Genomic DNA, 221,231 nt, shown 5'->3' on the forward strand with positions numbered 1-221,231 from the left:
CGTCTACCAGGGTGAGTTGCCAATTGGCCGCGATAGGACCAAGCAGCAGCGCCATATCACTAAATAGCGTGCCTTGGCCCAATAGCTCACGCAGCCCGCCAAGCAGCACTAAAACGCTACCGAAACCAACGCCCATCATCAGGCCATCAAGCGCTGCAAGTCCTACCGGTTGGCGGGAGGCAAACGCATCGGCACGTCCTAAAATGGCGCAGTTGGTGACGATTAGCGGAATAAAAATACCCAGCAGTTGATAGAGCGGGTAGGCATAGGCGGCCATCAATAGTTCAGCACAGGTAACAAACGCCGCGATGATCATGACAAAGGCTGGGAGCCGAACAGCATTCGGCACCTGGTGACGCACAAGCGATACGGCGGTGCTGGCGCCTACCATGACAAACAGCGTGGCGATGGCTAACCCTAGCGAGTTAACCACGGTTGTGCTGACGGCCAGCAGTGGACATAACCCCAGCAATTGTACTAATGCCGGATTATTGCTCCAAAGCCCGTCACGGGTCAGCGCTTGCCATTGGCTCATCGAATCGGCTCCTCAATGTTACCTGGTAGCGGCGTATTTGCGGCGTACTCTAAAGCGTTATGAACGGCCTCAATAACGGCGCGAGGTGTAATGGTTGCGCCGGTAAAACCATCAAACTGGCCGCCCTCTTTTTTAACGGCCCAGGCATTTGGTGGCAGTTCATCAAGGCTTAATCCGTTAAAGCGGGTAATCCAGTCGCTGCGCTGGCGCTCAATCTTATCACCGAGGCCTGGGGTCTCCTGATGGTAGGTCACGCGCACACCGCTAATACGCTGCTGCTCATCTATCCCTACCAGTAAATCAATTTCTCCACTGTAACCCTGGCGGGTGATCACTGGCAGAACAGTAACGCGGTGATCCCCACGGCTGATTTGCCAGCCTGTCACTGGCGTTCGGTGGCCCAGGGCGGCGGCATTGGGTAAGTTGAAGGCACTGTTTAGCACTTGATCCGTCGGTGTATCAGCTAATGCTTGAGGCAGTACCGCTTGCAACTGGCGGAGCTTGTAGGTTTGCTGATGCTGGGTAATACGTTCAGAGGTCAAGGCCCGGGTAACCGCGACGCTGCCTGCCGTAACGAGCGCGAAGATACCCAGCGTTAAAGCGCCACGCCGCATGGCGATAATAGGCGTCATCGCAATGCTCCTGGCGCGCCTTTTGCGTGGCCTTGAGGGCGTGGCACGGTGTACAGGTCAATCAATGGGACGCACAGGTTCATCAACAAAACGGCAAAAGCCACCGCATCCGGATAGCCCCCCAGGTTGCGAATCACCATGATCAGCACCCCCATGCCTATGCCGTACAGCAATTTTCCGCGCTGGCTGGTCGCCGCGGATACCGGGTCGGTGGCAATAAAGAAAGCCCCAAACAGCGCCGCACCGGTTAGCAGGTGAAAAAGAGGCGATGCAAAACGGTTAGGATCAAGTAGATGAAACAGCGTTGCCAGCGCTACCAGGCTACCTAACAGGGCGATGGGGATGTGCCAACTAATAATCCGTTTAAACAGCAGCAGCACCCCGCCCGCAAGCCAAGCCAGGCTGATACTGTACCAGGCAGCAAGCGTTTGTTCGGGTAGCGGTGCGCTTAGCCAGAACTGCTCGGCAGAGAGCCCTTCGGCTTTATGTTTGAACGCATCCAATGGCGTTGCACCGCTAAGCGCATCAAGCTGTGACGTAGGCAGTGTTCCGAGAATTTGTGCCCAGAGCGTCTCGCTAATGAGTGGCTGAGGCGGCGCCCACAGCGTCATGTACGTAGGGAATGAGACCAGCAATAGCGCATAGCCCACCATGGCCGGATTAAACGGATTATGCCCGAGGCCACCATACAGCTGCTTGGCAATTACTACCGCGGCTATCATGCCGACCCCAATTAGCCACCAAGGGCTTGCCGGAGGGAGCGAGGCACCCAGCAGTACGCCAGTAAGTAGGGCGCTGGTATCCGTTAAGGCTGGCGCGATGGGGCGGCTGCGAAGGTGCAGCATGCCCGCCTCTAAAAGGACGCCTATAATGGCCGCCAAGGCAATATTGCTGAGTACGCCCAACCCAAAGTAATACGTCATGGCCAACACGCCAGGGAGTGTGGCGACCACCACCCAGCGCATTAATAACGCCGTTGCTGGTGTTGTTGACTTGGCAGAGGAGGCGCTTACTTGTGATGCGTGAAACATACTCATGGGGTGTCCTCCGCGGTCGGTGCTTTAGCACTTTCACGCGCTTGCGCCAGCTGTAAATCGGCGGCCTTAAGATTTTCCTGGGCAGTCGCCAGCAGCGTTTCCAGGTCTTCATGGGAGTGCTGTGGCTCTTGCTGGGCTGCCCGTGCGAGCACTTTTTCGGCTTTTCTAACCGCTGCCTTGGCCGCTGTTTGGGCAATACGCAGGCTGCGCAAGTCGGCTGGAGGCGCGCTGGTGCTCTCGTTACTGGCGTTGCCGTCGGTGGGCTTGTTGTGCGCTAGCCGGGCCTGGCGGCGCGCCTGTTTTTCTGTCTCTTCTCGGGCCAGGCGTGCCTGGCGAAACTCGAAGCGATGCTTGGCATGTTCGGCCTTGGCTGCTTCAATTTGTTGGTAGCGAAGGCGACGTTTGGCGTCGCGGTAATCATCGACCAGCGAAATATGGCTGGGGCAAACATAGCTACAGGCGCCACATTCGATGCAGTCAAACAGGTGATGGCTCGTTAGCTTGTCGTCGTCCTGGGCGCGGGCGTACCAGTGCAACTGCTGAGGAAGCAGTTGGGCGGGGCATACGCTTTCACACGCTCCGCAGCGGATACAAGGGGATTCCCTCGGCGCAGACGGCAATTCGTCAGGCGTTGCCGCAATCAGGCAGTTCGTCGTTTTGATCACGGGCGCTGTGAGCGACTCAAGCGAGCTGCCCATCATCGGGCCGCCCTGAACAACGCGACCAAGCTTGGCATTATCAAGGCCTGCATGAACCAGCAGGTTCTCAATGGATGTTCCTAAGCGCACCCAGTAGTTGCCCGGTTGGTTAATCGCTTCTCCGGTGAGCGTCACCACGCGCTCAACCAACGGTTGGCCATCACGCACTGCGTGAAGTGCTGCCAGTAGCGTGCCGGGGTTGTGGCAAAGCACCCCAACATCTGCCGGTAGGTCTTGGCTGGGTACGGTTCGGTTCAACAACTTTTTAATTAACTGTCGCTCGCTACCACTTGGGTAGCGAGTAGGGATAACGGCCAGCGTCACGCGGGCTGGCTGGCTGTCTGGAAGGATATGCTCCAAGGCGGCAATGGCCTCGGGCTTATTATCTTCAATGCCGATGATGATCTGTTGGGCACCGCATAAGGCAGCGATGAGCTGTGCGCCTTCCAGCACGTCGCCTGGATAATTCCGTAATGTGAGGTCATCGGCCGTAATGTAAGGCTCGCATTCGGCGGCGTTAATCACCAGCGTGTCGATAGCATGGCGCTCAATCACGCGAGCCTTGATATGGGTCGGGAAACCGGCACCACCTAACCCGACCACACCGCTGTCATCCAGCCGTGTAAGCAGTGTGGGTGCATCTGTTTTTCGCCAATCGAGCGGGGGGAGATATTGCCAGGTATCCTGGCCATCGCTGTCTATGTGAATAGCGTCGCTATCTACTTGGCTAACCGTGCCACTCACTGTCGCGTGGATATCTGCGGATATCAAACCATCGCGCTTGGCGATCAGGCTGCCAACGCGAACATGATCGCCCCGTGCCACACAGGGGGTGGCGGGGCGGCCGCTATGCTGGCACAGTGGAAGGATGACCTGCGACGGTAACGGGGCACGTCGCAACGGTGATTGCGTTGAACGGTCCTTTCGCTCCGGTGGGTAGATGCCGCCTGGGAAATCAAATGGGTGTGCCATCTGGCCCCCTTGTTGCTGGTGTACGGTCGCTTGCAATGACGCCAGTGGGTAAAACAACGGGCTGCCACTGGCCAAGCGGTGTGCTCCGGGGCAGCATGTCGATACAGTCTACCGGGCAAGGGTCAACGCATAAGTCACAGCCTGTGCACTCATCCTCAATCACGGTGTGCATCTGCTTGGCCGCGCCAATAATGGCATCCACTGGGCACGCCTGAATGCACTTGGTGCAGCCAATGCACTCGGCTTCGCGGATATACGCCACGTTGGCTTCGCTGGGCGCCTCGCCATCAAGTGGCTCGGGTTCACGGCCGAGTAGATCTGCCAAGGCGTGAATGGTGGCCTCGCCACCGGGCGGGCACTTGTTGAGTGCATCGCCCTCATTAATCGCTTCGGCGTAAGGGCGGCAGCCTGGGTAACCGCATTGGCCGCACTGAGTTTGGGGCAGCAGCGCATCAATTTGCTCAACAAGAGGGTGCTCGTCCCCCTTAAAACGTTCACTAACCGCCCCCAGCAGGGCGCCAAAACCAATGCCAAGCCCCGTCAAGATTCCAACTGAACTGACAATCCCCCAGAGAGAAAAACCATCACTCATGGTAGAAAATTACCCTTGAGTTAAACCAGAAAAACCAAGAAAGGCGAGCGACATAAGGCTGGCAGTGACCATGGCAATAGCGGCCCCTTTGAAAGGTGTGGGGACATCCGCGCCAGCCAAGCGCTCGCGCATGGCGGCAAACAGGACCAACACCAGCGAGAAGCCGAGCGCTGCCCCCAGCCCATAGAGTGTGGTATGAAAAAAGCCAAGCTCACGGTTGAGCGAGAGCAGAGCAACACCCAGTACGGCACAGTTGGTCGTAATCAGGGGCAGAAAGATGCCCAGTACTTGATGTAGCAACGGGCTTAAATGGCGCACCATGATTTCGGTGAATTGCACGACGGCGGCGATCACCACTATAAAGCTGATAGTGCGCAGGTAAGTAACATCCAAAGGCACCAACAAGCCGTAATAAACGACATAGCTTGCTGCAGAGGCGAGGGTTAATACGAACGTCGTTGCCAGTGACATTCCCATGGCGGACTCCAGTTTGTTGGAAACCCCCATAAACGGACAGAGCCCCAAAAACTGTACCAAGACAAAATTATTGACCAGCGCGGTGCTGACCAAAATGATGAATAACTCACTCATAGTGACGTATCGTGGCTGGCAGCTGAAAAATCAGCGTTAGGCGGTGTGAATATCTGGACCTGATGGCGCCCTGCCGCTTTAGCACTATACAGCGCTTGATCGGCGGTGCTCATCAGCACATTGGGAGAAATATCGGTGCCTTCGTTAAGTGACCCGATTCCCACGCTAATAGTAACATAGGGCGCTACGGGCGAGGCCAAGTGAGGAAATGCTAAAGCATCTATCGTATCATGCAGCAACTGGCCAATATATTCTGCCTGTTGGGCGGAGGTATTGGGCAGTAATGCGCTAAATTCTTCACCCCCAGTTCGGGCGATTAAAAAGTTATGAGCGGTAGCCACTTTTTGTAGCGCTTGGGCTACTTGCTTTAAACACTTATCGCCTTGTTGGTGCCCATAATGATCATTGAACAGTTTGAAATGATCGATATCCAGCATCATTACTGCTAACGGTTGCGATAACGCTTCCATTTCATGAATCGTCGTTTGAAGGCGCTGGTCGAACAGCCGCCGGTTTGGCAGGCCAGTTAAAGCATCATGCGTCGAAAGGTTTAAAAGCTCAGCATTAAGCTTGCGTTGGCGGCCTAGCTGCTGTTCAAAGCTTCGAGCCAACATGCCAATTTCATCATTACGCTGGCAAAGCCGTGCAGAGTTCTGGTTGCTGTCTTCGTTTGAAGTCTGTTTCGCAAAAACGGCCAGTGCTTTCAGCGGCTTTAAAATCATGCGTTCCATAAGCCAGAGCACAAAGCCAATGACAAACAGCATAAGGCAGACTGTCCAGATTAATACATAACGAATGGTGCTAAGGCTTGCTAGATAATGAGTACGGTTAAGCTGAGTGCCTACCAGGATGCTGATAGCGGGCACATTGGTAGGCAATAAGTGTTGGGCGTGAATCGTCTCGCCTTCAATATTGGTTAACGGTATAGCCTTGGAGGTAGGTTGTTGTTGAATAGTGATCGAAAGGCCGGTCACATTTTCCATCTGCTTTACCCATTTCTTATCCATTAAGCGCACTTTTGCTAACCAGCCGGTGCTTGGGCCACTACCATCAGTGCGCAAAATCGGCGTGATGGCTACCATGGCTGGCGAACTGATACCCGGAGAGAAAAAGACTTGCTGGTCAGGGGTGTTGTCTATCGAGCGTTGGATACTGTCAATAAGCAGTGCCATCCAGGCGCAATCGTCAGCAACGCGCGCACAGGTTGTAAAATCGTTAGTGTCAGGCGCTAAGCCTGAAAGGAAGTATATCTCGCCGCCAGCGTCGAAAAACGCTATCAACTGATAGCGCATCTCTTCCATCATTTCAGGGCTGAAATTAACCTCGGCGTAGCGTGGGTTGTTATCCTGAACGAATTGATAAGTGTCGTCCCAGTTTGCCCAGTCACGTGCTTGAGTTAAAAGATCTTGCTGGGCCAAGGCGAGGCTACGCTCAATACGTTTTAGCTCTTGGCTGATCATGCCGCGTTCCTCTTCGTGCAGCGCGGGAACAATAAACCACTTGCTCAACATGACTAACGAGCATAGTGCGAGCAAGAGCACACCACTCAACGCTACTAAAAATTGAAAACGCAGTGATTGAGAGAAGTGCCGACGCATAATCAGGCCTAAACGGAGAGTCTTATAAAAGGTTTATTAAGCAATCCACGTAAGAAGGGGGTAGAGCTTGGTCGTCTCTACCCCCCGGAAGTGCTTGAAGGTCGGCTACATTACACGTTGGCCGGGTTCGGCACCAGCGTCAGGTGAAAGCAGATAAATGCCGTCTTTATTGGCAGAGGCAAGTACCATGCCTTCGGAAAGGCCAAAACGCATTTTACGCGGCGCAAGGTTGGCTGCCATGACGGTAAGACGTCCCTCAAGCGCCTCAGGCGCATAGGCGCTGCGAATGCCGGAGAAAACGTTGCGGGTTTCACCGCCTAAATCCAGCGTTAATTGCAGCAGCTTGTCCGCGCCCTCTACGTACTGTGCCTTGGTGATCCGGGCAATGCGCAGGTCTACCTTGGCAAAGTCGTCAAAGCTAATTTCGGCGGCAATGGGGTTATCTGCTAGAGGCCCTTTGGGTGCTTCTTTAAGCTTTTGCTCTTCCACCAAATCCTCCTTGGAAGCTTCAATCATGGCGTCAATTTTGTCACGCTCTACGCGGGTCATTAGAGGTTTGAATTTCTCCACCTTATGATTAACCAGCACATTATGACGGCTTTCCCAGTTAAGTGAATCAAGCTTCAAGAAGGCTTGTGCCTGAGCGGCCATGGTGGGTACCACGGGGGCCAAGTACACCATTAGTTGGCGGAAGAGGTTGATGCCGACTGAACAAATCTCGAGCACTTCTTGGTCACGGCCATCTTGCTTAGCGAGCGCCCAAGGCTCTTTCTCAGCAATATAGGTATTGGCTTCATCCGCCAACTCCATGATTTTACGCATGGCACGGCTAAATTCGCGTGCTTCAAAATCATCGGCAATGTCATCGCCCGCGGCGATAAATCGGGCGACCATCTGCGGTTCGGCGCAGTGCGCTGAAAGGGTGCCGCCACCTAACTTTTTAACGAACCCGGCGCAGCGGCTGGCAATGTTAACCACTTTACCCACGAGGTCTGAATTAACCCGTGCGGCAAAATCATCCAGGTTGAGGTCCAGGTCGTCCACTTTGGACGTCAGCTTGGCCGCGAAGTAATAGCGCAAGTACTCGGGATTCAAGTAATCGGCATAGGTCGCAGCCTTGATAAAGGTGCCGCGCGACTTCGACATTTTGGCACCATCTACGGTCAGAAAGCCGTGGCAATTTACCGCGGTGGGCGTGCGTAAATCAGCGCCATGCAGCATGGCTGGCCAGAAAAGTGCGTGGAAATAGACAATGTCTTTCCCAATAAAGTGGTAGACCTCGGCGTTGGAGTCTTTATTCCAGTAGCTATCGAAATCAATGCCGTCACGATCACACAAATTCTTGAAGCTGGCTAAGTAACCGATAGGGGCATCAAGCCATACATAAAAGTATTTGCCCGGCGCGTCGGGGATTTCAAACCCGAAATAGGGCGCATCACGGGAGATATCCCATTCGTTAAAGCCTGATTCAAACCACTCCATCAGCTTGTTACGAATCTGTGGCTGCACGTGGCCATCATTGATCCAGCGCTGCAGGAACTCGGCAAAGTCCGGCAATTTAAAGAAGTAATGGGTTGAAGAGCGTACTTCCGGGATTGCGCCGGAAATGGCGGATACCGGGTTGATCAAGTCAGCGGGGGTGTAAGTGGCACCACACTTTTCGCAATTATCACCGTACTGGTCGTCGGTGCCGCATTTCGGGCAGGTGCCTTTGATGAAACGGTCCGCCAGGAACAGGCCTTTTTGCGGGTCGTACATCTGCTCTATATCGCGGGTGGCGATATGGCCTTTATCACGCAGACGCTTATAGATAACCTCACTGAGGTGCCGGTTCTCTTCCGAATGCGTGGAATGGTAGTTGTCAAAGTCAACGTTGAAGCGAGCGAAGTCTTCCTGGTGATCGCGTGAGACGCGGTCAATCAAGGCTTCAGGCGTAATACCTTCCTGCTCGGCACGCAGCATGATGGCCGTACCATGAGCGTCATCGGCGCAAACGTAGTAGCACTGCTGGCCACGGCTTTTCTGAAAACGTACCCAGATATCGGTTTGGATATATTCAAGTAAGTGACCGAGGTGGATCGCTCCGTTAGCGTAGGGGAGCGCGCTGGTCACCAGAATATTGCGCGTGGCAGAGTTAGACATGGTGAATGATAATTCCGGTTAGACGATAACAATAAAACGGCGAAGTTAGCCGGCAGATGGCCGGTAACAAGGTACGATGCAGGCGTTTAAATTGACGTTAAAGCGCGTGCAGTCTTGATGTCGGGTGGTTAGTAAAGTGCTTGCTCTTCTTGCACGACCTCTTTTAAAAGCTCTAAAAACAGTTTGTCAGCCTCTGAATGCTCGGCAGGATCTTCCGGAATGTGGACACTGGTAGTGCCAGATATCTCATTGGCGATTCGCGCCATTACAGCCGGGCTGCTGCCTTCGCTTAATTGCTGACGCGCGATTACCAGCGACTGACCAAGAATGTCAGGATCTTGAAGCAGTTTGCGTATGAAACCGCGCAGTTCATTAATAATACGTGTTTTTTGAATTTCTGATGCAGACATAAGAGTCTCCTTAACGCGGCGCTTGAGCTGATTATCAAGCGAAGCCAGTCCATGCATTGACCATAGCATTTTTAGTGCAGCGAGTATGGCTTGTCTACGTTTAGACCAGTGATTTAGCCTACTACGTTAACGTTAAACGGCCTGCTTTGTGTTTTACCGGATTGGCATACTGAGCCAGCCAGTAAGGACGCAGATTCTCCGGCACCGCCGCCATTCGCGCCTGGAAGCGTTCGCGGTCCTGGCGAGTGATGGTTTTACGGGCAACTAACTCCGGCGCTTCACCGAGTGCTTCCAGGGCTAAATAGTGGCTTGGGAAGAGGCGGTAACCACCGATAACCTGACGATCAATCTCTGCGGCTACTTCATCGGGAGTCGCCATGTCGGCGCCTACTGGGGAGCCAAAACGCAGCTGTACTCTGCCTTTATCACCGGTAATGCCAGCAACGATAGAGCGAATATCTTCAAATTCACTTTTAGCATAGCTACCTTCTGTTGCCACGTCGTGTAGCTCCTGCGCTTTTTGCACGTCGCAAGGATCATATTCATAGCTAATCGAGACAGGCACCAGCTTGAGTTCGGCTACCGCCTCACCAAACATCATGTCTCGCTCGGCATTACGCTTGGCCATGGTCAGCATCTTGATAATAGCGGGGTCGGTGCGGTCAATGCCGTTTTTGGCGCGGCCTTCACGCTGAGCCATCCAGATGGAGTGCTGGTCATCGGTAATTGAGTAACGAATATAAGCAGAAAGCTGTTGGTACGCTGCCAGCATGGCACGCTTTCCGCGCGCACTTCTGGGGACGATAAAGCTTTTATTGAGCCGCATTAGATCGGTGACATAGGGCTTTTTAAGCAGGTTGTCGCCAATGGCAATGCGCACCGTATCGCGGCCCGCCTGGTAGAGTGCGTAGTTAACGAACGCGGGGTCGAGCGAAATATCCCGGTGGTTACCAATAAACAGATAAGCACTATTTGGGTCGAGCTTGTCCAGGCCTGCCACTTCAAACGCGTCGGTAGTGGTGCGGATCATGCGATCCATGTAGCTTGCGATGCGCATTTGAAAATCGCGCACCGTTGCTACACCTTTTACTTCACGCTGTATCGCGTGGCTTGCAAGCGTTCGGGCAAGCGGTGGAACCCAGCGCGCCATGCGGGGAAGGCGAAAACGAGTAAGCGCATTAAGAAGCTCGCTATCGCGGGCCAGTCGCGCGAGAACATCGGCCACTTCGTTGTCTGTATAAGGGCGTATATCCGCCCATGGGTCAGCGGCGTTCAGTGCGTTGGGTGCGTCGTTGTGATGAGTCATGCGATCCGTTGGATGATAAACAATAAAGAACAATTCATAGCAGCGCGATCAACCCTTTAGTTACTTAACGGGGCAGCAGGTTCCTGCTTGTTTTCACCACCCAGCCACTCTATCAGACGAACAACGTCATTGGATAACGCTTGGGCCATCAAAATAAAGTCGGTTTCAAGCCGGGCTAGAGCGTCATCGCCGTCGTCAGCATGGTCGGCCTCTTCAATCAAGGCATCACCAAAACGCAACGATTTCAGAGCCAGGTCATCATGCAGAACGAAGCTCAATCGGCCTTCAAGGCTCATGGCGAGCTTGCTTGCTTGACGTCCGCTCTCAAGTAGTTGTTGGATCTCATCGCTATCCAGGTCGACCTGGCGAGCGCGGAGAACGCCATCGTCGCCTTTGGCTTTAAGTTCCACCTGGTCACCCAGCTGTAAATCTGCTGGGCGGCTAGCAGGGTCGCCAAGCCACGTCGTCATCGCACGAATAGGCAGTGTTTGGGATGACAAGGGCGTTGCCTTGAGGCTGCCTAAGGTTTCTCGCAATAGGTCTAGCAAGTCTTCAGCACGGGTACGAGAGCTGGCATTGATGCCGATCAAGTGGCGTCGCGTGTCCCACCAAAGGTCAATTTTTTGGCTGCGTACAAAGGCACGAGGCAGAAGCGCTTCCGTCACCTGCTCTTTAAGCGCGGTTTTCTCTTTGCGCGTCACCTTGCGACCTTCGCGCGCTTCTATATCAGCGACCTGCTCGTCGACTTCCTCTTTGACAACAGAGGCAGGTAGCAGGCGTTCTTGACGCAGCACGGATAATAGCCGGTGGCCCTGAATTTCATGTAGCAGTTGACCGCCGCCAAGGCGGCCTGCTGGTGCTGTCCAGCCTAGTCGGCGAGCATCCGCATTGCCGAGCGGTTTGGCCGCATGTGCTTGCAATGCGTCGGCAAGCGTTGAACTGTCGAGCTCAGGGGCGCCATGTAGGCGATATAAATGCAGGTGCTTAAACCACATGTCACCAGTCCTATCCAAAAGGTGGCACATTATGTCGAAAGCGGGGCGTTCCTGCCAGCACCTTGCCGCTTAGGTATAAGTTGTATGTGTTTTAAACCTGTGTTTGATTGAGGTAGTGGCTAATGAGCCTGTTGGCTTGCGCTCGTGTTTATTAAAAGGAGTTGTTATGTCGGTATTACCTTCTCGCGTTCAGCTGCGTGTACGTGGCTACCACTTGGACGGCTACGGGCATGTCAATAATGCACGCTATCTTGAGTTTATGGAGGAGGGGCGCTGGGCGTTTTTTGATGAGTACCCAGCGATGATTAGCGAGTTCCATCAGGCGGGGCGGGCATTTGTGGTGGTGAATCTGAATATTGACTACCGCGCCGCCGCTGTTCAGGGCGATGACCTGACTATTCTGACGGGTATCGTCGAGGTAGGTGAGCGCCGAGCGCTGTGTCATCACCGGATCTATCGCAGCGATGGCGTATTAGTTGCACAGGCCGATCTTACGTTTGTGCTTCTCGATATGCGGGCGAATAAAGCCTCGGTGATTGAAAATGAGCTTGCCGAGCGGCTGAATGCATTACTACTTACCAAAGAGCAGTTTACGCCTTAATAATCAAGGGGAGTGTCCTGGCTGCCCTTGGTGCGGATGCAGTGGTATGATGTAGCAGTATCTGCGCATCGTCTTTTTTAAAGGCGGTACTTTTAGCGCTTTCAACTCTCGCAGTGCCAATGCAGTGCAAAGGATCTGACTTTCATGGGTGACATCGCCAGAGAAATCTTGCCCGTCAATATTGAAGACGAGCTCAAACAGTCGTATCTCGACTATGCGATGAGTGTCATTATCGGCCGCGCGCTACCCGATGTGCGTGACGGTTTGAAACCTGTTCATAGGCGTGTGCTCTTCGCCATGCATGAGCTGGGGAATGACTGGAATAAACCGTACAAGAAATCGGCGCGTGTTGTCGGCGATGTCATCGGTAAATATCACCCGCATGGTGATAGTGCGGTTTACGACACTATCGTACGTATGGCGCAGCACTTCTCAATGCGCCACGTTCTGGTCGATGGCCAGGGTAACTTCGGTTCTATCGATGGTGATAACGCTGCTGCCATGCGTTATACCGAAGTGCGCATGTCGCGTTTGTCGCACGAGCTTCTTGCCGATCTTGAGAAAGATACCGTCGATTGGGTCGATAACTACGACGGCACCGAACGCATCCCTGCCGTTTTGCCTACTAAAGTTCCCAACCTGCTGATTAACGGCTCGTCGGGCATTGCCGTGGGCATGGCAACCAATATTCCGCCGCATAACATGCGCGAAGTGATTGACGGCTGTTTAGCGCTGATTGATGACTACACGCTGTCGGTGGATGACTTGATGGCGTACATTCCTGGCCCTGATTTCCCCACGGCGGGGATTATCAACGGCCGCGCTGGCATTTTAGATGCGTATCGCACCGGGCGTGGCCGCATCCATGTGCGCGCTAGCCATACAATTGAGCACCATGATAAAACCGGCCGTGACCACATCATCATTACCGAGCTGCCTTATCAGGTGAACAAGGCGCGCTTGATTGAAAAAATCGCCGAACTAGTCAAAGAGAAGAAAATCGAAGGCATTGCCGAGCTGCGCGACGAGTCGGACAAGGACGGCTTGCGCGTGGTTATTGAGATTAAACGTGGCGAATCGGGTGAAGTCGTCGTTAATAATCTCTTTGCTCAGACACAGCTTCAAAACGTGTTTGGTATCAACATGGTGGCGTTGGAGAATGGCCAGCCCCGCACGTTGAACCTAAAAGAGATGTTAGAGGCGTTTATTCGTCACCGCCGTGAGGTAGTGACGCGCCGGACGCTGTTTGAGCTTAAAAAAGCCCGTGAGCGTGGCCACCTTCTTGAAGGTCTGGCGGTGGCTATCTCGAACATTGACGACATCATCGAGATGATCAAGGCCTCGCCCAGCGCAGCCGAGGCGAAAGAGAAACTACTGGCGAAAACATGGCAACCGGGGCAGGTTACCGGCATGCTTGAGCGGGCAGGTGCTACCTCGTGCAAGCCCGAAGAGCTGGATGAAAGCTTTGGCCTTAACCCTTCCGCGACCGAATACCGCCTGTCGCCGGCTCAAGCGCAAGCCATCCTTGAGCTGCGCCTACATCGTCTGACCGGTCTTGAGACTGAGAAGCTGCTCAATGAGTACCTCTCTATTCTTGAGAAAATTGCAGAACTCACCGAAATTCTTGCCTCGGCCGACCGGCTAATGGAAGTGATTCGTGAAGAGCTGCATGCCGTGCGCGACCAGTATGGTAATGATCGGCGTACAGAGATTCAGGCAAGCCATCTGGATCTCTCAATCGAAGATTTGATCGCCGAAGAAGACATGGTGGTGACCGTGTCGCGTTCCGGCTATGCCAAAACTCAGCCGCTTTCGGATTACCAGGCGCAGCGGCGTGGTGGGCGCGGTAAGTCGGCAACATCGATGAAAGATGAGGATGTGATTGAGCATCTGCTCGTTGCGTCGACCCATGACACCGTTCTGCTGTTCTCCAACCGCGGTAAAGTGTACTGGCTGAAAGTTTACGAGATGCCTTCAGCGAGCCGTGGTTCGCGCGGTAAACCGCTGGTCAATATGCTGCCGCTTGAAGAGGGTGAGTCGGTTAACGCCATCTTGCCGGTGCGTGACTACGACCCCGAGCACTATATTTTCTTCGCGACCGCCAATGGTACGGTGAAACGCACCAGCCTGGAGCAGTTCTCGCGTCCGCGCAGCGTTGGCCTGATTGCCATTGACCTTGAAGAGGGCGACCGCCTGGTGGGTGCTGCTATTACGTCAGGCGCTGACCACGCCATGATGCTCTCTTCTAACGGTAAAGCGATCCGTTTTGAAGAGGGCAATGTTCGCGCAATGGGCCGTACCGCTCGAGGTGTGCGTGGCATGCGCTTGGCAGAGGGTGCTGAGGTTATCAGTCTGATCATTCCCAAGAGCCAGCAGATTGATGCTGAGGCTGATACGGATGTTGATGAGGCAGAAGAAACCGTTGCTGAAAGCACCCAGGCAGAAGGCCAGATCTACATTCTAACGGCCAGCGAAAATGGTTATGGCAAGCGCACACGCCTGGAAGAGTTCCCGCTGCGCGGGCGTGGTGGCCAAGGGGTTATCGCCATGCAGACCAGCGAGCGTAACGGTGCCCTTGTGGCGGCCATGCAGGTGTATGACAGCGATGAGATGATGCTGATTACAGACCGCGGGACGATGGTACGTACGCGTGTGGAAGAGGTGTCTACCACCTCACGCAACACCCAGGGCGTTATGCTGATCCGTCTGGGTAAAGAAGAAAAACTGGTTAAAACAGTTCGTGTTGATGAGCCTGGTGACAGTGAACTTGAAGCACTGGATGAAGAGGGTGAGCCAGACAACGCGGGCGACAGCGCACAGGATACGGCGACTGATGACACGTCACTATAACTTTTGTGCAGGGCCAGCGGCCCTGCCTGTTGCGGTGCTCGAAAGAGCCCGCAACGAGCTGGTAGATTACCAAGGGCGTGGCTTATCCGTTATGGAGATGAGCCATCGCAGCGATGAATTTATAGCCATTGCTGAGCAGGCGGAAGCCGATTTCCGTCAGCTGCTAAGTGTGCCCGACAACTATAAGGTGCTGTTCCTGCAGGGGGGCGCCAGCATGCAGTTTGCCATGCTGCCGATGAACCTGCTGGGCCAGGGCGGTAGTGCCAACTTTATCCAAACGGGCATTTGGGGCAAAAAAGCGATTAGCGAAGTCAAGCGACTTGGCTATGCATGCCACTTGGCTGGAAACAGTGAGGCGGGTGGGTATGTGGGTGTACCTTCCCAGGATGCGTTGACGCTAAGTGCGGATGCGGCCTATCTGCACTACACCTCCAATGAGACGATTGGCGGGCTGGAATTTGACTATACGCCGCAGGCTGTACGCGAAGATGGCCAGCATGTGCCGTTGGTCTGCGATATGTCCTCCAATATTTTGTCCAAGCCCATTAATGTTGCAGACTTTGGCGTTATCTTTGCTGGGGCCCAAAAAAATATTGGGCCGGCAGGTCTAACCCTTGCCGTAGTGCGTGATGATTTGCTCGGCCGGGCGGTCCCCAATACTCCGTCGCTGTTTGATTACCAAAAGCTCGCAGACGCTGGGTCAATGGTGAATACGCCGCCAACCTATGCGTGGTACCTGGCAGGGCTTGTATTCCAGTGGTTACGTGATGATGTCGGTGGCCTGGTAGCTATGGATGCCATTAATCAGCGTAAAGCGGAAAAGCTTTATGGCGCGATTGATGCCAGCGATTTCTATAGCAATCCCATTGCAGTGGCTAATCGCTCGCGTATGAACGTGCCGTTTGTGCTGGCTGATTCAGCCCTCGATAAAGCGTTCTTGCAAGAGGCCGACCAAGCGGGACTACTGAATCTAAAGGGGCACCGTAGCGTGGGCGGTATGCGTGCCAGCTTGTATAACGCAGTACCCGAAGAAGCCGTTGATGCGCTGGTTGCTTTTATGGCTGATTTTGAACAGCGAAGAGGCTAATAATCATGTCCGACTCGTCGATCAATCTGGATGACCTACGCCAACGTATCGATCAACTTGATGGCGATATACTACGCCTGATCAGTGAGCGCGCTGACTGTGCTCAAAAAGTGGCGCATGTAAAGCTGGCTCACGATAAGGATGCGGTGTTTTACCGTCCTGAGCGTGAAGCACAAGTGCTGCGACGGATTATGTCGCTTAACAAGGGGCCGCTGGATTCCGAAGAAATGGCGCGGCTGTTTCGAGAAATCATGTCGGCTTGTTTGGCGCTTGAGCAGCCGATCAAAGTGGCTTATCTGGGGCCTGAAGGGACGTTTACTCAGCAGGCGGCACTAAAGCACTTTGGCGAAAGCGCCATTAGCCTACCCATGGCAGCTATCGATGAAGTGTTTCGTGAAGTAGAAGCGGGTGCCGTGAACTATGGCGTAGTGCCTGTTGAAAATTCAACAGAAGGCGTTGTGAATCATACCCTCGATACGTTTATGGATTCGTCTATCCATATTTGTGGCGAGGTGGTGCTACGCATTCACCATCACCTGCTGATCAGTGATACGACGCGTCGCGATAAAATCTCCCGCATTTATTCGCATCCCCAGTCGTTTGGCCAATGCCGAAAGTGGCTGGATGCACATTACCCACACGCCGAACGGGTTCCTGTTTCCTCGAATGCAGAGGCTGCCAAGCTGGTCAAAACTGAATGGCACAGTGCGGCCATTGCAGGCGATATGGCGGCCAAACTGTATGGGCTTGAGCGCGTAGCTGACAAAATCGAAGACCGCCCGGATAACTCGACCCGGTTTTTGATTATTGGTAGTGAGCGTGTGCCAATGGCAGGGGATGATAAAACCTCCATTGTCGTGGCCATGCGTAACCAACCTGGCGCACTGCACGACCTGCTTGAGCCTTTCCATCGGCATCATATTGATTTAACGCGTATCGAGACGCGCCCATCACGTACGGGCGTATGGAACTATGTTTTCTTTATCGATTTTAAGGGCCACGCTGACGAACCGCGCGTTGCGGCCGTGTTGGAAGAGGTAAGGTTACGCGCCTCGGAGCTTCGTGTTTTAGGTTCCTATCCGCAGGGCGTGCTGTGATCGCTATGGCATCATCGGTCGTTGAAACACCTTCCTGTAATGAACAGCGGCTATTGATCGTTGGTCTCGGCTTGATTGGTGGGTCACTCGCAGCAGCGCTGCGCGCCTCAGGGTTTAATGGCGTGATTGTGGCTTGCGATCCAAGCGAAGATGAAATCGCTCGCGGTATCGAAATGGGGTTAATCGATACGGGGGGCGCCACGCTCGCTGACCAGGTGGCAGGCGCTACCATGATTGTCCTTGCGGTTCCTGTGCTTGCCATGGAGTCGGTGATGGCATCGTTGGCAGGCGTGCTTTCGCAAGCGGCGGCCAATGTGGTGCTAACCGATGTGGGCAGTACCAAAGCCACTATTCGTGACTGCGCCGAGCGTGTGTTTGGTGCGGTGCCAGCCAATATGGTGTTGGGGCATCCTATTGCGGGGTCAGAAAAGAGCGGTGTGGCGGCGGCTAATCCGCGGCTTTTTGCTGATCACAACGTTATTTTGACGCCTGAACCAAGGGTCGATTGTGATGCGTTGGCGCGCGTGCGTGCATTGTGGCAGGCCTGCGGCGCGAATGTGTTGGAAATGGACGTTGAGCGCCATGATCAGGTCCTTGCACGCACTAGTCATTTACCCCACTTACTGGCTTTTTCTCTGGTGGATACGCTAGCCCGCCAGGATGAGCGGCTTGAAATTTTCCGTTATGCCGCCGGTGGTTTTCGCGACTTTACGCGCATCGCAGGCAGCGACCCGGTCATGTGGCGGGATATTTTTACGGCTAACCGTGAGGCGGTTCTGGCATCTTTAGATGATTTTGAAGAAGGCTTGGCTCAGTTACGTCACGCGATTGAGCGAGGCGATAGCGATGCCCTTATTGCGACCTTTGATCGTGCCAGCCACGCACGCCATTACTTTGATACGTTATTGAATAAAACCAGCTACCAAGCGGAATACAATATGCAACCACAAGGCAAGGTAACCTACCGAGTTCGGCCTGGCGGCCAGGCGAAAGGCCATTTGCGCGTACCGGGTGACAAATCGATGTCACACCGCTCTATTATGCTAGGAGCGCTGGCTCAAGGCGTCACCGAGGTCAAAGGGTTTCTTGAAGGTGAAGATAGCCTGGCGACACTACAAGCGTTTCGTGAGATGGGCGTTGCGATTGAGGGGCCTCACCAGGGATGTGTCACTATCCATGGCGTGGGAATGAAGGGGCTTAAGGCTCCGGCCGGACCACTCTATGTGGGCAACTCAGGAACGGCGATGCGCCTGTTCTCGGGGCTTTTAGCCGGGCAGGCATTTGATAGCGAGCTTACCGGCGATGAGTCGCTAACCAAACGCCCCATGGGACGCGTGGCGGACCCGTTGCGGTTGATGGGTGCCTCCATTGAGACGGCCGAAGGTGGTCGGCCGCCACTTAAAATTAAAGGTGGCGCGGCGCTCAAAGGTATTTTCTACGATATGCCTATGGCAAGTGCTCAAGTGAAATCATGCCTGCTGTTGGCTGGGCTTTATGCTGAAGGTGAGACGCGGGTGCGTGAGCCTGCACCAACGCGTGACCATACCGAGCGTATGCTTAATGGTTTTGGTTATTCTGTGTCACGCGAAGGGGACACCTGTTGGTTGCAAGGTGGCGGTGCCTTGAGCGCTGGCCCCATTGACGTTCCTTCCGATATTTCATCGGCGACGTTCTTTATGGTGGCGGCTGCGATAACGCCGGGTGCTGATATCACCCTGGAGCATGTCGGTATCAACCCGACTCGCATTGGTGTTATTAATATTCTTACGTTAATGGGCGCCAACCTTGAGCTTCTTAACGAAGCTGAAGTGGGTGGCGAGCCGGTTGCTGATATTCGTATCCGCTATGCACCCTTGAAAGGTATTGATATCCCGGTTGATCAAGTGCCCTTGGCGATTGACGAGTTCCCTGCGCTGTTTATCGCGGCGGCAAACGCTGCTGGCACCACGCGTCTTCGTGGTGCAGAAGAGCTACGTGTCAAAGAGTCCGACCGTATTCAGGCCATGGCTGACGGGTTGGCAATTTTGGGCGTTGAACATACCGTGGTTGACGATGGAATCGATATTGTCGGTAACGCCAATGCCGAGGTTGCAAGCTACGGTGGTGGGCGCGTTGATAGTTTAGGTGACCATCGTATCGCTATGGCCTTTGCCATTGCCGCACTACGCGCAAGTGATGACATCATTATTGATGACTGCGCCAATGTTGCTACGTCGTTCCCCACCTTCGTTGAGCTTGCCAATAAAATTGGCATGGGGGTTAACGTGGAGGGCGAGAATGACTAAGCCAATCCCTGTTCTGACCATTGATGGGCCAGGTGGGGCAGGTAAGGGAACCATCAGCAGTTTGGTTGCCGAGCGTTTAGGCTGGCATTTACTCGACAGCGGAGCGCTATACAGGCTAACCGCCACTGCGGCGGTTAAGCATGGTATTGCGCTTGATGACGAAGCGGCTGTTGCTGCATTGGCTGAATCGCTGGATGTGGCATTTCCCATCGAAAATGGTAAGCCCCGCACGCTGCTTGAAGGTGATGAAGTAAGCCAGGCAATCCGGACTGAGCAGACTGGCGAGTGGGCATCCCAGGTGGCGGCGCTTCCCGCTGTGCGTGCAGCCCTGCTTCAGCGGCAAAGAGATTTTCAGAAGGCGCCAGGCCTTGTCGCAGATGGCCGTGATATGGGCACCGTCGTATTTGTAGACGCGCCGTTAAAGATATTTCTAACTGCTAGTGCTGAGGAAAGAGCACGTCGTCGCCATCTTCAGTTGCAGGAAGCGGGCATGAATGCTAGTCTTTCGAGTCTTTTGAAGGAGATTCAGGCACGCGATGCACGCGATACGCAGCGCAGCGTGGCACCTCTCAAGCCGGCAGATGATGCTATTACGCTTGATACCACGCGTCTGAGCATACCGGAAGTGGTTGAACGGTTGACGGAATTGCTTGCCCAAAAAGGGTTAGCATCCGGCACCTGATTCTCCCTTGCGGCGTTTTTGGAAAGGTGTCACGACGTGGCAGGGCGGCAGTTCATATGATTGTTCATATCAGAGAGCCCGGTCAGGTCTAACCAGCGTTAACACCTCCAAAAGCAGAGTGACATTAGGCCCGTACTCGCTGGTGGTACGGAGAAGGCATTTATGCCTCAACAACGTTGATCACGTAGGAAAAACATGAGCGAAAGCTTTGCTGAACTGTTTGAACAGTCCCTTAACGACATTAACATGGAGCCAGGCGCTATCGTCGCGGCTCAAGTTGTCGACATCGATGGCGACTGGGTTACCGTCAATGCTGGTCTGAAATCTGAAGGCCAGATCCCGGCGGCACAATTCCGCGATGAAAATGGCGAGTTAAACATCGCTATCGGTGACGACGTTCACGTTGCACTAGAAGCCGTAGAAGATGGCTTCGGTGAAACGCGTCTGTCCCGTGAAAAAGCCAAGCGCGCAGAAGCTTGGAAGATTCTGGAAGCCGCCTTCGAGAAAGACGAAATCATCAAAGGCGTGATCAACGGTAAAGTCAAAGGCGGCTTCACTGTCGATGTCGACTCTATCCGTGCCTTCCTGCCGGGTTCTTTGGTCGACGTACGTCCGGTTCGCGATACTGCGCATTTGGAAAATAAAGAGCTGGACTTTAAAGTCATCAAGCTTGATCCGAAGCGTAATAACGTTGTTGTTTCTCGTCGTGCTGTACTTGAAGCTGAAAACAGTGCCGAGCGCGAAGCGCTGCTGGCAACGCTGCAAGAAGGCCAGCAAATCAAAGGTATCGTTAAGAACCTGACAGACTACGGCGCGTTCGTAGATCTGGGTGGTGTTGACGGCCTGCTGCACATTACCGATATGGCGTGGAAGCGTATTAAGCACCCGTCTGAAATCGTTGCTGTTGGCGACGAAATCAACGTTAAAGTGCTTAAGTTTGACCGTGAGCGCAACCGCGTTTCACTGGGTCTGAAGCAATTGGGCGAAGATCCGTGGGTCAACATTAAGCAGCGTTACCCGGAAGGCACCAAAGTACACGCTGTGGTCACTAACCTGACCGATTACGGCTGCTTTGCTGAGCTGGAAGAGGGCGTTGAAGGTCTGGTTCACGTTTCTGAAATGGACTGGACCAACAAAAACATCCATCCGTCTAAAGTTGTCCAAGTGGGCGACGATGTTGACGTCATGGTGTTGGATATCGACGAAGAGCGTCGTCGTATTTCTCTGGGTATCAAGCAGTGTACTGCTAACCCGTGGGAAACGTTCAACGCTGAATACAACAAGGGCGACCGTGTTTCAGGTACCATTAAGTCAATCACTGACTTCGGTATCTTCATCGGCCTTGAAGGTGGTATCGATGGTCTGGTTCACCTGTCCGACATTTCCTGGACAGAAACTGGCGAAGAAGCGGTTCGTAACTTCAAGAAAGGTGATGAAGCCGAAGCCGTTATTCTGTCTATCGATCCTGAGCGTGAGCGCATCTCTTTAGGTATCAAGCAAATGGATTCCGATCCTGTTGCTGAATACCTGTCTGTTAACGATAAGGGCAGCATGGTGACTGGCCGTATTGTTGAAGTAGACGCAAAAGAAGCACACGTTGAGCTGGCAACCGATGTTATTGCCATCCTCAAAGCCTCTGAAATCAGTGCTGACCGTGTTGAAGACGCGCGCAATGTGCTGAATGAAGGCGACAGCGTTGAAGCGCGTATCATCAATGTCGATCGCAAGAGCCGTCAGATTAATCTGTCGATCAAAGCGAAAGAGCAGGACGATACTCGTCAGAACCTGAAGAAACTGCGTGACCAGGAACCCGAAGCTGGTGGCCCGACCACCATCGGTGATCTGATCAAGCAGCAGATGGGCCAAGACTAAGCTATTTAGTCGCTGGTTCTAAGAAGCGTCGCCCTATGGGCGGCGCTTTTTTGCTTATTAACAAGCTGTTTTCTAAGCCAGTTAGTTGTATTAAATTAGATTTACCAACCTGCTTAAAAACTTTTAAATGTACGCTATTCGCTTAAAAAACCTCTTAGTAATTGAATGAAAGTACACTAGACTATTGTCAATTAGTGCTTTTAAAGTAATAATGAGCGCGCATTCTGAACTAATGGATATGATGAGTGTCAATTCAATATCCAGAAGATAAATCTGAAGTATAAGGACTCCCCATGTCACTTCTAAACGAATATATCCAAAAAGAGCAGCAACTTAAGCAGTTGCAAGAAGACTTGCAGCGTCTTGAAGGAGACCAGCGTTTAAAAAGCGAGTTGGAATTCAAGGCTAAGCTTGAAGCGCTAATGAATGAATTTGGTAAGCGTCCTGCAGATGTTATCGCCCTGCTGGATCCGACAAACGATCAACGTGGCACCAAAGCTTCTGGCAGCAATAATGCTAGTCGCCGTAAGCGTCGCCTAAAAACGTATAAAAACCCCAATACGGGCGAAATTATCGAAACCCGTGGTGGTAACCATAAAGGTTTGCGTAGCTGGAAGGATGAATACGGTGACGAAACTGTTGAGTCCTGGCTGGAAAGCATGGAAGATTAATTAGCAACTACCGGCACTTCTCTTAAGAAATGCCGGTTTTGCTTTAACAAGAGGCAGATTTCCGGTGCGCGGCTCACAATGGGCCCGATAGCTATTCAATATTAAAAAAATATCTCCCGTTAGCTTAGCGCCACAAAAGTTAGTGCTGCATTCTTTGCCAGCTTGAAATTATTTAGCGTGTTTGGTAATCGTGTCGCTGATATGGCCGTGTCGTTGCTGTGACATAGCTTGCAGGAAGGATAGCGTCGCCCTATAGCATGTATGGCGCTTGGCGAGCTAGGCTAGACGGTTGGCGAGGCTGTAAGTGCCTTCATGGGCTATTTGATGCAGCATACGGTGAGTGCCATTGCTATTTCCAGGTATACGCCCAATACTGGCTATCCGTTGAGCCCATCGCGTCGCCTTTCTGGCAATACGGTTTTGTATGGATATGCTAAGTAGCCTGTAGCCGTTCCTTGTCTAGCTCAGTGGCATATTCAACTGCTTCTATCAGCTCGGCAGTAGACCGGTCACGCTGCTGCTCTGTGCTGGTAAGAGCAAAGGGTGGAGAGTACTCTGTTGTGGAGAGTATTCTGTTTGTACACTACGCTCTTTTATGGTTTATTAAAAACAGGCTTGACCTGATTTGATATCACTATTGAAAGGCGGGCGCTGTCCGGGAATATCGAGTTGCTGTCTGGCATACATGAGTCGCTTGTGCATATAGCTTGCCCCATCGTATCGTGTTGACTATTGTTTGATTTTTTTTGTGTACGATTCTGTGGCTGCTCGTCTTGCCTTTAAAACGCTATTGGATAGCTGTGCCTTTAATAGCGTTTCCGGGGATGTGAGTTAGCCGGCATATAGGCTTTGTCGTTTACGTCCTATACGTTTTTAGTGAATGATACGTTGAACCTTTTCTCGTAAGGCTATTGGCATTGGCCGATAACCTGTTGTCACCGCTTGGTGGTAATTCCACTGCACCGAGATGCACGGCAGACTTCCAGGCTGGCTGTGCGGCATTAGGTATCTCTTGTGGAAATACCTGTTGTGGCGGTACTTCGACCATTTCAAGTAAGGTATGAATGAAACATCAATGAAATATCACAAAACTCCAAAACAGTCGGATGAACGTGACAAGCTGCGTAAGTTTCGTGAGTTGGATGATGCATTTGCGCAAGCTTTGCGCCAGTTGGAAGATCCTAAGAGTGACTTCGATATTCCAACCGGGCCACCGGTACGCTCATTGGCAGCGTTAGAAGAAGATGACGCAGTAAAACGCTCACAAGAGCGAGAGCGCTTGTTTGGAGAGCGCTTGAAAGCGTTAATGGATGAGTACAACCAATCGGACCAGGAGCTGCACGAGCTCATTTCAACGCTGTTGTTTTATGAGCTCTGGCCACAACATCAAGCGCCTGATCTCACTGGTGGTTAGGCCTTTGATCAGGATCGGTAGCGATAAATACGCAAGCTGGGTAAAAACGCTTCGTGCTCAAGCTTTTCATCGCGCCTTCTTGCCCGTGTGCGTTCCGTAGGAGGGTGTAGCGGCGGCAAGTTGATATGGGGCAGGCGTTGGTCAGGAGCGGGCACAAACAGCGGCATGGCAATATTGAGCGCCCGCCGTGAGTGCCCGTCGAGTAAAGGCTCAGTAAAAAAAAGGTTCGCCCGCATCAAAGGCGCCTGCGCTTGTACTTGTGCCAACGCTTCGGCGCTAGGAAGGCCAGCCAGCTTGCGCAGTTGAATACGTATATGCGGCGCTTCGGTATCCAGTTGCATGAGCTTTTTCTCCGCTTCCTGCACGCTGAGACGTTTGATAGAGCGCCCGCTGCTGTACCAGGCAAGCCGTATACGCGAAACCGGCGCTTCAGCAATCGGTATTTGTCGCCAACACTGTTTCAGGTGGAGTTTGGCAAGCCCGGTACGGCGCAATACATTATCTACTTGAGGGTGGCGTTGTGGCAGGCGTTGCTTGATTTCTCCGAATGCTTTTGGAGAGAGCTCTTTTATCCTATGGATTAACTCGCTAATTGCTGTTTTAGCATGGTTAATAGTGCCAACTGCCTCAATAAGGGGAGTGCCAGCGGCAATCACTCCTATGTAATTACGCGTTTCACGACCGTCTTGGCCTTCCTGGTGCCACATATCCAGCAGTGCGTTTCGCAGCCAGTTTAATTCGACGGACGGCTGATGCATGACCCACGCCGCCGGGCGCTGCCTTTCGTAAAGCACCAGCGCCGCTTCAATAGCGCAAACCAGATTATCAAATCGATGATCAAGCTCATGCAATAAGTGATAAGCGGTTACATCGGGCTCTTGCATGACCAATATTTACCTCACCGTGAAAACCATTCGTTAAGAAAGAGGCGCATCTTTATCCGCTTGTGCCAGAAGGGTATCCAAGTCAGCCTCATCCATGGCTGGCTCGCCTGCGATACGGTGAGACTCTTCAGCCCATGCGCCAAAATCAATTAATTGACAGCGCTTGCTGCAAAAAGGACGGTAGGTGCTCTCTGGTGCCCAAGCCACTTTTTGGCCGCAGTGGGGGCAGTTAACTTCCATGGGAGTATCATTAGCAGGGTGAGTCATAATAATCCTGAAATATATAGATAAAATTGAATTAACGAGTGCGATAAATATTGTCCAGACGCTCAACCTGACGCATCATAAAGTCATAATCTCCGCTGTTATCTATCACATCGTCGGCGTTAGCCAAGCGCTCTTCACGAGACATTTGCGCTGCAAGAATGGCACGTACCTGTTTAGGGTTTACGTCATCACGAGCGAGTGTTCTGGAAAGCTGAACATCGGTGGGCACGTCAACCACAATTGTTCGAGCGACCAGCATGTTTTGTCCTGACTCAAAAAGTAACGGTGAAACGAGAAGTACATAGGGTGAATCGTGGGATAGAGAGGTTAAATGCGCGACTAACCGTTTTCTGATAATCGGATGAGTAAGCGACTCTAGCCATTCACGCTTGGGTGGATCTTCAAAGATAATTGAACGCAAAGCGGCTCTATCAAGCGTTCCGTCTTGCTTGACAATATTTGAACCAAAATAATCAATAATAGCGCTCAAGGCGGGCTCACCTGGTGCCACAATTTCACGGGCAACGATATCTGCATCTACCCAGCTGGCCCCTAGCGATTCAAACGCGCGCGCTACGGTTGATTTACCCGAACCAATGCCTCCGGTTAAGCCAATAATCATAGCTACCCTTTATTGCGTTCTTTAAAACGCTATTTTACGTGTTTTTACGTAGAAAGTCGGTACCTATAGCGCATTACGCCCATGTAGGCGCCGCTTTGGGCATGAGATGCAATATACCGTCTTGGTTTGTATTAAACCCCAGGGAAAAAGGACAAATAAAGGGCGATAAGGTCATGTCCTGCCAGGAGGCATGCCCAGCCCGCTAACGCGAGAAAAGGCCCAAAAGGAAGCGGTGCGCCACGTAAGTGTGGAAAGCGTGTCTGTGCCACAACGCCTACAACAGCACCTATCCCGGCTGAGAGCAGTAAGAGCAGGGGCAGGAAGCTCCAACCCAGCCAAGCGCCAAGAGCGGCTAGAAGCTTAAAATCGCCATACCCCATGCCCTCTTTTCCAGTGGTTAGTTTAAATAGCCAGTAAAAACTCCAAAGGATCAGGTAGCCCACCATCGCACCAACGACGGCATTGGTTAATAAGTAGGGCTGAAATAAGAGTTGATAGACAAGGCCAGCCCACAGCAAGGGAAGGGTAAGAACATCCGGTAACAAGTAGGTGCGAAGATCGATCACGGCCAGTACGAGAAGGGTTACGCAGGCTGCATAAATAAACAGGCTGGAGAGGTTTATGCCCTGCAGAAGCGCAACTGTTAGGGCCAGTACACCGCTGCTTAATTCTACAAGGGGATACTGCAAGCTAATGCGGGTGTGGCAGTTTGCACAGCGGCCGCGTCGTTTAACCCAGCCGATTAAGGGAATATTATTGTGCCAGGCGATGGAGCTCTCGCAGCGTGGGCATTGTGAGCGAGGTGTCGCAATATTAAAGCGAGGTGCTTGTTCCATAGGCAGCTCAAGAGCCGCACGAGCCTCAAGCCGCCAGTGACGCATTAGCATGACAGGAAGACGAGTGATAACAACGTTTGCAAAGCTACCCAAGCAGAGGCCCAGCAAACAAACCACCAGGCCGGTGCTCAGCGTAAGAGAACTCATAATGCTCCTCAGAATACCTAGATGACGGTACCCAGATTAAAAATAGGTAAATACATAGAAACGACGATTCCCCCCACCAAAATGCCCAGCACAATGATAATGAGGGGCTCCATTAAAGACGTCAGCGCATCCACCTGGTTATCGACGTCTTCTTCGTAGTAACTGGCTACACGGTGGAGCATGGTATCAAGGGCACCGGCTTCTTCACCAATGCTTACCATCTGGATCGCTAAAGCAGGGAAACGGTTGGTCATTCGCATTGAAAAATGCAGCTGCTGACCTGTTGCTACCTCCTTTTGTGTCTGGAGTGCCGCTTTTTCATACACTTTATTGCCCGTGGAGCCTGCCGCTGTTGCAAGCCCTTCTACCAAAGGGATGCCGGATGCATATGTCGTGGCCAAGGTACGGGAAAATCGTGCAACAGCCGCTTTATCAATGATGTTGCCGATAACAGGAATACGTAGCAAAAGGCGATGAAGCAGGTAGACAAGCGCTGGTGAGCGGCGCGTCAGCCATCGCAGCAATAGAATCACTGTTGTGGCTGTTCCCAGCAAAGGTAGCCATAGTTGTTGGGCCAGCATCGATAAGTCGACGGTTAGCTGTGTCACCGCCGGTAGCTCAGCGTCAAAGCTTTGAAACATGCTTTCAAACTGAGGTACCACTTTAATAAGTAATAGCAGTGTAATCGCGATGCCGGTCAGCAAAACGGTCGTCGGATACCACAACGCCTTTTTGACACGCCCCTTTAGGGACTCTAGTTTTTCCTTATAAACCGCGTTTTGCTCTAACATTTTGTCAAGTGTGCCGGACTGTTCGCCTGCATCAACCAGATTAATAAACAAACGATCAAAATGTTGAGGGTGGCATCGTAAGGCGTCAGAAAAGCTTGTCCCTGATGCGACGTCATTGGTTAGCTGATGAACAAGCGCCACCATCGACGGTTTTCTCAGGCTTTCAGCCACCACCTGAAAAGCCTGTAATAGGGGGATGCCCGCTTGAATCATCGTTGCCAACTGGCGTGAAAAAATCATGATATCGCGAGGCTTTATACGTCCTTGGTTACTCAGGTCGCTTTTTTTAGCGACACGCCGCACGTCAATATTTTGTTTACGTAGCTCGGCGGTAACGGCGACCTTGCTATGGCCGATAATTTCACCACGTAGTAAACGTGTTTGGCCCACCGTCCCTGTCCATTTCCAGCGATACAAGCGGGGTGACTTGGCTTTACGTTTAACGGCATATCGAGTCAAACGTTACTCCTTAATGACACGATTAATTTCTTCCAGGCTGGTAATGCCTTGGATAACGTAATAAAAGCCGCTTTGGCGAAGGCTGGCATGTCCTTCCTTTTTGATCTGCTCGTTAATTTCAAGTGCGGACGCGTTGTGCATAATGAGCTGCCGAATCGTTTCGGAAACGGGAGCCACTTCATAGATACCCACCCGGCCTTTGTATCCATGCGTGCATTTTTTGCATCCTTCAGCACGGTAAAAGGTTGCTTGTTGAAGCGTATCTTCGTTGATAACTTCGCTGGAGATGGCGTCCATGGGGATGTTCGTAGGCTGTTTGCAATGACTGCATAATTTTCGAGCTAAGCGTTGCGCAATAATCAGACTCACCGAGCTTGCAATGTTAAATGCCGATACTCCCATGTTGCATAAGCGCGTAAGGGTATCTGCCGCAGAATTGGTATGCACGGTTGAAAGTACAAGATGACCTGTTTGTGCTGCTTTTATTGCAATCTCCGCCGTTTCCAGATCGCGTATTTCACCTACCATCACTACGTCAGGATCCTGACGGAGAAAGGCGCGCAGTGCATTGGCAAAATCCAGTCCAATGTGGGGTAGCACGTTCACTTGATTAATACCTGCTACCTTGATTTCAACAGGATCTTCTGCCGTGCAGATATTCCGCTCTACTTGATTGAGTAGTGCGATGCCCGTATAGAGTGAGACCGTTTTACCACTGCCAGTAGGGCCTGTGACTAAAATCATTCCCTGGGGCTGTTTGAGTGCTTTTTCATAGAGCCCCCTCTGGGTATCTGAAAAGCCCAATTGGTCAATGCCAAGCTGAAGAGAGGTAGGATCAAGCAGACGTAATACGACCTTCTCGCCGTAAACGGTCGGCAATGAATTGATACGCAAATCTAACGTTTGATGGCGTTTTGCCGAGAATTTAATGGCTCCATCTTGTGGAAGGCGACGCTCCGAGATATCAAGGCGAGCCATGATCTTCAAGCGTGCTGCTATCTGATTTCGCATTGTCAGTGGTGGCTGAGCAACTTCAATAAGCACGCCGTCAATCCTGAATCGAATACGGTAGTGTTGCTCATAGGGCTCGAAGTGAATGTCTGAAGCGCCCCGATCAATAGCGTCCAACAGTACTTTATTAACGAATTCAACGACAGGCCCGTCTTCTATACTTTGGGCCATGTCCTCAAGCTGAAAATCGTCATCTTCAGAGGCTAATTTATAATCAGGCAGATGCTTGATGGAACCCAAAGAGGCATATTTATGATGGGTGAGGTAGCTATTTAATACGGTCTCAAGCTGATCGAACGGGGCCAAAACCCCTTCAATACTAACGACATCTAGAGTAAATGTTAGCTCATCAAGTTGAGACAGGACTGATGGGCAGGAAATGGCGACTGTGAGATGACGCCCCCGTTGAGCCAGAGGCAGGACTTTTAATGATGTTAAAAGATGGGCAGGAAAGCTGGTAGCTGTGGGCAGCGCTTCTAACTGTAGAGCCTCTAAATCAATCACTGGAAAGCCATATTCCCAGGCAGCTGCAGAAGCGGCGGCGCTAGCGTCCACGAGTCTTTGTTCAGCTACATAGCGTAATAATGATACTCCCAAGGCGAGTGATGCTGTTTCTGCTTTTTCGGCCTGGTCGATGCTTAGCAGCTCACTATTAATTAAACGCTTGGCTAATCCTTCAAATTTCATCAATAATCTCGAAAAAGATGATCTTTTAAGTTTTTGATATTAAAGTATTAATTGTTGCTCATGAAAGATTTCTAACAAACAATAATTCGCCTGCTCTCATAAATTAGAACGCTATTTTTCGGCTAATAAATTGATTAATTATGATTAGTATTGTATCTGTGATACTGCTGTAAGACTAGTTAGTAATTTCAATAAAAAATGTGCGTGATGTCGATAAACAGGGGGCAGCTTGGATAAGCATAGCGGCAAGATCAAAGGGGACGAAGATGGCTTCACACTGATAGAGCTCATGATCGTCATTGCTATCGTAGGCGTTTTGATGGCAGTGGCAGTGCCCCAGTATGGAAATTACCTTGATAAAGCGTCTTTAACCGCATGCGAGGGAGAGCTGGCTTCCTATCGGAGTATGGCATTGGTAAATTATTCGCTGTCCAAAACAGTTCAATCAGACTCAGCTATTTCTGATGATTTCAGCTTTCAAGCCTGTGATAGCAGCACTGATAGCCGTAAACAAGAGCTACTTGACGCGTTTACGAGCAGTGGCACAAGTGGGAATGCAATCGAAATTAAGTCAGCACGTGGGGGCGTTATTAATATTGAAGCAGGAAAAATCGTAGTCAAAGGCTCTTAGTATCAGATAGGGAGTGGATGTTAAAAGACCCCGTATGATCTTTATATTTCCATACTCTGTGCGTATTTCCTCACTACACTACAAGCTAACCGTGTTAGCCAATATGTTTAGTGAGAGGTTTTCAAATGAAGCGAACGAGTCTAGCCGTGTTGGTAAGCTGTCTGGGGGGATTGATAGGTGCCAGCAACACGTTTGCACAGCCGCCTGCCCACGCGCCAGCCCATGGCGCACGCGATAATGGGCAAGAGCAGCGGTATCAGCAAGGAAGCTCACGTTCGATGCGTGAAAGCCACAATAAGCAATATGTGGATTTGCCACGCGTCAATGAGCGCGAGCTACTGCGCTTGCTACGCCAGTTTAATGCACCTGCTGCTGAATCACTGCCCCCCGGCATTCAACGACAAATTCAGCGTGGCAAACCGTTACCACCCGGTATCGCAAAGCGCTTTGACGGCTCATTGGCCGGTCATTTGCCGCGCTATCCTGGCTACGAATGGGAACGAGTAGGCGCTGATGTAGTGCTGATTGAGGCGGCCACGCGTGTAGTCGTCGACATTCTGGTGGGTGCACTGCGTTAATTTTCCTGCTTTTATTGCATCATCGTGACTTAAAAAGTCATATTGTGTGACTATGCTCAAAGTCCTCGCAATGCGTAGAAGGAAAAGCAGAGCAATGCATACATTGAAAGAGCGCCTGGATGTAGCCGTTTCTATTGCCCATGAGGCAGGAGAGCTTATTCGTCAGGCACGCGCAGACCAGTCATTTTCACAACGGCTTAAAGCGGGTGATGAGTTAGTCACGGATGTTGACGTGGCCGTCGATCAGTTAATAAGAGAACGATTAAACACTTACTTCCCTGATGAAGCGCTCCTCAGTGAAGAACTATCCCCCGCGCATGCGTTAAATGCCGATGTTTCTAAACTTTGGGTGGTAGACCCCATTGATGGCACCGTCAACTTTGCGCAAGGGTTACGGCATGTTGCGGTGTCCATTGGGTGGATGGAAGAGGGGGTAGCCAAGGTGGGTGTGGTCTATGCGCCTTTCCTGGATGAAACTTTCAGTGCGGCAGAAGGACAGGGCGCTTATTGCAATCAGCAACCTATCCAGGCCAGTAAGGTAACGAGGCTAGCTGAAACCCTGGTAGGTACAGGCTTTCCTTATCAAAAAGAGGCCCGCCAAAAACTACTAGCACGCTTGAATGAAGTACTGGCGCATTGTCGAGATGTACGACGCAATGGAGCAGCAGCGTTGGACTTATGTGATGTGGCCTGCGGACGCTTGGGTGCTTATTATGAAAGCGTTTCGCCTTGGGACTTTGTTGCTGGCTGGGTTATTGCCCGGGAAGCTGGGGCAAGCGTAGGGCACTTGGGTACCGTTCCAGAAGGCGTGCCTGAGGATCTGTATCCTAATGAACTGCTGGTGACTGCGCCCGGCGTGTATGACGCGATGCACCGCCTGTTGCTAGATGCAGACCATGCCTAATGCCAAATACTTGAAAAGAAAGCGCAAAAAGAACTTTTCATTTGGCGCATAAAGCGATAGTATACGCACCGTCTTGAGGGAAATGCACAAGACATCGGAGTGTGGCGCAGCTTGGTAGCGCGTTGCAATGGGGTTGCAAAGGTCGCAGGTTCGAATCCTGTCACTCCGACCAGGAATACTGATAAAACGCCGCTTACGGGTCATGCCGAGCGGCGTTTTTTTGTGCTTGGAAATATTCTGGCAAAATATCGTCAGTTTTCCACCCCGCTTGCGTCATAAGAGAAAGAGGAATCTCACTAAGCGAAGAGCTTGATTCAGATAACTTTATTACACTGTATTAAAACAAAGAGCTTCTCCTGGGATAATTGAACTGATACCGTCGGGAAGTGATGTCGCAGCCTCAATAGGCTTGTGGGATATATGCATGAAAACATCCATTGGTCTGACTCTGAAAGAAATACAAAAAAAGCAGGTTTTGATAACCTGCGTATGTTGATCCAGTTGCAGCATCGCGAGGTGACATGAACGAGTTGCCGCACGTTCCTTCCAGCGGAGAAATCTTTACGCATATCCGCATCATCGTAGGTATGGTGCTGGGGCTCAGCGTTAGTCGCCTGATTATCGGTCTCACGCGTTTCGTTCAACATCCGGGGCGGGAGAAAATTTATCTCATACACTTAGGCTGGGTGCTATTCCTTCTACTGTTCATCATTCATTTCTGGTGGTTTGAATTCGCGCTCGCCCATCGCCCGAACTGGTCCTTCGCAATCTATTTCTTCCTGATATTCTACGCTAGCCTGTTTGCAGCCTTGTCGGCGGTTCTGTTTCCGGATCGCATGGGCGAATATCAGGGGTTTGGTGATTACTTCCAAAAGCGCAGCCGGAGCTTTTATGTTTTGCTGCTAGTGCTCTTGGTCGTCGATGTTATCGACACCCTGATCAAGGGCGGTGACTATTATGCAGCCCACTATGGCTGGTATTACCCGGTTCGCCAGGCGGTGCTGATTGCCGGAACCATATTGGCGCTGGTCTGGCGATCGGAACGCTATCAGGCGGGGTTCGTTGTATTTGCGCTCCTGTTTCAGGTGATCTGGATCGTCAGCCTGTTCGAAGTGATCGATTGACCATCGTCCGGGGCGTCAATATTCGGGAAATAGCGTGTGGTGATACCCATGCCTCGTATAAATTGCTCGGCAACGTGGGTGTTGCATCGGAGACTATGAAGACCGCTATAAAATACGAGCAGCCATGATCACGCGGTCAGTAGTGTTATCCAGGCGAGTGCTAGCACTATGCAAGCGGCGGCAACTGGAACGCCTGCACGGCAAAATTCACGCATGCTAATGGTGATGCCGCGACTTGCCGCCTGCTCAACCACAATAATGCCCGCAAGGCTTCCAAAAATGATGAGGTTACTGGAAAAGCCTGTACTCAATGCCAGCGCTGCACCAAGCGCATCCACATCCCCTGAATGCTGTAAATATGGCGCCAACAGCATTACCGCAGGATTATTCCCAATAACATTACTTAAGACTGAGCCGACAATAAAAAGTGTTGTTGGGTCGGAAAAATCGATGCCTGCCGCCTGCATTTCGGTGATGATCTTTTGCGGTAGTCCTGTCTGTGCGAGGGCTGCATTCACAACAAACAATCCCATCAATAAAAGCAGCAGATTCCCATCAACCGTGCCGAGCACCTCCTTGGAAGATAAGCGGCGGTTCACCAGAATAATACCCGCTGCTGACAGAGCAATAAGTTCGCGAGGTAAGTCTGAAAATACAAAAGCAGAAATTACACCAATAGTCACAATCGCGGCTTTAAGGGTTTCTAGTCGGTCCATTGATGCTATCGGCGCTGGTGGCTCACGTGGCACACTCGGATTATGCGGCGCAAGCTTCCAGTTGCCTCGATAGAGCAGGGCTACAACGCCCCAAACGAGTGGTAAGGAAAGCAGCGCAGGTACCAGTGCAACTTTCATAAACCCGGTAAACGATAAGCCCAGCGCTTGGGCTGCAATCATATTTTGTGGGCTGCCAATAATAGTGGCTACCGAACCGGTGTTGGTCGCAAAGCAAAAGGCCAACAAAAATGGCGTTGGGTTAAGTCCACGAGAGAGGGTTATCGACACTAACAACGGTGTCATGGCAACCACGACTACATCATTCGTTAGTACCGCCGACAGGCCTGCCCCCGTTATTACCAGCAGCGCAAGCAAGCGCGGAGGAGAGACATCCATCGAGGCCACTTTACTGGCGAGCCATGCGTAAAACCCAGAAACGGAAAAAGCACCTGACACGATCATTAGCCCGAATAATAAGCCGACCGTTTCATAATCGATTGCATTCCAGGCAGCCTCATCGGTAATCCGCTGAAAGCCAATCATGGCGACAGCACCAACGACGGCAGCGCCCGTTCGATCAACACGAAAACCAGGAAGATGGCCGAGTGCTAATGCCAGATAGACCAGTAGAAATATGATGACAGTTATATCCACTTTATCCTCGTGCCAACGATTTTGGTGCCTACGTATAAAAGACAGTAGTGCTAATGCCTAAAAGCTTATGCCAGACCCGTTTTGTCGGGCCCTTTGGCCGCCGGGTTAATCTCGGCTTGCGCCAATGTTTTTTCGAGTAGCTGGTCATAAATGGGGCGCCCGCCGATCCATTGAGCCACCATATTGGCAGTGACACATGTGGCTATCAGAGGCATAACCATTGTATAGGAAGCTGTCAGCTCAAGGGTCAGGGCTACGCCGACCACGGGAGCGCGCACTGAGGCCGAGAACAGACCGCCCATCGCCGCTATACCGAATGCTAGTGGGACGATGCCGGCTGATGGCGCTAAGGCATCAAGGGTGCCACCAAAAGCCAAGCCAACGCACATTGATAAAGCCAGCATAGGCGCGAAGATACCGCCTGGTGTGCCGGCTGAATAACTGGTAACCATCGTGCAATAGCGCATTATCGCCAATAGCAGAAGAAACATTAATCCTTGGCTGTGCTCAGCAATAAACGTCAGAGCATATTCGCCACCTGTCACGGATAACGGCATGAGAATAAGCAGCGCTCCAACTGCAAAGCCGACAAGCGCGGGAAAGAGGTAGGGGATGCGTGCATTGATGCTCGATGCGAGTACCGCCATGTGCATAAGGCCTGCATTCAATGCAACACCGAGAACGCCGAGAAGGCAGCCAAGCGCCACAAACGCTGGCAGCAGCCAATTTTCAGGGGCTGCAACCAACATGGAAAAATCGGGCGCTGTACCCCCGATGACTTGCGTCATCATGGTTGCCAGCAGCGCGGCAACGATAATGCCCATATACGTCCGGAACGTATAAGGAAACTGACGGTGTGTCTCTTCAATGATGAAAAGAATAGCAGCAAGGGGAGCATTGAAGGCGCAAGCCAAGCCAGCCGCTGCACCAGCGCCAAGCATACCGCGCCGCTCAGTTTCGCTTACCTTAAAAAAATCGGTGATCGCCGCGGAAAACGAAGCACCGATATGAATGGTGGGGCCTTCACGTCCAAGGACCATGCCAGAAGCAATGGCCGCCACGCCCGTGAAGAACTTGATAGGAAGCACCCGGCGCCAGTGGACGGTTCTTAAGCCCAGCATGGCACCTTCAATTTCTTGCACGCCACTGCCACGCGCCTCAGGGGCATAGCGGTTCACGAAATAGGCGGAAAGAACCGTAATGCACATCGTGATTAGCGCAGCCGAGATAATGAGCACAGTACCGCTAATATGTTCAGCCAACAGATGTGGCCAAACCTGGAGACGGTCGATCAAAAGGTGGAAAAACGAGCCGACCGTGCTTGTTAATATTCCCGTTATTCCGGCAAGTGTGACATAGCGTATCTGGGCATTACGATTTCCCGGTCTGTCTAGATTTTCGACAGGATCGTCCATCATTGAGTATCTCAGTTTGGATAGTTCAGGGAGACATGCTCTGTCTCCCCGTTGGGTGCCCAGCACCTTGCTGAATATGCCTGAAGTAGTGAGCTTAAAAAATCACATTTCCGTTTGATTCAGTTCAGTAGTCCCATCTGAGAGGTTCTGCCTCACAGCGCATGTGATCAGAGTGAAACCTCTGCTTTTGTGATGGTGACGGGAATGGATTTATAAGCAGGGACCTCGCTTTCGTGGTCCTTGTCATCCAGACCAACAAGGCAGTTGGCTTCCGGGAAATACGTTGCCAATGAGCCGCGCGAAATCGAATAATCAACCAGGGTCAGCCCTGCCAAAATTCGATCTCCTGACCGTACGTCGACGACATCACCTTCTTCGAGCCCCAGGTCTGCTAGATCATCACGATTTGCGAACAGTACATCACGCCTGCCGTGGACGCCTCGATAACGGTCATTCAAGCCGTATATTGTTGTATTGTATTGATCATGGCTACGTATGGTGGTCAGTGTGAGTGCTGTATCATCGCGTCCGTCATCCTCGTCTGTACCCGACATGACAAGGAAATGCGCTTTGCCGTCAGGCGTATCCCATTCTCGCTGACTTGCACCAACTCTCAGGCGAAAGCCGCCTGGTTTTTGAATACGCTCATTGAAGTCAAAGAAATCCGGAAAAACAGCCTCAATTTTGTCACGGATTTGGTTGTAGTCGGCAATCAGCGCCTTCCAGTCGACGGCCGTTTCGGGCAGTGTTGCCATGGCGAGGCCTGCAATGATGGCGGGCTCTGAGCGCAGTTCATCTGATGCGGGCTTTAGGCCGCCCCTTGATGCATGGACCATCGACATTGAGTCTTCGACAGTGATGCTTTGTGGGCCCGTTTCCTGGATATCATGCTCGGTTCGGCCTAAGCACGGTAGGATGATGGTTTCATGTGCTGTCAGCAGGCAGGTTCTGTTGAGTTTTGTGACAATCTGGATGTTGAGATCAAGGCCGCGGAAGGCATCGTAGGCGATTTGGGGATCGCTCATGGCGACGGCAAAGTTACCGCCCAAACCGATGAATGTCTTTGATCGTCCATCACGCATCGCAGCCAGTGCGTTGACGGCATTATGACCATGGGCACGAGGGCTTTTAATACCAAATGCCTTATCTAGCCGCGACAGAAATGCCTCGTTTGGAATCTCTGTGATACCGACCGTTCTATCACCTTGAACATTGGAGTGGCCCCGCAATGGGCAAATTCCAGCACCGGGGCGTCCCATATTTCCGCGTAGTAGAAGCAGGTTGACCATTTGCTGGATGGCTTCTGTCCCATGCCGGTGCTGGGTGATACCCATGCCATAGCAGAAGATAACGTTCTCGGCAGATGCATAGATGTCTGTAAGCGCTTCAATTTGTTCACGCGGTAGGCCCGAACGGCGAATAATAGTGTCCCAGTCTGTGTTTTCAATATCCGACTTCAGCGCCTCAAAGCCAACCGTGTGTTCGGCAATAAAAGAGCGATCAAGCAGGCCGCTCCCACCTGCGTTCATGTTTTTCGTATCAGCATCAAACAGCGATTTCATAATGCCTTTGAACACGGCTACGTCGCCGCCGACCTTCACCTGAAAATAAGCACGATCAATACCTGTTGCGCTATCAGTGAGCATTTCACCGGGCGATTGTGGGTCCTGAAACCGCTCCAGGCCTCGTTCACGTAACGGGTTAATAACCACCACCGGCTTTCCGCGCTTCGAGACATCCGCCAGTGTTCTGAGCATACGTGGGTGGTTGGTTCCAGGGTTATGTCCTATACAAAAAACGGCATCAGCCTGCTCAAAATCATTAAGCGTCACTGTCCCTTTGCCGATGCCAATCGATTTTGGTAGCCCGACACTGGTAGGCTCATGACACATGTTGGAACAGTCGGGAAAATTATTCGAGCCGAATTCACGTGCAAAAAGCTGATAAAGAAAGGCAGCTTCGTTGGATGCCCGTCCTGAGGTATAGAACTCCGCTTGCGTAGGATCGTCGAGATTATTCAGAGCGTCTGCAGCCCGGCTAAATGCTTCTTCCCAGCTTATTGGAACGAAACGATCAGTTTGGGCATCAAAACGTACAGGCTGCGTCAAACGCCCTTGGTTTTCCAGCTGGTGATCCGACCATTCCCAAAGCTCTGAAACAGTGTGTGTGTCAAAGAATTCTGACGTGACGCGTTTGGATGTCGCCTCCCAAGTGACGGCCTTGGCGCCATTTTCGCAAAATTCAAACGATGATGTGTGTTCGGGATCCGGCCATGCACAGCCTGGGCAGTCAAAGCCATCGGGCTGATTCATTTGCAATAATGCGCGCGTATGGGTGCTCATCCCCATTTCTTCACGCACTGCTTCGGCGACAGCTTTGAGTGCTCCCCACCCGCCAGCCGGTTTATTATAAATCTTGATTCCTTTGGCCATGCTGGTTCGTCCCCCAGTGTGTTTTAAAGCATTTAATTATTGGTAATATATATTAATTCTTAATGTTAGCTTAGCAAATGCTTTCGGCAAAACCGATTGTTTTCCATCTTAGGAAAATTGCTTGCCACAATAGCGCGTTATCTGTGGTTCGCTAAAGATTTTGTCTATCAAGGACGCATTAGAACGAAAAAAGAAGTAAATGTGAGAAGGCTGCACAGGTTGGTGACACGAACATGTCACTTTTCCTACCAAGAGATTTTTGCCAAGGAAAGAGCGGGGCTTGCTAGTTACTCAACTGCACACTCTTGGCATCAGCACACTGCTGAGTGTTATCCATTTCAAGGAGCGCCGTATGGACCGTATTTTTGCGTGGGATGACCATCATAGTCGAGTGGTTTACCGAATACCCGGCTGTACTCATAAGGATGGACGTGAGGATAGCGATTTGTCGCCGGTATGGTTGCCTGCAAAGGAGTCTGAGCTGCCGGAAAATGTGCGTCTTGAAGATCTTCGAAGGGTATCGGTGGAAGAATAAGTGAAAAAAGCCAGAAAGGGCACTGGAGAGCTTAATAATATGCCCTGCCAGTGCCACTCCAGTATTACGGTGTTAATATGTCAATGACTTTAACTTCATAATTGTCATCATGAATGGCGACTACCTTGATAAGAACGTCTCTCGACACCTGTTTATATTCATCACGTTTATCAATTAGGCCAAAATGCTCTCGCTCCTCGCCGACAGTTAATGCGTCATTAAAATCCGTTTTTGGCAACATCAGTATATCGTCAATCATTATGGACATGGTATTTCTCCATCAGCCGTCGTTATTTTATGCTACTTTTTAGGACTCCGTTAGAACGTTTTAGTTTGCTTGTGATCACACAATGGCTGCGTTAAAGGTGGCTTTAATGTTTGTTAATTTAGCTATAGAAAAGCCGCCGACAAATGGCGTGAGCGGCTTTTAGGGAAAGCCTAGTAAACGAGCAGGTAATGAGCAGGTTACTCGCCAGCCTCATGATCGGCCAAGGCTGCCGCGACAGCTTCTTCCCATTGGCCTTCCGTTATTCCCCAGTGCTTCATTTCAGCCGAATCAGCCTTACCTTCGGCTGCTGCACGGAGCTTTTCAGCTGAGCTACTTTCAAAGCAGTGTTTTGCAAAGGCTTTTGTCTTTCCGTCGTGTAGTTGACTAATCATCTGCATGGCTAGCTCCTTTCCTTGGTCAATATCGGCCTTGATAAAGGTAAGACAGACTAGAGTGTAGATTGTTTCTTGTTTTTTGCTTTAGGATCTTAATCTTAGGGCATCAAGTTAGGGCATCAAGCTTGGAGTAGCGCATCAATAATAATTTTAATGGCGATACCCGTAAGCAGCAGCATGATTAAATTATCAAACCAACGATGTGGCATTCGATTCCCCAGGTAGGCGCCCAGCGGCATGGCCGTCAAAATGATGCCTAGCGCAATGACGCTATAAAGCGAACGCTGCATTGTCAGTATGTCAGCCTTCAAGAGCGCGGGAATTTGCACGCAGGTAAGCGCCACAAAAAAGACGGAAATTGAGCCAATAAACACAGGCCTTTCCAGCTTCATCGCATTCAAAAATGTAATTGAAGCGGGAGCGGACATGCCCGCAGCGCCTTGCAATATACCGCCCAGTAAGCCAACCGGGATGACGATTCGTGAAGCCAGTGCGTAGGAAAGTACCAAGCGCCGTCTTGTTAGTTTGATGATTAGATACAAGACAATCGCGCCCGCAACGCCTAACGAAAGCAGCTTTGGCGAGAGAACCACTAACCCCCAGGTGCCCAGAATAATACCTAGCGCACCCGCTATCGAAAAAGCAGCCAGAAACCGGATGGGCAGTAGGTGGCGCCGGTATTGCCACACCTGAAGCAGGTTGCTAAGTAGGTTGGGAACAACCAGTACGGCAATCGCGAGCTTAACGTCATAAAGCATGGTAAATACCGGCACAACTAACACCGGCACACCCGAACCAATAGCACCTTTAATAATGCCAGCAGCTAACAGCGTCAGTAGGGCGATGAGCAAGGTTCTCTTCCGGGGACAAGTGAAGCAGCCGATTTCTCGGCTGCAGATATTGGCAATTGTGCTGCAAATAGCGCCTTGGAGCCGCGGTTATTTTAAAACATAACACGGCGTGTAGGGCTGGCCATCAAGTTTCATGCGCCCTTGGGCAACAAATGAGGTCAGTAACTCGTCCAGGTGCTGCATCAGGGCAGGTTCTGCGGTTAGCACAAAGGGACCGTGGGCTTTAATGGCTTTAATGCCTTGTTCCTTGACATTTCCAGCCACAATTCCAGAAAAGGCACGACGAAGATTGGCGGCAAGTTCATGCTTGGGCTGCTGGCGATGCAGAGCGAGTTCACGCATGGCTTCGTGGGTAGGTTCGAAGGTCGCTTGAAAATCTCGTGCAATGGTGAGGCGCCAGTTATAGTAAAAGGCATCCTGCTGATTGCGCCGGAACTCTTTAATGGTATCAATCCCGGTACGCATCTTACGGGCGACCGCCACCGGGTCACCGGTAATGATAGTGTAGTAGCGACGAATTTCTTCACCCAGGGTATAGACCAGAAATTCGTCTATTTTTTGGAAATACGCGGCCGAGTCCGCAGGCCCTGTGAAAATGAGGGGGAAGGGCGTTTCACTGTTATTTGGATGTAGCAGTATGCCGAGTAGATACAAAATCTCTTCAGCCGTACCGACCCCGCCAGGGAAGACGATAATGCCATGGCCTAGACGTACAAACGCTTCCAAACGCTTTTCAATGTCAGGCATGACGACGAGTTCATTAACAATGGGATTGGGGGCTTCTGCAGCAATAATGCCTGGCTCGGAAATCCCCAGGTAACGGCTATCCTGACGCCGCTGTTTGGCATGAGCAACATTTGCGCCTTTCATCGGTCCTTTCATGGCGCCAGGCCCACAGCCGGTACAAATGTCTAAATCACGCAGCCCAAGATGGTAGCCAACATCTTTTGAGTACTCGTACTCATCACGTGAAATGGAGTGTCCGCCCCAGCAAACTACCAGGCTTGGGTCACGCCCAGGTTTTAATGTGCCGGCTTTACGCAAAATATGAAAAACGGCGTTGGTGGTTCCTTCCGCTGTATTAAGGTCAAAGCGGTTGTGGTTCTGAATCTCGTTATATACGTAAACAATATCGCGAATAATGGAGGAGAGGTGCTCACGAATGCCGCGTATCATCTGGCCATCGACAAAGGCTTCTGCGGGCGCATTGGTTAGCTTTAAGCGAATTCCTCTATCCTGTTGTAACACCTCAATATCAAAATCTTTATACGCTTCAAGAATAGCCACACTGTCATCGGTGGGCCTTCCGCAATTCAAGACAGCCAGTGCACAGCGGCGCAGTAAATCATGTAAGCCGTTTTGTGAGGTGCTTTGTAGCCGATTAACCTCGTGCTGTGAAAGCACTTCAAGGCTTCCTTCGGGAGAGATAATGCTAGAGATAGTGGCACGAGGCTGGATAATTGATGTCATTAGTGCGTCGATTCCTGGTCATTTTTTTAACTCATTGCATACTAGCACGCTAAAGCGGTGGGTACAGCGCAACCAGTGACAAGCCCAACTGTGCTACTCTATGCGCAAAATACGCGCACACGGTGGCTATAGAAAATGGCGTTTTATTATGTTTAATGCCCAGTATTTTCGGACATTTATTACGTTAGTTGAGACCGGTAGTTTTACACGTACGGCACATCGCCTGGAGATGACCCAGCCCGGGGTTAGTCAGCATGTACGTAAATTGGAAAACTACCTTGATAAAACGCTAATTGAGCGTAAAGGGCGAATTTTTACCTTAACGGAATCGGGTCGCCGTGCTTACGATTACGCGTTAAAACTCTTTGCTGAGCATGAACAATTTCGTCATGGCTTGGATGATGACTCCCTGGACAGTGGTGAGTGCCGTATTGCGTCGCCTGGAAGTGTTGGCCTCATGCTGTATCCGTTTATGTTAGGTCAGCAGCAAATGCATCCTAATTTAACCGTTAATTATAGCTTTGCGTTTAACCATGAGATTGTGAATGACTTGCTGGAAGGGCGCTACGATATAGGTATCGTGACGGACGCGCTCAACCATCCTGACCTTACCTGCACGCTATGGCATAAAGAGCCGCTGTGCCTAGTGGTGCCCGCTGATTTTGCCGGGAGTACGCTGTCTGATTTAATGGGTATCGGCTTTCTTAACTACTACGATGGCATTAACCACGCGTATTCACTGTTGAGAGCGAATTATCCAGGTGAGTTTCGCTCAATGACACATTTTCGCTACCAGGGGTTTACCAACGAAGTCGGTATGGTGCTGGATGCGGTTGCTCGCGGGCTTGGGTTTACAGTGGTTTCTTTATTGGTATTGGAAACGTCACCGTGGCAACGTCAGGTGAAAGCGTTAACCTTACCCATTGCGGTGAATGAAGAGCTCTATCTGCTACGTCGGCGTGACTCCGTACTTCCTAAACGCTATGAAAAACTGTTGGATGGTTTTTGTAAGCAACGCATCCAGGAAAGAACGCCTCTGGTACCCGAATAAGGGCTCAAAGGCGTTCACTTGCTGAAGCGTTGGCTTACGTATTAGGCGTCTAGCGTGTTTTACTTCCGGTATTCATCAATGCCCGGGCAAGAACAAATAAGCTGACGATCCCCAAACACATTATCCACCCGATTAACGGTTGGCCAGTATTTGGCTGCAGTGACCGCCTCAGTGGGAAAAGCGCCCAGTTGGCGGTCATAAGGCCGCTCCCATTGGCTGTCCATAATGTCGGCCTGCGTGTGGGGGGCGTTAACCAACGGGTTGTTATCCAGCGCCCACTCGCCACTTTCAACACGCTTGATCTCTTCGCGGATGGCAATCATGGCATCGCAGAATCGGTCAATTTCATAGAGCGACTCGGACTCGGTCGGCTCTATCATCAGTGTGCCTGGCACCGGAAATGACATGGTGGGCGCATGGAAGCCATAGTCCATCAACCGCTTGGCAATATCTTCCTCGCTGATACCTGACGCTGCCTTTAATGGGCGAATATCAATAATGCATTCGTGGGCAACCATGCCGTTAGTTCCCCGATAGAGAATGGAGTAGGACTCCTCCAGGCGCTTGGCGGTGTAGTTAGCGTTCAAAATGGCTAACTGTGTTGCCTCGCGAAGCCCCCGGGCGCCCATCATTTTAATATAGGCCCACGAGATAGGCAGGATGGATGCGCTGCCAAACGCTGCCGCTGAGACGGCACCGCTCTCTGGGTTAACGCCATTGATAGGTGTCACCACGTGGTTGGAGACATAAGGCGCCAGGTGAGCTTTTACGCCTATAGGCCCCATACCCGGGCCGCCGCCGCCGTGGGGAATGCAGAAGGTCTTATGTAGGTTAAGGTGCGATACGTCGCCCCCGAAGTCTCCAGGGCGCGTGAGCCCCACTTGAGCATTCATATTGGCGCCATCGACATACACCTGGGCACCGTGCTGATGCACCACGTCACAGACCTTGCGCACATGAGATTCGAAAACACCATGGGTCGACGGGTAAGTAATCATGATCGCCGAGAGCTTGTCGCTATGCTGGGCGGCTTTGTCCATTAGGTCATTTATATCGATATTGCCGTTCTGATCACACTCTACAACGACCACCTCCATGCCCACCATGGCCGCTGTTGCCGGGTTGGTACCATGGGCAGAGCTTGGGATCAGGCACACATTACGGTGTGCTTCGCCTTGCGCAGCCTGGTAACGGCGAATGGCCAGCAGGCCCGCGTACTCACCCTGCGCGCCCGAGTTAGGTTGCATGGAAATATGATCGTAACCGGTGATTTCTACCAGAAACGCGGCCAGTTCATCAATCATCTGATGATAGCCAGCGACTTGGTCGCGCGGCGCAAACGGGTGCAAGTCTGCAAACGCAGGCCAGGAAATAGGGATCATTTCGCTGGTAGCGTTAAGTTTCATGGTGCAAGAGCCTAAAGGGATCATCGCATGGGCAAGCGACAAGTCCTTATTCTCCAAGCGTTTTAGATAACGCAGCATTTCTGTTTCGCTGCAGTATCGGTTAAAGGTGGGGTGGCTCAGAAAACCACTTTCCCGCTGGCAGGCGGCGGGGATGCCCGTGGTGGCGCTGGCAATTACCTGCTCATCCAGCGCTGCGACAGAAAGCCCGTGTTCATTACCCAGCAGCACATCAAATAGGGTGGCAACATCGTGTGCGGTGGTTGTTTCATCCAGGCTGATGCCTACATCGCCATTGGCGAAGTAGTGGAGATTGACATCGTGCGTCATGGCGCGGCCATGAATTTTACCTGCATCTACCTGGGTTAAGCGCAGCGTATCAAACCAGCTGTTATGCACCAGCGAAACGCCAGATTGCTGCAAGCCTTGCGCAAGTAATGTGGTGAGCCGATGGACACGCCCAGCAATTTTACGCAGCCCTTCAGCACCGTGGTAGGTCGCGTAGAACCCTGCGATATTGGCTAAAAGAGCCTGCGCCGTGCAGATGTTGGAGGTGGCCTTTTCGCGACGGATATGCTGCTCGCGCGTCTGCATGGCCATCCGCAGGGCGGTGTTGCCTCGGCTATCTTTGGATACGCCAATAATACGCCCGGGAATAGAGCGCTTAAGCTTATCTGAGGTGGCAAAGAACGCCGCATGTGGGCCACCAAAGCCCATCGGCACCCCAAAACGCTGCGAATTGCCAATCACGATATCCGCACCTAACGCGCCGGGTTCCTTGAGAAGCACCAGACTCAGCAAGTCAGAGGCTACACAGGTCATGATATTATGGGCAGTGGCCGCCTTTAACAGAGGTGCCAAGTCACGTACTTCGCCGCTGGCGGAAGGGTACTGAAGCAACGCGCCAAACACATCATGGTCGGCAAGCGTATCGGCAGGCCCTGTAATGATTTCAAAACCAAAAAAATCAGCGCGGTTTTTTACGACATCAAGGGTTTGCGGAAAAATATCGTCGGCAATAAAGAAAGCGTTGGATTTGCTCTTTTTATTACTCCGCTTACATAGCGCCATGGCTTCTGCGGCTGCCGTGGCCTCATCCAGTAATGAAGCATTGGCAAGCTCCATTCCGGTCAGGTCCATAATAACCTGCTGAAAGTTTAATAATCCTTCCAACCGGCCTTGAGAAATTTCTGGCTGATAGGGCGTATAAGCGGTGTACCAACCCGGGTTTTCGAGCACATTACGTTGAATAACCGCTGGCATATGCGTGCCGTAATAGCCCTGGCCAATATAGCTTTTAGCAACACGGTTCTGGCGAGCCAGCTGGCCTAAGTACTCAAGCGCTTCAGACTCACTGCGTGGATCATCCAGGTTCAGTTCGCGGCCAAGGCGAATATCGCTGGGTATGGTTTGCTCAATCAGATCTTCCATGCGCTTGATATTGAGCACGTTTAACATGGTATCTACGTCGTCGGCATTCGGGCCGTTATGACGTTTGATAAAAGCATCGTGGTCGGCCAGTTCGGACAAGCGGCGTGTTTCAAATGACATGAGAAGATTCCGAGCGAGAAAGAGGAGCGTGGTAGAGGCATAAAATACAAAGCCTGCCGTAAAGGGCAGGCTTTGCGGTATTAATCGTCAGTGCTTAATGTGGCCTGATAAGCATCTGCATCCAGTAAACCGTCCAGATTCTGGTCGGTCAGGCGTACCTTCATCAGCCAGCCGCCTTCATAGGGTGCGTCGTTCACCGTTTCGGGTGAGTCTTCAAGCGCGTCATTAATTTCGATAACTTCCCCGCTTACCGGGGCGTAAAGATCGGAAGCCGCCTTTACCGATTCAATAACGCCGAACTCTTTGCCCTGGGTAAGCGTTTGACCTACTTCGGGTAGTTCAACAAATACCACATCGCCAAGCGCTTCTTGGGCGTGGTCACTAATCCCTACGCTGACGGTGCCGTCTTGATGATCAAGTACCCATTCATGGCTTTTCGCGTAACGCAGATTTGAAGGAAGGTTGCTCATGATGATTCCCTTTATGAAACAATTGACTGGACAGGCTAATACTAGCGCTTGTCGGAAGTCTTGGCGACTACCAGCGTGCCAGCCAATAAACGAATTTTTAAGCATGTTAACGTGTTTCTGATCGGAAACAAGTTTCCTGTGAGCTAAAAAATGCTCAGCAAGGGAGATTTTATGACCCAGCGTGCCTATCCGGCGGGGAGGTACGAAGGCATTTACTATTTAGAAGGGCCTAAGCATAGAAGCGAACAGGGATAATGGTGTAAAACATACAGGTGGTTCACCTGAGCATGTTAATAATTGCCTCTATCATGCTATCAAAGATGGGGCGTGCCCATGACATCGCTATATTAGCTAAACAAAACAATCGTGAATGCCCGTTTTCTGACGGCCAAACATCTATAAAAATTGAACGAATAGGGTAAGGAGAAGCGTGTGGAAACGTTAAATAGCCTTTTTGGGGCGATCAATGGCGTCGTGTGGGGGCCATTGATGTTGATTTTGCTACTGGGTGTGGGGGTCTACCTACAAATTGGTTTAAAATTAATGCCCATCAGAAAGTTGGGCATGGGGTTCAAGCTACTTTGGCAGGGGCGTGAGCCTAAACCTGCCCACAAGGACGCCGTCGCTAAGGCTGGCGTCGACAAGTCCGATGAAGACGGCGAAATTTCTCCCTTTAATGCCCTGATGACGGCGCTTTCAGCCACCATCGGTACCGGCAATATTGCCGGTGTGGCCACCGCAATTGCATTAGGTGGCCCAGGTGCTGTGTTTTGGATGTGGATTACAGCGCTGGTGGGAATGGCAACAAAATTTGCCGAAGCGGTATTGGCTGTACGCTATCGTGAAACAGATAATACCGGCCACCACGTAGGTGGCCCCATGTTTTATATTAAAAACGGGCTGGGTAAAAAGTGGCTTTGGCTTGGCGGTCTGTTCTCGTTTTTTGGTGCTGTCGCAGCCTTTGGTATTGGTAATACGGTGCAGTCAAACTCGGTCGCAGATGCGATGGACGTCACCTTTGGCGTACCGCATTGGCTTACCGGTGTCATCATCATGGTATTGGCCGGCGCGGTCATTCTAGGTGGCATCAAGCGGATTGCGAAAGTCGCTGGGAAGCTCGTACCGATCATGGGGATAGCCTATGTGATTGCCGGTGTGCTGGTGCTGATTGTTAACGCAGGGCAAATCGGCGAGGCCTTTAGTCTGATCTTCTACTACGCCTTTAACCCCATGGCGGCGGCAGGTGGTTTTGCGGGTGCCGCTGTGATGGCCGCTATTCGCTTCGGTGTGGCGCGGGGTATTTTCTCCAATGAGGCAGGTTTAGGTAGTGCGCCTATTGCTCATGCCGCGGCCAGAACTAAAAACCCGGTTCGCCAAGGGCTTATTGCCATGCTGGGCACCTTCATTGATACCATTATCGTTTGTACTATTACGGCACTGGTGATCCTGACCTCTACGGTATGGCAAACGGGTGAAGAAGGCGCATCGCTTACCGCGCTCTCCTTTGATCAGGCACTGCCTGGATTCGGTAACCCCATTGTGGCTATCGCGCTGGCTATCTTTGCCTTCACGACTATTCTAGGCTGGTCGTTTTATGGCGAAAAATGTTTCCAGTTCCTGTTTGGAACGCGCTCCATCATGCTCTATCGCGTTCTGTTCGTATTAGCCATTCCACTGGGCGCTATTGCGCAACTCGGCTTTATCTGGCTCATGGCGGACACCTTTAATGCCATGATGGCCATTCCTAACCTGATTGCGCTGGCGCTGCTTTCCCCGGTGGTTTTCAAGCTGACCAAAGACTACTTTGCGGGCAAGGAAGTGTTAGCCGGTGAAGAACTCGACCATGACAAGTAAGCGATATTGGCCGCTTAAGCAGTAATCGCATCGGGGAGCTATGACAATAGCTCCCCGTTGTTCGTTTTTACCAAGGAACTATCATGACCGATCTAAAGCATACGCCACTTCATGCACTGCACCTTGAACTCGGGGCAAAAATGGTGCCCTTTGCTGGATATGATATGCCGGTGCAGTATCCACTGGGGGTAAAAAAAGAGCATGAGCATACCCGGCAGCAGTGTGGCCTCTTTGATGTTTCTCACATGGGGCAGATTCTTGTATCGGGGGAAGATACCGCCAAGGCGCTGGAAACACTGATTCCAGCGGATTTAGTGGGGCTCCCAAAAGGTGAGCAGCGCTATGGCCTGTTTACCAATACTGAAGGTGGAATTATTGATGACTTAATGGTCGTTAATGGTGGTGACCACTTCTATCTGGTGGTTAATGCTGCTTGTAAAGACCAGGATTTGGCGCATTTGCGGGAAAATTTGGGCGCCACCCACAAAATTGAGTTGTTAGACCGCGGCTTGCTTGCCCTGCAAGGCCCCCAGGCACATGCAGTTATGCAGCGCCTTTGCCCAGCGGCATGTGAACTGGTGTTCATGCAGCATCAACGTTTTACCATTGATGGGCATGAGGTATGGGTGAGCCGCAGTGGCTATACCGGCGAAGATGGGTTTGAAATTTCTGTGGCAGCCGATGCCTGTGAAGCGTTTGCCAAGCGCCTGTTGGCGGAGCCGGAAGTTGAGGCGATTGGGCTAGGCGCTCGCGATTCGCTGCGCCTGGAGGTCGGGCTATGCCTTTATGGGCATGATATGGATGCCACTACAACGCCAGTGGAAGCCGGATTGATTTGGGCGATTGGTAAGCCTCGTCGTCATGGGGGGGAGCGTTCGGCAGGTTTTCCTGGGGCGGATGTTATTCTTCATCAAATCGATGCCAGGGATCATTTACGCAAGCGTGTAGGGTTGCTGGCAGAAGGTAGGGCACCTATTCGAGAAGGTGCTGTGTTGCGGGATGCGGCAGGTAACGAAGTTGGAGTCGTAACATCAGGCACGTTTGGGCCAAGCGTTGGGCATCCTGTCGCTATAGGGTATGTCAGCCGCGATTGGGAAGCGCCAGCAAGCAACGTGTTTGCGGATGTGCGCGGCAAACAACTACCGATGACTGTCACGCCTATGCCCTTTGTTAAGCCCCGCTATTATCGCGGTTAAGCCAACCGTAAGCAGTCGTTATAGAAAACAAAGCCCCTTTTGATAAGGGGCTTTGCTCGTTTAGCAAGCGTATTAACGAAGCACTGTGTTAACGCAGTACCTTGCCGGGATCAATCGGCTTGCCGCCCTGGCGTAAATCAAACAGCAGATCGTAACGTTGAGTGGTATTACTTTGACCTACTTCACACAGTTCATCACCTGCTTTGACTTGCTGTCCGACCGAGACCAGCGTGCGTTCACACAGTGCATACACGGTTTGCAGATTATTAGCGTGGTGCACAATCACGACTTCACCTAGCTGGCGCATACCGTTTGCAAAGCGTACCTCGCCGGGGGCTACGGCCTGAGCACGCGCACCGGCTTGGGTCGCAAGTAGCATGGGTTGCAATGCTCCTCGGCTGTCTGCACCAAAACGTCTAACAATGCGGTAGTCTTCCAGTGGCCAAGGCCAGCGGCGCGCGGATGCGGGTAATGAAGTAGGAGCGGTAGGCGCCGCAGCCGGGGTGTTGCTAGAGGTGCTGCTAGAGGGCGCCGGACGATTACTGGGCGAGGCGTTGCTGGTAGGCGCTGGGCTACGCGTACCGCCGCTACTTAAAGGAACGCTGATGATTTGGCCTATCCTTAGCGCGGTGGGCGAAGCGCCGGGGTTGGCGCTCTGAATACGTCCACTGGTCGTGCCAAAGTGTCGTGCTATGTTGGAGTACGTATCGCCAGGCCGGATTTGATAACGGTAAGGGCCGCCGGAGGGTGCACGCTCTTGTTGAGTAGGTATCATCAAGCGCTGGCCAACCGCAAGACGGCGCGCGTTGACGCCTGGATTAAAACGCTCCAGTCGCTCAAGAGGTACGTTAGCCCGGTTAGCCAGTTTTCCTAGCGTATCTCCACGCTGAACGGCCACCCAGTTGCCACTGATTTGGCTCGCACTATGGGTGGGTACGGCATCGCGTTGGGAGGAAGAGGGCGATGAACCTGCACAGCCTGTTAATACGCTAATTAGCAAGCAGGCACCAAGCCAGACAGTTAGGCGTGATCGGATTGGCTGTCCAACAAGGCATCTTTTTCCTGCCAGAGTGAATTGGTCCATGCGTGGAAGCGTTCCTTATGCTGCTTTTCTTCGTGGTAGTCGGATTCGTGCATCCACTGGGGAATGGGTAATGTTCGTGCCTGTAGTGTAATAGGCGCTTCCTGACCGCATAAAAACCCCCAAAACGTTGGCGACGGGTTAGCGTAACTGATCGTTACATCAAGAATACCATCCAATTGATCGCCAAGCAGGCTAAGTACCTGCGAAATTCCCCCTGCTTTTGGCCTTAACAAATGCTGATATGGGCTTTTCTGTGCGTCGCGCTTCGCTATGGTAAACCGTGTGCCTTCGATGAAATTAAATATGGCGATGGGCGCGCTCCGCGCCCGGTGGCACATGGACGCTGTGGATTGGCGGTCTATAGTGGCAAGAGCGGGGTTCTTGGCGATCTGTTCACGGCTAAAGCGGCGCATAAACGGAAATTCAAGTGCCCAAAAGGCAAGACCTACAATCGGGATCCAGATCAATTGTCGTTTTAGAAAAAAACGCGGCATAGGGATACGGCGGTGCAAGGCCATGAAAAGAATAAAAATATCGGTCCAGCTACGGTGATTGGATATGACCAGCCACCATTGGTGTGGGCTCAACGATTCAGGAATCGAAAAAGTGACATCTGGCCTCAGCCAGCGCTTCATCCACCAAAGATTAGCGCCGATCCAGTTAAGGGCCACGGCGCATAAGCCGTCAAGTATCCATTTTCTAAAGCGTTTCACTGGGATAACGACTTTTAGAAAAGTGAGCGCAATAAGGGGAATGCCCCAAAAAAGCGTGGTGAGCGTGAACAGCGCAATGCTGACTAAGCCCTTGAAAATAGCCATATCCGTCCTTCAATGAAACGTATAACGATGCGATTAATGCTAATGGATCAATGCCATACTGCCCAGCACAATGGTAAAAAAGCACTTATTTTATTGTCGTTACCTTTGCGCGCTTCAAAAAGTAATTTTCTATCCAGCGACACTTCCGGCTCTTTAATGGCTAAGCTTAAGGCAGCCTGTGATAGGCATCACTTTTTGGGCTTGGGTAACCAGGTATAGTAATAGAGACAACACTGACAGTACCGATAAGCGCATTTTACGCACCACCGACAACGAGGCGAGGCATAATAATGGCAGGATTTGATAAACGTGTTGCTTCCTATGCCGAAGCGATGGAAGGTATCGAAGACGGAATGACCGTACTGGCTGGCGGCTTTGGCCTATGCGGAATACCAGAAAACCTGATAGCAGAAATAAAGCGTCGAGGTGTTAAGAACCTGACGATTGCTTCTAATAATTGCGGCGTTGATGGTTTTGGTTTGGGCGTTTTGCTTGAAGATCGTCAAATCCGCAAAATATTTGCCTCTTATGTCGGCGAAAACGCGCTCTTTGAGCAGCAGATGCTCAACGATGACATTGAGGTTGTGCTTACCCCTCAAGGCACGCTGGCTGAAAAAATGCGGGCGGGTGGCGCAGGTATTCCAGCGTTCTATACCGCGACAGGCTACGGTACTCCCATTGGTGAAGGTAAGGAGGTGCGCGAATTTAACGGCCGCCACTACATCATGGAAGAAGCCATCGTCGGTGACTTCGCAATAGTAAAAGGCTGGAAAGCGGATCGTTATGGCAATGTCGTGTACCGCCATACAGCGCAAAACTTTAATCCCTTGGTGGCGACCGCTGGAAAAATCACAGTGGTGGAAGTTGAAGAAATTGTAGAGCCTGGTGAGCTTGAGCCCAGCCAGATCCATACCCCGGGTATTTATGTGGATCGGATTATTCAGGGTTCGTTTGAGAAACGCATCGAGAAACGCACGGTGCATGGCTAAATCGTTGACCGTTAACGGCTAAACAACTTTTTTTAATCGCTCAATAATGAGGTTGCCACCATGGCTTTAACACGTGAACAGATGGCGCAGCGTGTTGCGCGTGAACTGGAAGATGGCTTTTATGTAAATTTGGGTATTGGTATTCCCACTCTGGTCGCCAACTACATTCCTGAAGGCATTGATGTGATGCTTCAGTCAGAAAATGGGTTATTGGGCATGGGGCGTTTCCCGACGGAGGAAGAGCTTGATGCTGACATGATTAATGCTGGTAAAGAGACGGTGACCGCTCGGCCTGGTGCTGCTATTTTTTCATCGGCAGAATCTTTTGCCATGATCCGCGGTGGGCATGTGGATCTCACCGTTTTAGGTGCGTTTGAAGTCGATCAGAATGGCAATATTGCGTCATGGATGGTGCCAGGCAAGTTGATTAAAGGAATGGGGGGCGCCATGGACCTGGTGGCTGGCGCTGAAAATATTATTTGCACGATGACCCACGCCTCCAAGCATGGCGAGTCGAAGCTGCTTGAGCAGTGTACTTTACCGCTGACGGGCGCTGGTTGTATTAACCGCGTTCTGACTGACTTGGCCTACCTGGAAATTAAAGACGGCGCCTTTGTGCTTAAAGAGCGCGCGCCCGGGGTCAGCATCGATGAAATTATCGAAAAAACGGCGGGTAAGCTGGTAGTGCCTGACCATGTACCCGAAATGACGTTTGTGGAAGCGTAAACGCAAATGTAACTGCCTTACTTGTTATAAGCAGCCTGTGCGGGCTGCTTAGACAATCTCACAGCGGGCATGGGCAGGAATGAGTATTTCGGCGATGCGTTCATGGCCCGCATCGAGATGTTTTTGAGTCAGCGCCAGGCCGCCCAGGCAGAGGCGATGCTCATCGCCATCACTAAAGATGATGCGTTGCGGCATGGCAGGATAAAAATGATGCTCAATAAGCGTCGAAAGCGCAAACACTCCGTTTTGCGGCTCTTTTTCACCCGGCATGCCTGTTTTTTCTAGCTGGTCATTAAGCGCTGTTAGCGTATCGCCGAGCTCGGCACAATCAAAGCCTGCATGGTGTAGGCGCGGGCCCATAACCGCCAGCCAGGCAGCAAGTGGGTGTGCCTTTAGAAGCTGCTGATACAGCGACCAGGAGGGCATGGGCCACGGACGACCGCGACAAAGTAAGTTGTGGCCCTTGCAGTCCTGTGGGTGTGATTGATTCACCAGCGCAGCCAGCGCTTCACGAGGCAGTTTTGACAGCGTCCCCAACTGTAGCTCAGCTAATACTAGCCAACTTCCTTGGTCATCAGGCGCGAGAAGGCGAATAAGAAGGCCCTTGTCAGCCATCGCATAATGGGCAACCTGACGATACCCCATGTGCGCCAACCGGTTATTCAAAACGGAAGCAGAAAAAGGACCATGGTTAAGCGTTACGAGCGTTAAGTATTCCGCCGTAGAGGAGAGAGGCCAAAGACGCAAACCGCCGATGTCGGGGTGCGAGTGAATATAGTCAAGCCAAAGCTGCTGTACGAATTCATCACGTTGCACGATGCTATCCTCGCCGCCTAAACAAGCGATGTTAGAAAGAGGGTACTTGTTTAAAGCCCAGTATAGGCAGGCGAGAAAAAGCGTGTTCAACGACTATAAACGGCAAATTTAACGTAACGAATCTTCCTGGGGAGTTAATAACTGCTTCTCACGTACAAACCTGTCGAATTCGGTAAAACCGCCTATGTGCGTTTGGTCGACAAATACTTGCGGCACCGTATGGATAGGCTTGCCTGCCGTTTTAGCGATGTCCTCTTTAGTAACGCCTTCAGAGGGCATATCGACATAGCGGTAACCCTCGATCTTACCGATTGTTTCCAAATGCTCAGCAAGTTGCTTGGCACGGACGCAGAAAGGGCAGGTCATTCTGCCAAAAATAACCACAAACATGCGAAAACTCCTAACGTCAAAGTGATGGATGGCTCAAGGGGGCTTATTGTGGCGTAGCAGTCCTTGTTTCGCCAATAGGGTAAGGCAATGACGCCGATGGTATCGGCGTCTGCGGTGGCCGGTTTGGGAGCTAATGCGGTAGGCAAACTCAACGCGGCGAGTGTTGGCTCTGCCGCGGAGCAGGCCGCTGGTGCAGGACTAACGCTTAACGGGGCGTTTTTGCAGCTTACGCTGCAGTGTCCGGCGATGCATGCCGAGCGCGCGAGCCGTCGCGGAAATATTGCCGTCGTGTTCATGAAGCACTTTTTGAATATGCTCCCACGTGATTCGATTAATGGACGGAGGGTTATCAGCAAGCTCTATATTGGGGTCGCCTTCCTGGTGTTCAAAGGATGCGACAATGTCGTCAGCGTCGGCTGGCTTGCACAGGTAGTTGACGGCTCCGAGCTTCATGGCCTCCACGGCCGTGGCAATGCTTGAGTAACCGGTAAGCACCACAATACGGCAGCTTGGCACAGCGGCTAACATCTCAGGCAGCAGCTTTAGTCCTGAGCTGTTTTCAAGCTTGAGGTCGAGCGTGGCCATGGTGGGTTGAAACTGAACGGCTACCGCAAGCGCCTGGTCTGCATCATGCGCGGTCATTACCTCATAACCGCGGCGGGTGAACGCTCGGCTGAGCACGTGACAGAACATTTCATCGTCATCAATAATTAGCAGGCGCTGATCTGTCGTTTGCATGATGTCCTCAACGATAGTGCTTGAAACACACTAAAACGCGTTTCAATTAGGCTGTGCCGTTAGTTTGGCTTAAAGGGGGGCGGAGCTACGCGGAAGCGTTACTTCTGTCAGCGTGCCACCTTCGGGATGATTATACAGACTAACACCTCCGCCAAAGCGATTGATCGTGGCATGGGTCAAAAACAGGCCAATGCCCATTCCCTTGCTCTTGGTAGAAATAAACGTATCACCGAGCTGGTCAGCGATAGACATGGCAATGCCCGGGCCGTGATCACGAATATCAATGACAACACTCTCTTCCTGCCAATCAAGACGAATAGAAACATGTTCGGGGTTGGCATCAGCGGCATTGTTTAGCAGGTTCATTAGTGCCTGGTCCAGCGTTGTGTCAACCGCAAGCCAGGGTTTGCCGCGCCTTTCAACGATCTCAAATTGGTGGCTAACATCTGGCCGCAACACTAACCAGCGCTGCACAACGCCGGTTAGCCAGGTCTGGGCATCCAGTATTTCGGGTTCTGCCATACGTCGCCGATCGGCACTGGTGACCAAATGCTGAAGACGAGATTTGCAAATGTCGACTTGCTGGCGCAGTAAGCGAATATCCTGCTGTAACGTTCCCCCTTCGGGGGCCTCATCCTGCATCTCTTTTAACAGTATGGCCATGGTCGAGAGCGGGGTGCCTAGTTCGTGTGCTGTGCCCGCCGCCTGAGTGGCTACAGCCAGCACCTGTTCGTTACGCAGCGCCGCTTCGCGAGTAAGTGAAAGTGCTTTATCTCGATTACGCAGTGCATGGGCCATTTTATAGATAAAAAACGTGACCAGGCCTGCTGAAAGGCCAAAGTTAAGCCACATGCCCATGACATGCAGATTGAGCATTTCATCGCTATTAATATGCGCCAGTTGGGGGACGTGGTGGTAAAAGAACATTAGAAAGCTGTAGCCTGCCATGGCGCAGACCGCACATATCCAGGCATGGCGCCATGGTAGCGTTGCCGCGGCAATCGTCACAGGCACCAGATAGTAGGTAATAAACGGATTGGTGGAGCCTCCCGAAAAATAAAATACCAGGGTCAGGCCCGCAATGTCGGCCAATAAATGCAGCAGATACTCAATATGTTCCACCGCTCGCGGGCGCCCCAATCGCCACCAGGTGGCGATATTCAATAAGCCCATAGCGATAACGACACTGACGACCGCGGTGACGGGTAATTCAAAGGCCAGTAGCTCCACGCCGACCACAATGGCGATCAGAAACCCTGTCCAGGTGATTCCCCGAACAATAGTGAGGCGAACCAGATTGCGGTTCGGGGTCGAGAGGGGCAGCGGCAAAGCCGTTTGCATGGGCTACTACCTATTTACGTGAAGTTTTGATGCTGTGAATGACAACCTTAATGAGTAGCGTCATGACATAGGTCAGCCAGCCAGCGGATGCCATTAGATTGAATAACAGCATTTTTGGTGGCAGCCAGGTGCTGCCTAACGTCGCTTCCACCATGATATGAAAGAACATCGCGAGCAGAAGGGGTAGCGCTAGAATATGAATCCACATATCCGTGCGCCGCTTACGGATATGGTAGCGGCACAGTAGATAGCGCATCGGTCGGTGTGCCCAGCTAAATAGCACCAGCGCACCCACGATAAAAAGTGCTGCCAGCGTCGGCTCGGTATTGCCGGTATGTACGGAAATAGAAATCGACCAAGCGAGACCTAGCCATACCAGCCCCTCTATGCTGGCAATAATATCCGCATAGCGTCGCACATTTTGCATAAACAATTGGACCTTGAACCTCTAAGAGTGCCGTTATAATACGATACTTGTTACGGTGTGTGACATTGATAAGCAGATTTCTCCGCCAAGTGGATCACGTATACTGTATTGGCTTTTCTTCTTTAAACAGCTTAGGACTTGCCGTGGACGCTATTACCCTGACCCGCCCCGATGACTGGCACCTCCATTTGCGTGATGGCGAGGCGCTGAAAGCCGTGGTAGGCCATACCGCCGCCCAAATGGGCCGTGCGATTATTATGCCTAACTTAACGCCTCCGGTAACGACCACGGCTCAGGCGCTTGAATACCGTGAGCGTATTTTGGCGGCCTTGCCTGAAGGCAGCACGTTCGAGCCACTTATGACGCTCTATTTAACCGATACGACGCCGCCTGAGGAAATTGAGCGCGCAGCACAAAGCGGCGTGATTAAAGCGGTTAAGCTTTACCCTGCCGGGGCAACCACCAACTCGGATTCGGGTGTCACCGATCTTGCGCACTGCGATGACACCATTGCCATGCTTGCCAAGGTGGGAATGCCGCTGCTTGTTCATGGTGAAGTAACCACTGCTGATATCGATATTTTTGATCGTGAAGCGGTATTTATCGAAACGGTAATGAAGCCTCTGCTGGCGCGTCATCCCGCGCTAAAGGTTGTTTTTGAGCATATTACGACCCAGCAAGCGGCAGAGTTTGTGGCAAACGCGCCGGATAATGTTGCGGCCACTATTACGGTTCATCACCTGCTGTTTAACCGCAACAAAATGCTGGTGGGTGGGATTCGCCCGCACTACTACTGCCTGCCCATCTTAAAGCGCGAACAGCACCGCCAGGCATTACTGAAAGCAGCCTCCAGTGGCAGCCCCAAGTTCTTTTTAGGTACGGATAGCGCGCCTCACGCCAAGGGCGATAAGGAATCCAGTTGTGGCTGCGCTGGCGCTTACACGGCACCGGCGGCGATTGAATTATATGCAAGGGCCTTTGATGAAGTGGGCGCGCTCGATAAGCTGGAAGCGTTTGCCAGCCTGAATGGTCCGCGTTTTTATGGCTTGGCGCCTAATGCCGATAAAATCACGTTAGAGCGTAAACCCTGGCAACTGCCGGAAGCCTATCCTTACGCGGGGGGCAAAACGATTGTCCCATTGCTGGCGGGAGAGTCGCTTGAGTGGTCCATTAAAGCGTAACTGTTGATGAAGTAAGAAATCTGTTGATGAAGTAAGAAACGAAAACGGAGCCATTTGGCTCCGTTTTCGTTAGTGGTAAACACCGGCTATTGCTACGATCTTAGCGCTGGCCAAGTGTCTGTAGCATGTGGTCCACCATGCGCGATGAGTGGGCGGCGGCTATGTCCAGGAACTGTTCAAAAGAAAGGTGGTTATCATCGTTGCCCGGAATATCGGATAACGCACGAATCACCACGAATGGGCATTGATATAGGTGACAGGTTTGCGCAATCGCTGCAGCCTCCATCTCAACCGCCAGCATAGAGGGGAAGTGGGCCTGTGTCGCAGCCACGCGTGCAGGGTCAGACATAAACGCATCACCTGTCGCAATGAGACCCTCTCGGACGTTAACCTCGCCAACCTCTTTGATTGCCTGGCGGGCAATGGCGCGTAGCTGAACATCTGCCAGGTAAGCCGCGGGCATGCCGGGCACCTGACCTATTTCATAGCCGAACACCACTGCATCGACATCATGATGGCGTACTTCATCTGAAATGATGACGTCACCAATGTTGAGATCGCTTGCAAATCCGCCCGCTGAACCCGTATTGATGATAGCGTCGGGGTGGTGGCGTTCCAGAAGAATGGCGGTACCCACAGCCGCATTCACCTTGCCAATGCCGGACTGTAGTATCACTACCTCTAGCCCATGGCGCATACCGGTATGAAATACAAACCCTGCATGCTCATAGCGCTCAGCATTGTCGAGCTGCCCGACCAGAATGCCGACTTCTTGCGCCATTGCGCCAATAATGCCAATACGCTTCATCGAATAGGCTCCTTTATCAAACCCTAAAAATTAACAGTACAGTAAGCCTAAGCGTTGGCGTCGTGATGCTCAGCCGCTTCAAGCGTATTTTCGAGCAAAGTGGCAACGGTCATGGGGCCTACGCCACCCGGAACGGGGGTGATAAAGCTGGCCCGCTCGGCCGCAGCTGCAAAATCGACATCTCCCACCAGCGAGCCATCTTCCTGACGGTTAATACCAACATCAATCACAATGGCACCTTCCTTAATCCACTCCCCTTTAACAATGCCAGGTTTGCCGACAGCCACGACCACCAGGTCGGCACGGTTAACATGGGCCTGCAAATCCTGGGTAAAGCGATGGCATACAGTGATGGTCGCGCCTGCCAGCATCAGTTCCAGCGCCATTGGGCGGCCCACGATGTTAGAAGCGCCAACGATAGTGGCGTTTAAGCCACGCACCGACAGGCCGCTTTCTGCCAGCATGGTCATGACCCCTTTGGGGGTGCAGGGGCGTAGAGCCGGCAACCGCTGAGCAAGCCGGCCAAGATTGTAGGGGTGAAAACCATCGACATCTTTGTCGGGCTTAATGCGCTCCAGAATCGGGTTGGCGTCCAGGTGAGCTGGTAGCGGTAGCTGAACCAGGATGCCGTCTATGCTTGCATCATCATTAAGCTGGTCAACCAATGCTTCCAACGCTTGCTGCGTGGTAGCGGCGGGGAGGGCATGTTGAAACGATAGGATGCCCGCTTGTTCGCAGGCTCGATGTTTATTACTAACATAGACGTGAGACGCCGGGTCTTCACCGACCACAACAACGGCTAGTCCTGGTGCACGAGCGCCTGCTTGCTGACGTTTGGCTATCTTCTCGGCAACGCGTTGACGGACATGAGCAGCGATGGCTTTTCCATCGATAAGTTGGGCGGTCATTTACAAAGATCCTATGGAGGTTGGAGCGCTGATGCAAAAGCACGCTTGCTTGAGCATTTACTATAGGGAGTAATTTTCGCATGCCCAAGCGGCCAGGCAAAGCATCTACACAATCAATCGCGTTAAGTGTTGACTTTAATTTTAAAAATAGTAATATATGCCTCGCTTGAGACGAGCAGCGCGGTAAGCGTCAAAGGTGATAAATCGGGATGTAGCGCAGTCTGGTAGCGCGCCTGCTTTGGGAGCAGGATGTCGGGGGTTCGAATCCCTCCATCCCGACCACACTTAACGCGAAAGGCGTTACTTTGCTTTTCCAAGTTTGGTTGTGGTCAAGTGCTCATTGGCGTTCAGTGTTTTTTGGGATGCTTTATGTGCGCCCATAGCTCAACCGGATAGAGCAACGGCCTTCTAAGCCGTAGGTTGCGGGTTCAAGTCCTGCTGGGCGTGCCATTAGTAATGCTGTTCGATGGTCATTTGCCGGTTAGGAAAGTTTAAGTACGTTAGTGCTATCAATGGTGGGTGTAGCTCAGTGGTAGAGCCCCGGATTGTGACTCCGGTGGTCGTGGGTTCGAACCCCATCATCCACCCCATTCGATAGTAATATGCGGCTACAGTTTTAGGTTGTGGTGGATGTAGCTCAGTGGTAGAGCCCCGGATTGTGACTCCGGTGGTCGTGGGTTCGAAACCCATCATCCACCCCATTCGTATTGCTTATTTAATATCTTCTCTTCATATCTGATACCACTTAATTGTGGTTTTTTTGTTTTTGATCCCTGCATTTTTCTTTCATATCCCTTCCTGCATGTTGTAATGTCTGTTTAAAGACAGCTTGTTTTATTCGTCATGCTTCCTTACTGCTTCCCTGGCTGTGCTTGCTCTTCATGCACCCTGCATTTAATTGCTGCTTAAGCTGTTTTTGTGGCTTTGTCCGCCTGCAAAGCTCTAAAGCAGTGGAGTTGTCTGCTAGTGATATTTTTATAGCGTTAATTGCTGTAAAAAGCCTTGAAAAAAGCTTTTTAAGCTGTGCAAGTGCCCTTTGTTTAGTGATATTTTTCAATCAGTTGCTGGCGTTGTTTTCGCCTGTATTAAACGTAGGTATTAGCGCTGAGGAGAATACAAGATGACGCGACAAACGGTAGTGCTAGGGGCAGGCATGGTGGGTGTCAGTATTGCATGGCATTTACAGCGTCGCGGGCACCAGGTCACCTTGGTGGACAGACGCCAGCCTGGTCGGGAAACGTCGTTTGGTAATGCGGGCATCATTCAGCGAGAAGCGGTGCGTCCTTATGCATTCCCTCGTGATATGAAAACCATTTTAAGCGTGCTGCCTAACAAGCGCGTGGATATTCGTTATCGCCCGGCAGGCATGCTGAATGCCGCTTCACCCCTGTTAAGCTATTGGCATAACTCTTCATCAGGCCGCTATAAAAAAATCATTCCTGAGTGGGCTTCTCTCATCCAATTGTGCTTAAAAACGCACGGTCCGATGATTGAAGCTGCTGGCGCCGAGCACTTGGTGCGCCGTGAAGGGTGGTTAGAGATTTACCGCACGCAGTCGCGCTTGGAAAAACGTATTAAAGAGGCTGAAGAAGCTCGTGAGCATTATGGGGTGCAGTTTAACGTGCTGGATCGTGCAGGCATTGAAAGCAAAGAGCCGAATTTAGGTAAGGATATTATTGGCGCTATTCATTGGCTGGACCCCTGGACGGTGGCCGATCCGGGTGCCTTGGTGGCCGCCTATGCGCAAGATTTTATGGACAACGGAGGCAAGCTTCTTCAGGCGGATATTCAAAAAGTTGAGCAAGCAGGCGAGCGCTGGCGGATCGTTACTGAAACGCAAACCCTTGACACTGATGGCGTGGTGGTTGCCTTGGGACCATGGTCTGGCGAATGGATGAAAGGGCTGGGCTATCATTTTCCTACCTTTGTTAAGCGTGGCTATCACATGCACTATGCTGCCCAAGCGCCAGCCAAGCTGAATTACTGGTTAATGGATGCTGAAGTTGGCTATTTGCTGGCGCCCATGAACGCAGGAGTGCGTCTGACGACCGGTGCTGAGCTTGATCGAATAGAGTCGCCCGCTGATGAGCATCAGCTGGAAGCGGCGGAAAAAGTGGCCAGGACTATTTTTCCGCTTGGCGAGCGCTATGATGCGGCCGCCTGGAAGGGCGCGCGCCCCTGTTTGCCAGATATGAAGCCGATTATTGGACCGGCACCACGCCATCCTGGGTTATGGTTAGCATTTGGGCACGGGCACCAAGGGTTTACCCTTGGTCCAGCGACAGGTCAGCTATTGGCTGACATGATCGAAGGCAAGCCGACAGAAATTGATATGTCACCCTTTCGAGCTGAGCGGTTCTAAATCGCCACGCCGCTTTGTAGGTTGTCCGGTTATTTGCTAAGCTGATTTGACGTTTGACTTCTGAGGGCAGGCTTTATGGATGTATCTATAAGCAATACGGTGAGTACAGCGCTTTATATGAATCAAGCGCAAACTGCTGAACAGGCCCAAATGCAGATCTTCAAAGACGCATTGGATATTCAGGCCCAACAGGTCACGGAAATCATGGCGTCAGCGGATATGGGCGCTGAACCCAATCTTGCTCAAGAAGGTAATGTGGGTACGCAGGTTAATACCTACGCTTAGAACGTTGTCTGCGACCACCATCAGCTAGCATTTTAAAGCGCCGACCCGTTCGGCGTTTTTTGATTGGGCTCAAAAGTGATTTTGCAGGCCTCGCTCGCGCGGACACATGGTAGTAGCCCTTAAAATGTCCCAGCATCCATCATGTGTCTTCCCCCAAGGGTTTCAAGGCGCAGGTTTCAATGAACATGGCACCAAAACGGTCATAACGTTACAATCTCGCCCCATTCTGAATCACTCAGCCAGAGTCGCGTTACGTTGCTGAGTACTAATTTCTGTAGAGGCAAGATGAAAGACACTCAGTTAGCCCAGGAAGCGGATCTGCGCCGCACATTCGCTATCATTTCGCACCCTGATGCGGGTAAAACAACCATCACCGAAAAAATGCTGCTGTTTGGGAATGCTATTCAGCTGGCAGGCTCGGTGAAAAGCAAGCGTAATGACCGACACGCGACGTCTGACTGGATGAAGATGGAGCAGGAGCGGGGAATCTCGGTGACGACCTCCGTTATGCAGTTCCCCTATGGCGGTCGTGTTGTGAACTTGCTGGATACGCCAGGGCACGAAGACTTCTCGGAAGATACCTACCGAACGCTGACCGCCGTTGACTCCGCTTTGATGGTGATTGATGGCGCCAAGGGTGTCGAAGATCGGACCATCAAATTGATGGAAGTGTGTCGTTTACGTGCCACGCCCATCCTGACTTTTATTAACAAAATGGACCGTGATATCCGTGACCCTATTGAGGTGATGGACGAAGTCGAGACGGTTTTAAATATTCAGTGCGCGCCCATGACATGGCCTGTTGGTATGGGGCGTCATTTCAAGGGTGTCTACCACCTTTACAATGATGTTATCCATCTGTATACCCAGGGTCAGGGCAGCCATATTCCGGAAGACAAGCGCATCGAGGGCTTGGATAGCCCTGAGGTTGATGCCGTTCTGGGCGAAGAGCAGGCCGAAGAGCTGCGTATGGAAGTCGAGCTGGTGCGGGGCGCTTCGCACACGTTTGATCTTGAGGCTTATCGGCGAGGTGAGCTTACGCCCGTCTACTTCGGTACTGCGATGGGGAACTTTGGTGTACGCGAGATGCTGGACGGCTTCGTCGAGTATGCGCCTGCCCCTCAGCCGCATAAAACTGACCTGCGTGAAGTAACCGCTCACGACGAGCGTTTCACCGGGTTTGTATTTAAGATCCAGGCCAATATGGATCCTAATCATCGGGACCGTATCGCTTTTTTACGTGTTTGCTCCGGCAAATATGAGAAAAACATGAAGATGCGCCATGTGCGTATTGGCAAGGATGTCAAAATTGCCGATGCGTTGACGTTTATGGCATCTGATCGTTCCCATGTAGAAGAAGCCTGGCCGGGTGACATCATTGGCTTGCATAACCATGGCACGATCCAAATCGGCGATACCTTTACCGTTGGCGAGGATATGCGTTTTACCGGTATTCCTCACTTCGCGCCCGAGCTCTTCAAGCGAGTCCGCCTGAAAGACCCGCTGAAAATGAAAGCGCTTCAGAAGGGCTTGCAGCAGCTGTCCGAAGAGGGCGCTACTCAGGTCTTCATGCCTATGGATAACAACGATCTAATCCTGGGGGCGGTGGGCACCTTGCAGTTTGACGTGGTCGCCCATCGGCTAAAGGAAGAGTACAAGGTCGATTGTCTGTATGAGGGGGTCAACGTACAAACGGCCCGTTGGGTATATTGCGACGATGCCAAAATGCTCGAAGAGTTTAAGCGTAAAGCCAGCACGAATTTGGCTATTGATGGAGGCGGTTACTTAACCTACATCGCACCTACTCGGGTTAATTTACAAATGACCCAGGAGCGCTGGCCCGAGATTCGCTTCCAGCCCACACGAGAGCATTAAGTTAGCTACTCTTTAAGATAAGCAAAGGTTGGCAAGCCCAGGGAGGGGCTTGCGTGATATATCAACAGGGAGGCCCGGCAGTGCTTATCGATGCCCATTGTCATCTGGACTTTAGCGCGTTTGATCAGGACCGCGATGCTGTTTTTGCAGCAGCACACACGGCCGGTGTCTCTCATTTCATTGTGCCTGGCACTACTCGGAAGCGTTGGCAACAGGTGCTGGCGCTAGGCGAGCGCAGTGATGTTAGCGTGTGCTTGGGCCTCCACCCCTATTTTATGGAACAGCACCAGCGCGATGAGGATATCCTTGCGCTGGAGCAGGCGCTGTATTCAAATCCACAGGTGGCAGCGGTTGGGGAGTGCGGTATTGATGCACGCTTTACAGATTCCTGGGAGCCGCAGTGGCGCCTTTTCGATGATCAGCTGCGCTTGGCCAAGCAGTACAAGCTTCCTGTCGTGGTTCACTGTGTGCAGGCCAATGACAAGGTCAGTAAACGACTGCGCCAGTTAGTGCTTCCCCAAGCGGGGCTGATTCACGCCTTCTCTGGCTCTATAGAGCAAGCCCAAAAGTTTTTAGACGGAGGCTTTGTACTGGGGCTTGGGGGCGCTGTTACCTATGAGCGTGCTCAGCGGCTGCGGCGAACGGTAGCGGCACTGCCCAATGATGGCTTTGTACTGGAAACAGATAGCCCTGACATGCCCCTTAGCGGTCATCAGGGTGAGCGTAACGAACCCCAATATGTTGCTCGCGTGTGTCGCGTCGTGGCCACGCTGCGCAACCAAACAGAAGAAGAGGTGGCGGCACATAGCAGTGCCAATGCCGCCCGATTGTTTAACCTTAAGGCTTTTCAGGATTCTTAAACGAGTGAGCTTAGCCCTTGTAAGCCTAGTCCTTTTAAACCTGACCCTTTTAAACCTGGCCCTTTAACGTGGCCACCAGTTGTTCAGGGTCAAGCCGTTCAATAGCGTAGGGTAGCGGCAGTAGGGTGATTGCGTTGCCTTCCCAGTAAAGCGGTATCGCTTCTTCTGTCGCCTTGGTATTCATCACTGCCAGTAGCTCCACACTATCATTATCGCGCCTTACGCTTGCAACGACCTCGCCCATGGCTTTATCCAGCTCGGTTTTTATGCTGGCGCCTGTCTCGGGTAGCGTTGTCGATGTAAGTTCAGCGTGAACCAAGCGTTTTTTAACTTGTCCACGAAAGTGTGCTCGGGCTACCACTTCCTGTCCTGTGTAGCAGCCCTTTTTAAAGCTAATGCCCCCTAGTGCTTCCCAGTTCAGCATTTGAGGCAGAAATTGATCCTGCTGAGCCTCTGAGAGCCAGGCAATTCCGCTGCGAATGTCGGCAAGTTGCCAGGCAGCCTGCTGGGCTTCGTCGTCCACCACCTGTTGAGAGGATGCCTCTGTCGTTGTCTCAGTCGTGCAAAACAGCCAGCGAGGCATTTTCCCGGCCACGCGTACAACGCTTGATTGTTCATTAACGCTTTGTGCGTATGGTTGTTCAGGAAGGGTTAATCCCAGTGACTCAGCTAAGGTGTCTGCTGCTTTGCTGGCGCCAATAAACGTGATGTTTGTGTTATGGATCAATTCAGCCCGATAAAACGCGGCAAATTTTTTTAAATGGGCCGCCAGCGAGTCGGCAAGAGAGACACTAAGGATAAGTCTAAAGTGTTCAGCGTTAAGGCGCAGCAGCTGACCATTGGCGAGCATTCTTCCTTTGGGTGTGCAAAAACACGTAAGAGGGGCAAACTCGCCATCCGCTAAACTTACCTGAGCGCTTGTTTGGCCCTGCAGGAATTTTTCAGCATCTGCCCCTGTTACATCCAGCGCTGCCAAGTGATGAAGGCGCACATTGTCGGTGATCGCAGTAGAGGGGATAACCGTTGCCATATAGACTCCTGATGAGTAGCTGATCGCTGAAAGTAGGATTAGGACACCGCGCTTCTCAACCTGTGGGCGAATGATGCTAATTGCAAGGTGTAAGAGCGTGCTAGAATCTTTCTGTTGTATCAGTTTTGCATAAGGTTAAGTGAGGAGGGTAGCGTAATGGCACAGCAATCGTTAACGTTTCAAGGCGTAAAAAACGCTGATCAAGTCAACAAGATTACCACGGCGTTGATGATGTTGGAGGGGGTTGATAGTGCAGAGGTAGGTCGCCACGGCGCAGATGTGGATGGCCGTGTTAAACGTGAGGCACTGATCAACGCTGTAGAGAAGCTCAAACTGGGAGTGAAAGTATCCTGATGCATCCGCCTATTACGGTAATCAGCCAGCGTAACCATGTATTTCGCCAGCGTATTGAGGTCGATAGCCTGGAGGCCCTGTATGCCGATGTTCCCACTCTGGTCGGAGGCGAAGGCAGTGCGCCCGACCCACATGACTATTTCGATATTTCTCTGGGAACGTGTAAGGCCATTACGGTGCAGATGTATGCCAAGCGCAAGAAGTGGCCGCTTACCGCGATTACTGTCACGGTGCAGCGGGACGACAGTGAGGAGGCGCATGGAACTTATAAATTGAATGTAGCGTTAACACTGCATGGGATCAGCGACCCGGAACAGCGGGCACGCCTGGAAGAGATCAGCCATCGCTGCCCCATCCAGCGCCTGATGACGCAGGCAACTGTCGATATCACTACGCACATTATTTAACTTTTCATTCAGGAGCAATGATGAGCAAAGAGTTTCGGTTACAGTCGAAATTTAAGCCTGCCGGTGACCAGCCAAATGCGATAAAAGACTTGGTAAGTGGCCTGGAGTCAGGACTTGCCCATCAAACGCTGCTGGGGGTAACCGGGTCGGGCAAAACATTCACCATGGCGAATGTGGTTGAGCAGCTTCAGCGCCCGACCATTGTGATGGCACCTAACAAAACCCTCGCGGCTCAGCTTTATGGAGAGTTTAAATCCTTCTTTCCGGATAATGCTGTCGAGTACTTTGTTTCGTATTATGACTACTATCAGCCCGAAGCCTACGTACCATCATCGGATACGTTTATCGAAAAAGATGCCTCTATCAATGATCATATTGAGCAGATGCGTCTCTCGGCAACCAAGGCGTTGCTTGAACGTCGTGATGCGCTCATCGTTGTTTCCGTTTCTGCTATTTACGGGTTGGGTGACCCCGACCAGTATTTAAAAATGCGTCTGCACTTTACCCGCGGCGAGTTGATTGATCAGCGTGCCTTTTTGCGCCGTTTGGCGGAGCTTCAATACACCCGCAATGACATGGACTTTCGCCGAGGCACGTATCGCGTGCGCGGTGACGTCATTGATATCTTTCCTGCTGATTCTGATGAGGATGCGGTACGGGTTGAACTGTTTGATAACGAAATTGACTCTATTCGAATTTTTGATCCGCTAACCGGGGACATACGGGGCCAAGTCCCGCGCATGACAATTTACCCCAAGTCTCACTATGTGACGCCGCGTGAAACCATTTTAGGCGCGATTGACTCAATAAAAGATGAGTTAAAAGAGCGCCTTGAATGGATGCGCAAGCATGAACGCCTGGTAGAAGCGCAGCGCCTTGAGCAGCGTACGCTTTACGATATCGAGATGATGCTGGAGCTGGGTTACTGCAACGGTATCGAGAACTACTCACGCTACTTATCCGGGCGTGCGCCTGGCGAGCCGCCGCCCACGTTTTTTGACTACCTGCCTGACGACGCGCTGCTGTTTATTGATGAGTCTCACGTCAGCGTGCCTCAGGTGGGCGGTATGTATAAGGGTGACCGTTCACGTAAAGAGACGTTGGTAGAGTATGGTTTCCGCTTGCCTTCGGCGTTGGATAACCGTCCCATGAAATTCGAGGAGTGGGAATCCATTGTTCCTCAAGCTATTTTTGTTTCGGCAACCCCGGGTAAATACGAGGCCGAGCATGCTGGTCAAGTCGTTGAACAGGTTGTGCGTCCTACGGGGCTGCTGGATCCTGAAATTGAAGTGCGCCCGGCCAGTACCCAGGTGGACGATCTGCTTTCCGAGATCGGCTTGCGTACTGCTGTCGGTGAGCGCGTACTGGTGACAACGCTTACCAAGCGTATGGCTGAAGATTTAACAGAATACTTTGATGAGCATGGGGTACGTGTACGCTATTTGCACTCCGATATCGATACGGTCGAACGGGTAGAAATTATTCGTGATCTGCGCCTGGGCAAGTTTGATGTGTTGGTAGGTATTAACCTGCTGCGCGAGGGGTTGGATATTCCAGAAGTTTCGTTGGTGGCGATTCTAGATGCTGACAAGGAAGGCTTCCTGCGTGCAGAGCGCTCGCTAATTCAGACCATTGGACGCGCGGCACGTAACGCCCACGGTAAAGCCATTTTGTACGGTGATCGTATTACCGACTCCATGCGCAAAGCGATTGATGAGACAGAGCGTCGTCGAGCCAAACAGCAAGCGCACAATGAAAAGCATGGTATTACGCCAACCACCGTGACGCGCTCCGTGGCAGATATTCTGGAAGCTGCGCAAACCCCCGGCAAAAAGAGCAGCCGCAAGCGTGGGTCCGAGCGTAAGGTGGCAGAAGGTGCCGGTGATTACGATATCGCCAGCATGGGGGCGCATGATTTGTTAGCCGCTATCAGCAAGCTGGAAGACGCAATGTTTGAGGCAGCGCAGAATCTGGAGTTTGAAGAAGCAGCGCGCCTGCGCGATCAACTGCATCAAATGAAAGAAAAACAGCTGGCGCTAGGATAGAGATATGCCAGAAGGCCCCGAAATCCGCCGGGCAGCCAAGCGCATAATAAAAAATTTATACCGTTATCTTGTTCCGGTTGTCAAAACATCACTATCAAACTCATTCAATGGTAAATAAGAAATCGTAGAAGCTGCCGCTTGGGGATCAATACGGTATACTGCTTGCACGCTTAAACGGCTATTTCCACCTTCGTTAAAGTAGCCGTAGACAAGACGAAAACCAAGGAGCTGTTACTCCATGACCGTGATTCGCCAGGACGACGTGATACAAAGCGTTGCCGATGCTCTGCAGTATATCTCTTACTATCATCCTAAAGATTTTATTGATGCCATGGATGCAGCATATAAACGGGAACAAAACCCGGCTGCAAAGGATGCTATCGCGCAGATTTTGATTAACTCGAGAATGTGCGCCACTGGCCATCGGCCTATCTGCCAGGACACGGGTATTGTTACCGTCTTCGTTCATGTAGGCATGAATGTTACCTGGGACGCGGATATGAGCTTGGACGACATGGTCAACGAAGGAGTTCGCCGCGCTTACCAGTTGCCCGATAACGTGCTGCGTGCATCCGTGCTGGCAGACCCGGACGGGAAGCGCCAAAACACCAAAGATAATACGCCGGCTATTATCCACCACAAGCTGGTGCCAGGTGACAAGGTCGACATTCACGTTGCGGCAAAAGGCGGCGGTAGTGAAGCGAAATCCAAGTTCGCGATGCTCAACCCCTCTGACAGCGTTGTCGATTGGGTCATGGAACAGCTTCCTAAAATGGGGGCAGGGTGGTGCCCGCCGGGCATGTTGGGTATTGGGATTGGCGGTACGGCTGAAAAAGCGATGCAAATCGCAAAAGAGGCACTGCTTGACCCTATTGATATTCAAGACCTGCAAGCACGTGGCCCGAGTAACCGCGCTGAAGAACTACGGTTAGAGCTTTTTGATAAGGTCAATAAAAGTGGTATTGGCGCTCAGGGTCTCGGCGGCCTTACCACGGTGTTGGATATAAAAGTAAAAGATTACCCGACCCACGCGGCGAATAAGCCGGTTGCGATCATTCCTAACTGTGCGGCAACTCGCCATGCGCATTTCACTCTGGATGGCTCAGGCCCTGCAGCGCTTGACCCGCCGAAGCTGGAAGACTGGCCAGAAATTACCCGTGAAATGGGTGATAACGTGAAGCGCGTTAATCTGGATACCGTAACACCCGAAGAAGTTAAAACCTGGCAGCCAGGTGATACGCTGTTACTGAATGGCAAACTACTGACTGGTCGTGATGCTGCTCATAAGCGCATGGTGGATATGCTGGCGAAAGGCGAGCCATTGCCTGTTGATATGAAAGGCCGGTTTATCTATTACGTTGGCCCAGTTGACCCGGTACGTGACGAAGTGGTGGGGCCAGCAGGGCCCACAACGGCGACGCGGATGGACAAATTCACGCGCACCATGCTCGAAGAAACCGGGCTTTTGGGTATGGTCGGTAAAGCGGAACGTGGCCAAGTGGCCATAGACGCAATCCGCGATAACGAGGCTGTCTACTTGATGGCGGTGGGTGGCTCGGCTTACCTGGTCGCTCAGGCAATTAAAAAATCCCGGGTCGTTGGTTTTGAGGACTTGGGGATGGAAGCCATCTATGAGTTTGAAGTAGAAGATATGCCGGTCACCGTAGCGGTTGATAGCCAGGGCACTTCGGTTCATCAAACCGGACCGGCCAAATGGAAGGAGATTATTGCTCAAACGGCATAAGGCAGTCTGTGCTGTGATGTGTGATTAAATTACAGAAGCCCCGTTCATACGGGGCTTCTGTGCATTGAGAACCATAGCGATACCCTGTTTGAAATATCCATACGTTTAATGGAGATGTAGGTATGGTCTCTTGGCTGCTAGGGACAAGCATTATGCTGATACACCTGTTAGGGGTGGTGTCGGCGATCATGGCGCTAATGTCTAGCCGGACATCACAAGGTGCCGTCGCATGGATTATCTCTCTTCTTACCTTTCCTTATATCGCTTTACCGGCCTATTGGTTCTTTGGTCGGCCGCGCTTTTATGGATACGTAATGGCCCGTGGGGAGCGCGATAGCGTGTTAAGGCGTGTGCTTGCTCGCTACCAGGAAAGCTCCTTACCTTATTTAGTCCCGTTTTCTAATTCTGATACACAAGCAGTAGAGCAGTTGGCCATGATGCCTCTCACTCGGGGCAATAGCGCTGAGTTGCTTATTGATGGTGACGCCACGTTCAATAGCTTGTTTAACGGTATTGATGAAGCAGAGCACTATTTACTGCTGCAGTTTTTTATTGTGCGAGATGACGCGCTGGGTCGCCGTCTTCAACAGCGCTTGCTGGGTGCCGTTCGCCGCGGTGTACGCGTGTATTTTCTTTACGATGAAATTGGTAGTCGCAAACTCAATGAGGGCTATCTTCGGGAACTGGCCGCAGAAGGCGTAGAAGTCAGCCCGTTTCGCTCCTCTAGAGGCTTTAAACATCGTTTTCAGCTCAATTTTCGTAATCACCGCAAGGTAGCTGTTGTCGATGGTAAGCGGGGTTGGTTAGGGGGCTTTAATGTGGGGGTTGAATATCTGGGCCAGGACCCTCGCCATGGGCCTTGGCGTGACACGCACCTGGTACTGGAAGGACCCAGCGTATTGGGGCTACAAGAAGCTTTTTGGGAAGATTGGCACTGGGCAACGGGGGAAGTCACCAGCTTGAATTGGCAGGCGGAAAGCCACCCTAATATTGATCAGAATGTTGTTATTGTCCCTTCAGGCCCCGCGGACAAACAGGACACTGCCAGCCTGTTGATTCAGCAATTGATTCATAGTGCAACGCATCGACTATGGGTCACCAGCCCCTATTTTGTACCCGACCAAGGCGTTCAAGATGCGCTACGCTTGGCTGCCATGCGGGGAATTGATGTACGAGTGATGATTCCCGAGCGGCCAGACCACCTGCTGGTATTTCTCTCGGCCTTTGCTTTTTTGGCCGATATGTTAAAAGCAGGCGTTAAAATATACCGTTATCAACCTGGGTTTCTGCACCAAAAAGTAATCCTGATTGATAATGATGCCGCCACCGTAGGTACGGTAAACTTGGATAACCGTTCATTTCGCTTAAATTTTGAAATTACAGCGTATATTCCTGACACCATATTTGCCGCCGAAGTGCACACCATGTTGGTGAAAGACTTTAATGATTGTCGGCGTATCACAATTGATGAAATTCAACAGCGTCCATTATGGAAAAAAGTAGTATCACGGGCGGCGTATTTAATGTCGCCTGTCCAATAGTAATAATCGGCAAAGGAGTGTTGGGTGAATCTTGAAACAAAATGGCTAGAAGATTTTGTCGCACTTGCGAATACACGCAGCTTTTCAGCGTCTGCCCGCCAGCGTCATGTTACTCAACCTGCTTTTAGCCGCCGCATTCGAGCACTGGAACAAGCCATTGGCGTAACCCTTGTTGACCGCTCAACAACCCCCGTAGGGCTTACGTCAGAAGGGCAGTTGTTTCTGGTGACGGCGCGAAACCTCGTTGAACAGCTTAACGAGTCATTAAGTCATTTGCGTGGCTTGTCGATTGCCAATGAAGCACTTGATATTGTGGCCGCTCACTCATTGGCATTAAGCTTTTTCCCCCCTTGGATTTCACGCCTTCAGAAAGGCCTTGGAGAGCTGCCAACGCGTTTGGTCGCCATGAATGTAGGCGAAGCGATCCACGTGCTGCGTGAAGGTAATTGCGATCTCATGCTGGCCTATTATGACCCCTTTGCCACTATGCAGTTGGATGCCGAGGTTTTCCCGTCCTTCTCGATAGGCAAGGTCAATATGCTGCCCGTCTCGCTACCCGACGAGACGGGGAAACCCTGTTTTTCGCTGCAGCAAGAGGCCTCAATTCCCTACCTGGCTTATACCCAGGGCGCTTTTTTAGGGCGTAGTGTGCGAATGTTGTTAAAGAATGACCCTTTGCGTATGAAATTACGTACGGTTTATGAAACCGCCATGGCAGAAGGATTAAAAGGCATGGTGCTTCAAGGTATTGGAGCGGCATGGATCCCTGATTTTTGTATTCGTGAAGAGCTCAAAAGTGGGCGCTTGGTCAGGGCCGGTGATGAAAGTTGGGACATACCGCTCGAAATTCGCCTTTATCGCTGCTCGTTGGTACACAAACCAGGCGTTGAGAAGCTTTGGCGTCAAATGATGAAGCTGCCACGTGATTTTTTACAAGCGTAATGGGTTAAGTTGACGTGCCGAAGTCAGCAGGCAGGCCAAGAAAGTTTTGAATAATAAAAAAATGATCTTCGAATAGGCTGTCTGGCTCTAAATCAGCCAGTGCCACCCACCGTGCATGATCACCGCCTTTAACGGGTTTTAAACGTGGCAGCTGTTGGTCTGGGCGTAGTGCAAAGTAGAAAGCTTCCGCTAGCGTGCGTCCTCGCCAGCTTCGGTGCGGCTCATCAAAAAGGCGCTGCCCACGTAATGATCCTTTTAGAACGGGTTCTGGTACTTTCAAGCGCAGCCGTTCCCTGAGCTCCCGCAAGCACGCATCCAGCAGTCGCTCATGAGGGTTAATGAATCCGCCAGGCAGCGCAAACAACCCTTTACCGGGTGCTGAATTACGGCGCACCAGAAGTACATGCCCGGATTGCACAACCACCGCATTCACGGTAACAAAAATAGGTGGGTAGGGAGCATGTGACCAGGCTTGATGGTACTGGTCCAGTAGTCGTTGCTCTTCCAGTAATTGTTGATAGGCGCTTTCGCGACAAAATTCGCTAACGCGACTGACCACGCCGGGCGGCAGGTCATGATAAGCCCCCGTGCTCAAATAATCGTCTGAAGCGCTTGGCGATCGAAACAGTCGTTCACGAATCTGGCTGGCTGAAATGCCTTCAATCAGCGGAACGCTGACGGATTCCCACTGCGGAAACAGAGACAAGTAGTAGCTTGACTGACCACGGCTTGCACCGATCAAACCAATGCGTGGTAAACGAATATTAGCCGGTGCGGCTAAGTCTCGTACCTTTCGCTGTACATCTCTTACCCAAACATCATCGTTGTAAAGAGCATCCAGCAGCGGCGTGATTTCTAACCGCTGGTTATCAGCATCATCAAACCCGGAACGAATCATTGCCTGGCGTTCATCAAAGCGCCATGGATTTCTCAGCGAGCGCGCCTGCCATGCAGAGCCTACCAGTACAATGACCTGACGTGCTTGATTAAGTGCTTCACGGATAACGGCCAAGTGGCCTAAGTGAGGAGGCTGAAAACGCCCAATAAATACCAAACAATCAAAGGTGTAAGCAGGCGTAGAGCATGTTGCATCAAGGGCCATGGTGGTTCCTTTAACATTTGGTCAAATAACAGCGTCATTATGAAGAGAGCGGTTCAGCGGTGCAATCTGACGAAGGCTACGTACTGCACCCGTATTGGGTATGCTGCTAAGCTATTGCACATAAAGGTATCCATCAATGACGCAAGGGACTGAATATGACTAAAGACACCCTCACTTTTTGGTGGAAGGTGGTTCAGGATGCAACGAAGCTATGGTTAGAGCGTCATGCGTTTAGCTTCGCGGGCTCATTAGCGTTTTATACGCTTTTTTCATTAGCCCCTACTGTCATTATTGCCGTTGCGGTTATCGGTATTGTCTTTGGTGAAAACGCTGCTCAGGGGCAAATCGTGGCCCAGTTGCAGGACTCACTGGGTACCGATGTGGCCTCCGCGATTGAAGAGGCCGTTATCCACTCTCGGTTCGAAGAGTCTGGTGTATTGCCTTCTGTGTTAGGCGTTTGTGCTTTGTTAGTCGGTGCGACAACCGTCTTTGCGCAAATGCAGCTTTCACTGAACACCATATGGGGAGTGATCGCCAAGCCGGCCAGTAACAGCTTGTTTGTATTTATAAAAACGCGCTTTTTATCGTTAATGGTTGTCTTTCTCATTGGTTTTATTCTATTAATTTCGTTGGTATTAAGTATTGCTTTGCGAAGCATCCTGCAAATGGCAGGTGACCTTGTCCCGCTCGCCGGCTATACCACGACACTATTGGACTCTCTTGTGTCACTTGGCGTCGTTACCTTGCTATTTGCGGCTATTTTCAAAGTGTTGCCCGATGTAGTGCTGCGTTGGCAGGATGTCTTAACCGGGGCTGTTGTCACGGCCGTACTGTTTACTATCGGCCGCACCGTGATTGCGATTTATCTCACCTATACCGCAACGGCATCGACATACGGCGCTGCCGGGTCGGTGGTGATGGTATTGCTCTGGGTGTATTACTCGTCACTGATACTTCTGTTCGGAGCGGCCTTTACACGCTCGCTTTTGCTACGTCGAGGCAGAAAGCTTATTCCGCGAAACAGTGCCGTTCAGGTTAGGCAGGAAGTTTTGGAAACAGAGGCGTTTACGCCCAGGATAGCAGGAGACGAATAGTGTCAACGTGTTGCATAAAAGCCTTGGTCACCGGAAAAGTGCAGGGCGTAGGGTATCGCCGCGCCGTTCAAAAGCAGGCGTTACCGGCAGGAGTAACCGGTCATGCCAAAAATCTGGCGGATGGGCGGGTGGAGGTTCTCATGTGTGGCGAACATCAGCGTGTGAACATGCTGCTGGAGTGGCTTTGGCAAGGCCCTGCTAATGCGCAGGTAACCCATGTCGAATATGAGGCATTAGCCCAATGCCGCGCTCCTGATGCTTTCACGACGCATTAGGCTAATATTTATTTTAGGCTTACTGGGCGTGCTTCCATTGCGTAATGTTTTCCGCCGTTAGAGCGATAATGTTTTGGCGCGCTTCTGGCGTTACCCATGCATTGTGGGGGGTGACAATCAGATTAAGCGGTTCATCCAGCGCTGCCAATAGTGGATGTCCCTCCCTCGGTGGCTCTACAGGAAGCACGTCTACGGCTAACCCGCCGATACGCCCTTGGCGTAATGCCTCAAGCGCCGCTACTTCATCAATAATGCCACCGCGAGCGCAATTTACGAGCAGAAGGGAGGGTTTGGCCTTGGCCAAACGCTCTTGGTTAATAAGGTGCTGCGTATCAGCATTAAGCGGGCAGTGTAGGCTGATAATATCGGCTTCAGGCAGCACGTCATCGAGAGAAGGGCGTGCGTCGTTAGCTTCGTGACCGGGGCGTGCCGTAAAAGTCACCTGAAGGCCAAAGGCCTCCGCCAAGCGCGCCACTTCCGTTCCCAGTTCGCCCTGGCCCACCATCACCAGCCGCTTGCCCGCTAACTGTAGCGTTACATGGTCCTGGAGGCAGAAAAAGTCGCTTTGCTGCCAAACACCTTTGGCGACTTCCTGTTGGTATAGAGGTAGGCGGTTTGCCAGGTTAAGTATCAGCATTAATGTGTGCTGAGACACGCTTGCCGTGCCGTATGCCGCAACATTCTTAACGCTGATATTAAGTGCTTTTGCTGCCTCAAGGTCGATATTGTTTAGACCAGTAGCCATGACACAAATCAAGCGAAGCGAAGGCAGCTGTTTTAACGTTTCCGCATCCAGTACCACCTTGTTTACTAATGCGATGTCAGCATTTGCCAAGCGCTCTTTAGCTTGTTGCGTTGTACTTTGATCGAAGACATCCAGTTGAGTAACCGCACCGCGAATAGCGCTTAAATCTATTTGAGGCCCAAGACTTTTCGCATCCAACATGACCGCATGAGGCATTTTATTCTCTCCAGTTGCTGCCAGGGCTTGTTAACCTTGCTCGGCAGGGGGCACAAAAGGGTATAATATTGACGCTTTATCAACCGCAGCCTTGGATTTTATATCGACAGGCTACATATTCGCAGCTGGCTGCGTTTATATTCGACAATATTCTGTCGTCGTTGAGCTTTCAGGAATTATCAACATGCCTATCTATGAATATGAGTGCAAGGCCTGCGGCCATCGCATGGAAAAATTACAGAAAATCAGCGCAGATCCGTTAAAAGAGTGTCCTGCGTGCAATCGTAATGACTTGGCGCGGCTTGTATCCGCGGCAGGGTTCCGCCTGGCGGGCGGTGGTTGGTATGAAACCGATTTTAAAACGGGAAGTAAAAAGAACCTGGTCGCTGATGCAAAAAGCACAACGGCTAACACCAGTGCTAAAAGCGGTACTACTTCCACGTCAAAAGACTCTGCAGTTTGACTGTAGCGGTCGGGGCCTGGTTGGCCCAAGACACCTTATTTGCCACGAAACAGAACAGGATTTGACATGCGCAGCCATTATTGCGGCCAGCTAAACGAGACATTGGTAGATCAAACGGTCACCGTTTGCGGATGGGTACACCGTCGTCGCGACCACGGCGGAGTAATTTTCCTTGATATGCGTGACCGTGATGGCATCGCGCAGTTTGTGGTAGACCCGGATACTGCTGATGCATTTGCCAATGCTGATCGTGCGCGCGGTGAGTATGTTCTGCGTATTACCGGCCGCGTTAGGCTGCGCCCAGAAGGTACCCAAAACCCCAATATGCCCACCGGCATGATTGAGGTGCTAGCCAAAGACGTTGAAGTGTTGAACACCGCGGCCACACCGCCGTTCCAGCTTGATGAGCATGGCAAGGTGGGTGAAGAAGTTCGCCTGAAGCACCGCTATATTGATCTGCGTCGCCCCGACATGATCGAAAAGCTGCGTCTGCGCTCGCGCATTTCGCATAACGTCCGTGCGTTCCTGGAAAACCAGGGCTTTCTGGATATCGAAACGCCGATCCTAACGCGCGCGACGCCCGAAGGCGCCCGAGACTACCTGGTGCCTAGCCGTACGCATGCGGGTAGCTTCTTTGCACTGCCTCAGTCTCCACAGCTCTTTAAACAGCTGCTGATGGTGGCGGGCTTTGATCGTTACTATCAAATTGCCAAGTGCTTCCGTGACGAAGACCTACGCGCCGACCGTCAGCCTGAGTTTACTCAGATTGATATCGAAGCGTCGTTTGTCGAAGAAAACGACATCATGGGCATCACGGAAGACATGATTCGTCAGCTCTTCCAGGAAGTACTGAGCGTTGAGCTGTCAGAATTTCCGCGCATGACCTGGCAAGAAGCTATGGACCGTTTTGGTTCAGACAAGCCGGATCTGCGTATTCCGCTTGAACTGACCGACGTTGACGACCTGATGAAACAGGTCGATTTCAAGGTTTTCTCTGGCCCCGCCAGTGCCGATGATGGCCGAGTAGCCGCGCTTAAAGTACCGGGCGGTGCCAAGCTCTCGCGTAAGGAAATCGACGAATATACCAAGTTCGTGGGTATCTACGGCGCGAAAGGGTTGGCCTGGATCAAGGTCAATGAGCGTGCCAAAGGACTTGAAGGGCTTCAGTCGCCTATCGTCAAGTTCATGGAAAACATCGTTGAAGAGCTGCTTGATCGTCTTGGCGCAGAAGATGGCGATATCATCTTCTTCGGTGCTGACAAAACGCGCATCGTTAACGAAGCCATTGGCGCGCTGCGCGTTAAGCTGGGTGCTGATCTTGATCTGTACACCCAAGCGTGGGCACCGCTGTGGGTGGTCGACTTCCCGATGTTCGAGGCGGATGACAATGGTCGCTTAAGCCCGTTGCACCACCCGTTCACCGCGCCGTCCTGCTCGCCGGAGGAGCTCAAGGCTGACCCGGCAAAAGCGCTTTCACGCGCCTATGATATGGTGCTCAACGGTACCGAGCTGGGTGGCGGCTCTATCCGTATCCATAATCAAGACATGCAAAGCACGGTGTTTGAGATTCTGGGTATTGGCGAGGAAGAAGCCCAAGAGAAATTTGGCTTCCTGCTGGATGCACTTCAGTACGGTGCACCGCCTCATGGTGGTTTGGCCTTTGGCCTGGACCGCTTGGTGATGTTAATGGTCGGTGCCAACACCATTCGTGAAGTTATTGCCTTCCCGAAAACGCAAAGCGCCGCTTGCTTAATGACGGATGCACCTGGTGAGGTTAGCCCAGACCAGTTGAAAGACCTTAATATCCGCTTGCGTCAAAAAGCCAAGCCTGAAGCAGCCAGCGAGTAAGCCTGGCGCTATTTGATGTAACGGCTATGAGTTGCACAATGGCTAAAAACACCGACGCCCCGGCGTCGGTGTTTTTGTATCAGTGCTTTTTGTGGTGTGGAATTTGTAACTTTGAGCGGATAAACGTTAATGGATAAAGCAGGCGCTGCGTTACCCGTGCGCATATTAGGCATCGACCCTGGGTCTCGAATTACTGGCTATGGTGTTATTGATCTTGTCGGTGTTAAACCCAGCTATGTTGCTAGCGGCTGCATTCGCACCTCAGAAGGGCCGCTGGAGCAGCGTTTGGCACAAATATACGCAGGACTAAGCGAAGTAGTGGGGTTGTACACACCCACAGATACTGCGATAGAGCGCGTTTTTATGGCTAAAAACGTCGATTCAGCGCTAAAGCTGGGGCAAGCGCGTGGCGCTGCGTTGGTATGTATGGCAAACCACGGGCTAAGCGTCGCCGAATATGCCGCGCGGCGTATTAAGGAAGCGGTAACCGGGCAGGGAGGCGCTGATAAAGAACAGGTTCAGCACATGGTGACCGCGCTTTTAACGCTGTCTGCCACACCTCAAGCGGATGCGGCAGACGCCTTGGCCATCGCATTAACCCACGCTTATACCAACAATGCAGTTTCCAGTACGCCTCGTGGGCGCGGGCGGCGCGCCTCTACAGGGCGCTGGCGACTCTAACGACCACTGGTCACTTGTACAGAGTAGCATTATAGTAACCGTCTGTTTTTACTATCGCGAGCGTATTTATGATTGGACGTCTAAGTGGCTATTTGCTGGAAAAACAACCGCCCTGGATCGTTATTGACGTTCATGGCGTGGGTTATGAGCTTGAGACTTCAATGAATACGCTTGTCTCGCTTCCTGCATTAGGCGAAAGCACATCTCTGTATACACATTTAACCATTCGTGATGATGCCCACCTGCTGTACGGGTTTGCGCGACAGCACGAACGCGCTCTTTTTCGGGCGCTGATTAAAGTCAACGGTGTAGGTCCCAAGCTAGCGTTGGCGATCTTGTCAGGAATGGATGAAGACGCCTTCATGCGCTGTGTTCGTGACGATGACAGTAAGGCGTTAACCAAGCTGCCCGGTGTTGGCAAGAAAACCGCCGAACGACTTATTATCGAAATGCGTGACCGTTTTCCTGAATGGGAGCAAGGTGCTGACGCGCCGCTTGCTCTGGAGGCCACCAATGGGCAACCGAGCCGTAATAGCCTGGCCGATGCCGAGTCCGGACTCGTTAGTCTGGGCTACAAGCTAGCCGAAGCCAGTAAAATGCTCTCAGACCTTGACCCACAACAATCGGCAGAGGCCTTGATCAAGGCAGCGTTAACACGGCGAATGAGCGGTTGATAGCGGTCGCCGTTTTGCCGTCACCCAGTGCAAGCAGATCGCCAGATATTCAAAAAGAGCATCTATGTTAGAACATGATCGGTTGATAGCGGCTGAACCAGAACAGGGAGAAGGGCGGATTGATTATGCCATTCGCCCCAAGCGGCTGGATGATTACATCGGCCAGCCACGGGTTCGCGAGCAGCTTGAGATATTTATTGGCGCAGCCCGATTACGCGAAGAGAGCCTTGACCATACCCTTGTATTTGGCCCACCAGGGCTAGGTAAAACCACCCTAGCCAACATCATTGCAACGGAAATGGGCGTAGGGCTTAAGTCAACGTCTGGTCCCGTATTGGAGCGTGCAGGCGACCTGGCTGCCATGCTGACCAACCTTGAGCCAGGCGATGTCTTGTTTATCGATGAGATCCATCGGTTATCGCCCGCCGTTGAAGAAGTCCTTTATCCCGCCATGGAAGACTTTCAGCTGGATATCATGATTGGTGAAGGACCCGCTGCACGATCCATCAAGCTGGACTTGCCGCGTTTTACGCTGGTGGGGGCGACGACCCGCGCAGGTCTTTTAACAGCACCGCTACGTGATCGGTTCGGGATCGTTCAGCGGCTTGAGTTTTATAATCTCGAAGAACTCACTGAAATTGTGACCCGTTCAGCTCGCCTGTTGGGTGTAAAAACCAACCATGAAGGCGCGGTTGAGGTTGCCCGGCGCTCCCGAGGGACGCCACGTATTGCCAATCGCTTGCTGCGCCGAGTGCGTGACTACGCAGAAATTAAAGGGGATGGCACCGTAGACGTGGCATTGGCGGATGCGGCGCTTAATATGCTCAATGTGGATCACTATGGTCTGGACCACATGGACCGGCGGCTGCTGCTCGCGATGATCGATAAGTTCGAAGGCGGCCCGGTAGGCGTCGACTCTCTCTCGGCCGCCATTGGAGAGGAGCGCACAACGATAGAAGATGTCATTGAGCCGTATCTTATTCAACAAGGGTTGATGATGCGCACGCCGCGCGGACGTACCGTTACGCGTCAGGCATGGCGGCACTTTAACCGCGTTCCCAACGAGCACTCGGTTGATATGGAAGGGGAGCGTCGCCCATGAGTACTTCGTTTTCAATGCCTCTACGTGTTTATATGGAAGATACTGACGCTGGCGGCATTGTCTACTACGTTAACTACTTGAAGTTTATGGAGCGAGCGCGCAGTGAGTGGCTGCGCGAGCAAGGACTCAACCAGCAAACGTTACTAGACGAAGGCACGCAGCTAGTGGTATATCGCTTAGCCTGTCACTATGCGAAACCGGCTCGCCTGGACGAAGCGCTTGAGATAACCGCACGGGTCATTGATATAGGGCGATGCCGAGTAACGTTTGAGCAGTTTGTAATGCGCGGTGAGGAACTCCTCTGCAGCGCGACAGTCGAGATAGCGTGCTTGAGCGCTGAACGGATGCGGCCCAAAGCCTGGCCCGCTTTTTTTCAGTCCCAGCTACAAACGTTAGCGATTTCTTAATATTCGATTTCTTAACAGTCGATTTCTTAACACTGCGGTTTCGTAATTTAGAGACCACTACTTGTCGGGCTTGACCGACAACCATTGATTGATGAGGGCACCTGTGAACGATAACACCATGTCCATCCCGCACCTGATTATGAATGCCAGCACGGTTGTACAGCTGGTAATGCTACTCCTGGTGGTGGGGTCAGTCCTCTCTTGGGTGGTGATTTTTCAGCGCAGTATTGCGCTGCGCCGTGCCAAGCGGGAATACGACCAATTCGAAGAGTCGTTTTGGTCAGGTGTCGACTTAAACGAACTTTACCGAGAAATACCAGCTGATGACCCGCGCCATGGCGCCGAACATATCTTTCAGTCTGGGTTTCGTGAATTCAACCGACTAATGCCAAAAACTCACAATGCCGACACCGTGCTTGAAGGTGTGCAGCGCAGCATGCGTGTAGCCTGGTCTCGCGAAGAAGATCGTCTGACCCAACACCTGGTGTTTTTGGCAACGGTTGCCTCTGCCAGCCCCTATATCGGCTTGTTTGGTACCGTCTGGGGCATCATGGGCTCTTTCCAGTCCCTTTCAATGACCCAGCAAGCGACACTGGCAACCGTAGCGCCTTGGATCGCCGAGGCACTCATTGCGACCGCTATGGGGCTTTTCGCGGCTATTCCCGCTGTTATCTTCTATAACCGCTTATCTAACAGTGCGTCTCGCTTACTCGGTAAATATGAAGACTTCGCCGAAGAGTTTCACGCTATCTTGCATCGTAATTTGCAAGGCCGTGATGGCAAGCCTAGCGCCAGTTAAGGGAGTTAGCCATGCAAGGTCCGTTCAATCGCAGCGGCAAAAGTAAGCCGATGGGGGAGATTAACGTTGTCCCCTTTATCGACGTTATGTTGGTACTGCTGGTCATTTTTATGATTACCGCTCCGATGCTAACGCAAGGCGTTCAGGTGGATTTGCCTCAGGTGTCATCCGAACCGATCGATACTCAGGACAGTGACCCGATCATTATTTCGGTGGATCGTGAAGGCAGATATTTTATTACGCTGGGTGAGGATTCAACCGCCGTTTCGCTTGAGCAAATATCAGAACGCGTTTCGGCCATATTGCAACGTCGCCCGGGCACGCCCGTCATGGTGCGTGGCGACCAAGGCGTACAGTATGGACAAATTGTTCTACTCATGAGTACGCTCCAGCGCTCGGGCGTTGAAAACGTAGGACTGCTTTCAGAGCCACCGCAAGATGAGTAAGGGCAAGCCGCAAGTAACCGTTGCTGCGCCGCATGACCCGCAAGACGTTGGCTACACATTGCCAATCATCCTCGCGGTCGCTGTGCATTTGGCTATTATTGTTTTTAGCCTTATTAATTGGCCCAGTTCAACCCCGGAACCTGACTCTTCATCCATTGTTCAGGCCACGTTTGTGAGTACCGAGACGTTCACAGATCAGGCCCAGCAGGTAACTGAACAGCAGGCGGCAATGAACAGCTCAACTGAACCTGTTCCTGAGCCGGAGGTAGCTGAGCCAGAGCCGGATAACCAAGAGGCCGAGCAGCAGGCTGCCGCTGAAGCTGAAGCTGAAGCGCAGGAACAAGCTTTGGAAGAAGCCCAAGCCGCAGCAGAAGCCGAAGCGCAACGCCGCGCTGAGGAAGCCGAACGACTAGCGCAAGAACAGGCGGCGCAAGCTCAAGCCCGTGAGGCAGAAGCCCAAGCTGCGGCGGAAGCAGAGGCTCAGGCAGCGGCGGAAGCAGAGGCGCAGGCAGCGGCGGAAGCAGAGGCGCAGGCAGCGGCGGAAGCAGAGGCGCAGGCAGCGGCCGAAGCAGAAGCCCAGGCAGCGGCCGAAGCAGAAGCCCAGGCAGCGGCTGAAGCAGAAGCCCAGGCAGCGGCTGAAGCAGAAGCTCAGGCGGAAGCAGAGCGTCAACGTGAAGCGGAAGCCCAGCGTGAGCGGGAAGCTGAAGAGCAGCGTGCTCGTGAAGAAGCTGAACGCCAAGCTGCTGCCGCAGCGGAAGCCGCCATGCAGCGCCAGTTAGAAGGTGAGGCGGAAGCAGCAGCCAATGCACAGCAAGCGCAGCAGGCCGCCAATAGCTTTATCAATATTGTGCGTCGAGCGGTTGAACAGGCATGGTTGATCCCACCTGGAGCAAGCGACTCGTTGAGTGCTACGCTACAAATACGTTTAGGCCCTTCGGGCGAGCTGCTTGCAACGTCAATTGCTACATCTAGTGGCGACAGTGCATTTGATCGGTCTGCCATGCAAGCCGTTGAACATGCTGCACCGTTTGGTGAATTAAGAGATTTACCTGCGGAACAGCAGCGGAACTTACGTCAATTTAATCTGCGATTTACCCCGGGGGATGTTCGCTGATGCAAAAACTAAGGAAAGTGTGGTTATTTTGCGTACTACTGCTAGTAAGTGGTTTCGCAGCTGCGAATGCAAACTTGACCATCGAAATTACACGGGGCAGCGACCAGGCATTACCCATTGGGGTGGTGCCTTTCGCAGGCAATCAGGGCATGTCGGAAGATGTTGCTCAAATCATTCAGGATGATCTTGAGCGTAGTGGTCTATTTTCACCGCTAGAGCGTAGTGCCATGTTTGACCAACCAAACCAAGCGGATGATGTTGAGTTTGGGACCTGGCGGTCATTGGACGTGCGTTATCTGGTCGTTGGGCGTGCCGAGCAAACGGACAACGGCTATCAGCTACAGTTTGACCTGATGGATGTCAGTGGCCAGCGCCGGATGATTGGCGAAACCGTCACAGCGAATGCCGATGATCTGCGTGGTGCGGCACACTACATCAGCGACCAGATATTTGAGGCGATTACTGATATACGCGGTGCTTTCTCAACCAGCATTGCTTACGTAACGGCCCAAGGGGTTGGCGATAATATGCAGTTCGGTCTCTATATAGCCGATGCTGATGGTCGCAATAGCCAGCAGGTATTAACGTCTGATCAACCGATTATGTCGCCCACTTGGTCGCCGGACGGACGCAAGCTTGCTTATGTTTCCTTTGAAACGGAGCGCCCAGCGATTTATATCCAGGATATCGCCACCGGTCAGCGTGTCATGGCAACATCCTTTGACGGTATCAATGGTGCACCTACGTGGTCCCCCGATGGTCGCCGTATCGCTATGTCGTTATCCAAGGATGGGCAGCCTGAAATCTATATCATGGATATCGCTAACCGCTCGGTAGAACGCGTTACCAACAGCAATAGCATTGACACTGAGCCCGCTTGGTCACCGGATGGTCGTAGCCTGCTGTTCACCTCTGATCGTAGCGGCGGCCCTCAGATTTACCAGCTTTCGTTAGGTAGCGGCGAGACAAACCGCGTGACATTTACCGGCAATTATAATGCCCGCGCGCGCTACTCTCCGGACGGCGATCAGATCTTTTTAATCCACCGTTCCAGCCGAGGATACCAGGTCGCACGCCAGGATTTGGATGGAGGGCGGCTGGTCGTAATAAGCGATTCGATAAGAGATGAATCTCCTAGTGTTGCGCCGAACGGGACCATGGTAATCTTCGCTAACCAAGAGGGTAACAATGGGGTGCTAAGTGCCGTTTCTGCCGACGGGCGATCGTCATTCCGGCTTCCTGCTGCTCAAGGCGAAGTACGTGACCCCGCATGGTCACCGTTTTTAAACTAATGATCTATCGTGTTATTTTTTCAGGCAAGGAGTCTGATTATGCAACTTAAGCCGTTGGCTCGCTCATTGGCCGTAGCGTTATCTATCGTAGCGATTGCTGGTTGCTCCAGCACCGGCGGAACCCAGGATGGGGATTCTTACGGAAGCCAGAATGGCAGCAGCACGGGCGCTGGCACTTCTGGTGCGGGTACCGGTGGTCAATATGGCTCTACTACCGGCTCAGGTACAGGCGCTGGTCAACAAGCTGACTCTCGCATTCCTGAGGTACGCACGATTTACTTCGATTATGACCGCGATGCTATCAAGAGCGAGTATGAATCTGCGGTAATGGCTCATGTACGCTACCTGCGCGCTAATCCGAGTGCCCAGGTTGTGTTACAGGGACATACCGATGAGCGTGGTACCCGGGAGTACAACATGGCACTGGGCGAGCGTCGCGCACGCGCTGTTCAGCGTTTCATGAATATCCAAGGCGTTTCTCCTTCACAAATGACTGTTGTAAGCTATGGCGAAGAGCGTCCGGCAGTAAATGGTCATAACGAAAATGCTTATGCCCAAAACCGTCGCGTTGTATTTAATTACTGATATTGACGGCGTGTAAACGGCACGCCGACTTTGTCTACGGAGTCGTCATGAATCACAGTCTCAAACGCTGTTTTGAGAGGCTGTGCGGTGCGGGAGCCTTAGTGCTCCCGCTGTCCGTATTGCCCCTTGCAGCTATTGCTCAGCAGCCGCTGGTCCAGGATCTTTCTTCCGGTAATTCCAGCGGATTTTATCAGCAGACTCAGCGTCAGGAAGCATCCGGTGGCAACCTTGTGCTGTTCAACCAGGTGGAAGCGCACACGCAGGAAATCCAACAGTTGCGTGGCCAAATTGAAGAGTTGCGCCATCAGCTTGAACAATTGCGTCGCCAATCGCAGCAGCAGTATCTGGATATCGAAGACCGCCTAATGAGCAGTGGATCCACGCCCATAGAGCAGTCTACGCCACAGGTTGAACCTGAGGCCGCTCAAGAAGTTATCAGTGCACCCTCAGCACGTAACGTGAGTGATGATGCCCAAGCGGACTATCAGGCTGCCTTTGCCCATGTTCAGGCACGCCAATTTGAAGAGGCAATTCAAGCGTTTGATGAATTCGTCACTGCTCATCCTGATACCAGCTTGACCTCTAATGGCTATTACTGGTTAGGTGAATTGTATGCCGCTGAAGGCCAGCTTGATAATGCCGATGCAGCCTTTAGCCGGGTTATTACCGACTTTGATAGCAGCAGTAAAGTGCCCGATGCCCTTTATAAACTTGGTTTGGTTAAAGCACGTCAAGGCGATGCAGAGCGCAGCCGTGAGCTGCTAGAGCAAGTGCGTGACGACTATCCGCAAAGTAGTGCGGCTGGGCTTGCCAATGATTTTCTCCGCCAGTCGGCTGGGTAATATCACGTTAAATGTTTGTTTGCAGGAAGTGTCATGAGTTGCAAAATCGACTATCAAGCATCGCCACAATTGCTTGAAAACCGTGTCGTATTGGTCACTGGAGCCGGCGATGGGATTGGTCGTGCGGCAGCGTTGCAGTATGCGCAACACGGTGCGACCGTTATCTTGCTAGGCCGTACTATCGAAAAGCTGGAGCGGGTCTACGACGAAATTGAGGCGTTAGGTGGGCCACAGCCCGCTATTTTTCCGCTTAATTTTGAAGGCGCAACGCTTAGTGACTTCGATGATATGGCAAAAACGCTCGATAAAGAGTTTGGTCGTTTGGATGGGCTTTTGCATAATGCTGGATTGCTAGGCCGGATTACTCCCTTCGAGCAGTACGATGCTGAGCTATGGGAGCAGGTCATGCAGGTGAATATCAATGGCCCAGTATGGATGACTCAAGCGTTATTACCGTTGCTTAAGCAATCAGACGACGCCTCAATTATTTTCACCTCATCCAGTGTGGGACGAAAAGGACGCGCGTATTGGGGGGCCTACTCGGTTTCCAAATTTGCCACCGAAGGGTTTGTTGAAGTGCTGGCCGACGAGCTTGAGCATCAAACCAATATCCGGGTGAATACCCTTAACCCGGGAGCTACCCGCACTCAAATGCGCCGAAGCGCCTACCCTGGTGAAGATCCTGCCACACTTCGAACGCCCAATGACATTATGCCGACCTATTTATGGCTAATGGGCCCCGATAGTACCGGTGTTAGCGGCCAAAAGTTTGATGCGCAACCGCCGCGTGTTTGATTCTTAATTCTACCGTTAGGGCTTGAATGCAGCGCCTTTAAAAAAGAGCCTTTAAAAAGAAGCCTTAAAGCAAGGCCCTAACGGTGGTTATTACGCCAGCTGTAGTGATAGCTGCTAACTACTCCGCATCATTAAAAGCGTTTAATGCATCAACCAGCATTGAGCACTCTTCAAACCACAGGTCGGCAGGCCACTGCTGATAATCATCCTCTTCACTGATATAGCCATACCCTACCGCAACGGCTGTCATGCCAGCGGCTTTCGCTGCTTGCATATCACGTACGTGGTCGCCGACATACCAGCACTGTTCCGGCGCGACGCCTAAACGACGGGCCGCTTCCCACAAAGGTTCCGGGTCGGGCTTCTTGACACTCAGGTCATCAGCACACAGTAACGCACCGGGCTCCAGCGCTAATGCGGCGAGTAAAGGCTCGGTATAGCGGCGCGGCTTATTGGTGACAATCCCCCAGGGCCGTTGACTTCCGTGCCACTCAATAAGCCATTGGTTAAGCGGGATAAATACTTGGCTATGCACCGCTACGGCTTGTTCATAGGCATCGAGCAGAAACTGGCGGGCAGTATCATGGCCTGGGGCTTTGTGATCAAGATCCAACGCTAGGGTGACTAGCGCGCTCCCCCCATTGGAAACCTGACGACGTATCTGCTCGTAGGCCAGGGGCGCCAGCCCGTGGTGGGCGCGTAGGGCATTTGTTGCTTGAGCAAGATCGGGCGCGGTATCCACCAGGGTTCCGTCAAGATCAAACAGAATGGCAAGCGGTGGCGTCGTTGGCATCTATTGACTCACTTTGCGGCAATACATCATGTAGTTTACAGAGACATCGTCAGCCACTAAGCGGTAGCGACGAGTAAGAGGGTTGTAGGTCAGCCCTGTTTGCTCACGTACTTCCAAGCCCACTTGGCGGGACCATGCCGCCATTTCAGACGGACGAATAAATTTGGCATAGTCGTGGGTGCCGCGGGGCAGTAGCCTAAGGACATATTCGGCGCCTAATATCGCAAATGCGTAGGATTTTGGCGTACGGTTGAGCGTTGAAAAAAACACATAGCCGCCAGGGCGTACCAACGCACAGCAAGCCCGAATCACTGAGGCGGGGTCAGGTACGTGCTCTAGCATTTCCATGCAGGTAACGACATCAAAATGTCCCGGGGTTTGAGCAGCCAACGCTTCAACACTAATATTTTGGTAGTCAACGGACACGCCGCTCTCTTCTGCATGCAGCCTGGCAACGCCAAGCGGCGCTTCGCCAAGATCAATGCCCGTTACCTTGGCACCACGATGTGCCATGGACTCACTCAGGATACCGCCTCCGCAGCCCACATCCAGCACCTGTTTTCCGGCTAAACCGGCGCGTGCGTCAATAAAATTAAGGCGCAGGGGGTTAATCTCATGTAGCGGCTTGAATTCACTCTTTGGGTCCCACCAGCGGCTAGCAAGTGCTTCAAATTTAGCAACTTCCGCTGCATCGACGTTGCCTTGGTAGCGATCAGCAGTGCTATCCTGAGGTGTCGCTTGCATGTGTTGACTCCCATCGTCAGTCAGCAATGGATAGAGTTTTCCTATCCAGCCTGGTTATTAGCATCAAGTGCGAGTGGCATCCACTCAATCATTCAGTATTATGGACATTCTAACCACTCCCAGGTCAGAACGCATGAAAAGGACCATTGTATGAATCTTATGGCTATATTTTCTCGCTTTTCCGCCGCACAAGGAGTTCGGTAAATGCGAGTATTTCTTTACGGCAGTGAACTAAGTGCGGTGACAGCAGCGTCCGCATTAGCCTGGGTAGGTCATCAAGTAGAGTGGTTACCTCATCAGAGTGCGCCCTGGACGGTTCTTTCGAAGGTGGATTGGCTGCGCAGTGAGCCGGAGCTAATGCCGCATATCCAGCAGGGATTGGCCGATGGCACGTTAGTACTGATTGATGATGTATCTCAAGCGTCTTCGGCAGATGTTGTCTGGCTTGCACTTTCGCCAAGCCAGCGTAACGACGCCAGCACACTGCTTCAACAGTCGGAACTGTGTCTGCAGCAAGGTGCCGTGTTAATTAATAACTCTACGTTTCCGGTCGGCGAAACGGAGCGCTTGGATGATTTAATGAGAGGCCAGCATAGCAGCGTGGCCTTGCCTGACACGCTTGAAGAAGGGCGTGCCTGGGCGTCGTTTACTCGCCCCACGCGTTGGCTGCTTGGGTGTGATGATGCCCACGGAGAGCAGGTTGCACGCGAGCTTTTACGCGCGTTCAATCGCCGCCAAGAAGTTTTCCAGCCCATGCCGCGCAGGGCGGCAGAGCTTACCAAGCTTGCCATCAATGGCATGCTGGCCACACGAATTAGCTATATGAATGAAATTGCCGGTTTAGCCGATACACTAGGCGTGGATGTTGAGCATGTTCGCCAAGGTATGGGGGCCGACACACGTATCGGTTTTGAGTATTTGTATCCCGGCTGTGGTTTTGGTGGCCCCAACTTTTCGCGGGACTTAATGCGCCTGGCAGATGTTCAGTCAAAAAGTGGCCGTTACTCCGCGTTGCTTGAACAGGTCATGGACATTAATGAGCAGAAAAAAGAGACGCTGTTCCGTAAACTTTGGGCCCATTTTGAAGGCGAGTTAGCGGGTAAAACGATCGCTATTTGGGGGGCCGCGTTCAAGCCTGGCACAGCACGTATCGACCATGCGCCGGTATTGACGCTTTTAGACGCTTTGTGGGCACAAGGTGTAAAGGTAAAGCTTCATGATCCCGCCGCTACTAGCGCATTACATCAGCTTGTTGGGCAGCGCGATGACCTTCAAACATTTGATCAAGACCCATATCAGGCGTGTGAAGGTGCCGATGCGCTAATGCTGGTTACGGAGTGGAAGTCATACTGGAACCCGGACTGGCATCGACTTGCAGGGCTACTCAGCGCTAAGCTGGTGTTAGATGGTCGAAATATTTACGACCCTACATTTGTTGCCAACTGCGGCTTAAAGTACCGTGGTATTGGTCGTCGCGCCGACCCTACGACTTTTTGAGAAAATGCCATGCCTAATCCGACGCCTTCCCAACGTATTGTTCCCGATGTAGACCAAAGCTTAACGGCTCAGCATCTGCGCCACCGAAAAGGGCCTCTCGTATGGCCCTTATGGCTTGGAATGCTCTTGTTCTGTGCGCTACTCGCAGGCGCCGCTGTCGTGCTGTGGTTTGAGCGCGAGCGTTTATTAACCGAACTCCACCGCGTCAGTGGCGAGGTCTCTAACGTTCATGCTCGGTTAGACTCAGGTGATACTGATGTGCAGGATACAATTGCGCTTGTGCAGGCTCAGATGACAACACTGTTCCAAGAGCAGGAGCAGCTGTCTGTTGAGTTAATCAATACGCGTGAAGAGCTCTATGGTGCGCTGACAGATGACGAAGAGCGCCCATCCAATGAGATGATGACGTCGTTTAATCAGCGCCTTTCCCAGTACCAAGAGCAGGCCGCCTTACGTGATAGCCGCTTGGCAGCGTTTAGCACCTCCCTGGATGCACTGGAACAGGCGGGCATATCCGGTCGGCAAAACCTTGTTGAAGAGGTTGATCATTTGAAGCAAACCACCGCTCAGCAGCTCACGTCACTAGAAGAGCAGGTCAATCAGTTAAACCAAACAGTAACAGGGCAGTTGGAAGAGCAAATCGCTGCTTTGAGCGAGCGCTTTAATCAATTGGACACTCAGTTAAATACGCTACAGTTAGACTCATCCTCTCCAAGTGATGAAATTGCGGCATTTGAAGAGCAGTGGACTCAGCGTTTATCTACCCTTGAAAGTGATATACGGCAAATTCGCCAGGCCCAACTCGCTTTTAGCGCCCAAATAGAAATGCTTAGATAGTAGTAGTGGAACAGGCTATAACCGCCAACAAAAGAGTTTGTTAGGGAGTTTATTGTATGGGAAGACAGTGGCGTTGGCTTTCAGCTACTCGGATGGCTTGTTTGATTGCGCTCCCTCTGAGTTTTGCCTATGTTCCATCAGTTTTGGCGTTAACGGCTACTATTAACGGGGTTGACGGCGACGTTGAAGATAATATCAGCGCCTATTTAGAGGGCATTGATAAAAAACAATATACCCAAACTCGTTTAGAGGGTGAGATACGTAGCCGTACAAAAGTGGCAATGCGTGTCTATGGTTATTATGAGCCCACCGTTGAGATTCAAATTGACCCTGCCGTTGTACTCAATATTGATTCTGGTCCTCGAGTCGAAATTCAGGAGCTTGCGATTAATGTTGATGGCGATGCCAAAGATGATCCTACGTTTAAAGACGCCCTGGATAGCTTTCCCTTAAAAGTAGGCGACCCGTTAGTTCAGCCGCCCTGGGATCAATTGCGTTCGCAGTTTTCGGGGTTAGCTATCGAACGTGGCTACTTTGATTGGGCTTTTACCAAACGGCGTATGGAAGTGCGCCCTTATTTACGAAGTGCGCGCCTCTATATGGATTTTGATAGCGGCCCACGCTTTCGGTTTGGCGAAACCAATATCACAGGGAGCCACATTGTTCTTGATCGCCTGCATAATATGCAGACGTATGAGGATAACGATCCCTATCTCGCGGAGTCACTTGCTACTTATACGCAGCGCTTGGTTGAAACCGGTTGGTTTCGATCCGTTTCGATTCGCCCTCGTTTGACAACGGCCCAAGAGCTGGTGGTTGCGCCTCCTGAGGGGGGAGCCTCGCCTTGGTGGGAGTCAGCCACGGCTTCCCAGCCGAAGCGCCCGCGGATTAGTAGTGCGGCACTGGCGAGCGTACTGACTATCAATAAAAATGACGATATTCGTTTGCCCATTGATGTGAACGTTGATCCTGCGAACCGTCACCAGTATGAGGTGGGTATCGGTTATGCGACAGATGTAGGCCCTCGTTTACGCTTTAGCTGGCACCAGCCATGGATTAATAGTTTAGGTCACAGCCTGAATCATGACCTTTATCTTTCCGCGCCGGAACAGCGTTTTACCGGTGTTTACAACGTTCCCCTTGAAGACCCGCTCCGCGATAGCTATCGATTGCAGTACGGGGTTCGCAATATTGATAATAGCGATACCCGGTCGATGCAAGGCTCTGTTGAGCTGGCTCGTCGCTGGCAATTTGACAACGACTGGATCCAGTCGGTGTATTTTCGAACAACGTATGAAGACTTTACTCAAGGGGGAGAGGCAGACAAAGTCTGGCTCTTTTATCCAGGCATCCAGTGGTCCCGAACGCGGACACGGCCACAGAGATTCCCTCTTTGGGGCGACCGTCAGCAGCTCTCGATTGAGTATTCCGACACAGTGTGGGGATCAGACGCCCAGTTTTTGCGTTTAACCGGTGATACCGAATTTATCCGCACTATCAACAACGATAATCGCTTTTTAGCACGGCTAAGCGTTGGCGCTATCGAAACAGATGATTTTTCCAAAATTCCACCCTCGCTGCGTTTTTTCGCAGGGGGCGATCGCAGCGTGCGCGGTTACTCCTATGAGAGCCTGTCGCCACGAAACGACGAGGGTCGCTTGCAGGGCGGGCGTCAAATGATTACCTCGACGCTTGAATATCAGCGTCGTGTTAGGGGCGACTGGTGGGCGGCGACGTTCGTGGATACCGGTGATGCGTTCGATAACTGGGGTCCACACGATTTAAAAACCGGCGCCGGGGTGGGTGTCCGCTGGGTATCGCCGGTAGGGCCAATTCGCTTTGATGTAGCGCACCCCTTCGATAACGACGATGCATATCGTGTGCATTTCTCCATCGGCCCGGAATTCTAGGAGTACGCTTTGTCCCAGGTTGAATCTTCTACTTCTACGACGCGCCAACCATACTCACCCCGACACCGGGCGTGGTTATTGATCTGGAGCCTTATACGGCTGGCTATTGTTCTGCCACTTTGGTTATTTGGGTTAGTCGCACTGCTACTGGGTACGGCATTATCGCCTTGGGGGACGGATTTTTTATTCTCACAAGGGGAGAAGCGGGGATACTTTTCTTACGAGCAACAAGACGGCGCATTACTGGAACAATTTACGTTAAAAGGCTTTCATCTTGATCTAGGCAACCTAACGATCGGCATTGCTGACCTTGAGATTGCCTGGGCCGATGATTGCCTCCTCTCTGGACGACTCTGCCTGGATACATTGCACGCTGATGGATTAAATGTGCGCTTGAGTGCAGATGACACGCCTGAAGAGCCACAAGCGTCGGGCGAGCCTTTCCGGCTACATCTGCCATTTCCTATCGAGCTGCGCTCGGTGGTTGTCAATAATAGCAATGTGCAGCTTGCGGATGGTACGCGTATTCAATGGGCATCATTTGAATCATCTGCCAGTGCCGCGTGGAGCAACGTTGATTTAGCGCCAACACATCTTGATCAGTTGACCATTTATTTACCGCCCTCAGCAGGTGTTCAGCTTACGCAGGGTGCTCAAACCTCGCTAGCGGCTGAGGGCATTGACGGCGCCATTGCCGTGGCCACGCCTCAGCCTCAAGAGGATGCCTTACCTGCCCCGTCGCTCGAGCAACGCTTGGCTGACGGAGAGCGTATTGAGCTGCCCGAGATCGCTTTACCTGTCGATATAAGCGTAAGCGACCTGACAGTAACCGATGTTCAACTGACAGGTGCCTTTGAATACACTGTCGAGCGCTTACAGTTAGCGGGTAGCACGAAGGAAAGTAAGGTAGATATCACATCTTTTGATGTGGTGACCAAGGATGTTGAAGCCACTCTCGTAGGCAATGTGGGCTTAACCGGTAGTTATCCGCTGGAAGCGCAGTTAAATGCCGAGCTGTTTTTACCCGAACTTTATCCAGAATTAAGGGGGGAAAAACTGGCTCTTACGCTGTCCGGTCCGCTAAACAATCTACAGGCTGAGCTTAGTGCCTCAGAGGTGGTAACCGCATCCCTTGCAGTAAGCGTAGATGCATTAGCACCCGACGTACCTTTCCATGCGCGGCTACAAAGCGACCGGTTGCAATGGCCTTTGGTAGAGGAAACGCCGCCAGAGGGCGAGAGTGCTCTTGAGCCTTATGTGATTGAAGCCGTTGACCTTACGGTAGAGGGCAGTCTTGAGGCTTACCGCACCGAGGTTAGCCTACGCGCACAGGGCCCTCAGTTACCACCGACTCAGGTAACGCTTACTGGTGATGGAGACGTTGGCCATTACCAGTGGCAGCCTTTAGTTCTGCAACTGGGGGAAAACACGCTGCGCAGCGAGGGGCATGTCGATTGGTCAACACCCGATTTGTCCTTCCAGGCGCGTGTGCAAAGTGAACGACTGCAATGGCCCTTGGTAGACGAACCTGCGGCCGACGGTGCGAGCGCTACCCAGCCGTATGTGGCTGAGGCGGTTAACCTGACGGTGGAAGGCAGCATGGAGGCTTACCATGCGGAGGTTAGTCTTGAGGCACATGGCCCTGAGTTGCCTCGCGCTAGCGTTACACTGACAGGCGATGGCGATGCTAATCATTTCCGTTGGGAGCCGCTGATTCTGCAGGTAGAAGAAAGCAGGCTGCGCAGCGAAGGGCGTATCCACTGGTTAGCGCCGCTAACGGTCGATGCACAGGTCTGGTTGGATCAATTTAATCCCGGCAATTTTGTTGACCAAATGGAAGGTAGCTTAACCGGCGATATTGATCTCAATGTGCGCCAGCTAGACGATGTATGGTCGGTTAACGTGGCAAACATCGATATTGCAGGCAAGCTTCGCGATTATCCCTTGACCTTGCAGGCGGCGCTGGATGCTAACAGTAATCTGGAAGTCGATATTCATCAACTTCAGTTCGCTCAGGGTAACAACCGGCTTCATGCGTCAGGCCAGCTAAGCGAGCGGGCAATGTCCTTGAAGGCTGATATTGACCTGCGTGAACTCAATACGCTCTCGCCTGAGTTGGGCGGTACATTAACGGGTAACCTGCAGGCCAGAGGTAGTTTTGAGCAACCTACTCTTGTTGCCGACTTGTCAGGCAGTGATCTGCGCTTCACCGACAGCCTTGTGCAGCAACTCTCGCTTAACGCTAATGTGCGGGGGCTTGAGGATCCAAGACTTGATGTTCAGCTAGGCTTGAAAGAAATTTTTGCAGGCGGGCAGGATCTTGAGGCCGTTGACCTGAACCTAACCGGTCGACTTTCTCAGCACCAGCTTGAAGCGACTGTGCAAGGTCAACCAGAGAGTCCATTAAGCCGTGCGGTAGTGGCGTTGAATGGTCGCTTTGATCAACAGCGCCACGTCTACCAGGGCCGTTTGACACCCCTGGAAATTGATTCCGAGGCGGGCACTATTCGCCTGGAGGAACCCTTGGACCTAAGCTACAACCTCGCCAATGGCCAAGCGCGTCTCTCCGCGTTTTGTTTGCGCCGTGAGGAAGGCGGACTGGTGTGCTCTGAAGAGCCAATTAACGCCTCGGCTAACCAGGGCCGTGCGGTAGTAAGCGTACGCGAAGTACCTATGGAAATGCTCGAGCCTTTCCTGCCCGAAGAGTGGACGTTTGAAGGTGATACAACGGCCGATATGGTTGTTGACTGGCGTCAAGGTGGAGCGCGCTGGCAGGCTGATGTAGAACTGCTAAGCAATCTCGCCATTACCGCTGTTAACGACTATGGTCAGCCGGTTCAGCTTCCTGCTATTGACCTCAATGTTCAGGTGCAGGCGAATCAAGCACAAGCGGACGCCAACATCGTACTCTCGTTTTCTGAGGCGGGAGAGCTAACCCTGGATCTTACCCTTGATGACCCGATGGGGCGGGGCACGCTAGAGGGCGATCTACGCGCGAATAAACTGTTGCTTGAACCTTATCTACCCATGGCCATCGGCTTAGACCGTCTTGAAGGCGAGTTTGATGGGCGGGTGCTCATTGGCGGAACCACAAGCCAGCCAGATTTACAGGGTACGTTAGCGTTGCGCAACCTGCATGTCCATGGGCCAGGTATCCCTGTTGACGTCCGTGATGGCGAACTTACGCTTTTATTTGATGGAGAGCAGGGGAATATCAATGGGTTTGTGGAAGCCGAAAAAGGTCGGCTTAACATTACCGGCGACAGCTATTGGCCAGCGCTAGATGATTGGCGTATCGGTGTCGATCTTGAAGCCGTTCAGGAGCCCGTCCTTCTGGTGCTGCCCCAATTTGGTCGTATAGAAGTCGCCCCGGATATTCGGGTGCGTGTTACACCCGAGCATTTACAGGTGCGCGGTAATGTTGATTTACCGTGGTCCCGGCTTGTTATTGGTGCCAGATCCTCGTCCGCTATTGAGCCAAGCCCTGATGAGGTCATCATTACTGAGCGCGACGACCGCATGGCAGAAGAGGCCGCGCTAAGGGCCGCGGCAAATGGGGGGATTAGCAATTCGGAGGAGCTAGGCCAAACGGGCATGATGCTTGATGTATTGATTGACCTGACGCTAGGTCGCGATATGCATATTTCCGCTTATGGTCTGGAATCCGATTTGGGCGGGACACTTCAAGTTCGCCAGGATAGCGGTGGACTTCAGCTTTTTGGGGATGTAAACCTGGTTGACGGGCGTTTCCAGGCCTTTGGGCAGGACTTGCTGATTCGCCGTGGCCAACTCCTGTTTAGTGGTCCACCATCGCTTCCCTCACTGGACTTTGAAGCAATACGTAATCCTGATAGAACAGAAGATAACGTTATTGCTGGGGTCCGCGTTACCGGAAGTGCCGCAGAGCCTAACGTCAGGATTTTCTCTGAGCCTTCCATGGGGGAAACACAAGCGCTTTCCTACTTACTGCGCGGGCGTAGCCAGGATTCAAGTGGTGGGATGGACAGCGCACTGACAACCGCGTTGATCGGAATGTCGCTAGGCCGTGTAGGTGGTGCTGTCGGCTCTATTGGGCAATCATTTGGCATTAATGACCTGGCGCTGGATACAACCGGCGCCGGGGATGAAAGTCAGGTTGCCCTTAGCGGTCAGCTGACCGAAGATATTAGAATTAGCTATGGTGTGGGAATTTTCTCGCCCATTGCAGAGCTAACCGTTCGCTATACGCTATGGCGTAACTTATACGTGCAAGCTGTATCGGGTACTAATCAGGCGATTGATTTGATTTATACTTTTACTCGCCGAGGCAACCCGGTGATTCAGCACGAAACGAATAGAGAGTGATATGACACGATTAACCGAGAACTATGTTCATACTATTAGCGGACACTCCCTGCAAGCGCAGTATCCTGAGGGTTATCAGGAAATCGTTCTGGGAATGGGGTGCTTTTGGGGTGTCGAGCGGCTCTTTTGGCAGCAACCAGGCGTATACGTGACTGCCGCAGGCTATGCGGGTGGCCAAACGCCTGATCCCGATTATGATGCAGTCTGCTCGGGGCGGACCGGGCACGCTGAAGTGGTTCGCGTGGTGTATGACCCCAACAAAACCGATATTGACGCCTTGCTCCAGATATTTTGGGAGCAACACGACCCGACCCAAGGCAATCGGCAGGGAAATGACATAGGCTCGCAGTATCGTTCTGTTATCTATACAACCACCGATGAACAGCAGCAGGCGGCTGAGCAGAGTGCCAAAGCGTACCAAAAGGCGTTAGAGGCGGCAGATAAAGGTACTGTTACCACCGAGATAAAGCCGCTGGATACTTTCTATTTTGCAGAAGCGTACCATCAGCAATATCTGGACAAAAACCCTAACGGATACTGTGGCTTAAAAGGGACAGGGGTAACATGCCCCATTGGCGGGTAGGTAACGCGGTATTAGCAGGCAAAGGCGACTATTGCTTCGGGCAATCGTCGCCTGGGGCTTAATCGGTTGGCTGCACTCGATCAATGCGGTAAAGCGTTTCTACCTGATCCAGCCCAGTGACGGTGCATTTAAGGTCTTTAACACGACCATCGCTTAAGCCGTAGACCCAGCCATGTACTGAAATATTCTGGCCGCTTTGCCAGGCGCGCTGCAAAATTTTAGTGCGACATAAGCTTTTAACCTGTGCTTTAACATTAAGCTCACACATACGGTCAATTTGCTCATCCAACGGAAGGTGATCAAGCGAGTGGCGGTGGTGGTTATATTGCTCACGGACGGAGTGCAGCCAGTAATCAACGACACCGCACTCACCCCCCGTCACTGCCGCTCTAATACCGCCACAGCCGTAGTGCCCCACAATCATGATGTGGCTCACGTTAAGGACATCGACCGCATACTGCACAACAGAGAGCGCATTCATGTCGGTGTGATGTAAAAGGTTGGCGACATTGCGGTGAACAAACACTTCGCCTGGTGGCAATGAAATAATCTGATTAGCGGGAACCCGGCTATCAGAACAGCCTATCCATAAATAATCAGGATTTTGCTGATTAGACAGGCGCTTAAAATACTCGGGATCCTCTTCGCACATGCGTTCAGCCCAGGCACGATTATTTTCGAGGAGCGTCGCAATAGGGTCAGACATTGAGTCTCCGTATCGTTACATCGTCAGGTTAAGGCGAAATCAAGCAAGCGATGAAGGTTTTAACCTTCATCGCGACTAAGGTCAATAAGCATGTGCCGTCGGTTTCTTAACGCGCATGCCAATTTTTAGGAGCAAATAATGGTAGCCGATTCTGAGTATCAATATGACTTATTAGTGATTGGCGCAGGTTCAGGGGGCGTTCGCGCTGCACGCATGGCTGCAGCAACGGGTGCCAACGTCGCTATTGTGGAAGACCGCTATCTCGGGGGGACTTGTGTCAACGTAGGCTGCGTACCCAAGAAACTTTATGCCTATGCCGCACATTTTCATGACAGTTTTGATGACGCTGCAGGTTTTGGCTGGCAGCTATCCGAGCCGGCCACCTTTGACTGGGCCACATTGCGAGACAATAAAACAAGTGAAATTAAGCGTTTAAACAATATTTACCAACGCATGCTGGAGGGGGCTGACGTCACCCTGCTTAGCGCTCGCGGTCGACTGGTCGATGCGCATACGGTGGCGTTAGAAGATGAAAACGGCGTTACTCACGTGAGCGCAAAAAAAATACTATTGGCCACAGGTGGCTGGCCATGGGTGCCTGATTTCCCGGGTAATGAGCATGCGCTGGACTCTAACCAGGTGTTTGACCTGGACGAATTTCCCAAGCGTTTTATGGTCCTGGGCGGCGGGTACATCGCCGTTGAGTTTGCGAGTATTTTTAATGGCCTGGGCAGCGAAACGCATTTGATTTATCGTGGCGATCTATTTTTGAAACCCTTTGATCATGAAGTGCGTGAATTCACTCGTAAGGAAATGGATAAAAAAGGTGTCAATCTCCATTTCAACGCCAATATAGAGCGTATTGAAGCCATTGAATCCGGTTACAACGTTCATCTAACGACCGGCGAGACGTTAGAGGTAGACGTTGTACTGGCAGCAACAGGGCGTAAAGCCAATATTCAGGGCCTGGGCCTTGAAGAGCTGGGTATTCAGTTGGATGGCAACGGCAAAATTCCGGTTAACGCACATTATGAAACGCTGGTCCCGTCTGTGTTAGCGCTTGGAGATCTAACGGTTGGTCCAGAGCTCACCCCAGTGGCGCTGGCTGAAGCCATGCAGTTGGTGGATTATCATTTCAAAGACACCACGCCGACACGGCTTGATTACACCACGGTGCCTACCGCCGTTTTTTGTCAGCCCAATATTGGCACGGTTGGCTTAAGCGAGGAGGGCGCCCGCCAAAAGTTTACCAACATTCGGGTTTACTCCACGGAGTTCCGGGCGATGAAGCACACCTTGTCGGGAAGCCAGGAGCGCACGTTGATGAAGCTTATTGTTGATGACGCAACGGATATTGTAGTCGGAGCGCACATGGTAGGCGAAGAGGCCGGAGAAATTATTCAAGGCATTGCCATCGCCGTTAGAGCTGGTCTTACCAAACAGGATTTTGATCTCACCGTTGGTATTCATCCAACCGGTGCTGAAGAGTTTGTCACCATGCGGACTGTTACTCGGCAATAAACTGCCAGCAGCTTCCTAATGTGCAGTACATCAAGCGAGCCAGTGGCTCGCTTTTTTAATATCACCGTTTTTTAAAAGTTGGACTAAACTCATATTTTTATTTCGCCAGTGGCGATGTCAGTATTAAAAATACCAAGCCTAATATAACCGTAAATTATGGAAAACAGGGTGGTGGATAATATGGCTTTTGAATTGCTAATAATCAGCTGTTATAATGATGCTCAAATTCGCTACAGCGAAGCATAACCATGAATACGCCAATGCAACCTTTTACCCCTTCATCTGAGCTCGCACGACCCACCGTTGCCGACGCGGTCGTTGGGTTTTCAGAAGCGCCTCTCTATATCCGAAAGCCAAATGCAGAGGACGGTTGGGGAATATACGAGCTGGTAAAAGCGTGTCCTCCACTGGACGTTAACTCTGCTTACGCTTACTTGCTGTTAGCCACCCAATTTCGTGATACCTGCGCTGTTGCCACCAACGAAGAGGGCGAAATAGTCGGATTTGTGTCTGGCTATGTAAAAGACAACGCCCCCGATACCTATTTCTTATGGCAAGTAGCCGTAGGTGAAAAAGCGCGCGGTACAGGGCTTGCCCGCCGCCTTGTTGAAGCCATCCTTTCTCGCCCTGAACTCGCCGATGTTCACCACTTGGAAACCACTATTACACCTGACAACCTGGCTTCCTGGGGACTGTTTCGACGTTTAGCCACTCGCTGGCATGCGCCATTAAATAGCCGTGAATATTTCTCTACCGAACAGCTTGGTGGGGAGCATGACCCAGAGAACCTGGTTCGCATCGGCCCATTCCAAACTGATCACATCTGATTTTTCTTTTTTTATCCGTATTGCCACGATGTTCTCGACATCTCTCGGCTTAACGATGACACAAGGAGGTCGCCAATGAAGACCCAATCGCTTGAACGTATGGAATCTAATGTTCGTACCTATTCACGTTCATTTCCCGTTGTGTTTACCAAAGCGCAAAATGCTCGTTTAACCGACGAAAACGGTCGCGAATATATCGACTTTTTGGCGGGTGCCGGAACGCTTAACTACGGCCATAACAACCCGCATCTCAAGCAAGCCATGATTGACTACCTGTCTAGCGACGGTATTGTCCACGGTCTGGATATGTGGACGGCAGCTAAACGGGAATATCTCGAAACACTCGAAGAACTCATCTTTAAACCGCGTGGGCTGGATTATAAAGTTCATCTACCTGGCCCGACCGGGACGAATGCAGTTGAAGCGGCTATTCGTTTGGCACGCGTAGCCAAAGGTCGCCACAATATTGTGACGTTCACTAACGGTTTCCACGGTGTGACCATGGGGGCGTTGGCCACCACCGGCAACCGTAAATTCCGTGAAGCAACCGGCGGCATTCCGACGCAAGGGGCAAGCTTTTTACCCTATGATGGCTATATGGGGGAGCATGCCGATACGCTTGATTACTTTGAAAAATTACTGGGCGACCAGTCAGGCGGCTTGGATATTCCCGCAGGGGTTATTGTTGAAACCGTGCAAGGCGAGGGTGGTATCAACGTAGCAGGCTTGGACTGGTTAAAACGGCTTGAAAGTATTTGCCGTGAACACGATATTTTACTCATCGTGGACGATATCCAGGCAGGCTGTGGCCGTACCGGCAAGTTCTTCAGTTTTGAACACGCCGGCATCAAGCCGGACATCGTCACTAACTCGAAGTCACTGTCTGGCTTTGGCTTGCCCTTTGCTCATGTATTGATTCGTCCAGAGCTGGACATGTGGAAACCTGGCCAATATAACGGCACCTTCCGTGGCTTTAACCTTGCCATGGTAACGGCGACTGCCGCGCTTAAAAAATACTGGGCAAACGATACGTTTGAGCGCGACGTACAACGCAAAGCCCGTATTGTTGAAGAGCGTTTCCAGAAGCTAGCGGCGCTGTTGACTGAAAATGGTATGCCGGCTACCGAGCGCGGCCGCGGCCTGATGCGTGGTATCGACGTTGTTTCGGGTGACATCGCCGACAAGATTACCAGCGAAGCGTTTGCAAACGGCTTGATTATTGAGACAAGCGGCCAAGGCGGCGAAGTCGTTAAATGCCTCTGTCCGTTAACGATTAGCGACGAAGATCTGCTTGAAGCGCTGGATATTCTGGAAGCGGCTGTCAACACGGTTATCAACGGATAACCTGACGTTACTTTGGGTAGTTAACGAACCTTAACGATAAACTCAACGGCTGGTATCGCCAGCCGTTCAGGCATGGAGCATATTATGATCGTCCGTAGTCTTGAAGAAGCACGTAAAACAAGCCGACTGGTAACTGCTGAAAATGGTAACTGGGACAGTACCCGTTTGGTGCTTGCCGAGGATAATGCGGGTTTCTCTTTCCACATCACACGCATCTTCCCGGGCACAGAGACTCACATTCAGTATAAGCATCATTACGAAGCCGTTTTTTGCTATGAAGGCGAAGGTGAAGTCGAAACCCTGGCGGATGGCAAAATCTGGCCAATCAAAGCGGGCGATATTTATCTACTGGACAAGCATGACGAGCACCTTCTGCGCGGCAAAGAAAAAGGCATGACTGTGGCCTGTGTCTTTACACCGGCACTGAGTGGCAATGAGGTGCACCGCGAAGATGGATCCTATGCGCCGGCCGATGAGTAAACCTTAGTTATTTACCGCTTTTAAAGCAGCCTTGCTAACGCAGGCTGCTTTTTTGTGCCTGCGAGACTAGACGACCAAGAAAAGCACTAAACTAAAAATAGTGAGCCGGGTAGAAAACCGGCTCCCTTAAGTGCCAGGACCTTATAAGTCTTTGACGATGCGCAGGGCATCATAAATCGCGGCATGGGTATTGCGGTGCGAAATGGCATCCCCAATCCTGAACAGCTGGAACTTGCCTTCGGTCGCGATAGGCTGCGGTGTGCCTACAATGAGGTTGTCATAGTTGACGGCCCCTTGGTTGCTCGACAGCGGCTTCAGCTCTTCATATAGATCGGCCATAGGCAAGGTGCCGAAATTGACGACGACTTGGTCTACGCGCCGCTCTTTAGCAACGTTTGTGTAATCGCTGCTGACCAAGGCAACCAGCTCACTACCATCGCGCTTAATACCAGTCAGACGGAAGGTGGGGGTGAACGTGGTATCCAGCATTTGTAACGTGCGCATGTAGGGCACCAGGTTCATGGCCATGACCTCCGGAGCCAAGGCGCGGTCGGCTGTCATGTATTCGACCTTGCCGCCTGCTTTGGCAATAATCTCAGCCGCTTGTAGGGCGGTATGGTCGCCTGCATCGTCGTACACCAGCACGTTGCTGCCTGGCACCACATGGCCTGAGAGTAAATCCCAACCGGTGACGGCCAGCTCGTTGCCCTCTTGAAGCGCCTCTTCGTTAGGCTGCCCGCCCGTTGCCACAATGACCACATCCGGCGCTTCGGCGAGTACTTCATCCTGTTCGGCAAAAACATTGAAGTGAAATGTTACGCCCATGGCCTGACAGCGCTCAAAGCGCCAGTCGATGATCCCCATCATTTCTCGACGACGCTCGCTCTGTGCCGTTAAACGAATTTGCCCGCCGGGGGTATCTGCTGCTTCAAATACGACGACTTCGTGACCGCGTTCGGCAGCCACGCGAGCGGCTTCCAGCCCGCCGGGGCCTGTGCCAACGACCACCACCTTACGTTTGGTATCGGCGAGAGGGATGGTATGGGGCATGGTGGTTTCACGTCCAGTCGCGGCGTTGTGAATACAGTACGCCGCGCCGCCCTGGTAAATGCGGTCCAGACAGTAATTAGCGCCCACGCAGGGACGGATCTCTTCTTCACGGCCTTCGATGACTTTTTTCATTAGGTGTGGGTCGGCCATATGAGCACGAGTCATGCCGATCATATCGACCTTGCCGGTGGCAATCGCATGACGAGCCGTCGCAACATCCTGAATTTTAGCCCCATGGAAAGTGGGGAAGTCGACTTCACGCCTAATATCGCCCGCAAAATCCAGATGTGGCGCGCTGGGCATGCCTTGGATAGGAATCACGTCCGTCAGACCCGGATCGGTATCAATATGCCCTTTAACGACATTAAGAAAATCTACCAAGCCGCTGTCTTTCAAACGGTGCGAAATGGTCATGCCATCACGGGCATCGAAGCCCCCGGGTAAGCACTCGTCACCGGTATAACGCACACCAAGTAAGAACCTCTCACCAACACGCTCACGGATGCTTTGGAGCACTTCAAAGGTAAACCGTAGCCGGTTATCCAGGCTGCCGCCATAAGGCGCGTCAAGCTCGTTGGTTAACGGTGACCAGAACTGATCCATCAGATGACCGTACGCCTGAATCTCCATGCCGTCCAGGCCTGCTGCGTACATGCGTTCGGCGGCGTCGGTGTAATCCTTGACTAATCGCTCAATATCCCAAAGCTCGGCTTTTTTTGGATAAGCACGGTGAGATGCTTCTCGATGATTGGAGGCTGATACCGCCGGTAGCCAATCCCCTTTGTCCCATCGGGTGCGGCGACCCAAGTGTGTTAGCTGAATCATTACCGCCGTACCGTGTTCGTGGCATGCCTCGGTGAGGTCGCGCATCCACGGCACCACCTCATCTTTATAAGCCAAAATATTGTTAAACACCGGCGGGCTGTCTCGGGAAACCGCTGCCGACCCAGCAGTCATGGTCAGGGCAATACCTGCCTTGGCACGCTCAACGTGGTAAGCCCGGTATAGCTCTTTAGGCATGCCATCTTCGGGGTAGGCGGGTTCGTGAGAAGTCAGCATTACCCGATTTTTCAGCGTTAAATGTTTTAGTTGTAGCGGCTGTAGCAAAGGGTCATTTTTCACGGTCGTCTTCTCTTGTTGTTTTGATGATTATCACAAGCTAGTCTTCTCTGTTCATAGTTGTCAATATATATGACAGCGATGTACATAAAGATGACAAGCTTGCTGTATGATCGATTACATCACCATGGCAAAGAGAGCAATACGTGAAAAACGGACGCGCCACGATTAACCAAACTGCTTGGATTGATGCTGCTTACGAGCTACTGACAGCCTCGGGAGTCAGCGCCGTCAAGATCGTACCGTTAGCAAAGAAGTTAAAAACATCACGCACTAGTTTTTACTGGCTATTTAAAGACCGTGAAGAAGTGCTTGCTGCACTACTGGAGCGGTGGGAACGACAAAATACCCAGGCCTTAATTGAGCAATCGGAGAAATATGCGTCTTCCATCGTGGAAGCCACGCTCAATATCTTTGACTGTTGGTTTGACCCAGCGGTATTTGATTCTGAATTTGAGTACGCCGTTAGAAGCTGGAGCCTGCAAGATCAAGCGGTTGCTGAGCGCGTTAGCCAAGCCGATATCGTGCGGCTACAAGCGCTGCAAGACATGTTTATTCGCTATGGCTATGACGTGTTGGAAGCTGATACCCGTGCACGCACGATGTATTTGATTCAGATCGGCTATATCTCGATGCATACCCAGGAGACCCAAGATACGCGGATCGCCCGAGTGGCTCAGTACATCAATATTTTTACTGGGCAGATGTGCACCCATGCTGATCTTGAGCGGTTTGCTGCGCGGCATAGAGCGCGGTTTACGCCCGAAGAGATGGCGGCTCAACAGGAGATGACAGATGAAACCGACATTAACGCTCGGCATTATCGGGGGGTGACCACGTTAAAAAGCTGAAACGATAATCTGGGCTTGTCTGCAGCATAAATGTCATCTTCGCGGTCGGAACCGGTCCAGGAGGAAGCAATCGGCATCTGGTTATGTAAGAATGTGCACGTTAAAGCCATTGGGTCCAAAAATCAGAATGTTAGACGAATATATGCCACCTTAAGTGTTTTATGTGGAAATTAACAATCTAGATGTTCGCATAATATATATTATGTTAAATGGTAGATTAGGTAGCTTCTAAAAAGTTAATACGGCGTTGGACAACCGGTCTAGCTTCTCCTTATTATTCCTTTTTAATTTTCAAGGATGTCTCTCGTTATGCGCCCAGGTGTTTTGTGGCTGATGGCTGGTTTATCACTTCTATTTTCTGGCTGCGCCCTTCAGCAACCAGATTCTAATGAGCCACCGTTATTGAACGAGGTATCATTCAATACTCGAATGCTCGAGCTACAGGATGCATTAGGGCAACAATGCAGTGCCAATGCTCAGCATCAGGCGCAACAACTCAGCCAGCAGCAGGTGCTTACCGCTGATGTTCGTGAAGTGGGTAGCCTGCTACGCCTTTTACGCGGTGATATAAAGGAGCTTGAAGCTCGGGGTGACGAGCCCATCATTATCCGCGAAGAGTGTGAAGTGGACACCACGCTAGATATGAAAACCATGCTGGGACGTAGCGAATGGGTTGGCCTGCCAGGTGTAGGTACCTATTTAAAAGCACGCGTGGACTCCGGTGCAGAGACGTCATCATTATCGGCCTCCGACATTACGCGCTTTGAGCGCGATGGCGAAGATTGGGTGCGCTTCAAGCTGGCACTGACTGAGGATGATAGTGTCGTGGAGTCATTGCGTAACGAGTGGATCGAGGCACCTGTTCAACGGCGTGTACGCATTGTTCAAGCGTCTGGTGAAGAGTCTCGCCCCGTTGTCTCTCTATTAATGACGCTCGGTCCTATTCGTGAAAACGTCGAATTTACGCTGAATGATCGTACCCACCTCGATTTCCCCGTATTGCTAGGCCGCCGTTTCTTAATGGATATTGCTATTGTTGATGTGGCGCAAACCTACTTACATGAGCGTCCAGAATTTCCCGGCGGTGACCCTGCTGAACAAGCCGCTGAAGATGAAGCGGTCGACCAAGACGATATCGAAGAGTAAAAGCTCCCCTGCCGCTTTTCGCTGAAAGGAATTTTAATGTCACGCCTTCCGTTTTATATCATTGTAGGTCTACTTCTTGTGGCAGGTATTGCCACCAGTGTGCATAGACATCTTCATTTTGAAATTCCTTGGGTACCAGGCGAGCAGCGTCAGGTATGGGAAATTGAGGCCGTTATCAATTTCAATGCCCAGAATGGCCCCGTAAAAGTGGACTTAGCGCTGCCCACCCAGCAGGCAGGTTTTCGTGTACTGACCGAAAATACCGCTTCTTCTGGCTATGGTTTAGCCTACCAGACGGATGATTTCGGGCGCCAAGCCGAGTGGACCATTCGGAATGCTGCTGGCAGCCAGCAGCTCTATTATTCGGTACAAATGCTGGTATCACCTGGTTCCCGCCCGCCGGTACAAGCACCGCCAGGGCTGGTGTCGAGCACGCCTTGGGAAAGTCCTTATGATTCAGCAGCTACCCAACTGATTGATAGAGCGTGGGCCAGAAGTGCAAATAATGCGACCTTTGCGCGTGAGCTAATTCTTGATGTAAATGGCGAGCGTCAGGGCGAAAATGCCCGCTTACTGCTCACCCAGGAAACGCCGTCAGCTCTCATCGTGCGCTTGCTAAATCAAGCGGGTGTACAAGCACGAGAAGTCAGCGGACTGCTGCTGGAAGATGGGCGCCGGCGTCAACTATTAAGCAGTTGGATTCAGGTGTTTGATGAGCCTGCAGAAAGCTGGAATATATTCGACCCCGCAACGGGCGAGGAAGGCCAGCCCGAGAACCTGCTGCTCTGGGAAACAAGTGGCCGGGCGGTGCTTGAAGTTCAGGGTGGTACAAACTCGCGGGTTAGCTTCTCTATGCTAACGCACCATCAGCCAGCGTCTGCTGCTGTGCGCAACCACTTTTCTGATGATACGCTGCTGAACTTCTCAATCCATAGCTTACCGCTTGAAGAACAAGCACTTTTCCAAACGATTCTGCTGATTCCCATTGGCGCTTTGGTCGTTGTGTTTTTGCGTGTATTGGTCGGGGTGAAAACATCAGGCACCTTTATGCCTGTTCTGATCGCCCTCGCCTTTATACAAACCACCCTGCTGACGGGGTTGATTGGCTTCCTGCTGATCGTGGCTGTTGGCTTGGTTATTCGTAACTATCTGTCTTATTTGAACTTATTGTTGGTGGCGAGAGTGTCAGCGGTCATCATAACGGTCATCGCGATTATCTCGATTTTTACCGTATTGGCTTACCGTATGGGTCTAAGCGCGGGGCTCACGGTCACCTTCTTCCCCATGATTATCCTGGCCTGGACGATTGAGCGGATGTCGATCCTCTGGGAAGAAGAAGGCCCAAAACAGGTCATTATTCAGGGAGGCGGCAGCTTGTTGACAGCCGTGCTCGCATACCTTGCCATGAACAACCCTTGGGTGCGTCACATCACCTTCAACTTCCTGGGTGTTCAGCTGATTTTAATGGCGCTTATTCTGATTTTGGGTAACTACACCGGCTATCGTCTGCTGGAGTTACGCCGCTTCAAGCCGATTACTGATGACGAGAAGCCATCATGAGTTGGCTCAACAACTGGACATGGCCTAGCTGCCTGCGCGACAAAGGCATTATCGGCATGAATCGGCGCAATATTCGCTATATTGGCCGGTATAATTCACGGCGCCTTTACCCGTTGGTGGATGACAAGCTCAAGACTAAACTTTTGGCGCAAGAGTATGGCATTACCACGCCGGAACTTATTGGTACGGTAACCACGCAGTTTGGCGTTCAGCATATTGGCGATATGCTGACAGGTCATGATGGTTTTGTTATCAAACCTGCCAAAGGCAGTGGCGGCAAGGGTATCCTGGTTATCGAAAAGGTAGTTGATAATCAGTTTGTTAAACCCAGCGGAGCGCATTTAACGCTTGAGGCTGTAGAGCGTCATGTCTCTAATATTCTTTCAGGGCTTTACTCCCTGGGCGGCTCTCCGGATGTAGCTGTCATTGAAACGCTGATTAATTTTGAAGAAAGCCTGATGGCATATACCTACGAAGGTGTGCCGGATATTCGGGTCATCGTTTTCAAGGGCTACCCCGTCATGGCGATGATGCGCTTATCAACGGCGGCCTCCGATGGCAAAGCCAACCTGCACCAGGGAGCGGTCGGTGTTGGATTGAATATTGCCACCGGAGAAGCGCTTCGCGGCGTGCAGTTTGACCGCCCTTGCTTCAACCACCCGGATACCGGGCATGACCTGGCAAGCCTGGCGGTCCCCCAGTGGGACACCCTGCTAAATCTGGCGGCGGGTTGCTATGAAATGACCGGATTAGGCTATTTGGGAACCGATATGGTGCTGGACAGGCAACATGGGCCCATGCTGCTTGAGCTGAATGCACGCCCGGGCCTTGCGATTCAAATGACCAACGGAGAGGGTTTGCGTCGCCGGCTTGATCTCATCGAGCGTCAACCAGAAGGGGTGCCAGTTGCCGAGCGTGTCGCGTTTGCTCAGCACCACTTTGCTCGCAAGAGTGAGCTAACAGAAAGCCCTGACACAACTATCGCAAGCGCGTAGACTAAGCTGATGACGTTTACTGAGTGCACCAATGACTGAAGCGAATACGCTACTTCAACAAGCGGAATCACAGTGTCACAGCCGCGGCGTTCGATTTACCCCCATTCGACGCCGCGTGCTTGAGTTGATTGCTCACAATGGCGGCGGTTTAAAAGCCTATGACCTGTTGGATAAACTTTCAACCGAGCATGCGGCTGCCCGCCCTCCTACAGTTTATCGAGCGCTGGAATTCTTGATTGACCAAGGATTGGTGCATCGTATCGAGTCGCTAAACGCCTATGTGGCATGCGCCTGTCCTGAACATATTCATGGGTTCCAACTGCTGATTTGCCGCCAATGTGGTTACGTCGAAGAATTGCATTTGGATGAAGTTAGTGATCAGCTGTCAGCCTTTGCCAGCCGGCAAGGCTTTAGTGTTGAACGACAGACGATTGAGCTGCAAGGCCTTTGTCAAAACTGTCGAGCCAAGAGTGAATAATAGATATGTCTCGTTTTGATCAACTACCGGCTGATACGTTATTCAAAGCACTTGAGGCGGCAACGCCACAAGATAGATTACCCGCCACCACGACGTTATTGGATGCTGTTAGATTTAACGCGGAAGGTTTATTGCCTGCTATCGCTCAACAGTATGACACCAAAGAAGTGTTAATGATGGCCTGGATGACGCGTGAAGCGCTAGAGGAAACGCTGAGCACGCATCGCGTTTGCTACTATTCGCGTTCACGCAACAAGCTCTGGCGTAAAGGCGAGTCATCCGGACAGCAGCAGCATCTTAAGTCGGCGGCTCTGGATTGTGATGGCGATACATTGCTGCTACAGGTAGACCAGACAGGTCCTGCTTGCCATACCGGTCGCCGAAGCTGCTTTTATCTGTCACTAACCAGCGCCGATGCCACCATTAATAGTGAACCGCTTATTCACCCTGATGAGCTTTACGGTAACCGTTAGTCATGCGCTGGGTGCATTACATATTACGTGCTTTACGCAAGCTGGCGGTTTTAGTAATGGTTGGCACGGTGCGTGCCTACCAATACCTTATTAGTCCCCTGCTCGGGCCTCGCTGCCGATTTTGGCCAAGCTGCTCCTCCTACACCATTGAAGCCCTTCAGGTGCACGGCCCTGTCAAAGGTGGTTGGATGGCTATCAAGCGAATCCTAAAATGCCATCCTGGCAACCCTGGTGGCATGGACCCTGTTCCCGGTGGGCGTAGTGAGCAACTTTGTAAAGAGGACGACGAGTCGCCGCCCTCTCCTTCATGCTGTCATCAACATCAACGTTAATGCCGTATTAGGCTTGCTGCGCCACTTGGTAAATACGCTCAAGCATGGCGTGGAGGCCATTGCTGCGCGTGGGGGAAAGATGTTTATCCAGCCCAAGATCCGCTAAAAAGTGCGGTTCGGTAGTGCGGATTTCAGCCGCTGTGCGCTCGCTATAGATGCGTAACAGCACCGCAATCAGCCCAGAAACAATTACCGCATCAGAGGTAGCGCTAAAGACCAGCGTGTCGCCCTGCTGTTCATGGCGCATCCATACATTGGATTGGCAGCCCTGAATTTTATACTCCGCAGTTTTGCACGCCTCTGGAAAATCAGGAAGCTGCTTGCCCATATCGATAATGTATTGATATCGGTCCATCCAGTTATCAAACATTTCAAACTCTTCGATTAGCTCTTGCTGGGCCTGCTCGGCGCCGGAAGTGCTCATACTCGTTCCTTTTCATATTCGATTTAAAAGCGTCAGACCATTATACGGGTTCAAGGTGGCTTGCGTGGATAGCTTTTCAGCCTGACGTGCCTTATGGCGTAAGCCGGTGACGTTGCTGTTCACGGTGCCACTCGTTATCTTCGGTGTGCAGGTAGCGCGACGTGGTGTCCAACCGTGCATGGCGGGCGCTTTCTGCCAAGTGACGCAAGCTAATACCCGCTTGAGCCTGGTGAGTGATCGAGGTGTGCCGCAGCCAGTGCGGTGTTGCCTTGCACAGCGCAGCCACATAGGCGGGCGCCCCCTCTTCAGCTTCAAGTACGTCGGCCGCTTCTGCAAAGGTTTCACGGATCAGCCGGTAAAGTTGATTATCACCAATCCCCCGCTTTCCATCCAGCGCTCGGATAGCAGGTGTCTCGTCAAATTGCATGGGCAATCCATCAAGCCCAAGCGCTTGTCGCCAACCAGCCAAACATGCCTGCATATCATCAGGCACTGGGACGCGAGCAAGCTTGCTGCCTTTGCCCACCACGGACCACCACCAGCGCCCTTCTGATTGGGAAAAATCGCCCATGCGGGCGCCCGCCATTTCGCTAATACGCGGTGCTAATAAGTAGGCAAAGCCAAAGATAAATCGGCGTCGGGCCTGTTCATACTCGGCACGACTTCCCTTCCCGTCACTCACTGGCTGATTAAGCCAACACCAAAACCACTCCCATAGCTCACGTTCCAGATAGCGCTCAATACGCGGTGTCTGATTGTTTAGGCGGCGAGATTTATCGCGCATCAACCGAAACGGGTTATGGCTGACCCACCCTGCTTCTACCAGCCAGCTAAACAGCCCCTGCAAAATAATCAAACTTTGTCGGCGGCTGGCGGGTGATAACGCTCCACGAAATGGCCGCCACTCCGGGTGGTAACGAGGTTTTGAAGGCCCAACCCAGTGCTGGGCGGGCTGCGGGTCTGCCAGGAATGCTTCAAATTGGCGCAGCGTTTCCCGGTTCATCGCTTCCAGCGTTAAGTGCTGGTGGTCAAGCCAAAGCAACAGTCGCTCGGTTTCACGCCGGTAGCTTTTCCAGGTTTGCGGGCTGTCCTGATACTCGGCAAGCCATGCAGCAACGGCCTGAGCATCTGTATGCGCATTAATGCGTGACGACTGAAACGGCTGCTCCACTACCGCGCTTGACGCCTGCATACCGCCCTTCTGTCCGGCAATTACGTCCATTTGATCATAAACATACTGATACCTATCTCGATAACGCTACCTGGCTCTACTTTAGCCTGCATCGTTATGCCGCTGTTTGCTAAGGGATAAGTATGATGCCGGGCGCGTATAAATTCAAGATTATGGCAGTAATCTTGAATTTTATTGCTTAATGATAAATAAAATTACGTAATACGTATAACGTAATTATTGTATTTATAAGCCATTACACGGAAAATAGAACGATTCAATAGGCAATATCAGGAAGAGACAGCATGGCGCGCAGTGGCATTCAGTACAGTGACGTACAGCACGCAATCGATACGCTTCTTACCCGTGGCGATACACCCAGCGTGCAACGAATCCGCGAGGTGTTGGGTACCGGCAGCTTTACGACGATTAGCGAGCACTTCCGCTATTGGCGCACCGAGCGCGAACAGAACCGCGACGTTCCTCCACCTAAAGGTGTCCCTGAGGTAGTTGTTAATGTCGCCAGTGAGCTATGGCGTGAAGCGCAAGAAGTCGCCAATCAGGCGCTGCTGCACTACCGCGAAGAGGCGAATCGACAAGTCGAAGAAGCCCAACAGCTGGCAGAGAATGCCGAACAGTTAGCCGCGAACGCCGAACAGCGCGAAAGCGCCCTGGCGGAACACTTCCGCCATACCGAGCAGCGTCTTGAAGCGCTTAACCGTGAGCTGGCCGCAAGCCAGGCCAAAGAGCAACATTGGCAGCAGGCTGCCACTGAGGCGCATGAGGAAAACCAGCAGTTAAAAAAAGCAAATGAAACCTTACACCAGCATAATGAGGCCCTTGGCCAGCAACATACCGCTGCGTTAAAAGAGCAACAGAGCGTATGGGAAAAACGCCTGGCCCAAGAAGAGCAGCGCAATGAAAATGCCGAGGGAAGATTGATGGCGATGCTGGATGAGGCTCGCCAGGAGCGTGCTCAGGAAGGAAAAGCCTCGCAAAAGCGGCTCCAGCAGAAGCAGCAACGCATCGAGGCGTTAACGGAGGAGCTAAAGCAAAATCGCGGCGATCTACTAGAACAGCAGACTCAGGCAAACCAATATGCCCAGCAGGCAAAAGAACAGGAGCAGCACATCGCCACCCAGGAAGAGCGCATTGCATCGCTCACTCAGCAATTGGTAGATGCTCAGGAAAACAACAAACAGCAGCGAGAGCAGATGAAACGTGAGCGCGAATGGCAGACCACAATGGGTCAACAAATGACGGCGTTACAGCAGCAACTTTCTGAACTACCTGCTTCGATAAACGTCAGAGAAAGGCAGTTGAACGAGAATGATTGAATGACGTCGACACCGGCTAGCCTGCCGACATCATTTAACCAGCCGATGGTTGTTGACCGGCAGGAGCATCACCATGCTGATTAAAATTGCCAAACCTGGTGACTTACATGAATCAGAGATCACCCCTGAGTCGATTTACTTATCACGCCGACGTTTTATGGGCGGACTCGCGGGCCTCGGAGCAGGGCTGGCATTAGCAGGCCACGCCTCAGCCAGTGAGCAAATGCCTGACTACAACGATGTTCCCGAAGGCGATGCGCCTGAATGGTTTAAGGCCAAACGCGATACGGCCGAGTGGCGGGCAGTTGTGCCTGCCGACCCGAGCCAGGACAAAATGGCCCCTTATGCGGATGCCAGCAGCTACAACAATTTTTTTGAATTTGGTACCGGTAAAAGCGACCCCTCACGCAGAGCGGGCTCGCTGGTGACTAAGCCTTGGAGCGTAGTGATTGATGGTGAGGTCAATAAGGGTGGGCGCTTCGCCCTTGAAGATCTCATCAACCCTTCCCAGTTTGAAGAACGCATTTACCGGCTACGCTGTGTTGAAGCCTGGTCGATGGTTATTCCTTGGCTAGGCATTTCGCTTGCCGAGGTTATTCAACGTGCAGAGCCAACATCAAAAGCCAATTACGTGCGCTTTGAAACGCTAGTAGATCCTGAGCAAATGCCTGGGCAAGGCTCCGCTTTTGCCCTAATCGACTGGCCCTATGTAGAAGGGCTACGCCTTGATGAGGCAATGCATCCGCTAAGCTTTCTAGCGATGGGCATGTATGGACGAGAGCTACCTAATCAAAACGGCGCACCGCTTCGCCTAGTGGTGCCATGGAAGTATGGCTTTAAAAGCATTAAATCGATTGTGCGCATTTCACTGGTTGAAGAAGAGCCACTCAATTCCTGGCAGCAAATCGCTGCCAATGAATATGGCTTTTACGCCAACGTAAACCCTGAGGTCGATCATCCTCGTTGGAGCCAGGCCACCGAACGCCGTTTACCGAACAGCCTCTTCAATACCAATATCATCGACACGCGTATGTTTAATGGTTATGCCGATGAAGTCGCTGACTTATATGCAGGCATGGATCTTCGGACTCACTACTGATGCCGGCTTATTTTATGACGCTATGGCGTATAGGCGTTTTCATTTTCGCCTTGGCGCCCTTGGGCTGGTGGAGTTTGCAAGTAGCTAACAACCTGGCGGGCCCAGAGCCTGGGCGCTATTTGCTGTTAAATATTGGCCAAGGCGCACTATGGCTATTGTTGCTTACCTTAAGTCTTACGCCTCTGACCCGGCTGACACGCTGGAAAGGTTTTAGCGTTATTCGTCGCCAGCTGGGCCTGTGGACGCTGGCCTATGCATTTTTGCATTTCGTTTGTTACGCGTTATTTATCCTGGGACTTAATTGGACGCAGCTAGGCAGTGAGATCGTTAAACGGCCGTATATTATTGTGGGCACGCTTGCCCTGCTGGGTTTGGCGACGTTAGGCGCTACGTCTAACCGCTGGGCCATGCGTAAGCTGGGCAAGCGCTGGAAAACGCTCCACAAGTTTAGCTACGTTATTTTGGTGCTGGTGTTGCTGCATTTTTTGTGGATAGTACGCGCCGACATGCAGGAGTGGTTTTTATACGCGATGGCAGGCGCACTGCTGATGTGCCTGCGCATTCCGGTCATATCGCGCATGTTGCCCAAGGTACGCCAACGAATAAAGCATTCCGCGTAACGAATCTTAAAGACTCCTTACCTTGTACAACACGTATCCCGTATACGTTTGGAAAAACGAAAAACCCAGCCATAAGGCTGGGCTCGAATCAAAACACGGCTCTATTTAGCGGTAATAAGCGTTTGTGTTATCGGTATGGTCCGTCACATCACGAATACCGGCAAGCTCAGGAATGCGTTCCATCAGCGTTTTTTCGACGCCGTCTTTAAGCGTTAAATCTACTGCTGCACACCCTTGGCAACCGCCACCAAAGGCCAGAATGGCCATTTTTTGCTCGGTTAACTCAATCAGCTTGATCTCACCGCCATGCGCTGCCAAGCCAGGGTTAATCTCGCTATACAGCACGTAATTAATACGGTCCTCAAGCGGGCTGTCAGCATTTACCTTGGGCATCTTGGCGTTGGGTGCCTTGATGGTCAGCTGCCCCCCCATACGATCAGCATTGAAATCGACCACGGCTTCTTCTAAAAACGCCAGGCTGTTTTTATCAAGAAATACGTTGATCTTTTCAAGTTCAAGCGTAACGTCAGCGGGTTCTTCTTCGCCCGGACGGCAGTATGCAAGGCATGTCTCTGCATACGGCGTGCCCGGTTGGGTAATGAAAATACGCACAGCGATACCTTCAACGTTTTGCTTTTCAAGCAATTCCGCAAGGTACTCTTGGGCGCTATCGGTAATGTCGATACCTGGTGCTTCGGTAGTCGTGGTCATGAGGCTATTTTCCCTCCCGTGAACAGTGGCAATACCACTTCACATGTCATTTTATTGCTATGGTAAGCAAAACAGCGCGTCGACACAATCCCGACTGTTTTAGTAGGCTATTTAAATGGCTAACGGGCTAATGATTTTTTAACAGCTGCATTGTATAGCTGCCCTGCTTGGCGGCCTTTGGTATCATAATGTCCGTTTGGTTATTGATATGTTGTAAAACGCCGCTCATACCCCTTTTCGAAAACGTATTTTAATAAAATATTTTCGATCAAGACGCTGGAGAAGATTCCCTGTTATGGCCGCTAGTGATTTGAACGCCTCGCTTACCCAACGCCTTACCCAACGCATTCTAATTCTGGATGGCGGTATGGGGACCATGCTGCAAAATGCCCAGCTGAGCGAGGAAGACTTTCGTAGCGAACGCTTCAGCGATTGGCCGTCAGATTTAAAAGGCAATAATGACTTGCTGGCGCTCACCTGCCCCGACGTAGTGTCGCGTATTCACCGCGGCTACCTGGAAGCAGGTGCGGACATTATTGAAACCAATACCTTTAACAGTACGCGCCTTTCTCAAGCCGACTACGGCATGGAAGACATTGTTGTCGAGCTTAACCGTGAGTCTGCGCGCTTGGCTCGGGAAGTGTGCGATGCGGTCGCGGCTGAAACCGGCGTGCCGCGTTTCGTTGCAGGCGTGCTGGGGCCCACTTCACGCACTGCTTCGTTATCGCCGGATGTGAACGACCCGTCCAAGCGTAACGTGACCTTCGATGAGCTGCGTGAAAACTATTATGAAGCTGCTCAGGCGCTGATAGAGGGCGGCGCTGACCTGATCATGATCGAAACCATTTTCGATACGCTTAACGCCAAAGCCGCGATCTATGCGCTTGAAGTGCTGTTTGAAGACTTGGGCAAGCGTCTGCCGGTCATGATTTCAGGCACGATCACCGATGCCTCGGGCCGGACGCTTTCCGGGCAAACCACCGAGGCGTTTTGGAACTCGGTTCGCCATGCCCAGCCGCTGTCAGTAGGCCTTAACTGTGCGCTAGGGGCTGAAGAGCTACGTCCTTACCTTGAAGAGCTATCCACCAAAGCCGATACGTTTGTCTCCGCACACCCTAACGCTGGCTTGCCTAACGAATTTGGTGAGTATGACCAAACGCCGGAGGAGATGGCGGCGATTGTTAGCGAGTTTGCCGAGAGCGGGCTGGTTAATATCATTGGTGGCTGCTGTGGCTCAACGCCTGAACATATTCGTGCAATTGCAGATGCGGTGCGTCCCATGGCACCGCGTCAAATTCCTGAGCGTAGCTCCGCTTGCCGTTTGTCCGGGCTTGAGCCTTTCAACATCGATGCAGACTCGTTATTCGTCAACGTGGGTGAGCGTACTAACGTAACGGGTTCGGCGCGTTTCAAACGGCTTATCGTTGAAGAAGATTTCACCACGGCCCTGGAAGTAGCGCTTGAGCAAGTCGAGAACGGCGCGCAAATCATCGATATCAATATGGATGAGGGCATGCTGGAGTCGCAGGAAGCCATGGTGCGCTTTCTGAATCTGATTGCTGGCGAGCCGGATATTGCCCGCGTACCGATCATGATCGACTCGTCCAAATGGGACATTATCGAAGCAGGCCTAAAATGCGTTCAGGGCAAGGCCATTGTTAACTCGATCTCTTTAAAAGAAGGCGAAGCGGCGTTTCGTGAGCAGGCCACCAAATGTCGTCGCTTTGGCGCGGCGATCGTGGTCATGGCCTTCGATGAGGATGGTCAAGCCGATACGTTCGCACGCAAGACGGAAATCTGTGAGCGCGCCTACCGCCTACTGGTCGATGACATCGGCTTTCCGGCCGAAGATATCATTTTCGACCCCAACATCTTCGCCATTGCCACAGGCATCGAAGAGCACAACAACTACGCCGTCGACTTTATCGAGGCGTCTCAGTGGATTCGCGAAAACCTGCCCCATGCGATGATTTCAGGCGGCGTTTCCAACGTCTCCTTCTCGTTCCGGGGCAATAACCCGGTACGTGAAGCGATCCACTCGGTGTTCCTGTATCACGCCATCCGTGCGGGTTTGAGCATGGGGATCGTTAACGCCGGGCAACTTGCGCTATACGACGACTTACCCGCCGAGCTTCGCGATGCCGTGGAAGACGTTGTGCTGAATAAGCGTAGCGACGGCACCGAGCGCTTGCTGGAGCTGGCAGACAAGTACAAGGGTGACGGTAGCGGCCCGGCCAAGAAAGAGGACCTTGAGTGGCGTGACTGGCCCGTTAATAAGCGCATCGAACATGCGCTGGTGAAAGGCATTACGGCCTATATCGAAGACGACACCGAAGAAGCTCGCGTTCAGGCCGAGCGCCCTATCGAGGTCATTGAAGGGCCACTGATGGATGGCATGAACGTAGTCGGCGACTTGTTTGGCGCCGGTAAAATGTTCCTGCCCCAGGTAGTGAAATCCGCGCGGGTCATGAAGCAGGCGGTTGCCTATTTGATCCCGTATATCGAAGCGGAAAAAAACGAAGGCACTCAGGCCAAGGGCAAAATTGTCATGGCCACGGTTAAAGGCGACGTTCACGATATCGGCAAAAATATTGTCGGCGTGGTGCTGCAGTGTAATAACTACGAAGTTATTGATCTTGGCGTAATGGTACCTGCCGAGAAAATTCTTCAAGCCGCGATTGACCACAACGCCGATATTATTGGCCTTTCGGGGCTGATTACGCCGTCGCTCGATGAAATGGTACATGTAGCCAAGGAAATGCAGCGCCGAGGCATGAACCTGCCGCTGCTGATTGGTGGCGCGACGACCTCCAAAGCGCATACGGCCGTTAAAATTGAGCCACAGTACGAGCAACCGGTCATTTATGTGACCGATGCTTCTCGCGCGGTAGGTGTCGCCGGCCGATTACTCGCCCCCAATCTAAAAACGGCGTATGTCGCGGAAATTCGTGAAGAGTATGTCAAGGTGCGCGAACGTAACGCCAAGCGCCGTCCTAAAGCGGCGGACCTGGATTACACTCAGGCGCGCAAACGTCGTTTCCGCACCGACTGGAGCACCCATACGCCGGTTGAACCCAAGTTCCTGGGCCTCAAAACGTTCGATAACTATGACCTTGAAGAACTGATCGAGCGTATCGATTGGACGCCCTTCTTCATGAGCTGGCAGTTAGCGGGTAAGTACCCAAAAATTCTTAACGATGAGGTCGTGGGCGAAGCGGCGCGCAACCTGTTTGCCGATGCGCAAGTCATGTTGCGCAAGCTTGTCGATGAAAAGCGCGTTCAGGCTCGGGGTGTTATCGGCTTGTGGCCGGCCAACAGTGTGGATGATGACGTCGTTGAAGTGTATGCCGATGAATCGCGCAGTGAGGTCATCGAGCGCCTTCACCATATTCGCCAGCAAACCACCAAGGGTCGTGACGGTATCTGCTACAGCCTCGCGGACTTTATTGCGCCTAAAGAGAGCGGCAAAGCCGACTGGATCGGCGGCTTTGCGGTTACCGCCGGGCATGGCGTTGACGAACTTACCAAGGCGTATGAAGCGGCAGGTGATGACTACAATGCGATTTTGGTTCAAGCACTTACCGACCGTTTGGCAGAGGCCTTTGCAGAGCGCATTCACGAGCGGGTACGTAAAGAGTTCTGGGGTTACGTGCCAGAAGAAACTCTGGATAACGACGCGCTGATAGCAGAAAAATACCAGGGTATTCGCCCCGCCCCCGGCTATCCTGCCTGCCCGGACCACACCGAGAAAGGCACCTTGTTCAAGCTGCTAAACGCCACAGAAAATACCGGCCTTGCGTTAACCGAAAGCTACGCCATGTGGCCAGCCGCTGCCGTTGCGGGTTGGTATTTTGCTCATCCGCAGTCAAAGTACTTCTCGACGGGTAAAATCACCCGTGACCAGGTAGAAGCAATCGCTGAGCGTAAACAGATGCCGCTTGAGGAAATGGAGCGCTGGCTATCGCCGGTACTCTCTTACGACCCCAGTTGATATGGCGTTAGCAACTCGACGCCACGGCAAGGTCGTTCGCTTGGCGCTACCGATCATGTTGGGCATGCTTTCTCAGAGCATGCTCAACATCATTGATGCCGCACTGGTGGGGCATTTAGGCCAGGTCGCGCTGGCGGGTGTGGGTGTGGGTGGTTACGCCATGTTTATGCTCACCGCCCTGGTGTTTGGTCTCTCTTCAAGCGTTCAATCGCAAACGTCCCAGCGCCTTGGAGCGGGCTGTGAGTATTCGGCTCAGCCTTTACAGGCAGGCGTTGCGGTTGGCCTGGTAGTTGGGCTGCCGCTATCGCTGCTGGCTTGGTGGCAAGCGCCTGCCCTGCTGCATTTGATAACTCAGGTGCCTGAGATTCAGCACGTGGCGGTTGATTACTTTCGCTGGCGGGTTATCGCCCTGACAGCCATTGCGTTAACACTATGTTTTCGTGGTTATTGGAATGGCCGCCAACAGACACACCTTTATCTGCGCATTATTATGGTTGTTCAGCTGTTTAACGTAGCGGCCAGTAGCGGGCTGATCTATGGCCTGTTTGGGCTACCTCGTATGGGGGCAAGCGGCGCAGGCGTAGGCACAACTCTCTCGATGTTTTTAGGCCTTTTTATCTGGCTTTGGGTCACTGTAAGACAGCGCGACCAGAATGGCTTTTTGTTCAGCCTGCCGACGTTCGATACGCTGCGCACAACGCTAGCACTTGCTCTGCCTCATTCCCTACAGCAGATATGTTTTGCGGCGGGCTATGTGGTGCTTTTTTGGTTGTTAAGTCGTATGGGGACCGCAAGCGTTGCGGTTGGGCATGTGTTGGTTAACTTGTCATTATTGCTAATCCTGCCGGGCGTGGGTGTGGGCGTTGCTGCCATGAGCCTGGTAGGCGAAGCATTAGGCCAGGATGATCAAAGGGCGGCCCATCGGTGGGGGCTGGATGCGCTGGGCGTTGCCGGTGTGCTGCTCACCCTCTTGGCACTGCCAATGCTCGTATTCCCGATGCAGGTACTCAGCATTTTCTTTTCCAGCCCCGAGCTTATCGCCCTGGGCTCGCTGCCCTTACAAATTACCGGTGCAATGATTGTGCTGGATGCGGCGGCGCTGGTGCTGGCTCAGGCATTGATGGGCGCTGGCGCGCAGCGTACGGTGATGCTGCTGACCTTAAGCATGCAGTGGCTTTTGTTTCTGCCCCTTGCCTGGTGGGTTGGGGTTGGTTTACAACAAGGCCTGCTTGGGGTTTGGCTGGTACAGATAGTTTATCGACTTGCCAACTCGGCGGGTTTTTTATGGATTTGGCAGCGTAAGCGCTGGCTAGCTCCCAATGTTTTAAATATCGTTTAGCGATAAAAAGATAATTATATATTCTTTTGTAGAATATGAAACACGCGTTAAGGTAACACTACATTAATGTCCGCCTTGACGTGACCATTTCGCTTTTTAGCAGGATCGTGCCACATGTACCGTTACGATATTCACGACCAAACGCTTGTTGATGAGCGCGTTGCTCAATTTCGCGATCAGATGAACCGCTATCTGGCGGGTCGACTCAGCGAAGAAGAGTTTCTTCCTTTGCGGGTACAGAACGGTTTATACGTTCAGCGCTATGCTCCCATGCTGCGGATCGCCATTCCCTACGGCATGCTGGCTTCCTATCAGTTGCGTAAGTTGGGGGACCTAGCGCGTGACTTTGACCGCGGGTACGGTCACTTTACAACGCGTACCAACCTGCAGTTGAACTGGCCTAAGCTTGAGACGGTGCCGGATATGCTGGCGGAGTTGGCAACTGTCCAAATGCATGCAATTCAGACAAGTGGTAATGACATTCGTAATACCACGACTGATCAATTTGCAGGTATTGCGGAAGACGAAGAAGTAGATCCTCGCCCCTGGTGTGAGCTGATACGCCAATGGTCGACATTTCATCCTGAATTCGCTTATCTGCCGCGCAAATTTAAAATTGCCGTGACCGGCGCTGAGCAAGACCGTGCAGCCATTCAGGTTCACGATGTAGGGTTACGCCTATGGCGTGATGATGCGGGTGAAGTGCGCGTAAAAGTTCTCGCGGGCGGCGGTCTGGGCCGCACACCGCTAATCGGTGAAGTTGTTTGTGAAGACTTGCCTTGGCAGCACTTGCTTACGTATCTGGAGGCTCTGGTTCGCGTTTATAACCAGTTTGGCCGCCGGGACAACAAGTTCAAAGCACGGATCAAGATACTGGTCAAAGCGCTAGGTGTCGAAGAGTTTAGCCGCCGAGTAGCCGAGGAGTGGGCGCATCTTAAAGATGGCCCTCAAACCTTAACGCCTGAAAGTATTGAGCGGGTTGCAGGATACTTTGTTGATCCTGACCGCCGCCCGGTAAGTGACGACGCTATCGCGGCTATTGATGCACTGCGCCAGGAAAATCGTGCTTTTGGCCGTTTTATGACCAACAATGTTCAGGGGCATAAAGTTAAAGGCTATAAAGCGGTGACGCTGTCACTAAAACGCAGCGGCCATTCACCGGGTGACGTTACCTGGGAACAAATGCACCAGATAGCAGACCTGGCAGACAAATATAGCTTCGGCGAGCTTCGTGTAACTCACGAACAAAACCTGGTGCTTGGTGATGTACCTGCCGATCAACTGGAAGCACTATGGCACGATCTGGAAGCTCTAGGCTTGGCAAATCCCACGGTCGGTACACTGGCAGATCTTATCTGCTGTCCGGGGGGGGACTACTGCGCGCTTGCTAATGCGAAGTCAATCCCTGTGGCACAGTCAATTCAAGAACGCTTTGAAGACCTGGACTTCCTGTATGATCTCGGCCCGCTGGATCTTAATATTTCAGGCTGCATGAATGCCTGCGGACATCACCATGTAGGCCACATCGGCATACTAGGCGTCGATAAGAAAGGTGAAGAGTGGTACCAGATTTCGCTGGGTGGTGATCAAGGCAACAGTGCCGCTTTGGGCAAGATTCTTGGCCCATCCTTTAGCCGTGAAAATGTGCCTGATGTGATTGATAAGCTGCTAAACGTTTACGTGGGTGAGCGTCATAGTGGCGAGACTTTCCTGGACACTTACCGTCGTATCGGCCTGAAGCCTTTTAAGGAGCGCGTTTATGCTTAACCAGCCTTCTTCTGAAGAGAACCTGCCATTCGAGACAGATCTGGTAGAACGCCAACGTCCTTACCTGTTTCGCGGCCAAGAAACGCAGGATAGCTGGACGTTAGTACGCGATACTGAAACAAACGCAACAGTATCTGACGCGCATACCATCGTGCCGCTCTCAATCTGGCTTGATAGCACTTCAGAGGGCAAGCTGACAGCTCCCTGGTTGCCTGCGGATACCGAGCTGACACCAGAGTTGGCTGAACGCCTTTCAAGCGCGCCATTAATTGCAATCGATTTTCCAAAATTCACTGACGGCCGTGGCTATAGCCTGGCGCGCCTACTAAGGGAGCGCTATGCCTACCAGGGTGAAGTGCGTGCCATTGGCGATGTGCTGGTTGACCAGCTGTTTTTTATGACCCGCTGTGGATTTGACGGACTTTCGCTTCGAGAAGACCAGTGGGTCGAAGATGCTCTGCGAAATCTGCATATTTTTAGTCGCGCTTATCAGCCTGCGACCGATCAACCCGAGCCGCTGTTTCACTTGCGCCAACAGGCAACCAATAAGGTAGCTTCTTACGCTTGATAGCGAGACACACAGTGAATGCCCCTGCTTTCAGGGGCATTTTTGTTGTTATCCTTTCCTTTTTTGCTGGCGCTCACGGTTATTGGCTTTCGCCCGCTGGCTTTTGCGCAGCATCACCCACGTAGCGCCAAGCCCGCCTTCGGAAGGCTGGGCAGAGACATACGCCTGGACCTCTTCAAACTGGCCAAGCCACTTGGCCAGATAAGAGCGCAGCACGTTGGCTGGGCTGTCCAGTTCGCGCCCTCTTCCATGCACAATCATGACCGAACGCAGGTCATGCGCATAGGCTTCCTGAATAAACGGAAACAGCATGCGGCGACATTCAGCCAACGGCCGACGCAATAAATGAAGTTGTGCCTGTACGCTATATCCTCCATGCCTTAATTTATCGACAACGCCCTGCTGAATGCCTTCTCGACGGTATTCGATAGGATCAAAAGGGGGCAGTAAATCAACAAAGTCATCGGATAGAAAATTACGTTCACTAAGCTCTTCTTGAGCGCTTTCTCTGCGTGCAAGCTGTGCTGCAGAAGGCTTCCTCCGGTGATTACCTGCGTCGGCCTGATTACTACGTGCCAACGGCGTTACATCACCCACAGAGGCTCGGAAATCCATATCATCACGAAGTGGCTGGTTCATTGCAGGCTCCTCCGATAAGGTCTATCCCTATCCTAGCAAACCATATCGTATTGCTTAAGCAGATTGCTCAACACTTGCTTAAGGGAGAACGGCACGCCAGGCTATCCCACTCACGTTTTTAAAAGGGCAACGGATGGGCTGGGTTAAAAAAACAGTCGCTCTGGCAGGTTTATTACTGCTGTCAGCGGCCACATGGCTATGGCTAACCCTGTTAAGTCCTTGGCTCTATTCCCCGCCTGATGAGGTGCAAACGGTAGAGCAACGCACACATCAGCTGTTTGTGTATGGAACGCTACGTTATCCGCTGATTCGCTGGTTAGTCGCTGGCAGTTTAGGCAATCCAGAACCGGCGGTTCTTCCAGGGTATCAGCGTCACGATCTGGACGTCGCTCCCCAGCCAGGTAGCCACGTCGAAGGCCTAAAATTAACCGTGACGCCGGAAGCGTTAAGGCGGCTTGATCGCTATGAACGCTTGGGCGTTCGGTACGAGCGCGTTAAAAAACGGTTAGCCGATGGAAGCGACGTCTGGGTTTACGTCAGATTACCCGAAACCAGCTACCATCTTTTAAAGCCATCTCCTGCCAAGTACATAGCTCTGATACCATAAGGCATCAGCCAGGGCTTTTATCGGCGTTCTTCCAGGACCAAGGAAAATTTATGAGTAACACCACCCCTTACGTATTGGTTCTTTATTACTCTCGCTCAGGGGCGACGGCCGACATGGCCCGTCAATTGGCTGCAGGTATTGAAAGCATTGCAGGTATTGAAGCGCGTTTACGCACGGTGCCTCCAGTTTCAACAACTTGCGAGGCCGTCGCGCCGGAAATTCCTGAGGAGGGAGCGGTGTATGTTGAACTTGATGATCTGCGTAACTGCAGCGCGCTTGCCTTGGGCAGCCCCACGCGCTTTGGCAATATGGCCGCTCCCTTAAAGTACTTCCTGGATAGCACAAGCAGCTTATGGATGAACGGTGCTTTGGTCGATAAACCAGCTTGTGCATTTACATCGACCTCCAGTCTACACGGCGGCCAGGAAAGTACGTTGCTGACCATGTTAGTGCCCTTGTTGCACCACGGAATGGTCTATGCAGGTATTCCCTATAGTGAAACGGCCCTGTTAAGCACCCAAGGCGGAGGCACGCCTTACGGTGCCAGCCATTTGGCAGGCCCGCGTAGCGACCGTTCGGTGGATGAACATGAACGAGCACTATGCGTGGCACAAGGCAAACGACTGGCTAAACTAGCAGTAGCGCTTAATGTCATGCGCCAGGGGACATCATGAAGCAGTGGCTAACTAGCCTGGAGCAGCGCCACGGCATAAATACGTTAACACTGCGTGCTCGGCAGTGTGTATTGATCAGTTTTACGCTGCTCTTGCTGCTGGTTATTTATCGTGGCTTTACATTGCAAAGCGATACGTTTGATTGGCGGCCTATAGTGGCCTTTATTTTACCGCTGGTGCTTTTTTTACCTTCCATTCTTGGCCAGCGTGCACGTGGCCATGCCTGGCTCGCCTTTGTCAGCCTTCTCTACGTTACACAAGGTGTCATGCTAGCCGCTGTACCCGGGCAAACGGTGCATGGCATTGTGGAAGCGCTCGTATCGCTGGCGCTTTTTGTAGGTTGCATGGGGTACGCACGTTTTCGTAGCCAACAACAGCGCCAAACAGGTAAGTGAACGTTTTGGGCGTTATCTAAAGAGTGACGAACGTTATTAAAATTCAGGGTACTATTAAAACTTAGGGAGTTCCGCTAATGACTCGCAACATAGCCGACATTCGGCGTGATTACGAAGGTGGCAGGCTTGATGAAACCCATGTCACTCAAGGGCCTTTCGTGCTGTTTGATGAGTGGTTTAGCCTGGCCATGGAGAAGGAGGACAAAGACGCCAATGCCATGACGCTTGCAACAGTGGATAGCCAAGGGCGGCCGCATGCACGCGTTGTATTGCTGAAAGGATTTGATGAGCAAGGTATGGTGTTTTACACCAATTATCATAGCCATAAAGGTAGTGAGCTGAGCAATGTGCCGTTTGCGGCAATGACGTTTTGGTGGCCATCACTTGCTCGCCAAGTGCGTATTGAAGGTTCCGTCGAACAGGTTGCGCCGGATGAATCGGATGAGTACTTTGCCAGCCGCCCTCGCGGTAGCCAGTTAGGCGCCTGGATTGCAACGCAAAGCGTTGTCATTCCTGATCGTAACTGGATTGAGGAGCGTCAGAAACGCTTTGAACAGGCCTATGAGGGGCAAGAAATCCCGCGGCCCATCCATTGGGGCGGCTACCGCCTGCAACCTGACATGATTGAATTTTGGCAGGGCCAGCCCAGCCGACTACATGACCGTATACGTTTCGAGCGTCGCGATGGTGGAGAGTGGAGCCAGTTCCGCTTGGCCCCATAACCCTATAAAGATCGCTCATTATTGTTCAGCGCAGGTCTGTTTCGGTGATACGTTAATTAGGCAGGCCTGCTGTAGTGGTGATGTAAAGGTGGTGCACTTGGCCGAGTTAATCGGGCAGGCTTTCCAGGCGAAGGCGTTGCCACTCGCTTTCGGGTTCATTTAAGCGTAGGACAGCATCAATCACCTGTTCTTCCATGTTATAGCGGCACGTGAATCCCAAGTGTTTCATTAACGCCCGCATAGGGTGGTTATCGACCATGATTTTGCCTATCATTTCGAGCGTGCCGATATGCGTGCAGTAATTGACCATCTTCTTCATTAGCAGACTGCCAATCCCAAGCCCTTGTAAATCATCGCGGATGATCACCGAAAACTCGGTGCGTATATTGTCAGGGTCGTTCCACACACGCACAACGCCTAACATCTCTTTACGCCCATCTGCGTGCTGGTGCTCGGCGATAAATGCCATTTGTCGATCATAATTAATATGTGACAAAACCGATAAATCGCGCTGAGTGAGGTTGGACTTATTGTGGAAGTATCGGAAACGAATACTCTCTTCCGATAGCTGACGGTGAAAGGCGGTGATTAAAGGCGCATCTTCGGCCCTGATAGGGCGTACCTCTACCTGCCAGCCGTTTTTCAGTGTTACCCACTCTCGCAACTCTTCCGGGTATGGCATGATGGCAAAGCGCGCAGGCGTGCCTAAATCCATCGCAAAATCCACCGCCAGCATGCCATCACGATTAAGCAGTAACGGGTTGATCTCCAACCCTCGCAGGTCCCCCAAATCAGATGCCATTTGCGAAAGCTTGACTAACAGCTGACATAGCCGCTGAATGTCGCGCTCAGGTTCAGCGGAGTGCTCACGAATTAAAGAGGCTGCGTGCGTCCTGCCGACGACGTCGGCCGCCAGGCTCATGTTCAACGGCGGCAGAGCGACCTGGCGGTCTGCCAAAATATTGACTTTATAACCGCCAATACCAAACACAATCAGCGGGCCGAAAACCGGGTCGCGGGTAATACCGGCACAAATCTGCATGGAGTGCTTACCCCGCTGCATAGGCTGTAAGCAGAACTCGCGAATAGTGTACTGGGGAAATTTCTCATGTACTTTATCACCCAGCTGACGTACCCCTTGCGCCACTTCAGCAGGCGTTTCCAAGTCTTGTAGCAGCCCGGCAGACATTTTATGGGGGTGTTTACGGTATCGGTAAGGCCGACAATTACCTTCATGAACCACTTTCAGAGCCATCGGCCCTTGGATTTTTTGGGCTGCAGATTCGGCCTCTTCAGGGTTGCTCAGATACACACTTGGCGCCGTAGGAATACCATACGCTTTAAGTACCTGGGCTGTTTCTGAATGACTGAGTGTCTTTCTCCCCTGCTCTTTTGCCTGGATGATCAGCGACCGACACTGGGCACGTATTTCCGAGCTGGTTGAAAATGGCAGGCTAGGTGGAATTTCATGCAGCAAGGCTTGAACACGCTGGTAAATTACCATGTGCATGAAAGCCTTAACGGCTTTTTCCGGAGAAATATAGGTCGGTATACCCGCGATATTGCAGAGATGACGGGCATTAAGGGCTTCCTTCAGGCCCATCCAACTGGTCAGCAAGTTACGCCGAAATTTTTTGCGATTATCAATTAGTGCTTGAGCTGTCACCGCTGAAGGTGCCAACCGTGTTGGGGCATGGACCACCAGCACCGCATCGACATTGGCATCGGCGGCCACAATTTCCAGCGCCTCAACAAAACGCGCGGGGGTTGCGTTGCCACCCAAGTCAACCGGGTTTTCGCCGGGCTTACTTATATCGACTTGGCTTTTATGTAGCGCCGCTTGGGTTTCCTCGCTAAACACGGCAAGCTTACCACCTGCACTAACCAGCTTATCAATCGCCAGCATGGCTGGACCCAAGCCATTAGAAACAATGGCTAACCGATCACCGCGTAGCGGCTTCATGCGCGAGAGCGTTTCCAGAGCATCCAATAGCTCATCAGAATCATCGACCCTTACCACCCCCGCGCGTGCAAACGCCGCATCGAAAACGACATCACGGTTAGCAATACCCGGCGTAGGTGCCATCCCCGAAATATCGGATTGCGGCGTACGGCCGCTTTTAATGGCAAGTACCAAGCGGTTACGCGAAGCATCGCGCACAGAGGTCATAAAATGTTGTGCGTCATTCACCCTTTCCAGGTGTAATAAGATGGCCTGAGCGGGTGAAAACTGGTTCACGTAGTCGATTAAATCCGGCAGCAAAACATCGACACTATCCCCCACCGTAATCAAGTGAGAGAACCCCACATCGCGTCCAGCGGCCCAATCAATCATGGCGTTGGCAAGCATGCCCGATTGGCCCAGGTACGCAACACGGCCCGCTTTGACAGGCTGGCTGGCGTAAGAGGCATTCAAACGCTTGCTTGGGACGATGACACCCATGCACTCTGGGCCCAACACTCGAATACCTGAGGCGATGGCGGCTTTTAACATCCGCTCACGAATAGAGCCGGTATTGTCGCTATCGCGGTCCAGGTAGGCGCCTCCGGAAAGCACCAACGCGGCTTTCACACCAAACTCACCCAAGCGTTTAATTAATTTGGGAACGCCTTTAATCGGCGAGCAAACAACCGCCAGGTCCGGCGCTTCGGGCAAGTCCGCTACACTGCTGAAACAAGGCACGCCGAATACCTGGTCATAACCTTTTGGATTGACCGCCCACAGGGTGCCTTTAAAGCCCCCCTCTTGCAGGTTATTCAGCACTAACCCACCCAGCGAGGCCGGTTTTTCAGAGGCGCCAAACACGGCTAGCGTGCGAGGTTCAAAAAAATGATGCAAAAAGCGCGTACTCAAAATTGAGCCTCCCCTGAAGTAAATAACGACGGTGTACGACTTATTGACACTGTCGCGCAAGCCCCAGAGGCGATTAAGGTGGCCTCAATACAATGGAGCGCTTGAATGATCACCTCTTACCTTACCCATCCAGACTGCTCATTGCATCATATGGGACCAGAACATCCTGAAAGTCCACAGCGTCTGGAAGCAATTCGCGCTCGCCTTTCACTTGCCGGTTTATTACAGCAGACCATGCAGTCTGATGCCAAAGAAGCCAGTTTTGAGGCGTTGGCAAAAGTACACCCGCCCCGGCACCTTAATGCTTTAGAGAAATGTGTGCCTACTGAAGACATTGTCGCCCTGGACAGCGAAACACTCATGAATCCGGATAGCTTAAAAGCTGCCCGGGTTGCTGCCGGGGCCACTATAAAAGCAGTCGATCAGGTGTTTAAGGGCCACGCTGATAATGTTTTTTGTGCTGTTAGGCCTCCCGGTCATCATGCCGAAGCAAGCGAGGCGATGGGCTTTTGCTTTTATAACAATATCGCCGTAGGTGCCGCCCATGCACGTGACGTATATGGTGCCAAGCGTATCGCTATCCTCGATTTTGATGTCCACCAGTGTAATGGAACTATCGATATTTTTAAGGGCAGATCAGATGTCCTGATCTGTACAAGCTTTCAGTACCCGTTTTACCCGTGGCGTTATCTGCGTAGTGAGTGGCACAACGTTGTTAATACGCCGCTAGAATCAGGCACTGACAGCACTGAATTTCGACGCCTCATTGAGCATCAGTGGCTACCCGCCCTTCATGCGTTTAAACCGGACCTGGTGATGATATCGGCAGGGTTTGATGCTCATCGCGACGATACGATGGCCGATATCTGCCTGGATGATGAAGACTATTATTGGATAACGCATTTGGCAATGGAGATCGCGGCGCTTTATGCGGATAACCGCGTTGTCTCTGTACTGGAAGGTGGCTACGACCCTAAATCATTAGGAAGAGGTGTGGAGGCGCATATTAGAGCCTTGCTGGGGCTACCTTTTTCAGAAGAAGGTTAAATATTCTGTACTCGCGAATACCCTGGCAGACGCTAACGCTATGTTACTATGGTCCCTATTGCTGTCTCTTATGTGACCATTATGACCGCCACTTCTGAAGAACATGCCGCACTGCGTATTGCCTCCGGCAGCAAACCGTTTGTAGAACCGCTTCTCTTGGGTGCGCGGCTCAAGCAGATTCGCTTGGCTAACCAATGGACGCTGGAAGATGTCAGCCAGCGTACCGGGCTAGCGCGCTCTACCCTTTCAAAGATTGAAAATGATCAAGTCTCGCCTACGTTTAGCGTCGTTCAAAAGCTCACCACTGGGCTTAATATCGATCTACCCCAGCTCTTTACGCCGCCCAAACGTGAACGCTATACCATGGGACGACGCGACTTAACGCGTAAAGACAAAGGGCAGCTACATCCAACGCCTACTTACGAGCATGAATTACTGGGGCACCAGCTGGCTCAAAAGCGCATGATTCCCTTTAAGACCATTGTGCGCGCACGCAACTTTGACGAATACCACCAATGGGTGCGTCATGATGGCGAAGAGTTTTTGATGGTGCTTCATGGCGATATCATGCTGTACAGCGAGTTTTATGCTCCGCTACTGCTTGTTGAAGGCGACAGCATCTATTTTGATAGTGATATGGGGCATGCACTGGTGTCTACCAGTGCTGATGATGCGGTTGTTCTGTCCGTTTGTACCCGAGGCGATTTGGCTTAATATCCAGCCTATCTTCAACTTACCGCTTCTACAGACAGTTGGTGGGTTTAGGCAACCCGGCAAGCCGCGCTATACGTTTCGCAGGGCTGCCGGGGAAAAGCGACATTAAATACATCGACTTGCCCTTCTCTTCTCCCAGCGCATTCTTCGTGGCTTTTACCAAGGGACGCATAGCCGGCGCCATTTCATAGCGGTTATAAAAATCACGCATTACACCAATTAATTCCCAATGTGCTTCAGTTAATACGAGCCCTTCATCACTGGCCAGCATTTCAGCTACAGCTTTTGACCATTTCGACTGCTCTACCAAGTATCCCTCAGGGTCTAATCCAATTTCTTTATCTGAATCAAGATAACGGTATATTTTTGAATCCGACATATTAGTACCACGTAACGATTTGAGGGTGGTGCTCAGTTAACGTAACGAATCCGTTCATATCAACCATAGGTAAGCCATTCGCTGTAACGGCAGCATTTAGGCCCCACGCCGCGACATCTTCGGCTAACAGAAAGATGCGTGACTGATACGCCTGCCAACCTTCCCAGTGCGTTTTCAGCGCCGCTTGTACACCTTCTTCCGTCAGTACTACAACATCCTCTTCACCAATGGCTTGCTGCATCTGTTGCGCAGCATCGCTATTTAGCGCCTTGGTTAAAATATGCAACATACTGAGCATCCCACTAAAAATTAAGTATTTGCGCGTACTGCTGAAGAAATCCAGGCATTGTTTTAGCTTTCAAAAACTGTACATCGTCTCGCAACGTGGATGCGGGCACTCCTAGAGTGGCCAAGGTCTCTTCGGTGGTCCAAAGCTGCTCGACATCGTACATCTCCAGCATATCGATGGTGGGGAGGCTGGCTTTCTGCCCTGGCGCCCCGCTGCCCTGCTCTTTTAATAACGCCATAGCGCCCTGCCCAAGGAACAGCAGGTCTACAGGCTGTCCAAATGCGGCCGCTACCAGCGCTGTATCCAGCCCTTCTCGCAGCAGGTTGGAGCCGTAAGGAGCATGACGAATGATAACCAGCAAGCTGTTTGACTCAGCCATTAGCTCTCCTGTTAGGCAAACGTAATAAAACGATCACAGCGCTGCTGTAAGGTTAACAACTGCCCTAGCCCGGTTAACTCAAAGGGCGCATCTATATTAAACGATGCTTTACCATGACGCAGCGCTTCCGCTTCACTTGCCAAGCCACGCCTTAGTGCCGCCGCTATGCATACGTCCAGGGGAACGTTATGCGCGCGGTGTAATTCGACCCAGGCATCGTGCAGGTTAAGTTCATCCTGGGGCGGGGCCATGAGTGAAGACGCGTTGTGCACCCCTTCATGATAAAAGAATACGCCTGACAAGTGGTGCCCCTGTGCCAACAGCGTACGAGCAAACCTTAAAGCAGAGTGTGGTGCGGGGCTGGTATACGGCGCACCCATCACCAATAAACCATACTCCATTATCGTCTCTCGAATCGGATAGCCAAAAAAAGACAGACCCTACAAGTAGGGTCTGTCCGGTTACCAGCTGACAACGCTATCGGTTAGTCGTTGCTCATGATACCTAAAATTGAAAGCAGGCTGATAAACAGATTGTAGATAGAAACATACAGCGTAACGGTTGCCAGAATATAGTTCGTTTCACCAGCGCGATGAATGATCTCACTGGTTTGATACAGGATGGCCGCTGAGGCGAACAGAACAAAGCCTGCTGATACCATCAGTGACAGGGCAGGAATGTTGAAGATCAAGCCAGCAACCATCGCAAGCACTAGCACAATAGCGCCAGCCAGCAGGAAGTTGCTTAAGAAGCTGAAATCCTTCTTGGTCGTTAACGCAACCGCTGAAAGGCCAAAGAAGGTAAGGCCCGTCATTGCCAGCGCATTCATAATCAGCGCGCCACCGTTAGGGAGCGTTAAATAGGCTGAAATGATGGGTCCCAGTGTGAATCCCATAAAACCGGTAAAAGCGAAGGTGGCCAGCAAACCAGCCGCAGAATTTGCCGTTTTATGTACCAGGAACATCAAGCCGTAGGCCCCAATAAAGAACACAAAGATGTTCATTTGTTGGATACCCATAGCCACTGATGCGCCAGCGGCCACTGCTGAGAAAAGCAGCGTCATTGCCAATAATGCGTAGGTATTGCGCAGTACCTTATTGGTGCTCACGCTGTTGGCAACACCACTGGATCGTGTTTGTGCCGTGTTTAGATCGTTATAAGCCATCTACGTATGCTCCCCAAATAATAGTGCTAACAATAGACCAGCATGCCGTTACCAAGTTCCAGACGCAAGTCCTTATCGCTTCGTTCATGTAAAGTACTCAACTTTTTTCTAACGAAAGAATTGACGGATTTGAATAGCGGCGTCTTGCAGAAAAAACCACGACTGACGATATTGTCATCGCCAGTCGTGGTTTTTAACGCTCTATTTCTTCATCTTTTTTCGGTGGAGTCACAGCGCTGCTGGCGGTTTGGCGAATATCCTGCGAGGCATATAACCGGGCATCAACCACATGCAGCACTGCAAGTTGTACGAAAAGCACTGCAAAACAGATGATTAAAGCTTTGATCATGGCGGCTTTCCTGAACCAGGCTGGCGATAGCTAACCTTTTGCTGAATGCTAGCTTAAAGCAGGCTGAAAGCAATAGCGGCATTCGATAAAAACCTGCCATGAAGAATAGCGCCCTATCCCTTGTCTACTGAGTAAACTCTTCCGTATCGATGTCCGCTTGCTGCGCTGGACTATACCGTTCACCGGCTACCTGATCAGGTGTCATCATTGAGTTGAGGTCACTGAGATAGTTTTTATCGAGCACCCAACTATCGGCTGCCAGGTTTTCGCGCATATGAGCGATTGAGCAAGTCCCAGGAATGGGCACTATATGGCTACCTTGTGCTTTTACCCAGGCCAGTGCCAATTGGGCGGTAGTCACGTCAAGCGCTTGGGCTAGCGCCTGAAAGCGTGAAAGCACCGCTAGATTTTTAGGCAGATTGTCAGCGTTAAAACGTGGCATGTTAGCCCGCATATCACCCTCACCAAACACTGTATCGACCTGAATCGCACCTGCCAAAAACCCACGACCCAAGGGGCTAAATGCAACCATCGCCACATCAAGTGTTTGGCAGGCTTTGATGAGCGCAATTTCGGGGTTGCGTGTCCAGAGGGAATACTCTGACTGCACTGCTGCTATGGGATACTCCTTATGCGCTTTGGAAAGCGTTTTCGCTGAAACCTCCGACAGCCCCACACCGCCTATCTTGCCTTCATCGACCAACTTACCCAGTTCGCCGACACTCTCCTCGACGGGTACGCCGGGATCAAGCCGGTGCAGGTAATAGATATCGATATGATCAGTCTTTAAACGTGTCAGGCTTGCCTCACACTGTTGGCGTAGTATGTCTGGTCGACCATTGATAACCCGCTTTCCCGTCTCAGCATCAATCGCCATACCGCATTTACTGGCCAACAACAGCGCTTGGCGCTTGTCTTTTAAGGCATTGCCCAGCAAGCGCTCATTCGCCGTGGCCCCATACAGTGTCGCGGTGTCAAAGTGCCGATACCCCATTTCAAACGCTTCATGCAATGCTCGCAGGGCGTCTTTTTCAGACACCTGCTGACCATAACCATGAGACAAGTTCATACAACCAAGGCCAACAGCAGGCGAAGACACTTCTTTAAGACGCTGGAAAAACATCGACATAGGCATTCCCTGAAAGAAAATTTCGGCAGTACCGTTATGCCGTATAATAGTTAACAACTCAACGAACGAAAGCCCCACGGCACACCATGGGGCCTTCGGCAACGAACCATAAATTTCAGACGGCAGGTTTTCAAAAGCCTATTAACCGGTATGTCGGCCTTGAAGCTTATCCAGTAGCCGATCAACCATGCCGACGCCCGGCCCGACGCTCTTATGAAATAGCTCAGAATGAGGCGCGTTAGGATGCGGCCGTGTCGGCGCTAGCTTTTTGGCAGCGTCGACTTTATTCCCCAAGTCGATAAGTTCATCAACGGGTATATGATTACGTAGTTTGGGAAATTGGTCGGACTCTTCATCATCAATGTGATGGCGAAGCTGTTTTTCCATCTCTTTAGTCAGTGTCATAAACGAGGGGTCTGACGCATCGACATCCTCTAGCTTCTTCATCACCTTGACCAATTCATCATGCTCTCTCTTATCGTGCTCAACTTCATCACGCCCATTAGGAATATGTTTCTCCATAGCAGGGTAAACATACATTTCCTCAGCAACGGCATGGCGCATCACTTCGGCAATAGCGGTGTCTATCAAGTCTCGACGCTGCTCGGGGCCGTTACTGCTTTCTACTTGGGCGAGTAGCTCCAGCATTTCCTGGTGGTCAGTCGTTAAAATATTGATGACGTCCAACCCGTTTCCTGTCTGGCCTTGCGTGTAGTTATCCATACCCTTCTCTCCCTCTTATTCAGAATCCATGAGCCGCCAGCTCCATTTCAAGCTAGCTCGCCTGATCGGTATTTCCAAGCTCACAGCCCGTGACCTAATACATGTTAAGAAGGTTTTTAAAACTGATTGGCAGGTGGCTGACGTCATATTCAAGCCGCACGCCATCAGCTACGTTATAAAAGGATTTCAAACCAGGGAGCGGATGATGGCGACGTTTATGGTGTATCGAGCGGTTCAGGAAGGCGCTGAAATTGATGCCCAGCCTGAGTGGTGGGTCGTAGACTTGCGTGAGGAGGAAGAAAGAGATGGTGATTTGGTGCGCAAACGTTGTGCGACCAAGCCTGAAGCAGATGAAGCCGTTAATGAACTTAACAAAAAATATGCAACGACTTAGTAGTATCGATAACAGTACGACGGCTGAACATCCACCAGCCTGAAAGCTGACAGGCTGGTGGACGATAATAATGTAGCAAGCAGAAGGAGGCCGCTATTTTTTACCCGTTAACGATCTAAGCAGCGTCTCAACCTGGTGGTCGCCCTCACCTTCATCATCCAACTCCTCTTTCGCCAGCTCTTTTTTATTTCCCACGACGGCATTGCAGGCACTGCAGTAGATATTGTCATCTTCGTCTGTGTTTTCAGGGAAACGGTAGTCTTCGCTGCCACATTGGGCACATCGTTTCGGAAATGCCATTTAAACTTACTCCTTGTGTTGTGTGCGACATACCTTTACAGCTTAGCCGAAAGTGAATTAACTGCGTATGTGCACCTATAGCACATTCAGCGCCTAGCTCTCTTGTGGTGGATACGGGTTCTGCTTTAATAACGTGGCCAAGTGAACACAATTAAGCGCCAGGCCTGCCGTAGCGCTCTGAGTCGCTTCTGGTGTCTTCTCAAAATCCTTGAGGTCGACTCCCTGCATGGCTTCACCCACCCAATAGGTGCATGCGTTGGCAGGAAGGGTAAAACCAACGTCGTTTAGCCCCTGAAACAGCTCGGCAACAATATGATGAGCGCCATCTTCATTACCTACCACCACGACACCGGCGACCCGACCATACGAGACCATTCGTCCCTGCTCATCGGTTTCGCCAAGAAACGCATCCAGTCGCTCTAATACACGTTGACAGATACTGGAGTGATGGCCTAACCAGATAGGGCTACCCAGGATGAAGATATCGGCATCCAGAATCTGCTTTCGTATTTGCGGCCAATCATCACCCTCACCTTCATCCGATGTCACACCGGGCTTAATATTAAAATCCGCAGCACGGATTTTCTCGCCAGTGACGCCATGGCGCTCAAGCGCTGCCAAGGTCTCGGATATAAGTCGATCACAAGAAGACGCTGCGGGTGACGCTTTAAGCGTACAGTTGATAGCCAAGGCTTTTAACGACATGAGACTCTCCTTTTATGCGGCTTGGGGTGTCAGTGCTTGCGAAGCTTGGGGGTTATCTGCCGGGCGAACTGCCGAAACGAGGCTTTAACCGTACCCAGCGCGTCCGGATCGCCGTGCAAAAGCGCTGACATATAGGCTTTCGCCTGTTCGGGCTTTATATGCGGCGGGATCGGCGGAACATCAGGGTCAGTTATAACTTCCAGCACAACGGGGCGGTCAGCACTTAAGGCCTGCTCCCAAGCATTCGCTAACATCTCGGGATCGCTAACCTTAATGCCCTTGAGCCCAATAAGCTCGGCATATTCGGCATAAGGAAAGTCAGGGAGATCCTGCGAGGCTTCATACTTCGGGTCGCCTTCCATTACCCGCATTTCCCACGTGACTTGATTAAGGTCCTGGTTATTAAGCACCATAACGATCAAGCGTGGGTCCGCCCACTGCTGCCAATACTTGGCAATGGTAATTAACTCCGAATTACCGTTCATCTGCATGGCCCCGTCCCCAACCAATGCAATGGCCACCCGTTCGGGATAAGCGAACTTGGCGGCTATCGCATAGGGAACGCCATTTCCCATCGTGGCAAGTCCGCCAGAAACCGATGCCATCATGCCACGGCGTAATTTGAGATCACGTGCGTACCAGTTAGCAGCGGAACCGGAATCGCTGGTGAGAATGCAGCTATCAGGCAGGCGCGGCGACAGCTCCCAAAAAACACGCTGCGGGTTAACCGGGTCAGCCTCCGCCATGGCACGCTCTTCAAGCACTTCCCACCATTGGGCAACACTTTTCTCAATATCTTGACGCCAACCACGATCTGTTTTCTGCTCTAAATAGGGCAACAGCGCTTGTAAGGTAGTCGCGCTATCACCCACGAGGTTCACCTCCATTGGGTAACGCATACTCACCTGGCGCCCATCAATATCGATTTGTACACCCCGGGCCTGCCCCTCCTCCGGTAAGAATTCCGAATAGGGGAAGCTTGAGCCAATCATCAATAGCGTGTCGCAGTTGGCCATTAACTCCCAGCTTGGGTTAGTACCCAGTAACCCGATAGATCCGGTAACGAAAGGCAAGTCGTCAGGAAGCACTGCACGCCCCAGTAGCGCCTTAGCGACACCAGCGCCTAGCCTGTCAGCCACCTGAATAATCTCATCGGTCGCATTCAGAGCCCCAGCACCCACTAGCATCGCCACTCTCTTTCCTTCATTTAACACTTGGGCGGCTTGGCGCAAATCATTGTCATGAGGCACGGTAATGGGGCTTGAGTAGCCCACGCCCGAATGCACAGTACCGTGAGCATGCGCAGGTGTTTCAACCGCAGGCTGGGACTGAAGGTCATTGGGAACGATGATAACCGTCACGGTCCGCTCGGCGAGGGCTATACGGATAGCGCGGTCAATAAGGTGGCGTATCTGAGCTGGGCTGGTCGCCATATGCACGAATTCATGGGCGACGTCTTTGAAAAGCGACACCAGGTCGACTTCTTGCTGATATTCACCGCCTAAGGCCGCACGTGCTTGCTGGCCAACAATGGCGACGACTGGCTGATGATCTTTTTTGGCATCGTACAAGCCATTAAGCAGATGAATGGCACCAGGCCCGGAAGTCGCGGTACACACACCCACTTCCCCCGTAAACTTGGCATGAGCACACGCCATGAATGCCGCCATCTCTTCATGACGGGCTTGCACGAACTCGAACTGGTCACCCGCTCGTTGTAATGCCCCCATGATGCCGTTGCTGCCATCCCCCGAATACCCGAAAATACGTTTAACACCCCACTCACCCAAACGTTGAACCAGAAAATCACCTACCAGCTGCTTACTCATTTAAGCCTCCATGGCAAAGCTACGCCTTAGCTCGTCACTTTCATATAAATGTTCACTAGGCCTATAGGTATAGATACGGGTATCAGCAAAGGTCAACTTGGCAGGGCTTCTTGTTAATGATTATTAAACAACAACCTGTAGAGTAGGCTAGCTTGCTTGCTAAACGGCCATGTTCATTTTTTTAATTCTCATGGATTACCCACCATAACGAAATGTATGCCTCGCACCTGAGAAGAATTTACACTTGGGCAAGGCGAACCCAACGTAACCGACGATATAATCCAGATATACGTTATTTACTTTTACGCTTAAAGCAAGAAGCCCGACCAGAGGCCGGGCTTTAACGTTGCATCCTTGTACACTCCGCAAGCTTCCTGCCTGCCCATCCTTAGGGAGTCTTCCTGACTCACTATTCCTTGCTGAACATCCTTGTCCAGTGGGTTGAGATTGACACACTAAAAATGGCCTGTAAGTAACATAGTATAATTGATAGTAAAAACGCACTTATTTATTAACCTGCAGTAACTCTGTTAGTTAGCCAACTAGCCAAACAATGAGGCCACCTGCTAATCCACTTCGGGTTAAGTAGTAGAAACTTAGCCATAAGTAGTTATAACTATAATCTTATTTATCATACTTATTGAGGACGCCATGCACTCTAATACAAATTAACAATAAGAAACGTTCTTTTGATTTAAAAATAGTATGTAACATTAGATGAAAAAAGGCCTATAGTCTTTCATCACCCGTATTCGGGTTGATACATAACTCATGGAGGAGAAAGTGATGATCGCTGTTCATCAGGGTACCAAAATTGCGTTTTCAGCTATTTACCGGCGTTTGGTTATCAACCAGCTTATTAACCGTGTCGACAGCCTTGAATCTGAAAAATATGGGCTTATCGCCGAAAACAAGATATTGGCTACTGAAAACGCCAAGCTACGCAGGGCATTAGCAGAGCAACATAACGATGTAGCGTGATATTTAGTTCTGCGACCCTTGGCTAGCCGTAACGACGTCTAGGCCAAGGGTGGCGGAGTCTATGAGAGTTTTCAGCCACAAGCGGTTCAATCAAACTTTCTTTTTATCTCCGGTAATTTCATCGGTGACTTTTCGCAATCCCCTTTCAATCGGATGCTCATCATCATTATCACCTGTCACGCTAAACTCTGAGTTCGCCCCCCCGCTGTATATTTCTGCACCACAAGTGCCACACGTTGGGAGGGCATTTTCCGTATCGTTTGCGTCGGCGATATATTCCTTACCACATTTCTGACACTTATCGACATGTTCCATGGCCGTTCTCCTTTTTCCTATATCACTTCAACCTTAGAAGAAAGAAATGGTTCCATAAAGTCCGGGCAAGCCGATAACCACGCAGAGCGGTCCTATTGCATCAGACTACCGCCCGCGTCGTCGTCAAGCGCGATTCCCTGGACGCCTATCTCCGCCTCTAATGACAACAGGTAGTGGCGCAATGCGCGCCGCGTTGCCTGTTCCTCCAGGTGATGGCGAACACGTTCGGTAACGGCTTCGTAAGGCAGCAACTGCCCTTCCTCGCGGGCATCAACCACCACCAAGTGCCAACCATAGCGGGAGGCAATGGGCCGCTCATGAAGGCCGTTGGGTAAGTGGTGTAGCACTCGCTCAAGTTCAGCAACCGTTTGCCCTTGGGCCAACCAGCCGAGTTCCCCACCTTGGGTGTTGGAAGGACACGCTGAGTGGCGCTGGGCAAACTCCGTAAAGCGCGCAGGATCGTCCTTCAATGTTTCCAGCAGTGTTACGCCTTGCTGATAGTGTGCATCCCGAGCCACAGCATCTTCAGGCGCCGCAGCCAGCAAAATATGACGCACCTTTAAACGTGTGGGCTCACTAAAACGCTCGGGGTGGTGCGCATAAAAGCGTTGGCAATCCTCGGTGCTGGGCTCCGGCACGTTCAGCGCCTGGTCTAGAAGCTGTGCAATCACCTTGTCATCCGCTGTTTCATTATCAGCCAATAACCCTTGCGCTTGGGCCTGCTGACACAGCAGCTCACGGACAACCAACGCCCGCGCAGCCTTAAGCTGGGCACTCCCCGCACTGTCTGAGGGGTGATACTGCATTTCATGGGCAATGTCGCTTTCTTCAATAGCGCGACTGCCCACCTGTATCAATGGTAGCGTGGCTTCACTTGGCAGCGCTTCGATATCAATCATTTGCATAACAACTCTCCTGATAAATTATCGTTTAGCCGCGTTTACGCACTAATTGATAGCGCCGGGTCAGATAACCGAAAGGCGCGCTCCATACATGCACTAGTCGAGTGAAAGGGAACAACAGGATAATGGTTAGCCCCAAAAAGATATGCAGCTTGAATATCCAGGAAACATCTTGCAGATAGTTCGCCGCGCCGCCATTAAAGAACACAATGGCCTGTGCCCAGCTTGCCAATGTCAGCATCATTTCGCCATCCATATGGCCCAGCGTGAAGAAAATGGTAGTGAGCCCAAGGCATGCCTGAATAAGCAAAATAGCCAGAATCAGCGTATCCATTTTACTCGATGAGGCGCGCACACGTGGATTGAACATCCGCCGATAAAGCAGCATCGCCCCGCCGATCACACACAACACGCCGGCAATACCACCAATCACCACGGCAAGCAGTTGCTTAGTGCTAGGGAGAAGAAAGTGCTCATACATCCAGTGTGGAGTAAGCAGACCAACCAAGTGGCCAAAAAAGATGGTAATGATGCCGATATGGAAGAGATTGCTGGCCAGGCGCATGTTTTTGGTCGACAGCATCTGGCTGGAGCCGGTCTTCCAAGTGTACTGCCCGTAGTCAAAACGCACCAGGCTCCCAAACAGAAATACGGTACCGGCGAGATAGGGATAGTAGCCGTAGATAAAATACTCGAGGTAAGTCGTAATAGCGGACATTGAGATTCTCCTGTTAACGACCCATTGCCGGAGGCTGGGCTCCGGGAGAGAGAATGCGAACGGCATCGTGTTGAACACCCTGCTTGCGTTCAGCCAAGCGACGCCCTTCGGCAGATTGCAACGCACAGTCCTCGTCGGATGCCGCAGAAAAACGTACGGCTTCCTCTTCCCATACGGCATCCAGCGCTTCGGGGGTATTGTCAGGCTTTTCCGCCTTCACAACGGAGCGATGCGCGTTTATGTCCGCTTCGGCGCCGATGAGCGCCAGCAGCGCATGGGTCACCAGGGCATAGTCGCTATCACGCTCTTCCAGGCGAGCGGCAAGTAGCGCCAGAATATGGCGAATATTGCCAATCCAGCGGGCCATTTCCACATCGCTTCGCGTGGAGAGATACTCCAGGAACAGCGGTAAATAGTCAGGCAGCTCCCGGGCGTCTAGCTCAAAACCCGCCTTTCGGTACTCATCCATGAGATCCACCATGGCCTGGCCACGCTCTCGTGATTCTCCGTGTACGTGTTCAAACAGCAGCATCGATGTAGCCCGACCCTGTTCGAAAAGCGCGACATACTCAGCTTGAAGGCTTAAAAGCTCGCTATCGGCAATTTGCTGACACCAACTCATCAAACGTTGGCGTAACGAAGCGGGCCAGCGATTCTCCGCGGCCACGATCTCGACAAGCTCCCCTACGGCCTGCTGCAATTCAGCTGTTGGGTAGTCAAGCAACCGCGACAGTACGCGCAGGCTGCGCATGGTCTGTTGCTCTGGGGTCAAGAGCGGCTCTGCCAGATTACTCATGACGCGCCTCCTCGGATTGCGCCTGCGGATCAAAAACATTGACCGGCTTCACCATCGTGCTCTCAATAGGCCGACCGTTGAACAGGTTCGGCGTGCTCTCGCCGTTGCACCCGTCACCAAAGGTGAATCCGCACCCACCCCGTTCCGGGAAGGCGTCGCGCGCCATCTCGCGGTGGCTGGTTGGAATCACGAACCGATCTTCATAGTTGGCGATTGCCAGATAGCGGTACATGTCCTCCACCTGAGCAACGCTTAGACCCACATCTTCCAGCACGCTGATATCCGCTTCTCCTTCAACATGCTTACCGCGCATATAAAGGCGCATCGCCATCAAACGCTTAAGCGCGAGCACAACGGGGGCTTCTTCCCCGGCGGTCAGCATATTGGCCAAGTACTTCACCGGGATGCGCAGCGACTCAATTTTTGGCATCACGCCATCGAACTCGACCTTACCCGCTTCGGCCGCAGACTGAATGGGCGACAGCGGCGGTACGTACCAGACCATGGGCAGCGTGCGGTATTCAGGGTGCAGCGGAAGCGCCAGCTCCCAATCAATGGCCAGTTTGTAGACGGGCGATGCCTGAGCGGCCTGAATGACGTTGTCGGGAATACCGTCTTTCTTGGCTTGGGCAATGACCTCGGGGTCATGAGGGTCCAGGAAGATGTCGCGCTGGCGGTGGTACAAGTCCTGCTCGTCGGCGGAGCTTGCGACTTCCTCAATGCGGTCGGCGTCATAAAGCAGGACACCCAAATAACGAATGCGCCCCACGCAGGTTTCTGAGCAGATGGTTGGCTGGCCCGACTCAATACGCGGGTAACAGAAAATGCACTTCTCGGATTTGCCGCTTTTCCAGTTGTAGTAGATCTTCTTGTAGGGGCAACCGGAAATACACATCCGCCAGCCGCGGCATTTATCCTGGTCAATCAGTACGATGCCGTCTTCTTCACGTTTGTAAATGGCGCCACTGGGGCAGCTTGCCACGCAGGTAGGGTTAAGGCAGTGCTCACACAGGCGCGGCAGATACATCATGAAGGTGTTTTCGAACTGGCCATAGATATCTGCCTGCACCTGTTCAAAGTTGATGTCCTTGCGGCGCTTGGCAAACTCGGTGCCCAGAATTTCCTCCCAGTTAGGGCCCCATTCAATTTTCTTCATGCGCTCACCAGAGATCAGTGAACGCGGGCGGGCTACCGGCTGGTGCTGTCCGGGCTTGGCAGTGTGCAGGTGCTGGTAATCAAAGGTGTAAGGTTCGTAGTAGTCATCAATAGCGGGCAAGTCGGGGTTGGCGAAGATATTGGCCAGTACACGCCATTTACCGCCAATGCGCGGCTCAATCTTGCCATCACGGCTGCGCATCCAACCGCCCTTCCACTTGGCCTGGTTTTCCCACTCCTTGGGATAGCCGATACCCGGCTTGGTCTCAACGTTGTTGAACCAAGCATACTCGACACCTTCGCGGCTAGTCCAGACGTTTTTGCACGTCACTGAGCAGGTGTGACAACCAATGCACTTATCAAGGTTGAGGACCATGCCTACCTGAGAGCGAATTTTCATTTCACCGCCTCCTGAACGTCATCCTGGCCTTCACCATCCAGCCATTCGATATGCTTCATCTTGCGTACCAGCACGAACTCATCGCGGTTCGAGCCTACGGTTCCGTAGTAGTTGAAGCTGTAAGCGAGCTGGGCGTAGCCGCCGATCATATGAGTGGGTTTAGGGCAAACACGCGTCACAGAGTTATGAATACCACCACGCGTGCCGGTAATTTCCGAACCGGGGACGTTCACCTGACGCTCTTGGGCGTGGTACATCATCACCATGCCATCCTTAACGCGCTGGCTGACCACGGCGCGGGCAGCAATCGAGCCGTTGGCGTTATAAACCTCTATCCAGTCGTTGTCTTGAATATCGATATCGGCGGCGTCAGCTTCGGAAAGCCACACCACGGGGCCACCGCGGTTCAGCGTCAACATCAGCAGGTTGTCGGAGTAGGTGGAGTGAATCCCCCACTTTTGGTGCGGTGTCAGGAAATTCAGTGCCTTGCTTTTGAAGCCGTTATCCTCGGGCAGCTTGAAATTTTCCGCGGCGCGAGTATTGATCGGTGGGCGATACACCAACAGGCTTTCGCCGAAGTCGCGCATCCAGGCATGATCCTGATAGAACTGCTGACGGCCACTGACCGTGCGCCACGGAATCAGCTCATGCACGTTGGTATACCCGGCGGTATAGGAGACGTGCTCATCCTCCAGGCCCGACCACGTGGGGCTGGAAATGATCTTGCGCGGTTGCGCCACGATATCGCTAAAGCGGATTTTTTCATCCTCTTTAGGTCGTGCCAGATGCGAGTGGTCACGCCCGGTAATTTTGGAGAGTGCCTCCCACGCCTTGAGTGCTACCTGGCCATTGGTTTCTGGCGCCAGCGTCAGTACGGTTTCTGCCGCGTCAATAGCGCTTTCGATGTTCGGGCGCCCTTTTGCCGGGCCTTCATGCTTAACGTGATTCAGTTTGCCGATCAGTTCTATTTCGCTATCTGTGTTCCAACTGATGCCTTTGCCACCATTACCGAGCTTTTCAAGCGCCGGGCCAAGTGAGGTAAAACGCTCGTACGTGGCGGGGTAATCGCGCTGTACTTCTATCAATGCAGGCATGGTTTTGCCGGGGATGGGCGCGCACTCGCCCTTTTTCCAATCCTTTACACCTATCTGCGCAAGCTCGCCCGGGGAGTCGTGCTGCATGGGGAGCGTGACTAAATCCGTCTCTTCTCCCAAGTGGCCCACACACGCTTTCGAGAACGCCTTGGCGATGCCTTTATAAATATCCCAATCGCTGCGCGACTCCCAGGCAGGATCGGTGGCAGCCGTTAGCGGATGGATAAACGGGTGCATGTCGGAGGTATTAAGGTCGTTCTTTTCATACCAGGTCGCCGTGGGTAGCACGATGTCCGAATAGAGGCAGGTCGTCGACATACGAAAATCAAGCGTGACTAATAGGTCAAGCTTGCCTTCAGGCGCCTCGTCGTGCCATTTGACCTCTTCTGGCTTCTGCCCGCCAAAATCGCCCAGGTCTTTACCCTGAATGCCATGCCGAGTCCCCAGCAGGTACTTGAGCATGTATTCATGCCCTTTACCGGAGCTACCCAGCAGGTTAGAACGCCAGATAAACATGTTACGCGGGAAGTTCTGGGGGTTATCCGGGTCTTCGGCAGCAAAGGAAAGCTCACCGGCTTTTAATTGCTGAACGACATAATCCTTGGTGGCCATGCCGGCGTCTTTGGCCTTGCCCGCCAAATGCAGCGGATTCGTGGTTAGCTGAGGGGCAGACGGCAGCCAGCCCATACGCTCGGCGCGTACGTTGTAGTCGATCAGGCTGCCGGTGTGACGGCGAGGGTCAGCCAGTGGTGAAAGAATCTCTTTGATCTCAAGCTTCTCATAGCGCCACTGCGAAGAGTGGTTATAGAAGAATGACGTAGAGTTCATATGACGCGGTGGGCGCGTCCAATCAAGCCCAAATGCCAAGGGCAGCCAGCCCGTTTGGGGGCGCAATTTTTCCTGGCCGACATAGTGTGCCCAGCCGCCGCCGCTCTGGCCAATACACCCGCACATGATCAGCATATTGATCAAGCCGCGATAGTTCATGTCCATGTGGTACCAGTGGTTCATACCGGCACCCACGATAATCATGGAGCGCCCACGTGTCTTGTGGGCATTATCGGCAAATTCCCGCGCGATACGAGTACACTGCTCTGCCGAGACGCCGGTAATTTTTTCCTGCCAAGCGGGGGTGTAAGGTTTTATCTGGGCATAGTCGGTAGCGCCATCGTCCTCACCCGCTTGACCAAACCCACGGTCGATACCGTAGTTGGCACACATCAGGTCAAAGACCGTCACCACCAGCACGCTGCCGCCATCGGCTTTTTGCAGCCGTTTAGCGGGCAGGCTGTGGAACAAGCGGTCGCCACTTTCGCCTTCTACATGCGCAAAGTGCTTATGCTCGATACCGCCGAAATAGGGAAAAGCCACGCGCGCGACGTCGTCATGGCGCTCGGCAAGGCTCAGGAGAGGTGAAATCTCAACGCCGTCGGCATCCAAAGGCTCCAGGTTCCATTTACCCTGGTGAGCTTCTTCTTCCCCCCACCGGAAACCAATAGAGCCCTGCGGGACTACCAGCTGATCACGTGCGTCATCCCAAACCAGTGTTTTCCACTCAGGATTATTGTCCTGCCCCAAGTGATCAGCAATATCACTGGCGCGCAGTTGGCGCCCGGGCACAAGAGAGCCATCATCGCGTGGCTCCAGCTCGACCAGGCAGGGCATATCGGTATACCGGCGCACGTAATCGGTAAAGTAGGCGCTGGGATTTTCAAGGTGAAACTCTTTGAGAATGACGTGGCCCATGGCCATGGCGAGCGCTGCGTCGGTGCCCTGTTTGGCAGAGAGCCACTCATCTGTGAGTTTGGAAACCTCGGCGTAATCGGGGGTAATGGAAACAGTTTTGGTGCCCTTATAGCGAACCTCGGTGAAGAAGTGGGCGTCTGGCGTGCGGGTCTGAGGCACATTCGACCCCCAGGCAATGATATAGCCTGAGTTGTACCAGTCGGCAGATTCGGGAACATCGGTTTGTTCGCCCCACGTCATCGGCGAGGCGGGTGGCAAATCGCAGTACCAGTCGTAAAAGCTCATGCATACGCCGCCGATTAACGACAGGTAGCGGCTACCGGCGGCGTAACTGACCATCGACATGGCAGGGATAGGTGAAAAGCCAATGATGCGGTCAGGCCCGTACTGTTTGGCGGTATAAACGTTGGAAGCCGCGATTAACTCATTAAGCTCATCCCAGTTGCCACGAACAAAGCCGCCCATGCCGCGGGCGCGTTTGTACTCTTTGGTTTTGGCCGGATCTTCAACAATCGAGGCCCAGGCCTCTACCGGGTCGCCTTTTTCACTTAACGCTGCACGCCAAAGCGCCAACAGCGGTTTACGGACAAGGGGATACTTGAGACGGTTAGCACTGTAAAGGTACCACGAGTAGCTCGCCCCTCGAGGGCAGCCGCGAGGCTCATGATTAGGCAGGTCGGGGCGTGTACGCGGGTAATCGGTCTGCTGAGTTTCCCATGTCACCAGGCCGTTTTTGACGTAAATTTTCCAGCTACACGAACCAGTACAATTAACTCCGTGGGTAGAGCGGACGACCTTGTCGTGTTGCCATCGGCGGCGGTAACTGTCTTCCCACTGGCGGTCTTCCTGGCGAACTTCGCCGTGGTCATTGGCAAAAGGCTCGCGCGTTTTGCGGAAAAAATTTAGCCGGTCAATGAAATGACTCATGGTCGATCTCCCTGGCGCCAAAAAGAAAGCAATGCCTAAACAGGCGTCTTGGAAATCGATTCTGAGCGATTAAAACGGCAATATCTGCCAGGTTACCTCCATATAACCCCACCCTACCTCTTAAGGGATACGCGGCTAAAGACCACAGGTGACGACGTTTCATTCATGGCAGTAAATCAGACAAGATAGCGATGAAACTCCGTATAACCCCTCAGCGAAAAGAGGTGTTTTTTGTTCACAAGAAGCTATTTTAATCCAGAGATAAACGTATGATTGAGCACTATTTTGCGGTTAAGCATCTTCATATGGCGGCCGCCTATGCGAGCCTCGCCTTCTTTATAGTACGTGCTTATTGGTCAGTCACTGAGCGACCGATTCTTAAGGCGCGCTGGGTCAAGATACTCCCTCATATCATCGATACGGCGCTTCTGACCTTCGGCGTGCTATTGGCCATCATGCTGAGCTTCTGGCCACTTCCGCCATGGCTCAGCGCCAAAATCACCGCGCTGATTGTTTATATTCTGCTCGGCACAATGGCGATTAAACGCGGTAAAACGCCAGCCATTCGGGCCGGTGCCGCCGTGGCAGCGGTGCTTGTATTTATCTATATACTGGGCGTTGCGATGCATCGGACTCCGCTTTCATGGCTAAGCTGATGACGTTACCCATAAAAAGTGACGCCATTAGCGCTCATTACTCACCAGGCGGGAATAACATACCGACGTGAAGTTGGTAGAGGTCTGGCTGATGCGCTTCAGCAATTCGGGTGACGCGTTCGATTCCCTCCTCCAACAAGTGCACTTCTATTTGGCGGCGGTCTTCACGTCCTTGACGGCGCTCAACGAGTGATAGCTGCTCACAGCGATCGACCAATGCCACAGTGCCGTGATGCTTGGCTTGCAGCCGCTCGGCAAGCTCACCTACCGTTGCCCAATCACGCTCAGCAAAACCGCGTAAGTGCAGCAACAGCTGGTATTGCAACGCGGTGAGCCCATGCTTGCGGCAGATATCTTCGCTGCGACGTAAAAAACAGCGTAACTGATAGCGAAACTGAGATAGACGCTCGAAATCTTCCTTATCAAGCTCACCTTTTTGCACTGCTGTTTTTTCTGCCATGAATGCTCCTTAACGTGCTCGTGACGACTTTCCCCCGCTTGACAATACCGAAGACGTCCTCTAAAAATAAAATATCATTATATGATATATAGCCGTTTAATTTTAAGACACCAAGAGGTAGTTGAGATGAATGTACTTACATTTTTCAAAATGCCCTTTAGTCATCGCGCTGGTTGGCAAGCGCTTAAATCGAACTCGCCTTCCATTCCCACGTTAGCGTGGTGTGTGGTTCTTCCCATGTCGTTATTGCCCCCTTTAATGCTCTATTATGCAGGAACGCATTATGGCGATACCTTTATGACCGGTTTTGCTGAAAGGGAGTGGCGATTTATTACGACAATTCTTTTTTTGGCCGAGCTACTGACTTTTTTTATAATGGGCTGGGTTATTCACGCAGTCGTCAATGGTGTCGAGCAGCTTTCAATTAGCTATAAAAATGCCTATTTACTTGCCACACTCGCTCCTCTTCCCTTATGGATATCAGCCCTTGCGCTATGGGTGCCCTCGTTATTTTTCAATGTGATCGTCGGATTGGCGGCTCTAGGCGTTTCATGCAGTCTGATTTATCACGGCTTGCAAGCGCTCTGCACTCGTAACGAGCTAGATGTTGCCACTATATCAGCCACTTATACTATTATGTCAGCCGGCATTCTTGGATGGGGTGTTTTGCTCGCGGTTGTTTGGGCTTACTAAACGCCGTTGAACGCCATAGTTCTAGCGCATTTTCAATGTGCGAAGACGTCGCTTGTGAGCGCTAAAAATAACACTCATCAGAAATACTCAAATCTAAAAAAAACCACACGGCCTCACTTTTTTAAGTTTTACGTGATAGGCCTCTTAACCAACCGTTATATTGACGAGAGACAAAGAAGATTACATGATTCATCAGGATACGATGTATCTGCTTCTCATATCTTTCGATAAGTAATATAGTCATTTATCGTTAGCCATGCCGTCGGCTTCAGCAGCTTTTACTTATCTTTTTAAGCCCCCTCCTTTTTTAAATCCATGGGAGTCGCATGAATCTCTTACGCCACTCTCTTGTAGCTCGTATTACTGCTTACCTCCTGGCCATCACGGGGATGACCGTTCTCAGCATCGGCTTCACCATGATGATTGCCCAAAATAGCCAAGGTGATGCAGCGGCGATTAATATCGCGGGCTCATTACGCTTGAACAGCGCGCAGCTTTCTGAAGCCTTAGGCCCATTGACCCAAACACAAAACGGGTCTCAACAAAACGTTAGCCGACTGACTGATCAGCTTACCGCGAAACTGGAAGGCCCAGCACTCGCCGTTGGATATCACTACACCCATGATGAGATCCTTCAAGAGCAGCTTGCTGGGCTAAAAGCGCTGTGGCATAACACCTTAATCCCCCTGCTTGATGATGCTATTCATGGTAGTAGCAATGATGTAGCACAAGCCAGAGTAGCGCTGAATAATCTTATTCATCATATTGACCAGTATGTCTCGACACTTGAAAGCAGCACTAAATCCAAGATGCATTTACTGGGTTCTCTGCAGCTGCTTTTTTTCCTTTTGATTGGTGTGCTGCTTTTCATTGCGCTCTACGATATTCGGCATAATCTGGTGACGCCGCTTCGCCAGCTTAGAGTCCTGAGCCGAGAAGCGGGCCATGGCAACTTCCAATATCGCTCTAATTTTTCCAGCCACGATGAGCTAGGCCAGCTTGGGCGCGCTTTTGATCAGATGGCAGCGAGGCTGGATACGCGTTACCAGGCGTTGGAAGCGCGTGTATCTCGCAAGCAGGCAGAGCTTAAACGCCACAATCGCGCCCTCCAGATCATTCACAATGGGAGCCGTACGCTTTATGGGGGCGGCAATGACCTTTGCGCCAGCACGGCACCTATCTTACGCGAGCTTGAAGACTTACTGGATATCGGCCCTATCGTGCTTTCGCTGCGCAGCGAGCATGACGATACTGATATGGCAATTTTAGCAACCCACTCATCCGAGCGGCCTCTCTATTGTCGAGACTTAAACTGCCTTGCCTGCCTGGAGCCGCAACGAGGCAATGCAGTTGCTCGCAATGCCGAAGCGATCGTGCTGCCCGTTGCGGTTGGCGAGGAGATTCTTGGCTCCCTGACCGTGGGCTACTCTGCGCCCATCAACGCATCGAAGCAGCAGCTACTCAATACGCTTACCGACAACCTGGCCACAGCTATCTTTTTACAGAAGCGTATTGAAGAAGAGCAACAGCTTTCTCTTGTCAACGAGCGCACGATTATTGCCCGTGAGCTTCATGACTCACTCGCCCAGTCGCTGTCTTATTTAAAAATGCAGGTAACACGCCTGGAGCGCATTCAGGAGAAACAGTTTTCTGCTGAGCAACAACGTGGCGTAACCAGCGATTTACGTGAAGGGCTGAATAGTGCCTATCGCCAGCTCCGTGAGCTATTAAGCACGTTCCGGCTTAGTTTGGATAAGCCAGGCCTTCAGCCCGCACTACAGCAAACCATCAAAGAGTTTAGCCAGCGGCTTGGGTTCCCGGTCGAGCTAACCTACCGCCTGCCACCCCACTTACTTAGCGCAAGTGAAGAAATACACCTGCTGCAAATCACGCGCGAAGCACTCGCCAATACACATAAACATGCCAAAGCTCACTGGGCACACGTTAGCCTGGTATTTGATCAGGCAACACTGCACTTGGCGATTGAAGATGACGGTATAGGCCTACAGGATGATCAGTCCCCCCCCATGCACTACGGGCTAGTGATCATGCGTGACCGAGCCAATAACATTAATGCCGACCTTCATTTCAATAATCGACCGGAAGGAGGCACAGGCGTTTATCTGTGCTTTACCCCGTTGACCGAACGTCTTATCAAGGAAGGAAATACTTGAATATGGCTAGCGAAATTTACGACGAGCCCGCCACACTTATCGTAATTGATGATCATCCATTGCTACGACGAGGCGTACGTCAATTACTGGAAATGGAAGATGATCTGGCATTGGTATTTGAAACAGGAAGTCCCCGTGAAGGCATCCATCAAGCCATTACGCTTGACCCAGACATGGTACTGCTGGATCTCAATATGCCCGAGATGGATGGCCTGGAAACACTTAAACATTTGCGCGAAGAAGGTTATGCAGGCCGCGTCATTATGTATACCGTGTCAGATCAGGAAGACGACGTGGTCGATGCGCTACGTGGTGGGGCCGATGGCTACTTGTTAAAGGACATGGAGCCAGAGGATATGATTCATCAACTGCGCCAGGCGGCCAAAGGCCGCATGGCCATTAGCGAAAATTTAACAGCGCTACTTGCCCAAGCATTGCGCAACCAGCGTTCACTCCCTGCGAAACCGTCTATTAATGCGCTTACTCAGCGCGAAAAAGAAATTCTTGCCGAATTAGCCGCAGGCATGTCGAACAAGCTCATTGCTCGCAAGCTTGATATTACCGAAGGCACCGTCAAGGTACATGTTAAGCACCTGCTCAAAAAGCTGAGTCTGCGCTCCCGCGTTGAAGCGGCTGTTTGGGCCGTACAAGAAGGCCTCAATAAGTAACTGAAAGCCTGCCATGAGTGGATACCCCTTAAAATACAACTTCCACTTATTGCCATTTATTACACCACCAAACGCATCATTAAAACTTTTAAAAACAGTACATTAGATACTCAGCATACATACCTCGTAAGAGGTACTTGAGAGTTCCCACCTATTGACCTGCCTCATTCCCCCTCTGCTTGCTAGCGCGTATCTTTCGTATAAGCAGTGCTATGCGGCACTTTTCTACAAGGGGGTACATGATGGCCAGAAAAAATGCTGACATTGAACGCTGGGATGTCGAAGACTCCGGCTTCTGGGAAAACAAAGGAAAGCACATTGCAAACCGCAATTTATGGATTTCTATTCCGAGCCTTCTGGTAGGCTTTGCGGTATGGATGATGTGGGGCATGATCGCCACCCAGATGCAAAACCTGGGCTTTCCTTTCACTACTGACCAGCTCTTTACCCTTACCGCTACTGCGGGGCTGGCGGGCGCAACATTACGTATTCCTGCGGCATTTATGCTTAGTTTAGCGGGGGGACGTAATACGGTTTTTCTCACCACAGCATTGCTGATCATACCCGCAGCAGGCACTGGGTTCGCGCTTATGAATCCAAACACGCCTTTCTGGATTTTTCAGGCACTGGCCCTGTTATCAGGTATTGGCGGAGGAAACTTTGCCTGTTCCATGAGTAATATTTCGAGCTTCTATCCCAAAAAACAGCAAGGCTACGCACTGGGAATGAACGCAGGGCTTGGAAATTTTGGTGTCACCACCATGCAAATCCTTGTTCCCCTGGTGATGACTGTCGGCCTTTTTGGTGTTCTTGCGGGCGGCCCCATGGAGCTTCAAAACACAAGCGGAACCTTGATTGGCCGCATTGAGGCGGGCACCCTTACCTGGATCCAGAATGCGGCGTTTATCTGGGTGCTCTTTCTCATCCCTTTGGCCTTTGCTGGCTGGTTTGGCATGAACAACTTGCGCACTATTAGCCCCGACCCAGGCACACCGCTACAGGCATTTGGCAAAATACTGGGGCTTTATGGTGTAGGTATTATTGCGACATTCCTTGGCCTTGTGGCGCTGTCTTGGCTAAATATGTGGCTAGCTCTACCCTGCACCGTCATTGTCACTCTGATCATGCTGCGCCTTATACCTGGCGAACAAATCAAACCTAATATCCAAAAACAGTTTACGATTTTCCGTGATAAACACACGTGGGCAATGACGCTACTTTACATCGTCACCTTTGGCTCGTTTATTGGCTTTTCAGCGGCTCTTCCCCTTTCAATCACGATTATATTCGGCAATATGGCCGAAGTAGCGGCCGATGGCAGCATTAATCGAATCGCCAACCCGGATGCGCCCAGTGCGCTTACGTGGTCATGGATAGGCCCTTTTATAGGTGCGCTGGTACGCCCTATCGGTGGCTGGGTAGCCGATAAATTCGGTGGCTCACTGGTCACACAAATCATCACGGTGGTAATGGTCTTTGCATCAGCCGGGGCAGGTTACGTCATGATGCTGGCGTACAACGCCACCGATCCTAACCAATACTTCTGGTTATTCATGCTGCTGTTTATGGTGCTTTTCACCGCCAGCGGCATCGGCAACGGCTCTACATTTCGCAGTATTGGCTTTATTTTTGATGCGCAGAAAAAGGGTCCGGTACTGGGTTGGACAGCGGCTATTGCTGGTTACGGCTCGTTTATTGCCCCCGTTGTGCTGGGTGATCAAATTCGTGCAGGCTCACCTGAAGTAGCCATGTATGGTTTTGCCGTTTTTTACCTGGTTTGCCTGCTGATCAACTGGTGGTTCTACCTGCGCAAAAATGCCTATGTGCGGAATCCATAGTGATTTGATGCCTTATTAAATTGGGAACCTGGATATCAATGCTATCTATCCTATTGACGCGAAAACTCAGGGGGCATCATGGCTACCCATCGTTTTAAGCAGAATGCGGTACTCATTGCCAACACCTTTGCGTTCACCATGTGCTTTATGGTCTGGACCATGTTTGGTGAAATTGGCGTTCCTATTGCCGAGGAATTAGCACTTAACGGAACGCAGTTTGGCATTTTAACGGCCATTCCTATTCTTACCGGTGCTCTCGCCCGCTTGCCCTTGGGCTCAATGACAGACCGTTACGGCGGGCGTCCGGTTTTCTTTATTGTGCTTTTGGTTATTGTGCCCGCTATCTGGTTGGTGCAGTTCGCCACCGCTTATTGGCAGCTATTAATACTAGGCGCTTTTATCGGCCTATCCGGGGGAGCTTTTTCGGTTGGTATCACTTATACGGCAAAGTGGTTTGAAAAAGATCGCCAAGGCTTGGCAATGGGGGTATTTGGGGCGGGCAATGCGGGTGCTGCTGTTACCAAATACATAGCCCCTACCGTTATCGTTATGCTTGGCTGGCAAGCGGTACCCAATCTGTATGCGATTATCATGCTCGCAACTGCTGCTTTCTTTTGGTTCTTCTCGTTTACTGACCCGAGCCATCGCAATACACAACGTAGCTCCTTGCGTGAGCAGCTCAACGTTATCAACGACCCAAAAGTCTGGAAGTATTGCCAATACTACTCGGTAGTGTTCGGCGGCTATGTCGGCGTCTCGCTATGGCTTACCCGTTACTACATGAATGAATATGGCTTTGGCATTCAATTAGCTGCCGTGATTGCCACTATTTTCGTCTTGCCTTCCGGCATTATTCGCGCATTCGGCGGTTGGTTATCGGACCGTTTCGGTGCCCACACCGTGACCTGGACATGCTTATGGGCGAGTTTAATTGCGCTCTTTATCATGTCCTATCCAGAGACCTACTATAGCGTTCAAGGCGCTGCCAATGGGGCTCGCGTGGAGTTTGGGTTTGGCGTTCCCGTGTGGCTTTTCACTACCGCACTATTTGTAGTGGGCATTGCCTGGGGAATTGGTAAAGCCTCCGTCTTTAAGTATCTTGCCAATGACTACCAGGAAAACCTTGGTTTGGTGTCCGGCATTGTCGGCCTTGCAGGCGGCCTGGGAGGTTTTCTACTGCCTATCATGTTTGGCGCCCTCGTCGACCTGACAGGCATCGCCACCACCGTATGGATGCTGTGCTTCGCGGTAACACTTATTTCGATTATCTGGATGTGGTGGACAGAAAGACGTGTCAAAACGTTTACAAAAGAGACGGAAGATTAAGCAAATCATATTTCCCCCTCTCCTGAAAGCCGTTGCTTGCAGTTTTAAGTAGCGGCCTTTAGTAATTTGCCATGATGGAGTGTTGTCTACCACAGTGATCAGCGAGATTATATGCTGCTTATCTGCCGGTTCTTGGCGTGGTTTCAGCCACTCACTGCATCGCCAACCTGGTCCTTGGCTTGGGTCAGATTGTTTTTGATTATCTTGATGGCACTTCCAACACTTAAAAGGAGTATACCATGGCGCGTTTTGACAACAGAATTGGTCTTATTACTGGGTCTGCCAGCGGCATCGGCAAGGAAATTGCCATTCGTTTTGCTGCTGAGGGTGGTACTCCTATCATCGCTGACCTCAACCTGGATGCCGCCAAGGCTACTGCCGAAGAGATCAAGGCCTCGGGCGCCGATGCGTTTGCGGTGGCAATGAACGTCACCGACGAAGCGCAAGTCGAAAAGGCGGTGAATGAGGTCATTGCCAAATACGGCAAGATTGACGTCTTGGTCAGTAACGCAGGTATCCAGACCGTACATCCGCTGGTCGACTTTCCGCTTGAAGACTGGAAAAAGCTGCTGTCGATCCATCTTGACGGCGCATTCCTTACTACGCGAGCCTGCTTAAAGCACATGTACGCCGCCAATTATGGCCGTGTAATTTACATGGGCTCGGTCCACTCTAAAGAGGCCTCTAAGCTCAAGGCGCCCTATGTCACCGCCAAGCATGGCCTAATCGGCCTTAGCAAGGTGCTGGCCAAGGAAGGAGCAGAGTACAACGTGACCTCCAACGTAGTATGCCCAGGTTTTGTGCGCACACCCTTGGTAGACAAACAGATCCCTGAGCAAGCAAAAGAGCTGGGTATCACTGAAGAGGAAGTGATCAAGAACATCATGCTAAAAGACACGGTGGACGGGCAATTCACTACCACTGACGATGTGACCGATGCCGTACTGTTCTTTGCGGGCGCCGAGAGCAATGTGATGACCGGTCAGTCGTTGGTAGTAAGCCACGGCTGGTTTATGCAGTAACCCGCTAGCCTGCTGAAAGCGGCTTGGTGGCTGAGGCTAGGTGGGTAAGAGAGTAAAAGCTGTGCCAATCATGCTACAAGAATGCGCCAAAGCCACCGCGCTTGCATATTCTGGACACAGTGAAAGACCGATGCATTCTATAGAGGAGGTATTGGGACAGAAATGAAGGGCCTAGAAACGAAAAAAGCCCCTGAAGAATCAGGGGCTTTTCGAGATAAGTGGCGGAGGGACAGTCCGCTAATGGCTGTTTAAAACCAAGTGCTTAGGGTGAGTTTTATTTTTTACCCAACATCCCACCCAACATAAATATAGGTGCTTGTATGCGCTTCGATGCGACGCTATGCACGTCTTTTAGGTGGTTTTAGCTTACTGGCGCTTGATGGGTAAGATCGTGGAAGCTAACGCCTGCGGCTTTAATAACTGCGGTCATGGTGCGAAGTGTCGGATTGCCTTTGGGGGATAAAGCCCGGTAAAGGCTTTCGCGTGACACTTTGGCGCGTTCTGCCACCAGCGCCATACCACCTTGTGCTTCCACTACATGACGCAACGCCATCAGAAAGGCTGATTCTCCACCTTCTTCGTCAAGTTCATCAAATGCCGTGCGCAGGTAATCCAGCGCCATACCAGGATCGTTACGCAGCATCTCAATAACTGCTTCATCATGACTTTTCATGACGTGTTCTCCTTTTGTGGTCGGCCAAAAACGCTTTTGCCTGTTCGATGTCAGACTGCTGGCGCTGTTTGGTACCACCTATTAACAACATTACCAAGCGCGTCCCTACCTTGGCGTAGTAAACGCGGTATCCAGGGCCATAGGTAATGCGTAGCTCCCATACCCCATCACCTACTGTCTTGGTGTCGCCTGAATTACCCGCTGCCAACCTGTTAAGGCGTGTTAGTACCCGCATAGCGGCTTGACGGTCTTTGGCCTTCGTTGCATCAAGCCAAGCTTGGAAAGGGTCATAGCCATCAGCGGTAAGGTAGTGGGTAATTTCGGTCATGGCGTCATTGTAGCTTAAAAGCTACAAGCTGGTAAATATAGCGCGGCTAAAAGAAATTACACGAATCAAAGTCCTTCAAGTCCTGAAGTCCTGGTTGCTGGCTAGTTACGCAGCGCCAGCGTTTGAGGGTGTCTTAAAGTCACTCTCAAGGCTACTTACCTAAACGCACGCGGGGCGCTGGTGTATCCAAAGTTGGACGCATCAATATCTAAACCCACACCCCAGGCGCAAGCAGGGCATGTGCTTTTACTTAGCCTGAGTAAAAGGCCGGAATTCCGGCCTTATTCCCTACAAGCGCGGTGCAAAGACCGTTATCGGTATACCGATAACGAGACTCACCCTCCCGTCCCCAGGCGCACGCGGGCGCGGGCGGGGATAGATAAAGGGCACTTTTAGCTAGGCCGGGTTTTCGGCTCAGTACCAAGACGGGCGACGGCTCACCCCAATTCTGGCGCGTGCGGTCGTTGTCCGAAAATCGGACTACGCCATTGCGCGCCACTGTAAGGGCGTCACCGTTTCAGTGACCCCTACGGCAGGTTTTACGAAACTTTTGTAATACCCATCAAGCCGCACGCGGGATCCTGCTATTTAACGGGCGCAATTTTGCGCTCAGTGGCCACACCAAGCTAAACAGGTGGCGGCTATTTGTCTCACTGGTGAGACTAGCGCAAAGGATCGGTATAACAGAAGCAGGTTAATGTTTAGGTTGTCGGCCACGGCTAAGGAGCAAAGCCTGCCGACTGTCGGCGTTTTATTGACGCGGCGGCACTGTCCGACTAATCCGCCCCTCTATAACAGCTCTCGGCTAAATCTTCAGGGTAACGTCCATGCCTTGGGCGTTGCCCTTGGTGTTGTAGTGGTGAAACCTGATTCCAGGAAGCATAACGACAACTTGCTCACCCGTTCGCGGGCGGCGTCCTTGCCGTTGCGCCACGGCCCTCTCGTAACCATTGCGCGCCTCATAAAGTTGTCTAGTAAGGTTCTGTATCTCTCCAGCTTCCAGAAAGTCGATTAAGCGCTTTTCGCTTTCCTTCATTTGCTCTTCGTACACATTTAACGCCATCTCATTTCGCAGCAAGCTCAGCTCTTCCGCCTGCTCTTCCACTTTGCATAGCTTCGACTCAAGCCCTCTTCGTGCTGAGGATCGCTTGTTGGCCTCTTCGCTTGCTTTAGTCGCTCGTGCTTTTGCTTTGGCCAGGGCAGCGGCGGCGCTTCGCTGGTCTGAATCTCCGGCATCTCCTAACGCTGCTGAAGCCTCAATGTCATCTAGTTGTTTTTGTGCGGCTTTAGCTTCCCGCTCTGCCTGCTTAATAGCGCCGTTATCATCCGTCATGCTGTTGAGTGCTTCCCGGATGCGAGCCTTTTCGCTGTCTAGTTGGGCCAGCTCCTTTTCCAGCACCTCTAAGGCTTTCAGATCGGCGTATGGTGAGTTGCCTTCAAGATGTTGGAGCTCAACTTCTAGTGCCTCTTGTTGGCTTTCCAAGCTTTCAAGTCGCTGAAGAGTGGTATCAGCAGCCGTATTCGCTTCTTGCAAGCCCTCCAGTAACTGCTTGGGCTGAAAAGCTAAATCAGTGCGACCTTTATCCAGAAGGTCGTCTACGTGTTTTTTTAGGGCTGCCGTAATGCTTTGCCACTCTTTATCGGTAGGTAATAGCTGAAGATCACGGCGAACGCCCATAAGGGCTTTGGCATCCATGGCTATATTTCGGGCTTTATCCTGTGCAACTGTGTGCTTGGATCGCGCCTCAGTGATTGCCAGCTCACTAATGGCCACCTTTAGGTTTTTCCGGCGGGCTAGCCATGCTTGCCAATCGGCTTCTACTTTTGATTGCTTACGTATCCCAAACATATAATTAACCTCTTGTTAGCTCTCGGCGCTCAAGTGCGTCTAGTAATAGCAGCCAGCCAGCCGCGTTAGCGTCTCCGCTTTCCGCCAGTTCATTCAGAAACTGCGTTAGCTCCCTTCGCCTGCGCAGTGTCATGCCTACTTGCTGACCTCTTGGCTTCGCCATAACCCCAATTCCATGTATATATGAACAGTATCATTATATACGCATTGCACACCCTTTTGACGGTCTTATGAGCGCTTTTTCTGTTATTTTTTCCTTTATATTTGCGGGCCTCTTTATGAGGGTTACAAAGGCAAATAAGCGCTTGCTGGCGGCGTTAAACTTAGTAGGATCCTGCTTATTCAGTGGAAGGCTTTGGGGGGGGTGCCGATGTCGCTTCCGCTAGCTAAACAGCCAGCAACGCAGGCACAGCGGCCTTTATGCTCTAACCGGAACCGGAACCGGGCTTTCTGAAAAAACCTCATACATAGCCGAAATTTGGGCCTCTGCGCCCCCGCAGGGCTGACGCACGGCCTCAGGAGAACCTAAGCGTTTTCTGCGCCAGCGGCGCACGGCAACAACTCACGCTTCCAGCTCTCCAGGTGGCCAGGCGTACAACTTGCGTCAATATCGGTGAGCGCTTCGTCTGCAAGCTGGTCAAAGCGACGCTGTATCCACTTCACGCCTGCTACTCCCCCCCAGTCTATGGCCCAAGACAGGCGGTGCTCCAAACATTCGCGCTCACTATCTAGGCGGCCATCCCGGTACTGTTCAGCTTCCCCCGGTGGGGCAGCGCCACAAAGTGCTGATTTTTTAGGCGCGTAGCGGGCTAACCCGGCGCGGGTGTGGGGGCTTTTTGTCTCACTGGTGAGACTTTGCAGGGGCATTACTTCAGGCGCATCGACTGATAGCGGAATCTCGCTATCTCGGGAGCGGTTCCTCAGTCTGAGTAAGCGTCTACCCCTACGCTCACGCGCACGTCCCCCACTGGGGGTTGTGCAAGAAAACTCCCTTACACACGTGAGGCGGTGGTGTATCCAAAGTTGGAGCCATCAATATCTAAACCAACACCCCAGGCGCGCACGCAGGGCGCGGGCTTCTCACCTCAAATTTGAGGGCATCTATAAAGGCTCAACTACGCGCACGCGGGGCGCGGGTAAGACCGATGACGGAAAATCCGGCATCGGTCGGCTCAACTACGCGCACGCGGGCGCGGACTAGGCGCGGACTAATTGCTTTTACACAGACTGTGGAAAAGGCCACTAACCACCCACCTTGCCCTCAGTCAGGGCAAGATGCCCTAACCCGTTTACCCTGCTGGCGTTAACGCTTTTGCTTGAGTGAGCATCCGTCACCATTTTGGTGACACTGTTACCATTTTGGTGACACTTACTCGCCAAGGTGTCTCTGCTTTAGAGACAGTGTCTCTAGGTCGTTGGCTCTGCCTCCTCAGGTTTACTAGGCCGGGTTTTCGGCTCAGCACCAGGCCAAGGCGAAAACCATGCGGAAACGCGCACGCGGGGCACTGGATCGTTGTCCGAAAATCGGACTTCGCCATAGTGACGCTCACTCATGCGGGGTAGGTTTTACGAAATTTTCGTATTACCCATAAAGACGCACGCGGGGCGCGGCTATTTAACGGGCGCAATTTTGCGCTCAGTGACCACGCCAGGCTAAGCAGGCGCTAGCTATTCAATCGGACGACTTTTCGGCTCATTGACCACAACAGCCTGAACAGGTGGCGGCTATTTGTCTCACTGGTGAGACTGGCGTGAAGGATCGGCACAACAGAAGGGGCTTACCGCTGGCGCTGGTGGGCTTTCCTTGCGTGAGGTTTTGCCTTGTATGGCGGTCAGCTTATTGTGACTGTGGCTCACTTTTAGCCGCTATGGCGTCGGCCCTCAGTACATCGCACACACTCAGCCCCCGTAACACACTATGGCGGGTGGGTGCTTTACCTTCCCCAGCTTGCCCGCTTTCAGGCGGTGGCCAGGTAGCCCAAACTAATAACAGTATGCCTTTAACCCGGCAGACGGTGGCTAATTGAAAATTCTAGCGCCAGCTAGATAGAACTTTCCTTCCTCTCTTTTTGTCCATACAATTAAATACATGATAATCGACTTCGACCCGAACAAAAGCGCTCGCAATGAGGAGGAGCGCGGCTTACCTTTCACGGCGGTTGAACGCTTTGATTGGGACGGCGCGCTATTCCATGAAGATGACCGCTACGACTATCCAGAACAGCGCTTCATCGGGCTGGGCAAGATCGGGCAACGGGTACACGTGGTGTGCTTTACGCCCATTGAAGGCGGCATACGGGTTATCAGCCTGAGGAAAGCCAACACACGGGAGGTAAGGCGCTATGAAAACGCGGCTCACGAATAAAGACGGTGAAGTAAGAGAACTCACAGACCAGGACGTTAAGCAGATGCGTCCTATGTCTGAGGTGTTGCCCACTAACCTACAACGCGCCATTGGTCAGCGTGGCCGCCAGCAGGCCCCCACCAAGGTAAAGACCTCCATCCGCTTATCTCCGGAAGTGATCGAGCACTTCAAAGCGCAAGGGGAAGGCTGGCAACGGCGCATAGATCAAGCGCTAAAGACTTACATTCAAGAGCACAGCCACAGCCGCTAAGGTAGCGTGTGGCTGTAATTCCGATTCTCTGAAGGAATTACGCTAAATCAATATGTTGCCTACGGTGCCAGCGTAAAAGGTGTCTCAGTGACACAATTACGCCAAATCAATGTGTTACCCATCGTTTCAGCGTAAAAGGTGCGGATCGTCACCTTTTACGGCTGGCTATGGCCACCACCTCCACAGCGTCGAATGCGTGAGGCTTCGGCTAAACAACAACAATCAACCGCACCCGGTGCGGCTCGCTCACATCAATTTCAGCACTACTTGTCACCCGCACGCACTACCCCCAGCGGGAGTACCCACAAAGCCTCAGCGGATCGGCGGCGTTCAATGCTGCTGGCGCTTCTCCATTCGCTCCAATAGATCGCCAAAGCTCAACGCTGACTCAGGCACACGCGCCATGGCTGGCTGTTCTGGTGCCTGCCGCTTAGTCCGGGGCTTTTGATCGAGGAGCAGCGCTCAAAGTGTGCCATTTACCAACAATTCTTAGCGCCTCAATTTTTCAATTTCGCGGGTGTGAAAATATCACTAGGGGTACGGTGTCCGCTCAGGTGATCGCTGAAGGGATTGGAATAGCCCCTCCCTACCAGCGCCAGCCGGGGCCAAACAGCAGGCAGCGCATTACATACCCGGCCCTAGTGGCACGTTGTAAAGCGGGCGGTGTACGGCTGGCGCTTTGGGATCGCTGTGGCGCGGAAGCTTATTAGCAGCGGAATCGGTAGCGCTCAACACGGCGCGGCGGCCCGCGTCGCTAAGGTACCCAGCATTATCAAAAAAACCGCTGGTATCCATCCTCTGAAGCGCCTCAAACAGGTCATCACGGCCTAGCATCAGTTGCCAACACTTCCGGCGCGTGGCTACATCCGCACCCGCAAAAGCCAGCGGCGTGGCCACCTTCAGGCGCTCCACCAGGGCGCGCTCCCGATGCTCCAGGCGTTCCCGCTCCCGTTGGGCTTCCCGCTTGCGCTCCCGCTCCACCTCCTCACGCTGCTGTCGGGCCTGCTCAGCCTCCCGGCGCTTCCGCTCCTCATTCTCCCGGCGCAACTGGCTAGCGGCTTGTCTAACCTCCGCTTGCTGTGCGGCGCTCAGCCCTTCCGTAAATGCGGCCAGTTCTGTAACAACGGCTTTATAGCGCTCCTCATGACGGCGGGCGGTTTCCTCCATTTCAGCAGCGCGGCGGCGGTCATGGCCAGCAGTAGCAGCGCGGGCCACGGTGGGCGCGTAGTGATCCCGGATCAGGTCAGACAGGCGGGCGGCCTGCTCTTCGGGCGACTCTTTCGACAACAGGCGACCTTTACGCGCCAGTTCTTCCGGCGTTAACCCGATATGCCCAGCCAGCGCCTCATGATGCTGTTTGTTAGTGGTATGGCTAGCGGCTGACAGCTCCAGACCACGCGCCAGCCCGTGCTTAGCAGCTACTTGCTCAGCAAAGGCCGTTTGCAACGCGGCCAGCTTGGCGGGAGTGCCGTTGTAATGGTCAGCAGATAACGCCACCTCAGCGGGTTGTACTATGGATTTTGTGACGCGCTTCAGTTGGCCGCTTTCGTCACGACCTCCCGCAAACACGCTTTTACGCACGGTACGGGCGGGACGCTCTACCAGCGGCACCGCATACACCACCAAATGGGGCGCGGCTTCGTCGTTCTGGACGTTCACGGCTACGATGTTAGCGGCACCATGGCGAGACTCCAGGAACGCCAGGGCAGCGCGGAAATAGGCGGGCGCATCCGTCTCCCCGCCGTGCTCTTTGAACGCCCCGGCACGGGCGGTAATTAGATACTCAACGCACAACACGGGATTTTTAGCGGCGGTGGCGGTAACAAGCGCCAGCCGTTGCTCTATCGCATTGCGTAATTCATCGGGGCCTTTTACCTCGCGCCAGTCTTCGTTTAGGTGCTGCCGCTCCGGATCGGCGTGAGGCACTGGTAGCGTGCGCCAAGTGTGGCCGCCGGACGTGGCGACAGCACTCCACGTTTTCAATTTCGTCATGCGTAAGATTGCGGGTGGGCGCGGGCTCATCAGCTCCCCTTTTTGCTAGGTGTGTATTAGCTGATAAGGGGCACTTTGGGTCGATGTGCCCCTCTCTTAGGAAAAAAGAGGGGCCAAGCAGCGATATTTTGTGAAAAGAGTTTTTTAGGTTGGTTTAGTTGGTGCTTTAGGTGCGCCCAAAAAAACTGCAAAGGCAATAACTACGGGGCTTTCAGGCCATCAGGGGTAGCGATAACTAAACAACAACCACGCCCGGAAAAAATCTCATACATAGCCGGAATTTGAGCCTCTACGCCCCCGTACAGCAGAAGCACGGCCTCAGGAGGAACCAAGCGTTTTTATATAGCGGCGGGTTCGGATGCGAATAAAGACGCAGCGCTATACGCTAGGTGCCGAAACCACAACGCTACGGCTTCGGCACCTTCGGCAGTGGAAAAGCTGGCAACCATGCGGGATTAAGGGCGGTGCTGCTGACGACTAGGAAAGCCCGAAATTTTGCCGAAATCCGGGACTCTGCGCCCTCGTGGCTGTGCGTTTGGCGCTAGAGGGGAACCGCGTTTTTTCTACGCCAGCGGCTCACAGGCACTACGAAAGTTTCGTAGTAACACTGTTTAAAGCGGGTTACGGCATCAGATCGCGCTTCCAGCGTTCCAAGCGTCCGGGCGTACAACCTGCGTCAATATCGGTGAGCGCTTCGTCTGCAAGCTGGTCAAGGCGGCGCTGTATCCGCTTCACGCCTGCTACATCCCCCCGGCCTATGGCCCAAGACAGTCGGCGCTCCAAACGCTCCCGCTCACTATCAAGGCGGTCGTCCCGGTACTGCTCAGCCTCCCGGTAACGGTGCTTAAAGGCGCTGTCTTTGATCTTGCGGGCATCGGTCGCAAAGTTGCGGCGCGCCTTGCTTGGGCGTCTGTAGTATCCGGCCATATCTCCCCCGGTGGTTGGCTGCTTCGAAATTACTGAATGAATATACAGCTACAACACGTAGACGTAAAAAAGCCCGGCAGGTGCCGGGCTTGGGTGCCTAAATGAGACATTGCCGCTAATCTTCTAGATCAACAAGCCTGTCTCTTAAATCAGATAGCAGCTCAATAGCCTGGTCTAGCGTCTCCAAATCAAAGGCAGTGGGGCCATGCGGTAAGCCCGCATCAGTCCAGACTGCTCGTTCATAAAAGGTGTCCATGGCTGTTATGGCGATTTCACGCATAGCCAGCCATTCCTCTGGCTCCAGCTTCAGACATGGCGGTGCCATTGCGGCAATCTCAGATTCCACGCGGCGGCGTGTTGCTTCGGGAATATCTTCATAGCGCATGGGCTCATCGTGCTCAGTCATCATGTACCTCACGTTTAGTCATTAATAAAGTTAAAGCTCAGCCGCTGTTAAAGGGTGCTCTTGAGTTCTTAACCAAGCCCGTCAGGTGCCAGGCTGGTTGGTACTAGGCTGTCATTTCAGCTTAGTGGATCGGGGTCACGTCGCTATCGTTAACGGTTCTCTGCATTCCGTGTTGCTCTGCTAGGTCGTGAAGCTCGTCTTCACTGGCACCTAGTGCATTAGCTAGGTCACTCAGTCGATACACCCCCCTACCTTGGCTATCAACACCCGCTGGCTTCAGATCGGGGAAGCAATGCCGCATACCTTCGGCCAACTCATGTTGAATAGGCAGCCGCAAGTAAGGTGGATGCCGTTCATCGTATGCGGCTTCAATCATCGCTTCAGGGGTTGGGCAAGCTCGCTTGAACTCTTCAACATTCAGACATGGACATGCGCCAGCGCGGTCTCTTGCTCAGGCGTTAGCGGGCTGGCAATGGCGCTTGCGGGGACGCCTAGCAGGTGCAGCGTATGCGCCTGGTGGGGAAGCAGGTGGGCAATGCCCTCCCCTTGTTCAGCGGCTTGAGCTAAGGCTTGCTGGGTAATGATGGTTGTCATGGTCTTATGTCCTTTGTGGTTAGGTGGGCATGGTGGCTTAGGCATTAGTCGATTCGATAATCTCAACGTCATGTTTCGGCCATCGTGCTTGCGCGGCTCTCAGCGCTTGGTCTCTGGTGTACGGGATACCTGCCATGGTCATGCGCTTATCACCAACGCGAATTGTCCATGCTAGCCTTATGCCCTTGGGCATCATCGGTTGCACATTGACCACGTTCAGCTCAGTAAGCAGTTGCTCCTTATGCTGCTTTATCCAGTCACGCACCGATGGGGTGATATTTTCCTTGGGCCACACCCTCAGCCGGTTATCTTCTTTAAGCTCGGCATTCAATTCATGCTGCTTCAGGTAGTCGATAGCGGGCATTATCAAAACTCCTCGAAGTCATCAGCACTTAAAGAAACTTCCCCGTTCAATGTCCTAGAAGTCCTAATGTCCTGCTTAGCTTCTTCATCAACCAGGACTTCAGGACTTGAAGGACTTTGATTCCAGCTATTTCTTTTAGGGTCGTACTCTATTTCCCACTTCACACTGCCACCACGCTTGCCCAAACACTTACACTCAATACCTAGTTGACGCAGTGCAGGGGCCGCCCGGCGCATTTGATCGCCCATACCTTTGGCGGAGCGTGGCCACGAATCACAGCCCGGCGGCTTGTAGCTTTCCATTAGCGCCAGCCAGTCCTTGGCGGTCTTTTCTCTTTTCTCATTTGGGTAAGTTTCGGCCCAATCACGGATAGCAGTTGCTACGGGTGAGGCATCAAGCGTGCGCTCTAAACCGTCCTGCCTTGCGGCGGCAAACTGCTTTATAAAGGCATCGGGGTTGTCTCCCATCGCCTTCGCAACGGCCATACCGAGGTAAGCAAACTCCACTAAGCGCGGTCGCTCACTGGCAGGTAGCGTCATCTCAGGCAGGTAAGCCAGCGCTTTGGCCGCAATATCTAGCAACGCACCAATGATGCTGGCGCGGTCAGCCTCGAATTGTTCCTCTAGCTGATCCTTGCTTTGCGCGTCACTTAATACCGGCAGTTCTACTGTCAGCGTGCGGCTGACAAGGTCTTGCTGTGTCACGCTGGCGACAATGCCGTTAAGCACTATGGGCCGCTTCAGCGTTATAACCACCTCGTCGCTATCACTGTAAAGCTTGCGCTTGGCGAACCCTCCCCCGGTGGCCACGACGCATAACGCATCCTGAAGCTGTGGCGTTAAGTGACTGACGTTCTCAATGCTAATCATGTGGTTACTTCCACCACTGACAAATACGTCTTCCGAGGATTTTGGTACACCTCGAAGATCGGCAGCATTGGGGTCAATCAAGCGGCGTAAAACCGTTTGCGTGCCAGACTTGCCGCTACCCTGCTCCCCCAGCAGCTCAACCACGGGATAGGGCGTATCAGGGCGCAAGCATTCCACCAGCCAGGCAGTCACTAGCAGCCGCGACTGAACAGGCACGTTAGCAATGCGCCATAGCGGTTCTAAGCTGCCACCCTTTATTGGCTCAGGCAGCGTATGGGCACTCTCAGAACGGCAGAACATCACAGCCCCCGGATGCTCCACCACTTCCCAGTGACCAGGGCGTAGCTTGACCGCTTTACTGCTACCGGGTTCGGCTAGGTCGAGCCAATACTCCCCGTCTGCCTTTGCCACACGGATGTAAACAGGCCGCTCGTCCATCATGGCTAGCCCTTCAAGCGTCATGCGGGCTTCTCGTAATGACTGGTCTCGCACAGCCTTTTCATACGCCTTGTAAAAAGCTGCCGTTAGCCAATGCTTGAACGCCTTGCCACCAATACGACGCACCTCGCCAGTTTCCCGGCTACGGGCGTAGGTTTCGTCGTTAGCGTCGTGAAAAAGCTCATGGTGCTGCTGAACGAAGGCAACAATTAAATCCGTTTGCGCCTGCTTTTCGCCGTCGTCTTCACCATGTACTTCGAACAGTGGCGCTATATGTGAGGTGACACTATCTGCACTTATGTCATGCTCGTGGCTTTTCAGCAGCTCGAAAAGCGCCTCCTTGCTACCGCCATCGTCGAGCCAGTCTGATACGTCGGCTTTCTCCTTCAGGCCAGGCAAGGCCACCACACGCACCTCAGCGCCAGCCGCTACCAACGAGGCTCTAACCTTTTCGGCATGGTCGCGTCCTGCTTTATCATTATCAGGCAGCACAACCACGCGACGATGTGCCAATGGTTCACTGTGAGGCTTTAACCACTTGCCAGCGCCAGCGGCGTTGCAGGTAGCGAGCAAGCCCAGCTCAGCTAAACGGTCGGCATCTTTTTCACCTTCCACCACGAATACCAGTGCATCAGGATTAGCCAACAGCTCAGGCAGCCGATACGGCACTTGCCGAACGCCTTTGACGCTCCACTTCCAGCCGTTGCCATCCGGGCGGCGTTGGCGAAAGCTCTTAGGCTCCATGCGCACCGCTTGAAACAATAGCTCGCCGTTTTCGTCGGTGTAGTCATATGTCTTGGTAATGCGAGGCTTTATGATGGGTTTAGTATCGGCTTTCTCTTTGAAGCCGTTGCTTTCTAGCCAGCGAAGTTGCTCGGCTCTGGTGGCCACTCCAAGCTCATGCGCCAGCAGGTCAAGCACACCCCCGCCAACACCTTCTTCGTGCGAATACCAACGGCCTGCTTCCAGGTCTACCGAAAGGCTTCCATTGGTGCCAAAGCGTAGCTCGCTGCCTTTGCTCAAGTCTTGGTTATGCTCCCCCAACAGCTCACGCGCTACCGGCTCCATCAATGCGGCGAAGTCACAAAGCGTGCTATGCTCAGGCTTCGCGTTTGCTTTGGTAGGTGGCGCGACTGCCCGGCCATTGTGCCGGGCTGTTTTGTTTTGGGCGTTAGCTGGCATCACTGCCCCCTGCCTGATCGGCGTCGGCCACCTTGAGCGTGCCCACCATCAGGCCATCACGGCCCATGCGAATATCAGCATCTTCGGCAGTGGCTTGCAGCTCACGCGGCCCCTGCTCTAGCACTTGCGCGGCATCCTTCAGCAGGTGCGCCAGATCGTGGGCATCATCGGCACACAGTGATAGCACCACACGCTTTGACGCCTGGGTGATCGGGTGTTGGGCGTAGTTCATCGCTTCCAGCAGCGCGTTAGCCGCTTCCGATATGTGCTGACAGGCGTTGGCATAGTGGGCTAGGGCGTCGGTGGCCACACCATCAACTGAAAGCTCGTCGGCTAAGTCGTCCACCTTATCGCCAATGGCTATCAGCGCATTGACTTGGTCGAGGGTTAGATGCGCTTGGCGAGTATTCATTAGCGTGACTCCTTGAATGCCACAAGCGCTTCATCAAAGGCAGCGCCAGCGCTCTCAGCAACGACTAGATGTGGGAAAGGGTTGGGGGCAAGTGCTATCAAACGGCAGGCGGCGTAACCCAATTGCGGCTCGCCTTGCTCGATATAGGGATAGTGAACAACCACAATCGCATCAGGGCGGTTAACGCTTATCAGCGCTTCGCGCCAATCGTTAGCGGCTACAGTGAGTTGTTCGCCTGTGTCTGCCAGGGTGATAGGGAAGTTTTGGGCTGGGGTAGGAGTCACGACGCCACCCCCTGCCCTTGTGACGCTTTCTCGATAGCGTCTAAGGCGTGGTAGCCACGGTTGGCCAGTTCATCAATTGCAGATAACAGGCAGCCAATCTGGTGATTGTTCAGGGTAGACGTTTCGCCATCACTGTCTTTGTGACGTAGGTCTTGCTGAAGGATGTCAGTCAGGCCACTAATGTTGCCTAACAGATCTTCCAACTTATCAAGCTGAGGGGCAAAACGGCTCATGACTGCACCTCGCTACGCACACGGCGCAAGGCCAGCTCAATGGTGGGCTTGGTAATAGGGTCAGTACGGAAAGGCGCTAGTAGCTCAATTAAGCGCTTTAGCTGAGGGGTGGTTAATTTCATACGGCACCCCCAACGCTGCGCTTGGCAGTTTCAGAAAGGCGGGCTTCTAGCTGTTGGGCTTTTTCAATGTGGTGGTTGTAACGCTTTAGGCGGGTGCTGGCGCTGCTGTCAGCAAACAAGGCGGCTTTCGCCATCGCTCTGTGTGCTGCGGCACGGCCAGATAAACTGCGGGTAATAACGTTGGACAGGCGTAGTAATGCCATGGGTGTGACTCCTTTGTGTTTGGAGTCGTCCCCGGATGCGGCCAAGCATCGGATGGGGGCGACTGTACGCGGGTTGGCCGACCGGTCACAAAGGAAACCGGCACGCTCGAAAGCGTCCCACGCACAGCCGCCATAACTAGCGGGCATAAAAAAAGCGCCTGCTATGATGGTGGCGCTGGTGCGCCTTTGTGATTCAGACCGGCCAAGGTCGGCTGACGATTTTGCGCCAGCACTTGAAGGGTAAACGCATGGCGTCGCATTGGCAAGCATTAGCACGCCTCCCGCTGGGATTGCTCCCAAGCTTCAAGGTCTGCCAGTGCCCAGCGCGTAACGTTTGGGCCTAGTTTGATCGGTGCCGGGAAGGTGCTTTCTTTTGCCCAGCGGTAAATGCTGGCGCGGTGTACGCCGTAGCGGTTAGCCGCTTATTCAGCGCTTAGGAACTCATTGCCGGGCTTTGGAGTGGTCTGGGGTTTCGTCTTTGCTGCCATGGGGCTTTACCTCGTCGTATTGGGTAACGGGGTAAAGCATGGCGAAGTGGCAGATCGGAGTAATTGTCAGTTTTAGCAGGTTTCTGACAAATCGAGAGGGGTAAATAATAACTCTTCTTCATCTATTGATAGATTCAACCGAGGAGCGTCAGGGAATACTCTCCATGAGCATGGATCTAAAGCCATTTTCCAGTACGTTATTTCTCCATAGCTGTCATCTAGCGCCTCGCCAAACATCTCTAAAGCTAGCGGCATCAGGGATTGCGTTAGTTCAGGGTCATTTGAAACTTCTTCGAAAAGACCTCTACCAAAGCTCCCATCTTCACTGTAATACGCACGAGATACGGTCCTTTCTCCCATACCGCCAAATTGCTCACCTACAAATTCAAACAAAGCTACGTCTAAGGGGTAAGTTTTAGGGTCCATCCTGTTTAATGCCCATACGCAGGCAACAGCACCTTGCTTCGCGTCCTTTTTAGGGTCTAAGCGCCCTGCTGTAATGGGAAGCCCCATGCTTTCACCAATAAAGCGCCCTCGTTTGTTTGACCATTCGTTTACAGCTAGAGCCAAGGTATCCATATGGTGTGTTTCAGGAACCCATGCTGAAATAAGCCAGTCCTCAAGGGCACGTAGCGCTTCTATCAGTGCGGGTGCTACGCTCTCATCATTGGCGTGTTGGTGGAGCATTGTTGCTTCAGGATGACTCTCTTTCAGTCGTCTTTCTCTAAAGCGCCCGACGCGAAGTGAAGTTTCCAGCGTGACGCCTTCGACTTCCAGGTAGCTCAATGCCGCTCGTGCGGCGTCTGCCTTGCTGTAAGTTTGCGGCTCTATATCTTTGTTTGTATGGCTTTCATGCTTCATATAACAAGCCAAACGCTCTAGCACACTATCTAGGTCGCCTTGGATCGCCTTGAGTTCATCATTCACCGGTGACCTCCTCTCCCCGGTTCAGTCCAGCATTGCCAGCGCCAGAAGGATGCAAAGTCTCTAGCTCATCCATTTTTGTGCCTAGCCTTACAAGCTCTTGTTGCATACCGGGGGCATAATAAGCACGCTTCACCACAGAGGCAGACATACCAAACGGCTCGCCAGCAAGCTCGAATAATGCTTCTCCAATTGGATAACGCCCAGGGTCATGGCGATGCTTGTTAAAAACAGTAAGCACCGCTAAGCGCCTTTGACTCGCTTTTCTGTCCACCTCACGTTTACTGTTCAATTGAAGCTCAAAGTTTTGCCCAAAGTATTCCACTTCCTTCCTCAAATAAGCGTCAGCCGCAAAGCCTAAAAGCTGGATATGGCGCGTTTCAAGGGGATGTAAGCGATGATTAGCCATGCTATCCATTGCAGCCAGCAAATGCCCTAAATCCTCCCCATGCTTTTCGGTAAGCTCCTTTGTTCTTTGTTCACGCTTCCCCCGGATACAGCTAACGTCAAAAATCGCTTGAGCCATATTTGTATAATGGATGCTCTTTTTACGCTGGTGGGCACACGCATACTGGAAAATAACTCGGGCGGCATCTTCTCTAGGTGAAGTATACGGCCCATCAAGTATCCAGGCTGCGGGCGAGTAAGGAGCCGTAGGTTTGTATTCATAAGTGCGCCTTCTCGGAGATGGATAGAGAAAACCATATTGACCGCGGTTAAGATATTTGCCCAACCGCTCTAGCACGTTGTCTAGATCATCTTGGATTGCCTTCAGCTCATCATCCATCAGTAGCCACCTCTCCCCTTATCGGTGCGACGTTGCCAGCGCCAGCCGGTGCAGGCGTGGTAACGAAAGCGGCCCATTGATCCATGACGCGGGCACGCTTGGCGTATAGGTCGCTACGGCGGTAAGCGGCCTCAGTGCCATTGCGGATGCTATGCGCCAGTGCTGCCTCTGCCACTTCGTGCGGGGTGCCGGTGCGCTCTGCCATCCAATCCCTGAACGTTGAACGGAACCCGTGAACCGTAGCCCGGTGATCCTCTTTCATGCGGCGGAGTAAGGCAGTCATGGCTGCATCAGACAGTAGCTTGCCTTGGGGGCTTATAAAGACGTGTTCTCGCGCCTGGGGCTGCGCTTTGAGCAAGGCCAATGCTGGCTCGGATAAGGGAACGCGGTGTTCTTTGCCTGCCTTCATGCGGTTGGCGGGTATGGTCCAGGTGGCGTTAACCAGGTCTATTTCATCCCAGCGAGCGCCACGGGCTTCACCAGAACGGCAGCCGGTCAGGATCGTGAACGCCAGGCACTTGGCCGCGTCTCCGGTGCGCTTCTCAAGGGATTGCCAAAACGTAGGCATGGTGTCTATCGGCATAGCGCGGTGGTGCTCCACCTTTGCCACTTTGGAAGGCGCGGGCAATATCGTGTCGAGGTTGCCTTTCCAGCGTGCCGGGTTATCGCCGCTACGGTGGCCATGAACCGTTGCCCAGTTCAATACGGCTTCAATGCGCTGGCGAACGCGGGTAGCGGTTTCCGTTTTGGTTTCCCAGATTGGCACAAGCACTTGCTTAACGTGTACCAGCTCAATATCTGAAACGGCCATCTTGCCCAGTGTGGGGAAAGCGTAGGTGTCTAGCGTGGCTTGCCACTGCTTGCCGTGCTTTTGGTTGCGACTCTCTGCCTGCTTAATCTTGATGACAGCGGCGGCGGCATCAGCAAAGGTAATACGCGCCAGCTCAGCAGCGCGGCGGGTCTGATCGGAGGCTCTGCGCTCAGTAACCGGGTCAATGCCCGCATCCAGCTTTTCACGCACAGCACGGGCCTTTTCGCGGGCTTGCGCTAGCGTGACGCCGGGATAACTACCTAGCCCCATATCACGACGCACCTTGAACGGTTTACCGGATGCAGCTAGGCGCGTTTCGCCAGTAGCATAACGCAACACCCAAGACCGGGTGCCAGTTTTGGCTACCTGAAGATATAGGCCGGGCACTTCACCAGCGGCATAAAGCCCCCGTTGCGTGATCCGCTTCACTTCCAGCGCGGTTAACGGCTTCGTTTGTCTCGGCATAACGGGTTCCCAACTCCTTACCCAACATCCCACCCAACATAGATTTTGCGCTTGTGTGCGATGCCGTGCAACCCGATAAAACACCATGCGAACGTAAGTTATTGATTACGCGGGATACAGACGAAAAAAAGCCCGCAGTTAGCGGGCTTTTTTAGGTGTTCTGGCGGAGGGACAGGGACCCGAAGATTTAGCAAATAAGCTGTTGAAATGCTTGAATCTAGGGGGTTGTATGCTATTTTGGGACAAATTGTTGGGACAAATTAGCATAACTGAAGGTGTAGGCATGGCAGACAACCTGATTCTGAAAGGATCGACGTGGCACGTAAGGCTTGAGCTACCTGAAGACGTTCGGCCATCTTTTGGCAATCGCAGGAAGCTAACAAAATCGCTCAAGACAGGCAATAAGAACGAAGCTCAAATTCGCAAATTACAATACATATCTGTTTGGAAGGGGCAAATCGAACAAGCTAGGAACGGTAGACCACCTAGCGACTTCGAATTTCATAAATACATGCATCATGAAATGGGCAAAGAAATTAGTGGGTTTGACGAAAAACTCATAATGGATGCTGTCAATGGCATAGCAAATTTCAGTGAAGATGATTTTTACAATGATTATATGAACTGTATTAAAATGGTTGATGCAATGTATGAAAATAAAAAGGATGAAAAAGAAAGTCTGCTAGCAAAACTAGAAGAATATAAAGCAGATCACAAGGAGAAAATATCAGAAATAAATATGGAATTTATTATTGGATTTATCAAATTTAGGGGTAAAATATTTAACGATTTCGATAATTTTTGTAATATAACATATAGTAAATTTAATCAAAAACAATCAGAGGAACTATTAAGCATTATGAAAGAACCTGATAAATACACACCGAAGACAATATTTACTGATAACAGGTTAGAGCTATTTGAGAAACATCAGCTAGAAATAAAAGGGCTAACACCTAAAACAGTAGATGGCTTTAAATCAAAACTTAAAACACTTAGAAAATATCTTGAAGAAAATGAGCTTGATATTAGCTTTGAGAATTTTCATAGCTTCCTTGAGAGCATTGATAAAAGTGTTAAAACCAAAAAGAATTATATAAATGCTGCATCGAATTTCCATAAGTGGGCTTCAAAATATGATGCTGATTATAAATCCCGTTACAATACTAAAGAAAACCCGTTCCTAGGGCACGAATTACCTAAAGAAAGAAAGAAAGGTCAGAAAGTAGTAGAAAACAGGAAAGCCTACACACTCAATGAAATAAGACCTATATACGATTGGTTAATACAAAAAGGTAAAAACCAAGTAGCAAACACTATGAAAATAGCTTTCTACACTGGTTGCCGTATCGAAGAAATTTGTAAGCTAAAACCAGAACATATTATTCTGGAAGATGGTGTGTCCTCTATATATGTAGAGCAAGGCAAAAGTGATGCAAGTATAAGGAAGGTTCCTATACACCCCGCCCTTCTACCGCTTATCAAGCAACTGATAAAAGACGTAGATATACAGGGCTACTTAATACATAGCTCTGGTGGGAATAAATATAGCATCAGATCAGACAATATAAGTAAAGAGTTCGGGCGAGCTAAGACAGCACTAGGCTATGGAATAACACATAATTTCCATAGTGTGCGAAGAACGGTTATCACAACACTACACCATAACAACGTCCCTCCCCTCACCTTGTCATCAATAGTGGGGCATGAAACGGGAACGATTACCTTTGACGTATATAGTGAAGGTGCTAGTGCCAAACAGAAATATGATGCGATAATAACAATACCAAATATATTATAAACAGCCTAGGTAAAACAAAGCCCGCTCTTAATGCGGGCTTTTCTATGGGCGGTATTCACCATTTTCTCTAATTATTAGCATTTAACAAATATTTTTCCAATTACTTATATGAGCTCAACTAAAGGCTAAATAAAAAAGTTATATTTTTATGGTTTATGGGGGCTGCGGCGAATAAATCCGGGTGCTATTATTTAAACATCGGAAGCAAACACAACTTATATAACTGAAAAGGTATTGAAAATGAACTCACTAACTTCTTACTTCAAAAAAGAGCAACAGCTAAAGCAACTTGAAGTTGAACTGAACTCTCTGAAAGAAGATGAATATCTTAAAAAAGCCATTGAATTCAAAAAGAACGTGGAAAAAATGGCGGAAGATTACGGCTTATCTAATGAGTCGGTCTTACAGGTTCTTGTTCCTGGGAAATTCGCTGAAGAAGCTGTAGCTTCGGAGCAAAAGAAAACCCGCAAGCCTCGCAAGCTTAAGGTGTTTAAAAATCCTCACACTGGCGATGTGGTAGAAACTAAGGGTATGAACCATCGTGTGCTGAAAGCTTGGAAGAAAGAATATGGTAGTGAAACCGTCGATAGCTGGTTGGTTGATAACAATGAGCCAAAACAGCAACCACTGAAGGAAGAACCAAAGGTTGAGAAGGAAGTAGCCAAGGAAGAACTAAAGGTAGAGCCCAAGGAAGCACCTAAAGAAGCTCCCAAGGAAGAAAAGGTAGATCCAGTTGAGGCCAAGAAAGATACCCCTACTGAACCTACCAAGGCACTTAACACTAAGGCTGCCAAGCGAGAGCTACCTGTAAAGCCACTCGGTAATAACAAGCCAAAATTCCAATACACACCGCCATCTAAAAAAGCCAACCGTTGAGAGCAACGATGAAGTATGAAAGCCCGCCATAGTGCGGGCTTTGTTGCATCCCCTGCCCTATTACTACCTACCACTTACACCTTATCGCTGAAATGAAAACGTATATATTTCACAAAATGTTTCTGAGAACCCTATTTTCAATAACCATTTATTGATTTGAAATTATCATGGATGTTATAGGTTATATTTAATTTAAAAATCCCTAGTTGTAGTCTAAAATATTTGCATCGTTAAAATCTCGGTGATATTATTCGGTTTGTTCGCAACAAAATATTATTGAATTCAAGGGAAAGAATATGTCTTCTAGATTGAAAAAATATCAAGAAACAGAAAGAATGATGAAGCAGTTGCAGGAAGAACTTCTTGCAATGGAGAGCGACACCGAACTCAAGCAAGAAATGGAATTCAAAGAGAAGCTTGAAGCTTTGATGGCAGAATTCGGTGTAGCAGATAAAACGGTTCTTCAAATTATCGCACCTGAAAAATACCTTCAGTCACAAGGTCAAACCAGCACCAAGCCTCGTAAGGTCCGTAAGCTGAAGGTTTATAAAAATCCGCATACGGGCGAAGTGATTGAGACTCGGGGCGGAAATCATAAAGGGCTCAAAGCTCTCAAAGATGAACACGGTGCTGAAGTAGTTGAGGGCTGGCTCATCAATGATGATGCTGATAACAAGAAGACAGAAGCTTAAGCTCCCCCTCTTGTAAGCAAAGAAAAGCCCGCTTCTGAGCGGGCTTTATTGTTTCTGGCATCCTACTACCTAAAACCTCTTTGAATGCCTCCTTGGTGGCTTATAGAGCTAAGGAGTCCTGCTGTGTAACGGTGTTACCACTAGTGTCAGTAGCCACAATATCAACAATCAAACTATCGGTATCTGTATACTGCTTGATAAGATCGATATTGCCTGTCGATATTTGAACAACATTACTGAAATTGCTACTACTGTTAACAGTGTTTGAAATAATCATATTACTGTCATTAAAAAAATTTCCATTTAATATTATTTTTAATAATTTAAATAACGGCTCCATATATAATAAAGGTTGAAAATAAGATATCTAACATAAGCCGTCTAAAAGCTTCTGTATGCTTCCTAAATCTAGAACCTAGCCAACCCCTACCCTACACTGTGAAAGCTACTAGAAAGGCATATTGAGCCACATAGTTAATCACAGAAATGGAACGGCATACAGTTAAAGCCATTACCTCTAAAGGAATAAAATAATCCTATGCTCAATAGCTCGTTTGCGAAGCAAACCAAAACAAGACAGCTACAACCTCAATACAAAATACTCATCCACCAAAGAAACTAATCACTCCTTTCTTCAATAGCCAGTTTGCGAAGCAAACCAAACATACTCATTCAAGCGATAAAGTAAAATAAAGATACTGAATAATTAAATACTCCTTTTCGCTCGCAAGCTCGCTAGATATTGAATATGAGATTATTGAATTGCTGTAGTGTTTAGCTAGTAGTAACTGTTTATATGTTCGCCATTCAATAAGCTGATAACAAAGTAGCCACTTTGACGGTCACATATTTTTTAAGCATGACAAAAAGTAGACTAAAGTTATGAGCCAGAAATTGTGTATTAAAAATAGAACACTTTCAGAACGGTTTTTTGGAAATAGAATTTATCGTCTGTAGGGTCTTCTTAGAATGGTATATATTTTACGAACGAAAAAAACAGCCTCAAAGCTTTTCCTAAGTAAATAATAAGTTCATAAGAAGACTTTATTTTATTATGTTATTTTTAACGAAGAAATACATGACATAAAACATAAAAGAGAACTTTGGAGGTGGTCACCTTGTCGGGTCGTTTTTTTAAAAAGGTGGTCAGCTTGTCGGTTATTTAAGGCATATAATTTTTGAAAGTGGTCAGCTTGTCGGGTCTTTTTTTATACCAAGGTGGTCAGCTTGTCGGGTAATAGAAACAAATAAAGCCACTACATTAGTGGCTTTGCTCATTACCGCTTTTAATCTATTTATTGATTTTCCAGTCTACATTGAATACAAGTTTCTCACCTGTTCCATACGTTTGAATATTCCAATCTACATAGTCATTCAATTTTTCTAATAATTTTTTATACTTCTTTCTAGTATGCTTATCAATGTCATCTGTATTTTCTTCTAAAACCTTAATCACTCTATCTAAGTTAAAATGCTGGTCTTCGCCTCTATTTACTCTTGCAATAATAAAATCGTAGAGAGCTAAAGCTCTTTCATTTCGTATGAAATTCTTTTTTACTGACAAATCTATTAAAGTAAACTGAGCTGTTAAAGCATTTGTAAACATAGAATTTATGGTTAACTTTAACTTTCCATTTCCATTATTATAATCGTATTTTAAAAACAATTCATTATGTCCTTTTTCAAATTCTTCATTTTCATATAACTCTGGAATATGTATTTCGTGTGTAATTCTACCTAGCCTCAATAAAGATCTTTTTAGAGCTTTCCTACTATTTAAGCTATCACCTAGTCCTGCTTTCATTAGTATTTCATAGTAAGATGTATAAAACTCTATTTGACTACCATATCCGAAAGAATTTCTTATTTCTGGATTATCTTCAGCAAAATTATTAAAAGCTTCTCTAGACTCTTCATCAACAAAAGCCTTATTTACAATAACTTCATCCCCATACTTAGCTAACCTATTACCCGCAACACTTAATATCGCCTGCAAATAGAGCATATCTTTATGAGTTGGTTTTTCTCGTGCTGAAAAGATATGCAATAAGCTATTTACAACTTTTTTAGTAAAAAGTGTTGGTCTTTGTTTTTCTCCTGTAATATATAGTGAACTTATTCCAGATAACATACTGGCCCTCTCTTGTTTGGCATAATTACCTATTAAAAAATTTGTATTTTGTTTTCTTTGAACTTTAGTCATTGTATTCCCCTTCCTTTGTTTTCTCTTCCTCAACTTCCTTGTTGAGTCTTTTTATTTTTTTAAATTATACCACATCGTATCTTCTAGCACTTTTGGTATATAGGCTTGTTGGTATTAAGCTGTAATAACTATTATATAATATATTATTTAATAAGTCAATTAAATATTTGATAGAAAGTTTGACTTTTTATCATTTTTTGAAGTTTAAAAGACTATTTTGGATATACTGCTACAACATTATAGGTATCTTTTTCATTTTATATAAACTGGAAAAAAGGCATGGTAAAATATATTTTTTATTTAATAAGAGAGAAAAATGGATTTTGATATAAAAAGAAGGAACGATATAAAGAAAGCAGTGCTTACCGAAGTTGCGGTGGGCACTGCTATCTTTCTATTCGGCACAGCGATAACACTCTACAATTACCATCAACACAATTATTTTAACGGCTTTGTGTTTTATGGGTTATCCCTTATAGCTTCACTGAGCCTTTATAAGATAGGGTATATATTTTACAAAAATAGAAAAGCTTAAAAACAAGAAACCGTCATGCAGGCGGTTTTATTATTTAGTCACTATTTAAGCATTGCATTTTGTTGGGAATTCTTCAGGGCTAGTATCTTCATTTTGATAACAACCATTTTACTCTTAATATCGGTGGCATCCTGTCCATATTTAACTTTCTTGTAATTGATTATTTTATACTCGTTTTCCTTGTCTCGAATTTCCTTCATCTTGTCGGCAAGCTCATAAAATTCAGGGGTAGCTTCTCTAACCGCATCCATCACACTATCAAGCTCTTGTGTTTTGGCGACAAGGTAGGACTGGTGAAGATCCGTCATGGTCTTTATCATGGCGGTAAGGTCACTCATGATAGGAGAACCCTTGTATTCATTGTCGCCAAGCTGGTTAGCTCTTAGATACCCCTTCTTCTGCCTGTAGACCCTACAAAGCTGGCTCACCTGCTGTTCTTTGCGGTCAAAGTGGTCGTATCTACCTTTCATTCCGCTTCTCCTTGATTCTTCAACCTGTCAGCCATTGATTGGAATTTTACCTTCACATCCTCGCTCTCTCGCCTAGCGAAAACAGGGATATCGAACAAGTCAGTTAAGCTTTCCTCTTTCGCTTCCTGGGGCTTCTGTGGCTCGTCTATCGCCTTGGTGGTAGGTTGGCCTACCCTATCCTCTTCCGTGGCTTCTACTGGCTTTAGTGTCGCCCCCTGCCTACCAGCTTCGATGTAAGGTAGGTCATCCTCTGGCTGGGGTGCTTTCTTACCACTTCCCTCATGAATACCAGACATTCCTTCATCAATAACTTTGTTGACACCAAAATGAGCTATTGAAGCGATATACTCTGCTCTCTTATCAGGGGAAGTGATTAAATTCACCTGCATGGTGTGTTTCATATACCTTTCACTGAAAATCTCGGAAAGATATTTAGGAAGGTTAATCCTCTTCTCTTTCTTGATGGTGGCAAAAATCTCTATCGCAAATATCAAGTCAAAAATAGGATGGTCTTCTTGTAGGTGGTTGGTATCCATATTCTTACGGATGTGAGACACAATCTCTTCAGCACCATTGAAAGATAGCTCCACCTTTTCCCTTACAGGGTCGTAGCTCGCACCTTTGAAGATAATCGCTTTGGCATAGTCTCTTGTTAGCAAAAGAATGTCTCGCCTTACTACTCGAAGCACATTGCTAACATTCTTGTTTCTTTTGTAGTCGTAGTCCTCAACTTTAAATCTTCTCTGGTATTCCTTCCAACAAAGCTTATTCAAACCCTGCTTCGTGATACCAAGCTTCTCCATATCCGCTTTTTGTAGCGAAGAGAGCTTAACCTTACTTTCCTTCTGCTTTTTATAGAATTCCTGAATTCCTTTCGCAACCATAACTTTCTCCTTATTGTTGATGGATATTATATCACACACTAAAATAAAGATCATCTTACTGAATAGAAAACAGGATTAGTAAAATAAAATTGCACGAAAAGTGTTAACAAAGGAAGATAATTAAAATATTACTTTAATTATTAAATAAAAGTAATGTATATTAAGATTATAACTTTAGCATTTGGGGTGAGTTAAAGTTTTAAGTAAGACACAGGAGTTGCTGCTCCTGTGTCTTAATAGGAAAAGAAGTAGTTGTTTTCTCCTATAATTGTTGTTATCCCCTTTTTAGCAAAAGGATTTGCTACCCAAGGATGGGATTTAAAGTAAATGATTTACTTAAAAGGAATTTAAAGAAGGGGTTGCCTTCACTGGAAACGGTGAAGGCTTTTTTATTGCCATCAACCAAAGAGATCGCCTGTATTCCCTTGATAGTCGATAAGTAAACCTTTCCTGAACTCATCCACACTTAGCTTCCCTTCTTCATTTATCTGCCAAGCCCCTAGATTTCTCTCAATAGGTTCATTGAAAAGCGAATGCGGGGATAGCTTCTTGATACATGCTATTAAGTCTTTCTTTTCGCTCTCATCCCTTGCTAGCAATTCAGCGATACTATCAGCATCGTTGTCATCAATACCAAAATAGCTGATATAGGTAGAAAGGCTTAGTGTCCTGCCCTGCTTGGCATAGTCATTCATAAAATAGTTGAAGGCTTTGTCAGCAATTTTATCGAAGACAATAGGGGTATACATCGCTGACTGGTGTTCGCTACCACCCTTAAATCTCAAGGTGAACAGAATTTTGTTGAACAGCGGTGTGTTGTCTTCCTTGTCTATGCTGTCTTCACCAAAGGGGTTGCGGAAGAACCTACGGCCATCATCGAGCAGGTCAAGGAAGATGAAGTATTCCAGGCCATGAAAATTGACGGCAACCTTGAGGGTGTAGAGATCGCCAGAACATTCATCGGTCTGGATTAGCTCGGGCTTGGGGTGCCTAGGGCTTCCAACCACCACCGCCTCCATAATGTCTAGCACATCCATATAGTCCATCACCCGCCTGCCGTTGTTGTAAGCCTCTATGCTGGTCGCAGAAGGATACCATAGGCCATCCCCTAGTAAGCCTCTACCGTGGCTCCTAGGGTGGTTCTAGACAGCTTGTATCTGTGCTGGTGGGTAGGTTAACCAGCCATCTTTATGGCTAGCTTGTCGTCAAAGTGGACCTGGATCTTCTCCTGCACCCTGAAGAGAGCTTCCTGTACCGCTTCCTTCACCGCTGGCTCTGGTAGATCTCCGTTGTTGACTTCAATATAAAGGTTCTTCACAGCCTCGATGAAAGCCTTGTTGTCGGCTGTGAACCTGATCGTATCAAGGGATAGGTCGTAGGAGGTATCAAGGTCAGCATACAGCACCACCTCTTCACTACTCACCTTGTAGGCATCCAGTAGCACCGTGTATTCGACTGAATTGAAGTCAATGCGGGTTTTGAATACTCGCTCCATTGAAGTCTTGCCCTGCCCTTTCTTTTTGAGAATAGAACCTTCTATGATGCTCAAGCCTGAAAGCACTTGCTCAATCATCGAAGCTTTCTTCTCAACTCGGTCTAATATCAAAGTTTCGTATGTTGTTTCTGTCATTGTTTTCTCCTAGATTATTATTCTTGTTGTTGATATTATATCACACAGACATAAAAAATGCTTGGCAACATCAATCGTCAAATATTCACATTCAATAACTAATTTTATCATTTAATAAGAGAACTATTTTTTAAACTGGCTCTCTGTTAAGCCCACTACATCAACCTTGAATTCCTTATCACTTTCTTTGAAGTGAATCAGTGACAGTGGTTGAGCCGTCATTGAAAGCAAAGCAGTAATGTTTGATTTTAACTTCTAAGCTATTGATAGAGTATTTCTGCTTTATAAGATAGTGTGTGCGATCACCTGACTTTGTAGTATTTAGGATAACTGGACTGTTTCTTTTTTTGATTTCAAAACTGGACATACAAACCTCTTAGACATTTGAATACATATAACCACTATGAAAGCACACTTATTTTTTTGTTTGAAAAATAGTGAAAAGTTAAATTTGAAAATGGTATTAGAAAATTTCTTATCCTAGTTGTTAGGGGGCTGCATTGATTTAATAGCCGATCTATAATTGAGACACAAACATCAAGGGAGTTAAAATATGGAACATCTTGAACAAGAACAGCTTCACCATAAAGAGATTGCTACTACCATTTTAAATCAGTTTGGTGGTCACATGGCACTCAAGTTGATTGGTGGCAAGCCTGCTATGGGTGCCAGCGATGGAAATAAAAATTCAGTCGTTTCAGTGGGCAATGAGGGAGATACGGTAGTTGATATCAAGTTTGAAGGAACAGCGAACGAAATTGAAGGTGTTCACCCTAATGTCGTGCGGATCATCTACTGCCTTAGCTCTGATACCTACCGTATGATTTTCTTCCGTGCGGTGGAGAATACGGCGGTTGTTCTCAAAGAGTTTGATGATGTCTATTGCGATATGCTCCAAAGCCTCTTTGAAGACACTACAGGGCTTTTCCTCTACTTCAAGTGATCTACCCTACCAGCCAAAAAAAATGCCTAGCTGGGGAAGCTAGGCGAATCTGACAAGGGGAGTCAGATCAGTTGGGAACTGAGTTCGGGATTTTACCAAACTGCCTAGCACTGTCAAGATATACAGCATAAAGCCCGATATATCAGCGGGCTTACTTTTGTGCGAAAAGGACTACTTTCTTGTAAGATATTTCTTACATACCTAGGTTTTTATTTACTGCCTGCTTCTTCTCCCCCATCTTCGCTTCTATAATCCCTTTCTCAATACCTTCTTTTAAGCCTAACTCAATATCCTCGAAATTAAAGTTCTTTGAGACAATATCAGCACCATACCCTTCAATAACCTTGTTTTTAAATGCTGTGTTGTCTTTGCTGTCAGTATCCAAGCTACTCATATCGACAAAATAGACACTGCTTTCATTTCCAGTGCCTTTTTCTGCTTGAAGGTTGAGTATATATTTTTCATCTTGATAGTTAACGGTAGTGATACAGTTATAACCGCCTTCATCGTTTTTGACTGTTTTAACCTTATCAACCTCAATACCAGTAATGCCAAAATATTCAGTCGCTAGTTCGTGTTCTTCATTCGTCATTCTGGGAGTAATGAAAAAAAGGCGATCATTGATAGTATTGTTGACTTGAGAAAGTATGTAATCAATCTGTTCTTGATTGAAGCTCTCTTTAAGTGTGTCGCCGTGCTGTTGTAAGAAATACTCTTTTTTAAAGTGTGATTCGTTATCACCTACGTTGTATTCTAACTCTAAGTGTTTATCTGGTTGCTGAACAGATACAGTGAAGTGAATAGATGTTGAATCAACTTCTTTTAAATAGGTTTCTCCTGTTTCTTCACAAAACACTTCAAGTCCATCTTTCCTTCCGTCAAAAAGCTCATTCCACTGCTCCATACTGAAGTCTTGAAAATCGCTTCGTATGAAGTTGTTGAAGCTCCATTCTGCTCTTTCCCTAACAGTATCTAAAATCGCTTCAGGGCTTGTTTTGGCTAGCTCTGATACCTTATTAAAGAAGTCTCTATCTTGAACTATCAAGTCTTCATTGTATGTTTTGATTTTGCCTGTATCGTTAAACTCAACTTCAAGCTTTGTGTGGTGTGTCTCGTATGGATCTTCGTGTCCTAGTTCTTCCGCTGTTTCAGAAAGCTTATTTGATAGGTATACATTTAATGTATTCTTATCAGATAGTGTATCGTCTTGAATAGTCGTTACTATCTGATACCCGCTATCTTCTAGAAAGCTTTTTAAATTTAATAATTGTTTCTCCATTTTTTTCTCCTGTTTATTGTTAGTCTATATATTATACCATTGTTAGAACATTAAGTTCCTCGTTGTTTTTTCGCTCGCAAGCGAGCTAGGTATTGAATGTGGGGATATTGGCTTTCTGTGTGGCTTTAGGAAGGCTCTGTGAGTTGTTCTAGTTCAAAGTGGTGTCACTTCCTTAACCTCAATCGTAGCTCCTATATTGCTTTTAGGCGGATAGAAAAAGCCCGCTGTGGTAGCGGGCTGGTGGTCACATCGAGAATCTTTGTCCTTTCTGCTTCTTGTGGTGCTTAGAGATCTGACTATTAAAGCCTTTCTCTATATCTCCATGAACAGCTTTCATAATTTTCTCAAGGTCTGGTCTAGTATCAGCTTGAAGCTCTAACTCTTTATGAAGCCTGTCTTCTATAATTACAGCAATACTTTCTATAAATACATTTGTGTCCCTAAACATCGAATGGGCTGTATTTGAAAAGTGGTTAGATATATCTTGAACCAACTTAAAATCAAAAGAACCATCGTTTAACGGTAGCCTTAGCTCCAAGTCACCTTTTTGAGTTCTGAATGTTGTTTTAACTGCATCCTTTGTAGCTTTATTGATTTTGATTTCAAATTCTTTTTCCACTGTATTCTCCTTATTGTTGTCAAAAAAAAACCCGCACCATCGCGGGCTTTATCTACTGCTTGGTTTACATGGACATTCCAAAGCCTTTACTTTTTTTCTGTTTCTGCTTCGGTTCTTCTGGTATTTGGTCATGCTCAAGCCTTGTGTCAATTTTCTTTTCAAGAATATCTAAAACTGCTTCAGTTGCTTTCAAGCCATAACCTTCTTCATAAGCCTTTTCACCATAAAGAGCTTTAATATCGTTCTCTACTGCTTCTTTGATTTCTTTGTTTGTGCCATCGAAACCACCAGCTATATCATATGAATCACCATCTTTTGATACAATATATTCACCATCTTCGTCTTTGGCAAGGTTCAATACAGCTTGGTATTGTTTACCGTCAACATCAATATCTAACTCATAAATAGCGAAGCCTTCTTTCTCAAACTCATTTATGAAAGCACTTTCTATTTTCGGTGTGATATTGTTCTCGACTGCATTGAAACGAACGTGACTAGGTAAATCATCACCGATATTTTCTAAAAGTCTTTCTGCTCTATAAGTAGCCCTTTCAGAACCACCGTGGGTAAACACTTCTGAAGCTTGATTTATAACATCAAGGGCTGGTGTTTCAATTTCTACATACTCATTGAATTCAAGATTCACTCTACCCTCTGCTAACTTTTCATCTGTTAACGTATCCACGTAAGCTATATCTGCTCCAATCTGTTTACCTGTAATTGAGACAAACTTATCTAAATCATACTGTATTCTAAATCTATCTATCATAATTATTCTCCTATATTATTTTGGTTATTTATTAAACAACTTTAACCTTTAAAAGTTCCTTAATTATTGTTTATATTGTCGCTATAATATTTTTACTTATAAAATCAATATAACTTAATTATTAAACACTGTTAAAGAACTTTAAAGTTAATCTTTATTGTCTTCAAAAGAGATATCTTCATCAGCATCATCAAGCATCTTTCTTCTAGTTTCTTCGTCTATTTGTGCTATATCATGCCTCTTTAGCCAGTCTTCAAAATTTTCGCTCATATAGTAGCTCTCCTTTTTGTATGATATATTTTTTATAGGTTAATTTTTAAATGCTTACTCAATGAAGCTAAAGCAACACTCTTCAATAGTTGCTTAAATTCTTCTCTGTTTTTGCTTGCAATATAGTTAGCTCGGTTTCCTTCATAACTAATCACACGTATAGAATCATCATCATTATCATGGGAACACCTGAATACATCTGTTTTTAAAGACGTTGTTAAAACAACACCACTACTAGCAACATCACTTTCTTGAAGTTTTATTATATTTAAAATTCTTAGATATACATCTAAATCAATCTTTGCGAGCTCATTTATGTGTAACATGTATATAAAACCTTTCTTATATCTTTTTAGAAAACTGTTCGTCATATTTTTCTCCTTTTTTATATCTTCAATTTGATGGTTATACTTTCTATTCAGCGAAACGAATTCCTAACTGCTGTGTCACCATATCCCCGTAAACACAATTTTCAGCTATATAAATCGCTTCCTTTTTATCATCTTCACCTATGAAGTGGTTAGTTAAATCAAGTATCATTTTTTTAGGTAAAACATCGTGAGACTGTGGCACTCGATATAAACCTAACCAAATACTCAACTTGATTTCTCTGCTTTCACCTCCGTAAGTAACGATTACGGTTCTTTCATCTTTGAAAACAACTTTCGCTTCGTTAACAAACTCATAAACTTCATCTTCCATATTATTCTCCTTATTTTTGGGCTCCAGCGGAATTACTGAAGCCCACTCGCTAAGTATTTATTAAACTTGTACTTCTTCTACTGACTCAATAGCTTCTAACATTAAATCTTCAATCTTACTTGATGCCTTATCCATAACAGCTAAATAAAGCAATAAAGATACATTGTCTTTATCAATATCCTCATCTAGCAATTTATCTAAGCAACCACCTTTAGCATATTTAAAATTATAAGTGTCATCTTGGCTACATACTTCCATTTCCATATGTTCTTTGTTGAGCAAGAATTTAATAACTGTAATAGAACTCTTTACATCCATATCTTCAATTTCTATTTTATTTTTTAAAAATGCAATTACCACATCACTCATATTATTACGTTGTTTTACTTTAAAATTCATAGTTATTCTCCTTTTTTAGACAAAGCTTCTCTATTAGCTTTAACGGAATTGTTAAAACTATTATATTACTTTTAATATTTAAATAATTATGCTGCTTCTACATTCAAGGCAAGTTTAGAACACACTGCTTCAAATATTTTATCTGATAACTCTCTATGCTTAACACGGCAAGCAATTACTAGTTTTAAGTGATGGACACTAACATTTTTATAATAATATTCATCAATAATAAAATCTGAAGTAAAATCAACAAACCATTCCTCTTTTTCTTTATTTTTTGTCATAGCCTCTCCTTTTATGAAGGTAGCTAAATACCACCTTCTTTATTTTTAAATTTAATTATTCAAAATCTTCTTCTGTAAGACTAGCTGCATTGATATACCCTTCAATTTCAATCATTAGAAATTGATTAAGCTCTGTTCTAATAAACACCTGCTCATCTTCATTGAGAACCTTATTTTCTTTGGCTTCAATCTGCTGAACTAAATAGTCAATAAACGACTCAAAATCGCCCTCTACTGGCTCTTCCCGCTTGATAGTAGTCACTGAATCCCCGAAACCACCTTTCCTACTAGAAGCATATAATAAGCGGTATTCTTTACCCTCTGAATTTATGACAATAACAACATCATTACCATAATCGTGAGCTTCAGTAATCATACCTTTAATTAAATCTGGATATTTTTTCTTAATTACATTCATTCATTTCTCCTTTTAGAGTTTTAAGTAAGTCTATTTTTCTAATTCAGCCATTAAGCTCGGATGGTCTGCCCTTTTTTACTGAACTGCTCTTCCACCCGCTTCTTCTCAATATGCTTCTCAAGGAAGTTGAAGCCAACCTCAATGATATTTTTTAGTAGCTTAAATAACTCAAGCTCTTTATCTTCCCCTGTATCTATTTTTGACTTCAATTTGTTGATGGCAATATAGCTGTAATCGCTATCAATTAAGGTCAATGTTCTAAACGTAAAGAAACTATAATTCTCGATATCATTAGGCGGTCTTATAACCACTTTAAATGGATCTCTTATAAAGCCTAGTATTTTATTAGGGTCAATAGTTATTTCAAAAATACCGTCTTCATTGATATCTTCATACTTATCATAAGCATAATCACCGCCTAATATGTCTTCTAAACGGATCGTATGCGGGTTGCCATCAATGACAAACTTTATATTGATATCAAACATGAACTTTCTAGGTTCCGCTATTTCAATCTCATAATCTAATTCCATATATCCTCTGCCCGTATGTCGTTGAACTGGGGAGCATTAAAGCCTTTCCAAAACTAAAAGTCAATTTCGTGAAACGGTTACTTTTTGATCTGTCAAGCCCTAAAAAGCACTTTTTTAAGGAAGCCGCGCGGATTTTGATACCATGTTTATTGATATCAATTACTTAGCGGTTTATATTTTTACGAAATAAAATGCATGATCGTTATTAACTATCGTAAAATCGATAGTCGATCATAAATTACAATCGAAAAAGGTGTTTTTTATATTGATTTGGTGGAAATAAGGGAGTATTGCGTATGTAGGTGAGCTATACAGGGTCATGGACCTTCTTCCTGTATATCGCCGTGAAGGCTTCTAAAAGCCTCTCTAAGCTCTTGTATGGCTAGCGAAGGGTAAGGCTTAGGGGATGGTGAGAAATTGGCTTCAGTAAGCCTTATGAATTGATCATTTTTTAACCAAACCGTTGCTTAATGCATAAAGCCTATTGATTTTCATTATTCGATAACTGAGAGCTATTAGGGAGCCAGGTTGGATCTGAATGATGCCCGCCTTCACTTTGCTCTCTTTTTCTGATGATCTACGTGTCACTACCTAGCTGTTCCCTAATTTTTTGATTCCAGCTACCTACATATTTTCGGTAGGGCTTCAGGGAGCCTTCACTGTTTGAAATGATATTGACATTCGCTAGCTTCGCTATTTTTGTATTCATCTCTTCAATCACGTCTTCCGTCACAGAAACCTTCCCACTTGGGAAACGATCTGACTTGTTAATCATATAGGCCACTTTAGGCGATAGTGGGAAATAGTGGTCACACTCATGCTCTTCAGGTGGCTTTACAATGTCATGGGTTTTTCTGTATGCATTTATAACTGGCTGGTCAGACGTTATAAATGGAATATCCGTGTTGTTAATTAGCAGGCAGTGATTATCACTTTTCCTATCAAGATACAATGAACGACCAACATTCAGTCCAAGCATATAGCTAACAAACCACCAGCTTTCTTGTAATATACGTGCATATCTTCCCTCTACACTATCTTCTTTAGCTTTATAAAGAAAAGCATTATCTTTCATAGTTTTTGTTCTGGTCATTTGATGTGCATAGAATATCAAGAAATTCATCATTCTATCCTTATCTTCTAATACCGATAAATCCCCTTCAATAAGCCTATCAAGAATATGCTTTACTTCATTTTCATGTGCAGTATGTAAGTTTTCAATGCCATTACTTTTAAAAGCTTTTAACTCTTGCTCAACTTCATCGTCTAAAATATTGTTACTATCAACATATCCTTCTATGCGATTAAATATAATAAAATCGCTCAAATATGACATATGAAGTCTTTTTAAATCTTCATCTGCATCACCTAAAAATCCCTTAATAACCTCAAGATGGGTTTTAGTTAATTTTCCTACTTGGTAAAAATCCTGAGCGACAGCTACATTTCTAACACTATCAAAAACGATAGTTTTATTTTTGGTAGTGAAATAGATATCACGATTATTAGTTGACCACTTCTTCATGTAATAAGCCCATACAAAATGATGGTTTCTCTTTGCCTGAAGTCGTTTACTGCTCATAATGACCATCTACCCAAGTGAATGCATAACCTAATCATACCAGCAATGAGCTAGCCTGTAGCGAAGAGAGCTAGGCTACTGTGTCTGATACAACCAGACGACAGAAAGCCCGCTACCAGCGAGCTTTCTTATCTATCCGTTAGGCTCGCATCAGGTGGTGTTCCCTGTAAGCTTCCTCCAGGGCTTCCACGAAGGCGGTAGCCACTAGGTCAACCATCTTGATGAAGTCCTGCTGTGATAGGTTCTCGAAGCGGAGGGCATCACTGGCACTGGCCGTAACGTCTTCGATGAAGCCAACGGCTTTCTTCTTGAAAGCAACAAGGTCTTTGTTCTCAACCTCTCGCACCTTCAGGACTCGATTGAATACCGCACCTTCAAAGGTAATCTGGAATTCAATGTAGTTGCCTTCAATGCTGTTGATATCAACGAACCAAGAGTTGCTAGCAAGAACGGAGTAAACCTTGTTTTCAATATTCATCGCTGTTCCCTGCTTATAGTCGCCCTTTCGGGCGACCTCTTATTTAAAGATGAAAGGTGTTAATGACTTCCTCAATGGGTAAAGGCATTACCGCTGAATAACCTGAACCATCAATGACATTCGTTTCTTCAGCCATGTGTCCGATAGCATCGAACTTCTCAAGAAAGATAATCTCAACCTTGGCACCAGTCTTCTCTCTGGCCTGCTCTTCTGTTGTGTAGGTGGTGACTGATTGAAGCTTGTTGCTATCAACCTGTGAGAAAGTCTGGAAGATATGCTTCTGGTTATCGTTGTGAACAATAAACATCGTTGCTCTCTCTTCGTTGTGTATAAATATATTATATCACTTACTATAAAGAGATCCAATAAATAGATAATTTAATTTGGAATATATAGAGCTAACGGATATAACTTAAATAACACGACATTTCTTCCTTCAATAACTAAGGTAGCGAAGCTACCGCATAAAAAAGGTGTGGAACTATGCCACACCTTGATTACTTTTATTTCTTTCGGTGATTTTCAATTGAATTTTTCATCTTTTCTTCCAGTTGTTCTAGCCTCTCTCTAAAATTGTGCTTTTCAAAATAGTTCTGGTATATCTCATCTATCCTATCAATATCTTTGCTCTTGTCTTTTGCTGTCCTGCCTGAAGTGGTGTAGTGCTTCAATACAAAGTCCCTACAAAGGCTCTTGCCTAAAGCCCTCTGATAACCTTCGCACAAAGGTATAGGTGCCATCAAAGCTATTGATATGGGCATTCAGGTAGGTGGTAAATAGCCCTCTCCTGAGCCTCTTTTTTGTAGCCGTTAGCTCTGCCCCCTCTTGTATGGACAAGTGATAGTGAAAGCCTCTCCTATCGCTTCATCAACACCACTGAAATACTTGGCTACATTACGGCCTAGGTTTCTTGCCTTGTAAATCTCTTCTATCTTTCTTTGCTCTTCAATTCTAGATAACATATCTTGTCTCCCTTTTTTATTATTATTAGCTATATATCCGTTAGCTATATTTAATATTATATCATATAAATAAAAATATCTGGAATTAAATTTAAAAAATCTTGGCCGCAGAAACTGAGTGCAACACCTGAGCATTTCGCTAAGGTGTTGTCCCATGTCTTACCTCGAACTCAGCATTGAAGAACGTGCCAGCATCCAAGTGGGTCAAGCCCAAGGGATGAGCCTTCGGCACATTGCCCAGCTCTTAGGGCGAGCTCCTTCAACCATATCTCGTGAAATACGCCGTAACCAAATGGCCCAGAACGGTTACTGTGCCCGGCACGCCCAACGTCAGCGAGAAAAGCGTCGAGTAGTCTGTCGTCCTGCGCGTAAGCTTTTGCCAGGCACCGAGCGGTTTGATCTCATCGTGTATATGTTGCGGCGACGCTTGTCTCCTGAACAAATTAGCGGCAAGCTCAAGACGATGAAACTACCTGATTTGCGCGATGCCTACGTCTGCCGAGAGACCATCTACACGGCCATTTATGCCTTGCCCGTTGGCCACCTTCGCAAGGAACTGATTCACTGCTTGCGACAAGGTAAAACCACACGCAAGCCTCGCCGTGGCGAAGTGGATCGACGTGGTCAGATCCCTGACATGGTCAGCATTCACTTACGTCCGCCCGAGGTCAGTAAGCGTGAAATGCCCGGCCACTGGGAAGGCGATCTGATCAAAGGTAAGAATAACGCGTCCGCGGTAGGCACCTTGGTAGAGCTTAGCAGTGGCTATCTGATCCTCGCAAAAATGGACGATGCCACCGCCACATCCGCCGTAGCAGGCTTTAGTGCTGCTCTGAACCGAATGCCGACCACCGCTCGAAAAAGCATGACCTATGATCAGGGGCGTGAAATGACACACCATGCAAAAATTACTCAAGAAACCGGTGTTGCGATTTACTTTTGCGATCCCCATAGCCCCTGGCAACGGGGAGCCAATGAGAATATCAATGGCCTTATCCGTCAATATTTACCGAAAGGAACAGACCTTTCAGTACATAGCCAGGAAGAGCTGGATGCCATTGCCTTTGAGCTGAATATGCGGCCTCGAAATCGCTTTGATTTTAAATGTCCGATAGAAGTGATGAGCGAGCTGATGGCCAAGTACCATGAAAGCCCATCAACCATCCAATGAGTGTGTTGCACTCAGAGTCTGCATCCGCCAATATAAGAAGCACAAATACTAAAAAAGCCACCTTGTCGGTGGCTTTAGTTATTGAATGAAGGATTTATTTTATACTTGGTGTGTTCTTTCGGTCTGGTATCTTATCAGATTCAGGCTTGTAAGAAGCCACCTTATCTTGAACCATTAAAACTTGTCTTTCAAAGTTGGCGATAGACTGTCTAGAATCACTGTTAATTCTTTGTGATTTTGCTCCGTTTGACTCAATCTGTTGTCCAACTCTTCTTGATTGCTCTCTATTTGACTCAATCTTTCGTCTAACCCCTCGTAAGCCTTCGAGACTTCTTCTATAACCTCTACTGAAATGTCCGAGTGCTTCCTTAACTCCGTCAACAGTATCTTTAATGTATTGTCTAACAGAAGTCTTGGGTTGTCTTTTAACAAGCTCTCTGATAATTCTTTCTGTTCTTTCTCTATCTGCTTTGTTATTTCTGTCATTTTCAATCTCCTTATTATTGTTTTGGTCTTCCTTTTTGATTTCAAAATGCGGGTCTTCCGCATACACTCTAAATATTGATAAATCAAAGTCTGTCATATCGCTATCAGGTTGAAGCTTTGTTTTGATATCAACATCACCTTGCTTCTCTATTATATCATTATTCAAAGATAAGTGTTCTTTTAGAGTATCAATATTCTTAAAGGTTTCAGCGAATTCATTCCAGCGAGTATCTTTCATCCTGACAAAATCAAGACTTCCAAAGCTCTTGCTGAAATAGAACTCTTCTTCTTCCCTTTTTCTTTCTTCTAACTTTTTGTCGCTCTCTTCTTTGTCGTCAAGAAGGGTTTGCAGGTAGTTATCAATACTGCCTTCTCTCTGGTAAGGCTCTCCTGTCATCCTGAACGGCCTGGCTCCGTTCTCATAGTAGACACTGATATGGTGCTTATGGGTATCTACCACATCAACTACCTTATCCTGTGCCTTGATAAGCTCCACAATGTTCCTTCTACGGGTTATCTCGCCTGATAGGATCTTGTCGTCAACGAGAGCATAGAGCTCGGCCTGTAGCACCTTGCCTTCGTTGGGCTTGTAATACTGTTTGTTGTGCTTAGCTTGGTAGTCATGGATGCCCTCAGCCCTTCTTCTCTCCCTCTTAGCCCTTTCCTCTCTGTCCGCATCATAGGCTTCAGCTTCTTTCTCAAGAGCTGTAGAAGTGAAGTTCTCGGCTGTGAAGCCTTCTTCATACACCATACCCTTGAGCCTGATAGGGGCTTTCCTACCCTCAACCTTCACACTGATTGCTTTCTTGGTGACACGGCTAACCTCAATAACTCCTTCCATCTGCTCCAACTCAGTCAGTAGCGAAGCTCTGTCAGTAATCAAGCCCTTGTTGATTCGTCTCTCAACCTCTTCATTGATACCTTCCTTGGTATCCTTCGATAGCTCAGGAAGCCTTATATCGGCTTCTGACATTGCTTGCCTGTTGAGTGGGTGGTTAGGGTCACTCAGGTTGTATTCAGCATTGATGGCATTTTTCCAGCTATCCATTTTGATGAAGTCTTTGCTCTGCTTGCCATTGCTCTTCGCTATGTAAGGCTCAAGCTTCTTGCTGGTGGTCAACTCTTCCTTCGAGTAAATGAAGTGAAGCTCAATATCATCCTTGTCTTGGTGCTTATACCAAAGGGAAGCATACTGGTGTGGCTCTAGACCTGGGAAGGTCATTCGTTCGTGTTCGGTGATTATCTTTTGAAGAAACTCATCATCCAAGTCTCTTTCATTGAAACGAACGGCACCAGACACATACTCATTAGCAAACTTGCCTTCTGATAAAATATGTATCATCAATTCAGGGTCGCCCTTCATAAGAACAGGGAGAACCTTTCTATCTTCTTTCGTGTGGTCTTGTGTGCTTCTCACATAGTTGACGGCATTGGCACCACCTTTATTACCTGTCAGCTTACACTTCATGGCAAATTTTTTACTACCGTATGGGAAGTATCTTAAAATCATTTCACTATCTCCTTGTTGTGTGTCTGCTCTATCAATCCCTGAACCATCTCTAGCTGGTAGATAACAGAATAGAGAACCAAGCTCACACCAGCCTTCCTTCTTTCATTCACTCCTTTGGTGACATAGTTTAAAGCGGTGCCTGCTAGATTGAGTTCTGATACGATTTCAAACTTTACTGGCGGTATAGCCTTCTTAACTCTTTCAGCTTGAGTGATGAAGTATTCTCTCATCATCCTAGCAAGTGGCATATTTCCCCTACCTAAAGATTTAGATATCAATTGCTCATACTGCTCATCATTAAAATAGATGGTAATTTCTTTCTGTCTGTTTTCGTTTATCGCTCCAAATACCGAAACAGTATCAACAGTTGATATCAACTTTTTAAAATCCCTCTGTCCTTTCACCTTCACTATATTGGTATCAAGTATCTCCTGAACAAGCCTTTCGATATTTGCTAGCAACTCCATTGTATAGTCCAACTCATCTTCCCTAGCCTTACCGACATTTTCATTAACGGCTCTTGCTAGCTGGTTTACATTATTGACTATCATCGTCACCTCTCTTAAAAGGTGGTTGTTTATTTTAGGAATATTCTTGAAAGCAAATTCTTGTTCGTCTAGAAACATATCTCTTATCTGTGAAGAGACATTGCCTTCACCTGAAATCTCTTTTATCAATGTATACTCTTTTTCACTAACTCTAATCTTGACTGTTTTGTATTTGGGTTTCGTTGACTCACCAACATCAATCTCCATATCTTGTATTCTCCTTTCTTTTTATTATTATTTCCTTGCCTTGTTATGAGTATGAAAGTCGTATTTAGTTCTAACTTAAATATTGAAAGCAATGAAAATATGTTTGTCATCAATTTATGTTTTCGCTGGCTTCAGCGAAAACTATACTCAATATTAGATATTATATCATATTTGTTAAAATATTGTTTAAGCGGGGGTAAAATTGTTGCTAGCAACCAAGGGGTAAATATCACCAACTTGTTTGGTGTTGGCGGGTTTGAATTTATCGGGGTTTGGGGTCAACGATTTTAAGCCGAAGGCTTCCGGGTCAAGGGGCGGAGCCCTTTGCAAGTAAGCGAGCGAAATCGACACACGAAGTGGGGAGATGAGTGAAGCGGTAGTGATTATCAACTATGAGCGAAGCGAATAGGGGATAATCACTATGCTTGCTTTTACTTAAAACCTTAAACACCTCAAAAGTTGGTTAGTGTTTACTAACTTAGTGCTAGCTTGAGAGTTTTAACGATTTGTTTTGCCACATATTGAGAACATATACTGTGGAAGTCAACATACCATTATCCCCTATTTGAAGGAGAGAGCTTTAAAGGCTTCTTTAAAGCGAAAATTCGTGGTGTCATCTGTATAGTTTTATAGCAGGATAAAAAGCCCCTATAGTGATTATCCCCTATTTAGATATAATGAGATATTTTCTCATTTACTTATCTTCTATGATGATACCGCTTCTATTAGGTCTGTGGTCTTGAGTGGCTAGTGTATACTGTTGCTAAAATATATACGTTCTAAAAGACTCCTTTTTGGCTATTGAAGGTCAGATTGTGGAGCTTAAAAAAGCTATTTTATTACATAACGTATATACCACTTACCTATATACCGTTCGTTAAATATATACGTTTTTAAGAATTTTCTGGCTCCTTCTGTGATATTTCAGGATTTTATAAGCTCCTGCAAGTTCTCGTAGAGTCCTGTAGGTTCCTTCTGGTTCCTGTAGGATTCTACAGGTTCTCGCAGGCTCTGAGTTTTTAATAAATCAATAGACTTTTCAGACCTTGCTTTCAACTTCAAACAGCAATACCCCCTCTTTGCTTTCAATAATATCTGCCACCAACCTTAACCAAACCACCTCAAAAGATAAACAAAGTGTATACGGAAAATGTTTATACATTTGAGTTATTTCATAGTTTGTAGTGCGTATATCGTTCGTGAAATATATACCCTATGGAAGCCATCTTTTTTGCTAGCAAAGACATTTTTGAAGACAACACTGCCTCCCCTTTTTGCTTTCAACATCATTTTTGCTTTCAACAAAAAGCTATCATTGCCTTCAACATATCTAGCCCGCAAGAAACAACCGATCTCTTCTTCAGCCTTATTCAGCATATCGCTTTTGTCGGCAACAATGGTTTCCTATTGCATGGAGAGCTTAGGTGTCTTCGCTACAAGCCTCTGTATTGCCGTCAACGGGGTTTTGGAATGTGGGGTGGGCGAAAGCCTAACCCTTGGGGTTAGGAAGCTGTGTGAAGCTGTGGCGAGCTTGTGAGCCTGAGCCTCATTCAGCGGTTGTGGTAGGGGTTCTCTGGGAAGCAGGGGGAGAGGTTTTCCTGCGAGCCAGCGAGCAGCGATTTAAGAGTCGAGCCTTTCATAGCTTTTGTTGAGCGGGGGTTGGCAAAACAATAGCGAAGAAAGTCGAGAGCCTATGGAGAACCTATCTGTAGCTGTGGCAAGCCTAAGCGGTTGTAGGTAGGGGTTAGGGTTCCTGCCCTTGCGAGCTTGCAAGCATGGGCGAGAGAAGCGAGCTTGGTGTCCGTGGCTGTCATCGAGCGGTGGTATGCTAGATGTGACCGAAAGGATGCGAGGTCATTTCCTTTGTCATTCTGTGACGCCAGTGGGATACCTCTAACCTTCGCCGTGGAGCTCCGTTCTGGCTTTGGGTGGATAAGGTGGTGTGATTGTTTCCTATTCGGCCTACTGGTAGCTGTGTGGTGGGGCTGTATAACTAGATTGCTAGCAAAAAAAGCCACCAGCTACCATATTCTCCCTCAATCAAGTCGAACGCTTGAGAAGAAGCCATATTTTCAGACTCTTCTATGTTGTGTTGATTGAAGAATACTTGAACAATCTTGTTCTGAATCTGCCCTGCCGTGGTAAACCCTACTTTTGCTAGCAACAGAATGTCGGCTTCCAAGAACTCTAGATCTGAAGGCTTCTGTTCGGTGGTGAAGCCTATAACTGCTCTCTTCGCACCTGATAACTCTGTCTTGGCGACATACAGGCTCGCTCGTTTCTCTGCTTTCTGTGTCGCCTTGTTGAGAGCAACAGCGGGAGTAGATTGCCTCACCTGCTCTTCTACTGGCTGTGTAGGCTCTATTGGTGCTAGGGCTTGCTGTGGCTCCATCACCTGTCTGAAAGCTTGCTCTAAGCTTCCGCCTGTGTCGGTGGACTTGGCTTTGCCGACAACATCCTTGAGTCTCTGGGTTAGCTCTTCCTTTGACCTGGGCTTTTTCGGCCTACCCTTTGGCTGTTTTGGTGTTTTGAATGCTTTATCAATATCCCATCTACTTCTACACCTAGAGTCAAAAGCATCGATACTCACTGAATGATGCGGGTTATTGTGCCTGTATAGCTCTCTAGGGTTTTTGTATATTTTCCCGTTGTATTCAATATTTTTTAACATAGCTTCTCCTTGTTATTTTTATTTTATATCATTTTATTGTTCTAGTATTGGTCTAGTAAGTGGCCTGTTGGATACCCTTCTATTGTCAGCAACGGGCTTCACAAGCCTCTCTCTGGCTTCTAGTCGTGTCTCTGCTGTCTTGCTACCTATGATGCTCTCACGGCTCAAAAAGCTGTTCTGTGAGAGATCTGCCTTGCCTTCTGTTACCTGCCCTGCCATTTGAAAGAGCATGTTATCTAACAGGTCTTGCTCTGTTTCGATCTGTTGAGCTTGGGCTGTTGAAAGCAATACAATTGATAGTGGTAGTGCTAGTAGTAGTTTTTTCATTTTGGTTCTCCATTATTATTGTTCTTCGTTTACATAAATTCCTGTGTGTAGGGCTGATAACCACCTAGAATACTGCTATCCCTATCAATATTGTTAGTATGGCAAGAGCCGATAGTGAAGATAAAAGGAAAAATAATGCTAGTTTTATTGCTTTATTTATCATTTTAGTTATCCCTTCTGGCTTATTTAAATTTCATTACCATCTTACAGTCCCCCTTAACCTTCTATCCTCTTCAAATTGATCTTCAACATAGCGGTAGTGGTATACCTCATTACCTGAACCATATTTCTCGATAGTAATTTTGATATTAGAATCAGTGAAAAACTTTACTTCAGAGGGATGAACACCCCTCTTTTCTGCTATTAACTGCAAAGATCTTTCCGCTAGTTCTTGTCTAATCTCCATAGAAGTTCCGTCAGGCAAGATTGTATCAGCAATTACATTACTGCTAGTAACTATTGAAGCTCCTAGTAGAGCGATAAAAATTAGTTTCTTCATAACATCCTCCGATTGTTTTGTTAGCAAATGAATATTATATCATACTTTATTTAATAAATCAATTATTTATTTGATTTTTTAACTAATCTTGATGTTTTTTTAGTTGCTCTAAGATATGGAGAGTTTTTTTACTTGTATAAAAAAATCTCCATACAAATCTCTTACTTATTTAATCCCATTACCTTAGAGAAAAACTGCTTAATTTCTTTAAATATACTTGCTTTTTTCACATTATTATATACATCTGTTACTTTCTTGAAGCCACCTTTTTTCATATTATCAGTTTTACTTATTTCATCAATAACAGGACTTATTATCTCTTTATTGAATGCTTTTTGTTTAGTATTCATTTTGGAAACATCAAGTGTAGGGTTGTTCTTAGTTATTTCCATCATCGAATGAAAATCTTTAGCAGCTTCATCATTCGGTATTTTAAAATCCATCTTATCAATTTCTTTAGCTATTTTCTTAAGGTCTTTTTCTCTTTGTGGTTTTGTTTGTTTTTTTGCTTTTGTTTGATCTTTATTAAACTGATTGTAATCAAATGAGACTTGCCTACTTTTCTTATTTACTGATAAATACTTATCGACAATACCGTTGTCCATAGCCCATTCAGCAGCCCAGTCTATATACCTCTGTATTTGATATGATGGGTGATTTAAACCATTACTCATTTTAATAGGATTTTCTTCAACTTTACGGCCTCTAGCTTTTGCAACTTTATCGCCTCTAGAGCTATTTAGGTTTTCTTTATTATCTTCTTTCTTTTCTGATATGTCTGGCATTGTGAAATGCTTTTTAATTGCTCTTTTAGCTTTATCTTTTATCTCTTCGCTAGACATGCCAAAATCATAATTATCTCCAAGACTTGATTCAATACCTTTGTAAACTGGAAGCTGTGATTTTATTTCTTCAAGGCTACATTGCTCTAATTCTTTATCAATTGAACTGACATCTTCAGAAATATCTCTAACATTAAACGATGTTATTTTTCTCATATTACATTCTCCTTTTGAATTCCATGAAGCGGAATAGTTATTGTTTTATTTAACACTATTATAACACATTTAATCTACTAAGGCTTTATTTAACAATATGCGGTATAATAGGTATTCAGTATTTAAAGGAGGACAAATGTTTAGAATATTTAAAAAGGCAAAAAATAGTCTGTTGAGCATAGCGAGAAATATAAAGAAGAATGAAGCTGAACACTTACATCACAAAATAAATTCTGCTGAAGGCAATGTTTTGTCTGTATATCAATTTAGATTAAAAACCTTAGAATTCGATCTAGCTCATATGGACGAAGAAGAAAGAGTTGATATGCAAATTATTAAACTTAATAACGATATAGAAAAACACTTATTAACTGCTAGAAAAATCCTATTACAGACAGAAATCAATCAATTGATTAAAGCAAACATAGAAAATAAAAAAATGAGGAATTTAAAAAATAAAGAGCTATCCAATAAAATCATTACTATTAACGAACAGTTGCAAAATGAAAGTATGGAAAAGATGTTTCCTGAGAGGGAAATAAAAGATAAAAAAATGAATTATAATATCTAACCCCCTATATAGAGGGGGTATGTCATCGCTCAAAATTAACAACTACATAGACTTGTTTATCTGAAAACAAACCATTTTCTTCCACATCACTTATCGTATATCTAATATTATATATTATAGCTTACAACTTAATTGCGACTTAATCAGGGTATATATTTAACAGAAACAGGTTCTTGGAAGCACAAGACTATGCTTTGAATTCACTTTGAGCTTATTGGTATCAATTGATCTCAATATCTGTATTGGGGTCAATAAAAAGCTCTTGAAAGCGGATTCAAGGTTTAGCCTTGTGCTTCCAAGAGCCTGTGTTGCCGTCAACGGGGTGGTTAGTGTGGACCTAGGAACCTATCGCCGTTGAAGTGGATCATGTGGTCTGGCTCGTCAGCTATCCATACCTCTGTTTCCCAAGCTAGCTCACTCGCATTCTTGCGGAATTCGGCTTTGTCTGGAAAGGCCGTGACATACACCCTACCTACTTTACAGTCCTTCAGTGCTTCTTCTAGCTCGAACCACCGCTTAGGTGATACTGGTCCATGGCTGGTAACTGCCTCAATGAGAAACAGCCATTCTCGCTTCTCGTCATACACCACCACATCAGGTAGCTTGTCGTGAGACATAGGGGGAACACCTAGAGCATCAAACCTCTCTGTATCCAGCACCATTAGCTTACCGCCTTCATCCCTGCTACTGGCCGTGTCACCGATATATAGCACTATACCGCCATCACCGCCGATGAAGCGGGGGCAGAACTCATGAACGATATCGGCATGAAGCTGGTTATGGGCACCTGGCGAAAGCTTTATCTCTGTGCCATCTGGAAGCCTCACAGGGATCTTGTGAAGCTGTAGCTCTCGCCTGTAGAGCTCCTGAAGGTTGTGAATGCTCTCTTTGTATTCCTCGATCTTCGCCTCCCAGTCTCCATCAGGAAATTCCTTCATTATGTCGATGATGGGCTGGTTGAGTGAGTAGTTGTTGTCCTTGCTGTTCGTCGCTCGGCTTGGGTCGTCCCTGTTGCGGTCAACGATCCGTGCCTGCTCGAACTGGTGTAGGGTCTGGCGACGGATGGTTTCGCGGGAATTGGGCTTGTAGTCCATACCGTAGTGTTCGCGGATGAACTGCATGATATTTACTGTTGGTAGCAACGGGGCTTGAGCCTTCTGCCAAGGGTCTTCTGGCTTGATGTTTGCCAGTGCCAGTAGAACCCACCCTGAACGGTCGTTAGCTTGCCTAGGGGGCAAGCCAAGCTGTTTCAGTAAACTCTTTGCCTGCCGAAGCTTTGTTTCCTGATCCATTTTTTCCCTTATCATTTATATTTCAATTGCTTATTGACGATTTCATCAACCTGCTGTTGAGATATCGCCTCCCCTTCATGGTAATGTTCCCCGATTTTGCGGATATCTGCCCTCGATGGCATCTTCAGCAAGCGGACTTCCGTAGCATTGACCTGAGTATTGCCAGAAATACAGCGAAAATAGCGGTCAATTACGGTTGAATTCAATAGAAGAGCTAACCCGTTGGCCTCAACCTCGGAAAGCTCGTCCGTGTGGTGGCTGACAAGGTTTAAGTGGTTCTCAAAGGCCACCACCTCACCTGTGATGAATTTCGGGCTGTGGATGCCCGCTACAAGCCTTCTAGCCTCTTCCTTCGATGTGAACCGCTTCAGCACGATGAACCGCTGGTTTTTCGTCGTCATCTTGCTGTGGCCGTCGAATAGGCGAAGCCTGCTGTCCTTCTTGTTCGCTCCTGTCCATTCGGTTTTAAATAGCTTGACGTTGTGCATCTTCAATAGCGGAACGGTGTTATCTAGGTCGTCCTTCTCCGTGATGTGTTCTGTAGCACGGTGAGAGACTACGGGACCCGTGTTGATGATATATCCGTTGCCTGTAAAGCTGGATTCCATATGCTCAACGAATTCAAGAAGCTCGGCATCCTCCTTGCTATCAGGCACACGAATGAAGCCAGCATCATTCGTTTCATCAATAACAATGCTTGTGGGGTAGTAGTTCGTATCAGTATGCTCAAAATCAGCATGGCCGTTAGAGACAGATACCCTCACCTGTTCGCCCTGCCTCTTTTTTGAGTAGTGGCAAATGATGTTCTCTTGGAGAACAGCAAGCTCTTTGAACACTTGGTTTCTTGAGCGGAAGATATGAACCTTGTTGAGGCTGGTGTTCTGGAACATAAACTGCCTGAAACCTTTGAAATAAAGGCCATTCAGGTAGCTCCTTGGCACGATAGCTACCATCTGCCCCTTGGGCTTCAGCGATTTGATGACAACAGCCATGAAGGAAGCATAGATGTTCGGATTACCCTTATAGAGATCCGTGGTGGCAAAGGCATAGGGTGAAGACTTGGAGTTGTATTTGAAATAAGGCGGATTGATACAAGAAATGTCGTAGCTCTCGCCTTTCTGGTCTGGGCGGTCAAGCACAAAGTCTTTATTGCGGATCTCATAAGTGAATTGACCATCTTGGGCTTCGATGAAGCCTTTCAGGTCTTCCATGCTTTCACTCAATACCTCAAGAGCATTGTCATCAATTTCATATAAAACCGCATGAACTGACTTTTTCCCTTTGTCAATACAATATAGAGCGGTTGAAATTGTAAGTATGCCTGCCCCTGCTCCTGCATCTAGTATGCTGACATTATCAGGAATAGTATCTTCATCGAAGAGTGAAGCCATATAATTAGAAACGGGGGCTCCCGTAAAATACTGGCCTATTTCTTTTCTATCTTTTTCTGACTTAGAGTTAAGATACTCAACCTGTGCCAGCACTGTAGACTTAATCATTTTTACCAGCCGTCCTTTAAATGGATGCGAAGTATTTTAGATCAAAGCGATTTTGAGATCAACAAGATCCAAAACAATCAATATAAAACAATGCTCTCTCTTTCATACAATATGTTTTCACAGTTATAAGCACCATTCTATGCAAGAGAAAGCACCTAATTATATAAGCTTCAATATTTGTGTAAAAGAATAAGCAAATAGCGAAGATAAGACCGCTATAGTTATTGAATGGGACACTGGCATATCAAAACCAGCAACCTGTATTGATATTGAAGCTATTGATAGAATGGTTAGTAGGAATATTGGTTTTCTCATCGTCTTTCTCCTTGTTTTTATATTATAGATAATATATCACACACAATAGAATTTAACTAAGACAAAATAAAACCCCTGCTATTGCTAACAGGGGTAAAACGGAGTCTTAATTTTTAACCTTTACTTGTCTTCAATGTCGAAGACTACGAACATATTTCTGTTCTCTATTCTGTTATTCTCGTCCATATCTTTGATATCAAAAGAGACAACAGTTTTACCTTCAATATAAAGCCTGTGTTCTATATTGTGTTCTTCTATATTGAGATCAAGGCTATCGCCTGTATCTTCCATTCCTGATACTGCATTGTATATAATATCATAGTGAAGATACTCACCTTCTGGCTCGGCATCTACAATGGATGCTGTAAACTCAAGCCCTCTCTCATAATCTTTGTGGTCAAAAGGGAAGGTATACATATCGTTTATAGTAAATTCCTCGCCTTCATCTGCTTCAAATATATACCCTCTTTGGGTAATGTCATCGGCACCTGCTACTTTCATTGCCAGCTTAATTTGATCCAGATCTGGCGATAGGCCGATCTCTCTTGGGTCGAATTCAACCTTTTCGTAGCCACTTGAAGCGGTAAGCACATCCACTTTCACCACTTTATCTGAAGCCATTGCTGTCAATGATGTTGCCATCAATACAGTTGCTAATACTGTCCTTGTTAGTGTTTTCATAGTTTTCTCCTTGTTATTATTCTTTTTATTAAGGTAATCCTTTATCCTTATTAGATATTATATCATATTCTATTTAATAAATCTATTTTAATTAACTATTGTCAAATAAAAATATTGAAATTAAGAATAAGTAAAAGTGCTTTAAATACGGTGGTTTTTATTAAAAAGTGGTGAATTTAATTGATAAAGTGGTTTAAAAATCCTTGGATTTCTCGCTTCGCTCGGGCTACTGAATATGGGGTAGAAAGGATCTTTGGTGGTAATGGCTTCCTGTCTGGCTCTGTGCGGGCTTTTCTCTGTGTGGAGATGCGGTAGCACTTCTCTTGGTTGGTTCTCATCTGAGAGCTACTGTGCTGGCTTATGGTGTGGTATCGCCTGTGTGGGTATTACTACCGTTCTCGCCCTCTCTGGCACTGTTCCTTCCCCTACCTCCTTCTCTCAATAGCTGTGAGTGAAACGAACACAAAAAACCCCTACGGATTAGGCAGGGGGAAAGTTGGAGGCTTTTTGAATATTAGGAGTGGTAGCCCTTGCGGGATAGCTCATCAGATATGCTCTCCTTGATTTCATCGAACTGGGTATCACTGTTCTTTCTGGTGATCTCCCTACGTCTGTAATGGCTCACATCGAGTGTCAAAGGTTCGTGTGGCCTCGCATTGAGAGCAATACAGGCGATCTCTTCATCCTTTAGCTCACTACGGGAAGCTCGTAGCTCTGATACCCTTGTGATGAATGTCACCTTACCTAAATGCGGATCTTTGTCCTCTGAAGGGATTTTATCGAACATCTGGTTTGAGGATCTGTAGGTCACACCCTTGTAGGTGATGGGTATTGTCTTTCTCGCTAGGGGCTTCTTCAGTGCCTCTTCTCTCGTTAATGGCTGTCCGTCACTCCTATCTTTAGTGATCCTTGCTATGTATGTTTCGTAGGATAGCCCTTCTACCTCATTGTTGCTCTCAAAAAGTTCTTTCTCGTTTTTATAGAACCTGTTATTAAAAAATATCTGTTGCCTTTTTATCATTATTATTCTCCTTGTTATTTTTTATTATTCCCTGAATTTTAAATCCTGTTACTTCTTTTGTTATTTTTACGTATTCCTTCATTTCGGAAGGTATGTTGAAAACAAACCTAACCATCTTGTAAGTAAATACAGAAGGAAAGAATACCAGCATCATCAGAACTGGAATTTTCTTGTATATCGCCATATCTCTGTAGAAAACGTCATTCACATAGAACATAACGATATCTAACAGTCCTACCGTAAACCAAACGGCTAGAATACCTAGAAGCAAAGTGATTGCCGTGTAAAATACAATATCAATAACAAAGCTAACTCTTACATACAACAACCTTAAACTATTCATAGATATCTCTCCCTTCTTATTATTGACATATTATATCATATATTATTTAATAACTCAATAAAAAGGTTGATTTTTTAGTGTTTTTTATTTCAAGATGTTTTGCTAGTAGAATGGAATAATTGATATTGTGGGCAATAAAAAGCCATTTTTTTATGGCTTTTCTTTAAAACTTAAATTGGTAGGAAGTCACTAGAATAACCCCTGTAAAAGTAAAACCAGCTTCTCACTTTCTTATACTTCTCACTATCAAGCTTGTATGCCTTCTTCGCTGGTAGAGCTTTATTATCGCTATCGCTCTCATACGAAGTATAAAGCATTTCAAAATTTTTCCTTATATTGTCAGCATGTTGTAGTGGTAATTCAAACATCTCTTGAATTTCGTAGAAGTATTCTCCAAGGTTTGCAAAATCGCCTTCACTGAAAAAACCAGTGTAGTAGTGATCTATATAATCCCTTTCAATAACCTTTATTAAATAAAAACGAACTAATTGTATTTTTTCCATATCATTTCTCCTTTTGTTGTTTTAGTTCTTAACTTCATTCATTGAAGTCAATAGGTGTATCAAAATCATCAATGGTTGTAGGCCAGAACTCGCCTTTCTCAAGATACTGCTTACTTTCTGGGATTAGATCAATAATTACTTCTTCTGTTTCAAGTAACTGCTGGTAAAGTGCTAGGCTGGTATCTTCACCCTCAATTTTTGACTTCAAATTGATGTATTGGTTTACAAGTGTTTTCTCAAGAAGGCTGATATCCCTTTCAGCTAGTTCTAACTTCCTCTTTGACTTCATTTAATATCTCCTAAATTCTCGCTTATATAGACTTTCTTACCATCTCTATATAGAGCATGAATCGTTGTTGCTATCGTTTCGTCTACTACTTCAGGGTAGTCTTCGTTATTCAATAACTCTTCAGACAGATAGCCTTTAAACTCCTTAATAATATTATACATTCCTTTGTTTTGCAGTAGGATCTTTCTATTAAACTCTGCTTCTTTTTTCACATTCTTCTTGAAGTAAAGAAGAGACACAATGGAGCTCTTGCTTCCTGTTCCTTTATCTAAATTGATCTGAACCATTGCTTCGCCATCATTATCACATTGCTTAATATCATCTATATAAATAATGGAAGCTCTAAAGTTAATCTCTCCACCTTCTTGTATTGACTTAACCTCTTTTTTAACTTTTAACTCAAATTTCTTTTTTGTCATAAACTCTTCCCCTTGCTTGTTATTAGTTTTTTATAGATTGCCCTCGCCGTAAAGAATGTCGCCTCATCAAGAAAAAGCTTATCATCATCAATATAACCTTCCATCACCTTTCTTCGTTCTTCCTTTGAGACATTACCTACTACAGTAAATACAATTGTTTCCATTAAACCTGTTAAGGCAGGCTGTCTTCTCAAACTGTCTGTCGCCTGCTGGTATTTTGTTAGATAAAAGTATTCTGTGAGTAGGTGGCTATCTATGAAAGCTTTTTGCTTTATTTTAACTCCCTTATAATTCAAACATACTTCAAATATTGTCGCTTCTTCATTATCACTTATAATATCCACTGATAAAGCATTGTTTTTTTCTATGTAATTATCTAATAGTTCCATATAGCTCATGTTTATTCTCCTTTTTTAGATATTATATCATATATTTAAGTTATTCGCAAAAGTTATCTTGGAGAAATGCCAGTTAATAGGTATTGAGTTATTGAATGTGGCGGTTTGTTTAATAGTTGAGTATAGGGATAACTTTGAATAATAACCAAACTCTCTTGAAAGTCTTTCAAACTGTCTTGTAAGTCTTACAAGCGGGGGTAAGTTAGACAGCCATCAGGAAGGCTATGAGAGCTTCTGTGCAGTGTGTTGGTATCAAGGTAGGGAGTCTATCAGGAAAAGCAGGAAAAGCCCCTGAAAGGGGCTTTCTGAGCGATCTATTATTGCTATCAATCTTCGTCGTTGAGTCCTAAACAGTCCTCAAGACTCATGCCCGCCCTCTTCCTGCTCTGGAAGGTGCTGAGTGTCACCTTACCTATCTCATTCAATGCAGCATTAGCTGAGCGGTATTTCACACCTCGAACATATACTGGTTTAATCCTAGTCGGTGTGGTGATGGCCGTTTCCAACGTCCACTTTGCAGAATTCTTTTTTGAACGGTTCTGATACATCCTATTGCTGACTACCTTGGGATCAATATCGTAGTCTTCACAGGCATCTTTAATCTTGTCGTATTCCACACCATTGATTACAATTTTTTCTTTTTCTTCTTTAACTGCTTCCATACTCTTCTCCTTATTATTGTTTTTTTCTCTATCATGCCTCCTATCCCTTTTTTCAAAGCCAAACATTTCTTCTGGTGTCCACTCGTATCTTCTTCTAGCTCTTATCGTTACTTCAGACACATCAGGCTTTAACTTCTCAATAGCATCTCTAATGCTAGGATATTCTCGACCATAAATTACTATTGGTGTCTCTGTCTTTTTTGACTCACGACTAGACATAATAATTAACACCTTTTATTGTAATAGATCTTAATATTATATCATAGATTTAAATTTTATCAATATGCATGTTAAAAATAAAAAGGGGCAACCTTTCAGTTACCCCTTTTAGTTAATTACTTATTATATGTTTTATTTGGTATCAACACTTAAACATTTTATATTTGAAGATGAACTACAGAAGTCAGAAACGTTATATATTCTGGTTCCACTTGTTGTATTACAAGTGTTCTTTTTCTGCCACTCGTATTGTGCTGGAACGTTTATCACGTCTCCATCTTCATTCGTGTAAGAATAAGCATCTGCTACTTTCACTCTTTCCTCGTAGTTGACATCAACAATGCTGATATTCTCGACTCCTGCTAATGGCTTCTTGTAGTGGTCGTGGTGTAGACCATTCCAAGTGTCATAGCAATTCTCATCATCGTAGGTAGAGCTACCTGAACAAGTTGGCGATAGAGTATTGTTTGGAGAACTTGCATTCTTGCCAAGATATTCAGTTATTCTATTGCCGAAGTAATCAATGTCAGTATTGTAATCAAAACCTGAATGAGAATTGTAAAAATCGACTTCAATAATTTCATTATAGTCTAGCTTGTATGGAGCGATACGATTGAGAGCAAGAAGGTCGTCATTCGTCATGTTATCGCTTATGTTATCGTCTCTAGTGATAACATATCTCTCAACATAGCTATTGATATCAGCTTGGATCTTGTTTTCCTGTGTGTAGGTTACACCCTCACTAGTGCAGACATTTCTAAAGAATGTTCTATCAGTCGTGAATACATTTAGCTTAGGCTTGAAGTATGGATCTGGCTCTGAATGAGTTTCAGGTAAGCAAGAACCATCGGTATCAACAGCACACTCTTTCAAACTGATAGGGTTATGATAGTCTATAACCATTACATCAGGATTATAAGAATCCTTGAGCATTGTGGCATAGCCCATAACATTCTTTATTCCATCGGTTTCAAACTTGAAATTAGCTGTAGGCTCTACCAGTCTTTCCGTATCGAAGTTTTCGTTCTGGAATGTTTCTATCTCTGTTAGGTTAGAAGTTTCTGGTGTGCTTCCATCCATTTCATAAACAATCATATCGCCAGCATTAGGAGAAGTAACCGCACCATCAAGCAAGTCCACTGTGTCTGAATTTTCATAGACAAGGTAAAGGTTTGTTCTGTATTCGGAATCACTTATCACTACACCAGATTTGTAGCCCTCTCCTGGGGTATTATTCTTATCCAAGATGATTGTGTAGTAGATGCTTCTTTCTTCAGTTTGGGTTTTGTCTGACGGTCTTCTAACATCAACCTGATCCCTGAACTGATAGAAGCCCCTTGTCGCTCCTGTGTTCTCCATAGCGGTCGCTAGATCAAGCTCAATCTCAAAGGCCGTCCTTTCATCGAAACAGCTTCCTACCCACTGTTTAGCATAATTCTGGTCAGGGAATACCGTTTGCTCTTTGCTTGCACCGTCACAGTAGGGGTTGAAGCTTGTGCCATCGCAATAAGGGTTTTTAGGCACTTCACAAGTGAAGCGACTACTCGTTGTCCTCAATAGCGATGAATCAATCTCCCCTTCCAAGGCTTCGATTCTCTGGTAGCCTTCAAGTGAGTTTGCAAAGGCTCTATTGAAAGCCCTTATATCGGTGCCGTTGTCGTATAAGGTAACGGCATCCTGTGTTTGTCTCGTCATAGGTAGGCTTGCTTGTGCTATCGTTGGTATCAATAAAGACACCACCACCGTAGAAGCTCCTATTAGCTTTGTATTTCTTTTCATTTTCAACTCTCCCTGTTGTTATTATTTTTTAAATATTATATCATAAATACGATTATTATTCCTTTTGAAGACAAAAACCGCCTATGTGAAATAGGCGGTTAGGTATTGAAGATTAAAGATCTTTTAAATCTTCGATTAGCTGTCTGAAATTGTCCTTGTAAGCAATTTCAGAAGTTATCTTCTGTTGTGTCCAAGCATTAGCCATAAATGGTGCATTTCTATCAGCATTTCCAGTGATAACATTATCGTATAAAGAACCTTGGTCGAATAAATCAACAAGATTATATTCGATTGTAATGCTTCTTTTTTCATTTCGATTCGTTCCAATAATCACACCAGCTAAGTCAGCATCTACCAAACGAGCGGTTAATAAATACCTACTTTCGCCTCTAGCTAAAAGGTTTGCTTCATCAAGAGAAGTCTCAATAACCTTCTTTGCATTTTCGTTATTTAGGTTGGCTGTGGACTTTGATGAAAGATGGTTTTTACTAGTCTCAAGGAATTCATGGGTTTCTACTGACACGTTCTCAAATAGCTCATGATTCTGAGAAACACCAGAACTTGTATAGTATGTAGACTCTTCATTTCCTGTAGGCTGTGGGCCTACTGAAGCACAGCCTGATAATACTGCTAACGATACACCTGCAATTAACATCTTGATTGAATTTTTCATAATCTTCTCCTTTTTCTTATATCTTTGATTATTACGGATATTATATCATGTTTTATTTAATAAATCAATATTTATTTCACTGCTTAAGGTATTCTTTATTATTAAAAAACATTATTCCTTAGTTCTTTATCTATTTTTTTTAGTGTAATTATTTTGTTGTGTCAAGGGTAGGAAATTTCAGTATATTAGTATTTGTGCCTAACTTTATCTTCTCAATAACAAAAAAGGGAAGTGAAAAACCTCCCTTTTATTTTCAATTATGATTCACCACCATCATATTGCCTTAATATATTACACTGAATTCCCATAATACTAGCAAGAGCTGTCATTCTACAAGATCTGTTTCCATAGTTAGGGTTATCATATGGATTATCAAACATCTTATCTTCATCACGTTTTGGTTGGACCTTCATGTTGGTGCCTTGGAAAGTGACATTATCTTTATTCCAGCTATAAACTGGATCAATTAAATGACTCCACTCATCAGCTTTTTCCTTCGTAAACTGCCCAGCCCTCTGATATCTATTACTCATAGGACCTTCTAAGTTAATGTCTCTCAATATATTATGCCACTTATCACCAAAACCACCATAACCCTTAGTAGAATCTTTATCGGTAACGGCTGTGACATTACCTAAACTTGTGGTAACACCTTCTGTTAATGTTCCTGAGTAAGCACTAACACCACCTACTGTTCCTGCGGCGACTGCCGCTGTTTGCAAGGGGGTTAGCCCACCTAATGTAGCACCAAAATAAGCACCTGCACCCGCTGTTGCAAAAGCAATAACGAAAGTGACCAAAATTAGTGTTATTCCTGTCCAAGCAGTCTTCGTCATACTGTCGTAGTAAACCTGAAATTCTTCCATCGGGAATGATGAAGCAAATTCAGAAACAGGCATCGACATAACACCGCCATTAACAAGCACTGTCTCACCATCGTTATCAATGGTAAAGAATGGGTGGACACCATTATCAAACTCTCCCTTTGGCACCAACAGCATCCAGTTTGGGTGAAGATCTACCGCTATATGGGTCGTTATCTTCTTCCTGAAGGCATTACCTGATTCAGTTTCCCAAGTCCTCACATCGGGGTTGTAGTCCGTGTGAAGGCCAAGTGTGCCTCCGTGCCTCTGCATTACCAGCCCTGCTACCGTCTGTAGCCCAAGAGAAGTGATACTGGTGAAAGAATGGTCATATCTACCGCCTGACTTGTTGCCTTCAACGGGATTGCGACCAAGCTGGGCTATCATCGTCTGGTGTTCCATTTCCGTAAGGCCACCGCCTGAACTCTTCTCATCGAAGTATCTAGGTCCTACGAACCTCATATACATCGTTGCTGAGCCGTCTGAGTGCCTTTTGGACTCAATAAGGACGATGGTTCCCATCTCGTTAGCTGGCTCGTATGCCGATATTACTAAGGGCTGTTGCTGTGTCATCTGGATAAAGGAACTGGTTGAAGCATGGTCTTCAGCCATATTGATTGAAAGAACCCCTTTATCCCTGTTGTAGTTGGCTACCCCTGAATTCATCAAGGCATCAAGGTCAATAGCTCCTGTGCTTTGGATAATGGAAGCCATATTTTTGTCCATTCGCTGAACAGCTACAGGCTGTTGGGATCTTCCTAAGCTACCAACGTTTTCAATGATTGATCGCCTATCAGGGTCTAGTGTGTAACTCCTTGAACCACTATTCAAAATAGGTTCGTAGTTACTTATAGACTTAGCAACTGTGCGAGCTCCAGAAGCCTTCGCCTGCTCGTATGCTTGAACAGTCGGGGCAAAGGCCGTCGCCAGCAATGCGGTTGAGAGAGTGGTTTTATTAAACACTCCCTTTAAATCAGTCTTTCTTTTCTCTTCCTTGAGTTTCATTTTATTTTCTCCTTGTTGTATATTTTTTATTATCCATTATATCATACCCCTAAAGTTTTATATTAGTTGAGTGGTATTGAGCTATTGAGCGATTAAAATTTTTCACCTCCTTTTATCAATAGCTAAGAGCGAAGCAATTTAAAAAACCTTTTGATATTTTTCTGCGAAAAAGGCTGTGTCTGGATCTAGCCCTCGCTCTAATCTTCTCTCAATCCCTAGATAAGTAATACTGATTTTATCTTTATGGGCTATGAATGCTTTCATTAGATCAGGATACTTCTTCCCTTTGACTACAATTGGCCTACCCTTCTCGATGTAGTATTCAGGCATTTCACCCTTCTTCTCTTCAATAATGATTTCTTCCAGTGTTGCTCCTTTACTCAATTTGTAGTTAATGGCATTCCTGCTAGATTTCAACCAGTATTGTTTTTTGAGATCAAAGATTGACTGATACTCTTTAGAAAAGACTTTAAAGTTAACCTTCTTGTTGTAGTATACCTCTTCGTCTGTCGCTCCTTTACCTAGCTTGGTAAGCAATAGTGAAACAGTCACACCAGCCTTTTCAGCCATTTCTTCTACTGAACCTATGTGACCTACTCCCTCTACATAAAATTCTCTTCTTTTCTTGTCCATATTTTTCTCCTTAATTATTATTCTTTTTGGTTAAACATATCTCGTATCCTTTGCTTTCAAAATCGGCAATAGCCTTCTCTTTGTCAGCAACATACGGCTGGTATGGAGTCTTGAAAGCCTCATCAACGATTGCTGTTAATATCTCCAAGCTCCCTTGATAGTGAGAGCTAGAAATAGCCTGAACCTCTCCTTTCTTGCTATCAAAGCTGGCTTGTCTCAATTCCATCACCAAAGAAGTATCATCATATCTCTTCTCACAATACTGCTCTGGTGATAGGTTCTGTTCGTTGCCAGCAATAACTAAGCTTCCAAATGTTGCGACTGCGATTGATCCTAAAATTCTGTATTTGATATTCATGGTCTATACTCCTTGTTATTATATTATATCATTTATTATTGCCCGCCTAAGCCCTCCTGTGGCTCAAGCGGTATAGCTCTTGTTATTCGCAAGCTTGTTCTTGCTGTAATCCTTCAGGATGGAAGTGTTTAGCATTCTCTGGCTGGCATAGCCAAGCTGAAGAACTCATACCCCTGAAATTAGGGTTATTCCCTACACTTTTATCAATTAGGATGTGGCCTGAAATTTTAGCTCTATATAAGTCGCTAATGTCTACCAGCGGGTTTCCTTTAAGATTGATATCAACCGCTTCTCTTACTTCGGATAGTAAGCTGGCATCTCTTTGACCAGTATTATCCATACTGATTTTTCTTGCTGTCCTTAGCTTCCATTGCTTTGAAGACTTGATTTTTACTCCTGAAAGGCGAAGCTCGCCACCTACATTAACTAGCTCTGCAATACCTCTGCTATCAACTTCAGCATCTTTCTTGAAGGTGCTTTCAGAAATTATGAAGTCACCACCTATCCCCTTAAGTTTAAGAAAACTATCAAGTCCACCTTTTTTTATTCTGGTTTCATACATATGGATACTGCCACCTACATATTCTACATTCTGGAAGCCATATATATGCTCTACTGGGTTATCGTGGATTTTTAAATCACCCCTTATTATTCTTGTATCTACAAATTCGTTAAAGTGCTTCAATCTATTTCCATAGGCGATAACGTGCCCTACTTCTTCTGTTATATCGTCTTTGTAATATTTTAAGCTTCTTAGATTCCCTTTTGCTAAGGAAAATGATTTGTATAGGTTAGGGTTTACATAGGTATCACCATCATTGTGATCAACATACCTGCCAACTTGGTTAGCGGTAGATGGCTGGTAATTATCTATATTCTGGTTGGCTACTGCTGTGCCTGTTAATGCTGTTGATAGCAAAAGAGTTGATAGTAAAAACTTATTCATAGGTATTCTCCTGTTTTTGTTATTATTTAAATATATTATATCATCTTTTATTTAATAAGTCAATTAAATATATGTATTTATTGCTCGAAAAGTGTTAACTAAGACAAAAACTTATTGATCTTATATATTATAAGGGTTATTATATTTAAAGTTTAATCTACCTTGTGTTGTTAAATGGTTATCTTCCTTGTTAGTTATAGTAAAAAGGGTCACTCTTAATTGAGCGACCCTTTTTTTATGGTTAACATTTTCAACAATACCCCTTACTACTCTGAGAACCGATAGCCTCAATAGCAAAAACGATCTGTTTTTCGCTTACAAGCTATGCGGGGCTTCGCCCCTAGCCCGGATTTCTCATAGGTCCCCGGCAAGTCTCGCAGACTGTGCAGGTTACCGCCATGACCGTTCATTGGCGGTCGTGGCTGGTTAATAATCGATCAATTCCTGTTGTCTGGACACACGGCCCCCTTTCCCCCATTGAGTCGGGCCGGGGGAGCCCAGGCTTCTATCCCGGAACCAGTTGACGTACCAGGTCAGAGAGTTCGTCTTTGTAAGGATAGGCATCGCTCATCAACACCCGTATGCGCCGAGTGTTGCGAATGATGACCGCGCCCACCTTGATCAGCTTCAGCCGCAGGTTACTGGCGCTCATTCTCTCGAAGGGTGTCTTCTTCAGGTGGGCCCGTAATCGTTCGAACAACGTGTAGGCAAAGCCCGACAGGAGCAACCGCCACTGATTGGTCCACCACCGCGTGCTGGAGGTGCGATCTGCGAACAGACACAACTGCTGATCCTTGATCCGGTTTTCCATGTCACCCCGGGCACAGTATTGCTCGTAGTAGAGTTTAACGCCGTCGTCGTAACGGGAGCTGATAATGAACCTGGGGTTGGCACCCAGTTCGCCCTCCTCCAGACGCGCGACCACCCAGCGGGGGTGTTTCCAGGTGTGGGCCTGGTACTGGAATCGATAGGTGGCGGAGACTTTGTCACCCAGTTCGTTGTGAGCCTTGCGAACCAGCATCGAGGGTACGTCTACCTCCTTGAGCAGCCGGCTGTTCTTGCTGATGCCGACCAGATAGTCCACGTTGTTCCGGTCGCACCAGCTCAGCAATCGGGGACGGTAAAAGCCGCTGTCACCCCGGAACACGATGCGGGTATCCGGCCAGTACTGCCGGATGAACTTCACCAGCAAGGCCAGAATGGCCCAGCTGTGGCGGCTGTCGCTTCGGTTGCTGGTGCGCAGGTAGCTCACCAGCAGATGACGACCGCAGAACACGTACAGTGGGAAGTAACAATGGTGATCGTAGTAGGCGTTAAAGAACTTGCCGGGCTGGTCGCCATGCACTGGAATATCAGTGCCATCGAAGTCCAGCACAATTTCCTTGGGTGGAGTCTCGTGCTGTTCAATGAAGTGATGCCACAGCAGTTCGTGGGCCTTGACCACGGCCTGCCGGTCTACGCGCTGTTCCATGCGGCACAAGGTCGATTTGCCCGCCAGAATGGCCTCTTCACCGGTCGCGGTCTGAAGTGCCTGGTCAGCGCGTAACGTTTCGTGATCGTTCAGATCTTCGTACCCGGCAGCCACGCCAAAGACCCGCTGCCGGATCATGGTCTGAAGCTTGTGGCGAACCAGTACCGGATTACGGGCATCGTTCAGAACCGTAGCCAGGCGCTGAGTGAGCTGGTGTTGTTTGTCGACTTCGCGAAGTAGGAGCAATCCGGCATCGGAGGTGATGTGGCCACCGGAGAAGTCGGCTTCAATTTGACGGCGAGAGAGTGGCGAGAAGGTCAGTTTTTCAGGTACCATTTTGGATAGCGGCTGTTGGTGCTTGGTGAACGGTGTAAGATCCTGAAACTATAGCACTTTCAGCCGCTTTCTTTTATCCCCTCATGAGAAATCCGGGCTAGCATCGTTGTGACTGATGATGGCTCGGGGGTCAAAGCAAATGAAATATCCAGCTTGGGGCAGCGCGGCTTGCGTCTGGATGAACAGACGCCCGGACATGGCCTTGGACTCGCCATCGTAAGAGAGATAGTTGAACGATACGGTGGGAGCATTGTCTTCTCAAGCACTTCACATAGAGGATTGAGCGTAACCATCGAGATTCCCAGTTAACCTTGTGTCCAACGTTTTTATCCGATACGTTCAAACTGCCTAAAAAAATAGTACTACAGGTTCGGATCAAAGGCTGTGTTGTGTTTCACCTTCACTGCGGTCGCCGTCGCACCTTTCAGGGCTACCGCGAGGGTGTTGTTGCACACCACAGACCGACTGATTATTGAGCGCTGCCAGCGGTGTTTCTGGAAAGCCAATGATACATACCGGCGAAAACCAACTTGTTTCGCAGCCGTCACGAGCTTAGCTGCATGAGCATTTTGCTAGCTTGGTCTTTGTGCACAGGTGGGCTAAACAAATACCCCTGAAATAACACACAACCATGGTCGAGAAGCCACTCCAGCTGCTCAGCAGTTTCAACGCCTTCGGCCACCACATCGATATCCAGGCTTCTTGCCAGCGCAATGATTGTTCGTACAATAGCTGCATCACCAGGGTCTGCAAAAATGTCGTCAACAAAGGATTTGTCGATCTTCAGCACATCAAGTGGCAGTCGCTTCAGATAACTGAGGGACGAATAGCCAGTGCCAAAATCGTCTAGAGAAAACCTAACCCCTAACAGACGCAAAGCGTCCATCTTAACGATTGTGCTGCCCACATTGTCCTGCAGCATGCTCTCCGTTAGTTCGAGCCTGAGCCGATCTGCACGAGCACCGGTTTGGGAAATCACTCTTTTTATCGTGTCGACGAAGTCACCCTGATTCAATTGCCGGGCACTCACATTAATAGCAACGGTCAACGCTTCGTGCTGTGAATCGTCACCCCACTCGGCCAGTTGTGCGCAGGCGGTTTTCAATACCCACTCACCGATCGGCAGAATCAAACCGGTTTGTTCTGCCAGAGGAATGAACGTGCCAGGTGAAATCGGCCCATGCTTGGGATGAATCCAGCGAATTAAAGCTTCAAAACCCAAGATGTTTTTTTGCTCATCAACTATGGGTTGATAGTGCAAAACCAGTTCGTTGTTGTCGAGTGCCAGGCGTAAATCCCGCATAAGAAGCGCTCGATTAATGGCCTCTTCTTGTAATGAGGGATTGAAGAAGCATTGCTGGTTTCTACCAGCGTCTTTCGCTTCATACAGGGCAATGTCAGCCCTCTTGATCAACTCTTCCGGGGTATCGTGAACAGAGTTAAAAAGAGCAATACCTATGCTGGGAGTGACCTCCCAATGTTGACGGCCAAGCTGATAGGGTTCGGCCAGTGTGCTACGGATTTTCTCGGCGATACGACCTGCATTTAAAACGGCGCTCTCCAAATCAGCACCGATGTCATCCAGTATGGTCACAAACTCATCGCCGCCTAACCTTGCGACCGTATCCACCTCCCGAACACAACCGGCCAAACGCAACGCGGTTTGTTTGAGGAGGTCATCCCCCGTTGCATGCCCAAGTGTGTCGTTTACTTCTTTGAAATGATCCAGGTCCATCAGCAACACCGCCCCAAAACCGGGGTGCCGCGCCTTGCCTGCGATCGCCTGGGTCAGTCGATCCGTCATAAGCCGTCTGTTGGGCAAACTGGTTAACGCATCGTGAAGCGCCATTCGCTGGGCTTCAGCTTCAGCTTCCTTTCTTGCGGTTATATCTGCCCGGATAGCTATGTACTGCTCAGGCTTACCAGCCTCATCCAAAAAAGGAACAATGGTGGACTGTACCCAGCATAGTGACCCATCTTTGGCGCGATTACAGATCTCGCCACTCCAAACTTCACCTCGGGCTATAGTCCGCCAAAGATCCTGGAAAAATTCGCGAGGGTGGTGGCCGGAATTGATGACTCTGTGAGTGTGTCCGATGAGTTCTTCACGTGAATATTGTGATATTGCACAAAACTTGTCGTTAACCGCTGTAATGACGCCTCTCGCATCTGTTGATGCGACAATTGCGTGTGCGTTCAGCGCCATTTTGAGTTGGCTATTTTCCTTGAGCACGGCTTTCAGTGTCAGTCCACTCTGTTCGCCTTCTGTAGCGCTGACAAGGGATGCTAGCGGCCCTTCTTCACCTTCGTCCATAGTCTCCCTCACCTCGTAATCGCTTTCATATGCTTGGTTTGAACCATCCGGTTTTTGAGAGGGAAATCAGGCGCAGACTTCCCAAAACATCACGCCATCCACTCCAGACTCTTATAGCCGGAAAGTGAGGCATGTCAATTCCGCCCGCCAAACACTCGGGAATATTCGACACAGCTTTGGCAATTGCATCATCAAAATCAGACATTATTTTTATCTCTCGGTTAGCATGGTGCTCCACTCTGGAAACCTCGCCAGAATAATCCTGTAATTATATAATCATTTTACACGTGATTTAACACATAAGTGGTTATGCAAAAGTTATCGAGTTACTTTTTCCGTAATTATCACATACGTTTTTGACCGCTTCACAGAGCTTGTCGAACGAACTGTAGGCTGTCAGCGGTAACCACTTGTATTTGATTTCACGCCAAAGAATTTCGATCAGGTTCAGCTCCGGCGAATAAGGCGACAGATATACCAGATGAATGCGGTGTGCCATCCAATCGATGATTTTGCGCTGGAAAGCTTTGGAACGGTGCATTTTGGCATTGTCCAGTACAACGACGGCGAAGGCGTCAGGACTTTTCTGTGCCGCGAACTGATCGAACGCTTCTATAACGGTCTCTGTCTTCACTGACTCGGTTGTCATACGATGGAAAAAGCTACCTTTCCTGGTGAGAAAGCCCAGCACATTGAGCCGCTTGCTACGTGAATAGGCGGTCACTTCCCAAGGCTTACCTACCGGGCTCCATGCATAGGGAAGTGATGATGATTGAGAGAAGCCAGCTTCATCAAAGAAGTAAAGATCACACTCGCCATTGTCTTCCCATTCCTTCAAAGCATTGATCAAGCCTTGTGTACGACGAAAATCCGTTTCGTCACGCAGCGCAGTCAATGAGCGGCGTACCCGCTTACAACTGTTGCCGTTTTTTTTAATGCACGACGTAACGTGTCCTGGCTGACGACTTTACCTGTCTTATCCTGAAACTTAGCATGGAGGACAGGTAATTGATGCGGATGCTCTTCAACAAGTTGCTGTAACACAGCAAGCTCGCTTTCGTTGAGAAGGCTAGGTCGTCCTTCACGAGGTTTATCTTGAAGGCCTTCAATACCGTCTTTTTCCCATTGGGATAACCAAGTAGACACCGTATCGCGTTTAACCCCGAGGATGTCGCGAATCTGGTTAATCGTATGGCCTTTGTGGCTGAGCAAGATGGCGTGGGCTCTGCGGCGTAGTGCTCTCTTTTCACCATGCTGGTAGGCGTCATTAACGATAGGTTGCTGGTCGGGCGTCAAAGAAATGAAGCGCAAGCGACGAGACATGGTGCATCTCCCTTGTTATAAGCCTCGCTTTATACACCATAACTTATGCGGATTCACTTACTTACTTTTGGGAAAGCTGACGAATGAGTGTAAGAGAACAGCATTATGAGGCCGCTGCTAAGCTACTGGCAGAGCACCATCCCAGTACGGATTCGCATAGTGACACCTATTGGCAGGGCTACCTCGATGCCGTGGCCTGGCATCTCGCTGGCCGACCAGGCTCTTACGAGAGTTACTATCGGTATACACCCGGAACCGTCTCTCGGGACGCCTGGGCGTATGGTTGGAGTGACGGACAACTATTTGCCACATCACTGGACAAATCCTCGGCTTAATGGGAGCATCCTTGGTTTAACGTCTAAAAACTTACTCATTAAAGCGTTCTAACCTGGATTTCTCATAGTC

Annotated in this window: 223 protein-coding genes, 5 tRNA genes and 1 pseudogene (1 of these 229 running past the window's edge); 98 read left to right on the forward strand and 131 right to left on the reverse strand. The window is 49.5% G+C overall.

What is annotated here, in order from left to right; all coding sequences use genetic code 11:
• The 11 genes from FKN99_RS03200 to FKN99_RS03250 all read right to left on the reverse strand — a co-directional run.
• Positions 1–535 carry the 5' portion of an electron transport complex subunit E gene (locus FKN99_RS03200; RefSeq protein WP_172116535.1) on the reverse strand. 167 nt of this gene lie to the left of the window's left edge, so only the first 535 of its 702 coding nucleotides appear in the window; it begins with the start codon at positions 533–535; its stop codon lies beyond the left edge, outside the window.
• The gene (gene rsxG, locus FKN99_RS03205) at positions 532–1,167 is read right to left on the reverse strand and encodes an electron transport complex subunit RsxG (RefSeq protein ID WP_172116536.1); all 636 of its coding nucleotides are present in this window, start codon (positions 1,165–1,167) and stop codon (positions 532–534) included. Before rsxG ends, FKN99_RS03200 begins: the two co-directional genes overlap by 4 nt.
• Complete coding sequence (locus FKN99_RS03210) at positions 1,164–2,204, reverse strand: RnfABCDGE type electron transport complex subunit D (protein ID WP_172116537.1); 1,041 nt, start codon at positions 2,202–2,204, stop codon at positions 1,164–1,166. The genes rsxG and FKN99_RS03210 overlap by 4 nt, the downstream gene beginning before the upstream one ends.
• Positions 2,201–3,874 (reverse strand): electron transport complex subunit RsxC, encoded by a 1,674-nt coding sequence (gene rsxC, locus FKN99_RS03215; RefSeq protein ID WP_172116538.1) that lies wholly within the window; start codon positions 3,872–3,874, stop codon positions 2,201–2,203. Before rsxC ends, FKN99_RS03210 begins: the two co-directional genes overlap by 4 nt.
• On the reverse strand, positions 3,858–4,466 hold the full coding sequence (gene rsxB, locus FKN99_RS03220) for an electron transport complex subunit RsxB (protein ID WP_172116539.1): 609 nt from the start codon (positions 4,464–4,466) through the stop codon (positions 3,858–3,860). The genes rsxC and rsxB overlap by 17 nt, the downstream gene beginning before the upstream one ends.
• 9 nt (positions 4,467–4,475) lie before the next feature.
• A complete protein-coding gene (gene rsxA / locus FKN99_RS03225) occupies positions 4,476–5,057 on the reverse strand; it encodes an electron transport complex subunit RsxA (protein ID WP_172116540.1) in 582 nt (193 codons plus the stop codon).
• Entirely contained in the window at positions 5,054–6,655 is a 1,602-nt protein-coding gene (locus tag FKN99_RS03230; RefSeq protein ID WP_172116541.1) for a sensor domain-containing diguanylate cyclase, read from the reverse strand. Before FKN99_RS03230 ends, rsxA begins: the two co-directional genes overlap by 4 nt.
• A gap of 105 nt (positions 6,656–6,760) precedes the next feature.
• Positions 6,761–8,797, reverse strand: a complete 2,037-nt coding sequence (metG, locus tag FKN99_RS03235) for a methionine--tRNA ligase (protein ID WP_172116542.1) — start codon at positions 8,795–8,797, stop codon at positions 6,761–6,763.
• A 128-nt stretch (positions 8,798–8,925) separates the two neighbouring features.
• The gene (locus FKN99_RS03240) at positions 8,926–9,207 is read right to left on the reverse strand and encodes a hypothetical protein (protein WP_087105533.1); all 282 of its coding nucleotides are present in this window, start codon (positions 9,205–9,207) and stop codon (positions 8,926–8,928) included.
• A gap of 121 nt (positions 9,208–9,328) precedes the next feature.
• Entirely contained in the window at positions 9,329–10,513 is a 1,185-nt protein-coding gene (locus FKN99_RS03245) for a 1-acyl-sn-glycerol-3-phosphate acyltransferase (RefSeq protein WP_172116543.1), read from the reverse strand.
• A 56-nt stretch (positions 10,514–10,569) separates the two neighbouring features.
• Positions 10,570–11,508: a recombination-associated protein RdgC gene (locus FKN99_RS03250; RefSeq protein WP_172116544.1), complete on the reverse strand. Its 939-nt coding sequence runs from the start codon at positions 11,506–11,508 to the stop codon at positions 10,570–10,572.
• Positions 11,509–11,674: 166 nt separating this feature from the next.
• Here FKN99_RS03250 and FKN99_RS03255 point away from each other — a divergent pair, with 166 nt between their 5' ends.
• The 9 genes from FKN99_RS03255 to FKN99_RS03295 all read left to right on the forward strand — a co-directional run bounded on the left by FKN99_RS03255 (position 11,675) and on the right by FKN99_RS03295 (position 24,067).
• Entirely contained in the window at positions 11,675–12,109 is a 435-nt protein-coding gene (locus FKN99_RS03255) for an acyl-CoA thioesterase (protein ID WP_172116545.1), read from the forward strand.
• 144 nt (positions 12,110–12,253) lie between these two features.
• The gene (gyrA, locus tag FKN99_RS03260) at positions 12,254–14,959 is read left to right on the forward strand and encodes a DNA gyrase subunit A (RefSeq protein WP_172116546.1); all 2,706 of its coding nucleotides are present in this window, start codon (positions 12,254–12,256) and stop codon (positions 14,957–14,959) included.
• Positions 14,943–16,046, forward strand: coding sequence for a 3-phosphoserine/phosphohydroxythreonine transaminase (gene serC, locus FKN99_RS03265; RefSeq protein ID WP_172116547.1), 1,104 nt, complete (start codon positions 14,943–14,945; stop codon positions 16,044–16,046). Before gyrA ends, serC begins: the two co-directional genes overlap by 17 nt.
• Before the next feature lie 5 nt (positions 16,047–16,051).
• Positions 16,052–17,143 (forward strand): prephenate dehydratase, encoded by a 1,092-nt coding sequence (gene pheA / locus FKN99_RS03270; protein ID WP_172116548.1) that lies wholly within the window; start codon positions 16,052–16,054, stop codon positions 17,141–17,143.
• Between the two features lie 5 nt (positions 17,144–17,148).
• Positions 17,149–19,428, forward strand: a complete 2,280-nt coding sequence (locus tag FKN99_RS03275) for a bifunctional prephenate dehydrogenase/3-phosphoshikimate 1-carboxyvinyltransferase (RefSeq protein WP_172116549.1) — start codon at positions 17,149–17,151, stop codon at positions 19,426–19,428.
• A complete protein-coding gene (gene cmk / locus FKN99_RS03280) occupies positions 19,421–20,110 on the forward strand; it encodes a (d)CMP kinase (RefSeq protein ID WP_172116550.1) in 690 nt (229 codons plus the stop codon). Before FKN99_RS03275 ends, cmk begins: the two co-directional genes overlap by 8 nt.
• Before the next feature lie 195 nt (positions 20,111–20,305).
• Positions 20,306–21,982: a 30S ribosomal protein S1 gene (gene rpsA, locus FKN99_RS03285; RefSeq protein ID WP_172116551.1), complete on the forward strand. Its 1,677-nt coding sequence runs from the start codon at positions 20,306–20,308 to the stop codon at positions 21,980–21,982.
• A 293-nt stretch (positions 21,983–22,275) separates the two neighbouring features.
• Positions 22,276–22,653 carry a histone-like nucleoid-structuring protein, MvaT/MvaU family gene (locus FKN99_RS03290; RefSeq protein WP_172116552.1) on the forward strand — a complete coding sequence of 126 codons (378 nt, stop codon included), beginning with the start codon at positions 22,276–22,278 and terminating at the stop codon, positions 22,651–22,653.
• Between the two features lie 1,075 nt (positions 22,654–23,728).
• A complete protein-coding gene (locus tag FKN99_RS03295) occupies positions 23,729–24,067 on the forward strand; it encodes a hypothetical protein (protein WP_172116553.1) in 339 nt (112 codons plus the stop codon).
• Positions 24,068–24,075: 8 nt separating this feature from the next.
• Here FKN99_RS03295 and FKN99_RS03300 read toward each other — a convergent pair whose 3' ends face one another.
• From FKN99_RS03300 to pilB, 6 genes are all read right to left on the reverse strand, one after another.
• A complete protein-coding gene (locus FKN99_RS03300) occupies positions 24,076–24,951 on the reverse strand; it encodes a DNA replication terminus site-binding protein (protein WP_172116554.1) in 876 nt (291 codons plus the stop codon).
• Between the two features lie 33 nt (positions 24,952–24,984).
• Complete coding sequence (yacG, locus tag FKN99_RS03305; protein ID WP_172116555.1) at positions 24,985–25,218, reverse strand: DNA gyrase inhibitor YacG; 234 nt, start codon at positions 25,216–25,218, stop codon at positions 24,985–24,987.
• A gap of 31 nt (positions 25,219–25,249) precedes the next feature.
• Entirely contained in the window at positions 25,250–25,840 is a 591-nt protein-coding gene (coaE, locus tag FKN99_RS03310) for a dephospho-CoA kinase (protein ID WP_172116556.1), read from the reverse strand.
• A gap of 131 nt (positions 25,841–25,971) precedes the next feature.
• Entirely contained in the window at positions 25,972–26,823 is an 852-nt protein-coding gene (locus FKN99_RS03315) for a prepilin peptidase (protein ID WP_172116557.1), read from the reverse strand.
• 17 nt (positions 26,824–26,840) lie between these two features.
• Entirely contained in the window at positions 26,841–28,073 is a 1,233-nt protein-coding gene (locus FKN99_RS03320; RefSeq protein ID WP_172116558.1) for a type II secretion system F family protein, read from the reverse strand.
• A 3-nt stretch (positions 28,074–28,076) separates the two neighbouring features.
• Positions 28,077–29,771, reverse strand: a complete 1,695-nt coding sequence (pilB, locus tag FKN99_RS03325) for a type IV-A pilus assembly ATPase PilB (RefSeq protein ID WP_172116559.1) — start codon at positions 29,769–29,771, stop codon at positions 28,077–28,079.
• Positions 29,772–30,000: 229 nt separating this feature from the next.
• Here pilB and FKN99_RS18035 point away from each other — a divergent pair, with 229 nt between their 5' ends.
• From FKN99_RS18035 to FKN99_RS03350, 5 genes are all read left to right on the forward strand, one after another.
• Positions 30,001–30,402 carry a pilin gene (locus FKN99_RS18035; RefSeq protein WP_319941222.1) on the forward strand — a complete coding sequence of 134 codons (402 nt, stop codon included), beginning with the start codon at positions 30,001–30,003 and terminating at the stop codon, positions 30,400–30,402.
• A gap of 125 nt (positions 30,403–30,527) precedes the next feature.
• Positions 30,528–30,980, forward strand: coding sequence for an anti-virulence regulator CigR family protein (locus tag FKN99_RS03335; protein WP_087105517.1), 453 nt, complete (start codon positions 30,528–30,530; stop codon positions 30,978–30,980).
• Between the two features lie 94 nt (positions 30,981–31,074).
• Entirely contained in the window at positions 31,075–31,884 is an 810-nt protein-coding gene (locus FKN99_RS03340; protein WP_172116560.1) for an inositol monophosphatase family protein, read from the forward strand.
• A 95-nt stretch (positions 31,885–31,979) separates the two neighbouring features.
• A tRNA-Pro gene (locus FKN99_RS03345) sits at positions 31,980–32,056 on the forward strand.
• Positions 32,057–32,405: 349 nt separating this feature from the next.
• Complete coding sequence (locus FKN99_RS03350) at positions 32,406–33,008, forward strand: hypothetical protein (protein ID WP_172116561.1); 603 nt, start codon at positions 32,406–32,408, stop codon at positions 33,006–33,008.
• Positions 33,009–33,136: 128 nt separating this feature from the next.
• Here FKN99_RS03350 and FKN99_RS03355 read toward each other — a convergent pair whose 3' ends face one another.
• From FKN99_RS03355 to FKN99_RS03365, 3 genes are all read right to left on the reverse strand, one after another.
• The gene (locus FKN99_RS03355; RefSeq protein WP_172116562.1) at positions 33,137–34,378 is read right to left on the reverse strand and encodes an ArsB/NhaD family transporter; all 1,242 of its coding nucleotides are present in this window, start codon (positions 34,376–34,378) and stop codon (positions 33,137–33,139) included.
• Between the two features lie 65 nt (positions 34,379–34,443).
• Positions 34,444–35,796 (reverse strand): H(+)/Cl(-) exchange transporter ClcA, encoded by a 1,353-nt coding sequence (gene clcA / locus FKN99_RS03360; protein WP_216657935.1) that lies wholly within the window; start codon positions 35,794–35,796, stop codon positions 34,444–34,446.
• A gap of 164 nt (positions 35,797–35,960) precedes the next feature.
• Complete coding sequence (locus tag FKN99_RS03365) at positions 35,961–38,225, reverse strand: FdhF/YdeP family oxidoreductase (RefSeq protein ID WP_172116563.1); 2,265 nt, start codon at positions 38,223–38,225, stop codon at positions 35,961–35,963.
• A 352-nt stretch (positions 38,226–38,577) separates the two neighbouring features.
• Between FKN99_RS03365 and FKN99_RS03370 the strand changes: the two genes are divergently transcribed.
• Positions 38,578–38,760: a hypothetical protein gene (locus FKN99_RS03370; RefSeq protein WP_172116564.1), complete on the forward strand. Its 183-nt coding sequence runs from the start codon at positions 38,578–38,580 to the stop codon at positions 38,758–38,760.
• A 64-nt stretch (positions 38,761–38,824) separates the two neighbouring features.
• On the opposite strand, the gene FKN99_RS03375 is transcribed toward FKN99_RS03370, so the two are convergent.
• The 4 genes from FKN99_RS03375 to ppnN form a co-directional block, all read right to left on the reverse strand.
• Complete coding sequence (locus tag FKN99_RS03375; protein WP_172116565.1) at positions 38,825–39,028, reverse strand: hypothetical protein; 204 nt, start codon at positions 39,026–39,028, stop codon at positions 38,825–38,827.
• Between the two features lie 197 nt (positions 39,029–39,225).
• Positions 39,226–39,426 carry a hypothetical protein gene (locus tag FKN99_RS03380; protein WP_172116566.1) on the reverse strand — a complete coding sequence of 67 codons (201 nt, stop codon included), beginning with the start codon at positions 39,424–39,426 and terminating at the stop codon, positions 39,226–39,228.
• A 116-nt stretch (positions 39,427–39,542) separates the two neighbouring features.
• Positions 39,543–40,274 (reverse strand): sulfite exporter TauE/SafE family protein, encoded by a 732-nt coding sequence (locus tag FKN99_RS03385; protein WP_172116568.1) that lies wholly within the window; start codon positions 40,272–40,274, stop codon positions 39,543–39,545.
• Between the two features lie 87 nt (positions 40,275–40,361).
• Positions 40,362–41,744 (reverse strand): nucleotide 5'-monophosphate nucleosidase PpnN, encoded by a 1,383-nt coding sequence (gene ppnN / locus FKN99_RS03390; RefSeq protein WP_216657936.1) that lies wholly within the window; start codon positions 41,742–41,744, stop codon positions 40,362–40,364.
• Positions 41,745–41,892: 148 nt separating this feature from the next.
• On the opposite strand from ppnN, the gene FKN99_RS03395 reads away from it, so the two are divergent.
• Entirely contained in the window at positions 41,893–42,795 is a 903-nt protein-coding gene (locus FKN99_RS03395) for a LysR family transcriptional regulator (protein ID WP_172116569.1), read from the forward strand.
• A 59-nt stretch (positions 42,796–42,854) separates the two neighbouring features.
• Here FKN99_RS03395 and gcvP read toward each other — a convergent pair whose 3' ends face one another.
• Both gcvP and gcvH read right to left on the reverse strand, forming a co-directional pair.
• Positions 42,855–45,749: an aminomethyl-transferring glycine dehydrogenase gene (gcvP, locus tag FKN99_RS03400; protein WP_172116570.1), complete on the reverse strand. Its 2,895-nt coding sequence runs from the start codon at positions 45,747–45,749 to the stop codon at positions 42,855–42,857.
• A gap of 80 nt (positions 45,750–45,829) precedes the next feature.
• The gene (gene gcvH / locus FKN99_RS03405) at positions 45,830–46,219 is read right to left on the reverse strand and encodes a glycine cleavage system protein GcvH (protein WP_172116571.1); all 390 of its coding nucleotides are present in this window, start codon (positions 46,217–46,219) and stop codon (positions 45,830–45,832) included.
• Positions 46,220–46,651: 432 nt separating this feature from the next.
• Here gcvH and FKN99_RS03410 point away from each other — a divergent pair, with 432 nt between their 5' ends.
• Together FKN99_RS03410 and gcvT are read left to right on the forward strand one after the other, a co-directional pair.
• Positions 46,652–48,073: an alanine/glycine:cation symporter family protein gene (locus FKN99_RS03410; protein ID WP_172116573.1), complete on the forward strand. Its 1,422-nt coding sequence runs from the start codon at positions 46,652–46,654 to the stop codon at positions 48,071–48,073.
• Positions 48,074–48,156: 83 nt separating this feature from the next.
• Positions 48,157–49,269 (forward strand): glycine cleavage system aminomethyltransferase GcvT, encoded by a 1,113-nt coding sequence (gcvT, locus tag FKN99_RS03415; protein ID WP_172116575.1) that lies wholly within the window; start codon positions 48,157–48,159, stop codon positions 49,267–49,269.
• Positions 49,270–49,357: 88 nt separating this feature from the next.
• Here gcvT and FKN99_RS03420 read toward each other — a convergent pair whose 3' ends face one another.
• Together FKN99_RS03420 and FKN99_RS03425 are read right to left on the reverse strand one after the other, a co-directional pair.
• Complete coding sequence (locus tag FKN99_RS03420; RefSeq protein WP_172116770.1) at positions 49,358–50,167, reverse strand: LysM peptidoglycan-binding domain-containing protein; 810 nt, start codon at positions 50,165–50,167, stop codon at positions 49,358–49,360.
• A 122-nt stretch (positions 50,168–50,289) separates the two neighbouring features.
• The gene (locus tag FKN99_RS03425) at positions 50,290–51,171 is read right to left on the reverse strand and encodes an acyltransferase (RefSeq protein WP_172116577.1); all 882 of its coding nucleotides are present in this window, start codon (positions 51,169–51,171) and stop codon (positions 50,290–50,292) included.
• A gap of 290 nt (positions 51,172–51,461) precedes the next feature.
• Between FKN99_RS03425 and FKN99_RS03430 the strand changes: the two genes are divergently transcribed.
• Both FKN99_RS03430 and FKN99_RS03435 read left to right on the forward strand, forming a co-directional pair.
• Entirely contained in the window at positions 51,462–52,160 is a 699-nt protein-coding gene (locus FKN99_RS03430) for a CoA transferase subunit A (protein WP_087105500.1), read from the forward strand.
• Between the two features lie 60 nt (positions 52,161–52,220).
• Positions 52,221–52,886 carry a CoA transferase subunit B gene (locus FKN99_RS03435; RefSeq protein WP_172116579.1) on the forward strand — a complete coding sequence of 222 codons (666 nt, stop codon included), beginning with the start codon at positions 52,221–52,223 and terminating at the stop codon, positions 52,884–52,886.
• A 48-nt stretch (positions 52,887–52,934) separates the two neighbouring features.
• On the opposite strand, the gene FKN99_RS03440 is transcribed toward FKN99_RS03435, so the two are convergent.
• The 5 genes from FKN99_RS03440 to FKN99_RS03460 all read right to left on the reverse strand — a co-directional run bounded on the left by FKN99_RS03440 (position 52,935) and on the right by FKN99_RS03460 (position 56,598).
• Entirely contained in the window at positions 52,935–53,702 is a 768-nt protein-coding gene (locus FKN99_RS03440) for a VOC family protein (RefSeq protein WP_172116580.1), read from the reverse strand.
• A 108-nt stretch (positions 53,703–53,810) separates the two neighbouring features.
• Positions 53,811–54,092, reverse strand: a complete 282-nt coding sequence (locus tag FKN99_RS03445; RefSeq protein WP_172116581.1) for a GrxA family glutaredoxin — start codon at positions 54,090–54,092, stop codon at positions 53,811–53,813.
• 198 nt (positions 54,093–54,290) lie between these two features.
• Positions 54,291–54,830, reverse strand: a complete 540-nt coding sequence (locus FKN99_RS03450; protein ID WP_172116582.1) for a response regulator transcription factor — start codon at positions 54,828–54,830, stop codon at positions 54,291–54,293.
• 69 nt (positions 54,831–54,899) lie between these two features.
• Positions 54,900–56,171 (reverse strand): ATP-binding protein, encoded by a 1,272-nt coding sequence (locus FKN99_RS03455; protein ID WP_172116583.1) that lies wholly within the window; start codon positions 56,169–56,171, stop codon positions 54,900–54,902.
• Between the two features lie 10 nt (positions 56,172–56,181).
• Complete coding sequence (locus FKN99_RS03460) at positions 56,182–56,598, reverse strand: hypothetical protein (RefSeq protein ID WP_172116585.1); 417 nt, start codon at positions 56,596–56,598, stop codon at positions 56,182–56,184.
• A gap of 143 nt (positions 56,599–56,741) precedes the next feature.
• On the opposite strand from FKN99_RS03460, the gene pyrC reads away from it, so the two are divergent.
• Positions 56,742–57,779, forward strand: a complete 1,038-nt coding sequence (gene pyrC, locus FKN99_RS03465; protein ID WP_172116587.1) for a dihydroorotase — start codon at positions 56,742–56,744, stop codon at positions 57,777–57,779.
• Between the two features lie 100 nt (positions 57,780–57,879).
• Here the strand turns inward: pyrC and mtnN are convergent, their stop codons facing one another.
• Complete coding sequence (gene mtnN, locus FKN99_RS03470; protein WP_172116588.1) at positions 57,880–58,587, reverse strand: 5'-methylthioadenosine/S-adenosylhomocysteine nucleosidase; 708 nt, start codon at positions 58,585–58,587, stop codon at positions 57,880–57,882.
• A gap of 47 nt (positions 58,588–58,634) precedes the next feature.
• On the reverse strand, positions 58,635–59,495 hold the full coding sequence (gene folD / locus FKN99_RS03475; protein ID WP_172116589.1) for a bifunctional methylenetetrahydrofolate dehydrogenase/methenyltetrahydrofolate cyclohydrolase FolD: 861 nt from the start codon (positions 59,493–59,495) through the stop codon (positions 58,635–58,637).
• A 205-nt stretch (positions 59,496–59,700) separates the two neighbouring features.
• Between folD and FKN99_RS03480 the strand changes: the two genes are divergently transcribed.
• The 8 genes from FKN99_RS03480 (at position 59,701) to FKN99_RS03515 (ending at position 64,877) form a co-directional block, all read left to right on the forward strand.
• A tRNA-Pro gene (locus FKN99_RS03480) sits at positions 59,701–59,777 on the forward strand.
• A gap of 91 nt (positions 59,778–59,868) precedes the next feature.
• A tRNA-Arg gene (locus tag FKN99_RS03485) sits at positions 59,869–59,945 on the forward strand.
• A 65-nt stretch (positions 59,946–60,010) separates the two neighbouring features.
• Positions 60,011–60,085: transfer RNA gene (locus tag FKN99_RS03490), tRNA-His, on the forward strand.
• A gap of 36 nt (positions 60,086–60,121) precedes the next feature.
• Positions 60,122–60,196, forward strand: a tRNA-His gene (locus FKN99_RS03495).
• A 419-nt stretch (positions 60,197–60,615) separates the two neighbouring features.
• Positions 60,616–61,857, forward strand: coding sequence for an NAD(P)/FAD-dependent oxidoreductase (locus FKN99_RS03500; protein WP_172116590.1), 1,242 nt, complete (start codon positions 60,616–60,618; stop codon positions 61,855–61,857).
• A gap of 75 nt (positions 61,858–61,932) precedes the next feature.
• Positions 61,933–62,142 (forward strand): putative motility protein, encoded by a 210-nt coding sequence (locus FKN99_RS03505; RefSeq protein ID WP_172116591.1) that lies wholly within the window; start codon positions 61,933–61,935, stop codon positions 62,140–62,142.
• A gap of 285 nt (positions 62,143–62,427) precedes the next feature.
• Positions 62,428–64,017 (forward strand): peptide chain release factor 3, encoded by a 1,590-nt coding sequence (locus FKN99_RS03510; RefSeq protein WP_172116592.1) that lies wholly within the window; start codon positions 62,428–62,430, stop codon positions 64,015–64,017.
• Between the two features lie 80 nt (positions 64,018–64,097).
• Positions 64,098–64,877: a TatD family hydrolase gene (locus FKN99_RS03515; protein WP_172116771.1), complete on the forward strand. Its 780-nt coding sequence runs from the start codon at positions 64,098–64,100 to the stop codon at positions 64,875–64,877.
• 49 nt (positions 64,878–64,926) lie between these two features.
• Here the strand turns inward: FKN99_RS03515 and ygfZ are convergent, their stop codons facing one another.
• Entirely contained in the window at positions 64,927–65,907 is a 981-nt protein-coding gene (ygfZ, locus tag FKN99_RS03520) for a CAF17-like 4Fe-4S cluster assembly/insertion protein YgfZ (RefSeq protein ID WP_172116593.1), read from the reverse strand.
• A gap of 156 nt (positions 65,908–66,063) precedes the next feature.
• Between ygfZ and FKN99_RS03525 the strand changes: the two genes are divergently transcribed.
• The 6 genes from FKN99_RS03525 to FKN99_RS03550 all read left to right on the forward strand — a co-directional run bounded on the left by FKN99_RS03525 (position 66,064) and on the right by FKN99_RS03550 (position 72,940).
• Positions 66,064–66,261: a hypothetical protein gene (locus tag FKN99_RS03525; protein ID WP_087105479.1), complete on the forward strand. Its 198-nt coding sequence runs from the start codon at positions 66,064–66,066 to the stop codon at positions 66,259–66,261.
• Positions 66,261–66,668 (forward strand): OsmC family protein, encoded by a 408-nt coding sequence (locus FKN99_RS03530; RefSeq protein ID WP_172116594.1) that lies wholly within the window; start codon positions 66,261–66,263, stop codon positions 66,666–66,668. Before FKN99_RS03525 ends, FKN99_RS03530 begins: the two co-directional genes overlap by 1 nt.
• Before the next feature lie 20 nt (positions 66,669–66,688).
• A complete protein-coding gene (gene uvrB, locus FKN99_RS03535) occupies positions 66,689–68,713 on the forward strand; it encodes an excinuclease ABC subunit UvrB (protein ID WP_172116595.1) in 2,025 nt (674 codons plus the stop codon).
• Positions 68,714–68,951: 238 nt separating this feature from the next.
• A complete protein-coding gene (locus FKN99_RS03540) occupies positions 68,952–70,457 on the forward strand; it encodes a fumarate hydratase (RefSeq protein WP_172116596.1) in 1,506 nt (501 codons plus the stop codon).
• Between the two features lie 122 nt (positions 70,458–70,579).
• Positions 70,580–71,998 carry a cardiolipin synthase gene (gene cls, locus FKN99_RS03545; protein ID WP_172116597.1) on the forward strand — a complete coding sequence of 473 codons (1,419 nt, stop codon included), beginning with the start codon at positions 70,580–70,582 and terminating at the stop codon, positions 71,996–71,998.
• Between the two features lie 24 nt (positions 71,999–72,022).
• Positions 72,023–72,940 (forward strand): LysR substrate-binding domain-containing protein, encoded by a 918-nt coding sequence (locus FKN99_RS03550; RefSeq protein WP_087105473.1) that lies wholly within the window; start codon positions 72,023–72,025, stop codon positions 72,938–72,940.
• A 4-nt stretch (positions 72,941–72,944) separates the two neighbouring features.
• Here FKN99_RS03550 and FKN99_RS03555 read toward each other — a convergent pair whose 3' ends face one another.
• Complete coding sequence (locus tag FKN99_RS03555) at positions 72,945–74,042, reverse strand: bifunctional nicotinamide-nucleotide adenylyltransferase/Nudix hydroxylase (protein ID WP_172116598.1); 1,098 nt, start codon at positions 74,040–74,042, stop codon at positions 72,945–72,947.
• 155 nt (positions 74,043–74,197) lie between these two features.
• Between FKN99_RS03555 and FKN99_RS03560 the strand changes: the two genes are divergently transcribed.
• Together FKN99_RS03560 and yccX are read left to right on the forward strand one after the other, a co-directional pair.
• Positions 74,198–75,136, forward strand: coding sequence for a YihY/virulence factor BrkB family protein (locus FKN99_RS03560; protein ID WP_172116599.1), 939 nt, complete (start codon positions 74,198–74,200; stop codon positions 75,134–75,136).
• Complete coding sequence (gene yccX / locus FKN99_RS03565; protein ID WP_172116600.1) at positions 75,136–75,411, forward strand: acylphosphatase; 276 nt, start codon at positions 75,136–75,138, stop codon at positions 75,409–75,411. Before FKN99_RS03560 ends, yccX begins: the two co-directional genes overlap by 1 nt.
• Before the next feature lie 19 nt (positions 75,412–75,430).
• Here the strand turns inward: yccX and FKN99_RS03570 are convergent, their stop codons facing one another.
• On the reverse strand, positions 75,431–76,372 hold the full coding sequence (locus FKN99_RS03570; protein WP_172116601.1) for a D-2-hydroxyacid dehydrogenase: 942 nt from the start codon (positions 76,370–76,372) through the stop codon (positions 75,431–75,433).
• Between the two features lie 184 nt (positions 76,373–76,556).
• Between FKN99_RS03570 and FKN99_RS03575 the strand changes: the two genes are divergently transcribed.
• From FKN99_RS03575 to FKN99_RS03635, 13 genes are all read left to right on the forward strand, one after another.
• Positions 76,557–76,835, forward strand: coding sequence for an FmdB family zinc ribbon protein (locus FKN99_RS03575; protein WP_172116602.1), 279 nt, complete (start codon positions 76,557–76,559; stop codon positions 76,833–76,835).
• 66 nt (positions 76,836–76,901) lie between these two features.
• A complete protein-coding gene (gene aspS, locus FKN99_RS03580) occupies positions 76,902–78,683 on the forward strand; it encodes an aspartate--tRNA ligase (RefSeq protein WP_172116603.1) in 1,782 nt (593 codons plus the stop codon).
• A 156-nt stretch (positions 78,684–78,839) separates the two neighbouring features.
• On the forward strand, positions 78,840–79,364 hold the full coding sequence (gene ruvC / locus FKN99_RS03585) for a crossover junction endodeoxyribonuclease RuvC (protein ID WP_406565413.1): 525 nt from the start codon (positions 78,840–78,842) through the stop codon (positions 79,362–79,364).
• A gap of 68 nt (positions 79,365–79,432) precedes the next feature.
• Entirely contained in the window at positions 79,433–80,038 is a 606-nt protein-coding gene (gene ruvA, locus FKN99_RS03590) for a Holliday junction branch migration protein RuvA (protein WP_172116605.1), read from the forward strand.
• Positions 80,039–80,102: 64 nt separating this feature from the next.
• Positions 80,103–81,140 (forward strand): Holliday junction branch migration DNA helicase RuvB, encoded by a 1,038-nt coding sequence (ruvB, locus tag FKN99_RS03595; RefSeq protein WP_172116606.1) that lies wholly within the window; start codon positions 80,103–80,105, stop codon positions 81,138–81,140.
• Positions 81,137–81,547, forward strand: coding sequence for a tol-pal system-associated acyl-CoA thioesterase (ybgC, locus tag FKN99_RS03600; protein ID WP_172116607.1), 411 nt, complete (start codon positions 81,137–81,139; stop codon positions 81,545–81,547). The genes ruvB and ybgC overlap by 4 nt, the downstream gene beginning before the upstream one ends.
• 103 nt (positions 81,548–81,650) lie before the next feature.
• Positions 81,651–82,346, forward strand: a complete 696-nt coding sequence (gene tolQ / locus FKN99_RS03605; protein WP_172116608.1) for a protein TolQ — start codon at positions 81,651–81,653, stop codon at positions 82,344–82,346.
• Positions 82,347–82,357: 11 nt separating this feature from the next.
• Positions 82,358–82,792 carry a protein TolR gene (gene tolR / locus FKN99_RS03610; RefSeq protein ID WP_172116609.1) on the forward strand — a complete coding sequence of 145 codons (435 nt, stop codon included), beginning with the start codon at positions 82,358–82,360 and terminating at the stop codon, positions 82,790–82,792.
• Entirely contained in the window at positions 82,785–83,906 is a 1,122-nt protein-coding gene (gene tolA / locus FKN99_RS03615) for a cell envelope integrity protein TolA (RefSeq protein ID WP_172116610.1), read from the forward strand. The genes tolR and tolA overlap by 8 nt, the downstream gene beginning before the upstream one ends.
• Positions 83,906–85,198 carry a Tol-Pal system beta propeller repeat protein TolB gene (gene tolB, locus FKN99_RS03620; protein ID WP_172116611.1) on the forward strand — a complete coding sequence of 431 codons (1,293 nt, stop codon included), beginning with the start codon at positions 83,906–83,908 and terminating at the stop codon, positions 85,196–85,198. Before tolA ends, tolB begins: the two co-directional genes overlap by 1 nt.
• A 39-nt stretch (positions 85,199–85,237) precedes the next feature.
• A complete protein-coding gene (gene pal, locus FKN99_RS03625) occupies positions 85,238–85,783 on the forward strand; it encodes a peptidoglycan-associated lipoprotein Pal (protein WP_172116612.1) in 546 nt (181 codons plus the stop codon).
• 47 nt (positions 85,784–85,830) lie between these two features.
• On the forward strand, positions 85,831–86,625 hold the full coding sequence (gene ybgF / locus FKN99_RS03630; protein ID WP_172116613.1) for a tol-pal system protein YbgF: 795 nt from the start codon (positions 85,831–85,833) through the stop codon (positions 86,623–86,625).
• 33 nt (positions 86,626–86,658) lie between these two features.
• Positions 86,659–87,420 carry a YciK family oxidoreductase gene (locus tag FKN99_RS03635; RefSeq protein ID WP_172116614.1) on the forward strand — a complete coding sequence of 254 codons (762 nt, stop codon included), beginning with the start codon at positions 86,659–86,661 and terminating at the stop codon, positions 87,418–87,420.
• A gap of 118 nt (positions 87,421–87,538) precedes the next feature.
• On the opposite strand, the gene FKN99_RS03640 is transcribed toward FKN99_RS03635, so the two are convergent.
• Positions 87,539–88,213 carry an HAD-IA family hydrolase gene (locus FKN99_RS03640; protein WP_172116615.1) on the reverse strand — a complete coding sequence of 225 codons (675 nt, stop codon included), beginning with the start codon at positions 88,211–88,213 and terminating at the stop codon, positions 87,539–87,541.
• The gene (gene ubiG, locus FKN99_RS03645; RefSeq protein WP_172116616.1) at positions 88,214–88,957 is read right to left on the reverse strand and encodes a bifunctional 2-polyprenyl-6-hydroxyphenol methylase/3-demethylubiquinol 3-O-methyltransferase UbiG; all 744 of its coding nucleotides are present in this window, start codon (positions 88,955–88,957) and stop codon (positions 88,214–88,216) included.
• A 204-nt stretch (positions 88,958–89,161) separates the two neighbouring features.
• Between ubiG and FKN99_RS03650 the strand changes: the two genes are divergently transcribed.
• From FKN99_RS03650 to msrA, 5 genes are read left to right on the forward strand one after another with little or no spacing between them, the layout of a single operon-like run.
• On the forward strand, positions 89,162–90,454 hold the full coding sequence (locus tag FKN99_RS03650; RefSeq protein WP_172116617.1) for a nucleotide sugar dehydrogenase: 1,293 nt from the start codon (positions 89,162–89,164) through the stop codon (positions 90,452–90,454).
• Positions 90,455–90,463: 9 nt separating this feature from the next.
• Positions 90,464–91,291: a hypothetical protein gene (locus FKN99_RS03655; RefSeq protein ID WP_172116618.1), complete on the forward strand. Its 828-nt coding sequence runs from the start codon at positions 90,464–90,466 to the stop codon at positions 91,289–91,291.
• Between the two features lie 56 nt (positions 91,292–91,347).
• Positions 91,348–93,201: an autotransporter assembly complex protein TamA gene (gene tamA / locus FKN99_RS03660; RefSeq protein WP_172116619.1), complete on the forward strand. Its 1,854-nt coding sequence runs from the start codon at positions 91,348–91,350 to the stop codon at positions 93,199–93,201.
• A gap of 9 nt (positions 93,202–93,210) precedes the next feature.
• On the forward strand, positions 93,211–97,545 hold the full coding sequence (gene tamB / locus FKN99_RS03665; RefSeq protein ID WP_253926946.1) for an autotransporter assembly complex protein TamB: 4,335 nt from the start codon (positions 93,211–93,213) through the stop codon (positions 97,543–97,545).
• 1 nt (position 97,546) lies between these two features.
• Positions 97,547–98,128, forward strand: a complete 582-nt coding sequence (gene msrA / locus FKN99_RS03670; protein ID WP_172116620.1) for a peptide-methionine (S)-S-oxide reductase MsrA — start codon at positions 97,547–97,549, stop codon at positions 98,126–98,128.
• Positions 98,129–98,186: 58 nt separating this feature from the next.
• Here the strand turns inward: msrA and can are convergent, their stop codons facing one another.
• A complete protein-coding gene (gene can, locus FKN99_RS03675) occupies positions 98,187–98,834 on the reverse strand; it encodes a carbonate dehydratase (protein ID WP_087105449.1) in 648 nt (215 codons plus the stop codon).
• Between the two features lie 138 nt (positions 98,835–98,972).
• On the opposite strand from can, the gene gorA reads away from it, so the two are divergent.
• The 4 genes from gorA to FKN99_RS03695 all read left to right on the forward strand — a co-directional run bounded on the left by gorA (position 98,973) and on the right by FKN99_RS03695 (position 103,006).
• Positions 98,973–100,355 (forward strand): glutathione-disulfide reductase, encoded by a 1,383-nt coding sequence (gene gorA, locus FKN99_RS03680; protein ID WP_172116621.1) that lies wholly within the window; start codon positions 98,973–98,975, stop codon positions 100,353–100,355.
• Between the two features lie 248 nt (positions 100,356–100,603).
• On the forward strand, positions 100,604–101,182 hold the full coding sequence (gene ectA / locus FKN99_RS03685; protein ID WP_172116622.1) for a diaminobutyrate acetyltransferase: 579 nt from the start codon (positions 100,604–100,606) through the stop codon (positions 101,180–101,182).
• A 75-nt stretch (positions 101,183–101,257) separates the two neighbouring features.
• Complete coding sequence (gene ectB, locus FKN99_RS03690; protein ID WP_172116623.1) at positions 101,258–102,526, forward strand: diaminobutyrate--2-oxoglutarate transaminase; 1,269 nt, start codon at positions 101,258–101,260, stop codon at positions 102,524–102,526.
• Positions 102,527–102,610: 84 nt separating this feature from the next.
• The gene (locus tag FKN99_RS03695) at positions 102,611–103,006 is read left to right on the forward strand and encodes an ectoine synthase (RefSeq protein WP_172116624.1); all 396 of its coding nucleotides are present in this window, start codon (positions 102,611–102,613) and stop codon (positions 103,004–103,006) included.
• A 141-nt stretch (positions 103,007–103,147) separates the two neighbouring features.
• Here the strand turns inward: FKN99_RS03695 and FKN99_RS03700 are convergent, their stop codons facing one another.
• Complete coding sequence (locus FKN99_RS03700; protein WP_172116625.1) at positions 103,148–105,178, reverse strand: oxidoreductase; 2,031 nt, start codon at positions 105,176–105,178, stop codon at positions 103,148–103,150.
• A 143-nt stretch (positions 105,179–105,321) separates the two neighbouring features.
• Between FKN99_RS03700 and FKN99_RS03705 the strand changes: the two genes are divergently transcribed.
• The 7 genes from FKN99_RS03705 to yidD all read left to right on the forward strand — a co-directional run bounded on the left by FKN99_RS03705 (position 105,322) and on the right by yidD (position 111,010).
• On the forward strand, positions 105,322–106,026 hold the full coding sequence (locus tag FKN99_RS03705; RefSeq protein WP_172116626.1) for a TetR/AcrR family transcriptional regulator: 705 nt from the start codon (positions 105,322–105,324) through the stop codon (positions 106,024–106,026).
• 309 nt (positions 106,027–106,335) lie between these two features.
• On the forward strand, positions 106,336–107,172 hold the full coding sequence (locus FKN99_RS03710; RefSeq protein WP_172116627.1) for an ATP-dependent zinc protease family protein: 837 nt from the start codon (positions 106,336–106,338) through the stop codon (positions 107,170–107,172).
• Positions 107,173–107,208: 36 nt separating this feature from the next.
• Complete coding sequence (locus FKN99_RS03715) at positions 107,209–108,732, forward strand: inactive transglutaminase family protein (RefSeq protein ID WP_172116628.1); 1,524 nt, start codon at positions 107,209–107,211, stop codon at positions 108,730–108,732.
• Positions 108,729–109,727 (forward strand): alpha-L-glutamate ligase-like protein, encoded by a 999-nt coding sequence (locus tag FKN99_RS03720; RefSeq protein ID WP_172116629.1) that lies wholly within the window; start codon positions 108,729–108,731, stop codon positions 109,725–109,727. Before FKN99_RS03715 ends, FKN99_RS03720 begins: the two co-directional genes overlap by 4 nt.
• Positions 109,728–109,758: 31 nt before the next feature.
• The gene (locus tag FKN99_RS03725; protein ID WP_172116630.1) at positions 109,759–110,205 is read left to right on the forward strand and encodes a Fur family transcriptional regulator; all 447 of its coding nucleotides are present in this window, start codon (positions 109,759–109,761) and stop codon (positions 110,203–110,205) included.
• Positions 110,206–110,210: 5 nt separating this feature from the next.
• Entirely contained in the window at positions 110,211–110,678 is a 468-nt protein-coding gene (gene hisI, locus FKN99_RS03730) for a phosphoribosyl-AMP cyclohydrolase (RefSeq protein ID WP_172116631.1), read from the forward strand.
• Positions 110,679–110,680: 2 nt separating this feature from the next.
• On the forward strand, positions 110,681–111,010 hold the full coding sequence (yidD, locus tag FKN99_RS03735; RefSeq protein WP_172116632.1) for a membrane protein insertion efficiency factor YidD: 330 nt from the start codon (positions 110,681–110,683) through the stop codon (positions 111,008–111,010).
• A gap of 7 nt (positions 111,011–111,017) precedes the next feature.
• On the opposite strand, the gene FKN99_RS03740 is transcribed toward yidD, so the two are convergent.
• Positions 111,018–111,434 carry a SufE family protein gene (locus FKN99_RS03740; RefSeq protein WP_172116633.1) on the reverse strand — a complete coding sequence of 139 codons (417 nt, stop codon included), beginning with the start codon at positions 111,432–111,434 and terminating at the stop codon, positions 111,018–111,020.
• 91 nt (positions 111,435–111,525) lie between these two features.
• Positions 111,526–112,626 (reverse strand): tyrosine-type recombinase/integrase, encoded by a 1,101-nt coding sequence (locus tag FKN99_RS03745; protein WP_253926964.1) that lies wholly within the window; start codon positions 112,624–112,626, stop codon positions 111,526–111,528.
• Between the two features lie 284 nt (positions 112,627–112,910).
• Between FKN99_RS03745 and FKN99_RS03750 the strand changes: the two genes are divergently transcribed.
• The 3 genes from FKN99_RS03750 to msrQ all read left to right on the forward strand — a co-directional run bounded on the left by FKN99_RS03750 (position 112,911) and on the right by msrQ (position 115,661).
• Positions 112,911–113,942 (forward strand): DNA-binding protein, encoded by a 1,032-nt coding sequence (locus tag FKN99_RS03750; RefSeq protein WP_172116635.1) that lies wholly within the window; start codon positions 112,911–112,913, stop codon positions 113,940–113,942.
• 73 nt (positions 113,943–114,015) lie between these two features.
• Complete coding sequence (gene msrP, locus FKN99_RS03755) at positions 114,016–115,041, forward strand: protein-methionine-sulfoxide reductase catalytic subunit MsrP (protein ID WP_172116636.1); 1,026 nt, start codon at positions 114,016–114,018, stop codon at positions 115,039–115,041.
• Between the two features lie 14 nt (positions 115,042–115,055).
• Positions 115,056–115,661 (forward strand): protein-methionine-sulfoxide reductase heme-binding subunit MsrQ, encoded by a 606-nt coding sequence (msrQ, locus tag FKN99_RS03760; protein WP_253926947.1) that lies wholly within the window; start codon positions 115,056–115,058, stop codon positions 115,659–115,661.
• Positions 115,662–115,766: 105 nt separating this feature from the next.
• Here the strand turns inward: msrQ and nfuA are convergent, their stop codons facing one another.
• Positions 115,767–116,372: a Fe-S biogenesis protein NfuA gene (nfuA, locus tag FKN99_RS03765; RefSeq protein WP_172116638.1), complete on the reverse strand. Its 606-nt coding sequence runs from the start codon at positions 116,370–116,372 to the stop codon at positions 115,767–115,769.
• A gap of 295 nt (positions 116,373–116,667) precedes the next feature.
• Between nfuA and metH the strand changes: the two genes are divergently transcribed.
• The 4 genes from metH (at position 116,668) to FKN99_RS03785 (ending at position 124,037) form a co-directional block, all read left to right on the forward strand.
• Entirely contained in the window at positions 116,668–120,363 is a 3,696-nt protein-coding gene (metH, locus tag FKN99_RS03770; protein ID WP_172116639.1) for a methionine synthase, read from the forward strand.
• 1 nt (position 120,364) lies between these two features.
• Positions 120,365–121,702, forward strand: a complete 1,338-nt coding sequence (locus FKN99_RS03775) for an MATE family efflux transporter (protein ID WP_172116640.1) — start codon at positions 120,365–120,367, stop codon at positions 121,700–121,702.
• A 114-nt stretch (positions 121,703–121,816) separates the two neighbouring features.
• Entirely contained in the window at positions 121,817–123,469 is a 1,653-nt protein-coding gene (locus tag FKN99_RS03780) for a nitrite/sulfite reductase (RefSeq protein ID WP_172116641.1), read from the forward strand.
• Positions 123,462–124,037, forward strand: a complete 576-nt coding sequence (locus FKN99_RS03785) for a DUF934 domain-containing protein (RefSeq protein WP_172116642.1) — start codon at positions 123,462–123,464, stop codon at positions 124,035–124,037. The genes FKN99_RS03780 and FKN99_RS03785 overlap by 8 nt, the downstream gene beginning before the upstream one ends.
• A 48-nt stretch (positions 124,038–124,085) precedes the next feature.
• Here the strand turns inward: FKN99_RS03785 and smrA are convergent, their stop codons facing one another.
• Positions 124,086–124,676 carry a DNA endonuclease SmrA gene (gene smrA / locus FKN99_RS03790; RefSeq protein ID WP_172116643.1) on the reverse strand — a complete coding sequence of 197 codons (591 nt, stop codon included), beginning with the start codon at positions 124,674–124,676 and terminating at the stop codon, positions 124,086–124,088.
• 133 nt (positions 124,677–124,809) lie between these two features.
• Here smrA and FKN99_RS03795 point away from each other — a divergent pair, with 133 nt between their 5' ends.
• The 4 genes from FKN99_RS03795 (at position 124,810) to pdxH (ending at position 127,074) form a co-directional block, all read left to right on the forward strand.
• A complete protein-coding gene (locus tag FKN99_RS03795; protein ID WP_172116644.1) occupies positions 124,810–125,283 on the forward strand; it encodes a gamma-glutamylcyclotransferase family protein in 474 nt (157 codons plus the stop codon).
• A gap of 50 nt (positions 125,284–125,333) precedes the next feature.
• On the forward strand, positions 125,334–125,957 hold the full coding sequence (gene wrbA / locus FKN99_RS03800) for an NAD(P)H:quinone oxidoreductase (RefSeq protein WP_172116645.1): 624 nt from the start codon (positions 125,334–125,336) through the stop codon (positions 125,955–125,957).
• Positions 125,954–126,352 (forward strand): DUF2069 domain-containing protein, encoded by a 399-nt coding sequence (locus FKN99_RS03805; protein ID WP_172116646.1) that lies wholly within the window; start codon positions 125,954–125,956, stop codon positions 126,350–126,352. Before wrbA ends, FKN99_RS03805 begins: the two co-directional genes overlap by 4 nt.
• Before the next feature lie 77 nt (positions 126,353–126,429).
• Positions 126,430–127,074 carry a pyridoxamine 5'-phosphate oxidase gene (pdxH, locus tag FKN99_RS03810; RefSeq protein WP_172116647.1) on the forward strand — a complete coding sequence of 215 codons (645 nt, stop codon included), beginning with the start codon at positions 126,430–126,432 and terminating at the stop codon, positions 127,072–127,074.
• 106 nt (positions 127,075–127,180) lie between these two features.
• On the opposite strand, the gene FKN99_RS03815 is transcribed toward pdxH, so the two are convergent.
• On the reverse strand, positions 127,181–129,928 hold the full coding sequence (locus tag FKN99_RS03815) for a bifunctional acetate--CoA ligase family protein/GNAT family N-acetyltransferase (protein ID WP_172116648.1): 2,748 nt from the start codon (positions 129,926–129,928) through the stop codon (positions 127,181–127,183).
• A 105-nt stretch (positions 129,929–130,033) separates the two neighbouring features.
• Here FKN99_RS03815 and FKN99_RS03820 point away from each other — a divergent pair, with 105 nt between their 5' ends.
• Together FKN99_RS03820 and FKN99_RS03825 are read left to right on the forward strand one after the other, a co-directional pair.
• Positions 130,034–130,975 carry a histone deacetylase family protein gene (locus FKN99_RS03820; protein ID WP_172116649.1) on the forward strand — a complete coding sequence of 314 codons (942 nt, stop codon included), beginning with the start codon at positions 130,034–130,036 and terminating at the stop codon, positions 130,973–130,975.
• A gap of 81 nt (positions 130,976–131,056) precedes the next feature.
• Positions 131,057–131,689, forward strand: a complete 633-nt coding sequence (locus tag FKN99_RS03825; RefSeq protein WP_172116650.1) for a helix-turn-helix domain-containing protein — start codon at positions 131,057–131,059, stop codon at positions 131,687–131,689.
• 28 nt (positions 131,690–131,717) lie between these two features.
• Here the strand turns inward: FKN99_RS03825 and FKN99_RS03830 are convergent, their stop codons facing one another.
• The 8 genes from FKN99_RS03830 to FKN99_RS03865 form a co-directional block, all read right to left on the reverse strand.
• A complete protein-coding gene (locus FKN99_RS03830) occupies positions 131,718–132,068 on the reverse strand; it encodes a TusE/DsrC/DsvC family sulfur relay protein (RefSeq protein WP_172116651.1) in 351 nt (116 codons plus the stop codon).
• A 1-nt stretch (position 132,069) separates the two neighbouring features.
• Positions 132,070–132,357 carry a sulfurtransferase complex subunit TusB gene (tusB, locus tag FKN99_RS03835; protein ID WP_172116652.1) on the reverse strand — a complete coding sequence of 96 codons (288 nt, stop codon included), beginning with the start codon at positions 132,355–132,357 and terminating at the stop codon, positions 132,070–132,072.
• Between the two features lie 13 nt (positions 132,358–132,370).
• Complete coding sequence (gene tusC / locus FKN99_RS03840) at positions 132,371–132,736, reverse strand: sulfurtransferase complex subunit TusC (RefSeq protein ID WP_172116653.1); 366 nt, start codon at positions 132,734–132,736, stop codon at positions 132,371–132,373.
• A gap of 11 nt (positions 132,737–132,747) precedes the next feature.
• Positions 132,748–133,137, reverse strand: a complete 390-nt coding sequence (gene tusD / locus FKN99_RS03845) for a sulfurtransferase complex subunit TusD (RefSeq protein ID WP_172116654.1) — start codon at positions 133,135–133,137, stop codon at positions 132,748–132,750.
• Positions 133,138–133,220: 83 nt separating this feature from the next.
• Positions 133,221–133,901: a Bax inhibitor-1/YccA family protein gene (locus FKN99_RS03850; RefSeq protein WP_172116655.1), complete on the reverse strand. Its 681-nt coding sequence runs from the start codon at positions 133,899–133,901 to the stop codon at positions 133,221–133,223.
• Between the two features lie 193 nt (positions 133,902–134,094).
• Positions 134,095–134,250: a hypothetical protein gene (locus tag FKN99_RS03855; RefSeq protein ID WP_172116656.1), complete on the reverse strand. Its 156-nt coding sequence runs from the start codon at positions 134,248–134,250 to the stop codon at positions 134,095–134,097.
• 124 nt (positions 134,251–134,374) lie between these two features.
• Entirely contained in the window at positions 134,375–135,379 is a 1,005-nt protein-coding gene (locus FKN99_RS03860; RefSeq protein WP_172116657.1) for an aldo/keto reductase, read from the reverse strand.
• 141 nt (positions 135,380–135,520) lie between these two features.
• Positions 135,521–136,102: a hemerythrin domain-containing protein gene (locus tag FKN99_RS03865; RefSeq protein ID WP_172116658.1), complete on the reverse strand. Its 582-nt coding sequence runs from the start codon at positions 136,100–136,102 to the stop codon at positions 135,521–135,523.
• Between the two features lie 28 nt (positions 136,103–136,130).
• Here FKN99_RS03865 and FKN99_RS17845 point away from each other — a divergent pair, with 28 nt between their 5' ends.
• Positions 136,131–136,496, forward strand: a complete 366-nt coding sequence (locus tag FKN99_RS17845; protein ID WP_253926948.1) for a hypothetical protein — start codon at positions 136,131–136,133, stop codon at positions 136,494–136,496.
• Positions 136,497–136,589: 93 nt separating this feature from the next.
• Here FKN99_RS17845 and FKN99_RS03875 read toward each other — a convergent pair whose 3' ends face one another.
• The 3 genes from FKN99_RS03875 to FKN99_RS03885 all read right to left on the reverse strand — a co-directional run bounded on the left by FKN99_RS03875 (position 136,590) and on the right by FKN99_RS03885 (position 139,330).
• On the reverse strand, positions 136,590–136,796 hold the full coding sequence (locus tag FKN99_RS03875; protein WP_172116659.1) for a hypothetical protein: 207 nt from the start codon (positions 136,794–136,796) through the stop codon (positions 136,590–136,592).
• A 93-nt stretch (positions 136,797–136,889) separates the two neighbouring features.
• Positions 136,890–137,501 carry a flavodoxin family protein gene (locus tag FKN99_RS03880; protein ID WP_172116660.1) on the reverse strand — a complete coding sequence of 204 codons (612 nt, stop codon included), beginning with the start codon at positions 137,499–137,501 and terminating at the stop codon, positions 136,890–136,892.
• Between the two features lie 29 nt (positions 137,502–137,530).
• Entirely contained in the window at positions 137,531–139,330 is a 1,800-nt protein-coding gene (locus FKN99_RS03885; protein ID WP_172116661.1) for a thiamine pyrophosphate-requiring protein, read from the reverse strand.
• Positions 139,331–140,116: 786 nt separating this feature from the next.
• Here FKN99_RS03885 and FKN99_RS03890 point away from each other — a divergent pair.
• Positions 140,117–140,311 (forward strand): hypothetical protein, encoded by a 195-nt coding sequence (locus FKN99_RS03890; protein WP_172116662.1) that lies wholly within the window; start codon positions 140,117–140,119, stop codon positions 140,309–140,311.
• A 90-nt stretch (positions 140,312–140,401) separates the two neighbouring features.
• Here the strand turns inward: FKN99_RS03890 and FKN99_RS03895 are convergent, their stop codons facing one another.
• From FKN99_RS03895 to FKN99_RS03920, 6 genes are all read right to left on the reverse strand, one after another.
• A complete protein-coding gene (locus tag FKN99_RS03895; RefSeq protein ID WP_172116663.1) occupies positions 140,402–140,626 on the reverse strand; it encodes a hypothetical protein in 225 nt (74 codons plus the stop codon).
• Positions 140,627–140,718: 92 nt separating this feature from the next.
• On the reverse strand, positions 140,719–141,531 hold the full coding sequence (locus FKN99_RS03900) for a peptidylprolyl isomerase (protein ID WP_172116664.1): 813 nt from the start codon (positions 141,529–141,531) through the stop codon (positions 140,719–140,721).
• Between the two features lie 25 nt (positions 141,532–141,556).
• Positions 141,557–142,246, reverse strand: coding sequence for a respiratory nitrate reductase subunit gamma (narI, locus tag FKN99_RS03905; protein ID WP_087105405.1), 690 nt, complete (start codon positions 142,244–142,246; stop codon positions 141,557–141,559).
• Between the two features lie 13 nt (positions 142,247–142,259).
• Positions 142,260–143,042, reverse strand: coding sequence for a nitrate reductase molybdenum cofactor assembly chaperone (gene narJ, locus FKN99_RS03910; protein WP_172116665.1), 783 nt, complete (start codon positions 143,040–143,042; stop codon positions 142,260–142,262).
• Positions 143,035–144,597, reverse strand: a complete 1,563-nt coding sequence (narH, locus tag FKN99_RS03915) for a nitrate reductase subunit beta (protein WP_172116666.1) — start codon at positions 144,595–144,597, stop codon at positions 143,035–143,037. Before narH ends, narJ begins: the two co-directional genes overlap by 8 nt.
• Positions 144,594–148,364, reverse strand: coding sequence for a nitrate reductase subunit alpha (locus FKN99_RS03920; RefSeq protein WP_172116667.1), 3,771 nt, complete (start codon positions 148,362–148,364; stop codon positions 144,594–144,596). The genes narH and FKN99_RS03920 overlap by 4 nt, the downstream gene beginning before the upstream one ends.
• Before the next feature lie 269 nt (positions 148,365–148,633).
• Here FKN99_RS03920 and FKN99_RS03925 point away from each other — a divergent pair, with 269 nt between their 5' ends.
• Entirely contained in the window at positions 148,634–149,020 is a 387-nt protein-coding gene (locus tag FKN99_RS03925; RefSeq protein ID WP_172116668.1) for a SirB2 family protein, read from the forward strand.
• Positions 149,021–149,057: 37 nt separating this feature from the next.
• Here FKN99_RS03925 and FKN99_RS03930 read toward each other — a convergent pair whose 3' ends face one another.
• Positions 149,058–149,480, reverse strand: coding sequence for a MarR family winged helix-turn-helix transcriptional regulator (locus FKN99_RS03930; protein ID WP_172116669.1), 423 nt, complete (start codon positions 149,478–149,480; stop codon positions 149,058–149,060).
• 126 nt (positions 149,481–149,606) lie between these two features.
• Between FKN99_RS03930 and FKN99_RS03935 the strand changes: the two genes are divergently transcribed.
• From FKN99_RS03935 to FKN99_RS03960, 6 genes are all read left to right on the forward strand, one after another.
• On the forward strand, positions 149,607–150,173 hold the full coding sequence (locus FKN99_RS03935) for a YIP1 family protein (protein ID WP_172116670.1): 567 nt from the start codon (positions 149,607–149,609) through the stop codon (positions 150,171–150,173).
• A gap of 326 nt (positions 150,174–150,499) precedes the next feature.
• Positions 150,500–152,347: a histidine kinase gene (locus tag FKN99_RS03940; RefSeq protein ID WP_172116671.1), complete on the forward strand. Its 1,848-nt coding sequence runs from the start codon at positions 150,500–150,502 to the stop codon at positions 152,345–152,347.
• 2 nt (positions 152,348–152,349) lie between these two features.
• Entirely contained in the window at positions 152,350–153,015 is a 666-nt protein-coding gene (gene narL / locus FKN99_RS03945; protein WP_172116672.1) for a two-component system response regulator NarL, read from the forward strand.
• Between the two features lie 242 nt (positions 153,016–153,257).
• Entirely contained in the window at positions 153,258–154,853 is a 1,596-nt protein-coding gene (locus FKN99_RS03950) for an MFS transporter (protein WP_172116774.1), read from the forward strand.
• 78 nt (positions 154,854–154,931) lie between these two features.
• Complete coding sequence (locus tag FKN99_RS03955) at positions 154,932–156,179, forward strand: MFS transporter (protein WP_172116673.1); 1,248 nt, start codon at positions 154,932–154,934, stop codon at positions 156,177–156,179.
• 239 nt (positions 156,180–156,418) lie between these two features.
• The gene (locus FKN99_RS03960; protein WP_172116674.1) at positions 156,419–157,201 is read left to right on the forward strand and encodes a 3-hydroxybutyrate dehydrogenase; all 783 of its coding nucleotides are present in this window, start codon (positions 156,419–156,421) and stop codon (positions 157,199–157,201) included.
• A 361-nt stretch (positions 157,202–157,562) separates the two neighbouring features.
• On the opposite strand, the gene FKN99_RS03965 is transcribed toward FKN99_RS03960, so the two are convergent.
• The 5 genes from FKN99_RS03965 to FKN99_RS03985 form a co-directional block, all read right to left on the reverse strand.
• Complete coding sequence (locus tag FKN99_RS03965; RefSeq protein ID WP_172116675.1) at positions 157,563–157,874, reverse strand: addiction module antidote protein; 312 nt, start codon at positions 157,872–157,874, stop codon at positions 157,563–157,565.
• Positions 157,861–158,202, reverse strand: a complete 342-nt coding sequence (locus FKN99_RS03970; protein ID WP_172116676.1) for a type II toxin-antitoxin system RelE/ParE family toxin — start codon at positions 158,200–158,202, stop codon at positions 157,861–157,863. Before FKN99_RS03970 ends, FKN99_RS03965 begins: the two co-directional genes overlap by 14 nt.
• An 805-nt stretch (positions 158,203–159,007) precedes the next feature.
• Entirely contained in the window at positions 159,008–160,051 is a 1,044-nt protein-coding gene (locus tag FKN99_RS03975; RefSeq protein WP_172116677.1) for a coiled-coil domain-containing protein, read from the reverse strand.
• Between the two features lie 4 nt (positions 160,052–160,055).
• Positions 160,056–160,214: a hypothetical protein gene (locus FKN99_RS03980; RefSeq protein WP_172116678.1), complete on the reverse strand. Its 159-nt coding sequence runs from the start codon at positions 160,212–160,214 to the stop codon at positions 160,056–160,058.
• Positions 160,215–160,576: 362 nt separating this feature from the next.
• Positions 160,577–160,918 (reverse strand): hypothetical protein, encoded by a 342-nt coding sequence (locus tag FKN99_RS03985; RefSeq protein WP_172116679.1) that lies wholly within the window; start codon positions 160,916–160,918, stop codon positions 160,577–160,579.
• 1,222 nt (positions 160,919–162,140) lie between these two features.
• On the opposite strand from FKN99_RS03985, the gene FKN99_RS03990 reads away from it, so the two are divergent.
• Entirely contained in the window at positions 162,141–162,416 is a 276-nt protein-coding gene (locus tag FKN99_RS03990) for a BrnT family toxin (protein ID WP_044629137.1), read from the forward strand.
• Positions 162,394–162,666: a BrnA antitoxin family protein gene (locus FKN99_RS03995; RefSeq protein WP_162217297.1), complete on the forward strand. Its 273-nt coding sequence runs from the start codon at positions 162,394–162,396 to the stop codon at positions 162,664–162,666. The genes FKN99_RS03990 and FKN99_RS03995 overlap by 23 nt, the downstream gene beginning before the upstream one ends.
• Positions 162,667–163,290: 624 nt before the next feature.
• Here the strand turns inward: FKN99_RS03995 and mobV are convergent.
• The 16 genes and pseudogenes from mobV to FKN99_RS04070 all read right to left on the reverse strand — a co-directional run bounded on the left by mobV (position 163,291) and on the right by FKN99_RS04070 (position 174,167).
• On the reverse strand, positions 163,291–164,688 hold the full coding sequence (gene mobV / locus FKN99_RS04000; protein ID WP_172116680.1) for a MobV family relaxase: 1,398 nt from the start codon (positions 164,686–164,688) through the stop codon (positions 163,291–163,293).
• 591 nt (positions 164,689–165,279) lie between these two features.
• Positions 165,280–165,585, reverse strand: coding sequence for a hypothetical protein (locus FKN99_RS04005; protein ID WP_172116681.1), 306 nt, complete (start codon positions 165,583–165,585; stop codon positions 165,280–165,282).
• A gap of 115 nt (positions 165,586–165,700) precedes the next feature.
• Entirely contained in the window at positions 165,701–165,994 is a 294-nt protein-coding gene (locus FKN99_RS04010; RefSeq protein WP_172116682.1) for a hypothetical protein, read from the reverse strand.
• A 118-nt stretch (positions 165,995–166,112) separates the two neighbouring features.
• Positions 166,113–166,367 (reverse strand): hypothetical protein, encoded by a 255-nt coding sequence (locus FKN99_RS04015; RefSeq protein WP_172116683.1) that lies wholly within the window; start codon positions 166,365–166,367, stop codon positions 166,113–166,115.
• Positions 166,368–166,408: 41 nt separating this feature from the next.
• Positions 166,409–166,585: a hypothetical protein gene (locus tag FKN99_RS04020; RefSeq protein ID WP_172116684.1), complete on the reverse strand. Its 177-nt coding sequence runs from the start codon at positions 166,583–166,585 to the stop codon at positions 166,409–166,411.
• Between the two features lie 37 nt (positions 166,586–166,622).
• Complete coding sequence (locus tag FKN99_RS04025) at positions 166,623–166,949, reverse strand: hypothetical protein (protein WP_159342101.1); 327 nt, start codon at positions 166,947–166,949, stop codon at positions 166,623–166,625.
• A gap of 2 nt (positions 166,950–166,951) precedes the next feature.
• Positions 166,952–169,438 (reverse strand): hypothetical protein, encoded by a 2,487-nt coding sequence (locus tag FKN99_RS04030; RefSeq protein ID WP_172116685.1) that lies wholly within the window; start codon positions 169,436–169,438, stop codon positions 166,952–166,954.
• Positions 169,428–169,850: a hypothetical protein gene (locus FKN99_RS04035; protein ID WP_172116686.1), complete on the reverse strand. Its 423-nt coding sequence runs from the start codon at positions 169,848–169,850 to the stop codon at positions 169,428–169,430. The genes FKN99_RS04030 and FKN99_RS04035 overlap by 11 nt, the downstream gene beginning before the upstream one ends.
• Positions 169,850–170,134, reverse strand: coding sequence for a hypothetical protein (locus FKN99_RS04040; protein WP_172116687.1), 285 nt, complete (start codon positions 170,132–170,134; stop codon positions 169,850–169,852). Before FKN99_RS04040 ends, FKN99_RS04035 begins: the two co-directional genes overlap by 1 nt.
• Positions 170,131–170,367: a hypothetical protein gene (locus tag FKN99_RS04045; protein ID WP_172116688.1), complete on the reverse strand. Its 237-nt coding sequence runs from the start codon at positions 170,365–170,367 to the stop codon at positions 170,131–170,133. The genes FKN99_RS04040 and FKN99_RS04045 overlap by 4 nt, the downstream gene beginning before the upstream one ends.
• Positions 170,364–170,489, reverse strand: coding sequence for a hypothetical protein (locus FKN99_RS17970; RefSeq protein ID WP_264757770.1), 126 nt, complete (start codon positions 170,487–170,489; stop codon positions 170,364–170,366). The genes FKN99_RS04045 and FKN99_RS17970 overlap by 4 nt, the downstream gene beginning before the upstream one ends.
• On the reverse strand, positions 170,486–170,692 hold the full coding sequence (locus tag FKN99_RS04050; protein ID WP_172116689.1) for a hypothetical protein: 207 nt from the start codon (positions 170,690–170,692) through the stop codon (positions 170,486–170,488). The genes FKN99_RS17970 and FKN99_RS04050 overlap by 4 nt, the downstream gene beginning before the upstream one ends.
• 269 nt (positions 170,693–170,961) lie before the next feature.
• Positions 170,962–171,102 (reverse strand): annotated as a pseudogene (locus FKN99_RS17850) (helix-turn-helix transcriptional regulator); the annotation flags it as partial.
• Positions 171,103–171,252: 150 nt separating this feature from the next.
• The gene (locus FKN99_RS04060) at positions 171,253–172,107 is read right to left on the reverse strand and encodes a hypothetical protein (protein ID WP_172116690.1); all 855 of its coding nucleotides are present in this window, start codon (positions 172,105–172,107) and stop codon (positions 171,253–171,255) included.
• Positions 172,100–172,891: a hypothetical protein gene (locus FKN99_RS04065; RefSeq protein WP_172116691.1), complete on the reverse strand. Its 792-nt coding sequence runs from the start codon at positions 172,889–172,891 to the stop codon at positions 172,100–172,102. The genes FKN99_RS04060 and FKN99_RS04065 overlap by 8 nt, the downstream gene beginning before the upstream one ends.
• Positions 172,884–174,167 carry a tyrosine-type recombinase/integrase gene (locus FKN99_RS04070; protein ID WP_172116692.1) on the reverse strand — a complete coding sequence of 428 codons (1,284 nt, stop codon included), beginning with the start codon at positions 174,165–174,167 and terminating at the stop codon, positions 172,884–172,886. Before FKN99_RS04070 ends, FKN99_RS04065 begins: the two co-directional genes overlap by 8 nt.
• 283 nt (positions 174,168–174,450) lie before the next feature.
• Between FKN99_RS04070 and FKN99_RS04075 the strand changes: the two genes are divergently transcribed.
• From FKN99_RS04075 to FKN99_RS04085, 3 genes are all read left to right on the forward strand, one after another.
• Positions 174,451–175,968 carry a tyrosine-type recombinase/integrase gene (locus FKN99_RS04075; protein ID WP_172116693.1) on the forward strand — a complete coding sequence of 506 codons (1,518 nt, stop codon included), beginning with the start codon at positions 174,451–174,453 and terminating at the stop codon, positions 175,966–175,968.
• A gap of 240 nt (positions 175,969–176,208) precedes the next feature.
• Positions 176,209–176,844, forward strand: a complete 636-nt coding sequence (locus FKN99_RS17755; protein WP_216657939.1) for a histone-like nucleoid-structuring protein, MvaT/MvaU family — start codon at positions 176,209–176,211, stop codon at positions 176,842–176,844.
• Between the two features lie 296 nt (positions 176,845–177,140).
• Positions 177,141–177,536: a histone-like nucleoid-structuring protein, MvaT/MvaU family gene (locus tag FKN99_RS04085; RefSeq protein ID WP_172116694.1), complete on the forward strand. Its 396-nt coding sequence runs from the start codon at positions 177,141–177,143 to the stop codon at positions 177,534–177,536.
• Between the two features lie 1,291 nt (positions 177,537–178,827).
• Here the strand turns inward: FKN99_RS04085 and FKN99_RS04090 are convergent.
• From FKN99_RS04090 to FKN99_RS04110, 5 genes are all read right to left on the reverse strand, one after another.
• A complete protein-coding gene (locus FKN99_RS04090; RefSeq protein WP_172116695.1) occupies positions 178,828–179,739 on the reverse strand; it encodes a RepB family plasmid replication initiator protein in 912 nt (303 codons plus the stop codon).
• A 576-nt stretch (positions 179,740–180,315) separates the two neighbouring features.
• Positions 180,316–180,744 (reverse strand): hypothetical protein, encoded by a 429-nt coding sequence (locus FKN99_RS04095; protein ID WP_172116696.1) that lies wholly within the window; start codon positions 180,742–180,744, stop codon positions 180,316–180,318.
• Positions 180,741–181,628, reverse strand: coding sequence for a hypothetical protein (locus FKN99_RS04100; protein WP_172116697.1), 888 nt, complete (start codon positions 181,626–181,628; stop codon positions 180,741–180,743). Before FKN99_RS04100 ends, FKN99_RS04095 begins: the two co-directional genes overlap by 4 nt.
• Before the next feature lie 398 nt (positions 181,629–182,026).
• Positions 182,027–182,674, reverse strand: a complete 648-nt coding sequence (locus tag FKN99_RS04105) for a hypothetical protein (RefSeq protein ID WP_172116698.1) — start codon at positions 182,672–182,674, stop codon at positions 182,027–182,029.
• Positions 182,675–182,802: 128 nt separating this feature from the next.
• Complete coding sequence (locus FKN99_RS04110; RefSeq protein ID WP_172116699.1) at positions 182,803–183,258, reverse strand: hypothetical protein; 456 nt, start codon at positions 183,256–183,258, stop codon at positions 182,803–182,805.
• Positions 183,259–183,811: 553 nt separating this feature from the next.
• On the opposite strand from FKN99_RS04110, the gene FKN99_RS04115 reads away from it, so the two are divergent.
• Positions 183,812–184,201: a hypothetical protein gene (locus FKN99_RS04115; protein WP_085919519.1), complete on the forward strand. Its 390-nt coding sequence runs from the start codon at positions 183,812–183,814 to the stop codon at positions 184,199–184,201.
• Positions 184,202–184,394: 193 nt separating this feature from the next.
• On the opposite strand, the gene FKN99_RS04120 is transcribed toward FKN99_RS04115, so the two are convergent.
• From FKN99_RS04120 to FKN99_RS04175, 13 genes are all read right to left on the reverse strand, one after another.
• Complete coding sequence (locus FKN99_RS04120; RefSeq protein ID WP_172116700.1) at positions 184,395–185,480, reverse strand: hypothetical protein; 1,086 nt, start codon at positions 185,478–185,480, stop codon at positions 184,395–184,397.
• A 244-nt stretch (positions 185,481–185,724) separates the two neighbouring features.
• The gene (locus FKN99_RS04125) at positions 185,725–186,099 is read right to left on the reverse strand and encodes a hypothetical protein (RefSeq protein WP_085919517.1); all 375 of its coding nucleotides are present in this window, start codon (positions 186,097–186,099) and stop codon (positions 185,725–185,727) included.
• A 64-nt stretch (positions 186,100–186,163) separates the two neighbouring features.
• A complete protein-coding gene (locus tag FKN99_RS04130; RefSeq protein ID WP_172116701.1) occupies positions 186,164–186,868 on the reverse strand; it encodes a hypothetical protein in 705 nt (234 codons plus the stop codon).
• A 147-nt stretch (positions 186,869–187,015) separates the two neighbouring features.
• Complete coding sequence (locus FKN99_RS17975) at positions 187,016–187,138, reverse strand: hypothetical protein (RefSeq protein WP_254902972.1); 123 nt, start codon at positions 187,136–187,138, stop codon at positions 187,016–187,018.
• A gap of 32 nt (positions 187,139–187,170) precedes the next feature.
• A complete protein-coding gene (locus tag FKN99_RS04135; RefSeq protein WP_172116702.1) occupies positions 187,171–187,509 on the reverse strand; it encodes a hypothetical protein in 339 nt (112 codons plus the stop codon).
• A 43-nt stretch (positions 187,510–187,552) separates the two neighbouring features.
• Positions 187,553–187,840: a hypothetical protein gene (locus FKN99_RS04140; RefSeq protein WP_085920088.1), complete on the reverse strand. Its 288-nt coding sequence runs from the start codon at positions 187,838–187,840 to the stop codon at positions 187,553–187,555.
• 60 nt (positions 187,841–187,900) lie between these two features.
• Entirely contained in the window at positions 187,901–188,239 is a 339-nt protein-coding gene (locus tag FKN99_RS04145; protein ID WP_085920087.1) for a hypothetical protein, read from the reverse strand.
• Positions 188,240–188,325: 86 nt separating this feature from the next.
• A complete protein-coding gene (locus FKN99_RS04150) occupies positions 188,326–188,523 on the reverse strand; it encodes a hypothetical protein (protein WP_085920086.1) in 198 nt (65 codons plus the stop codon).
• Between the two features lie 55 nt (positions 188,524–188,578).
• On the reverse strand, positions 188,579–188,941 hold the full coding sequence (locus FKN99_RS04155; RefSeq protein WP_172116703.1) for a hypothetical protein: 363 nt from the start codon (positions 188,939–188,941) through the stop codon (positions 188,579–188,581).
• Positions 188,942–188,991: 50 nt separating this feature from the next.
• Positions 188,992–189,474: a hypothetical protein gene (locus tag FKN99_RS04160; RefSeq protein WP_172116704.1), complete on the reverse strand. Its 483-nt coding sequence runs from the start codon at positions 189,472–189,474 to the stop codon at positions 188,992–188,994.
• A gap of 577 nt (positions 189,475–190,051) precedes the next feature.
• Positions 190,052–191,056 (reverse strand): DUF4238 domain-containing protein, encoded by a 1,005-nt coding sequence (locus FKN99_RS04165; RefSeq protein WP_172116705.1) that lies wholly within the window; start codon positions 191,054–191,056, stop codon positions 190,052–190,054.
• Positions 191,057–191,195: 139 nt separating this feature from the next.
• Positions 191,196–191,534 carry a hypothetical protein gene (locus FKN99_RS04170; protein ID WP_172116706.1) on the reverse strand — a complete coding sequence of 113 codons (339 nt, stop codon included), beginning with the start codon at positions 191,532–191,534 and terminating at the stop codon, positions 191,196–191,198.
• Positions 191,535–191,577: 43 nt separating this feature from the next.
• Positions 191,578–191,841 carry a hypothetical protein gene (locus FKN99_RS04175; protein WP_172116707.1) on the reverse strand — a complete coding sequence of 88 codons (264 nt, stop codon included), beginning with the start codon at positions 191,839–191,841 and terminating at the stop codon, positions 191,578–191,580.
• A gap of 809 nt (positions 191,842–192,650) precedes the next feature.
• Here FKN99_RS04175 and FKN99_RS04180 point away from each other — a divergent pair.
• A complete protein-coding gene (locus tag FKN99_RS04180) occupies positions 192,651–193,667 on the forward strand; it encodes an IS30 family transposase (RefSeq protein ID WP_172116708.1) in 1,017 nt (338 codons plus the stop codon).
• Between the two features lie 94 nt (positions 193,668–193,761).
• Here FKN99_RS04180 and FKN99_RS04185 read toward each other — a convergent pair whose 3' ends face one another.
• The 6 genes from FKN99_RS04185 to FKN99_RS04210 all read right to left on the reverse strand — a co-directional run bounded on the left by FKN99_RS04185 (position 193,762) and on the right by FKN99_RS04210 (position 200,913).
• Positions 193,762–195,663 (reverse strand): relaxase family protein, encoded by a 1,902-nt coding sequence (locus FKN99_RS04185; protein ID WP_172116709.1) that lies wholly within the window; start codon positions 195,661–195,663, stop codon positions 193,762–193,764.
• Positions 195,660–196,418, reverse strand: a complete 759-nt coding sequence (gene mobC / locus FKN99_RS04190) for a plasmid mobilization relaxosome protein MobC (RefSeq protein ID WP_172116710.1) — start codon at positions 196,416–196,418, stop codon at positions 195,660–195,662. Before mobC ends, FKN99_RS04185 begins: the two co-directional genes overlap by 4 nt.
• Before the next feature lie 1,993 nt (positions 196,419–198,411).
• Positions 198,412–199,089, reverse strand: coding sequence for a hypothetical protein (locus FKN99_RS04195; RefSeq protein ID WP_172116711.1), 678 nt, complete (start codon positions 199,087–199,089; stop codon positions 198,412–198,414).
• Positions 199,090–199,122: 33 nt separating this feature from the next.
• Positions 199,123–199,416, reverse strand: a complete 294-nt coding sequence (locus FKN99_RS04200; protein ID WP_172116712.1) for a hypothetical protein — start codon at positions 199,414–199,416, stop codon at positions 199,123–199,125.
• A 196-nt stretch (positions 199,417–199,612) separates the two neighbouring features.
• Positions 199,613–199,915, reverse strand: coding sequence for a hypothetical protein (locus tag FKN99_RS04205; RefSeq protein ID WP_172116713.1), 303 nt, complete (start codon positions 199,913–199,915; stop codon positions 199,613–199,615).
• A gap of 161 nt (positions 199,916–200,076) precedes the next feature.
• Positions 200,077–200,913, reverse strand: a complete 837-nt coding sequence (locus tag FKN99_RS04210) for a hypothetical protein (protein WP_172116714.1) — start codon at positions 200,911–200,913, stop codon at positions 200,077–200,079.
• 136 nt (positions 200,914–201,049) lie between these two features.
• Here FKN99_RS04210 and FKN99_RS04215 point away from each other — a divergent pair, with 136 nt between their 5' ends.
• Positions 201,050–201,484, forward strand: a complete 435-nt coding sequence (locus FKN99_RS04215; protein WP_172116715.1) for a hypothetical protein — start codon at positions 201,050–201,052, stop codon at positions 201,482–201,484.
• Positions 201,485–201,810: 326 nt separating this feature from the next.
• Here the strand turns inward: FKN99_RS04215 and FKN99_RS04220 are convergent, their stop codons facing one another.
• The 17 genes from FKN99_RS04220 to FKN99_RS04300 form a co-directional block, all read right to left on the reverse strand.
• Entirely contained in the window at positions 201,811–202,776 is a 966-nt protein-coding gene (locus FKN99_RS04220; protein ID WP_172116716.1) for a BsuBI/PstI family type II restriction endonuclease, read from the reverse strand.
• Positions 202,777–202,787: 11 nt separating this feature from the next.
• Positions 202,788–204,275, reverse strand: coding sequence for an Eco57I restriction-modification methylase domain-containing protein (locus FKN99_RS04225; protein WP_172116717.1), 1,488 nt, complete (start codon positions 204,273–204,275; stop codon positions 202,788–202,790).
• Between the two features lie 435 nt (positions 204,276–204,710).
• Complete coding sequence (locus FKN99_RS04230; protein WP_172116718.1) at positions 204,711–205,271, reverse strand: hypothetical protein; 561 nt, start codon at positions 205,269–205,271, stop codon at positions 204,711–204,713.
• Positions 205,272–205,785: 514 nt separating this feature from the next.
• Positions 205,786–206,292 carry a hypothetical protein gene (locus FKN99_RS04235; protein ID WP_172116719.1) on the reverse strand — a complete coding sequence of 169 codons (507 nt, stop codon included), beginning with the start codon at positions 206,290–206,292 and terminating at the stop codon, positions 205,786–205,788.
• On the reverse strand, positions 206,264–206,635 hold the full coding sequence (locus FKN99_RS04240) for a hypothetical protein (RefSeq protein ID WP_172116720.1): 372 nt from the start codon (positions 206,633–206,635) through the stop codon (positions 206,264–206,266). The genes FKN99_RS04235 and FKN99_RS04240 overlap by 29 nt, the downstream gene beginning before the upstream one ends.
• Positions 206,636–206,805: 170 nt before the next feature.
• On the reverse strand, positions 206,806–207,138 hold the full coding sequence (locus tag FKN99_RS04245) for a hypothetical protein (protein ID WP_172116721.1): 333 nt from the start codon (positions 207,136–207,138) through the stop codon (positions 206,806–206,808).
• A gap of 34 nt (positions 207,139–207,172) precedes the next feature.
• A complete protein-coding gene (locus FKN99_RS04250) occupies positions 207,173–207,427 on the reverse strand; it encodes a hypothetical protein (RefSeq protein WP_172116722.1) in 255 nt (84 codons plus the stop codon).
• Positions 207,424–207,846 carry a hypothetical protein gene (locus FKN99_RS04255; protein WP_172116723.1) on the reverse strand — a complete coding sequence of 141 codons (423 nt, stop codon included), beginning with the start codon at positions 207,844–207,846 and terminating at the stop codon, positions 207,424–207,426. The genes FKN99_RS04250 and FKN99_RS04255 overlap by 4 nt, the downstream gene beginning before the upstream one ends.
• Complete coding sequence (locus tag FKN99_RS04260; protein ID WP_172116724.1) at positions 207,843–208,244, reverse strand: hypothetical protein; 402 nt, start codon at positions 208,242–208,244, stop codon at positions 207,843–207,845. The genes FKN99_RS04255 and FKN99_RS04260 overlap by 4 nt, the downstream gene beginning before the upstream one ends.
• Positions 208,245–208,570: 326 nt before the next feature.
• The gene (locus tag FKN99_RS04265; RefSeq protein WP_172116725.1) at positions 208,571–209,125 is read right to left on the reverse strand and encodes a hypothetical protein; all 555 of its coding nucleotides are present in this window, start codon (positions 209,123–209,125) and stop codon (positions 208,571–208,573) included.
• A 132-nt stretch (positions 209,126–209,257) separates the two neighbouring features.
• The gene (locus FKN99_RS04270; protein WP_172116726.1) at positions 209,258–210,904 is read right to left on the reverse strand and encodes a hypothetical protein; all 1,647 of its coding nucleotides are present in this window, start codon (positions 210,902–210,904) and stop codon (positions 209,258–209,260) included.
• 112 nt (positions 210,905–211,016) lie between these two features.
• Entirely contained in the window at positions 211,017–211,577 is a 561-nt protein-coding gene (locus FKN99_RS04275; protein ID WP_172116727.1) for a hypothetical protein, read from the reverse strand.
• A 257-nt stretch (positions 211,578–211,834) separates the two neighbouring features.
• The gene (locus FKN99_RS04280; protein WP_172116728.1) at positions 211,835–213,445 is read right to left on the reverse strand and encodes a hypothetical protein; all 1,611 of its coding nucleotides are present in this window, start codon (positions 213,443–213,445) and stop codon (positions 211,835–211,837) included.
• Positions 213,446–213,583: 138 nt separating this feature from the next.
• Positions 213,584–214,078, reverse strand: a complete 495-nt coding sequence (locus tag FKN99_RS04285; protein ID WP_172116729.1) for a hypothetical protein — start codon at positions 214,076–214,078, stop codon at positions 213,584–213,586.
• 10 nt (positions 214,079–214,088) lie between these two features.
• Positions 214,089–214,436: a hypothetical protein gene (locus tag FKN99_RS04290; RefSeq protein WP_172116730.1), complete on the reverse strand. Its 348-nt coding sequence runs from the start codon at positions 214,434–214,436 to the stop codon at positions 214,089–214,091.
• Positions 214,437–214,518: 82 nt separating this feature from the next.
• Positions 214,519–215,382, reverse strand: a complete 864-nt coding sequence (locus tag FKN99_RS04295; protein WP_172116731.1) for a hypothetical protein — start codon at positions 215,380–215,382, stop codon at positions 214,519–214,521.
• A 505-nt stretch (positions 215,383–215,887) separates the two neighbouring features.
• Entirely contained in the window at positions 215,888–217,189 is a 1,302-nt protein-coding gene (locus tag FKN99_RS04300; RefSeq protein WP_172116732.1) for an IS1380 family transposase, read from the reverse strand.
• Between the two features lie 108 nt (positions 217,190–217,297).
• Between FKN99_RS04300 and FKN99_RS18040 the strand changes: the two genes are divergently transcribed.
• Complete coding sequence (locus FKN99_RS18040; RefSeq protein WP_319941225.1) at positions 217,298–217,498, forward strand: ATP-binding protein; 201 nt, start codon at positions 217,298–217,300, stop codon at positions 217,496–217,498.
• A gap of 53 nt (positions 217,499–217,551) precedes the next feature.
• On the opposite strand, the gene FKN99_RS18180 is transcribed toward FKN99_RS18040, so the two are convergent.
• The 4 genes from FKN99_RS18180 to FKN99_RS04325 all read right to left on the reverse strand — a co-directional run bounded on the left by FKN99_RS18180 (position 217,552) and on the right by FKN99_RS04325 (position 220,826).
• On the reverse strand, positions 217,552–217,737 hold the full coding sequence (locus tag FKN99_RS18180) for a DUF932 domain-containing protein (protein WP_319941226.1): 186 nt from the start codon (positions 217,735–217,737) through the stop codon (positions 217,552–217,554).
• A complete protein-coding gene (locus FKN99_RS04315) occupies positions 217,734–219,503 on the reverse strand; it encodes a putative bifunctional diguanylate cyclase/phosphodiesterase (protein WP_172116733.1) in 1,770 nt (589 codons plus the stop codon). The genes FKN99_RS18180 and FKN99_RS04315 overlap by 4 nt, the downstream gene beginning before the upstream one ends.
• 25 nt (positions 219,504–219,528) lie before the next feature.
• A complete protein-coding gene (locus tag FKN99_RS04320) occupies positions 219,529–219,708 on the reverse strand; it encodes a hypothetical protein (protein ID WP_172116734.1) in 180 nt (59 codons plus the stop codon).
• Positions 219,709–219,810: 102 nt separating this feature from the next.
• Positions 219,811–220,826 (reverse strand): IS630 family transposase gene (locus FKN99_RS04325; RefSeq protein WP_172116735.1). Its coding sequence is split into 2 segments (ribosomal slippage): positions 219,811–220,439 and positions 220,439–220,826, totalling 1,017 coding nucleotides; the frame shifts between segments, so codons are not numbered across the junction.
• 83 nt (positions 220,827–220,909) lie between these two features.
• Here FKN99_RS04325 and FKN99_RS04330 point away from each other — a divergent pair.
• Complete coding sequence (locus FKN99_RS04330) at positions 220,910–221,161, forward strand: hypothetical protein (protein WP_172116736.1); 252 nt, start codon at positions 220,910–220,912, stop codon at positions 221,159–221,161.
• Positions 221,162–221,231: the final 70 nt, after the last annotated feature.

The organism is Halomonas hibernica (assembly GCF_013183775.1).
Classification (GTDB): Bacteria; Pseudomonadota; Gammaproteobacteria; order Pseudomonadales; family Halomonadaceae; genus Vreelandella; species Vreelandella citrativorans.

Coding starts and splice junctions, on each gene's coding strand:
- rsxG (WP_172116536.1), bottom strand. CDS start 1,167: ATGACGCCTATTATCGCCATGCGGCGTGGCGCTTTAACGCTGGGTATC.
- FKN99_RS03210 (WP_172116537.1), bottom strand. CDS start 2,204: ATGAGTATGTTTCACGCATCACAAGTAAGCGCCTCCTCTGCCAAGTCA.
- rsxC (WP_172116538.1), bottom strand. CDS start 3,874: ATGGCACACCCATTTGATTTCCCAGGCGGCATCTACCCACCGGAGCGA.
- rsxB (WP_172116539.1), bottom strand. CDS start 4,466: ATGAGTGATGGTTTTTCTCTCTGGGGGATTGTCAGTTCAGTTGGAATC.
- rsxA (WP_172116540.1), bottom strand. CDS start 5,057: ATGAGTGAGTTATTCATCATTTTGGTCAGCACCGCGCTGGTCAATAAT.
- FKN99_RS03230 (WP_172116541.1), bottom strand. CDS start 6,655: ATGCGTCGGCACTTCTCTCAATCACTGCGTTTTCAATTTTTAGTAGCG.
- metG (WP_172116542.1), bottom strand. CDS start 8,797: ATGTCTAACTCTGCCACGCGCAATATTCTGGTGACCAGCGCGCTCCCC.
- FKN99_RS03240 (WP_087105533.1), bottom strand. CDS start 9,207: ATGTCTGCATCAGAAATTCAAAAAACACGTATTATTAATGAACTGCGC.
- FKN99_RS03245 (WP_172116543.1), bottom strand. CDS start 10,513: ATGACTCATCACAACGACGCACCCAACGCACTGAACGCCGCTGACCCA.
- FKN99_RS03250 (WP_172116544.1), bottom strand. CDS start 11,508: ATGTGGTTTAAGCACCTGCATTTATATCGCCTACATGGCGCCCCTGAG.
- FKN99_RS03255 (WP_172116545.1), top strand. CDS start 11,675: ATGTCGGTATTACCTTCTCGCGTTCAGCTGCGTGTACGTGGCTACCAC.
- gyrA (WP_172116546.1), top strand. CDS start 12,254: ATGGGTGACATCGCCAGAGAAATCTTGCCCGTCAATATTGAAGACGAG.
- serC (WP_172116547.1), top strand. CDS start 14,943: ATGACACGTCACTATAACTTTTGTGCAGGGCCAGCGGCCCTGCCTGTT.
- pheA (WP_172116548.1), top strand. CDS start 16,052: ATGTCCGACTCGTCGATCAATCTGGATGACCTACGCCAACGTATCGAT.
- FKN99_RS03275 (WP_172116549.1), top strand. CDS start 17,149: ATGGCATCATCGGTCGTTGAAACACCTTCCTGTAATGAACAGCGGCTA.
- cmk (WP_172116550.1), top strand. CDS start 19,421: ATGACTAAGCCAATCCCTGTTCTGACCATTGATGGGCCAGGTGGGGCA.
- rpsA (WP_172116551.1), top strand. CDS start 20,306: ATGAGCGAAAGCTTTGCTGAACTGTTTGAACAGTCCCTTAACGACATT.
- FKN99_RS03290 (WP_172116552.1), top strand. CDS start 22,276: ATGTCACTTCTAAACGAATATATCCAAAAAGAGCAGCAACTTAAGCAG.
- FKN99_RS03295 (WP_172116553.1), top strand. CDS start 23,729: ATGAAATATCACAAAACTCCAAAACAGTCGGATGAACGTGACAAGCTG.
- FKN99_RS03300 (WP_172116554.1), bottom strand. CDS start 24,951: ATGCAAGAGCCCGATGTAACCGCTTATCACTTATTGCATGAGCTTGAT.
- yacG (WP_172116555.1), bottom strand. CDS start 25,218: ATGACTCACCCTGCTAATGATACTCCCATGGAAGTTAACTGCCCCCAC.
- coaE (WP_172116556.1), bottom strand. CDS start 25,840: ATGATTATTGGCTTAACCGGAGGCATTGGTTCGGGTAAATCAACCGTA.
- FKN99_RS03315 (WP_172116557.1), bottom strand. CDS start 26,823: ATGAGTTCTCTTACGCTGAGCACCGGCCTGGTGGTTTGTTTGCTGGGC.
- pilB (WP_172116559.1), bottom strand. CDS start 29,771: ATGAAATTTGAAGGATTAGCCAAGCGTTTAATTAATAGTGAGCTGCTA.
- FKN99_RS03335 (WP_087105517.1), top strand. CDS start 30,528: ATGAAGCGAACGAGTCTAGCCGTGTTGGTAAGCTGTCTGGGGGGATTG.
- FKN99_RS03340 (WP_172116560.1), top strand. CDS start 31,075: ATGCATACATTGAAAGAGCGCCTGGATGTAGCCGTTTCTATTGCCCAT.
- FKN99_RS03350 (WP_172116561.1), top strand. CDS start 32,406: ATGAACGAGTTGCCGCACGTTCCTTCCAGCGGAGAAATCTTTACGCAT.
- clcA (WP_216657935.1), bottom strand. CDS start 35,796: ATGATGGACGATCCTGTCGAAAATCTAGACAGACCGGGAAATCGTAAT.
- FKN99_RS03365 (WP_172116563.1), bottom strand. CDS start 38,225: ATGGCCAAAGGAATCAAGATTTATAATAAACCGGCTGGCGGGTGGGGA.
- FKN99_RS03370 (WP_172116564.1), top strand. CDS start 38,578: ATGGACCGTATTTTTGCGTGGGATGACCATCATAGTCGAGTGGTTTAC.
- FKN99_RS03375 (WP_172116565.1), bottom strand. CDS start 39,028: ATGTCCATAATGATTGACGATATACTGATGTTGCCAAAAACGGATTTT.
- FKN99_RS03380 (WP_172116566.1), bottom strand. CDS start 39,426: ATGCAGATGATTAGTCAACTACACGACGGAAAGACAAAAGCCTTTGCA.
- ppnN (WP_216657936.1), bottom strand. CDS start 41,744: ATGACATCAATTATCCAGCCTCGTGCCACTATCTCTAGCATTATCTCT.
- FKN99_RS03395 (WP_172116569.1), top strand. CDS start 41,893: ATGTTTAATGCCCAGTATTTTCGGACATTTATTACGTTAGTTGAGACC.
- gcvP (WP_172116570.1), bottom strand. CDS start 45,749: ATGTCATTTGAAACACGCCGCTTGTCCGAACTGGCCGACCACGATGCT.
- gcvH (WP_172116571.1), bottom strand. CDS start 46,219: ATGAGCAACCTTCCTTCAAATCTGCGTTACGCGAAAAGCCATGAATGG.
- gcvT (WP_172116575.1), top strand. CDS start 48,157: ATGACCGATCTAAAGCATACGCCACTTCATGCACTGCACCTTGAACTC.
- FKN99_RS03425 (WP_172116577.1), bottom strand. CDS start 51,171: ATGGCTATTTTCAAGGGCTTAGTCAGCATTGCGCTGTTCACGCTCACC.
- FKN99_RS03430 (WP_087105500.1), top strand. CDS start 51,462: ATGGCAGGATTTGATAAACGTGTTGCTTCCTATGCCGAAGCGATGGAA.
- FKN99_RS03435 (WP_172116579.1), top strand. CDS start 52,221: ATGGCTTTAACACGTGAACAGATGGCGCAGCGTGTTGCGCGTGAACTG.
- FKN99_RS03445 (WP_172116581.1), bottom strand. CDS start 54,092: ATGTTTGTGGTTATTTTTGGCAGAATGACCTGCCCTTTCTGCGTCCGT.
- FKN99_RS03450 (WP_172116582.1), bottom strand. CDS start 54,830: ATGCAAACGACAGATCAGCGCCTGCTAATTATTGATGACGATGAAATG.
- FKN99_RS03455 (WP_172116583.1), bottom strand. CDS start 56,171: ATGCAAACGGCTTTGCCGCTGCCCCTCTCGACCCCGAACCGCAATCTG.
- FKN99_RS03460 (WP_172116585.1), bottom strand. CDS start 56,598: ATGCAAAATGTGCGACGCTATGCGGATATTATTGCCAGCATAGAGGGG.
- mtnN (WP_172116588.1), bottom strand. CDS start 58,587: ATGAAGCGTATTGGCATTATTGGCGCAATGGCGCAAGAAGTCGGCATT.
- folD (WP_172116589.1), bottom strand. CDS start 59,495: ATGACCGCCCAACTTATCGATGGAAAAGCCATCGCTGCTCATGTCCGT.
- FKN99_RS03500 (WP_172116590.1), top strand. CDS start 60,616: ATGACGCGACAAACGGTAGTGCTAGGGGCAGGCATGGTGGGTGTCAGT.
- FKN99_RS03505 (WP_172116591.1), top strand. CDS start 61,933: ATGGATGTATCTATAAGCAATACGGTGAGTACAGCGCTTTATATGAAT.
- FKN99_RS03510 (WP_172116592.1), top strand. CDS start 62,428: ATGAAAGACACTCAGTTAGCCCAGGAAGCGGATCTGCGCCGCACATTC.
- ygfZ (WP_172116593.1), bottom strand. CDS start 65,907: ATGGCAACGGTTATCCCCTCTACTGCGATCACCGACAATGTGCGCCTT.
- FKN99_RS03525 (WP_087105479.1), top strand. CDS start 66,064: ATGGCACAGCAATCGTTAACGTTTCAAGGCGTAAAAAACGCTGATCAA.
- FKN99_RS03530 (WP_172116594.1), top strand. CDS start 66,261: ATGCATCCGCCTATTACGGTAATCAGCCAGCGTAACCATGTATTTCGC.
- uvrB (WP_172116595.1), top strand. CDS start 66,689: ATGAGCAAAGAGTTTCGGTTACAGTCGAAATTTAAGCCTGCCGGTGAC.
- FKN99_RS03540 (WP_172116596.1), top strand. CDS start 68,952: ATGACCGTGATTCGCCAGGACGACGTGATACAAAGCGTTGCCGATGCT.
- cls (WP_172116597.1), top strand. CDS start 70,580: ATGGTCTCTTGGCTGCTAGGGACAAGCATTATGCTGATACACCTGTTA.
- FKN99_RS03555 (WP_172116598.1), bottom strand. CDS start 74,042: ATGGCCCTTGATGCAACATGCTCTACGCCTGCTTACACCTTTGATTGT.
- FKN99_RS03560 (WP_172116599.1), top strand. CDS start 74,198: ATGACTAAAGACACCCTCACTTTTTGGTGGAAGGTGGTTCAGGATGCA.
- FKN99_RS03570 (WP_172116601.1), bottom strand. CDS start 76,372: ATGCCTCATGCGGTCATGTTGGATGCGAAAAGTCTTGGGCCTCAAATA.
- FKN99_RS03575 (WP_172116602.1), top strand. CDS start 76,557: ATGCCTATCTATGAATATGAGTGCAAGGCCTGCGGCCATCGCATGGAA.
- aspS (WP_172116603.1), top strand. CDS start 76,902: ATGCGCAGCCATTATTGCGGCCAGCTAAACGAGACATTGGTAGATCAA.
- ruvA (WP_172116605.1), top strand. CDS start 79,433: ATGATTGGACGTCTAAGTGGCTATTTGCTGGAAAAACAACCGCCCTGG.
- ruvB (WP_172116606.1), top strand. CDS start 80,103: ATGTTAGAACATGATCGGTTGATAGCGGCTGAACCAGAACAGGGAGAA.
- ybgC (WP_172116607.1), top strand. CDS start 81,137: ATGAGTACTTCGTTTTCAATGCCTCTACGTGTTTATATGGAAGATACT.
- tolR (WP_172116609.1), top strand. CDS start 82,358: ATGCAAGGTCCGTTCAATCGCAGCGGCAAAAGTAAGCCGATGGGGGAG.
- tolA (WP_172116610.1), top strand. CDS start 82,785: ATGAGTAAGGGCAAGCCGCAAGTAACCGTTGCTGCGCCGCATGACCCG.
- tolB (WP_172116611.1), top strand. CDS start 83,906: ATGCAAAAACTAAGGAAAGTGTGGTTATTTTGCGTACTACTGCTAGTA.
- pal (WP_172116612.1), top strand. CDS start 85,238: ATGCAACTTAAGCCGTTGGCTCGCTCATTGGCCGTAGCGTTATCTATC.
- ybgF (WP_172116613.1), top strand. CDS start 85,831: ATGAATCACAGTCTCAAACGCTGTTTTGAGAGGCTGTGCGGTGCGGGA.
- FKN99_RS03635 (WP_172116614.1), top strand. CDS start 86,659: ATGAGTTGCAAAATCGACTATCAAGCATCGCCACAATTGCTTGAAAAC.
- FKN99_RS03640 (WP_172116615.1), bottom strand. CDS start 88,213: ATGCCAACGACGCCACCGCTTGCCATTCTGTTTGATCTTGACGGAACC.
- ubiG (WP_172116616.1), bottom strand. CDS start 88,957: ATGCAAGCGACACCTCAGGATAGCACTGCTGATCGCTACCAAGGCAAC.
- FKN99_RS03650 (WP_172116617.1), top strand. CDS start 89,162: ATGCGAGTATTTCTTTACGGCAGTGAACTAAGTGCGGTGACAGCAGCG.
- FKN99_RS03655 (WP_172116618.1), top strand. CDS start 90,464: ATGCCTAATCCGACGCCTTCCCAACGTATTGTTCCCGATGTAGACCAA.
- tamA (WP_172116619.1), top strand. CDS start 91,348: ATGGGAAGACAGTGGCGTTGGCTTTCAGCTACTCGGATGGCTTGTTTG.
- msrA (WP_172116620.1), top strand. CDS start 97,547: ATGACACGATTAACCGAGAACTATGTTCATACTATTAGCGGACACTCC.
- can (WP_087105449.1), bottom strand. CDS start 98,834: ATGTCTGACCCTATTGCGACGCTCCTCGAAAATAATCGTGCCTGGGCT.
- gorA (WP_172116621.1), top strand. CDS start 98,973: ATGGTAGCCGATTCTGAGTATCAATATGACTTATTAGTGATTGGCGCA.
- ectA (WP_172116622.1), top strand. CDS start 100,604: ATGAATACGCCAATGCAACCTTTTACCCCTTCATCTGAGCTCGCACGA.
- ectB (WP_172116623.1), top strand. CDS start 101,258: ATGAAGACCCAATCGCTTGAACGTATGGAATCTAATGTTCGTACCTAT.
- FKN99_RS03695 (WP_172116624.1), top strand. CDS start 102,611: ATGATCGTCCGTAGTCTTGAAGAAGCACGTAAAACAAGCCGACTGGTA.
- FKN99_RS03710 (WP_172116627.1), top strand. CDS start 106,336: ATGCGCCCAGGTGTTTTGTGGCTGATGGCTGGTTTATCACTTCTATTT.
- FKN99_RS03715 (WP_172116628.1), top strand. CDS start 107,209: ATGTCACGCCTTCCGTTTTATATCATTGTAGGTCTACTTCTTGTGGCA.
- FKN99_RS03720 (WP_172116629.1), top strand. CDS start 108,729: ATGAGTTGGCTCAACAACTGGACATGGCCTAGCTGCCTGCGCGACAAA.
- FKN99_RS03725 (WP_172116630.1), top strand. CDS start 109,759: ATGACTGAAGCGAATACGCTACTTCAACAAGCGGAATCACAGTGTCAC.
- hisI (WP_172116631.1), top strand. CDS start 110,211: ATGTCTCGTTTTGATCAACTACCGGCTGATACGTTATTCAAAGCACTT.
- yidD (WP_172116632.1), top strand. CDS start 110,681: ATGCGCTGGGTGCATTACATATTACGTGCTTTACGCAAGCTGGCGGTT.
- FKN99_RS03740 (WP_172116633.1), bottom strand. CDS start 111,434: ATGAGCACTTCCGGCGCCGAGCAGGCCCAGCAAGAGCTAATCGAAGAG.
- FKN99_RS03745 (WP_253926964.1), bottom strand. CDS start 112,626: ATGCAGGCGTCAAGCGCGGTAGTGGAGCAGCCGTTTCAGTCGTCACGC.
- FKN99_RS03750 (WP_172116635.1), top strand. CDS start 112,911: ATGGCGCGCAGTGGCATTCAGTACAGTGACGTACAGCACGCAATCGAT.
- msrP (WP_172116636.1), top strand. CDS start 114,016: ATGCTGATTAAAATTGCCAAACCTGGTGACTTACATGAATCAGAGATC.
- msrQ (WP_253926947.1), top strand. CDS start 115,056: ATGACGCTATGGCGTATAGGCGTTTTCATTTTCGCCTTGGCGCCCTTG.
- nfuA (WP_172116638.1), bottom strand. CDS start 116,372: ATGACCACGACTACCGAAGCACCAGGTATCGACATTACCGATAGCGCC.
- metH (WP_172116639.1), top strand. CDS start 116,668: ATGGCCGCTAGTGATTTGAACGCCTCGCTTACCCAACGCCTTACCCAA.
- FKN99_RS03775 (WP_172116640.1), top strand. CDS start 120,365: ATGGCGTTAGCAACTCGACGCCACGGCAAGGTCGTTCGCTTGGCGCTA.
- FKN99_RS03780 (WP_172116641.1), top strand. CDS start 121,817: ATGTACCGTTACGATATTCACGACCAAACGCTTGTTGATGAGCGCGTT.
- FKN99_RS03785 (WP_172116642.1), top strand. CDS start 123,462: ATGCTTAACCAGCCTTCTTCTGAAGAGAACCTGCCATTCGAGACAGAT.
- smrA (WP_172116643.1), bottom strand. CDS start 124,676: ATGAACCAGCCACTTCGTGATGATATGGATTTCCGAGCCTCTGTGGGT.
- FKN99_RS03795 (WP_172116644.1), top strand. CDS start 124,810: ATGGGCTGGGTTAAAAAAACAGTCGCTCTGGCAGGTTTATTACTGCTG.
- wrbA (WP_172116645.1), top strand. CDS start 125,334: ATGAGTAACACCACCCCTTACGTATTGGTTCTTTATTACTCTCGCTCA.
- FKN99_RS03805 (WP_172116646.1), top strand. CDS start 125,954: ATGAAGCAGTGGCTAACTAGCCTGGAGCAGCGCCACGGCATAAATACG.
- pdxH (WP_172116647.1), top strand. CDS start 126,430: ATGACTCGCAACATAGCCGACATTCGGCGTGATTACGAAGGTGGCAGG.
- FKN99_RS03820 (WP_172116649.1), top strand. CDS start 130,034: ATGATCACCTCTTACCTTACCCATCCAGACTGCTCATTGCATCATATG.
- FKN99_RS03825 (WP_172116650.1), top strand. CDS start 131,057: ATGACCGCCACTTCTGAAGAACATGCCGCACTGCGTATTGCCTCCGGC.
- FKN99_RS03830 (WP_172116651.1), bottom strand. CDS start 132,068: ATGTCGGATTCAAAAATATACCGTTATCTTGATTCAGATAAAGAAATT.
- tusB (WP_172116652.1), bottom strand. CDS start 132,357: ATGTTGCATATTTTAACCAAGGCGCTAAATAGCGATGCTGCGCAACAG.
- tusC (WP_172116653.1), bottom strand. CDS start 132,736: ATGGCTGAGTCAAACAGCTTGCTGGTTATCATTCGTCATGCTCCTTAC.
- tusD (WP_172116654.1), bottom strand. CDS start 133,137: ATGGAGTATGGTTTATTGGTGATGGGTGCGCCGTATACCAGCCCCGCA.
- FKN99_RS03850 (WP_172116655.1), bottom strand. CDS start 133,901: ATGGCTTATAACGATCTAAACACGGCACAAACACGATCCAGTGGTGTT.
- FKN99_RS03855 (WP_172116656.1), bottom strand. CDS start 134,250: ATGATCAAAGCTTTAATCATCTGTTTTGCAGTGCTTTTCGTACAACTT.
- FKN99_RS03860 (WP_172116657.1), bottom strand. CDS start 135,379: ATGTCGATGTTTTTCCAGCGTCTTAAAGAAGTGTCTTCGCCTGCTGTT.
- FKN99_RS03865 (WP_172116658.1), bottom strand. CDS start 136,102: ATGGATAACTACACGCAAGGCCAGACAGGAAACGGGTTGGACGTCATC.
- FKN99_RS17845 (WP_253926948.1), top strand. CDS start 136,131: ATGAGCCGCCAGCTCCATTTCAAGCTAGCTCGCCTGATCGGTATTTCC.
- FKN99_RS03875 (WP_172116659.1), bottom strand. CDS start 136,796: ATGGCATTTCCGAAACGATGTGCCCAATGTGGCAGCGAAGACTACCGT.
- FKN99_RS03880 (WP_172116660.1), bottom strand. CDS start 137,501: ATGTCGTTAAAAGCCTTGGCTATCAACTGTACGCTTAAAGCGTCACCC.
- FKN99_RS03885 (WP_172116661.1), bottom strand. CDS start 139,330: ATGAGTAAGCAGCTGGTAGGTGATTTTCTGGTTCAACGTTTGGGTGAG.
- FKN99_RS03890 (WP_172116662.1), top strand. CDS start 140,117: ATGATCGCTGTTCATCAGGGTACCAAAATTGCGTTTTCAGCTATTTAC.
- FKN99_RS03895 (WP_172116663.1), bottom strand. CDS start 140,626: ATGGAACATGTCGATAAGTGTCAGAAATGTGGTAAGGAATATATCGCC.
- FKN99_RS03900 (WP_172116664.1), bottom strand. CDS start 141,531: ATGCAAATGATTGATATCGAAGCGCTGCCAAGTGAAGCCACGCTACCA.
- narI (WP_087105405.1), bottom strand. CDS start 142,246: ATGTCCGCTATTACGACTTACCTCGAGTATTTTATCTACGGCTACTAT.
- narJ (WP_172116665.1), bottom strand. CDS start 143,042: ATGAGTAATCTGGCAGAGCCGCTCTTGACCCCAGAGCAACAGACCATG.
- narH (WP_172116666.1), bottom strand. CDS start 144,597: ATGAAAATTCGCTCTCAGGTAGGCATGGTCCTCAACCTTGATAAGTGC.
- FKN99_RS03920 (WP_172116667.1), bottom strand. CDS start 148,364: ATGAGTCATTTCATTGACCGGCTAAATTTTTTCCGCAAAACGCGCGAG.
- FKN99_RS03925 (WP_172116668.1), top strand. CDS start 148,634: ATGATTGAGCACTATTTTGCGGTTAAGCATCTTCATATGGCGGCCGCC.
- FKN99_RS03930 (WP_172116669.1), bottom strand. CDS start 149,480: ATGGCAGAAAAAACAGCAGTGCAAAAAGGTGAGCTTGATAAGGAAGAT.
- FKN99_RS03935 (WP_172116670.1), top strand. CDS start 149,607: ATGAATGTACTTACATTTTTCAAAATGCCCTTTAGTCATCGCGCTGGT.
- FKN99_RS03940 (WP_172116671.1), top strand. CDS start 150,500: ATGAATCTCTTACGCCACTCTCTTGTAGCTCGTATTACTGCTTACCTC.
- narL (WP_172116672.1), top strand. CDS start 152,350: ATGGCTAGCGAAATTTACGACGAGCCCGCCACACTTATCGTAATTGAT.
- FKN99_RS03950 (WP_172116774.1), top strand. CDS start 153,258: ATGGCCAGAAAAAATGCTGACATTGAACGCTGGGATGTCGAAGACTCC.
- FKN99_RS03955 (WP_172116673.1), top strand. CDS start 154,932: ATGGCTACCCATCGTTTTAAGCAGAATGCGGTACTCATTGCCAACACC.
- FKN99_RS03960 (WP_172116674.1), top strand. CDS start 156,419: ATGGCGCGTTTTGACAACAGAATTGGTCTTATTACTGGGTCTGCCAGC.
- FKN99_RS03965 (WP_172116675.1), bottom strand. CDS start 157,874: ATGAAAAGTCATGATGAAGCAGTTATTGAGATGCTGCGTAACGATCCT.
- FKN99_RS03970 (WP_172116676.1), bottom strand. CDS start 158,202: ATGACCGAAATTACCCACTACCTTACCGCTGATGGCTATGACCCTTTC.
- FKN99_RS03975 (WP_172116677.1), bottom strand. CDS start 160,051: ATGTTTGGGATACGTAAGCAATCAAAAGTAGAAGCCGATTGGCAAGCA.
- FKN99_RS03980 (WP_172116678.1), bottom strand. CDS start 160,214: ATGGCGAAGCCAAGAGGTCAGCAAGTAGGCATGACACTGCGCAGGCGA.
- FKN99_RS03985 (WP_172116679.1), bottom strand. CDS start 160,918: ATGCCCCTGCAAAGTCTCACCAGTGAGACAAAAAGCCCCCACACCCGC.
- FKN99_RS03990 (WP_044629137.1), top strand. CDS start 162,141: ATGATAATCGACTTCGACCCGAACAAAAGCGCTCGCAATGAGGAGGAG.
- FKN99_RS03995 (WP_162217297.1), top strand. CDS start 162,394: ATGAAAACGCGGCTCACGAATAAAGACGGTGAAGTAAGAGAACTCACA.
- mobV (WP_172116680.1), bottom strand. CDS start 164,688: ATGAGCCCGCGCCCACCCGCAATCTTACGCATGACGAAATTGAAAACG.
- FKN99_RS04005 (WP_172116681.1), bottom strand. CDS start 165,585: ATGGCCGGATACTACAGACGCCCAAGCAAGGCGCGCCGCAACTTTGCG.
- FKN99_RS04010 (WP_172116682.1), bottom strand. CDS start 165,994: ATGATGACTGAGCACGATGAGCCCATGCGCTATGAAGATATTCCCGAA.
- FKN99_RS04015 (WP_172116683.1), bottom strand. CDS start 166,367: ATGATTGAAGCCGCATACGATGAACGGCATCCACCTTACTTGCGGCTG.
- FKN99_RS04020 (WP_172116684.1), bottom strand. CDS start 166,585: ATGACAACCATCATTACCCAGCAAGCCTTAGCTCAAGCCGCTGAACAA.
- FKN99_RS04025 (WP_159342101.1), bottom strand. CDS start 166,949: ATGCCCGCTATCGACTACCTGAAGCAGCATGAATTGAATGCCGAGCTT.
- FKN99_RS04030 (WP_172116685.1), bottom strand. CDS start 169,438: ATGCCAGCTAACGCCCAAAACAAAACAGCCCGGCACAATGGCCGGGCA.
- FKN99_RS04035 (WP_172116686.1), bottom strand. CDS start 169,850: ATGAATACTCGCCAAGCGCATCTAACCCTCGACCAAGTCAATGCGCTG.
- FKN99_RS04045 (WP_172116688.1), bottom strand. CDS start 170,367: ATGAGCCGTTTTGCCCCTCAGCTTGATAAGTTGGAAGATCTGTTAGGC.
- FKN99_RS17970 (WP_264757770.1), bottom strand. CDS start 170,489: ATGAAATTAACCACCCCTCAGCTAAAGCGCTTAATTGAGCTACTAGCG.
- FKN99_RS04050 (WP_172116689.1), bottom strand. CDS start 170,692: ATGGCATTACTACGCCTGTCCAACGTTATTACCCGCAGTTTATCTGGC.
- FKN99_RS04065 (WP_172116691.1), bottom strand. CDS start 172,891: ATGGATGATGAGCTGAAGGCAATCCAAGATGATCTAGACAACGTGCTA.
- FKN99_RS04070 (WP_172116692.1), bottom strand. CDS start 174,167: ATGCCGAGACAAACGAAGCCGTTAACCGCGCTGGAAGTGAAGCGGATC.
- FKN99_RS04075 (WP_172116693.1), top strand. CDS start 174,451: ATGGCAGACAACCTGATTCTGAAAGGATCGACGTGGCACGTAAGGCTT.
- FKN99_RS17755 (WP_216657939.1), top strand. CDS start 176,209: ATGAACTCACTAACTTCTTACTTCAAAAAAGAGCAACAGCTAAAGCAA.
- FKN99_RS04085 (WP_172116694.1), top strand. CDS start 177,141: ATGTCTTCTAGATTGAAAAAATATCAAGAAACAGAAAGAATGATGAAG.
- FKN99_RS04090 (WP_172116695.1), bottom strand. CDS start 179,739: ATGACTAAAGTTCAAAGAAAACAAAATACAAATTTTTTAATAGGTAAT.
- FKN99_RS04095 (WP_172116696.1), bottom strand. CDS start 180,744: ATGAAAGGTAGATACGACCACTTTGACCGCAAAGAACAGCAGGTGAGC.
- FKN99_RS04100 (WP_172116697.1), bottom strand. CDS start 181,628: ATGGTTGCGAAAGGAATTCAGGAATTCTATAAAAAGCAGAAGGAAAGT.
- FKN99_RS04105 (WP_172116698.1), bottom strand. CDS start 182,674: ATGGACTATATGGATGTGCTAGACATTATGGAGGCGGTGGTGGTTGGA.
- FKN99_RS04110 (WP_172116699.1), bottom strand. CDS start 183,258: ATGACAGAAACAACATACGAAACTTTGATATTAGACCGAGTTGAGAAG.
- FKN99_RS04115 (WP_085919519.1), top strand. CDS start 183,812: ATGGAACATCTTGAACAAGAACAGCTTCACCATAAAGAGATTGCTACT.
- FKN99_RS04120 (WP_172116700.1), bottom strand. CDS start 185,480: ATGGAGAAACAATTATTAAATTTAAAAAGCTTTCTAGAAGATAGCGGG.
- FKN99_RS04130 (WP_172116701.1), bottom strand. CDS start 186,868: ATGATAGATAGATTTAGAATACAGTATGATTTAGATAAGTTTGTCTCA.
- FKN99_RS17975 (WP_254902972.1), bottom strand. CDS start 187,138: ATGAGCGAAAATTTTGAAGACTGGCTAAAGAGGCATGATATAGCACAA.
- FKN99_RS04135 (WP_172116702.1), bottom strand. CDS start 187,509: ATGACGAACAGTTTTCTAAAAAGATATAAGAAAGGTTTTATATACATG.
- FKN99_RS04140 (WP_085920088.1), bottom strand. CDS start 187,840: ATGGAAGATGAAGTTTATGAGTTTGTTAACGAAGCGAAAGTTGTTTTC.
- FKN99_RS04145 (WP_085920087.1), bottom strand. CDS start 188,239: ATGAATTTTAAAGTAAAACAACGTAATAATATGAGTGATGTGGTAATT.
- FKN99_RS04150 (WP_085920086.1), bottom strand. CDS start 188,523: ATGACAAAAAATAAAGAAAAAGAGGAATGGTTTGTTGATTTTACTTCA.
- FKN99_RS04155 (WP_172116703.1), bottom strand. CDS start 188,941: ATGAATGTAATTAAGAAAAAATATCCAGATTTAATTAAAGGTATGATT.
- FKN99_RS04160 (WP_172116704.1), bottom strand. CDS start 189,474: ATGGAATTAGATTATGAGATTGAAATAGCGGAACCTAGAAAGTTCATG.
- FKN99_RS04165 (WP_172116705.1), bottom strand. CDS start 191,056: ATGAGCAGTAAACGACTTCAGGCAAAGAGAAACCATCATTTTGTATGG.
- FKN99_RS04170 (WP_172116706.1), bottom strand. CDS start 191,534: ATGAATATTGAAAACAAGGTTTACTCCGTTCTTGCTAGCAACTCTTGG.
- FKN99_RS04175 (WP_172116707.1), bottom strand. CDS start 191,841: ATGTTTATTGTTCACAACGATAACCAGAAGCATATCTTCCAGACTTTC.
- FKN99_RS04180 (WP_172116708.1), top strand. CDS start 192,651: ATGTCTTACCTCGAACTCAGCATTGAAGAACGTGCCAGCATCCAAGTG.
- FKN99_RS04185 (WP_172116709.1), bottom strand. CDS start 195,663: ATGATTTTAAGATACTTCCCATACGGTAGTAAAAAATTTGCCATGAAG.
- mobC (WP_172116710.1), bottom strand. CDS start 196,418: ATGGAGATTGATGTTGGTGAGTCAACGAAACCCAAATACAAAACAGTC.
- FKN99_RS04195 (WP_172116711.1), bottom strand. CDS start 199,089: ATGTTAAAAAATATTGAATACAACGGGAAAATATACAAAAACCCTAGA.
- FKN99_RS04200 (WP_172116712.1), bottom strand. CDS start 199,416: ATGAAAAAACTACTACTAGCACTACCACTATCAATTGTATTGCTTTCA.
- FKN99_RS04205 (WP_172116713.1), bottom strand. CDS start 199,915: ATGAAGAAACTAATTTTTATCGCTCTACTAGGAGCTTCAATAGTTACT.
- FKN99_RS04210 (WP_172116714.1), bottom strand. CDS start 200,913: ATGAGAAAAATAACATCGTTTAATGTTAGAGATATTTCTGAAGATGTC.
- FKN99_RS04215 (WP_172116715.1), top strand. CDS start 201,050: ATGTTTAGAATATTTAAAAAGGCAAAAAATAGTCTGTTGAGCATAGCG.
- FKN99_RS04220 (WP_172116716.1), bottom strand. CDS start 202,776: ATGGATCAGGAAACAAAGCTTCGGCAGGCAAAGAGTTTACTGAAACAG.
- FKN99_RS04225 (WP_172116717.1), bottom strand. CDS start 204,275: ATGATTAAGTCTACAGTGCTGGCACAGGTTGAGTATCTTAACTCTAAG.
- FKN99_RS04230 (WP_172116718.1), bottom strand. CDS start 205,271: ATGAAAACACTAACAAGGACAGTATTAGCAACTGTATTGATGGCAACA.
- FKN99_RS04235 (WP_172116719.1), bottom strand. CDS start 206,292: ATGATAAAAAGGCAACAGATATTTTTTAATAACAGGTTCTATAAAAAC.
- FKN99_RS04240 (WP_172116720.1), bottom strand. CDS start 206,635: ATGAATAGTTTAAGGTTGTTGTATGTAAGAGTTAGCTTTGTTATTGAT.
- FKN99_RS04245 (WP_172116721.1), bottom strand. CDS start 207,138: ATGGAAAAAATACAATTAGTTCGTTTTTATTTAATAAAGGTTATTGAA.
- FKN99_RS04250 (WP_172116722.1), bottom strand. CDS start 207,427: ATGAAGTCAAAGAGGAAGTTAGAACTAGCTGAAAGGGATATCAGCCTT.
- FKN99_RS04255 (WP_172116723.1), bottom strand. CDS start 207,846: ATGACAAAAAAGAAATTTGAGTTAAAAGTTAAAAAAGAGGTTAAGTCA.
- FKN99_RS04260 (WP_172116724.1), bottom strand. CDS start 208,244: ATGAGCTATATGGAACTATTAGATAATTACATAGAAAAAAACAATGCT.
- FKN99_RS04265 (WP_172116725.1), bottom strand. CDS start 209,125: ATGTCTAGTCGTGAGTCAAAAAAGACAGAGACACCAATAGTAATTTAT.
- FKN99_RS04270 (WP_172116726.1), bottom strand. CDS start 210,904: ATGAAAAGAAATACAAAGCTAATAGGAGCTTCTACGGTGGTGGTGTCT.
- FKN99_RS04275 (WP_172116727.1), bottom strand. CDS start 211,577: ATGAAAAATTCAATCAAGATGTTAATTGCAGGTGTATCGTTAGCAGTA.
- FKN99_RS04280 (WP_172116728.1), bottom strand. CDS start 213,445: ATGAAACTCAAGGAAGAGAAAAGAAAGACTGATTTAAAGGGAGTGTTT.
- FKN99_RS04285 (WP_172116729.1), bottom strand. CDS start 214,078: ATGGACAAGAAAAGAAGAGAATTTTATGTAGAGGGAGTAGGTCACATA.
- FKN99_RS04290 (WP_172116730.1), bottom strand. CDS start 214,436: ATGAATATCAAATACAGAATTTTAGGATCAATCGCAGTCGCAACATTT.
- FKN99_RS04295 (WP_172116731.1), bottom strand. CDS start 215,382: ATGAATAAGTTTTTACTATCAACTCTTTTGCTATCAACAGCATTAACA.
- FKN99_RS04300 (WP_172116732.1), bottom strand. CDS start 217,189: ATGGTACCTGAAAAACTGACCTTCTCGCCACTCTCTCGCCGTCAAATT.
- FKN99_RS04315 (WP_172116733.1), bottom strand. CDS start 219,503: ATGGACGAAGGTGAAGAAGGGCCGCTAGCATCCCTTGTCAGCGCTACA.
- FKN99_RS04320 (WP_172116734.1), bottom strand. CDS start 219,708: ATGTCTGATTTTGATGATGCAATTGCCAAAGCTGTGTCGAATATTCCC.
- FKN99_RS04330 (WP_172116736.1), top strand. CDS start 220,910: ATGAGTGTAAGAGAACAGCATTATGAGGCCGCTGCTAAGCTACTGGCA.